This is a genomic window from Priestia sp. BR_2, assembly GCF_041954005.1.
GTDB classification, from domain to species: Bacteria; Bacillota; Bacilli; order Paenibacillales; family Paenibacillaceae; genus Paenibacillus_AQ; species Paenibacillus_AQ lautus_A.
Genome location: NZ_JAVFHM010000218.1, coordinates 57,672 through 288,357 on the forward strand (window position 1 = coordinate 57,672; position 230,686 = coordinate 288,357).

Genomic DNA, 230,686 nt, shown 5'->3' on the forward strand with positions numbered 1-230,686 from the left:
GAGCTGTACGAGTGGGACGATCAATCCACTTACATTCAGAACCCGCCGTTCTTCGAAAGCCTGGGCAACGGCCTGAACGACATCCAGGACATCAAGGAAGCGCGCGTGCTGGCTCTCTTGGGCGATTCCGTTACGACGGACCACATCTCTCCAGCGGGCAACATCGCAACGAACAGCCCTGCCGGCAAATATCTGAGCGATCGCAACGTGGAACGCAAAGACTTCAACTCCTACGGCTCCCGCCGCGGTAACCACGAAGTCATGATGCGCGGTACGTTCGCTAACATCCGGATCCGTAACCAGGTAGCTCCAGGTACGGAAGGCGGCGTTACGACTTACCTGCCAACGGAAGAAGTGATGTCCATCTATGATGCATCGATGAATTATCAAGCAGGCGGACAGAACCTGATCGTTATCGCAGGTAAAGAATACGGTACGGGAAGCTCCCGCGACTGGGCGGCAAAAGGTACGTATCTCCTCGGCGTCAAGGCTGTACTGGCTGAAAGCTTCGAGCGTATCCACCGCTCCAACCTGGTGGGCATGGGCGTTCTGCCGCTCCAGTTCCAGGAAGGTCACGGCTGGAAGAGCCTCGGTCTGAACGGCCGCGAGACATTCAATATTCTGGGCCTCAGCAACGACGTGAAGCCAGGCCAGGAATTGACGGTTGTCGCTACGCGCGAAGACGGAACCCAATTCGAGTTCCCAGCCATCGCCCGTCTCGACAGCATGGTGGACGTGGATTACTACCATAACGGAGGTATCCTCCAAACGGTACTGCGTCAAATGATCGCATCGAACCAATAAAGCATTCTTATAGGCGATTTGGCCTTAGTCAAAAATCCCCATCATCCGCGCATGGATGATGGGGATTTTGTTATTTCCCGGTACTTTTTTCCTGAATATTGGAAATTCCGTTTCGAATAAGGCCGCACAGGTTAATGGGTACGAAACATTGCGGAAACCCATATCCAGGAGGAAGGTACCGATGATCAAAATACATACGATGGCTTCGTTCCACTATCAATACCAGCGGCCGCACCCGGTGGCGGCGCCTAAGAAAGAGGAAGCGACGGACAAACCCCTGACCTTTCAAGAAATCCTTAATCAGAAAATGAAGGAAAAGAACGTGAAGCTGACCTAAGTTGCGCTTACGTGTTACATACTGAGCTGCAGCGTCAAAAGGACCGTCCCCGCGATCACCAAGATCATGGGGACGGTCCTTTTCCATCCTATAAGAAATAGCGTTGATGGGCGAGCCTTCTCCGAAGACGGCCAGCGCTTGGACGGTTTGTTATGCCGGGCGGCTGTATCACACGCAGCCTCCCGGTCATTGAATAACTTATAGTGATGCTGTCTCTGATCCGGCAATAGAATAAATTAAATCATCATTCCCATTTCCCTTGCCGCTTCCATCAGGATTGGCGCATGCTCGCGAAGCGTTTCGGCCGACAGGCGGGTTACAGGCCCGGACATCGACAATGCGGCGGCGACGCGGCCGCTGCGGTCGAAGATCGGCACCGATACGGCAGCCGCTCCAGGTTCGCGCTCTTCGATGCTGATCGCGTAGCCGTTCTCCAGTATTTCCGCCAGCTGCTGCCGGTACGCGTTCTTATCGACCGCCTCCGGCCAATCCGGCGCATTCAGCAGCTCCTCCTGGTCCTCCTCAGGCGCAAAGGCCACAAGAACCTTGCTGGACGCGCCCACCGAGAGCGGCAGCCGCACGCCGACCTGGGCGACCCGGCGGATCCCCTGGTTGCTCTGAACCGCTTGAATCCGAAGGCGATCCGAACCGTCCCTTAAATACAGACTTACCGTTTCCCCAAGCCGATCCCGCAAGGCCTCCATCGCCGGCTGAAGGCGAATGGCAGGGTCGTCGCTTTGGGACAGATGCATCGACAGCTCCCATATTTTCAAGCCGAGCCGGTATTTCTCCGTCTCTTTGTTCCGCACAACGAATCCTTTGTCTTCCAGCGTTGTTAGCAGCCGATGGACGGTGCTTTTATGTAATCCGATAAGGGAAGAAATCTCCGTGAGAGCAAGTTCGCCATCCTTCGTAAAACACATCAAGATATCAAGGGCCCGCTCTACGGCGCGTACCGTTAATTTGCGGTCTTCCATCCCGATCAGCTCCTCTCCTGTTTCATTGTATGAAACCTGGTTACAAGAATTATATGAGAATTCTTCTCAAAAGTAAACCATGGGGACAGGGACTTTACAGTTGTCTTACAATCTATGGTTTTGCATTGACTTTATAGGCATCCGGGCATACGATTATTATAATTTCAACTTTTTCATGTTCACGAAACGCACTCAGACTATATGGTAAGGAGGGGCCACTTATGAGCACTACGACTGGTAGTAATGCCCCACTCTCCCAATTGAATGACGCGCCGGCCGAGCTGTCCACGGGCTTGGTCCGTCTAAAGCATATTATATTAGCGCTGTTATTATCTGTCGTTTTTTTCCTCGTTTTCTGTTTTATTGCGCTTCATGCCTATATCGCTTGGGTTTTGTCGAATCCGACGGTGGCTCCGCTCTATTCCAATCCCAAGCTTGCGAAAGATATGAATTACGAGAACGTCACGTTCCACTCGATTGACGGGAAACGAAATATCAATGGATGGTATATCCCGGCCGAGAATTCCTCGAAAACCATCGTGCTCAGCCATGGTTACGGCGCCAACCGGGAGGAAACCTGGGTACCGATGTACGATATCGCCCACTACGCGCACAACATGAATTTCAATGTACTCATGTTTGATTACGGTTTTGCCTCCCAGACCAGCAAGGAAGTGGCGACCGGCGGCAAGGAGGAGAAACGCCAGCTTCTTGGAGCCATTGAGCATGTGAAGCAGCGCGGCGCGAAGCAAATTGTCGTCTGGGGGTTCTCCATGGGGGCCGGCACCGCGCTGCAGGCAGGGCTTGAGACCAAGGACGTGGATGCCATGATTCTGGACAGCGCCTTTTTATTGGAGCCGGACACGCTTTACCACAATATCCACAACCAGATTGATCTCCCCCGTCATCCTTCGCTGGAGATTCTGGAGCTGCTCTTCCCTGTGCTTAACGGCACAAGTCTGGACCAGATCCCGTACAATGAGGTGAAGAAGCACGATTACCCGTTCCCGACCTTGTTCATCCACGGAACGAAGGACGATAAGGCTCCTTACCCGATCGCCGAGAAAATCGCTTCCAACCAGACGCATGCGGATTCCGACTCCTGGATTGTAGAGGATGCCCATCATGAGCTTATCTTCCGCGAGCATCCTAGGGAATATCTGCGCAAAGTATCGACCTTCCTCGGCAAACTCGAAACGCCGGACGAATCCTGAGGTTTTCATCAGGTGTTTCTGTAGCGAAGAGACCGTGCCTTTCAGTATACGATTCTCCCCCCCCTGCTGCCTGATGCAGCGGGGGTTTTTATTTTTCCTTCATAATACAGGCCGCCAAATGAATATAGTGTGTTTAGTGAACCTGATACTGGAGGGAACGGACATGTTATTTCATTATGGAGCGAAGCTCCCGGTGCGATTACTGGAGGAAATTCGCTTTTGGAAGCATCAGGAAAGAAAACACCTCGCGCTGATCAAAGCCGTGGTACCCGATCTGGAGCCGGTCTACGTCAAGATGCTGGATCAATGGGCCGTCGTGTTCTCCGACACGGAGAAGGCGGCAGACGAACTTCTGCGCCATATTCTAAGTTATAATACTTCTCCCACGCCTCAAATGCTGGCCCAGGTCGAGCAGCTCTTGCGCGCTTCCTGCGAGCAGTCCAGGGAGTTCATTCGCCAGCTGCACAGCTTAAAAGAGAACAGTGAAGCCGTTCAGAAAGTGCCGCTTGCCGGTACGGTCCTGCACCATGTGATTCGGGAGTCCGAATATTTCCTGAATGCACTCGAAACACTGAACGCCGCCGGAGCGCTGGAGAGATTCATGGATGTGGATATGCCGCTGCAGTCGATGACGCTGCACGAGGCCACGTCTCCTCCGACGTCTACTCCCGAAGCCGAGCTGTCCATTCAAGGCATGGGAGACAGCGGCGGCAAGGCTGTGCCGATTGGCGGACACCGCCTCCCTCCACTGCCTTACGCTTATAATGCGCTCGAGCCTTATATCGACGAGAAAACCATGCGGATTCACCACGACATCCATCACCAAAGCTACGTCGACGGCCTGAACAAGGCGGAGAAGAAATTGGAGGAGGCCCGAAAAAGCGGCGATTTCGAGCTCGTGAAGCATTGGGAACGCGAGCTTGCGTTCCACGGTGCCGGCCACTATCTGCATACGATCTTCTGGAACATCATGAACCCGCGGGGCGGCGGCGAACCGGGCGGAGAGCTTGCACAGCAGATCAAGAAGGATTTCGGAAGCTTCGATCGATTCAAGAAGCATTTTACCGAAGCAGCAGACAAAGTGGAAGGCGGCGGCTGGGCTATCCTCGTCTGGAGTCCGCGCAGCCATCGGCTTGAAATTTTGCAGGCCGAGAAACATCAAAATCTCTCCCAGTGGGACGTCGTCCCTCTCCTCGCCCTGGATGTATGGGAGCATGCATATTACCTTAAACATCAAAATAAACGCAAGGATTACATCAACGATTGGTGGAACGTGGTCTACTGGCCGGAAGTTGCGGAGCGTTTCAAGCATGCCAGCAAGCTGAAATGGAAACCGTTTTAATTCTCAGCCGGCATTAGCTGCTTCGGATTGGTTAATATTGGGTATGAAGTCTATAGCCCTCCTTACTTCCTTTATGGAGTTTAGGGAGGGCTTCCCTGTTCAGAGGGGTACTTGGTCATAAGCCCGGATTTGAACAGGATTATTCAAGCTACGGAGTAACCCAACCTTATTGTTAGGTCTTTTTTACCACATATCTGGTTATTTATTCGGTTGATCGCTACCATATGCTGGATTATGATATGACAGTAAGCTTGGTACGCAGCCTCAGCATTGGTCTAAGGCAACAACCGAAAGATCCGGCGTGCCTATGGGAGCAGGACATCACGACTGAAGGGATGGGTCAGTGTGAACAGTAGGTTCAAATCGCGTATTTTCATTTTTGCTTTTGTATTCATTATTCTAATTGTTGGAGGATGCCAGCCCGTGAACCATAATCAAAACGAAGCCACTGCAAACGGCAGCTCGGACGAGGTTATAACAAAGGCGAAAACCACGGCCGTTGAGTATTTTAAGGAAAAATACAATTTGGATGTAGAGATTACCAAAGAAGAGATGATGCCATCGATCGTAGCGGACAAGGTTAACCTCGAAGGGTATGTCGTGGATCATCCTGAACAAACCTTTAAAATATCCGTAGATTTCAACACAGGCGAAACGTCCAATTTCGTGATGAACCCGGAGCTTAGAAAAGCTATTAAGGGCGAGTGACGGACCTATGTTTCTCTTTGCAGCAACCATAGGCTCTGAACCTGATAGATCACGTTAAGGAGGGAATATATTGAGTTCACCGCAAGTGGATGACGAGACATACCGACTCATGTCGGAAGCGGCTTACCTCGATCTGAAAAAAGAAGATACCGTTGAGGACCTGCCGGGATGGGAGGTTCTTGAGGACTATAAGAGCAACAGCATATCCGGTTTTGACGCGGTAACTTTCTACAACAAGGAAACGAACCAGGCCGTTATCGCATACCGCGGCACCGAAGCAGGCAGAGATTTATCCCATGCGCTCCCCGATTATCTGGCCGACGCGGATATTGGCATTGAAGAGATCAAAAGGAAAATTCCGGAGTTCCGGGCTCCTTGGGCCGACCATGTAGACAAAGTCAAAGAAGTGACGGGCATTAACGATGTCACGGATTGGTTCGGCGAACAATCGAGGAAAATCGATAAGAAAACGGATATCTTGGGCACCAATCAGATGTATCAAGCCGAGGATTACGCGCTGGAAATGAAGGAGAAGTACAAGGGTGTTGATTTTTCCCTTACCGGTCATTCGCTGGGCGGAGCCAACGCGCAATATGCTGCCGCTTATACCGGCATGTCGGCTGTCACCTTCAGCGCCCCGTCCGTCATCGGTAGCCTCTCCCCTGAAGCCAGAAGAAAAGCCGAGAATGGGGAATTCGACTCCCAGATCATTAATTTCGCCCATCCCGGCGACATTATTGCCAGCGGTGCGCTCGGAGGTTACGACGGTCACGTCGGCTCTACCTATTACATAGACTCCAGTTACAAGGATGCCAATGACGGGCTCAGCATCAAAGAAAAAATCGATAATACGCTGGGAGGCCCCAACTATCACCAGCTGGACCGCTATCAATTCGAGAATGGGTACATTTCGAACCGTCTGTATGACGGCGCTACCGGTAAGTCCGTGGATTCGCCCAGAATCCCTTCCCACAGCGATCTCTTGTTTGGTCTTGGCGGGCCGTTGAGCAACTTGGGCTTAGGTTTGGGCGGCTCGCTGGGAGCCATAGCCGGATCGGCAGGAGGCTCCTCCGGTACCATCCAGGTTACCCCTGCCGAGCTGCGAAGCGTAGCCGAGAAATGGCGAGCGCATGCCCATCAGAGCGATGCCGAAATGCAGGGAATCCGGCAGCGTCTCTCCAAATACATGTTCTCCAGCCACAGCCGGCGTCTGCAGCCGATCGTCCAGCAGCTGGATACATCCATCATGTCGATGAGTCAGTGGCATCTGCAGCATACCACCGACATCGTGCAGTACATTAAATTTAAGGCGGATCTGTTTGAACGTACAGATAACAGCGGGTAAACATCTATTAGCAACCACCGGGAGGAATGGGGATGAGTCGAGAGATTCTGCTGGAGCTTGATGATTTACTTCAAGCCGAACGCGAGCTGACGGGGCTGCTTGCAGCCCTTCGGTCCGACGAACAAGAGGCGCGGGTCATGTATGCCCGCCTTCAGGATTGGAAGGGACAATCGGCTAATGTGCTGAGGGATCAGATCGAAGTCTTTTTCATGGAGATGTCCCGTCGAATCCGGGAGATCGAGGAGCAAAAAAGCGCCCTCGTCCAGTATGTGCAATATATGAAACAAGTCGATGGCGCATCTTGATCTTTCCTTGCTTGTCCTGGATGATCAGATGGCTTCATATCGTCACAGGGATAACAAAAAAAGGCTTCGCCTCCGTGGGCGAAGCCTTTTTGATATCATGAAGATCCAGCTTAGTCTTTAATCAAGGACAGAAACTCCGAGCGCTGCGCGGAATCGCTCTGGAACGTACCGCGTACAGCCGACGTTACCGTCTTGCTGCCCGGCTTCTTCACGCCGCGCGCGCACATGCACAGATGCTCGCCTTCCACCACGACCATAACGCCGTTAGGCTGCAGCGCCTCCACCATGATATCGGCGATTTGCGAAGTGATGCGCTCCTGCACCTGAAGACGGCGCGTAACCGCCTCTACCAAGCGTGCCAGCTTGCTCAAGCCGGCGATTTTGCCGCTCGGGACATATCCGATATGGACTTTGCCGAAGAACGGCGCCATATGGTGCTCGCACTGGCTGTAGTATACGATATCCTTCACGATGACCAGTTCCTCGTGATTCTCGTCGAAGGTAACCCCGAGAACGTCCTTGGGATCGACTTCATACCCCGCAAAGATCTCTTCGTACATCCGCGTCACGCGGGCCGGTGTCTCAAGCAGACCCTCACGCTTGGGATCTTCACCGATCAGCTTCAATATTTGCTCTACATGGTACTCGATCTGCTCCCGGTTTTGGCCTACTTTATGGTTCACATAGTCCTTTACGCCCGCCACAGTACAATCCCCCTTTCCGTTCCAAAAAAAAGCAAACGGTTAACTTATAGCCGCTGTTAGCGGTCTTTTTAAATAGAAATGCCCCTCCGTCGTTCCATTTAGACGGGAGCGGGCTTTCTTGCATTATGATTTGCGTTTGCGGCCTTGCCCTTTGCCCGGCATAGGCTGATTTTTCATCATTTGCTGTGCACGCTGCATCTGCTTGCTGTTCATGTTATACCCCATTTGTTTTGCCATCTTCTGCAGCATTTGCGGATCGTTCTGCATCTTCTCCAATTGCTTGCGCAGATAAAATACGCCGATGAAGAATCCGCCGACCAGACCCACGATCAATGTAATAATCGGAATGACAATATCCATCACTTGACCACCTTCTACTAATATCTGCCATTTAATGGCGCATACACGAACCTATCATAGCATGTCCTTTTCGTCACAGCAAATGAAAATAACGGATGTTCGGCAGCAGGCAGTTCCGATGATTACGCCTTGGTCAACTACGACCCTTTACGGTCCGGCATGGCTCCTTCGATCGTCAACAAGGTGCGTTTGATTTCCGGGCCGCCGGCATAGCCGATCAACGCTCCGTCGGCCCCTACCACCCGATGGCACGGCACGATGATCGGAACGGGGTTCTTATTGTTCGCTCCGCCCACGGCTCGAACCGCTTTCGGACGCCCGATGGATTCGGCTACATCCTTATAGGAGCAAACCGTTCCATAGGGAATGGATTTCAGCGCTTCCCATACCTGCAGTTGGAATGAGGTTCCGCGCATGTCCAGCTGTACGTCGAAGGCCTTCAGTTCTCCGGCAAAGTACTGCTTCAACTGCGTGATCGCAGGGGCTAGTCTGGCCTCGTCCCGTTGGTAGCCGCCGTTGCCGGCCCAAGTCCGCGACCACTGCTGGATGACCGCTTCCTTCACATAGAAGCTGCCGAATTCAATGAGACAAAGGCCCTTCTCCGTGGCGCAGACCGTCAACGGTCCGATCGGAGATTGAACTTCATCATAATACAGCATTTCCGGTCCTCCTTCAGGGATGGCCATCGGCTCGACCCCCTGAATGACAGGACCCTCCTGCTCCGGATTGCCCCCATTAGAGGAACCCGAACCCCCGGCGGATGAAACTTCGGCCGCGGCTTGCGCTTCGGCAGGTGCTTCATGTCCAGCCGGTTCAGGCTTTAGCTTATTCAAGGCTTGCTGCAGCATATCTCGTACTCGGGAATCCCCTTCTGATTTCATGCTTTTCTCTAAGTTGTTCAACGCTTCTTCGCCTCCAATACGGCCCAGAGCCCATGCAGCGGTTCCCCGCAGCTCCGGGCGCGGGTCCTTCAGCAGTACTTCGCTCAGCTTCGGTACGGCTGAAATATCTTTAAAATTGCCGAGCGCGATGACGGCATTGCGCTGAATCGGCTTACGGCCGCGCCAAGCGGCGGACGTATCTCCGAAGGCCTCCTTGAATTCCCGGTTGCTCATATCCAGAATGGGCAGGAGCAGCGGCTTGGCTTTTTCAGGATCGGGCTTGAAGTCCTCTTGATGAGTCCAGCTCTTGCCCCGGTTCTTCGGACAAACAATTTGACAGGTATCGCATCCATACAGCCGGTTGCCGATCTTGCGCATGGCCTCTTCGTCCAGAAATCCTTTGGTCTGGGTCAGAAAAGAAACGCAGCGCTGGGCATTCAGCTGCCCGGGACCGACAAGGGCGCCGGTTGGGCATGCATCGATGCATTTGGTGCACTCCCCGCAATCCTCGGTTACCGGCGAATCCGGCGGAAACGGGATATTGGTTACCATTTCGCCAAGGAATATCCAGGAACCGAACTTCGGAGAGATGATGGAGCAGTTCTTGGCACTGAAACCGATGCCGGCCCGCTGCGAGACAGCCCGGTCGACAAGCGCGCCGGTATCCACCATGCTTTCAAGCTTTGCATCCGGCACGCGTTCCTTGATGTATGCCTCCAGGCGGCTCATCGCCTCACGGAGCACATGGTGATAATCCCTTCCCCAAGCGGATCGCGCCATGATGCCCCTGTACTTGCCAGGCTCCGATTTCGGCGGGTTCTCCATCTTGGAGTGGTACGTTATCGCGATGGCGATCAGGGACTTCGGCTCGGTGCCGGGGAGTGCGGGGGTCACCCGCTTATCCAGATCCGGCTCCTCGAACCCGGACTCATATCCCTTATCCCGATGGGATTGCAAAATCCCCTTCAGGGATTGGAACGGCTCCGCCGAGGCGAAGCCGATATCATCTATGCCGAGCTCGGGTGCAACGGCTTTTAGCTCCTGCTTGAGCTCCTCCCATACCGAAGGCGGAGGAGCGTACGAGCCGAGTGTGTAGGTCATTCTCCAGCGCCTCCTTTTCTGGGATGATGTTCTGTCTTAAGCTACAGCTTTTTGATCTCGGACAACGGCCAGAAAATAAATTCGGCCCTGCCCACGATGTCGCTTTCCTTCACGCTGCCGAACATGCGGCTGTCCTTGCTCTTTCCGAGGTGGCGGTTATCCCCCATAACAAAATACCTTCCCGCTTCCAGGGTAACGGGCTCGAAGCCAGGATCCTCGATCGGGACATCGGTATACCCTTCCTCTTGGGCCACGCCGTTCACGTACAGCTTCTGATCCTTTACCTCAATGGTATCGCCGGGTACGCCGACGACGCGCTTAACAAGAAACTCCTTCTTGTCCGGTCCGTCACTCGGATCCTTAAGCACAATGACGTCGCCGTGGCTCGGTTCCGAAAAGCGATAGACCACTTTATTAATAAAGAGCCGCTCCGATGCCACCAGCGTCGGCTGCATGGATTCGCCCTTAACCATAGACAGGTTAAACACAAACATATTTAGAAGCACCATAATAACAAATGCAATCGCAATCGTCTTTACCCAATCCCACAGCTCGGCGGCCCAGCCGTTCTTCTTGGCCGGTTGATTCTGAGGCCCGTTGTTCTCGCCATGCTCAGTTGAATCCGGAGGAATCACTTGTCCCATGCTACACCTACTTTACTTCGATTTCACCTTCGAGCATCGAGGGCGGCACCTTCAAAAACAGGTACATTAATAGAAAAGCATATCTCCCACCCATTTGCAACGGCTGAAAGATATGCTTCATATCGAAAAAATGTCGTTTCTTATCTCTGTCGAAGCTTAAGGCCGCCGTTTTGCGCTGCTCGTATGTACCGCTGTAGTCGCTGCAACTATTGACCAAGGATACTGAGCTTCTGGAACGACCGCAGGATTTGGCTGGCACCGTATCCCATGGCTTCATAAAATGGCATGGCTGCGGCGTTGTGCTCATCTCCGGCTACCATGATCCGACTGACTTTCCGTGATTGAAAACGCTGTTCCATCGCTGATATCAAGGCTTTGCCAATCCCTTTCCTGCGATAGTCGGGATGAATGGCGATGCGGTAATAACAACCATGATTGCGTTCGATCGTACCGATTAAGGCACCAACGATTTCACCGTTTTCTTCTGCCACCATAATCAGATCGGAGTCCCAAGCGAGCTGCCTGGAGAAAGGCTCCATCGTGTTTTCGTAGCATTCTTCCGACAAAGCAATCTGTAATAGCTCGGTTACGGGGTTACAGTCACTCAACTGAAAGGAACGAACATGCATTTCAAAATCTCCCTTTTCGTTAGCATGATGCGGTTTACCCGGTTTACAAAGATCTAGTATTCCGTTAACGCAAACCTGACATTTAAGTTTACTACAAAAAACCCGAAAATCCTGTTTCCTTGTCCATTAAACCACATCTTTCTCGTAAATTCACGAGTTTTCTTCTGAAAGCGCTTTATATGAAGCGTTTTCATTATTTTTGATGGATAAAATTCCATATTTTTGTTGAATAAACGATTCGTTTCCTGCCGTTAAACCATTAGCTCATGGTAAAAATCGCTCCATTAATTACCAATGAGTTTACATCATTGTCTCCATGTATTTTTGAAATCACCGGGCTACCTTTCCTGTGGCGATACATGCTGTAATGAAGGAACTTGATGAAAAAAAACAGCGCCCCCCGGCCATGTGCCTTTGGAGGAACGCTGCTTTCGTACATCCATGTTTACTGGAGAACGACGGTATCTCCCGCTTTCAGCCCTGACAAAACCTCGATTTTATCAAGCGTCTGCATCCCCGTCTCAATATCCTGCCGCTCGATCTGGCCGCCTCCCTTGTCCACCATGACATAAGAGCTATCTCCCTCCGTCATGACGGCCAACTTGGGAACCACCACCGCCTTGTTCTTCCGTTTGGTCACGATCTCTCCGTTCAGCGTCAATCCGCCGATCAAGCGATCATTCTTCGGCAGCGAGATGATGACCTTGAACTGCGGCGTCTGGGACGTCTGTTTCTCCTGAGCCGTCGCCTCGGCGAATTTGGCCACTTCCAGCACCTTGCCCTTTAGCTTCAAATCCTTGATGGACGGCAGCTTGACCTCTACCGCCATGTCCGGCTGAATGCTGAAGATGTCGTTTTCCCCGACGTATGCCACTAACCGCAGGGAATCCAGGTCGACGATTTTGCCGATATACTGGTTGGCCGTCACCGATTGCGGCCGCTGCTGGGTCGGGTCGAACAGGAACAGGCCTGCTGCCGGAGATACGTATGTCGATTGCCTCAGCCTGTCGTTCAAATCGGCAAGCGTCTGACGTTCGATATCGTTGTTCACCTCGTCCAGCTGACTGCTCAGCCGCGCATTTTCCTGGTCTGCCAGCATTTTCAGGCGCTCCGCCTCCGTTGCGCCTACAGGCGCGTTGTCGAGATCCTGATTCAGCGTAAACTCCTTCAGCTCCTGCTCCAGCTTCCGCTTCTGCAGCTCGGCCTCCTTCTGCTGGAGCTGCTGGCGAATCGCCTTTTGCTCCAATTTGAAAAGGGCGTCGCCTTTTTTGATCTGCTGGCCGTTCTCGACGTTCCAGGACTCCACCTTCGCTTCAAAAGGCGCGTATACGTTCGTTTCCTTTCCGTATTCGGACGTTCCCTTGACCTGCACGGTCGATAGGATCGTTTCCTCGGTTACGGGGAATGAGATGACCTGCGGCTCTTCCATCATGGGAATCTCAGGTTCCTTGGGTTTCACCTGCCCATATCCCCAATATCCCACCAGACCCAGCACAGCAGCGATAACCGTCCATTTTATGATTTTTTTTATCATTCCGATTTAGCTTCCTTTCCGAAACTCATGATCCTAATCCCGCTTGATGGCCAGCAGCGCATTCGTTCTTGCTGCGCTGATCGCCGGGTAAATCCCCGAGAAGATGCCCGTCATTACGGCGAAGGCAATGCCGATCGGCAGCGTCTCCGCCGTCACGGCGATTTGCAGTCCCGACATGCCTGCCGAAGCCATGATGAATGAATTCAGCCCTTTGATGATCAAATACGCGAATACGATGCCGAGCAAGCCGCCAAGCAAACCGAGCAGGCTGGCTTCCACGATGAACATGTTCCGGATTTGCGGCATATTCGCTCCCAGAACCTTCATGATGCCGATTTGCCGGCGGCGCTGATGCGTCGACATCGTCATGGCGACGATGATCGAAATCGAGGCCAGCAACAGGATAAATACGCCTACGCCGAGAGCGATCGCCTTGAAGGTGTCCAATTGGGAAGCAACCTGATCCCGCATGGCCAGATTGTCGCTCGCATTCAGCGCAAGCTTGGAGATCAGGTCCTCGAGCGGTTTAATATATTGCAGATCCTCCACTTTGACCGTTAGATTATCGTAAACCCGCTGTTTCGAAGCTGGCCCTTTTTGCAGATTCAAGCTATCCGTCAGCCAATCTGCCGTGTCAAAGGATATGTAGGCCTGACGGTCATAGAATGCAAACTGGGCATCCCGCCCCTTGGGCACATCCAGCACGCCCCCGACGTAGAGCTGCGGGCTGAGCAATTTCTTGTCGTTGTCCATCTGCTCCAGCTGAACGTTCTTTCCGATCATTTCCGAAACGGTGCTCTCATACTTCTGGAACTCTTCCCATAGCTGCGGATTGTTGGGATCGGAATTCATCATATTGTTCAATCTTTCGCTCGTCTCCGCGTCCTTCCATCCGGTTGTCGCTCCGTAATTCAGCACCACGGCACCGATCTGCTCCAGCGGGCCGCCTTCCTTGAACCGGTTTCCCTGCTCTTTAAGCTTGGACAAGTCCACGGCCACGACGTTGATGCCTTCATGGATCAGGTTGTCGGATGAAATGGTCCGGAAATAACCGAGCTGCTTGGTGGCTACAACGGATTTGACGTGATTGAAGCCCTGAATGACCTGAACCTTATCATCCGTAAGCAATCCCCGTTCTCCTCCCGCCGATTGGCCGCCGCCTTCCCCGGGCCCGCCCGTGCTCTGCGGAGTCACCGTAATTTCGTCAAGTTTCATGCCGCCTATGATTTCCGTCTCCAAATAACTCTGGGCGCCGTTTCCGATGCTGATCGCTACGATGATAGCCGCACATCCGATCGAAATGCCGGTCATGCACAGGGCCGTTACCACTTTACGGCGTTTGATCTGTCCCCATGCCAGCCGTATGCTGTCTAAAAATCTCAGCTGACCTCACCTGCCTCCTCCGAATGAACCGGGATCCCGGACAGGGGCGAAGGGGCGCTCGGCCCCCGCTGCCCTCCCGTGGAAGTCGCGTAGTTCTCCGGCTGAACCAAATAACCGTCGCGGAGCATAATCGTTTTTTTCATTTGGGCGGCGACTTCCATCTCATGGGTAACGATGACAAACGTCGTCTTCATGGACTCGTTCAGCGACATCATGATTCGGATAATTTCCTCTTCCGTTTTGGTGTCCAGGTTGCCCGTCGGCTCGTCTGCAAAAATGACGGAAGGCTCGGTAATCAATGAGCGGGCAATACTGACGCGCTGCTGCTGTCCGCCGGACAGCTGGGACGGGTACAGCGAAGCCTTATCGCCGATCCCCGTCATCTCCAGAAGCTCCATCGCTTTCTTGCGGCGCTTGGACGGAGAAACGGATTGAAAAACAAGCGGAAGCTCCACGTTCTCACGAACCGTGAGTGTCGGAATCAATTCGTAAGCCTGAAAAATAAATCCGATATGCTTGCGCCGAAAAACGGCAAGCTTGTTTTCCCCGTATTTGACGATATCCTGATCCGCAATATAAATATGGCCTTCGGTCGGTTTCATCAGCCCGGCCATCAAGTTGAGCAGCGTGGACTTGCCCGATCCGGAGCTGCCGAGCAGCGCAATCATCTCGCCCTTCTGGACTTCGAACTGGATGTTATGAAGCACCTTTAACACTTCGTTGCCGTTCTTAAAGCTGTGCGATACATTTTCCAAACGCAGCATGTTCGCTATTCCTTTCCGGTTCTTAGTCTATCTCTCCTCGTTCGGGTCCAGAAGGGGCTGGAACGTCAGGTTGTAGCTCTGGCTGCCCAGCGTGATCCGCTCGTTCTGGAATTCGTCCACAAGGGTCAAGTTAAACCAGCCGCCGCGGAGCTTTTTGTACTGCTCGTCCGTCAGCTCCATCGATATCGACCGGGTGCCCGGCACTTGGATATCGGTGCCTGGCGTAAGCGTCCGCTCCTGTGTTTGTCCGAGGCTGTCCTTGATGATGAGTATCAGCTTGCGGCCGGAATCCGCGGCCGCAATGCTCTCGCTCCGTTTCACATCCAACGTGGCATTGAGCGATATGGTGGAACTGCCCTCCTGTAAATGCCCAGCCGCTTTCGTGACCGAAACGCTGTAAGGATACCAATCGAGCTGCGTCAGGCCGGAGCTTGCCGCAGGTCTGGCCGGATTCAGCATCAATTTTTTCACGCCCAGCACACCCGTAGCGTCCTTGCCCGTTTCCGCAAGCTTGCCTCCGGACATCGCCGTGCCGAGGGCCAGGCCCAATTCGCTGGCAGCCCCTTTCGGCACTCGGGCCCAAAAGACGATCGACTGCCTGGATCCCGGCTGAAGGGCCGCTTCCGGCTGAAGGGTCTCCGCTTCATAAATCCTGCCGTCCGCGCTTTGGAAGTACCCCTTCAGCACTGCGGCTTGAACGCGGCGCTGTTCGTTGCTGGTCAGCACGAATTCCGAATAGACGATATCGGAATCTGCTCCTTCATAGATGACCGTCCGCCGTTCTTGTGCCTCCGCACGTTTACCCGCAGCCGTGACCGTATACGGCTTCCCTTTCTCCAGAACGCCGATCGACTGCATCATCCCGGACGTGGTCATGGTCAGGAACGACGTTTTTGCCGCCTCCTGCTGCGTAAACAGTTCGAAACGGAGCGAACGTATATCCTTCGTATACGGGATCCGCGCCATGACGTACACCTCGGTTGATGCCCCCGGCGCAATCAGGGAGCCCTGCTCCTCAGCGATGACCTCCGGGCCGGCCAAGCTTGTTTTTTCATCCGCCGTGACGTTAGCTTTAAGCTCTGGCAGCGGCAGCGATTTGGATTCCTGGGTATTCCGCAGCCGCAGCTTCGCCACGATCAGGTCCTGGTCCTGCCACGGCAGGCGCTGGATGGATTCCAGCGTGTACGCAAATCCTTTGGCCGACTGCGCGCCGTATTCCACGCCGATGGATGACTTGCGTTCCGTTTGGTACGGGATGGCAAAGTATGCAATCGGCAAGGTCAACGGCTCCTGGACCTCTGAGGTCGGCTCGCTGCCCGACTCACCCGGATTCGCGGGCGGTTTGGATGAGCCGGCCGTGCCTGATGCCCCGATCATTTGCAGCTTCAGCCGGTCCTGCTTGAGATCAAGCGGAAGCGCGATTTCCATCACCATCGTTTTCTCTTCCCCGGGGCGGAGCGTCAAGCCCGCTTTGGCGTCCGGCGTATAAGGATGGAAGGAGCCTTCGGACGCTTTAATCGCGAACTCGTAGGCCGGAACCTCCACCGATTTTTTACCCTTGTTCTTGAAGGCCATCTCGATGGTCCATATGCCCTGTCCCCCTGAGGCACGCAGCGAAGACTGGCGTATTCTGGTATCGACCGGAATCCCCCGGATGGTCAACTTCTTGGCTTCGCCCGCCTTGACGTCCCACTTCGGAGCTGTTGCCGCCGGCAGCTTGAATGAGGCGACAGGCAGGGACAGCTTCAGCGTGTCATCGTTTTCGGTCCATAAGAAACGCAGGCCGGCCGTCTTCAGGTAAGAGGGAACTTCCGTTATGTAGTAAACCAGTTTCTTTTCTTTGGGCTGGACAGGCACCCCCTCTGCCCCCGCCTCATGACGCAGAGGGAACGAATTGCCGCTTGCCGTTACCAAATGCGGCTCGAATCCCCGATCGTTCCATACCTTGCCGCCATGATTGGTCATATACATCCCGACTTTGGCGATGACTTTGCCGTCGTACTTGATGATCTCCAGCGATTCCGCCTGTACGGTAACCGGCGTTCCGCCCAGCTTCAGCTTGGTGCTTGAGCCCGTTGGGACGGCAGCGGAATAATTGGCGGGCATTCTGTACGTTCCGACGCGCTGCAGGTAGCCTTTGACCTGCGGATTCCATACGTCCATGACCAGCTTCATGCCGGCCAAAGAGCTGCTGTCGGTCTTCGCATAGTAGGTGACGCTCACGCTTTGCCCGGGCTCTACCTTCTTCTTGGCCAGGTCCTTGGAAATGGGATTGGCCGCGCTCACGGAACCGCCGGGAAGGACCACCTTGGGAAAATAAGATACCAGGCGCGCCGCGCTCTTGCCCCCATTTTTATAAGTCAGGGTAAATACCGCCGCATGCGATCCGTTTTGCTGCCATACGTCGGCATGGTCGAGCTTCGCCGTGACGTTGCTGCCCAGCTTCACGCTCCAGGCCAGATTTGCATTTTTCTGCGCGGCCGACTTCGCGATCTGCGATGTCTCCGTCTTAGATGCAGCAGCTTCGACTTGCGGTGCCGCAGCCAGAATCGCAGCCATCAAGATGGCCGTCACTCTGAACTTTGTACTATTCATGTTACGACTCCTTTCTACCTCGATCTATCCCTTTCATGCTCCATCTATAAGTACAGATTTCTTCAAGGCTATATATATAACGACAACTTTCTTAGGAAAGTTTTTCATCATTTTCCATTGCGGCGAAACAACATTCTTTAAGCGTTAAAACGGCTCTCGCGGACTTTTCAAACATAAAAGTTGATTTAATCACCCAAAACGGTTTAATATATGTAGTGTAGCCGGATTACATATTCCATTGCTCCGGGATGATAAAGACTTCCTGATGAAGGAAGGCCTTTCATCATAACCAAAAACTAAATTTACAGGAGGTTTTTACTATGGCATTTCAATTACCAGCACTTCCTTACGCAAACGACGCGCTCGAGCCCCACATCGACGCACAAACGATGGAGATCCACCATGATCGCCACCATAATACCTACGTAACCAACTTGAACGCTGCTCTTGAGAACGCTCCTGAGCTTCAAGGCAAATCCCTTGAGGATCTGATCGGCAACCTTGATGCTGTACCGGAAAGCATCCGCACAGCGGTTCGCAACAACGGCGGCGGCCATGCTAACCACTCCCTGTTCTGGGAAGTGATCGGACCAAACGGCGGCGGACAACCAACCGGCGCTTTGGCTGATGCCATCAACAGCGAGCTCGGCGGCTTCGATAAATTCAAGGAAGATTTCGCCAAAGCGGCTACAACTCGTTTCGGCAGCGGCTGGGCTTGGCTCGTTGTTAAAGACGGCAAACTGGCAGTAACCAGCACTCCTAACCAAGACAGCCCGATCATGGAAGGTCAAACTCCTCTCCTCGGCCTGGACGTTTGGGAGCATGCTTACTACCTGAAATATCAAAACAAACGCCCGGACTACATCTCCGCATTCTGGAATGTTGTAAACTGGGAAGAAGTCGGCAAACGTTACGACAACGCGAAGTAATATCGCCTGACTACAACCGATCTCATATCACAAAAAAGGCTGCTCTCCGCCGTAGACCCTGTCTACCGCGAAAGCAGCCTTTTCATTTTCATTGAATTCTCCTACGCATCGTTTGCCGCTGCCGCAGGGCCGGTCTCATAATAACGCGCTTTGGACGGCGAGTAGATGACCGCCAGCAGCATGGCCGAGGACAGAACCGCTGCGCCTGCACCGATCAGGCATACGGCCTGCAGCGACCAGGCATCGGCGGCAAAACCGAGCAGGAGCGTGAAGAGAATCTGCAGCATCCCTTCCAGCAGTCGGGTCACGCTCGTAAAGCGTCCCATGAGGTCGACGGGCACCTGGTTTTGAAAAAAGGTGGTATAGCCCGCGTTGGCATACGAAGAGAAGAAACCAAACACGATAAAACCGATTACGGCCGTCATGAGGCCCGATGCCGCATAGAAGATCATATAGCCGATGCTCGACAGGAGCATCCCTGCACCGATAAACATACGCAGCGACAGCCGTTTAACGGATAAAGACGCAGCCATCGAGCCTGCCAGATACCCTGCTCCCGCAACGCTGACAAGCAATCCGTAATCCTCGTCGCCGAGGAGCAGCACCTGCTTAATGAACGTGGCCTCCTGGGAATCAAGCGCAAAACCGAGCAGCGTGGCGGATTGAAACAGCACGTATACAAGCATAAAATACTTCGCGGCCTTTCCGAAATCGATCACCGCGGCCCAGTCCCGAAGCAGCATTCTCATCGTCATGGCCTCCCGCTTGCTGTCTGCCGCCTCCTCTTCATCCACATCGGGAAGGAAATAGATGACAAGCGCACAGATCAGGAAGGATACCGCATTGATGACGATGCTGACCCGAATATCCGTGTAGGCGATCAACAGGCCGGATAAGGCGGGTCCAAGCAATACCGCGCCGGAAGTCGTAAAGCTGGACCATGCGTTGAACCGCTTTCGTTCCTCTGCCGGAATCAGCTTCGTTACGTACGTCATGGACGTAGGCCCAAAGAAAGAGCCCGCCACGTTAATCAGAAACATGATGCCATAGATGCCCCACACCGAGGACATGAAGGGAATTAGGGCGATCAAGGCCCCCCGGATCACATCGGTGATCATCATGAGCCTGCGCTTGTTCGCCCTGTCGATGATGCTGCCCGCCCAGGAGTTGGTTAACAGGGTAGCGAGCGGCCGGATGATGAACAATCCGGCCACTGCCGCGGGAGACCCCGTCATGTGGAGCACGAGCAAATTGATGGCAACCAGATAGATCCAGTTCCCGAGATTGGAGATCCCGATGCCAAAAATGTACAACAACGCATTCTTCCAACTATGCAAAAGCTTCACGACTCCTTACAAACCTCTTCTGCATTACATCCTAGTGAAAAAGGAAAAAGCGGCTTCAAGATGAGAAATAGGCATTCAGAATCCGGATGAATACATTGGGAAATGCGTAACGCTCCATATCCTGAACGTGAATCCACCGGAAATTCTCTTCGCCCGTCTCATATGCAGCCGCGCTTTCCGCAGCCTGCAGAACTGCCGGCGGCACATCCTGCCACTTACAGCGGTATACGCCCATATTCCATTGAATATGGCTAAAGGTATGCTCCGCGTCCATCACATGGCCGATCGGCTGGACCGGGACCCCATCCTCCAGCAAGGCATCGCGCAAGCGGACCATCGCCGTCTCCTCGGGCATTGCAGCCGGTACGCTGCTCCCATCGGCCGATACGATCACATGCGGCAGCTCCCACATCCCGGCCAATAAACCGGCGGCTGGACGCTTGCGGATCAGGATCTTGCCTTCGTGCACGCCGGTACCCTCTACAATCGCGGTAAGACGGTATTCAGGACGCGGCGGCTTGGCCTTCGTTTTAATAGGAAGCGATTCCTCTTTGCCCTCCAGCCTGGCCGAACAATGCTCCATGACCGGACATACCAGGCATTTGGGCGACTTCGGCGTACAGATCAAGGCCCCCAGCTCCATCAGCGCCTGGGTGAAATCCGAGGCCCGTCCATCCGGAACCAGCGTCAGCACCAGATCCTCCATCTTGGTACGGGTTTTCACTTTCATGATATCTTCCTCGATCAAAAAATAACGGGAAAGCACGCGCATCACGTTGCCGTCCACGGCCGCGGCCGGAATGTTGAACGCGATGCTGCGAATGGCGCCCGAGGTATAGGGCCCTATCCCTTTCAGACCCGACACTTCGTCTTTGCCGCTGGGCATCACGCCATCGTACTGCTCCGTCACTTGTCTAGCGGCAGCCTGAAGGTTGCGTGCGCGGGAATAATAGCCCAGACCCTCCCAGCATTTCAATACATCGTCCTCCGGCGCGTCCGCAAGCGATTGGATCGTCGGAAACCGCTCGATAAACCGATGGAAATACGGGATCACCGTATCTACCCGGGTCTGCTGCAGCATAATTTCAGATACCCATATATAATAAGGATCGCGATGCCTGCGCCATGGCAGATCCCGTTTATTGATTTCATACCAATCCAGCAGCTCTTGGCTGAAGTATCGTTTGTGTTCCGTGTTATGCATCTATTCGTAATCTCCTTCGTCTTCCTTACTTGATCTTCTCCACCACGGCGAAGGCGGAAGCCAGCGTGGCCTGATGGGAAATCGTCAAATGAATCGCATAATGGGCGGGGCCCCCCAAGCCCAGGCGGTCCCAGGCTTCCTTGGACAGACTGGCTTCCGGCCTGCCGAGAGCACCCGGCATTACTTCCATGTCATGGAATCCGATCAGGCGGCCGATTCCGCAGCCAAATGCCTTGGATATCGCCTCCTTGGCAGCAAAACGCCCGGCAATAAACTCCGTCCGTCTTGCCCCCTTCTTAGCGGCAACGGCCTGCTCTTGCTGCGTAAGCACGCGCTGAATGAACTTCTCTCCATGCGGGCCTGTCATCAACGTCTCCATTCGCTTCATGTCCAGCACATCATGCCCGATTCCGTAGATCACAATCGTCTGCTCCCCTTCGTTGATCCAGTCTTCCTGTTCCAAAAAAATAAACACTCCTTCTTATTGTAGCAGTCGATGTCCACCAACGCGAGACTACGGTGTTACAACAGCATGAATTAAATACATTTGTTGTATTTCAAATTTTATCCATATAAACTGAACAAAACAGCATATAAAACAAAGGAGGAATCATGTTTTGGGTACATTAATTTATCACGTTGCCGTTTCGCTTGACTATTTTATCGCAGATCAGGCCATGATGGAGGGAAGAATCGATCAGACCCTTTTTTTATTCGATGGGGAACATGTTCCGGACTTTCTAGCGGAAATCCAGGACTATGAGGCGGTCCTCATGGGCGGAAAAACGTATGCGTTTGGTTTTAAGATGGGGGCTAAGCCGGGGGAGCCAGGTTACAAAGGTCTTAAGCATTATATATTCTCACGTTCGTTAGAATTCGAATCCAACGATGAGGTTGAATTGATCAAGGAGGACGCCATCCCCTTCATCCGTCATCTCAAAGAACAGGCAGACGGCAAGCTGTGGCTGTGCGGCGGCGGAGAATTGGCAGGAAGCCTGCTCCAGCATAAACTAATCGATCAGCTGGTTTTAAAAATTAATCCAGTGATGGTTGGTGACGGTGTTCCGTTATTCGGCAGTGTCAAACCCAGGTTGAAGTTCGATTTGATCGATATGAAGCAATATGCCAACGGCGTTCTCAAACCGACCTACAACATCATATATACCTAGTCTCTATAAAAAATATAAAGCCTTCCGGGGGATGGGATGATCCTCCGAAAGGCTTGTTGCGCTTGGGATATGGTTATGTTAGATGCCTGGAATCGTATTGCGCTTGTGCGCCGTTTTGACGTAATAGCTCTCAAGCTTCTGCTGAACCTCGGGATTGATCGTTTTGCCTTCCAGATAGTCGCTGTTATCATCATAGCTGATTCCGAGCTCTTTCTCGTCCGTCTGTCCTTCCCAAAGTCCGGCAGAAGGCGCTTTGTCCAGAATCGATTGCGGTACCCCCAAATAGGATGCAAGCATGCGAACCTGACGCTTGTTCAGGGAACTCAGCGGCGTAATGTCCACTGCGCCGTCCCCCCACTTGGTATAGAAGCCGGTAATCGCCTCGGATGCATGGTCCGTGCCGACAACGATCAAATTCTGCTCGAATGCCAGCGCATATTGTACCACCATACGCACTCTGGCCTTCACGTTGCCTTTGCCGGGGATACTCATATGTTGATGGACGCCGATATTCTTCAGGCCATGCTCCACTTCCAAAGCAACCTCGTTCACCGCCTCCTCGATATTGGTCTCGACGGTATATTTCAAATCGAAGGCCTTCGCCGTTGCGTAGCTGTCGGAAATATCGGCCTGTTCGCCGTATGGCTGGAACACCCCGAGCGTCTTGTATTCCTTGCCGTTCTCCTCCGTGAGCTCGTCTGTAGCCCGCTTGCACAGGCCGGCGGCCACGGCCGAATCGATCCCGCCGCTAATGGCGATCAGCAGTCCGGAAGTGCCGGAGTTCTTCACGTAGTTTTTCAGGAAATCCACGCGCTTGCGTACCTCTTCCTCCACGTTAATCGTAGGCTTGACACCCAGTTCAGCGATAATTTGTTCTTGCAGGCTCATGATAGATGACTCCTTTCAGTATGTTCTCTCTAACTTAAGTACTTCATTCATACAACAAAAGCCCCGCGGCTTCGGAATATGCCGAATGCTTCGGGGCCTATGTAACTGCCGAATTACTGGCAGTAGCGATTGAATGCGTCGGTCAAATCTGCGGCGATTTCCTCGGCGGAACGGTTCTCCACTTGATGACGCTCAATAAAGTGTACCAATTCCCCGTCCTTCAGCAGCGCAATCGATGGGGAGGACGGAGGATACGGAGCAAAATACTCACGGGCTTTCGCCGTTGCTTCCTTATCCTGTCCGGCGAACACGGTATACAAATGATCCGGCTTCACCTGGTTCTCAAGCGCAATGGCTACACCAGGACGTGCTTGCCCTGCTGCGCATCCGCATACGGAGTTTACAACGACCAGCGTTGTGCCTTTCGCCTCCGGAAGCACTTCTTCCACCTCTTCAGGTGTTGTGAGCTCCTTGATTCCCAAACTGGTCAGTTCATCCCGCATCGGTTGAACCATATCGCGCATATATCGGTCAAAAGACATACCCATAACTGCTTCACTCCTTATATAAACAAGATTGTTCGAATTATAACAGCTCATCGATATCTATATTATACAATCCTAAAGAGTGAAAGCAAGAAAATACAAAACGAGCAGCATCACAAAATGGGATACCGCCCGTCTTCTTGCTTCAATCATCATACTAGGTAGCAGGATAGTTTACCCCGTCCTTTTTCTTGTCAACGATGGGCTCGCCACGGCGATCTTTGTTTTCACGCTCCTGCTGCTCCTGTTGCTTGGAATCGTTCTTACTCATCCGAATCCCTCCTTTACCCTGAGCTCTGCCTTATGATGCGTAATTAACAGACCGTTTATTCGGAAGCGGCAGCGCTCTGGGATTCCGTCAGGCCGTGCGGGTACGAGCGGACAGGAAAAGAAATGATGAACACCGTGCCCTCACCTAGGTGCGATTTTACGTCTATCGTTCCATGATGACGCTGTACAATGCTCATGCACAGGGCGAGTCCAAGCCCCGTCCCCTTGCTCTTCGTGGTAAAGAAAGGTTCAAACAAGCGCTCCAGCTCATTCTCCGGTATGCCGATTCCGGTATCCGCCACATACAACTGGGCGAGGTCTCCTTCCAGCCGGGTTTCGATCGTCAACGTCCCCTTGTCATCCATGGCCTCCATCCCATTGCGGCACAAGTTCAGAATGAGCTGTTTCATCTCCTTGGCATTCAGATACAGTTCGGGAATGCCGGTTCCCAGTTTCAGCTCGATGTTCTGTCCGCGCAAATTGGCGTCCGCCCACAAGAGCGGGCTGAGCTCATGGATAATGTCATGAAGGTGGCACTCTTCTTTCTCGGCTGCCCGGTTCTGGGCCAGGGACAAAAAGTCGCTGATGATGCCATTGGCCCGATCGAGCTCTTCCATGACGATCCGGTAATAATGATCCAGCGTATCCGGACTCTTCTCTTTCATAAGCTGCAGAAATCCGCGCACGACAGCCATCGGGTTGCGAATCTCGTGGGTGATGCTTGCCGCCATTTGGCCGACTAAGCTTAACCGTTCTACATTAATAAATTCCGTGCGGAGCTTCTCAAGCTCCGTAATGTCTTCCATAATGCCTACCGCACCCATGATGTCGCCGTTCCCATTATGTATAAGCGGATAAATGCCGGTAGAATACACTCTAGTAGCGCTGCGCATAATTTCCCCGGTGCTTTCGACACCGTTTATGGCTCTCTGAAATCGGCTGCGCAAATGTTCCTTTTGAATCATGCCCTCCAACAAGTCGAACAACGGCCTGCCGATGACATCCTTGGTGGTCAGATTGGGAAACACGCTTCGAAAGCTGCGGATAAGCGGTTGATTAAAGGCGATGATATTGCCGCTGCGATCCACCGCAACCATCCCTAAAGGAATCATCTCCATCATTTTCGTTAATGAAGCAATCTCTCCGCCCTTCACGTCGTACTGGCCCGAAGCCAGACGCCCAGAGGTTAATTCGATCCAATACACGATCACGCCCGAATAAAAAATGCCGATCAGCATATACAGAATGGTCACCAGAATCGTGTCCGGATTCAGATCGTCATTCCTAGCCTTTCCTTCCATCGCGTGGCAGGCTACAATAATCAGCATAGCTGGAACGAGCGCGCTCCAGAGCCAATAAATCTTTTCGGTCATGGAGCCTTGCTTGAAATTGGAAGATACCCTAGGTAATAGCGAGTATCCCAAGACAAGCAAATTCAGAACGAGGCTGGTCGTTGACCAGCCGTTAATCAGCCCATGGCTTGTGGCATAAATTACTGCAAGACATAGCCCTGAACTCCTGCTTCCATATAATATGCCTAAAAATAACGGGATCACGCCAAGATGGATCGGAACGTAATAATCGCTCATTGCAGAAATCAAGACGCACAATACGGTGCTGATTCCGCTGGCAATGACAATATGCTTGCGAAATCGAAGCAGATCATCCGGGTTCTTCTTGTTCAGGCACTTTAGATGTCTGTCGAGGAGAAGCGGCAGATGAAAGATGAGTGTACCAGACAGCAAAACTTGCAGCAAAATATCTTTCCATAGGCTCAGCACAGTGATCCATCACCTCAATTGGACAACGCATCTAATATTTCTGATTAAAGCACAGGCGACATCATATTACAATATCTTGTAAATTCCTGCAGCGGCGACGGAGTCCCGCGTCTTATGTCCTATTCATGAGGTTTGGGATAATTCGTGAATATCCTATATAATAAGATCCATCTATTAATTGATATACCCCCAAAGGAGCTATGAGCAAACATGCTTGATTATGATATTATCGTCGTCGGAGGCGGACCTTCCGGATTGATGTCCTGCGTGGCTGCAGGGGAAAGAGGAGCTTCTGTCCTCTTGATCGACAAAGGGGACAAGCTAGGCCGTAAGCTTGGCATCTCGGGCGGCGGAAGATGCAATGTCACGAATGCCAAAGAACAGGATGAATTGATTGCCAACATTCCGGGGAACGGACGCTTTTTGTACAGCGCTTTTCAGCATTGGAACAACAGGGACATCATGACCTTCTTCGAGGGTCTTGGCATTCGGCTGAAGGAGGAAGACAACGGGCGCATGTTCCCTGTTACGGACAAAGCCTCCAGCGTGGTGAATGCCCTGATCGGCAAAGTGAAGGAGCTCGGTACCGATATCCGGACGAATAGCCCGGTGAACCGCGTTCTCTATGAGAACGGCCGGACGGCCGGGGTCGAGCTGAAATCCGGGGAAGTGATCCACTCTTCCTGCGTGATCATTGCCACCGGCGGGCAATCCGTGCCCCAGACCGGTTCGACGGGAGACGGTTATCCATGGGCTGAAGCCGCAGGCCATACGATAACGGAGCTGTATCCGACCGAGGTGCCTATCGTGTCTACCGAGCCTTTTATTGCCTCTAAAGAGCTGCAGGGCTTGTCACTGCGGGAGGTGGAGCTGTCCGTCTGGAATCCGAAAGGAAAAAAAGTGATTGCCCACCGGGGAGATATGCTGTTTACCCATTTCGGGGTGTCCGGACCGATCGCGCTTCGCTGCAGTCAGTTCATCCGCCAGGTGCAGCGGAAATTCGATGTCGTCAACGTGGACATGGCCATCGACATGTTCCCCGAGCGCTCTCAAACGGAGCTTGCGGCCGAGCTCAAAGGGCGATTGGAGGATGAGCCGCGAAAGAGCATCAAGAACGTGCTTAAGGGCATGCTGCCGGAGCGGATGATCCCGCTGCTGTTATCCAAATCGTCCATCGATAGCGACATGATCTGCAGCGGCATATCCAAAGCCGCGCAGGAAAACCTGGCCTCCGTTCTTAAAAAGTTTACGTTCCGCGCTTCAGGCACCCGTTCGCTGAAGGAGGCCTTCGTGACGGGCGGCGGCGTCAGCCTCAAGGAAATCCAGCCCAAAAGCATGGAATCGAAGCTGATGCCCGGCCTCTTCTTCTGCGGCGAGATTATGGATATACATGGATACACCGGCGGCTACAACATCACGGCCGCCTTTGCGACCGGATATACGGCAGGCAAGCATGCCGCCGAGTCCGTATCGCACATAGCCGATTAAAAAAGCGCGCCGGAATGCCCTGTAGACGGGAGCATTCCGGCGCGCTTTGATTATTCCTGAGGTTGGCGTTTCTCCTCCTTGTATACCGGCCAAGACATGAGCGATGGCGCGACCATGAGAGCAAGCACGGTCAATGCAAGCACGGCGAGCCATCCCATTACGCCCTGAAAAAGCGTTAACCCTGCCACGAGCGAATAAAGAAATGCGGGGACGGCGAGCAAAGCTCGTACCGCAACAATGCCGGCGGCTCGATGCTGCTGATTCGTAAACGGAAGCACATGCATGAATTCGGCTTTGGCAAACAACGCCCATCTTGTGTTCAGCCAATACGACATCATCAAGACAAGGGCGGCATAAACGATGATTTTGATGATCAGCGGCGGCAGCCAGACGGCCGGAATGCCGACCAGCGTAATCTGAACGTACAATAACAAGCTCTCAGGTTGGCGCAAAATCGCTTTAAGCCCCGCGTCGGCGAGCCTTTTCTCCGCCGTGCCTTTGAACAATCGGCCGGACTTCCGCATAAACCAGGTTTTGCTTCGTATGCTGGGCGGTTTCCCGACGGCTTGAACCAACAGCTTCTCCGTCAGCTGGACCCGAGTCTTTGCATCCTCGCGCGCATCGGCCAGGAAGGTCCCCTGCATGGCAAGACGCTTTCGGCTGAGAAAAAAAAGCAGCATGAGCAGAAGCAAGACGGCCGCCCATATCACAACATAGGACTGAAGCCAAAATGTAACAAGCAGCGTCAGCAGTCCGAATGATAGCCAGCGTACAACATACGTCATCAGATGCTTCCGCCAGCCTTTATAACAGGAACGAATCATGGCCGTCCATAGATTGGCGCACCATGCGCATACGGCTGTAACCGCCAGCAATGTGACCAGGGCAGTTCCGGTAATTTCATGTTCCCTGACGAGAATCGGCAGCGCCAGCACCGAAATGAACAAACCCTTGATCGTTGAAACCGCATGACTGTACGCCATGCCTCCGATCATTAATCCCTTCATCCATTCCCGCTGCTGGCGAAGAAACAACGTGTCGGCCTCTTCAAAGAATAACAGCACTCTGCCGGAAAACATGAAGAGCAGGATCGCTACCACCGCTTGCAGCGGCAGGAATTGTACCCATCCGGGAAGCGGGCTCGTCCATAACTCGCGGTATAACCCGCCTCCCAAGAGAAGGCCGGGGACAATAATGTAGAGCATCACGACCCAGTCGACCACGGTCGCCAGATTGTCGCGCTGATTCTTCCAATGAGCGGTCACCCTTCGCCATAAAAGGGAGCCCGGATGTCTGAAGTGATGTGATCGTTCCATATCCATCATCCCCCTCATGTCAGCGCATCGAAGCAGTCAAACAACGATGCGCCGGGAAGTTCAGCGGACTGCCGGATTTGGTCCAGCGTGCCCTCCGAGGCAATCCGCCCTCCGGATATGAGCACAAATCGATCGCAAATTCTCTCCGCGGTGTCCAGCACATGGGTAGACATCAATACACCGGCGCCGCGGCGCCTCTCCTCGAGCAGCAAATTCAGGAAATCGCGCGTTGCCCGGGGATCCAAACCGATAAACGGCTCGTCTACGATATAAACGTCGGGTTTGGAGAGAAAGCCGATCATCAGCATCATCTTCTGCTTCATTCCTTTGGAGAAGCCTCCCGGCAGTTCATGGCGTACCGACTCCATGCCGAACTGCCGAAGCAGCTGGGCGGCCTGCTCCTCGAAATGCTGATCGTCCATTCCAAAAGCAGCGGCTGCCAGATCCAAATGCTCCCACAGCGTCAAGTCCTCGTAAAACACGGGCTGCTCGGGAACGTAAGCATATCGCGGAGGACTGCCCGCAATATAGACGTCGGCCTTGCTATCTTTAAGAAGCCCCAGCACCGTCTTAATGGTCGTGCTTTTCCCCGCTCCGTTCGGTCCAATCAAACCCAGAAGCTCGCCGGGCACCACTTGAAACGATATATCCCGTATGCGCGGGCGGCTTGGTTCGTATCCTGCCTCCTGAATATCCACCTTCAGCACCGGTTCAGGCCCAAGTCCATTCTCTTGAATCTTATGCATCCTAACACCCCATCCGTTGTCTCTATTCCCAGTATTACGCATCAGGGCAAGGATTAGTTGCATTTAGCGAAACATTCTTGCATTATATCGTAGTCGTTTCAGGGACCATATGGACACCTTTCCCTGCTGCAGCGGCAACATCTTTCCTGTCGATTCTGCCTTTGCACAGCAGCAGCGGTTTGAGCCCCGCGGATTCTGCGGTTTGTGCTTGCTTCATGTCCCCCACCCTTTTCTTCCCATTTGAATTTCATTATAGGATCGGCGCACGGAGGGCGTATCGGGCTGGAGGCATCGTGGCTGCCGGAGCCGGAGGATGAAAAATGTTTCGTCCGCATTGTGACAAATCACATGTTGCATTTGTACATTTCAGCGTAATCTTAGATTTGAAGTAATTCAGGACATGAGTCCATACCAAAGGCGGGAGAATGTATGAAGGTGTCACATGAACGCGATACACAGCTTGCGATGCACCTGTATCGGGTGTTTGCCAAGTCATTCAAGAGCGTCAACGAACATGTCGTGAATGGCAGTAAAATCGAAGGCTTTAATCCAACCTCTTTTGCCGTAATGGAAGTACTGTTCTATAAAGGCCGCCAGCCCATCCAGCAGATCGGGGCACAGCTGCTCCTGCAGAGCGGAAACGTAACTTACGTGGTCGATAAGCTGGTTGAAAAAGGCTACGTGCGCCGCAGACCCTGCCCCGAGGACAGACGAGTGATCTATGCCGAGCTGACTCCATCCGGAGAGCAATTGATGCAGAAGCTGTACCCGCTGCATGAACAACACATCCAGCATGCCTTGGGAGGATTGGACGAGGAAGAGAAGCGCCAGCTGATCGGGCTGCTGGGCAAAATGGGAAAACATGCGGAACAGGTGCAGATCGTGCGCCAGCAGGGCTGAAAAAGCAAAGAGAAGAACCCTTCCTCCTTCTCGGAAACAGGGTTCTTCTTGCTCAATGTACCGGTTAGAAACGCTCAGTCTTTAAAGCCTTCCAAGGCAATGGTCGGCTTCCCGTCCGCCTGCCAGGCTCCCTTGTTGTATCCCGCATTGTATCCCGGCGTAGCTTCAGGCTCCCAGTAGAACACGCCCAGCCCGGTACCTCCCGCTAAGCCTCTCACCTTGGTCTTGATGCTCTGGATAAAGCTCTTGGCTGCCGCCGGCTGATTGTAATCCATGCCGATTTCGCTGATCATGATGCTTTTTCCATATCTGGCGGTCATGTCTTTGGCATTGGCTATCGTCTGATCGACCTTCGATGACCAATCGCCCGCTTCCGGGTACAGCGACATGCCGATAATATCGAAGTTCGCGCCGTTGCTGATCAAGCCGCCAATATTCCACTTGAACAATTCATTGTCGTAGCCATTCGATAAATGAACGATCGTCTTGGTCTGGCTGCTGACGGACTTCACCGCGTTATGCCCCGTATTGACGAGCCATGCGTAATTCTTCATGTTCGCTGAGGCCTTGCCGTCCTCCCACAGCATTCCGTTGTTGGTTTCGTTGCCGACCTGTACCCAATCCGGAGTCACGCCCTTGTTCTTCATGGTGTTCATCACATAGACGGTATGGGAATAGACCGCATCCATCAGCTGCTGAAAAGTAAAATTACGCCAAGCATAGGGCTTGTTCTGCTGTCCCGGATCCGCCCAGGAATCGCTGTAATGCAGCGTAAGCATAATGCTCATGCCTTTATTCTTGGCACGCTGGGCCAGCTCGGCGGCTTTTTCCGCATTCAGATAACCGTTCATGTAATCATTCATGTTGGGATTGACCCAGACACGGATCCTTGCCGAATTGATCTGGTAATCGTTTTTCAGAATGTCCAGAATATCGCGCTGAACCCCTGTCTTGTCCTTCCATTTATACCCTTGAGCTTCCATACCTGGAACCCAGCTGATGTCCGCACCTTTTGCAAAGGCAGGTGCCGCCTCGGCGGCGTCGTTACCCGAAAAGCCGAACGTTAATGCAAGCATTGACATGCAAAGAAACATTCTGAACCAAACTCCTTTCGCGACTCCAGTCATTACGATACCTCCTTGGTTTTTCGTTCACTGCGCAAGCGACACTCTAATTGTAAGCGTTTTCCATATGAAGCAACAGGGCATAATGCCAACATATCCGGTCCTTTTCCAAGCAAAATGAACCCGGCGCAAGGGGCCGAAATGTCAGATCCGGTGCGGAAAGGACGATCACATGGAATAGGCAAATGAGCGGCGCGGTGCATGATGAAGGGACAGGCATCGCACGAAGGCACCTGTCCCTGGAAGAGGCATGTTTTGAAACGAATCGGAACATTGGAAGGCTGAGCCGGCTTACGTACCCGCCCCTTTTTTCATCACCTTCACTCCGTAAGGCGCCAACTCTAGCTCTGCCCCTAGGGCTTCGCACGAGATAAAATCACGGTAATCGGCTCCGTCCAGCGTGACCCGCTTCGCTTCGCCAGAGAAGTTCATCACAAAAATGTAATCCGACTCTCCATCCGTACGAATGGATGAGCTTACGCCCGAAGGCAGCTCCACCGGCAGCGCCCGGCGGACGCCTGTCTGTTCAACGAGCTTCCTGTAAAAATCGGAATGAAAAGGCTCCTTGTTCCGGGAGGCGATATAATAGGCCCGGCCCTTCCCAAGCTGATTGACCGTCAATGCTGGCCGTCCCGCATAGAAATCGGACCGGTAAACGGCCAGCGCCTCCGCCGTCTCCAGATGAATGAGGTCGCACAGCTCAACGGCTTCATAGGCCTCGGCCAAGCCAAGCCCCCCTCCGTCATTCGTTACGATCCCATTGACATCGTGATCATGGAGAGCATCGATTTCCTCCGACCATATGCCGAGCGTCTTACGAAGGGGACCCGGAAATCCGCCAAGGAAGCAAAGGTCAAACTCGTCGACGATTCCCGACCAATACGTCGCAACAAATGTGCCGCCCGCTTCCACAAATTGTTGAATCCGTTCGCCCACGCCTGGGCGCACCATGTACAGCATGGGGGCGACCACCAGTTTATATCCGGAGAAATCCTGCTCCATATCGATGACATCCATCGGGACTCCCTGCTTCCATAAAGCCCGGTAATGCTCCTGCACGGTCTCCTCATACTTGACTCCCTTATTCCGCGGACCTTGCGCATCGTTGATGGCCCAGCGGTTCTCCCAGTCAAAAATGACCGCCGCTTCCGCCGGAATGCCCGTTCCTACAACGGCATCCATCTTGTTGAGATAGTCCCCGACCTCAGCCACGTCGCCGAACACCCGCGTGTGTTCATGACCGACATGATCGACGACGGCGCCGTGCAGCTTCTCGCTCGATCCCCTGCTCTTGCGCCATTGAAAATATTGCACCGTATCCGAACCATGGGCAACGGCTTGCATGGAAGACAGCAAATGCATACCCGGACGCTTCAGCTTGCTCACCGGCTGCCAGTTCGTCAAACTTGGGGTGCTCTCCATCAGCATCCACGGCTGCCCGCCTTTGATCGAGCGGACGATATCGTGCATCATGGCAACGCGGGCTGCCTGCGCGGCCTCATCCCCGCCCTGATCATGCCAGGTCGGATAGCTGTCCCAGGATACCACGTCCAGCAAATCGGCAAACTTCCAGTAATTCAGTCCTTCAAAATATTCCATCAGGTTGGTCGTCACCGGAAGGGATGGATTGACCCTGCGGAGGGGTTCCGTTTCGTGCCGGATGAAATCCGCCGTCTGATCGGTTACGAACCGTCTCCAATCCAGGTTCATTCCATGTACCTGCGTCTCCCCGTGCGGCGACGGAGATTCAACCTGGCTCCAATCCGTAATCGTATGGCTCCAGAATGCGGTCCACCAGGCATGGTTGAGGTCATCCAGCGTGGCGTACTTCGCCTGCAGCCAAGACCGGAATGCGTCCTGACAGTAGTCGCAGTGGCAATCGCCGCCAAACTCATTCGAGATATGCCAGCCGATCACGGCCGGATGGTTGCCGTACCGCTCCGCAAGCTTCCTGTTGATCGTATGGACCTTCTCCCGATAGACCGGCGAAGTATAACAGTGATTATGACGGAAGCCGTGCAGGTTACGAACGCGCCTCTCGCTTACGCGCAGCACCTCGGGATACTTCTCCGACATCCAGGCCGGTCTTGCGCCGCTTGGCGTTGCCAGAAAAGCATAAATTCCATTGGCGGCAAAGCGGTCCAATACGCCGTCAAGCCAATCAAACGTGAATACCCCTTCCTCGGGCTCCAATGAAACCCATGAAAATATGCCGACGGACATCACGTTGCAATTCGCCAGCTTCATCAGCCGGATATCCTCTTCGAGCACTTCGGGATAACGGAGCCATTGCTCCGGATTATAATCGGCGCCATGCAGCATGTGCGGAACGCTTGAGCTAATCGGATTAAACGTTCGTTTCATAGTAAGTTAAACCTCCTGTTTCCTGATAGGATCGCATCTCTTATTCTTTGACAGAACCCAGCGTCATCCCTTTAACGAAAAAACGCTGCAAAAAAGGATAAACCAGCAGGATGGGCGCCGCGCCGATAAAGATCTGTGCGGCATTCACCGTCGTCTGGGACAACAGCTCCATCTCCTTCGGGCTCATGCTCATCGAGCTCATGTCCCGCTGGATAATGACCGTCTGCAGGAAGGTCGCCAGCGGGAAATCCTTGGCATTGTTCAGATACAGCAGCCCGTCAAACCACGAGTTCCAGTGGAACACCATGCTGAACAGCGCAATCGTGGCAATCGAGGGCAGCGAGATCGGCAAATAAATCTTAAACAGCGTTTTGAAATGGCCGGCTCCATCGATGAAAGCCGCTTCCTCCAGTTCTTTCGGAATTCCCCTGAAGAAGTTCAGCATCAGGATCACCAAAAAGGTGTTCACGGTGCCGGGGATCACCAGCACCCAGAAGGAGTTGATCAGGCCCAGCTTCTGAATCACGATATAGAACGGCACCAGGCCTCCATTGAACACCATGCTGAACACAAACAGCCAGGAATAAACACTGCGGCTGCGGAAGACGCGGTTCTCTTTGGACAGCGGATATGCGGCCAGAAACGTCACGGCAAGCGTCAAAGCCGTTCCCAGTACCGTACGTGCAATCGAGATCCAGATCGAGTGTAGAAATGCCGGGTTATTGATCGTTTTCTTGTAAGCTTCCAGCGAAAAATCGACCGGCCATAATCCCACCAGACTGGCGTCGGCAGCGGCTTTGGAGCTGAACGAAATCGCCAGCACATGAAGCAGCGGAATGATGCAGAGAATGGCCAGCGCGACAAGCAAGCAGGTATTAAACACGTTAAATATGCGGTATTCCATCGTTTTATAGTACATGGCTCTCCCTCTTTCGCTCTGCTAGAATATACGGTAGCCCGCCCACTTGTAGGCCAGCCGATAGGATACGAGAATAAGGACCATGCTGATCACGGATTTGAACAAGCCGATAGCCGTTCCGAACCCCATCTCGCCATTCAGGATCGCTGTTCGGTATACAAAGGTATCGATGATATCGCCTTTCTCGTATACCAGCGGATTGTACAGGTTGAAGATTTGGTCAAACCCGGCATTCAGGATGTTGCCGAGCGCCAAGGTCCCGACAACGATCGTGATGGGAGTCATGGAAGGGACCGTGATATGAAGCGTTTGTTTCAGGCGTCCCGCTCCATCGATTTCCGCGGCTTCGTACAGGGTCGGGCTAACGCCGGCCAGCGCAGCCAGGAATACAATCGTATTGTAGCCAAACTCCTTCCAAACGTCGGATACGATCACCGTGAACCGGAACCAGTTATTGTCTCCGAGAAAAAAGATCGGATCGATGCCGACAGCGGCCAGAATTCGATTAACAAAGCCGTCGACGGCGAGCATTTCGATCAAAATTCCGCCCAGGATGACCCAGGACAAAAAGTGGGGCAAATACACCATCGTTTGGATGCTCCGCTGAAGCGCCGTTTTTCGGATTTCATTCAGCAGAATGGCAAACACGAACGGAATCAGCAGATTGAACACGATTTTCATCACCGCGATGACAAAGGTGTTCCATATGACCTGCATGCTGTCCTGCCTTTCAAACAAGTATCGGAAATTGTCCAAGCCCACCCATGCGGAGCCGCCAACGCCCTCCCACGGCTTATAGTCCTGAAAAGCCATAATGATGCCGCCCATCGGCAAATAACTGAACAAGAACAGACAGATAAGGGCCGGCAGCAGCATGACGTGGAAAGGCCACGTTTTTTTCATCCTCTTCATCCAAGATCCTCCCGTTAAATCAATCTACCTCTTGATTATAGGACCCGTCCCACGGGGCGCAGTAGCCCACAAAACCAATATTCATGGCACGATAGCAATCAATTTGCAGCGTCTCTCATGGAACAAAAAAGACGGCCTAGGCAGGCCGCCCTTCATTACTCGGTAACCACAACTACTTCACGCTTTGATACCATTCGTTAACCTCTTTGGTGATCTGTTCCCCGCCTCCGGCTTTCCACGTTTCCACAAACGTATCAAACGATTCAACGGGCTGTTTGCCGTAAATGATCTCGTTCAGGGTTTGGTTCTCGATCTTCAGGAGATAATCCCACTTCGATTTCATGGTGGCGGTTACCGGTCCCGTAAACATGTTCTTCTTGGAGATCTCCTCTTGGGAGAGCAGCACTTCCGCAGCGGCAGGGGTATCCTTGCCATAGTTGACCGCAACGTCCTTTTCGAGGCGGCTCTCCGGCTTCCCGCCTTTCGCCAGCTTCAGCAGCGCTTTCATCTGCTCGTCCGGAATGCGGGCACCGTCGCGGACCAGCAAGTAACGGACGACATTCACGTAACCGCCTTGGATCTGATCGTTGGGCACCATTTCGCCATTGGCATCGAGCTCGAAGTCGTAGCCCTCGAACAGCCCGTTGGCAAATTCGCCGCCTTCCTTGGATACGGCAAAGTTATCGAACAAGTAGTTTTGATACGTGAAGAAGGCCTCAGGATGCTCCATATCTTTATGGATCAGGGTAACGCCGTTCGTATACTGCGTTCCATGGCGCATCGCAGTGCCGTCAGGGCCAGCCGGAATCTGGACAGGCTTCCAGACGGCTTCCGGCGCATTCTTCACGGTATCGATCAGCGGCCAGCCGCTCATCCAGTAAGGCCCCGGAATGATGCCGGCCGTTCCGGCTACAGCCGGCTCCGCCGTTTTGTTCTCATCCCACAATGCGGCTTCCTTCGGAATGTATCCTTTATTCATCCACTCGTTCAGCTTCACCAAGCCTTGCTTCATGCCCGCATGGACCGAGCCGTATTCCAGGCTTCCGTCCTCAGCCACGTTCCACTGCTGCGGCAGCGTTCCGTAAGCGCCGAATATCCATGACGGATCGCCCATCCAGGTGCTCATGGACGTTTTGAAGCCGATGCTCAGCGGCGTGACTTTATCCGGAGCAAGACCGGACGGGTTCTGATTCTTGAAAGCATCCATCACCTGCTCAAGCTCATCCATCGTTTTCGGTGCGCTCATCCCCAGCTTGTCCAGCCAATCCTGCCGGATCCATAATACATAGTCGTGATTATAGGCAAAATCCAGAACCGGAAGCCCCATTCGCTTACCGTCCCGGCTGTACTGATTCCACACGTTGGGATCCAGATTCATCGCGTTCTTCCACGTTTCCGATGCATACTGGTCAAACAGCGTGCCGACCTCGGCAAACATGCCGGAATCGATCAAATCCTGGGCCAGCTGCTGATTTTCGGTGCCGAGCGTGACGATATCCGGCATTTCCTGTCCGGAGGACATGGCCAGCCGCAGCTTGGTTGCAAAAGCGCCGTTGGTATCCGTAATGGACCACAACGATTTGATGTTGATGCCAAACTTCTCCTTGGCCCACTTCGTAGCCACGTTGTTCTCGATCGTTTCCCCATTCTTGAATTGAAGCGTCGGATCGACGCCCCACACCGTCGTAATCGTAACTTCCGGATCGTATTTCTCTTTGTAGACGTTTTCAGTTTTGGATTCGGCCGGCTGCTGCGCCGCTTCCGGTTTCGGCTCGCCGCCGGAGCATCCGGCCAAGAATCCGGCCAGGAGCAAGGACGCGGCCAGGATCGGGAACCATTTCTTTCTTCTAGCGGTCATCGTTAAATCCCCCTTCTACCACCTTATGGATTACATGTTTAATTATAGAGGGGCCGGCAGCCGCATCCTATGTCACGAATCGAAGATTTCTGCACCTTTAGCAACATCCTTGGTCTCTGTATTCGTTCGGGGTCATTCCGTAGTGCTTCCGGAACATCTTGCTGAAATACTGCGGATTCTGGTATCCGAGCTCAGCGGTAATTTCATAAATCTTCTTGTTCGTATGCTTCAGCAGATATAACGCCCGCTCCATTCGCTTGCGGATGATATAATCGCCGAGTCCCTCTCCGGTTTCGCTCTTATAAATCTTGGATAAATATACCGGATGCAGAAATACCCGGTCCGCAATCGTCTTGACGGACAGGTCGTGACCCGAATCGGCAGTCACCATCTCCTGGACCTGCTTGATGATATGGCTCTTGCTCGTTGTCTCCTGTTCGGACGAGATATCATGAAGTTTATTCAGCATATCAATCGACCAGGAGCGCAGCTTGGCAGCCGACTGAACCACCTGCTGAATATATAAGGGGTCCCAGCCGGCCTGGTCCAGCTGATGAATGTAATGCCCCTGCTTGTGAGCAAGATACATGTAGGCATTCGCAACCGATAAAAATATTTCATACAACGCCGTCTGCCCGATGAATGCGGTTTCAACTTCTGCAAAAACTTGTTCTATTTTGTCCCGGGCGGCGTCCCACTGCCTTGTTTCCAGCAGATGCAGCAGGCTGGGCGGCTTTGCAAACGCCTGGGTAACGTCCCATACTGGCTCATGCAGCCGGTCATCATGGTCTTCCGCGAATCGGATAGCTTCATGATCTCCGTTTCCCCAGAGATAAAGCGAGCTTAGTCCCGACCGATAAACGGATCCCAGGTCCCCCGGAAAATCAAAGGAGTCTGACACGAAAACCGAAATGCTTCCCTTTAAATAGCTGCCCACATCCTGTTGAAACTGGGTTATATACCGTTTCAATTCGCGGGAATCCGCGAATGTTTCCATATCTCCAGCGTTCGGCACTCTCTTGGGCTGAGCCAATAGAATCAAACAATGATGCGGCGTTTTACAGGACCACACATGGAGCAGCTCGGCAAATACCTCCTCGGCAATGTTGCCGATGGCATATTCCATCAGTCCCACTGAATAGTCGTCCATTCCCGTAAACCTCTGCCCTAGCTGGATCAGCAGCATGATCGTCCGCTGGTCTGTTCGGAGCGGAATTTCATATTCATGAAGCTTGTGATCAAGCGAATGACGCGGCATCTCGCGTCCCAGCAAGAGATCATGCATGAGGCTGTTTCGCAGAATGCCGAGATCCGATTTGCGGCTGTACATCAGCTGATGGTAGTGCCCAAGCTCCTTTCGCTCCTCCTGGATCGACGCCAAGGCGGAGCTCACGCTCCGCATGAATTCACCATCGTCCACCGGCTTCAAAATGTAATCGGATGCCTGCAGCCGAATCGCCTGCTTGGCATATTCAAAATCCGAATAACCCGTAAGTAAAATGCAGCGGATATGCGTCCAACGCTCGGTTATGGTCTCCATCAGCTCCAGGCCGGTCATCACCGGCATCCGAACATCCGTAACCACCACATCGATGTCCTGCTCCTCCAGCAGGTCGATCGCCTCCAGGGCGGAAGAAGCCTGATACACTTCTTCAATATCCAGCTCACGCCATGGTATCGTCTGATATAAGCTTTCCGTAACATAACTCTCGTCATCAACCAATAAGATATTCATCGACTCTTTGCCCCCTGCCCTGACTTTGATTGATTCTTCCCAAGCGTTCCGGCAATGGCCAGTAGAGTACAGCCCGTACGCCGCCTTGCGGAGATGCCGCAAACCGCAAGCCGGCTTCTTCGCCATAACGCAGCCGCATGCGCTGGTGAACATTCCAGACGCCGCAGCCCATCTCCTGATCCATCGGCCTGTTCAGCCGGGCCTCCAGCTCGGCCAGCTTCTCCCCGTTCATGCCGATTCCGTTATCATCCACTTGAATGCAGGCCAGACCGTTCACAATCCGGAAGGTTACCCTGATTTCACCGTCGCCCGAGTGAGGCTCAATGCCATGCAGCACGGCATTCTCCACCAAGGGCTGAATGACCAGCGGCGGGATCTCCATGCCTTCAGCTTCCTCCGTCAAATCAAGATGATATTGGAGACGCCTCATCCGCATCTGCTGGATTTCCAGATAATGCGTAACGAACTCCACCTCGTCCGACAAGGGAACCAGCTCACGTTCCTGACGCGTGGTATATCGGAAATACCGGGACAAGCTGTGCGACATCGCCACGACGGCTTCGTATTTCCGAAGCTTCGCCATGCTGGTAATAAACGAGAAGCAATTGTAGAAGAAATGGGGATTGATCTGGGACTGCAGCTGCTTCAGCTTCGCTTCCCTGACATGGATCTTCTCCATGTATACATGCTCGAACAGCTCCTGAATCTGCTCCACCATCGAGTTGAATCTCGTGGCCAGAAAACTGAACTCGTTACGGCCCGCTACCTTCATCCTCACCCCGTAATCCCCGGCTTGGAGCCTTCGGAACACATAAACCAGCTGCTTGATCGGAACCTGAACCTGGGAGTACAGCAGATATGCGGCGAGGCAGCTCATCAGGAGCAATGCTGCGATCGAAATATAAAAGAGCCTGTTCGACGTATGGATCGGCTTCATAATGTCCGATAGCGGAATATAGTCTATCAAATACCATCCGGTCGTTTCCGATAACACGATGCTGACCGAATAGGTTTTGCCGCCCACTTCCTTCACGCGGTTTTCCACGTCTTCGAGCGGCTCCCGATCCAGCTCCGCCATCATATGGTTAATCAGTTCCTGGTCCGCGGTACGGTTGTAGATAACGCCCGAATCCGGTTTATAGTAGAACGGATCGCTCCTTCCGTCGCTCTTAAAGCGGTCCAGCATATCCTGGATGTTGGTGCTGTCGAATTCAACCTTGATCACGGTATTCGACTTGCCCGTATGATGCTGGGTGGAATACGGTGCCACCGAATACCAGACAAACAGGAAACGCCGGTCGCTCCCCTCGTAATAAGGAGTGACCTGCCACCCCGGCTTCACGTCCTCCGCGAGCTCCTCGGGCGAATAAAACCCGGCATCGCTTTCGGTGACCACCCGCCCGAGGGATGGGGAATAAATGGCCAGATGGCTCCGCCAGTTCGAAGAGCTCTCCTGTATGCTCAGCTTCGTCTGAATTTGCTTCACCAGATTAATCGCGTCCAGGTTCAGATACTTATCCTCCAAATATATATCCCGAAAGCTTGAGATGTCCGGGTCATGCAGGAGCAAATTCGGCCATGATGCCAAAATATCGATATTGGTATTCACCTGATTCTGAAAAAAAACAAGCTGGTTCGTATTCGATTGGCTGAGCTCCTTGCTGAGCACGTTCGTCGTGGTTTGGTTCGAATAGAAATAGAGGCCGACAATCGGAATCAACATCAGAAAAATGAACAGGACGATTTTTCGGAACAGATTAAATTTGGACATACATCGGCAGCCCCTTGGTTTATGTAGTGTGAGAAGTCATTTATAGCGAAATATGTTTATTATATCGGAGTTCGCCCTGTGCCGTGTAGGGCATAAAAGCAAGATTTCGGGCACTTTCGAAGGGATTGTTACGACATGGACGTTTGCGCAGTCACAAAGAGCGCATCCAACAAAAAAACAGGATCACGGCCTCAAAGAGACCGGGGTCCTGTTACATTTTTATTATGAAATATATGCCTTACATGCTTCCATCGATCAATGGCTTGACGGTTGTTCCTCTCCCGCCTCAGGTTCAGGGGGCGCATTGCGGAAGGCGGCCACGATCAACATACAGATCACCGCCATCACGGCCATCACCACGAACAGGGAATTAAGGCTTCCCTCCAGTATTCCGCTCAACAGGCTGCCTGACCCTTCCGGCAGTTCGGCCATTCCATGCGGGGAGAGCAATTTGTTAATGTCGTCGCTCGTAATGCCGGCCGCATCCGGCTCAGCGGCAAGCCTGCCCGCGATTCCCGCATTGACCCATAATCCGAACACCGCTACGCCCACGGTCTGACCGAACGTCCGGATGAAGGAGTTCAGCGCCGTGGAAGCTCCGCGAACCTCATAGCCGACCGAGGATTGCGCAATGATCTGAAACAAGGTGGAGATATAACCGAAGCCGACGCCATAAATGAACGTAAAGACCAGCAGCACGCCCAGCGCCGTATCCTTATGCATGAACGCCAATCCCACCGCTCCGATGATTAGAAGCACGACGCCGATCAGCGCCGTTTTCCGGGAACCGGATTTAACGATCAGGCGACCGCTGATGATCGAGCCGATCAGCCATCCGATCGACATCGGGGCCAGCGTCAGACCCGACAAGGTGGCGTTGCCGCCACGAACGCCTTGAATCCACAGCGGCAAATACGTGGTCAACCCGATGATAAGCGCACTTACCAGAATATTGGCTATCGTCGATACCGTAATATCCCGGATCTTGAACAGATGGAGCGGCAGCATCGGCTCCTTCACCCTGCTCTCCACCACCAGGAACGCAGCGAGCAGCACCACGGAACCGATCATCAGACCGAGCATGAACGGAGAATTCCAGGAATAGCTCTCCCCGCCGCCGACCGCGAGCGCAAACAGCAGCGCGGTCATTCCCACGGTAAACAGGGCCGCCCCCCCGTAATCGATCGATACTTCGCGGGCGTTGCGCTCCTCTTTGAAATAACGGAAAATCAGCCCTATCGATAACAGCCCGAACGGAACATTAAAAACAAAGATCCAGTGCCAGGACAAGTAATCCACGAAATACCCGCCAAGCAGCGGTCCGATCAGCGATGAAATTCCCCAAACGGAGCTGATCATCCCTTGAATCTTCCCTCGTTCCTCCAGATTGTAAATGTCTCCGACAATCGTGAAGGTCACCGGTATAACCGCACCGGCTCCGATCCCTTGGATTGCCCTGAAAATGATCAGCTGCGTCATGTTCTGCGACAGCCCGCACAGCAATGAGCCTGCGAGAAAGATCAGCGAGCCGTATAAAAATACGGGCTTGCGTCCATATAAATCGCTTATTTTACCGAAAATCGGCGTCGTAACGGCCATCGTCAGCAGATAGGCCGTAAAAATCCAGCTCATCAGGCTTACGCTGCCGAAGCTGCTGATAATGGCCGGACCCGCCGGACCGACAACCGTTCCTTCGATCGCAGCCATAAAGGTGGATAACAGAATACCGACCAGGATATAACTGCGTTTGTCTTGTCTTAATACACCCACGTTCCTTCGTCCCCTTTACTCTAGACGGCCCCGGCATGACTCCTGTCCCTGCCGATCCTATTAGGACAAAACCGGGGCCAACAGCATAAAAGCGCCTCCCGATACCAGGAGCGCTTTCACATCATGTAACATTTCTATTATAAAGGTTACCGCGAAGGTTGCACAGACATTTTCCCGTTCCGCAGATGAATAAAGGAAGTGGCGTGCCGCTTCATGAGCTCGGGATCGTGCGTGATCATCAGGACGGCCGAGCCTTCCCCGATGACATAACGGCAGAGCTCGGTTACTTTATCGATGGCGGCATAGTCCATTCCCGAGGTCGGCTCGTCCAGGATATACAGCGGTCTTTCCAGCATCAATTGGCTGATGATGCTTAAGAGACGCTTCTCGCCCTGACTAAGCAAATAAGGAGACATTTGAAGACGATCCGTAAGTCCCGCCATCTCTAACAGAAACCTCGCCCGCTGCTGCTGGCCGGCCGTCAGTTCCGGACGCTTCTTCACGGACATCCCGCCATGGAGGCTGTAGATCAGCTCCTCCCAAACATTCGGGGCCGTAAACATATATTCCGGCTGCTGGAACGCGTAGCCGATCGACTCGGCCCTGCGGTAGACGGCCATTCCCTTCGTATCTTCCCCTTGCCAGCGTATGCTGCCTGCCGGAGACGGCAGCAGGCCCATGATCAGGCGGCTGAGCGTCGTTTTGCCCGATCCGTTCTCCCCCGTCAGCAGCACCCAGTCGCCGGGTTCAATCTTCGCATTGATATCGCTCAGCGCCTCCCGGCCGCCGGGATACGCAAACGTCAGCGAATCGATCCGGAGCAGCGGGGAGACGGCAGGCAGCCTGGCGCCTTCTGCATGGGATTCCGCCGCAGGTACGGAACCTGCAGGAACTGGCTTGCCCGCATGGGATACCGCCGCACGCGCGGAACCTGCGGGGACCGGCAATTCCGCATGGCGCGCTGCCGGATGCGGGGGAGTTGTTGCCGGGACAGGCTTGTCCCCGGCGGCGGCACTCGCTGCCTCGCCTGCGGGCCGAGGCAGCAAGCCCAGCTGCACCAGCTGCTCCCCGCAGCGGTGCAGCAGCTCCTCCGGCGGCCCGTCCTGCACGACGGTGCCGCCGTCCAAGACGATGACGCGCCCCGCGGCGCGCGCGACATCGTCAAAGCGGCCGGACGCGGTGATCAGCGTCCGGCCCTCCGCCTGCAGCTTATGGCACAGCTGCAGGAAGTTCGCCTGCGCCGCGGCATCCAGGCTGGCGCAGGCGTCGTCGAAGACGAAGAGCCGCGGGCGCAGCGCCAGCACCGCGGCCAAGGCCGTGCGCTGCCGCTGTCCGCCGGACAGGCTGCGCACCGGATCGGTCCGCCGATGAAGCAGCCCGACCGCCGCAAGGGACTGCACCACCCGCTCCTCGATTTCCGCGGGCGGAACCCGCATATTTTCAGGGCCGAAGGCTGCTTCGTCCTCTACGATCCCCTGAACGAGCTGGGCATCCGGATCCTGAAACAGCACCCCGACCGCATCCGCTACGTCGGCTATCGGCGCCGCTGCAGGATCCATGCCGTCCAGCAGCACTTCCCCCGTTCTTGCGCCTCCGCCGCTCCGCGGAAGAAGGCCGCATAACAGCTGGCACAGCGTCGACTTCCCGCTGCCGCTGGCACCAAGAATCGCGACCCAATCGTTCTCCGCTATGTCCAGATTCATATCGTGGATAACCGGACGTTCCTCTCCGTCATAGAGGAATCCCAGTCCCCGGCATGACACCCTTGTTCCCGACATCGGGCTATCCCTTAACGGAGACGGCGAAACGGCGAAGCAGGCCCGTCTTCACTAACGCTTCGCCTAAAACCTTGGTTAACAGGCCGCAGAGGAGAACGCCGCTCAGAATACGCACCGCCAGCGCAATGCCAAGCACTTCGATCGGCCAGGACGTATACCCGAACATGTTGGCCGCGAACAGGAACCAGAGCGGTACCATCGCCCCGCCAACCAGCATGAGAGCGCCGGCGCTCCATTTTTTGTATCGGTAGATCGCGAAAATCGTCTCCGCCACGATCATGTAGCAGCCCGCGGCCACAAAACACGAAGCAATGCCGTATACCGTACCGGTCAGAGCCTGAATCGTGCCGCCGATCGCAAACGTGACAACCGCCGTTCCCGGTTTACGAATGATGTAGTAAGCCAAGAGTCCATAAACCATGTAGATTCCCGTCGTCGTTGAAGTGGCGATGGGTCCGCCCAGACTGTTCAACAGCTTGTTAACCGGCCCTATGTATACGGTGAGAACGGCATTAACGGCAGCAAGCATCGCCATCAGGATAATCTCCTGCGTCGTAAAAGCAAACCATTTTTTCTGTGATGATGAATTCAAAGGTAGTCCTCCTTCATACCAGCCGCCGTCGGCGGCTGTGCTAGCGTTCGTCAACGCTTCTTTTCATATTTTGCACACTTCCGCTCTTAACGTCAACCCATTTTTTGTTGATTCAGGTTAACAATTCAGGCAATCCACCAGACGAAAACCGTTGCCAGTACATACATAACTGCCGATGCGACCGCCCATGAAGGAATGTTAACCTCCGTGCGATAGGTTCGGTCCGGGTATGCGCCAAATCCTTTGGATTCCATTGCGCCCGCCGTTTGCTGAACACGACGCAGCGCATTAAGCAGGACAGCCGAAACAAACTTCAATCCGTAGCCGATGCGGCTTCCGAGTCCCTTGGGCGGTCGATGGCCCCTTACCTGCTGGGCAGCCAGAATATGGGCACCCTCCTCCTCCAACAGCGGAATGAAGGTCAGCGCAGCGGATACGCCAAACGCAAACCGGTAAGGGATTCGAAGACGTCTGGTCAGCTCGGCAACCAGTTCTCTTGGATCCGTCGTCAAGATATACGCCATCGAGGTCAGAAACAACGTAAACATCCGGAGCGACATGGCACCCGCGGCGTTCAGAGCCTCAACCGTCAGGGCGATGGGCCCCCACTGCAGCCATACGGTGTCCCCTTGGACCGTCAAGCTGGTCAGAATGAAGTAGGGTACCGCAACGATTGCAATGAGCCGGATCCCTCCCAGCAGACGCTTGAAAGACACCCGGCCGGCGAATCGGGCTTGGCCGATGCATAACAGGAGAAACAACGCCTGCTGCCAGGCTTGGTCGAGCAGCATGGCGATTACCGCTGTACAGAACAGGATCACCAGCTTGCTTAAAGGATCATATCGATGAAGAAGCGTGCCGCCCTTCTCATATTGAATCAGCATATTCCACCAACTGCCTCTCTTATAGCGTGTTCCAATCTTTTCTCAATCGCGAAAAAACGACGGCATCGACATAACCGCCGGACGTATGGCGATAATCGCGAAGCACTCCTTCGCGCATATAACCGTGCTTCGCGAACCATCGGCATGCACGCTCATTTCTTGAATCGACGAAAGCCTCGATTCGGTTTAGTCCCATGGACGCGTACCCGAAAGCCGCAACCAGCTCGGCCGCCTCGGTCATATAGCCCTTCCCCCAATAACGGCTTGCCAGCTCACACCCAAACTCGCCCTTGAACGCGCCCTCCAGCTGCCAAATATTAAATCCGCAGCTGCCGATCAATTGGCCTGTTTCGGTGATCTCGATGCCCCAGCGAATGGCTTCGTCCTGCTCGGCAAGCCGTTGCAGCCACTCAATCAGTGCCTTTGCGTCCTCGGCTGAATCCATGACGGGCATATCCAGAAAGGCGGCTACGGCGGGATCGGACCAACAGCCCAGCATCGCTTCCGCATCCTCCGTCTCCATCCTTCGCAGCCGGATCCGCCGCCCCTTCATTCCCGGAACGATTCCTTCGCATCTGTACATGGTATTCCACCCTCTCGCAAAAAAACTGACTTGCATCGGCTGTTTCCGGTGATACTATGTGCGTGTATAAAAGAGTATAGCGAAAATCAATCCGTATCCTGGTCCCCCATCAACATCTTAGAGCTGGATGTATATATATTGATGGATTCGGGAGGCTTCCGTCAATATGCTTGTCACGGCTCCCTTGTACAGTGCGGAAGAAGGAGGAAGTCATCTGAGTATGTATATCGCGATTGTCTTGCTGTTCACCGTCGTTGTCATTGCCGCTGCCATTACGCAAATCGGATATCTGCAGATTACGCGGATGCGCGTAAAGAATGACCTCAAGCTGTTCACGGTGCTGGAAAAAGCCGGACTGTACAGCAGAGAGAAATATGAATCGCTTCAAAAGAACGAAGTGGCGATCAAGAGCTTTGACGGGTTGAAGCTGTGCGGCGCAGCCATTCTAAACAATCCCGGCTCCAAGCACTGGATGCTTCTTGCCCACGGCTATACCGGTTCGCGAGCCGTATCCACCCAATTCATTGATTTGTTTACGGAAGAGGGGTACAACGTGCTCCTGATCGATCAGCGCCGGCATGGACGAAGCGAAGGACGCTATACCACCTACGGTTATTATGAGAAACACGACGTGCAGGCGTGGGTGCGCTGGATTACCCGCAAATACGGCGAGGATGTGGCGATCGGGCTTCATGGACAATCGCTGGGAGGCGGAACCGTGCTGGAGTATTTATCCATCGCTGATCCGCAGGTCAAGCTTGTCATCGCGGATTGCCCGTATTCCGATTTGACGGATTTAATGCGGCATCAGCTCACGCGCATCAACAAAATCCCTTCCGTGCCGTTCCTGTCCTGGGTGAACGCCAGAATTCGGCGTAAAGCCGGGTTCAGCCTCGATCAGGTCAGCCCGATCCGTGCTGTTCGGAACAGCACGCTTCCGGTTATGTTCATCCATGGCACCAAGGATAATTACGTGCCTACCCGAATGAGCATCGAGATGTACGAAGCCAAACCGGACCCGAAAAAACTTCTTCTTATCGAAGGCGCTATCCATGCGAACGCTTATCATGTGGATCCTGAGCAATATCGGGAAGGCGTGCACTCTTTCCTTCGTGAACATATAGATCAACCCGTCCAGGCACCGCTGCCGGAAGCTGCCCGTGCAGCGCAGCCGGAAGCAGCGCCAGCCCAAAGCACCTTCCAACTGGAGCTGGACGGATCCCTTGAGACAGTATAGGACGGCGGCTCAAAAAGCCCCCGCACTGCACGCTGGATCTGCGTGAGTCGGGGGCTTTTTTCAATTGTTATGCTGTTATCTGCCCTACGCCATGGAATCGGCCTTTTTCGGGTTCACCGGTTTAAGCACTTCATCGCAAAGCTCCTTAAGCCTGATCTGGATTTCCTTGAACTCCTCGATCCCGGCTCCCGTGAGGCTGTACCCCTCACCGTGCGCCGTTAGGAAGTTCTCCTCGGTCAAGCGTTCGAGTTCATGCTTAACCTCCCGGTCGCCGACCTTATATCCATGACGCTCCAGCTCGGGCTGCATCTCGCTGATCGTAAGGTCCCGCTCATGGGCGTGATAGAGCATATGAATACCGATAAACAAATTTTGAACGTCTGCGCGCATTCGATCTTCTCTCCCTCCACCTGATTGAATTGATACCTGGTCATGTCATACATTACCCCTGCGACATGGTCAGGAATCAGCCGGATTCGCCGGAGCCTTTCTTCCCATGGCTTGTCCCTTGACGAATATCATATACTTATACTAATGTGAATGAATCAACGCAAATGAAGGAAGGGCGGATATCCAATGTTTCAAAACACACCCTATGAAGGCACTAGGAGCGAGCAATACGCCCAGGTCCTGAATCAGTTGAAAGCACTTATCCACGACGAGCCGAATGCCATTGCCAACTTGTCCAATGCATCTGCGCTGCTCAATCAGTTTCTGTCCGATACGAATTGGGTCGGCTTCTATCTTTATGATGGCAAAGAGCTGGTGCTCGGGCCATTCCAAGGACTGCCCGCTTGCATCCGGATTCCGATGAATCGCGGAGTTTGCGGAACCGCTGCGGCTAAACAGCAGACACTGCTTGTAGCCGATGTACATGAGTTCCCGGGGCACATTGCCTGCGATGCGGCTTCGAACAGCGAGATTGTGGTGCCCATGATGGTGGATGGCGCATTATATGGCGTTCTGGATATCGACAGTCCGCTCAAGAACCGTTTCGATCAAGAGGATCAAGCCTTTTTGGAGGAATTCGTCCATATATTGGAAGGCCAACTCACATTATAATTCAGGATGATTTGACGTATTCTTCCGTACACTAACCAAGGATTGAAACCACAATTCTTAGGAGGAATACACAACCATGTATCCAATGAATAACAACAACTCGCAAATTTCGCAGCAAATTCGTCAGTGCGAGCAAATTCTTCAGCAGCTGACCCAGCAAACGCAGCAGGGCTCGGCTATGTACCAGCAGCTGATGCAGCAAGAGCAGCAAAATGCGGCCCGACTCGAGGAACTCGCTCAGCGTGAGCGTCAAGCGGCGCAGATGATCCAAACGGCCCTTCAAGGCCATCAACAGGCGATGCAGCAGTATCAGCAAATCTCCCAGATCGTTAAACAAGTGGAGTATTCTGTACAAGCCCACAACCAAACACAGCATATTCAGCCTTCATACGGCCAACAAGGTTTTCCTAACACACATCAGGGCCAAGGCTTCCAATAAGCATGCTAAAAGGGGTAACCCGCAGGTTCCTAGAATCTGCGGGTTACCCCCTCTATTGCTTTATTCCTTCTCTTCGTTTACGCTGAATTCGATCTCGGCTTGTATCTTATAGCGCTTTGGCTCTTCCCCGTTCGAACCGCTCTGACTCGCGCCCTGCGACATGGAATCAATCACGAAATCCGCGGATCCGTAGACGACGTAGCGCCCGCCCGGAAAACCATCCTTCAGCGAACGGATGAAATCTTTGAATGTCTTGTCGTCCCTGCTGTCGTATCCACCGCCGATTTTGTAATATTCGCGCAGCGGCTCGCCCTTTTTCAGCTTGGTTGTAATATAGGGCTCGTTCATGGCATAACTGATGTTGTAGTCTCTTGTGAGCTCTTTCATCGGGAAATAAAAAGCGGAGGCCGCATGGCCGATCGTAATCTCATCCTCTTCGCCGATATACTCCAGCTCCCCGTATACTTGAACTTGATCTCCCTGTTCATACTCTTCTTTCTCGCTAACGAGTCGATACACGAAGTCCCCGTCGGTAATTTCCGCCTGATTTCCCCTGGCAGCTTTATTCAATGAAGGTCCAGTCGGATCTGCCCCCTGCATCTCCTGCTTCGCGCAGCCCGTTAACATCAACATCAAGATAAATCCCATATAAAGGTATCTTCTCATCTTTTTTGTTCACCTCAACCTCCAGACGGATGGATTGGGAGCAATGTTGCATAGAAATGCAAAAAAGCCGCATCCAAAACTCCTCAGATTTGCGAAGTTTTGGATGCGGCTTTTGGTTTGCTATATCCCGCAGCCTATGGCCGCAGTCTCGGACTGCATCGAATGTTATGTCTCGTAAATGTTCTTTACCCGTCCCACTTGGCCGTCCTGAAGACGTACTTTAATGCCGTGCGGATGGTTGGGCGAATTGGTCAAAATATCTTTGACCACGCCGCGGGTTAATTTGCCCGTTCTCTGGTCCTGCTTCAGTACGATATCAACCTCAAGCCCCGGTTTGATATTGGAACGCTGCCCACCGTTCATCATCGTCCCTCCTGTTTCCTGTCTTCATGCTGTTGTCCCGTTCCTACTGTCCACCTTACTGAAATCGAAAGCGAAATGCAAATCGCATAACACAAAGGACTGCCCGTTTAAAGATCGTTCAGATCTCCCAACCGGACAGTCCTTCTGTTTTTATTCTAACCATGGATGAATCTTATCCATGGAACGATGTTTTATAGTACGCTTCCGCCGTGCATGAAGCGGTGTTTCCAAGAATCGCCGAAGTTACCTACGAGGACGCCGCCCGATTGTTTCGAGTACGTATGCAGCAGCTTGTTGTCTCCCAGATAGATCGCTACGTGCGTAATCCGCTGTTTGGACTTGTCCAATCCCGCATAAGCGGATGCCGATGAACCTCGGTAACTCATGAAGAATACCAGATCCCCGCGCTTTAATTGATTGACGTTGTATACAGCCGTTCCTTTATCTTTGACGTACTGCCCTTGCTTCCGGGAATCGCTTGGCAGCGTAATGTTAGCACCGTCCATGAATGCGCGGCGGACAAATGCCGAGCAGTCAAAGGTGCTCGTTGAATTGCGGTTAGAACCGAATTCGTACGGCGTGCCCAGATACTTCATGCCTGCACTGATTACTTTTTCAACGCTTGCGCTCGCAGAAGGCGCCGTGCTTCCCGAATTGCCGGAAGTGTTAGAAGATCCGCTGCTTTGGTTAATATATTTAGACGAAGCATATCCTTGCTTGCCGTCCGAAGTTTTGATCTTATACCAGCTTGAGCTCTTGCCCAGAATTTGAACGCGCTCACCCTTATGCACGCGGTCAACGACTTTACCCGAAGTCGAAGGCTTATTGCGCATGTACACATTCGAGCTTGCTACACCTTTGGTTACAGACTGCACGCTGGCAGCAGACACTTCATTCACAGACCCATATCCGTAAGAACCAAGAACCGCTGCTGATAACAGCGCTCCGGCCATCAATTGTTTAAATCTTTTTTTCGAGAAAATAACGATCTCCCCCATCTCGTTTGATTGTGGAATGACGAAAATGTCATTTTCGTGATCCCGCAATCATTATAGACAGGCTGTGTCTCGGGACGCATGCTACCATCCTCACAAAAACACATGCCAACTATTGGTAAAGAGGAGGACTTTAGTCTCTTATTATACTTGAATTTAGTATAAATAGATTATTATAGCAAAAAAACATGCCAAAATAACCCAACCGATCCGGCCTAAAGAAGTCCGGATTTCTTTGTTGGGTCTTTCTGCTTACCATATATATGTATTTTTCCTTGCAATTGCTGCATGAAAGATGACCTTTGGTTCCCTGCCACGCTTTTTAAAAAAAGCCTGTACAGACGGATACCCCATCTGACAGACTCTAGTTTATCGTACCTTCTAAATTTCATTCCACTACAATATTGTAAACTTTTGACCCTATGGCCGCTTGGAATAGAGCGGATATCCAGGGTTTTCCGGTACGTCAATCAGGATGACCCTGACATTCTCTTGCGCCTTAAGGCTTATCGTCTCACCGAGCACCGTATCGATTACCATAAAGTCCCGATGTTGAAACAGGAGGCTATCCTCTTCCGTGCTAAAGCTGCCGGCTCCCCTTACGGCAAGCGCAGCCGCACGCCTGCCGGTTTTCAGTTCATATCGTGCTTCGTGCCCGGCCAGAATTTGAATATCCAGCATCCTCACGTCCACGGACAGATCGGTTGGCGCGGAACCGCCGATCATCGTTTTGACCAATCCCCCCTGGATACGGGTTACCGGATAGGAGTCCGGACGATACTGACGACAGGCAGGGTTTTGCTTCAATGAATCGCGAAGATACGGCTCAAACCAAATTTGGAATCCTTCTGCATCCGGCCCGGTCAGAAGTTCCTCATGCGTAAGTCCGGAACCGGCCCTCATCAATTGCAGGCCTCCTGGCCCTATTATGCTGTGCGTACCATGCGAATCCTCATGGTCGCACTTTCCCTGAATCATATAAGTCACGATTTCAAAACCCTGATGGGGATGAGGCGCGATATAGCCTTCGACGGGCGAACGAAACCAGGACCAATAGAAAAGCGGCCCTACCCGGGTCACGGCTGACCCTTCCCCGGAGAAACCGATCGGCTTCAACTCCGTTATCCTTCCTCCATCGAGTGAGCCCTTGCCCTGATTCTCGGGTGGATATACATTTCCTATCATGTCCAGTCTCCTCCTCTCACCCATCCATGATGGATCTTGAACAGGTGCTGCATTGATTATCTTGGCTTTAAGATAGTATCAACGATAACCGAACAGATATCAACATCCTTAAATTCCCTGATTTGAGAATGCATATTTGCGAATCATTTTTCAGTTTATTTTCAGTTCGCGTTCAGATTTCATTCAGCTACGGCACGTATGATAAAGTTGAAGGAATGAAAGAAGAGGAGTTTTGTGTCATGGGATCCATGCATCGTATTCGCGTTTTGCTTGTGGATGACGAGCCGCACATCCTGCAATTTCTGGAGCTTGGTCTCCAAAATGAAGGGTTTGAGGTGCGCACGGCCTCCGATGGGGAATGTGCGTTAAGGGAAGCAGCCAGCTTCGAGCCGCATGTCATCGTTCTGGATGTGATGATGCCGGGAATGGACGGTCTTGCGGTGTGCAGACGCTTGAAGGAGGAAGGCAGGGATGTTGCGGTCATTATGCTTACCGCGAAGGATGAGATCGATGACCGTGTAACGGGCCTTATGACCGGAGCGGACGACTACATGGCCAAACCCTTCAGTTTCGAAGAGCTGCTGGCCCGCATCCAAGCTCGGCTCCGCAATCAGTTCCCGAGCCTGCTGGGCGAAATCCGGCTTGGGCCATTCACCATCGATGACCGCAAGAAAGAAATTTCATACCTGGGGGAAGCCTTGGAGCTTTCCCCTACGGAATATAAACTGCTCAAACTGCTTGTGACCAAACACGGCAGCGTTCTGAGCAAATCGAACATATTGAATATTGTGTGGGATTATGATTTTGGGGGAGAGGATAACATCGTGGAGGTCTATATCCGATCCCTGCGAGAGAAGCTCGGAGACAAGGAGCATCGGGTCATCCGCACGCTTCGCGGAGCCGGCTACCGGGTGGATTTGCCATGAGTTTCCGAAACCGCATACGCGCATCTCGGCCAACGTCTCTGCGCACGCAGCTCCTGTCGCGTTCCCTTCTCGTCTTGGCGCTTCTGCTCGTGCTGATCGGGGCGCTGCAATATGTACTGATGAAAAACGCCCTGTTCCGCAATCAAGCCGAGGCGCTTTCGCTTCAGGTCCGCTCTATCCCCGTGGAGATGTGGGAGCCTGATCGCGTGCAACATAACCGGCCTTCTGTTCCGAATAACGACGCCCATGCGGGCATGCCCCGCCAGGAGAATAGACCTTTGCTCTTTCTGCCGAATATGTCGCTTGCCAAGATCGCAGCGAACGGAAGCTACACCGACCTGGCCAGTGACAACGGTCTGTCTGCTCCGCAGCTGGCAGCAGAGGCTTATACCTCGATTCTGGAGCAATTCAAAGAGCGTATGCCCGTTCCGTACGAAGTGACTGACGATGCCCAAGGCACCGAGCAGATCGTTGTCTTTCGCCCTTACGGCAGCCCTAACAGCCCTTCCGGTATACTGCAGCTTGGAATGGATACGCAGCCGCTCCATGCCGTTCTGCTGCGGCAGCTGCTGATATTTGCCGTGCTGGCTTTGCTTGCCATGGCTGGCGGGATCGCATTGTACCTGCCATTGCTGCGCAGGACGCTTAACCCGCTAAGCCGAATGGTCGAAACAGTGGAACGAACGGATGCCGGAAACTTGGCGGAGCGATTTCCGGCCATGCAGGGTCAGCAGGAGATTGACCGTTTGGCCCAATCGTTTAACGGCATGCTGAAAAGGCTTGAGGGAGCGTTTGAAGCGGAACGCGAGGCGAAAGAGCAGATGCGGAGGTTTATTGCCGATGCTTCCCATGAGCTGCGCACGCCGCTTACTTCGATTCACGGCTTTCTGGAGGTGCTTGGCCGCGGCGCCGCCGACAACAAGGAGCAGCTCCATGCAGCACTGTCCAGCATGCACGGCGAATCGAAGCGCATGAAGAAATTGGTCGAGGATTTGCTTCTGTTGGCCAAACTTGACCGTAAGCCGGAGCTTCATCTGCAGGATACCCGGCTGGATCGGCTGCTGCTTGAGATGGAGCCTCATCTCAGGATGCTCGCTCAAGGCAGAAACGTAACGATTCAAGCGGCAGCCGTGCTGTGCCGGTGTGACTCCGACAAGATCAAGCAGGTCATCTACAACCTGTTTCATAATGCGGTACAGCATACCGATTCCGACACAGGGCGGATTACCGTTGCGGTGGATAAAACCAAGGACCATGCCGTACTGCTGGTCAGCGACAATGGAGCCGGGATTTCGAAGGAGCATCTGCCCCATCTGTTCGAGCGGTTCTACCGCATCGATGAATCCCGGACCCGGCAGCACGGCGGTGCAGGCCTTGGACTGTCCATCACCCAGTCCATCATGAACGCGCATGGCGGCCAAATGAGCGTGGACAGCACGGTTAACCAAGGAACGGTTTTTCGTGCGGAGTGGCCGGGCATCATGCCTTAGCCTGAAATACTCCTTCATGCACCAGTTCATTCAAGGATCGTCGGTCCGTAGGGACCTCCCGTTCCTGCAGCGTCTCCGGCAGCGCCGATTTATCCCCGTGGTATCCAAGCGTTATGACCGCATGCAGATCATATTCTTCCGGAATATGCAGGGCTTCGCGGGCAAGCTCATGGTCGAAGCCGCCAATCGCGCGGGTATTCAGCCCAAGCAAAGCAGCCTGCGAAGCGATTGTTCCCCAAGCGGCCCCCGCATCAAACGCGTGGCTGCCGCTCGGTTCCCCATTGGCATTCAGCGTGTAGGAAACGAGGAGGACAAGCGCCGGCGCGCGATCGCTCCACACGCGGTTTCCGGGACGGATAAAAGACCGGAATCGCTCCCGCTCCTCCTCTGTTCGGGCAACGATAAACCGCCACGGCTGCCCGTTGCCCGAGGAGGGTGCCCACCGGGCCGCCTCCAAGACGGTATACAGCACATCCGCTTCGACCGGACGGGAGTCAAAGGCCCTCGAAGACCATCGATTCACAAAGTGGGCATGCACCGGATATTCGGGACGGCGCGTTTGTTCCGCCATCGTCTTCTTCGACAGGGCTGATACGATTACGGTTGGATCAGGTCTGGTCATACGATCATCTCTCCTTACCCTTTGCGGGTTATTGTAATGCGGCTTGGTCTAAGGCTTGGTTTAAGGCTTGATCAGCCATTCGTCCAATGCAAAATCGGTTTCCGCCAGCTTCTCTTCGATCAGAAAGGCCTTCGTTCCTTCCAGCAGCTGCAGCCCTTGTTCGGTAAAAGGAACCTCTTTGATCAGCTCGATCGGGCTAACCTTCTTCACGTACTCCACCTTCGTGCTCTGCAATTCGGCCAGAAACGCATAGTACTCTTCCTCATGCTGCTTTAAATCCTCTAGCGCCTTGGAACGGGCGTCATTCCACGCCTTGGCGAAATCCGGATATTTCGCCAGATAATCCTCCGACACTACGGTTACGCTGGTCCCATACAGCTCGGGATGCTTGGTGGCATCGTCCAGCAGCGTATAGCCTTCATCGATTTGTTTGAGCGTATAGACGCCGGTATTGGTCATCGCGTCGATTTCCCCGCGGGCCAGGGCAGCCTCCGCATCCACGCGAAGCAGGTGAATGACCTTCACATCCTCAGCCAGCCCCTCTTTCTTCAAAAGACCGGCCAAGTATCGGTGGTGGAAGGAACCTTTTTGAGTGGCTACCGTTTTTCCCTTTAACTCTTCCAGGGAAGCCGGGCCACCCTTCTTCGCCACGAGGTACCCGATGCTGTCGGTCGAGCCTTGGGTAATCACCTTGGTCTTCGCTCCCGTTGAGCGTGACAGGATGGCCGGCGTATCGCCCAAACTGCCAAAGTCCAGGCGACCGCTGATCAGCGATTCGCTCAAATCCGGACCGTTCGGAAAGGCGGTCAGGTTTACCGTTTCAATCCCGTGCTTCTTGAGCTCTTCCTGAATAATGCCCTTATGGAACCCCCAGCCCTCGGCGCCTCCAGGCACATTCAGGGCATTGGTTCCTATATATCCGTAATTGAGCGTCTTCGGCACGCCGGAGCTTGATGCTTCCGTTATTTGATCTTTGGTCCCGCAGCCCTGTGAAAAAGCAAGCGCCGCCGCCACCAGCGTCAATAAAATCGCGTATCGCTTTCGCTTGTGTTTTTTAACGTTTCGATTCTCCATTCGATTTCTCTCCCCTCACAGATCCCATCTCGATATGACATTGCCTCGCTTTCGCTTCTTACGCCTCTTGCTTCTTACGGGGCTTCATGGAATCCCCGGCAAACCCTGGCATCAATGAGCCCGCAGATCGTGCTTCCCATGCAGACGGGAAGAGTGGAGCTGCCTGAAAAAGGGGGGAGACTGACGATCAAGGAACAGAACGCTTCGCGAGCTGAGCCAGAAACGCATGGCTGGATATGGACGTTCGGCCGGGTCCCCATCCCACCTTCTCGCGGTAGCCCCCCAACAGCTCGGCCTGCTCCAGCTCCGCCTCGCTTAGCCCGCTGAGCCGGTCCGGATGAGGCGCGACGTACATCGCGTCCGCCGGACAATAGAGCTCGCACATAAAACAGGTTTGGCAATCGTTCTGGCGCGCAATGACAGGCACATCGTTATCGACTTTATCAAATACGTTGGTCGGACATACGGAGACGCACAGATTGCACTGCACGCATCTGGCATCGCTGATCAGCTCAATCAAAGGGAAACCGCCTCCTCGCTCACGCGCTGCGCCCGGACGCTGATTTCATCCAACCCGGATGTAATCAGGCGGTAATGCTGCGTCTCGTCCAGCTCCGGATAATCAACCCGTTTATGCATTCCCCGCGTTTCCGTCCTGGCCTGCGCCGAGCGGTACATCCAGCGGGCCGTTGCAGCCATGGCCGCTGCCTCGCGTTTCTTCACCGCCTGATAATCAAGATGGATGGGTTCCTGCCGGATCGATTTCCATACGCCGTCGAGCCGTTGCAACGAATCCCGAAGTCCCTCATCCGTACGGAACAGGTTCCGGTCATAAGGCATGACCTCTTCCTGCACCGCCCGAATGTATTCCTCCGCGGCAATCGGCGGCTTTTCCTGCAGCGATCCGTAGGTACCGGATGACACGAGCGGAGCCGAAGACAATCCGTGCACCTCGCGTCTAGCGGCATGCCGTCCCAGCGATTTGGCATAGTCCGCCGCGCCTTCGCCCGCAAAGCTGCCGGAAGACATCGCCCAGGCGGCATTGTGGCTGCCGCCTCCGGTGAATCCGCCGCAGATCAGCTCCCGCGTTGCGGCGTCTCCGGCGGCATACAAGCCGGGGACCTTCGTGGCGCACGTTTCGTCCACGATATGAATGCCACCGGTCCCGCGCACCGTCCCTTCGAGCCGAAGCGTGACCGGGAACATATCCTTGAACGGGTCGATGCCCATGCGGTCAAACGGCAGGAAAAAATTCGTCTGCCCCACCCGGAGCAGCGGCTGCAAATCGGCGGGCGCCTGATCCAATCGGGCATATACCTGTCGGTTCTCCAGCAGTTTTTTGGCAATGACGGAACGTCCTTTGGTCGAGCCCGCTCCCTCTACCACCGTGCCGTCCTCGTAGTAAAAGCTTGCATAACGGTAATACGCCGTTTTGGTCACCGAGGAGAACGTTGGCGATATGGCGTAGGCGTTGGAGAACTCCATGCCCGACATTTCGGCCCCGGCCTCGGCCGCCATCAGATAGCCGTCACCGGTCAACACGTTGCATCCCAGCGCTTTGCTCAGGAAGGCGCAGCCGCCGGTTGCGATAACAACGGCACCCGCCGTGACTCTCCAGGGATCGCCGCCCTGCGTGCTTATGCCAGCGGCGCCCCCCACTCCGTGATCATCCGCCAGAAGTTCCAGCGCAGGGCTGTGGTCGAGTATTTTGACGCCGGCTCTTTTCACCAGCTTGCGCATGAGACGCATATACTCCGGTCCCTGCAAGCCGCGCCGGAATATGCCGCCATCCGGATCGACCGGGAACGAATACCCCCAGCCTTCAAGGCGGTTCATATTCTCGTAGGTTTGATCCAGGACCCGATCCATCCACTCATTCTCGGCTAAGCGTCCGCCCATAAAATACCGGCTCATCTTCGCTTCCTGGCGCTGCCGCCCTTCAGGCTCCACGTACCATACGCCCGTGCCCGACGGCGCCGTTGCCCCGCTTGATCCACAGAAGCCCTTATCCGCCAGCACGACATTGCTGCCTTTCGCCGCGGCCGTTAAAGCCGCCCAGGCTCCGGCCGGGCCACCGCCAATGACCAGCACATCCGTTTCCAACTGAAGCGTGCTGCCTTGAATACGTGAACTCATGCATGTTCCCCTCCTAATCATCATTGTCCCTCTGTTCTCTCATTCACGAAGCCGGATCATCCCTTGTAGCTATCCCGCCACTTCAACAAGCGGCGTTCCAGAGAACGGACGAACAGATCCACCATCATGCCGACGACGGCAAAAACCAATACACCCACAAAAATTTGCTCCGTTAACGAGGATTGCTTGGCAAGATTGATGAGAAACCCGACCCCCGACTGCGAACCGATCAGCTCCGCAACGACGAGCCCGAGCCAGGATACCGCCAGCGATAACCGGATTCCCATTAACAGGTTAGGCAGCGAAGACGGGATGATCAGCTTGATGATCTGCTGAACCCGGCTGTACTGCAGCACCCTCGATACCTCGAACAGCTTTTTGTCGACGCTCCGGATGCCGAGAAACGTATTGACGTACAGCGGAAAAAAAGCTCCCTTCGCAATGATCAGCACCTTCGACGTTTCTCCGAATCCGAACCACAAAATAATAAGCGGGGCGATCGCCAAATGCGGGATCATCCGCAGCATCTGCACCGTCGGATCCAGGAATATTTCCGACTTGCGCGAGAAGCCCGTCAGCAGGCCGAATATCAAGCCCAGGCTGCCTCCCAGGGCGAAGCCCGCAGCGGCGCGGCCGATGCTTATACCCAGATGGGTCGCCATCTTGCCCGAGGCGATCAGATTCCAGAGGGATTCGAAAATCGCCGCCGGCGTCGGCAGGAAGAACGCATCGATCCAGCCAAGATTGCCTGCCAGCTGCCATATGGCCAGCACCAGAACCGGAAGGGCCGATCCGAGCGCAATGGCCCGTAGTAAGGATGCACGCCGGCGATTGGAACGCGCGGCAGCAGGATCGGGCGGCTGCGATACAGCGGGTGGCTGCCCCGCCGCAGGCAGCGCAAGTTCGTTCGCGTTATTCATCGTGTCTCCTCCTCTCTCTTGGAATCAGAAGCCGTGCTTTAGCCCTCATAGCTGTCGTTCCATTTCAGCAGCCTGCGCTCCATCAGCCTAACCGCGGCGTCTGCTGCTTTGCCGATGACGGCAAACAGGACGATGCACACGAACACGGTTGCGGTTTTGCTGAACTGTCTGGCATCCGTCATCAAATAGCCGATGCCGGACGTGGAGCCCATGATCTCGGCAACGACCAGCCCGAGCCAGGCCAGCCCGAGGGACAGCCGGATCCCGAGGAAGATATGCGGCAGGGAGGACGGAATGACCAGCTTGAAGATTTGCTGGATACGCGTGAAACCCAGAACCCTTGTTACTTCGAACCATTTGTTATCCACGCCGCGGATGCCCAGATAGGTTTGGATATAGAGCGGAAAGAAAGCCCCTTTGGCGATCAGCAGTATTTTGGACGACTCCCCGATTCCGAACCAAAGCACGAACAGCGGCGCAACCGCTAAATGCGGAATCATGCGGACCATCTGAATGGATGGATCGAGCACCCGCTCGGATATGCGGAATACCCCGACCAGAATACCGAAGGCTAGGCCGAGAGCCCCTCCAAGGGCGAAACCCGCCGCGGCACGAACCAAACTGATCCGCACATGACCGCCAAGGTCACCCGAGCCCGCCAAGTGGACAAAAGCCTCCGCAATGCGAAGCGGCGTCGGGAAGAGCAGCTCCGAGATGTAACCAAGGTCGCCGAGCACCTGCCATAAAACCAGCAGCGACACGGGAAGAACCGCGCCCGCAGCAAAGGTGCCCAGCGACTTCCTCCATATCCCGGCACCTGCTTCGCCCGGGGAGAGCCTCTGCCGCTGCCCGGCGGCGGGCTCCGGTACCGGCGACTCGCTGCCGTGGACCGGAGCCGGAGGGTCGTGCCGGTACAATCGTGCATGGTCACTCATTGCGATCACGCTCCGGCTCGGGAAACGCAAATCTTTCATCATCTAACCTGAACATCAGCCAAACCCGTTTCATAAGCGCACCTCTCTCCTCGAATACAAAAGGAGACATTCTTCGAAATTCCGAAGGAATGTCTCCATTAGAATGGTTGACAGTATGAATGCTATTGGTATAGTTCCTGCTTTAACTTCGCCGGGGGAGAATCCGATCGATGAACGGGGTCTCGTCGATCTCGGCCAGCCGGGTCCGCCCGCGTCCCCAGCCGACCGTCTCCCTCCAGCTTCCGATGATCCCTACCGCGATCAGCTCTTCTTCCGTCACCTTCTGCTCCATATCCGCAAAGGGAGAAACATACAGAGCATCGGCAGGACAATAAGCCTCGCATATAAAGCAGGTCTGGCAATCCTCCTGACGGGCAATGACCGGAAGCCCCGTCTCCGTCCGGTCGAATACATTGGTCGGACAGACCTTGACGCACAGGCCGCACTCGATGCACCGCTGCTGACTGACAACCTCGATCATGAGCCTTCCACCTCCCCGGCCGCTGCCGCGATCCAGGCAGCAGCCCCCACGGCTTCAATGCCCATATTTCTTGAACCACCATAGTGTCGGCAAGCGTCCATGGTACCTCGACTTGCCTGCCGGGGCGGCCGCCCCTCAGGATACACCTGGATATGATCGATCCCCCTTACGGTCAGACGATGCTGCTGGTCCGGATTCGGATCCGGGTATTCCAGAAGGGTATGCATCCCTCTGGTTTCCCGCCGGGTCAGCGCAGCCGCATACATCCATCTTGCCGTTGCCGCCATGGCCGCCGCTTCCCTTGCCTTGATCCGCTCGCGCGAACCCCCGGTTACCTTAGCGTACACTTCCGGCCATAGCCCATTCAGCCGTTCGAGCGATTGCTCCAGGACCGGTTCGCTGCGAAAATAATTGATATCCAGCGGAAACACCTCCCGCTGTACCGATTGAATCAGGCCGGATGCATCCATTCCCTGCCCATGCGCTGCGGATGGATGGGACATTCCGGCCCGCCCCGCACCTTGCAGGCGACGGCCGTCCGCAGAAGAACGCGCACTCAGCGCATGCTTCGCCGCCGATTCGCCAGCCCACGTTCCCGAGCAAATCGCCCAAGAGGCATTAAAAGCCCCTCCGCCCGACTTGGCACCGGTCACCCGCTCCCGGGTTGCGGCATCGCCGGCGGCGTACAGACCCGGTACCGTCGTCGCGCAATCTTCGCCGGTGATCCGGATGCCTCCGGTTCCGCGGACCGTCCCTTCATAGCGGAGGGTCAAGGGAAAACGCTCCTTAAAGGGATCGATTCCCGCCCGATCATACGGAACAAAGAAGATGGCGTGCGATTGCCTTAAAATGCGCCGTTTCTCTTCCGTGTCGGCATGATTCAGCATGGCGTATACCGGTCCTTTGCGGAGCATCGTCGGCAGAAAATCATGCGGCCTGGGCCCTCCGGGGCTGTACAGCGTATTCCCGTCTTCGTCATAATACGTCGCCCAGTTGAGAAGCCGCCCCCGGGTCACCGTGCCAAACGCCGCGCTCGGCGCATATTGGCGGCTGAATTCCATACCGGATAGCTCGGCGCCAAGCTCCGCCGCCATGAGCAGTCCTTCGCCTGTGAGCACGTTGCAGCCAAGGCCCTTGCTCAGAAAGGCGCAGCCGCCGGTAGCTATGACAACCGACTGTGCCCGTACCTCCCAATTCTTGTTCTTCTGCCTGCATATGCCTCGTGCTCCTCCGACCCCATGCTCGTCGGCAAGCAGCTCGAGCGCCGGGGACTGATCCATGATCCGTACGCCCGCCCGGTTGACCGCGCTTCGCATCAGCTTCATATATTCCGGGCCCTGCAAATGGTCTCGCATGGGGACCCCGTTCTCATCGCGGCGAAACGGGTATCCCCATGCCTCCACGCGTTCCAGATTGATGTATACCTGATCCAGCACGCGATGGATCCAATCCGGTTCCGATAAATAACCGCCCTCCTTCATCCGCTGGGCTACGGCTTCATCGCGCAGCTTATGGTCAGGGGGCAAATATAGCAGATTGGTTCCTCCGGGTGCCGTTGCCCCGCTGGAGCCCAGAAACCCTTTATCGGCCAATATGACTTTGGCACCTTGGGACGCCGCGCTCCAGGCTGCCCAAGCCCCTGCGGGACCGCCGCCAATGACGAGGACATCCGCCGTCAGTTTCAATTCATCCTGTGCACGCAATCGTTGATCCCCCCGCTCCTTGGTTGATAGTAAATCGAGGTCCATACGACAAAAAGGAGATCATGAAGGATGCTCATGATCTCCAGCAGACTGGTCGATTCAAATTTATTTATCATAGTTATTCGATTGGAATTATCAAGTATATTATCAGCTGATGGCACAAGCGTCAAGATTATTTTTCGGAGGGATCGCTTAACAAAGCGAGACATTCGCTCCGAGCTTTCCTAAGCCCTGCTGTCTCCGCTCACGCAATTTTTCCTTATATCCTGACAATTTGGTACAATACAGACGGTACGAGAATGTCAAATGAAGGGACTATGATCGATATGTTCAAAATTTTCATTGTCGAAGACGATGCCGGGCTGGTCGGCCTGCTGAAAGAATATCTTCATAAATTCGGTTATGCGACGCAGTCCGTTCATGATTTCGAGACGGTGCGCGATCAATTTGAATCGTATGACCCTCATCTTGTGCTTCTGGATATCAATCTGCCTAAATTCGACGGCTATTATTGGTGCCGGCAGTTCCGCAGCCTCTCCACCTGCCCGATCATCTTCATCTCGGCCCGCGACGGGAAAATGGATCAGGTGATGGCGCTGGAGAACGGTGCCGATGATTATATAACCAAACCCTTTGACTACGAGATCGTCATGGCCAAAATCAAGAGCCAGCTCCGGCGGGCCTACGGGTCCTATGCTGCCGGTCAGAATGAGCGGGTCCTCAGCATCGCCGGACTCACGCTTGACGTTGAGCGTCTCTCCGTTTCGCTCGGACCGACCCAAGCGGAGCTCAGCCATACCGAAGCCAAAATATTGGACGAATTAATGAAAAAGCCCGAGCAGATCGTCAGCAGGGACCGGCTTCTGGAGAAAATATGGGATGATCAGGCCTTTGTGGACGATAATACGCTGAATGTGTACATCACCCGCGTCCGTAAGAAACTCGCCGCCCTCGGAATCGAGGATGGCCTTCAAACCGTGCGCGGGCGCGGCTACCGACTGGTACCGAGCTGGAGGGACGAAGCATGAGACTATTTTTGCAAGAACAGCGTCCCTTAATGATTGTCTACATCGCCCAGCTTCTTGTCGTTACCCTGATCTATAGGCTGGACGGTTATCGCAATTTGACGGTCAGCCTGTACGCGGGCATCATCAGCTTGCTGCTGCTCGTCGGCTATCTCGCCTTCCGTTTCATTGCCAACCGTTCCTTCTATAAACGGTTGGAGCAGCCGCTTCCGGGAGAATCCCTCACAGGCGAATCCTCGGCAGAATCCTCCCACACCCCGCTCGCCGAAGCGCTTCATCAGCTGTTGAAAACCCAGTTCCGGCATTACACCACGGATCTGCATAACTATAAGCATAAAATTGAAGGCCATCTGCAGTTCATCAACCAATGGGCCCACCAGATGAAAACGCCGATTTCGGTCATTCACCTGATTCTCCAGGATGATGACGACCCCCGTTTTGCCGCGATCGGCGACGAGCTGGACCGCCTCAAAAAAGGGCTCGATCTCGTGCTGTATACCGCCAGGCTCGATACGTTCGAGCGCGATTTCCATGTGGAAAACCTGCCGCTTCAGCGAATCGTCCGACATGTCACGTCCGAGCAAAAGCGGCTGTTTATCCGGCGGAGAATGTACCCGTCCATCCGGATCGATTCCGGATTAACGGTGGCCACGGACGAGAAATGGCTCTCTTTTGTGCTGACGCAGCTGCTGACCAACGCGGTTCGATATACGCTGAAGGAACAAGGCACCCTCTTTTTCAACGGCTACACCCGGGAGAATCAAGTCGTGCTTGAGATAAGGGACGAAGGCATCGGCATTCCCCAAAGCGATCTCCCGCGGGTGTTCGATCCTTATTTCACCGGAGAGAACGGGCGCCGATTCCAGGAATCGACAGGCATGGGCCTGTTTCTGGTCAAACAAATATGCGACAAGCTTGGACATGCCTTCGAAATCGAATCCAAGGTCGATGAAGGAACGACGGTCCGCATCATTTTTGCGGATGCTGCGGGCCATATCGCACAATGAATTCCACCGGCAGATGGCAGGGTTCGGCAGTACAAGCTATTTAAGTCCGCTGCGGCTTATTCCCGATCTGCTTACGCGGGCAAAAGAAACCTTACAAGGTTGTAAGGTAACTGTAAGTTACGAATATGGCATGGACGCAAACGAATCTTTTACAATGATAACATCGTTATAGAGGAGTGAAGATATGCCCATCCTGAGCGTGAAGCATCTATCCAAAATCTATGAGGGCAAAGTGGCGTTCCAAGCGCTGAACAATATTCACTTCAACGTCTCCAAAGGCGAATTCGTCGGTATTATGGGACCCTCCGGCAGCGGAAAAACGACGCTCCTCAATCTGATTGCGACCATTGATCAGCCCACGGCCGGGGAAGTGATCATAGGCGGACGCAATCCCCATCTGCTCGGCAGGAGCGATACGGCTCTGTTTCGGCGCAGGGAGCTGGGCTTCGTCTTCCAGCATTTCAATCTGCTGGATACGCTGACCGTTGAGGAAAACATCGTCCTGCCGCTGACGCTGGAGGGCATGCCGCTGGACGAAATGGGCATCCGGCTGAACCGGATCGCAGACCGGCTCGGGATCGGGTCCATTCTGCACAAGCACACCTATGAGATTTCCGGCGGGCAGATGCAGCGCACCGCCATCGCGAGGGCGCTCATTCAGGAGCCCTCCCTGATTTTGGCTGACGAGCCGACGGGGAACCTGGACTCCAGAGCCTCCAAAGAAGTGATGCAGACGCTTTCCGCTTCGAGCAAAGAAGCTTCCGCAACGATTCTCATGGTCACTCACGATCCGGTGGCAGCCAGCTACTGTGACCGCGTCTTGTTCATCAAGGACGGTCAACTATATAATGAAATGTATTGCGGTGACAACCGCCAAGCCTTTTTCCAGAAAATCATCGACATGCTGGCGCTGCTGGGAGGAGGAAGTCATGACCTTTCGACAATTCGCTTTTAGGAATGTCCTGAGGAACAAGCGGACCTACGCGGCCTATTTCTTAAGCAGCGCATTCTCCGTCATGATTTTCTTTGTGTGCGCGCTGTTCCTGTTTCACCCTTCCATCACGGACGAGATGTTCTATCCGGTTGTGATCCAGGCGATGGTTGGCGCAGAGCTGATTATGTACGTATTCTCGTTTTTCTTCGTGCTGTATTCCGTCGGGGCTTTCTTGAAGACCCGCAAGCGCGAGTTCGGCATTCTGTTCATGCACGGCATGACGGACCGCCAGTTTAACAAGATGGTGTTTCTTGAAAATATGATCATCGGCGTAAGCGCGATCGCCACGGGCATCCTGTTCGGCATCATTACAGGCAAGCTGTTCCTGATGGCAGGCTCGGCCTTTCTCGGAGTCCCGCCCCTGCCGTTTCGGCTGAGTCTGCGCGCGCTCGGGCTGACGATCGCGAGTTACGCGCTGCTATTTCTCATCATCTCGCTGTGCACGTCCTGGCTGCTGCGGCCCAAAGCGCTCATCGACTTGTTCCAGTCCGGACAGCGGCCGAAAACCGCGCCCAGAACATCGCCGTGGTTATCCATATTGGCGGCTGTCCTGCTGCTTGTCAGCTACGGCCTGGCAGCCACGACAAGCGCATCGACACTCGCGCTGCGCATGTTCCCGGTTACCTTGATGACGATGATCGGCACTTATCTGATTTATTCGCAGTTAGGGGTTGCTCTCGTCCGCAGGCTGAAAGAAAGCCGCCGTTTCACCTGGAGAAGAACCAAGCTGATCTCGCTATCAAGCCTGCAGTACCGGTTGAAGGATCATGCCCAGATGTTTTCGATGGTGACGATCGTGCTGGCCGTGTCTTTTTGCTCGGTAGGCGTATTCGCCTCCATTCCGGTGCTCACGAAGCAGTTCAACGAGGACTTCCCGGCCGCCATCGGTTATCTCGCCAAAACGGGAGATACCTCCGAAGAGCAGCATTTGAACGAAATCCGGCAGGAGCTGGAGTCGAGGAAAATACCGTTTGAAACGCTATCGTTTCGCGTTAAATATACGGATGCCGAACCGGCATCCGCACAGGCCGGTCCATCGGAGATTCCGTTGACGCTGATCGCGTTCTCCGACTATAAGGCGGCCGTCGTGATGGCGGGACTGCCGTTTGACGAACAGCCGCCGAGCGGAGAGGAGGCCCTTGTCCTCATTGCTTCGCAAAACGACAGAGCTTATACCCGCAACCGGGATTACGCTTCTTACCGGCTTCGGGATTCCGGCATCCGGCTGCGTGAAATCGGTTATTCCGATCATGTCGGCGTGCCGGAATACTTGCTGCCGGAGATGGATGACGATTCCCGTTTCGGCGGTCTTGTCGTCAGCGACGACATCTTTGCTGCCGTCACGGATCCGGTCCGTCAGGAACGGTACACCGGCTTCTACGTGGACGATTTTACGGAGACGGAGGGGATCGTTCCCCATTTGGCTCCGGGCGGTGCCGTGCGCTATGAGATGGACCGGACCTTTGCGCTGGCGGTCAGCGGTACGCTGTTCGCCCTTCGGGACAGCCTGTACAACATGCTGCTCTTCGCGGCATTGCTTGTGGGCACGGTGTTTTTTATCGCGGCTGGAAGTTTCCTGTACTTCCGCCTCTATGCCGATCTGGATTTTGACCGCAGGCATTATGCCACGATATCCCGGCTCGGCATGACGGACAGGGAGTTCAGGCGAATCGTTACCGGACAGCTCGCGCTGCTGTTTTTTGTACCGATCGGACTTGCGATCGTGCACAGCATCTTTGCCTTCATCGCGCTGCAAAGCTATTTCTATTTATCCATTGCGGCTGAAATGGGCATCGTGCTGATCAGCTTCCTGATGATGCAGGTCCTGTACTTTTTCTTCATCCGCAGCCAATATCTGCGCAAGCTGAAGCAGACCCTTATATAAAGGATGGCAAAGGCCTCCTTATCTTTTGAAAGAGGTGTAACTTTTGGAAAACTGGATTACGGACATTATGGAGAAGTTCGGCTATGTCGGCATCCTGCTGATGATTGCCCTGGAAAACGTGTTCCCGCCGATTCCCTCCGAGGTCATTCTGACCTTCGGCGGATTCATGACAACCTACACGAAACTGACGGTGCCCGGCGTCATTATCGCAGCTACCATCGGCTCCGTGGTCGGTGCCGTCATCCTGTACGGGATCGGACGCCTGCTCGATGTCGAACGGCTGGAGAAAATCGTGGACCGTTGGGGGCATATCCTCCGCGTCAAAAAAGAAGACATCCGCAAGGCGGATGCCTGGTTCGATAAATACGGATACTGGACCGTGCTGTTCTGCCGCATGATTCCGCTGATCCGGAGCCTGATCTCCATCCCGGCGGGGATGTCCACAATGAAGTTCGGCATGTTCCTGCTCTTTACGACCATCGGTACCTTGATCTGGAACGTCATTCTGGTATCCGTCGGAGCCGCCGTCGGCGATTCATGGGAAAATATCGTCGCCTTCATGGACGTCTATTCCAATATCGCTTATGCTGTAATAGCCGTGGCCGTGATCGCATTCCTGTTCTTCTTCTTCCGCAAGCGGAGAAAATCGGCTTAAGCTGGAACCACGCATTTCATGCCATGCATCATTCATATCATTACATTTTACATTTTTAAGTAAGGGAGAGACCGCAGGTCATGGATTTTTTAACCATCCTCAAAGCAATTATTCTGGGAATCGTCGAGGGACTGACCGAGTTCGCTCCTGTATCCTCTACCGGCCATATGATCATCGTGGATGACATGTGGCTGAAATCCGAGGAGTTTCTGACGAAATACGTAGCCAACACGTTCAAGGTCGTGATTCAGCTCGGCTCCATTCTCGCCGTCATCGTGGTGTTCAAGGACCGCTTCCTGGATCTCTTGGGACTCAAGCGCAAAAAGCCCGAAGCCGGCGTACCGGCCGGTACGGGCAGACTGAGACTCAGCCAGGTGATCGTCGGTTTGATTCCGGCCGGCGTTCTGGGCGTCTTGTTCGAGGACCTCATTGACGAGCATTTATTTTCCACCGAAACGGTGCTGATCGGTCTTGTGATCGGAGCCATCTTCATGATCGTTGCCGACAAGGTCAGCTCGAAAAAAGAGCCGAAAGTGGTGTCTGTCGATCAAATTACGTACAGGCAGGCATTCAGCGTCGGGCTGATTCAGTGTCTGTCGCTCTGGCCAGGCTTCTCCCGCTCCGGCTCCACCATCTCCGGAGGCGTTATGCTGGGCATGAGCCACCGCGCGGCGGCGGACTTTACGTTCATCATGGCCGTGCCGATCATGTTCGGGGCCAGCTTCCTGTCGCTGCTGAAGAACTGGGAATACTTCACGCTGGAGGCTCTTCCGTTCTTCATCGCCGGATTCGTGGCGGCTTTCGTCTTCGCTTTGATCTCCATCCGCTTCTTCCTGAAGCTGATCAACCGGATCAAGCTGGTGCCGTTTGCGATCTATCGGATCGTGCTCGCTGCCATTATTGCGTTGGTGCTTTATCTGTAATTAGTAGCTCAGCCTTACAGCACCATTAGAGTTTGGGAGATGCTCCGCTGCTTCGAGCTGAGCGTCACTTCATAATAGCAGCTGTGTTTGGGGTAAAAAAGGCAGGTCAAGATTTCATATCTTGACCTGCCTTTTGTTATCGCGTTGCCGCACGCTCGTTATTAGTCGTGACACCTGCTGTGGTTTCGACCCGGAGCCGATTGGTTTAGGTCTACGGCGACATGACCACACAGGCCGATTGGTTTTGCCACGGTGGCATAGCGGAACAGTCTGTTGACACGGATGCGGGTATCTCAACTGTTTTTGGCGGGGTTGGCGACGAAGGAGTGAAAACCGGATGGTGTCAGGCGAGCGGCTGGACGACAGACGTCCAAGCAGCATGCTCTGGGACCACGCACTGTGGGTCAGGGAGCAGTGCGCATGATGCGGCTGATCCGGACCAGAGATCCGCTATTTTCAATAATTCGCCTGAATTTCAATATAAGCGGACACCAGATCCGTTATGTTACGAATTCCGGTTCGATATCCGCCTGTTTTCAGAGAATAACGGATCTCATGTCCGAAACATTTACGAATCCCCTTATTTCTCATCAAATAAGGTCCGCTGTGTCCGCTAGCGATGCGCAATGTGAGATATTCGGCTATTTTGGTACGTTATGATCAAAGATACGGTTACTTTAAAGTACAAACCATCGATTATTTAGTTACTTTAAGGTTATACTCCATTTTATTTCCCTTATTGGTACCTGATGAGCTAAGATCCAGTTACTTCAATACTCCACGATAACAAATTCAGTTACTCTATATTCCAGATTATAAATTCAGTTACTCTGATACATAATGAGTCAATTCATCCGAATATTTGGTTAGTCCATGATTCATCGTACATTTCTTTCGTTAGGTAATTTCAACGACTCAGCTAATTAGATAGCCTATCAACTATTAGCTATTCTCCTGCAGAAGATCACGATCCTCGCACCGTGACCGAAGGCAGCACGCGCATCATATCGGCATGTATTGGCGCCTTAAACCGATCGATCGTAGCAACGATCTTCGAACTGACCGCGTAACCCGGAGGTTGAATCGCTTTTGCAGCTCCTATATGATAACCAGCCTAGTGCGCAATATCGGTTGCACTGCCTGCACGATTACAGGGTCGCTGCACCTAACCGCTCCTTTGAATAATACCGCACCTGTTTACCATGCCCATTGGCGTATTCGATCTCGGCCCGCGTGCTCTCGCCGATATACCCGTTCACATCGATCACAAAGATTTCGTCGGACATATCGATTTTGCGGAAGTGCAGCTCTTTGAGCCTGCGCTCCTGCTCCTCTGTGATCTCGATTCCGTCCCTCTGCTCAAAAAATCCAACGCTAAGGACGATATGTCCGCTAAGCGTAAGCGAAGCTTCGGCTTCTCGAAATTGCGCTTTAAACTTGGTGGAGCCGCATAGTGTAATCACCTGCATGGCACACCCTCCTTTTGGTAAATAGATGCTCGTACTCTTCAGAAATATCGTGGACAAGAATAGATGAGGATGATAAAAGTTTCTAATGCGCTAAATGCTCTCTATGATTGTCATAATGATAGGGATAATGGCTCAAGACCATCATAGGAGTAAATATGGTGCAACGCAACCACTCATCCAACAAGAAGAAGCCCTCCGGTATGGAGAGACTTCTGCCTAATGGTTGTATGGGGAATCCCCTATCCAGCGACGAGCCAAGATCAATCATTTCCGTAGACGGCGCATCCCCGCATGCTTCACTCTTCAAACGATAAATTGGCGGGCTCCTCAAGCAGCTCATAGTGAACGTCAAGGTTCGTCGTCGGTACGCTGAGATCTACCTCTTCAAAGCGGAAGCTGTCCACCCACACCTTGCCTGTCCCCATAAGCAGGACGCCGATCGAGATCGTGGCGCTATCTTCAGGCACGTCCAGCACGATGGCATAGTGATTCCAGTGCGTGCTGCCGACGATGCGCCGATTGTTCATATTATCGAACTGGAGCACGTCTTCGGCACGATTGTCGACGCGCATCCACAGTCCGCAATAGTCCTTCACGTTATCGGTTTTAACGAATCCGGAGAAGCGCATCCGCTTGCCCGCATACTTGCCGGCTTTGAACTGCTGCATCATGGTTGCAAAAGCTCCATCCTCCATCGGCGTGAGTGCTCTTAAGTAACCCGAAGTACTTCCCTGGTGGACGGTGGTCCGATCGACGCCGATCTCATAATCTTGAGGGTGGCTTCCGCTTAGGAACCAGCCTTTTAATGGGGATTGAGCTTGCTGCTGCATGTGATCCTCTCCTTTTGGATAATGTGAATGATGGGCATGAACCGCAAAGATTTTGCGGTAACGCCCCGGCGGCATGCCGTACAATTTTTTGAATGCTCTCGTAAACGACTCCTGGCTCTCGAAGTGACAGTGCAGGGAAATGTCGATAATCGCAGCCTCGGTGTGCAGCAGGAGCTGCGCCGCATAACAGAGCCTTCGTTTTCTAAGGTAATCCGCGATGTTCATGCCGACCTCCCTCCGAAACAATCGGTGGAAATGATACGGCGAAAAACCGGCATAGGATGCAATATCCGCGAGGGTCAGCCGCTCCTCCAGATGCTGCTCCATGTACGCGATGCTCTTTTGGATAATACGCTGGGTACTCAAGGTCAGGCCCTCCTTTGTTATTAAGGATACCAAAAGGGAGCAAAGCGTTTTTGATCTTTTTTGCCAATTTAAGAAAACCGTTGGTCCGCGCATATTCTCGGAGGTCTTGCCGGAAAATTGCGGAGATAGCGGAGACCCTCTGCTTGCGATTCAGGGACGCTCATCCTTTGAAGTCCCTTGAAGTCCCATTGTTCTCATATAAAAAAGCCCCCTCGATTTCGAAAATCGAAGGGGCTTAAATTGCAAGGTTCTCTGCCATCAATCCATCCTCTAGATGGAATGAATTCATATCCTAAAGGGGCCAGACTGCGCCTCTAACAAAGGCATAGCCCCGTACTTCACAGGCATCGGCGCTTCCGGCCGGAGGCAGAAGTGTCATCCTAAAGACGATTGCGCTGCTGCTTATTCTTCAAGGACGAATCCCTGCACGCTCACATTACATAACGGGAATTTCCCGCTCCCCGGCTTTATCGGCAAAACCGCACTATAACTGCGGCTTCAGCTGAACGGTGCGCTTGGTGCTTGCAGACTCGTACGCTGCAATGGCAACCCGGGCGGAGAGGTAGCCGTCTTCCCCGGTAATTTCGACCGGCTTGCCGTCGCGGATGCTTTCGACAAAGCTGTTGACGAGGCCTTCGTCCATATCATCGCCCCAGAAGCTCCACGACGCTTTACCGGTCACATCGCTGTATACATCGTTCTTCTGGGCAAAAGAATCAATGTTCAGCACGCCTTTGGTGCCGATGATCTCAAGCGTTACGTCCCCCCATGTCGGGAAGGTGCGGTTGCGGGACCAGCTTGGGTCCAGCACGGCCACGACGCCGTTCGCGAATTTGACGTGGACCATGCCGGCGTCGTCAATCTCGGTATCGTTGAACAGCGTTTCCGCATGGGCGTACACTTCCTCGGCCTTGCTGCCGGTAAACCAGTGCATCAGGTCCATCACATGGACCGTATGATCCAATACGGCGCCGCCGCCCGATTTCTCCCGTTCAATAAACCAGCCGCCCGGCATGGTTCCCCGGTTGGTTCCTTTCATAGCCAAAATGTCACCGATCTGCCCTGCGTCAATCGCTTCCTTCGCCTGACGTACGGACGAAATATATCGGCAAGGAAAAGCGGTCATGAGCTGAACGCCGTTATCCTTGCATGCCTGAATCATCTCCAGCATCTCGGCTTCCGATAGGCCCAGCGGCTTCTCGCACAGCACATGCTTGCCCGCCGCAGCGGCGCGTTTGGTAATTTCCGCATGACGCGCGTTCTCCGAACAGATGACTACGGCATCCAGTTCTTGTGCCAGCAATTCATTATAGTCGGCATAATACGGAATCCCCCGATCCACGGAGTAAGGGCGAACGCGCTCCGCGTCTTCGTCCGCGATTCCGATCACCTCGACGTCATCCCGCTTCAGCATGCCGAAGAGATAGCTTGCCGCATGCATATGGGCAAAGCTGATAAACCCTACTTTCACCTTTTTCATGAAACCGTCCCTCCGATCATCACGGGCTGTCCAGTTTGTGCCGATTGCTCCGCTGCCTGAGCGATTTCAACGGCGTAGCAAGCATCCTTGATGCTGACGAGCGGCTCGCTGCCGTTTCGGATGCACTCGATAAAATGCTGCACCTCGTTATAATAAGGGTCATGGAGGCTCGGACTGGAAGGAACCTGCACAGCAGCTCCCTCCCCGGCCTCGGCGCTAGCCAATTTCAAGTCCAGGGACTGTACCTGATTGCTGTCGAATCGTACGATGCCTTGGTCTCCCGAGATCTCGAACTGCGTCGTAAATGGACCGGGATACCCCCAATATCCGGTTAGACTCGCGATGGCGCTATTTTTAAAATGAAGCGTAAGCTGGGCGTACTCCATCTGCGGCTCGGTCCGCTTCACGGTCGAAGCATATACCGACTCCACTTCCCCGAACAGCCAGCAGGCAAAATCGATGTCATGAATCATCAGATCCATGATGACGCCGCCGCTCTTGCCAGGGTCGTTGTACCATCCATCCATTCCCTGCGGGTAGGAACCGTACCGCTTCAAGTGAGCCATCTTCGGCGTTCCGATATTCCCCGAGCGGGCCTGCCGATAGGCATCGTGATAGTTCGGGAAGAACCGGACGACATGTCCGATAAACAACCGGACTCCGTGATTCTCGCAGGCCGCCTTCATCTCCTGCGCATCCTCCAGCGTTAATGCTGCCGGCTTTTCGCAGATGACGTGCAGCCCTTTTTCGGCCAGTTTCAGTACAAACGGTTTGTGGAGATAGGTGGGCAGACACACCGCAACCGTTTCCAAATCTTTTTGTTCAAACAGCGACTCTACATCCGTGTATGCCTTCGCCCCGGTCAAAGCTGCAGCGCGCTCCGCTCGTTCGGCGTTTATATCGACCACGCCCGTCACCGTTACTCCCGGCATTTTCGCCAAATTGTGCGCATAGGCCGTCCCCATCGTGCCGCAGCCCAATATCGCTATGTTCATGCTTATCCCTCCAGTATGCCTATAATGACATGGATCATCAGGTGATGCCGTATCCGCCGTCCGCGATACCGCCCACCCTGTTACATTCTTCATGTAACATGACATTCCTGCCTGTATTCCTCAGGATTCGTGCTTTTTTGAACTTATGCCGCTAACTTGGTAAAGTGTATATATAGAGCAGAGAGAAAGGGTGTAGCGAGAACATGTCAGAACTTGTCGTACAAACGAAAGACGGGCGCATTCAAGGCCTTACGGAAAACGGAGTGCGCGTATGGAAGGGAATTCCCTATGCGAAGCCACCGGTTGGCCCGCTGCGGTTCCGTTCTCCTGTGCCCCCCGATTCATGGGACGGGATTAGAGAAACCACCGCTTTCAGTCCCATGTGCCTTCAGCCGCTTGAATCCACATCCAGCATGCTTGGCGGCGGCGTGACCAAGACGGTATCCGAGGATTGCCTATATCTCAATGTGTGGGCACCCCGGAACATGCCGGCGGAGCCGCTGCCCGTCATGGTATGGATTCACGGGGGCGCTTTTGTCACAGGCTCGGGCAGCTTGCCAAGCTATAACGGCGCGCCCTTCGTTCTCCGAGGAGACGTGATCGTGGTTACCCTCAATTACCGGCTGGGCCCCCTCGGCTTTCTCCATCTCTCTCCATACGGCGAAGCCTATTCCTCCAATACCGGTTTATTGGACCAGATCGCTGCCCTGGAATGGGTGCGGGACAATATCGCGGCCTTCGGCGGCGATCCGGAGCAGATTACGGTATTCGGGGAATCAGCGGGCAGCATGAGCATTGCGGCGTTACTGGCGATGCCTGCAGCCAAGGGACTGTTCCACCGGGCGATCATGGAGAGCGGCGCTGCCCAGGTCATGGTTCCGGAACAGGCACGGATGATAACGGCCGGCCTGCTTAAGGAGCTGGACATTACGCCTGACAACATCCATCAGCTGGATTCCCTGACAGGCGAGTCGATATTCGAAGCCGGGGAACGGCTGAAGAAGCAGATCGGACCCGGCGTCAACATGATCTTTCAGCCAGTTCTGGATCCGGGCACTTTGCCGCATGATCCGCTGCAGGCCATCCAATCGGGATGGGTCAAGGACGTGCCGATCCTGATCGGGACGAATCTCGATGAAGGGGCTTTGTTCTTCCGGCCGGACATGCCGCTTGTGAAGGAAGACGTTCTAGTCCGCACCGTGGAGATGATGACCGGCATTGAGAATGCCGCCCCCATCACCAAGGAATACCCGTACAGCATCGACGGACATGCCCAGATTATGACCGATCTGTACTTCTGGCGCTCGGCCCTGCAATTCGCTTCCGCACAGTGCAAACACGCGCCGGTGTGGATGTACCGGTTCGATTGGACCTTGCCGGACCATCCGGTGCTCGGCAAAGCGATGCATGCCCTGGAAATCCCGTTTGTATTCAACACGCTGGCGCTGTTTGAGAACATCGGCGTTCAAGTCGATGCGGCCACGCAAGCCCTGTCGGACCGGATCCAGGATGCCTGGATTGCATTTGCGCGGAACGGCTCGCCGGATACCGAGGCGCTGCCGTGGCCAGCTTATGATCCGGCTTTGCGTTCAACGATGATATTCAACAACGACAGCAGGATCATTGAGGACCCGGATGCGGAGAAGCGGAACATGCTGAAATTATAATAAGGACACGCCATAAACCAGGGGATCCTTCGCCGATTGGAACCCTGGCGGCAGCAAAAAAGCTGTATTCCAGGCATGACATCATGCCGGAATACAGCTTTTCGTTATGATGGGTCGCACAAGGACATGCTGCTGATTGCGGGCTCCGCAGCCCCCTGCTGCAGCGAAGGGCTGAGAGGACTAAGTGCTCCTAGGAAATGCGTAGCCGCCTTATTTTACAGCCCCCTGCGTAATGCCGTTGATGATCCACTTTTGCGCGAACAGATAGATGATGATCATCGGCAGCATCGCCATCAGGTAGGAGGCAAAGGCCAGATTGAAGTCCGTGTTGAACTGCCCTTGGAATATATACTGCACCAGCGGCAGCGTGTAGGAATTCGTATCGCTGATGATGATGAGCGGCAGCAGGAAGTCATTGTAGGTCGAGAGGCAGATCAGAATGCCTACCGTCGCATTGATCGGTGCCATAATCGGGAATATGATTCTCCAGAATGTTCCCCAAGTCGACGTGCCGTCCACTCGGGCCGCTTCCTCCAGCGCAACCGGGATGGATTTGATATAACCTACGTACACAAATACGTTAAACGCCAAGGCATAGACGGTATGCAGGATGGTGAGCCCGACCAGATTCGTCATATGGAACCCGGCCGTCAGCTTGACCAGCGGCAGCATAATGATCGGGAACGGAATAAACATCGCGCTGATGAAATAGAAGTACAAGCCTTTGAAGAACTTCCGGTTCATATTGCGGGCAATGGCATAAGCGACGAGCGAATTCGTCAACAGGGTCAGCACCACCGTTGCCGTCGTCACCATGGCGCTGTTGCCCAGCGCATGGAAGAAATTCGTCATTTTTATGGCGTTGGCGAAATTCTCGAAATGCAGGTCTTTCGGCAGGCCGAACACCGATGCCAGCATGTCCTCCGGCGTTTTGAGCGCAATCGTGATCGTCATATACAGCGGAAACAGGATCAATATCGTACCCAATGTGATGAGAATCATCACCGTCCAGTTGGTTTTCGTCCGCATTACATGTCCCCCTCTCTTCTCTGCAGGAACCGAATCTGCACAATCGATATCGTGGCAATCAGGATGAAGTAGATCACGGAGTTAGCCGATTGGTAAGCAAACTCGCCTCCCTCGAAGCCGCCGGTATAAATCAGGTGGGAGATGGACTGCGTTGCCCGCCCCGGGCCGCCGTTGGTGAGGGCTACGATCTGATCAAAGACCATCAGGGAATTCTTCATCGCCAGCACCATGTTGATCGTAAAGAACGGCGCGATCAGAGGAAACGTTATTTTCCAGAACTCCTGCCAGCGGTTCGCTCCATCGAGGTTGGAAGCCTCGTAAAGCGTACCGGGAATGGTCTGAAGTCCGGCAAGATACAGAATCGTGTTGTAGGCAATGCCCTGCCATACCGCGACCACCACGATGCCGATCCAAGCATGCTGTTCACTGCCCAGGATATTGGTCGACAGCCACCCGATCCCCAGGTTCTGTCCCCAAATGGTGAACACATTCGAGAACAGATAGTTGAATATGTAACCTACAATCAGCACGCTCAGAATATTCGGAAGAAAATAGATGCCCCGAAAGAAATTCCTCGCCTTGATTCTGGCGTTCAGTCCCATGGCAATCAGCAGACTGAAGATGTTGATGAGGATGGTGACCACGACCGCGAATTTGAATGTGAACCAGTACGCATTGCCCACGTTGCCATCCTTAAACAGATTGACGTAATTCTTGAAACCGATGAAGTCGAAGTTATCGCCGAATCCGTTCCAGTTCGTGAAGGAGTAATACACCCCCTGCAAAGCCGGCAACGTCAGAAATACGAAGAACAGCACGACCGCCGGCACGGTCATCAAGTAATAAGGCATAAGCCGCTTGTTCATGTTGGGTCCTCCTCAATGCTTCTTGGATATCGTGTGAAGAAAATACCGCCTTCCGCCCGTTAACGCCTGTCAGCTACCTTGTCCCATTCGGTGTCCAGCTTCTTCAGATACCCGTCGATATCCCGGTTCTGGAGGAAGGATTGGATCACCGAGTTCAGCTGCACCGCCGCGGGAATGTAGTGGTCGGCAAAATCGATGACCTGGCCCCGCTCCAGGTAAGGCAGCAGCTCTGCGACGGCGGGATCCTCCTGCTTCACGCCCTCCACGGTGGAGAACAGCGTTTGCTCCGTTATATATTGCTTGCTATTCTCAGGCTCCAGCAAAAATTGAATGAAACGCTGAGCCTCCTCTTTATGCTTCGAATCCTCGGAAATAGCCAGTAAGGTATCTACGCCCGAAATCAGTTTATTCTCCTCCGGACGATCGCCGGTCGGCAGCGGAAAGAAGCCGATCGGCGCATCCGGATTCGCCTTCCGGATTTCCGGTATGGCCCAGGTTCCTTGGATATACATGGCGGATTCTCCCCTCGCGAAATCCCGGTTCCCGTCCGCATAGTTTTTGCCGAAGTTGTCCCCATGGCCATAATCCATCAGCGCGAGCTGTTTCTCCGCAATCTCCCGGTATTTCTCGGCAAACGTTACGGTGCCTTCCCGCCGATCCATGTAAAATTCAATGCCTTCCAGGTTGGAAGCCAATGCGTTAAACGGCAGCACCGTCTGCCAATCGTCTTTATATGTGAAATAAAACGGGATTTTCCCCGCATCCTTGGCCTTCTGCGCCGTAGCCAGCAGCTCGTCCCAGGTCTTGGGAACGCTGAGCCCCAGCTCCTTGAAAATTTCCTTATTGTACATGACGCCGTTAGCGTTAGTGGAATAGGGAATGCCCGTAACCTCGTCCATGCCCGCTACGTCCTTCAGCATCTGGACATAAGTCTCATCCACCCGGCTCAGCAGCGGGTTATCCGTCAAATCCGTAAATATGCCGCTTTGGGCCAGCAATGAATACGTATCGGTTGCACCCATGCCGATAATGTCGGGAATGTCATTCTTGACGACTCTTGTCTTGAGCACCGTCTCCGCATCCGGCGGATTTACCTGAACCACCTTGATCTCGGACTGGGACTCGTTAAATTTCTCAATGAGTGCATCAAAGGAGCCTTTCGCTTCAGGCTTGTTCTGAAAAAACTCAATCTGCACGCGTCCTGACTCCTCTTGAGCGCCGCAAGCGGTCAGCATCCATACGGTCATCAAACACGCCGCGATCCATTTAGCTAGCTTCATGGTCTGCCCCCCGTTTCCTATCCTGATGTTATATGGTCGATGTCCATGTTAATTTACTACCCTATTTGCTTGGTTGGTAAACCTCCCGGACGCCGAGGCGACGCTCTCTTCACCTTATTGGACACAACAAAAAAGCCAGCAGATCAGGTTCTTAAACCTGATCTGCTGGCAGGGATTGGCTATCTGTTTATAGCCTGATCCAACCTACTCCAGCCATTTTTTATGAATGTCCGCAAACTTGCCTTGCAGCTTCATTTCGTCGATCCACATTTCCAGATAGCTTGCATATTCAAAGTCGCCGCGAGGGATCATGTAGCCTTTTTCGCTGTTCGTGAACGGCTTGTCCGTCAAAGCGGCATACAGTCTGGAATCCGCCTTCGCATAAGTAATCGCTTCGATTGTATCTGTGATCATCACGTCATACGTACCGTCTGCTACCAAATGCGGGATATCCAGGTTGTTCGGTACAACCGTCACATTCGCTTTGGTCAAGTGCTCGCGCACGAATACTTCGTTCGTTCCGCCCGGATTCACGCCGATGCGAACGGAAGGTTTATTGATATCTTCAACCGTCAGGTATTTGTCTTTGTCTTCTGCACGGATCAATGGAGCTTTGCCGAAGGAAATGTACCCTTGGGATACATAAGCCGTTTTTTGTCTAGCCGTGTTGCGGGTAACGCCGCCCACTGCGATGTCGAACTTATCAGCTTGCAAGTCCTTCATCATGTTGGACCAAGTCGTGTTGACGTAGCGTACTTCCACGCCAAGGTCTTTACCGAGCTCTTCCATGGCGTCAACGTCATAACCTTCATACTCTTTTGTAGCAGGATTCAAATATGTAAACGGTTTGTAATCCCCTGTCATACCAACCCGGATGTAGCCTCTTTCGATAATTTCGTCAAGCTGGGAAGCCGCTTGCTTCTTCAGTTGACCAGGTGCATTGGTCGAGGCGGATTTAGCCGATACCTCCGGTGATGTGAGGACCTCGTTTGCCGCAAAGCCCGTTGCTACCAATGATAAGCTGACTACCCCTGCCAGTAATACCTTTTTCCAATTTTTAGCCATGATTTCGTTTCCTCCAGTTTTCTTCTAGTTGTACTTCGTGATGCCCCTTAGTGGGCAGCGGCATCGATCTGCCTTGAAACGTCAAACCTCTTCTTGCCGGTACTTCCTCTGACTTACTGCCTTGCACGCTTGCGATTTGAGCCGTTTTCCTTCCAGGCATCCCCCCTCTCAAGTACCGTTACGCGCGGTCCGTAAGATCCAGGGAATGTTAGAGACTGAATTTGCCGAGCTCTTTGCTGAGCTCCTGGGCGACCGTCTCCAGTTGTTTTACGGAGTTTGAAATCTCCTTGATGGTTGCAATCTGATCTTCCATGGCAGCCGTCACGTTCTGTGCATCATTGGAAGTCAGATCCGCAATGGATTTCAGCTCTTCAACCGAAGCGCTGACCTGTTCCGATCCAGCGGACATTTCTTCGGATGCCGCCGATACTTCCAGAATGTGATCCGCCACGTTGCGGGTCGCATTCAGAATGTTATCGAATTTCTCGCGCACATCTTCAATCAACGCAATGCCGTCCTGTACATCCTTACGGCTGACGTCCATGACCTGTACGGCGTTGATTGTGTCCTCGCGAATTTCCGTAATCAGCTTCGCTATCTGATCGGTCGAAACCTCGGACTGTCCCGCCAGCTTCTTGACTTCTTCAGCCACGACCGCAAAGCCGCGTCCATGCTCGCCCGCTCTGGCAGCCTCGATGGAGGCGTTCAGGGACAGCAGTCGAATCCGGGAGGTGACTTCCGTGATAAAGCTCAAAATTTGCTCGATTTCCGAGGAACGCTCATTCAAACGCTCGATCGCCGTGCCGACTTTGGATGTACCCTCGCCGATGTTGCCGATCTGTTTCACGGCTTGCTCAACGACAACCGATCCGGTCTCCGCTTGGCTGGCAGCTTCCTGCGCGGCTTCGGACACCATAGAGGACGTCTCGGCGATTTTGACGATCCCGCTGGCCATGTCGCTCATGGACGTAGCGATTTCGTTGGAGCTTGAGGCGTGAGCTTGCGCTCCGCTGGCAATTTGGCGAATGGAGGATCCGATTCGGTCCACGCTGTCCATGGCCGTATCGACCCCGCTCGAGACGGTTTCCGTCACCGACATGACCTGGCGGGAGGAATCGTTCACGCCGAGGACCAGATGCTTCAGATGCGATACCGTCTGGTTGAAATCGCTGGAAAGAACGGCCACCTCATCCTTGCCGCTAACCTGAATGGTCTTGGTCAAATCGCCTGCTGCGACTTCCTTCACAGCCGTGTTGAGCCTGCGGATCGGCCGGACGATCTGGGCCGTGAACCAAATTGCTGCAGCGGCGGATACGACCAGGGCCGCAACCGAGATAATGACTAACGTAAACGACATCTCCTTGATTGGAGCATTCAGCTCATGGGTCGGTGCCGTCACGAAGACCCCCCAGTTCAAGTTGGACGGTGCATAAGCCGCCGAATACTCGGTACCTTCCAATACATAATCGAACTCGCCTGGTCTGCCCTGGCTGACCTCTTCGTAGGCCTTCGTCAATCCGGCGCTGTCAACGTCCTTCACGTTGGATTGAAGGACAAGTTCCTCTTGCGGATACCACATGAACGTCCCCGATTTGCTCAGAAGAAAGGCATATCCGGTGTCTCCGAACGTTTGGGACGATACTGTTTTCTGAACTTCGTTGATCGGAAGGGTGGAGCCCATGTAGCCGTACTGTTTTCCATCCTTCATCAGCGGAATGATCATCGTAACGATGTTATTGCCCGTCCGTTTGGAAAGCACCGGCTCCGACACGACCAGCTTGCCTTCGCCCTTCCCGGCTTCCTGATAATGGACGCGGTCGGACACGTCGGTCACCTCGCCCAGAAAGTTAATGACGTTCTTCCCCGTCAAATCGTACGAGAAGAAGAAGGTCTCAAATTCCTTGTTCACTTCCTGCGCAGCCTGAATCAACTGCAGATCCTGCTCTTTGTTGCCCGTAATGAATTTCCCGATGCTTTCCACCTTGGCAATCTCCACATCAAGAAATTGGTCGATCTGAAGCGCAAGCTTCTCCGCGCTAAGCTGAGCTTCCTTGTCCAAGCTCTCCTGCAGCAAGTCAGATGACCGACTGTAAGTTACGGCAAAAACGGATCCAAGACTGACTAGCAAGAGCAAACAAATCATTGTAATCATCTTTTGCTTAAGACTCTTTAGCATGCTGTAAATCCTCCCCCAATAAGTAGCGCTTTGGTCCTATCCGATCATTCGTCCAAAATTTTTGCAAGTGCTCTTTTTTCTGTAAGGACTTTCTCTCTACATACAAAACGAACAGGCAATGTCGAAAAATGTTGGTGTAAAATGGGGAGATAAGACTCCGCTTTATAAGTTATCGGTAGCATTTGTCCAATATTTGAGAGTTTGGCGAAACTTTTTACATAATTCGACTTTTAGGTCGTTTATGTAAAAATAGATGGGCGATAGTTCTAAATGCCTATTCAAATGAAATAAATTACATATATCTTTAGACCTTGTTGGCGATCGGCAGCGGCGGCACCCCCCTCAGTCTTTGGGGCGCTGGCCGTCTTCGTAAGGCCGGGCGGAATCAAAGCACAGCTGCAGAAAAGCCAAAAAGGCTGCCCCATTGAAGCAGAAGGATCTGCTTGAGGGACAGCCTTATTTCACTCGTCGACCTTTAACCTGCCTTAATGGACAAATAAGGATCTTTGTTCGTTGTAAGCATGGAGCAGCGTGTAGCGGCTGTATCGAACCTTGTAGGCCTCAGCCAGGCTCCGTTCCAGCAGCCCATCTCCGATCGGAAGCTCCGACACCCCGGCCGGTCCGCCTACCATGCGCATCAGATCGCCCAGCACTTCCGGCTCCGGGAGATGCGTAATATGCGACCGGATGTCGTTCCAGTGCAGCGCCATTCGCCGTTCTATATCTTCCGCACCCGGGGAGGAGCCTCCGTTCAGCTCGATCCCCTGCTCTCCGATACGATGATACAGCTTCGAGATTTCCACGCAAGCGGCTCCTACTTTGGCACCGTGCAGCAGCTGTTTCTTCCCCAGACGGATAAACTCCATCTCCCAATAATGGGACAGGTGATGCTCCGAACCCGAAGCCGGATGGGATTGACCGAACAGCAGCATCGCCAGTCCGGATTCGACGAGCGCCCCCATCAAGATGCGTACGCCCTCCTCGTTCCGCTTCGCAATCTGTTCCACCGCGTTCACGCACTGGCTGAGCGCGGATTTCGTCATATCCGCCGAAATTTGCAAATAGGGCTCGTCGGCCACCAAACTGCCAAACCTCCAGTCGAACAGCGATGTGTACTTGCCCAGCATATCCCCGAATCCGGCCGCGGTTAACTCGGAGGGAGCAGCCATGAGAATATCGACGTCCGCGAATATCGCGCTCGGTCCGATGGCCGGAATCGTTATCTTCTCGCCCCGTATAATGATCGGCGCTCCCTTGGAATTAAATCCATCCACCGATGCGGCCGTAGGTACGGAGATGAACGGAACGCCCGCGGTATAGGCGGCGTACCGGCTAATATCGTGAATCGTCCCTCCGCCTACCGCCAGCACCGCCTTCGCCCCGCTATGCTGGATATCCAATATGACCTGGACCAGGGATACTTCATCCGCGATGACATCTCCCTTCCGGTCCGGAAGCAGCCGGGTGACCTGGACCCCAATCGATGATTTAGCGAGGAGATTCGAAAGCCTCCGGCCCGCCTGGCCATAGGTATTATCGTCCACGACCATGACCACCGAGGTCCACCGTTTCGTCTCAAGGTAGCCCGCCACCTCGTCTAACGCTCCGTGCTGGATCTGAACCAGCTCTACTTCGTCCAGATTCGCAAGCTGATGGGCCGGTAAATCCGCCGCTAGACTCCGGACATTCGATAAAATGGAGGTCATATCCGCGTACCCTTCTTTCCGGTTACCGCCATCGCCGGCAGCGGGTCATTGCAGGTCATGCCGGTAACCCCGCACTCCAGCGAATACCGGACGCCCTGCTCATCGTCCGGGCAATAGCTCCAGACCAGCAGCCCCTGTGCCTGGAACCGGGCAACGAGTTCCGGCGTAAGCAGTGACATCTCCACGCCGATCCCCCACATTTTGGCGTAGGTGCCCTCCTCCCCGAAGTCAAAGCCGGACATTTTCTCGCCCGGAAACCCCTGAGTCTTCTGGCCATACGTTTCATGGATATAGGTCAGAACCTGAGCATCGAAGCAGGTGAATACGCAGCGCGGCAGGTACCCGTACCGGTTCAGCATGTCAATCGCCAGGTCGGCGGCCTCTTGGGCATCGGGACTGGGCTTAATCTCCACGTTGCACAGAACCTCGGGGTATTCCCGAAGCAGTTCGCAAAGCTCCGCAAGCGTCGGGATCTTCAAGCCTTCGAATTCCCGGGCAAACCAGCCGCCCGCATCCAAAGCCTTCAGCTCCGCAAGCGTGTAATCCCTTACCTCGCCGGCGCCATTGGTCGTACGCTGAACCGTTGCATCATGGATAACCACCACCTCCTTATCCTTCGTCAGCCGAAGATCAAACTCCAGCATGTCAACGCCTAACTCCAATGCCTTGCGAAAGGCCAGCAGCGTATTTTCCGGATAAGCCGATTTATACCCGCGATGTGCAGCCACCATCATAGAGGATGGCTCCCGTAGTCGTTCGATCATATGTCCTGCCACTCCTTTACCTGTTGTTATTGGGCCAAAATCCGTTCCGTCTCTTTCTTGAAGGTATCCAGCGTCGCCGGGATATCCTTGCTGTCATACATGATCGCTTCCATGGCCGAGAAGAACTCATGCATAATCTCAGGCCATGCCACATCCTTATTGGTATCCGTAGCGAATTCCAGCTGATCATAGGCGACTTTGCGGTTCGGTTCTTTGGCCCACAGTTCTTGGATCTTCTCCGACTCCACCATCTTCTTCGTGAAAGGCAGGTAACCGGATTGCAAAATAAATTCAAGAGCGCCTTCCTCTTCCATCTCCATCCACCGAATGAACTCCCATGCCGCTTCCTTGTTCTTGGAAGAAGACAGCATCGTGACGTTCGCGCCTCCGGTCGGATTCGCATATACTTCGTCCTTAGGCAGGAATGCCGTCACGTAATCGAAATCCACCGCGCTGGACAATCCGCCGATCGATCCCGTGGATTGGTACATCATCCCGACTTTGCCTTCCACAAACATGCTGTTTACGATGTTGCCGGAATCCTGAGCAGGCGGATAATACAAAGCGCCCGTGCTTTGCAGGTCTTTCAGGTAAGTGAACATTTTGGCTCCGGCACCGTTATCCGAAAAGCCGATCGACGTATTGTCGTCATTGAAGAACGTGCCGCCGGCTTGCGAAATCATGGCAATCGGATACCATGTGTCGTAGGGCATCGTGACGCCGTATCGCTTATACTCGCTGCCTTCCTTGACGACCAGCGCGTTCGCGACCTCCTTCATTTCCTCCCATGTCGTCGGGATTTGAAGCCCGAGCTCATCCAGCAAGGTCTTGTTCACGTGCAGGATCGGGGTGGAACGGTTCAGCGGCAGCGACACCAATTGATCATTGAAGGTGGAGTGTCCCATTAAACCGGCAGTGAAGTCGTCTGGGCTGATGCCGGAGCCTTCAAGAAAAGGCGTCAGATCCTCAAGGACCTCCGAATCGGCGAACATCTGGATGTAGGCTCGCTCGAGCATGCTGACATCCGGGCCGGTGCCGGATGCAATCGCCTGCTGCAGCTTGGTTACCGTTTCGTCGTAGCTGCCCTGGAAGGTGCCTACGACTTCGATATCCTCATGGGATGCATTAAAGCGCTGAATGAGCGCATCCATGTATTCCCCGTTCTTGCCTCCCAGCGAGTGCCAGAACTGCACCGTGGTTTTCCCCTTGTCTTCGGACGGGGCTTCGGTTCCCCCGCTTCCCGGTGCTTCGCCGGGCTCGGCCGAACCTCCTCCACCGCATGCGGCAAGCAAACTGAACAGCAGGATGACGGATAGGCGTGTATACCATTTGGATTTCATGTGATTCATTCCTCCATTAATTATTCGATTATGAATGGCTGAAACCTGTCATTTCCTGTAATTATTTAATGCCTGAATAAACAAAAGCCTTCACGATGTGCTTCGAACAGAACAAATATACGAGCAGGATGGGCACCACCAGAATCACGTTGCCGGCCATGATGATATGCCAGTTGCTGATGCCCTCGGTCTCCCGCAGCATGGCGATCCCCAAGGTCAGCGGCCGGACGGCTGCCGAATCGGTCATGACAAGCGGCCAGAAATAGTCGTTCCAATGACTGACGAAGCTGAACAGCGCAATGGTGGCGAGTGCCGGCTTCGACATGGGGATCATGATCTTCCGGATGATTTTGAACTCGCTGGCGTTATCCAGACGGGCCGCTTCGATGATTTCCTCCGGAATCTGCATGAAGTATTGCCGCAGCAGGAAGATGCCGAAGGCATTCGAAACGAACGGAATGATCTGCGGGAGCAGGGTTTTGACCAATCCCCAATCCGCCATCATCAGATAAACCGGAATGAACGTAACCTGTCCCGGGATCATGAAGGCCAGCAGGATCATGCCGAACAGCAGCGTTTTTCCCGGGAATTTATACTTGGCAAAAGCATACGCGGCCGGAATCATGATCAGGAACTGCAGTACGATGATGGAACCGGTGACGACAACCGAGTTCCTGAAATAGGTCAGGAAAGGCCCCGCATTCATCGCTTCCGCGAAATTCCCCCACTGCGGCGAAGCCGGAACCCACGTCGGCGGAAACGTCATCGTCTCCCGGAATGTCTGGAGCGATGTGGAGATCATCCACAGGAACGGAAAGATGAAAATCATGAGCACTGCAGCCTTCAGCAAATAGCCCAGCGCCGTCCATACGATTTTTAAGTCAAAGGTCTTCAAACCGTGCCTCCTTTCTTCGTGGCCAAAGCCTTATAGCCTTATTGATAGTGGACCTTCTTGGATAACAGCCGGAAATAGATGAACGTGAGCAATCCGATAATGGCCATGAGCACAACGCCTGTCGCCGCCGAATAACCGATATTGGTCGTTCGGAATCCGTATATGTAATACACAAGCGTCGTCGTTGCATTGTTTGGTCCTCCGCCTGTCATCACCTGAACGGTATCGAATACCTTGAAGGAGCCGATCGTCATGATGATGAGAATAAAAAACAGCTGCGGCGAGATCATCGGCAGTGTGATTTTGTAAAACACCTTGAACTTGCTCGCATTATCCAGCGCGGCCGCTTCATAAATGCTCGGCGATATGCTCTGCAAGGCTGCCACGATAATCAGGGTATAATAGCCGATGGCCTGCCAGACCGACACGATAATGACCGATATCAACGCGGTCTTGGAGCTTTGAAGCCATGCCGACGGCGGGAGTCCAACCAGCTTGAGCAGATAATTGAGCAGTCCTTGATTCGGCTCCATCAGCCACAGCCAGACCAGCGAGATCGATACGATGGATACGACGTGCGGCGTGAAAATCCCGGCCTGGACGATCGAATTGAAACGGCCTTTCTTGTTCAGCCATACGGCGATCAGCAGGGACAGCAGCATGGTCAAAATGACGACCCCGGCCGTATAGACGGAGGTGTTCCAGAGTGCTTTGTAGAAATCCCCGCGCCCCAGAATCTGCGTGAAATTGTCCAATCCGACAAATTTGCTCTTGTCTTTGTTCATCAGGTTGTATTTGAACAAGCTTAAGTAAATCAAATAACCTACCGGATACATCACGAACAGCAGGATACCCGCCATGGCTGGCGCGATCAGCACATAGGGCCTGATCCCTTCCCAGATCCTCCTCTTATCCATGGGCCAGCCCTCTCAGCCGCTCCATGAACTCCCTGTGGCGGTTGTCCTTCTCGTCCACCCGGTTCTCATCCGAACCGAAGAAAAACAATTGGTCGGCCGGCACGCCGAGACAGACCTGCTGATCGACATGGTATCTGTCATCCGGACATTTCACCATGAATGCATGACCATCGGTCGTCTTCACCTGATAAATCGTCTCGGAGCCCAGCATTTCTCGCGTGATGATCTCGCCCTTGGCCGTGTAGTGAAACGATTCCGGTTCCGTGCCGATCACAACGCTTTCCGGACGGAACCCGAACGTCGCGCGATCGTCCCCCAGCGGCGCAATGTTCATGGGAGGAACCCCGATGAACTGGGCCGCAAACAGATTGCTGGGCTTGCGGTACACCACTTCGGGCGGCGCCTCCTGCTGAATGACCCCTTTGTTCATCAGCACGATGGTATCCGCCATCGACATGGCCTCGATTTGGTCATGGGTCACGTAAACAAAGGTCGTCCCGAGCTTCTTGTGCAGCTCGATCAGCTCGATCCGCATCTGAACCCTCAGCTTGGCGTCCAGATTGGACAACGGTTCATCCATCAGGAAGACGGACGGATCCTTAACCATGGCCCGGGCTAAAGCCACCCGCTGCCGTTGTCCGCCGGACAAGGTGGAGGGCTTGCGGTCTAAATAATCGTTCAGTCCCACGGTTGCCCCTATGGTTTCCACCAGTCGCTTACGCTCGGCTTTGGGAACCTTATTGTTCACGAGGCCGAATTCGATATTCTCGCGGACCGACATCGTCGGGTAAATGGCGTAGTTCTGAAACACCATGGCCACGCCGCGCTTCCCCGGTGCAATGCGCGTGACATCCTTGCCGTCGATCAGAACGGAACCGGAGGTTTGAGGGTCTATGCCCGCAATCATCCTTAGGAGCGTTGTTTTCCCGCACCCTGAAGGGCCGACCAGCACGGTGAATTTTCCGTCCTCGATGGTAAGATCCAAGTCCTGTATGACGGTTTGACGATCAAACGACTTGCTCACTTTCACAAATTCAATGGATGCCAAGAGCGATCCCCCTCACCAATGTGTAATGATGCTGTCATGACAAGCGAAAAAATGAACGATTCCATAACATGAAATCCCTTACATGCACCTGATAATAAGTACGCATCAAATGCACATGTAATGATCACTTTTGTTCATTTTTATTTAATTCGATTGTAGATCTGCAATATTAGGAGAGTGTTAGGCCTTCGTACGGATTGTGTAAATTCGCTTCGCAGCAAGGGATTTAACATGGCATTAACATAACGGGAGTACACTAGATAGATATGGAGCCCATAAGCATAAAAAAGCAAAAGTGCGCATTGTATGTACAAACGCACTCTGCTGCTCATTGTCCAATTAGGAAGGGAGAAATTATCGATTGCTGGCACACGAACGAAAGAAAAGGATCATTGATTACGTAAGGCAATACCGTACGGCAACGGTTGCCGCCCTGGCATCCGAATTCGGCGTCCACACGGCCACCATTCGCCGCGATCTGGCGGAGATTGAGCAGGAAGGCGCTTTGAAGCGCACGCATGGCGGGGTCATCATGGAGCAATGGACGCATAACGAGCCATCCTTTAATGAACGGACGAACTTTCATCGGGACGAAAAAATACGCATCGGCCAGCTCGCGGCTTCACTCGTGGAAGACGGGGAAAATATCATCATCGATTCGGGGACAACCACCCTTCATATTGCTACGCATCTTGTGCACCGCTCGGACATTACCGTCATAACCAACGATATGAACGTTGCCGTCGAACTTCGCGATGCTCCGGGCATCAAAGTCATCCTGACCGGCGGGGAGCTGTACCCCTCGAGCTATATGCTAAACGGCATGTTTACCGACCATGTGCTGAAATCCCTGCATGTTGAGAAAGCGTTCATCGGCACCCCTGCCCTGCATCCCCAGCATGGCCTCATGCATCCGGAGGCGCTGCTCGTCCCTGCCAAGCAGAACATGATTCAGGCCGCCGGCGAAATTGTCGTAGTCACCGACCACAGCAAGATCGGCAAGCTGTCCCTGCATACGGTCGCTCCCAACAGCGCCATTCATACTCTCGTTACCGGCAGCGAGGCTTCCGACTCGGATGTCAAGCCTTTTCAGGAACGTGGCATCACCGTTTACAGGGTTTGAGGCTAGCAAACTTTGCATACCTTTGCGGACCGTGGCACCTTTGCGTACCTTGGCGGACCTTGGCGGACCTTGGCGGACCTTGGCATGCCTTTGCATACCTTCGTACCTTTGCGTACCTTGGCATGCCTTTGCATACTTTCGTACCTTTGCGCACCCTGGCATGCCTGAACATACTTCTTGCAGAATGCACAAAAGGCACCCCGAAGGGTGCCTTTTTCAAGCTGCTACTCGCAAGCGGCTTGCTCATTTATATTCCACTGCTATGTTTACCATCCATACTCGCTTTTTTCGCGATCCCTGCTTAGACCAAAAGAGCAATAAGCAGAAATTCACGGAATGTCCATAAATAAATCGCCATGTCATTCAATATGTCCAAAACTTAACGCTCGACAGCCAATCCAAGCATGCCCCGGACCACGCACCGTGCACACAGGGAGAACAGGGAGCACAGGGAGCAGTGCCGCACGATCTACTTGTTCTTTGGTATAAGGACTTCCTAACGGACTCAGAATACCTTATTTCATAGAAAACAACCCTTTTAGTAACTTTAGCGAACCCAGCGGACCTTATTTGCTGTTTTAATCGGTATTTTCTCCCGTATTTCTCATAATAGCGGATCTGGAGTCCGGTACATTGTGAAAAATCGGGTTATGATCTTGAATAACGGAACTAGGGTCCGTTTAAGTTGGCAAAAGCCATGAAATCATACAGAAGGAAGAACATCGACAGTCAGACCCACAATATTACTATAGGTAATTCCAAGCCATCAGGGTCAATGCGCAGCCGACGGAAGCTATCTCCTCTACGCTTATTAGAAGCTATCTCCTCTGTACTTGTTAGTGGAAGTAAAAAAAAGGAAATATACCACCGCCCACTCTCTCATTCCCTCCATCCGCATAGCGGGTGGTTCTTTGTTTCGCGCGGTTCACGCACGCAACTGGCTAAAGCCTAAGAAAAATCCGGCAGTCATTAGACGCCGGATCCGGTCAAACGATCGATTTAAGGGATAACCTTCCAAACTTCGGCAGATCCAGGTGTTTCGCCTTGAGTCCACCATTTTGCTTCATAGTTCACGCCATTGTGGCTGACTTTGCTGCCGCCTAAATAAACGGCTGTTGCGCTCCATGCCGGATAGGTCGTGGAGCTTCCGGATGTTGAAACCGTAAGCGGAGCCGATGCGGATGATTTACTGCCTGAGCTGCTGACGGCTACCACAGTGTACGTATAGGACGTTCCTGCGGTTAGCCCCGTGTTGGTATAAGAGGTTGAAGTCGATGTACCCACAAGGGATCCGTTACGGTAGATTTCATAACTGGAAGCCCCGGTGGAAGCTGTCCATGCCAAGGATACGCTGCTGCTTGTTTGGGATGGGGAAGTAAGTCCCGTCGGTGCAGGAACGCCTGGGTTCGGAGTTCCGCCACCGCCGAAGTCTACATCGATGACGTTATAGAAAGCGTTAGCCGTGTCAGCTACTTCCCATACCGCCAGAATGACATGGTAACCGGACTTGGCAGGAACGTTACATGTGGATGCATAGTTTGTCGGAGGTTTTACGCCGCCGTAGTTAATGGAGCAGAAAGGCGTCAGATCGAACGAAGCTCTGCTCAGCGGAGCATTTTGATCCCAGCCGTCTTTCGTAATGTAGTATTTCCAGCTTGCCGTCGCATGGTTGGCCGTCAAATGCCATTGGAACGTCGTGGTTCCCGGGGAAATGCTTACTTTGCTCCAGCGAGTTGCGGACTGCTCATCGAGTTTAGGGAACGCGCCGCCTGCACTCGCGATTTTGCCATCGGCGGGACCTGCGTTCGGCCAGCCTTTAGGAGCTTCCAAGCTTTGCGGCTCATACACGATGGCGCCGCAATCGGTGTTTTGCCCCTGCTTACACAGAATGGCGCGGCTTCCTGGAGAATCGACATATCCGTGGGCAGAAGCTTTATCCGCAAATAAAACCATGAACAAGGTCATCAACAACATCGTGGAACCAGCAATGATCAAATTCTTGAGCCAAGCTTTGTTCGGCAAACTTAAAGTCATACAATTAATCCTCCTTTAATATAAAAGATAATAAATAAAGCGTTTACACAACCTCCGGCTGCTCAGGCCACCTCCCCTTCTTTGATACAGTAGTTGCCCTCTTAACTTACAGATAACTTGACTGAACTTGGAAATCTTCCGCAATCATCGTCCAAGCTTTACCAGTACTATCATTATTTTAAAGCATCTGGAAGTCGTATCCCATAACACTAATCAACGATTTGTTACACATTTCAATGAAATTGGATAAATATGTAACCTGAAATGTTATGAAAACACACGGAACTTGCAGAAAAAAATCGCAAAAAAAAGCATGCCTCCCCTGGGGGAATCATGCTTTCATCCATGCTGTTCGATCCGTTCAGACCGCGCAGCAGCTCTATTCCACGCCGTCCCTAAAATGCTTCTGGTAATGTTTATCCCCTTTATGCTCCAAATCCTCGATCGTTAGCTCCAGGGTATGAATAATCTGTTCCTTGACCTGATTCAACGTGTCAAAATACACGTTCTCCTCCGCTCCAACGATGCGTGTGCCACTAAGTGCCTGAACGGCCTGGTAAACCCGGTGCTGTTCGGCCAAATCGTCGACGGCCTGCAGCGTATGTTTCATTTGAAGGAACAGATCCTTATGATGCTGGGTGGTCAAACGTTTTTCAAGCTCCTCGATTCTGGCATTCATGGCAGCTCTCTCCTTCGCAATAAGATGCTTTCGATTATACTTCCTTGGAATCCCCTTTTCCAATAAATTCTTCTTATATATATCACGGTTTCTTTACGGTGAAACAGGAAATTGACCACTGCTCAGCGAACTATGATAACGTTAACATTTTGCATAACTACATACACTGAGAATGACGAAATCGATCAAACATTTGGAGGTAACAATGGAAAACAACGGACTCGGAGGAAAGAGCATTATCCTCAGACTAGAAATGAATACTCAAGAGATCAAATTCGGTGAAGTTGCATCCGCCATATTTGAAGCCGGGGGAGACATGGTTGCCATCGACGTCATTCAAGCCAGCGGCCACATTACCGTACGCGATATTACCATTACGGTCACCGACAGCGTCGATATCGAAAAAATTACAAATACAGTAAAACATTTAAAAGGCGTTCGGCTCGTCAATGTTTCGGACCGCACCTTCCTGCTGCATCTCGGCGGCAAGATCGAAACCCAGCCCAAAATCCCCATCCAAAACCGCGATGACCTATCTCGCGTCTATACGCCTGATGTCGCCCGCGTATGCTCGGCCATTCAGGAGGATCCGAAAAAAGCCTACACGCTCACGATTAAAAGAAATACGGTGGCCGTTATTTCGGACGGAAGCGCCGTGCTCGGTTTGGGCAATATCGGCCCATATGCGGCCATGCCGGTCATGGAAGGGAAGTCGATGCTCTTCAAACAGCTGGCCGGCGTAGACTCCTTCCCGATTTGCCTTGACACCCAGGACACGGAAGAGATTATAGCCTGCATCAAAGCGATGGCGCCGGCATTTGGCGGCATTAACCTGGAGGACATTTCCTCTCCGCGCTGCTTCGAGATTGAACAGAGACTGCGCGACGAGCTGGACATCCCTGTATTCCACGATGATCAGCACGGTACGGCGGTCGTTCTGTACGCGGCGCTGATCAATGCCCTTAAAATCGTCGGAAAATCCATCGATAACGTTCGGGTCGTTGTGTGCGGAATCGGGGCTGCCGGGGTGGCATGCAGTAAAATCCTCCTGTCGGCCGGCGTTAAGGACATCATTGGCGTCGACCGCGAAGGTGCGCTGGTTGCTGGAAAAGAATACAGCAATAGTATGTGGCAATGGTACGCAGAGCATACGAACCCGAACAAAGTCGAAGGTTCCCTGCGCCAAGTGATCCAAGGTGCCGACGTGTTCATCGGTCTTTCCGCAGGCGGCCTGCTTCGCCGCGAAGACGTACAAGCCATGGCTGATCAACCGATCGTATTCGCAATGGCCAACCCTACGCCGGAGATCAGACCCGAAGAGGTCGAAGATATTGTAGGCGTTATTGCGACCGGACGTTCGGATTATCCGAACCAGATCAATAACGTCCTCTGCTTCCCGGGTATTTTCCGTGCAGCCCTGGACTGCAGAGCAACTACGATTAATGAGGAAATGAAGCTGGCCGCAGCCGAAGCCATTGCATCCGCCGTATCGGACGAGGAACGCAACCCGTCGTATATCATTCCGAGCGTGTTCAACCAGAACGTCGTAAAGGCCATTCGTGAGCTTGTCGTGAAAGCAGCGGTCAAGACAGGGGTTGCCCGGAGAATTCCGCGTGAATAAGAATTCCCTCATCCGAAAGTTCAATAAACAAGCTCCTATATATGAAAGGAACACCAGACAGCGCAGACTCGGAGAATGGAGACAGCGGCTGCTTCATGGAGTGGAGGGCAAAGTGCTCGAGGTAGCTGTCGGCGCCGGCGCCAACTTCCCCTTCTATCATCCTGATAAGGTGGACGTAACGGCAGTCGATTTCAGTCCCGAGATGTTAACCCGGGCGCGCCAAATGGCATCCGAGCTTGGCATTCGGGCCACTTTCCTGGAACGGGACATCGAGACCCTGGAGCTGCCGGAACGTTCCTACGACTGCGTGGTTTCCACCCTGTCGCTATGCGGCTATGAAGATCCGGTAAAGGCATTGAACAACATCAACCGCTGGGCCAAACCCGGCGGCCGCATTTATTTGCTGGAGCACGGCATGAGCACGAACCGGCTGCTCGGCGCCGTGCAGCATTTCGTCAACCCCGCGGCACGGCGGATATCCGGGTGTCATTATAACCGGGACATGATCGATATCGTGAATGCCTCGGATCTGAACATCGTCAAGACGGAACGCTATTGGAACGGCATCATCCATCTGATCTGGGCCCAAGCAACCTGACCGTTCATACATACATTCATTTGGACCTGGCGGCATAATTTTAATATGAGCTCTTAATCATGGATATGGAGGAACTTGTTATGAACACAAGGCCTAATGCTAACGAATATTTGCCCCTCGGCGAAAAATACGTATCGCTTGTCCCTGAAGGCCATATTGCCGAGATCTTGCAGCGGCAGCATGACGAGACGTTAAGATCGCTGAGCGATCTGACGGAAGAACAAGCTAATTTCCGCTATGCGGAAGGAAAATGGAGTCTCAAGCAGGTGATCGGCCACATCGCCGATGTAGAGCGTTTATGGAGCTATCGCATTCTCTACATTTCGCGCGGGGATGCCCGTGAATTTTCAGGGTACGACCGGGAGATTTTTGTCCAGAATTCTCCCTTCGGCCAGCTTCCTCTGCGGGAAGCCCTTAAAGATTACGCTGCCGTCAGGCAGTCCACCATTACGCTGGTTGGAAGCTTGACGGAGGAAGCGCTGCTGCGTCAGGGCACGTTCAACAACTACCCGCTCTCCGCCCGGGCGGCCGCCTATGTCATTGCAGGGCATGAACTTCATCATATGAATATTTTGCGGGATAAATATTTAACGTAATATAGATAAGCTGCTTAGCGGCATGGACAAGTATTACTTATTCTTAAACAAAAGGGGGACCCAAAAGATCTTAGATCTGACGGGAACCCCTTTTTCTGTTAGGAGAGGCTCCGTGTACGAATCGTTCCTCCCATCGCTGTTGCCCCCCAATTTCTCGGAATGGTTCAATGCATGAAGAAATCCGGGGACATATGCAAAGGTTGCCAGCGCAAGCTGGCTTAGCTCCAATTCCACACCTCGATGCGGCCCAAACGGAATCCCCAGAATTCCGACTCCTCCTTCAGCTTCTCCAGCTCCCGCACAGGTCCCGTGACGGTTGCCCCATAAACTTGAACTCCATTTTTCTTCAAGTAGGCCAGCCGTTGTTTGTCATCATCTACACCGTTGTATTTGATATTGTTGGTCATCCATTCAACGTCGACGATCAGCTGCTGCACATCGTCCGATATTCCTGCCTCCAATGAGAAAAAAGTATGCCATGCAGAAAGGAAATGGTTATCGTCAAACATAATTCTGGGCCTCAATGTAAGATGGGGGATCGTGTGACCAGCGCCGCTAGAGCTATAAGTACCCAGTTTGATTTCCCTCAGTTCACCAGCATAAACAGCCATATTGGTCGCTCTAACATCATAATCCGACAGGAGCTCCAAAACCTGCTCCGGTGACTTCAACGTTCGAAGCGAGAAGAATAATTCCGCTACGTTGCCGTCCTCCAGTTTCTCTAACTGGTTCATTGCACCATTCGGATGAGAGGAGTCTGTAATCTTCCCACCATCCAGAAGCGCAGAATGCAGAACATAAGGGTCCCTTTCTTCGCGGTTCAGGTAAGGCCCCTGTTTTTCAACGGAATAGGTCAGTTCTCCCCATAACCTCTTCTTCGCGTGAAGCTCTCCGACAATCAGCTGCCATTCCCCCACATCCTTATACACTTTCAGCGATTTCTTCTGTGTGAGGAAGGGCGTCACTTCTACCAGAGACAAGCCGCGTTTATCTACCATAAGTCCACTCTCATGCAATTCAACCGTCGTCATGACAGACCTTATAAATTTATCGTTCAGGTCATTTTTTTCATAATAAATTTGGACGGCTATATAATACATGACATAAGTAAGAAACACGGCCAACGCAGCTAATAAAGCATTGAAGAGCAGCCTTGCCCTTGTCCGCCAGGTCATCCGATTAACATGCAGCATTCGTATTTTCTCCCCCTTCTCACTTAGACAACGGTTTGATTCCGCAAAGGTTACGGTAAAATCAAAAATCGCTACAGCAGCTAGAACAACAGCTACCGTAGCGATTCCGTCCACGTTATTCGATTATGGCGCTTTTCGTGGTTGGGCTGTCATGTCCATCCCAGCACTCCACATCCTGAAGCCCCTTGATGCTGTCTTTAGTGAAGACCGGATCGAGGCCTGCCCGCTTCTGCTTCAAGTAGTCATTCAGTGCGGCAAAGGCCGTTCGGGATAGCAGCGCGATGGCAATGAGATTCACGATTACCATCAATCCCATGAAGAGGTCGGCCAAATCCCACACCAGCTTCACGCTGGTCACCGAGCCGAAGATGACCATGGCCAGCACGGAAACCCGATAGATCCATACCCAAACCCGATTCGACTTCAAAAATTCGATGTTGGTTTCCCCGTAGTAATAGTTACCGATCAAGGTACTGAACGCAAACAGGAAAATCATGACCGCCAGGAAGTCGGATGCCCACGCGCCCATCTCCATGGCCAGGGCAGCCTGCGTCAGGGCGATTCCATCAAGTCCGGTCTGCTGGTATGCGCCGGTAAACAGAATAATGAATGCCGTGCTTGTACATATGACCAGCGTATCGATCAGGACGCCCAGCGCCTGAACCAGTCCCTGCTTCGCCGGATGGCTTGTCGTTGCGGTCGCCGCTGCGTTCGGTGCGCTCCCCATGCCGGCTTCGTTGGAGAACAAGCCTCTTTTGATCCCGTTCATGAGCGCGGCACCGATCGATCCGCCGACCACCTGCTCATAACCGAACGCGCTTTTGACGATTAGCGCAAAAACCTCCGGCAGCTTGGTGATGTTCGCCAATACGATAAACAACGCGGCACCGACATACAGCACAGCCAGAATCACGACGATCAGCTCCGACATTTTGGCAATTCGCTTCACTCCGCCAAAGATGATGGCCGCAAAAACAACCGCCATGATGATTCCGAGGGTTAAACGATCCGTGCCGAAGGAATTCTGGAAAGCAATCGTAATCGTGTTGGATTGAACCGCGTTAAACACAAGACCGAAGGACAAGGTGATCAGGATCGCAAACAGCACGCCCATCCACCGCTTTTTTAAACCTTGCTGCATGTAATAGGCGGGACCTCCGCGGAATCCGCCCGCTCCATCCTTTACCTTATAAATCTGCGCCAATGTGCTCTCAATAAAGCTGGAGGCCGATCCGATGATCGCAATGATCCACATCCAAAATACGGCCCCCGGCCCCCCAAGCGAGATAGCCAGGGCAACGCCGGTAATGTTCCCGGTCCCGACGCGGGCCGCCATGCTGATGGCAAACGCCTGAAACGGGGAAATGCTGCCCTTCGTTTTGCTCTTGGGTTCGCGGATGACCCGGAACATCTCGCCGATCAGGCGAAACTGCAGGAACTTGGTGCCCACCGTAAAATACAGGCCAAACGCTATCAGCAATACGATAAGCAGTTTAGACCATAGAAAATCGTTAAAGATAGTAACTACCTGCTGTACAATTTGATCCATTCTCTACCCTCACTATATAAATGTCATCACCCATGGTGTAGGTTTGTGAAAAATAGCCCATGTTACATCTAACCATTACTCCCCACGTGGAGACAAGAGGTTAATTGTGGAAGGGGAGGCAGGGTGAACAGATCCAGCTCCTTCAATGGATCCCCTATAAAAAAAGACCCTCTCCTCGCGGGTGAGCGCAGGAAAGGGTCTTATCCGTAAGGCTGCTTGCCTCAGCTTGCTTACAATGATGCAGGATTCGTGCCCGTGTAAATCAGAATCGCATCGCGGAGGAACTTGGCGGTTCCAGGCTGCTTCTCGTCATAATGGGCGGTAAACCGCTCATCGTCAACATACATCTGGGCAAGGCCGGCATGGGCTTCTTTGCTGTAATCATTCCAATAATAGGTGAGCCAACGCTTGTGCAGATCGGCTGCCTTCTGGGCGAGCTCGCCGGCAGGATCGCCCTGCTTAAACGCTTCGGCCAGCGTTTCGTACAGCTCCTCCGCCAGACGCGTTACTTCATCATGCTGCGCTTGCGTCATATTTTTCAGCTTGGCATTGGATTGATTTACAGTTTCGTCGCCATACTTCTCGCGAATTTCCTTACCGTATTTCTTCTCATTATCATCAATCAGCTTCTGCTTGAATCCTTCGAATTTCTCTTGGTCACTCATCGTTTTTCTCCCTTCGGCGGAGGCTATCGTGTTCTCCACATTGGTAATCAGCAAATCCAGTTGCCTTCTCTTGTCTAGGAGCTGCGCATGGTGTTCCTGGAGCGCCTTGGTCCGATTGAAGGATGGTGAGGTCATAATCTCTTTGATACCGTCCAATTGCAGCCCAAGCTCCCGGTAAAACAAGATCTGCTGCAATTGGTCAACCTCCTCCTGCCCGTAAATCCGATACCCCGACGAGTTGATTCTGGCCGGCTTCAGAATCCCGATCTCATCGTAATAACGGAGGGTTCGCGTGCTTATTCCCGCCAACTTCCCAAGCTTCTGCACCGTGTATTCCATGGTTTCACCTCCTGACAAACTCAATGTACACCTTTACGTAACGTTAAGGTCAACACTTTGTGAGAAAAAAATGATGAATTTTTTATATATAAAAAAAGAAACTGAATGCATTCTTAATAGAATACCATCCAGTCTCTTCAGCAATCCAATCTCGATTCAATCGTTATTCCGTATCCTCATCCGTTTCTCCCGCAGCCGCAGTCGACTTATCAGCGTCCGTATGCTTCTCGTTCACCCATTGCTTCAAGGGCTCGGTCATTTGATCTTTCAGCTTCTGAATCAGTTGATCCTCCGTCACTCCCTTCGCCGCCGCGATCTCGGACAACGATTGTCCTTCTTCCATTCCGGCCTTCAGCTCGTCCTCCGACACTCCGAGCAATGCCGCGATTTCCTCCGGATTGCCGAATTTGCCGAACCCTCGTCCTCCTTTGCCATGACCTTTCCCCAAACCGGCGTCGCTGCTCTCTACGATTTGGGTAAGACGGTCGCTTAGACCCTCTTTCCACTCGGCTGCTTCGGTTTCCGTAATGCCGCCATCGCTCAGACGCTCATCGATCTTGGCGGTTTCCAGCTCGATCAGCTTCTGAACGAACGCGGATTGGGCCATTCCCTTGCCTTCGGCAATTTCGGCAAACGTGCTGCCCGCTTCAAGCGCCGTCCGGATATCGGCCTCCGTCAGCCCAAGGATTTCGGCCGTTTCCTTCACGATGCCGCCGCCCCGAGGTCCGCCCGCCTTATGACCCATCCACTTCCCTTCCCGGTTCTTCGCTGAATCCGAAGCCGTTGTGTCCGTTCCCGTCTGACCGTCCTGAGCTGCCGAGGCTGCCGTATCCGTGCTCGCCGCGGCAAAGGTTTTGTTCTGAAGATACCCGGCTCCCCCCAGCACGATCGCTGCCGCCATACTGCTTACTAATACTTTTTTGCTTATCGGATTCATCGTCATCTCTCCTTCTAGAATCATGGTTTGTCTTGCTATTTGAAGTATAGGGACGGAATCTGAAAGCAGTCTTAGGGGAAGGTTATGCCAGGCTTAGGCTAAGCTGAAGGTTTGCTGAATGTGGCGCTATGCCAATCGGCTTACGTACATCATGAAGCTGCGGGGTACATCCAGATGCTAGTCGGAAATGGGTGCGGGAGCTAACAAGCGAAAGAAGGCGGGACATGCCAAAAAAGCGCACATCTGGACGGCGAGCGCGGTGTCAGCAGGAACTAGCGAAAAGACAACGTACGGGCGGAGGCCAGCTTGCGTACCGTCAGCCACAAGGACAAGAGGAGCAGCAGCTCGAATACGTTTGTGGCAGCCGAGCTTTCGATCGGGATCGGTATGGCGCTCCCGGCAGCCATCAGCACCGTGCCGATGAACAGCAGCGGCGTCTTTTTTCTCCGCCATACGATAATGCCTGCCGTCAGCAGCGGGATCAAAATCAGGATCACCATGAGCGGCGGCCCCCCGGATTCGGACGAAACGTAACGCAGCGCTCCGTACTCCATGGATGGTTGGAGCTTGAGCGGCAAGGTCTCCGTCACCACCTCGAGCACGATCAGCGCTGCGGTGAAAAGCCAGGCCCCCCATGCGGCGGCCGGCCTGCTGGTCCAAGGGCTCCCGGCCTTGCGTATCAGGTCGAACGACACGAGCACAAGCAGCGGCGTGGCCAACGCATGCACCCAGAAACGCGCAACGTTAAGCCCCTCCAGCAGATCTCCTTCCCCCATGTATTTTCCGATGCCGATCACGCCGTTATCCCAGACCAATCCGGCCGTTACGATCAGCAGCAAGTACCGAAGCCCTGGTGACGCATCCCGCCTCATCAGCACGCACCCATACAGAAACAGCACGGCATATATAGCGGCCAAGCCCAAATACAGCACAGAATCCATGGTTACATACCTCCTGTCATCCTAATTCCTCATGAGCGGATTTCGATCGACTCGTATAGTACGTACTGATAGGTTTTATACCCGTTAGCCCGCCATCCTAACCTAAGTGTATGTATATGAAGCAGAGGCTGCAGAAGATGCCGCGATTATGTAATGGAGCCGCAATAAGGAATGTCCGGCGCGCGAAGCGCAAAAAACCGCCGGAGCCAGCTCTCCCGCGGTTTCTATCCTTATTTCCTGCTAAGTGGCCTATTCTCTCGTCCGATCAGATCAAGGCTCCTGATTTTCCTTCTCCTCCGCTTCCGAAAGGGCCCGTTTGGCCAAATTCGTCAGCACGACATCATCCATCGGCGGATTATGAAGACCTGCCCGGACATCCCGGTACATACGCTCCAACGGGAGCTTCCGGGAGAGACTCAATCCCCCAACGATCCGCATGGCCTGATCGACAATCCGGACCGCCGCATTGGTCACGACGTACTTGGCAAGCCCAAGCTCGGGTTTGAGCGCGGCGCGGTTCTCCGCTTCCTTGTCCCAGCGGTCGGCGGTTTGGTACAGGTAACTGCGGGCCGTCAGCAGGTCCACTTCGATTTGGGCGATCTGCCTTTGGACATTCGGCAATTCGGCAATGGGCACCGTCAAGGAGTTCGGTTGATGACGACGGGCAAAATCGATGGCAAAATTCCGCGCGGCATAAGCAATCCCCATATAACATGCCGGGATATGGAGCAGAATGCCTTCCGTAGGCACGGGAAACTCAGGCTTCTCATAATCGGGTCCCCGAATGACTTCCGTGTCCGGCACGAATACGTCCTCCAGAATCACGTCATGGCTTCCCGTTGCCCGCATGCCCATCGTATTCCAGGTCTCTTCAACCTTGACCCCGGGCCCGCTGCGAACGAGGAACGCGCCGACCTTCTCGCTATGCTCGATTCCGGCCGTAACCACGAATTGCTTCAAGATCGGGCTTAACGTGCTGAAGGTTTTGCGTCCGGCGATGCGCCAGCCGCCCGACACCCGCCGTGCCGTCGTCTCCGGCCTTCCGCCCCGGCTGGGGCTCCCCGTCGCAGGCTCGCTCGCCAGTTCATTAATGACCGTGCCTTCTGCTACAACGTCTCTGCACAATCTCTCAAATAACGGCTCCGGCCAAGCCCCGGAAAGGCGCAGCTGCAGTATCTGCCCGATATGCCAGCCTACGGCCAGCGCCGTAGACCCGTCTCCTCGGGCGAGCCGTTCCTGGGCAAGCACCATTTCGTATACGGAGGCTTCTTCTCCTCCAAAGGCTGCCGGAACGGTCAGCTTCAAATAACCGGACTCCTTCAAATCATCGAAATTCTCGAACGGAAACGATCCCTCCAGATCGTGCTGAGGTGCTCTTTCCGCGAATATCGCTCCCAGCTTGTCGGCCCGGGCCGCGATCACCGCTTCGCGTTCATTACGTATGAATGGATCTGTGGAACCGAATCGATTCAAGTTCGTCCCCTCCTTGATAACCCTTGTATTCCGATGGATATATGCCTAAAATTGTAGCAACCCTGTTTTGGGGTGTCAATGAAAGAGCTCAGATACCGCTAGATCGCGTGCTCCGACAGAAATGAAGCGATCGCCTCGTTCACCTCGTCGGGGTTATCCAAATTCGTTGCGTGATGAGCGTTTCGAATGATTTTCAACTGCGCGTTCGCGATTTGTTCCTGCATGTATGCCTGCTGCCTTCGGATCATCGTGTCGCTTTCGCCTTGAAGCAGCAATACCGGACACTGGATTTTGTGCAGATCATGCGTGCTGTCCATTCGGGTCACCGCATCCCATATCCGAATCCAATCGGAATGAGCAATGGAGCCAAAAGCTTGCTCAATATAGGCTTGATTGCTCTTGTTAAATTTGGATAACATCCTGCCTTGTATTTTTCCGGATAAGGACATCGGCATCAGATAACTTGTTAAGCGGTTTACCGGCACGAACATGCGCTCGAACCAATTAAACGCATTCGTGAACGGCGTGCCGATCAGTACCAGGGCCGCAACCTTCTCCGGATAGCGAACGGCAGTCTGCAGCGAAATATGACCGCCCAGGGACAGCCCGCAAAGCGTCGCTTGTTCAATGCCGAGTTCGCTTAGCAAATCCGCCAAATCCCTGCTGAAATCCTCCGAATCCACCTTGCCATTCGGCAAGGAAGAGAAGCCATGCCCCCGGATATCCCACACCACGGTTTGATACCGACGGGAGAAGGCATCGACTTGAGGCTGCCACTGTTTATGATTCCAGGAAGCTCCGTGCGTAAATACCAGCGGCTTCCCTTCTCCCTTCACTTCATAATACAATTCGACTTCCCTTCCTTTGTAAACCGGCATAGCCCTCCACCTCTCCATAATAAAATGGGCATTATTCCGTACCGCCTTGAACGAGCGAGGCGAATATGACCTGAAAGCACTCGTCAAACAGTTCGTCCAAGCTTCGGTCCGACTCTTTGACCCAGATCAGCATGGCGCCGCTGATCGCGGCTTGCAGCACCCGGCTGACCCGTGCCACGTCACATGGCACGATCTCTTTGTTCGTGATCGCCTGATCCAGCATCTTTCGGGTAAACTCATCGATCAGCTGCAGCCGGTACCGGGTCTTCTCCAGCAAATCCGGATCATTCGTCCCTTCCAGATAGAAGGAGGTATGGTTGGCCAATTCCACAGGATCCTTCATATGCGAGACGGCATCCCTGAACACCGTTTTAAGCGCCTCGATTCTGGATTGGCCGGACAAGTCCGCATCGTGGAAGGCTTGTTTGGTTAATTCAATGACATAATCGCTGTAGGCCAGGAGCAGATTCTTCTTCGACCCGAATCGCTTCATTAAGGCTGCCGGCGAGATGTTCATTTCATGCGTGATGTCGGTTAAGGCCAACTGGCCGTACCCTTTTTTGCATAGTGCCCGGTAGATGCCGTGGAAGATCACCTCGTCTTGAAATTCGCGAGGTCTTACCATGCGCGTTCCTCCCATCGTTAGTGAATGATCATTCACTAACCATTATTTCATAAACATTATTCCATGTAAATGTAATATTGGTCATGTTGATGGCGCTGGACATAAACAACGGCTTCCCTGGCAGCAAGATATGCAAATGACCATCTAAGTGATCGAAATATCGCTGTTTTGTTGATCGTTTGATAGAAATAGCGCAACTTCCTTATACTCTTGGGCGGAATTAACCTCTATACTGTCAGTAGAAGGAAGGAAACCATAATCTAGGAGGAGCTGAGCACATTGCGTACCAAATTCATTTACCAGGCACCTGCAAACGGTTATCCCGAATGGAATAATAATCCGAATATTTTTCAGTTGAACCGTCACAGAGCCCATGCTTACATGATGAATTTCCCGACGGAGTCCGAGGCGCTGAGCCTTGACCACGCCATGTCCCCCTGGTACCAGTCATTAAACGGGACCTGGAAATTCGCTTTCGCCAAAACGCCTGAAGAGCGCATTCAAAACTTCTACGAGGCCGATTACGATTCCGGGAGCTGGGCCGATCTTCCCGTCCCTTCCCATTGGCAGCTTCAAGGCTATGACTATCCTCAATATACGAATGTAAGATACCCCTGGGCCGAATCGGAGCCTGAATTGAAAGCCCCCTTCGCACCGACCCGATACAATCCCGTGGGCTCCTACATCCGTGAATTCACGGTACCTGAAGCATGGAAGGAACAGCCCGTTTATATTAGCTTCCAAGGTGTTGAATCCGCTTTCTATGTATGGGTGAACGGCGAGATGGTCGGGTATAGCGAGGATACGTTTACGCCGGCCGAGTTCGACCTTACCCCCTATCTGATTGAGGGCAAGAACAAATTAGCCGTTGAGGTATACCGATGGTGCGATGCGAGCTGGCTTGAGGATCAGGATTTTTGGAGGCTTAGCGGGATCTTCCGCGAGGTCTACCTCTATTCGGTCCCTGCCGTCCATATCTCCGATTTCTTCGTGCGCCCGGTTCTTGATGACGAGTACCGGCATGCCGAGCTGCAAATCGATGCAGCCGTCACGAATTATTATAACGAGACCATCGACAAGGACACGCTCCAGCTGGAGGCGCTTCTCTACGATCAGGACCGGCAGCTGGTCCAGAAACAAACGCTCACCATTGCGGATTACATCATTGACGAGGGCAGCTTTACCCTGAGCATGAACGTCCCCGAACCCGAGAAATGGAGCGCGGAATCGCCTTATTTGTACACCGTTGTCCTGGCATTGAAGAATACGGACGGAGCTTGCCGCGGAGCCGTAAGCTGCCGCACGGGATTCCGCCGCTTCGAGCTGAAGGACGGGCTCATGCGAATCAACGGTCAACGCATTCTGTTCAAAGGCGTGAACCGGCATGAATTCTCCCCGGATACCGGGCGGGCCCTCAGCCGTGAAGACATGATCACCGATATTGAGCTGATGAAGACACATAACATTAATGCGGTACGGACTTCCCATTACCCGAATCAATCCGTATGGTATGACCTCTGCGATGAATACGGGTTATACGTTATCGATGAAACGAATTTGGAGACGCACGGAACCTGGACGTATGGGCAGCAGGAGCTGGAAGAAACGGTGCCCGGCAGCAAGCTGGAGTGGCGCGACAACGTATTGGACCGCTGCAATTCGATGTTCCAACGCGACAAGAATCACCCCTCGGTCATCATCTGGTCGCTTGGCAACGAATCGTTCGGAGGCGACAACTTCATTGCGATGCACGATTTTCTGAAGGAAGCCGACCCGTCCCGGCTGGTTCATTACGAGGGAATCTTTCATTACAGGGCATCCGAAGCGGCCAGCGACATGGAATCCACCATGTATGCAAGGCCGCAGGATGTGGAGAAGTATGCCAACAGCAATCCGGACAAGCCTTATATCATTTGCGAGTACAGTCACGCGATGGGCAATTCCTGCGGCGGGCTTCACCTGTATTGGGAGTTGTTTGAGAAGTACGACATTTTGCAGGGGGCTTTTATATGGGATTGGATCGATCAAGCAATCCGCACCCAAACGGCGGACGGAATACCATATTTGGCGTACGGCGGGGACTTCAACGAAACGCCGCATGACGGCAACTTCAGCGGGAACGGCCTGATCTTCGCGGACCGAACCAAAACCCCTAAGCTGGACGAAGTGAAAAAATGCTACCAGAACGTCAAGTTCGAAAGCCTGGATCCTGCCGCAAGCCGGATTCGGGTCAGCAACCGCTTCTTGTTTACCAGCCTCGATTCGTATCTTGTACAATGGGACGTAACGCTAAACGGCAAAGTCAGCCAATCCGGCACGCTCGGGCTCTCGCTTCAGCCTGGTGAGCAAACGGAAATCCATGTTCCGTACTCCCCCGTGGAGGACGAAGGAAAAGAAGCGATTCTCACCGTCTCCCTCGTTCGGAAGGAGAGCACCAAGTGGGCGCCTGCGGGACATGAGGAGGCTTGGGAGCAGTTTGTGCTGACGCCGTATATTGCCGAGCAACCCGAAACGGACGCTCTTGCAAGCGTGCAGGCTCTGGAAGCTGCCGAGTCGGATGAAGAGCTTATCATCAGGGGTTCTGCCGTCTCGTTGCGTTTCCATCTTGGCACCGGCGATCTGACATCCTACGCACTGTCCGGCAGGGAATGCCTGCTGACGCCGGCAAGACCGAATTTCTGGCGGGCCGTCACCGACAACGATCTGGGCAACCGGCTCCCTGAACGCAGCGGCGTGTGGAGAACGGCCCATGATCGGCGAAAGCTGCTGTCTTTGCGCTGGCATGCGGAAGGCCCTGCCGTCGTGGTATCCAGCCACTATCGGATCGAGACCAATCCCGTATCCAGCCTGACGCTGGAATATCGAATCTATCCGGACGGCACTGTCCGCGTGCATGAAACCTTGATCCCTGGCGCCGGTCTGCCCGACATTCCGGAAGTCGGCATGCTGTTCTTGCTGGATGAAGGACTCGATACGCTCAGCTGGTATGGGCGGGGACCGCATGATAATTATTGGGACCGGAAGACAGGAGCCAAAATCGGCCGATACGAGGGCAAGGTCGCCGATCAGTTCGTCCCTTATCTAAGGCCTCAAGAGTGCGGGAATAAAACGGATGTGCGCTTCGCACTGCTAACCGGGGAGAATGGAGGGGACGGACTGGAATTCGAGAGTTCCTCCCTCATGGAGGTATGCGCACTGCCGTGGACGCCGGAGGAGCTGGAGGGCAGCGACCATGCGTACAAGCTCCCGCCAAGCGATAAAACCGTCCTGCGCATCAATTACAAGCAAATGGGCGTCGGCGGCGACGACAGCTGGGGAGCGCCGATCCATGAAGAATTCACGCTGCCTTCCAACCGCACGTACAGCTTCGGCTTTACGATGGGGGCAGCACGCTAGCACGCTGACCTACTCGATAGGACACATGCAAAAAGAGCAGCTTCGTGTAGAAGCTGCTCTTTTTATGTTTTCGGCAATTCCATGCCCTCTCACCACGGAGGAGTGGGCACAAGGACGTTTAGCCCTATTCCTGAATCGTGCCCGATGCTAGTTCGCCATCGCTTAGGCGTGCGCCCCCTGCAGCTCGCGGCGATCCGATTCGTCCCGAATGTCGCCCACGATCTCCTCCAGAATGTCCTCCATCGTCACCAGCCCGATCGCCGTGCCGGATTCGTCCGTCACGACGGCCATATGCACGCGGATTTGCTGCATCTTGATCAGGACGTCCTTGATCGAAGACGACTCCGGAAAACGCGGCATGTCGTGAATAAAGTCATTCACGCTGCAGTTTCTACCCGCCGCTATACCCGTCAGCATCTCCTTCGTATGGATAAACCCGATAAAATCCTCCGCGCGTCCCGATTCCGTCACCGGGTAACGGGTATAGTCGTACTCGCCCAGAACCTCCAGGATATTGGCAAGCGGCCACCCTCGTTCTACCGTAACAATCCGATCTCTCGGGACCATGATTTCGCGCAAGGTGCGCTCTTCAAAAGCAAATATATTGGTCAAATATCCCATCTCGGTCTGGTTTATTTCGCCGCTCTCGTAGCTCTGGTCCACGATCCACTTCAGTTCCTCCTCCGAATGGACCGTTTCATGCCCAGCCGGCTTTACGCCGAATACTCGAAGCAGGAGACGCGAAGCTCCATTCAATGCATAGATGAACGGATACATGATCTTCCCGAACCAATACAAGGGAGACGCCAGCAGCAGCGTCATTTTCTCGGCAAATTGGATCGCCAATGTTTTAGGCGCCAGTTCCCCGATGACGACATGCAGGAACGTGATGATCCCGAGGGCAATGGCATAAGAGAGTACCGTTGCCACCGCCGCCGGCACGTCGAATCGTTCAAACAGCGGATGCAGCATCCTTTCGACGGTCGGTTCGCCCAGCGCGCCCAGCACGAGAGCCGTAATAGTGATTCCAAGCTGGCAGGCTGACAAATAGTAATCCAGTTCATGGGCTACCTTCCTGGCCGTGACCGCCCGTTTATTCCCTTCGGCGATCAATTGATCGATCCGGGACAGCCGCACCTTCAAGATGGCGAATTCGGCTCCTACGAAAAATGCAGTCAGTCCGATGAACACGGCTACCAAAAATAAATTCAACGCGATTATTCCGTCCAATGATTTCCCTCTTGCGAGGGATTCACCTCCAAAAAAGTTATGGTCTGAATGTACACGGGATCATGCCATGCCCTAGATCATCCGTGTCTGAGAATGACGTGTTTGATCTGAAAATTATCGGTTTCCGCTACGGCCCATATATGCTCGCCATGCTGGATCTCATCGCCGTCTTGAGCCGTCGTGCCTTTCTGGTACTGTATCCAGCCGCCGATCGTATCCATCTCCTCGTTATCCTCGAATACCAAGCCGAAGCGCTTCTCAAGCTCCTCCAAGAGAACCCGTCCGCTTATCAGGTATTCGCGTTCCCCGATCTTCCGGATATCCGCTACTTCATCTTCATCGAATTCGTCTCGAATTTCCCCTACGATCTCTTCCAAAATATCCTCCAGGGTCAGGATCCCCGCCGTACCGCCGTATTCATCAATCACCAAAGCCATATGCATCTGCTCCTGCTGCATCTTTAGCATGGCATCCTGGATCGGCGTAATTTCAAGCACGACCGGGAGGTCCCGAACGAATTCTTCCAGCTTGCGGTCTCGTCCGGCCACGATGTGGGGCAGCATCTTCTTGACGTTGACGACGCCAACCACCCGATCCTTGCTGCCGTCCTCGATGACAGGGTACCGCGTATAGTTGTGCTCATCCAGGATACGGACGATGTCCGGGTATTCCATGCTTTTATCCAGGGTGATCAGATCCGTTCTCGGTACCATGATGTCTTTGGCCACGCGCTCATCAAACGAAAACACGTTTTCCATGTAAGCCAGCTTGGTCCCATTGATCTCGCCGCCCTGAAAGCTCTGCGCCATGACGATGCGCAGTTCCTCCTCCGTATAAGCCTGCTCATGCGGCGCAGGTTTTACGCCGAATGCACGAAGCAGCACGCGCGAGGCTCCATTCAACGCCCAAATGAACGGATACATCAGCTTGCCGAACCAATACAGCGGGGCTGCAAGGAGCAGCGTCGTCTTTTCCGAGAATTGAATAGCCAAGGTCTTGGGCGCCATCTCTCCTACCACGACATGCAAAAAGGTTACGAGAATGAACGCTATGGCGTAAGAGGCAATCGAGGCCGTCGAAGCCGATACGTCAAACCAATCGAATACCGGGTACATGAAACGCTCAACGGCCGGCTTGCCGATGGCCCCGAGCCCCAGCGCCGTCACCGTAATGCCGAGCTGGCAGGCCGAGAGATAGTAATCGAGATCGCCGGCTACCTTTTTGGCAACAACCGCCTTCTTGTTTCCTTCCGTTATCAATTGATCGATCCGCGACATGCGGATTTTAACGACGGCAAACTCGGACGCCACGAAAAAAGCGGTCAACGCAATCAGTATGGCAAGTATGATTAAATTAGTGATGGTAATAATGTCCAATGATTTCCCTCTTCAGAGGGATTCACCTCCAGATTGAATTAAAGGCCATGTGCTTTTGCATCTGAACAGGTCATTCTATATACGATATTTCCATGAAAAAGAGGTAGTTCGCAGAAGAGAATATTACAACCTAATTCCGCAATTTGATCCATTTGCAATAACGCCTTCCCAATGTACTACCTCCTCTCCTGGAATCTATTTTTCATATTTATGAAAAAATTATATCATGACTGTAATCAAACCATCCAGTTGCACGTTATGGTTTGCAGGCGAATTCCAGCACGAATTCACATAATTCTCACTTGTTTGATGAGGTATATTCCTTCTTAGTGCTAAATATGCCCTGTTATGTATTAAAGTGCCCACCCCATCCGGTGCTCATCCATTCATAACCAACACGGGATCCGTCTTGAAGGATATGCGCGCGGGTTCGGCTAACATAAAAAACCGCAGGATCGTGATGCTGGATCCTGCGGTTCTGCCACTGCTAATGAACGAATCTCGTTATCAATGGAGATCTACGGTTTTGTTTATTTCCGAGTCGCCCCTAGGCTCTTGGCCCACCATTTTCTTGAAGAAGGCTTTCACCGTTTTCGTTTTGTTTCCGGTTTCCCAATACTCCGCGGTGTCCGTGTCCACCTTGATCAGAATAATGTTGGGATCGTCGTAGGACGTCTGCAGAAATTTTTCGTACGCCGCATTCCAGAGCGACTTCTTCTTCTCCAGATCATCCACGACTTCGGCTTTGCCTCGGATCGATACGTAGGATTTGCCCACATAAGCGACATTCACGTTGGGATTCGCCAGGATTTCTTCGTATTTGCTGGTATCCCGCTTCGTTAAGAACCACAAGTCGCCGTCGAATTCGATATCCTGCGTCTGCATCGGTCTGGCATTGATCCCGCCCTCCGATATCGTGGAGAACATGGCCGTTTCGATATCCTTGATAATCTCCTTCACGGTTTCGACCGCTTCCTGGTTTACAACGGTTCCGTTTGCCATCTCAATCACCCCATCCTTGTATTTAGTCTCTAATTACACTTCCCATAAATAAGTTAAACGATGAATCATGTAACATTTCGTGTCCATTCGTACGATCTTCCTGTATGGATTCAGGCCGAAACGGAACCGTTCCCTGCGCAAAAAAAAGCCGGAACTGCAAGCGCAGTCCGACTTTTTCGCACGAAAACATTCATTTTAAAAGGACAGCTTCATATCATCACACCTGCACTCTGAATTCCAGCGCGTAAACGGATGTAGGCCGTAAGTTGTAGCCTTGGCTCCATGCCTCTGCCGGAACCCTGCTTTCCTTGCACATAATACGTTCCGGCTGGAAAACGGAGTTAATGTCATCGTAAGAATCGCCGGTGATTTCGTAAAGGGTCGTTTCCCCGGAAGCCTCGAAGGCCTTCAAATCCAGCACGGCCCTAACCGCCTCCAGGCTTCGATTTACGATCAACACGGTGACGATGCTGCCGTCGTCATTCGTCCCCGCCACGATGTCCAGGTCTGGAAGCGCGTCAAGTGCCATAGGCGTCTCCTTCCTCGAAGCCACGGAGAAGGTTCCGCATTCCGCTTGGACGGGAAGGACGCGCCGAACGTCCCGATTGGCGTAAAGCTTCAGCACTTCATAGGTTGGCGTCCCGTAGATCGTAAGGGGATGCCCGCTCCAGCCGGGCTGCTTGCCGCAGTATTGGTCCGCATAATAGTCCCCGACGCGTATGCAGCCGCCCAGCCAGCCATTCACCAGGTCAGAGAAGCTGCCGATGTGCACCATGTCGCTGCAGCGCATCATTTCATTCAGGTTGGCGGCATTGGCCACTGCGGCTCCCAGCGTGTGCTCGTTCGGCAGCCCTTTTCGCACCGTATTCGGATAATACATCGTGTTGTATTCGGTGATCGCCAGCTTGACATGGCTGTGCTCCGGGCGGGACCGGATCAGCTCCGTCGTCTGCCGGACATGGTGCCGGGTCCACTCGGGATAAGAGGCAATCGCCTTATAGCGTTCCTCCGCCGGCGTATCCCGGTTCATGCCGAAAGGGCCGTAGCCGTGATACAAATGCAGCGTCAAATAATCGATGCTCTCGCCGGCCAGGTCCAGCACGGCCTTATTCCAGTTCTGCTCGTAATGACCGCAGGCCAGCAGCACGATGGAGGGGTCCGCCTCCTTCATGGCCTTGGCAAACGATATCGTCCGCTCCGCAAACCGCTCTGCCGTGCAAGTTCCGACCTGCCATTGGCCCCACACTTCGTTGCCGATCTCCCAGTACTTGACGTTATACGGCTCAGGGAAGCCGTTCCGGGCACGTAAAGCCCCCATCGGCGTATCCGCGCTCCCGTTGCAGTATTCGATCCACTGCGCGGCTTCTTCAGGGGTGCCCGATCCGTCGTTCACGCAAATCAGGGGCTCCACCTCCAGCTCTCGGCAAAAGCGGATGAATTCGTCCGTTCCGAAATATTTGCTGGTCCACCCTCCCCAGGCCTCATTGTACATGACCGGCCTTTCCAGGACGGGACCGACGCCATGCTCCCAATGGTAAGCACTGATGTAATTGCCTGCGAGTCTCATCATGCCCGCATTCAAATCTTTAGTCATCTCGACCACTTCGCGTTTGACCAAGGCAATGCTGTCGACGGGCAGCAAGGAGACGTGATCGATCCAGAGCATGCCGGTGGACACGTGATCGACCCACCTTGGATGTTCTGCAGGAACATATACCCGGATCTCGGCATCAGTGCATTCGCGCGATATGGACAGCTGCTCTTCGTAGTGCTGCCAGTTATGGCTGCCAAGCTCCATGCGAAGCTGGCCAAGCGTCTCTTCCGTGCGCCGGTCGACAGCTTCCACCATCACGTATTGAAGCTCAATGGAGGCGCGGGCGACAAGCCGGACCGTATAGTTCATCGGCCCCTTTAATGCCGCCTTCTGCGTTATGCCGGCATAAGCTTCGTCATCGCTCAGGATGCGGATGCGCTGGGCTCTTCCCGAATGCCGGGGCGCCGGTGCTTCCATCGCGTACTGGGTGTTGCGTCCGTTCGTATACGCGCGCCAGCTTCCCGATACCGGCGTCATCGTTTCTGCCTCGCTCTCAAAATCCATGTCCTTCAGCGGAAACGCGAGCATCGCCTCCATATGGTCCCGGATATCCTCCACAAAATGACCGAACAGATACGGATTAATCTCATGCTCGCTCTTGCGGCTGCAATCAATGGTAATCGTTGCGTTCGTATTCAAGAATATAACCTCCAATGGAATTTTAGGGTGAGCCGTGCGATCATACCGGCGTTACCCCTTGATCGAGCCGATCATGACGCCTTTCACGAAATGCCGCTGCACCAAAGGATACATCAGCAGTACAGGCAAACTGGATACGATAATGACCGCGTATTTGATGCTTTCGGCCAGCAGGATGCTTTTTTCCAATCCCACGCTGCCATCCACGGCATCCGATTGGCTGATCAGCAAAATTTCGCGCAGCACCAGCTGAAGCGGGTGCAGATCTTCGTTTCGGATGTATATGAGTGCGTTAAAGAACGAATTCCAGTGGCCGACCGCATAAAACAACACCATGACCGCCAGGATCGGCTTCGATAAGGGCAGGATGATGCTAAACAGCAGCCTCCAATTGGAGCACCCGTCGATATGGGCCGCCTCCTGCAGCTCCCAGGGAATGCTCGATTGGAAATACGTCCTCATTACGATCAGATTGTACGTCGCGATTGCGCCGGGAATGATCAGCGCCCACATCGTGTCGACCATCCCCAGATCCTTGACCAACAGATACGTCGGAATCAGCCCGCCGTTGAAGAACATGGTCAGCGTGATCAGTACCATGATCCCGTTGCGTCCGGGAAGATCGGGTCTCGACAGCGGATATGCTGCCAAAATCGTCATGATGATATTGATCGCCGTGCCGACGGTCGTATAAAGGATGGTATTGCGATATCCCGTCCAAATCTTGTCGTTGTGCAAAATATTCTCATAGGCATCCAGCGTCACGCCCTTCGGCAGCAGCCAAACTTCGCCGTTCAATACCCGTGCCGGATCGCTGAACGAAGCGCTGACGATAAACAACAGCGGGTACAGCACGATGACGATAATGATAGCGGCGATCGCGTAGATCAGGATGTCGAATAGCCGTTCACTCGAGGCTTCCTTTACTGTCGATGGCTTGGACATGTCGATCCCCCCCTTTACCATAAGCTCGTCTCCGACGTCTTGCGCGCAATGCGGTTCACAAGCAGGAGCAGCACCAGATTGATGACGGAATTAAACAGCCCGATCGCGGCCGTATAACTGTATTCCCCTTTTAAAATGCCCGTCGTGTAGACAAACGTGGAGATGACGTCGCTTGATTCCAGATTCAAGTTGTTCTGCATCAATAATATTTTCTCGAAGCCCACGTTCATGAAATGGCCGATATCCAAAATAAGCAAAATAATGATGACTGGCGCGATGCCCGGCAAGGAAATATGCCAAATGCGCCGCAGCCTTGAAGCCCCGTCCATCTTCGCCGCCTCGTACAGCTGCGGGTTCACCCCGCTCAGCGCCGCAATGTAGATAATGGACTGCCACCCCATGCTCTGCCATATGTTAGAACCGATAAAGATGGTCTTGAACCAGCCCGCTTCCTCCAGAAAGCGGATCGGCGTGCCGCCGAGTGCCTCGATCAACAGATTGATGGGACCGCTGGTCGGCGACAGGAACACATTCAGGATGCCGACGATTACAACTACCGATATAAAATGCGGTATGTACGTAATGTTCTGCAGCCATTTGCTGAAGGTCTTGCTGCGTATTTCGCTGATGATTAAGGCCAGCAGGATCGGAATCGGAAAGGCAATCAAGAGCGAGAACAAATTGATGGACAGCGTATTCCACAGCAGCCGCCAGAAATAATACGAGTCGAAGAAGCGTTCGAAGTGTCCGAAGCCCTCCCAGCTGCTGCCGAGAATGCCTTTGGCCGGATTGAAATTTTTAAAGGCAATCTGCAGCCCGTACAACGGACCGTAGTGAAACACCAAATACCAGACGATGGGCAGTAGCAGCATGAGATACAGATCATACCGCTTGGCCATTTGCTTTAAGAGGCGGGGGCCCCGCCTCGAATCGCTTCGAGGCAGAACCATCGCTTTATCGGCGTTGGCGCTCTTCATGGGCATCCACTCCTTCACGATGATGTGGCAGCTTTATTTCTCCATCTTGTCATAAGCATCCTGATACAATTTCTCCAGTTCGCCGATCTTCATCTTTTGGAGCGTGGATTGGAATTCTCCCCACTTGTCGAAGCTAAGCGCGCCCGCAATGAATTTCGTGCTTTGCTCTTCGTAGTATTTGTCGATGTCGTTGCGCAGAATGTTGACCTGCTGCGCGGTTTGCTCGTCAAACATCGGGGCGGCGTAACGAACCTTCGGCATGAACGGATCCAGCTGCTGCTGCGCCTCCTGCACCTGCGGCGGGTTGATGAACGAAGCAACCTGTTCGCTGATGATGTGAGGGGCCCCTCCTCCCGCATAAGGCGTGATTTTGGCCTGATTGGTAATATCCTTCAGGAAATCCTCTGTATAGTACGGGATCCCATCCTTGAGTTCGTAATGCTCTCCTTCTCTGCCGAAGCGCAGAAGAGTAGATCCTTCATCGCTGTAAAAATAATCGATCCAGCGCATCGTGACTTCCGGGTACTTGTTGATGGACGTAATGGCAAAGGCTCCAAAGTCCCGCGCAATCGGCAAGGCCTGGCTTTGCATCCGGTCTCCGTTCGGGCCTGCCGGCGGCGCGATTCCGGTATACTGATCCTGGATCGACAAGAAGTTATTGTTGGTCTGGTCAAAGAAGAATCCCGTATTTCCCGACCCTTGCTTGGCCAAATACTGAGCTTCCGTGTGGGAGAATATCTCAGAGTCCAAAAGCTTTTCCTTGTATAGCTTGTTTAAATACATCAACATCTCTTTATTTTTGTCGCTGCCCATCCAGATGCTCACTTTGTCATTTTCGATATTGATGTTATACCCGAGCTGCGTATCCAGTCCGAATGATCCGCTCATCGCGGCCACGATCGACAATCCGACACGTGCCGTCATCGGAAGCTCATCCTGCTTCCCGTTGCCGTTCGGGTCTCCGTCGCGGAAGGCCAGCAGCACCTCATACAGTTCGTCCGTCGTCTCCGGCACCTTCAGATTCAGCTTCTCCAGCCACATCTGGTTGATCCATTTCTTATCCGTACGCGCCGCGCCCAGCGTCACAATGCCGGGAATCGCATAGATGTGCCCCTCCGGCGTCGTGATGCCCGAACGGATTTCGGGATATTCCTCCATCAATTTCTTCAGGTTCGGCGCGTATTCGTCGATAAGGCCTTCCAGCGGAATCAATTGGCCTGCCGATCCGTAGCGAACGGCTTCAAGCGGCGAGAGCCCGGAACGGAACAAGGCGTCAGGCAGCTCGTTGGAAGCGAACAGCAGGTTTTTCTTCTCCTGGAAGCCGTCCGTCGGCGCCTCGATGAATTCAACCTTCACATTGCTCAATTTCTCGTAATCCTGGAATACCGGCATCTCCTTGAACGGACCGTTCACGGGTGCAATCCGGGTGAACATTTTCAGTTCCACCGCTTGATCCACGATCGGAAACCCCGTGGTATGTACGACATTCTCCGCACCTTCGGGTGCGGCTTCCTTCTTCGATCCTCCATCGGAACTGCATCCGGCCAGCATCAAGCTGGAAACGATCATGGAGATGACCGCGTTTCTTCCCCAGCGTCTACGCATGTATCAGCTACCCCCATATTTTCTTATTCACCAACCTTATTTGTAAGCGTTTACCGTTGGTGTGTGTGATTATTATAATTCAGCCGCCTTGACGGTCCGTTACAAAAATTTGACCATTTACTCCACATATTTTACGGTTTAGAACAAGGCGGCTTTCGAGTTTGTTTCCCTGCCGATCCGAATACTTGGTTTTATCCTTATCCTCTACCCAGGCGGTTCAAATACTCCTGCGGGGTCAGGCCCGTCATTTCCTTGAATACTTTGAAAAAATAATTATGGGTCGTAAACCCCACTTGTCCGCTGATTTCCTTGATCGAGTATTTGCCGCTTTCCAGCAGCTTGCGCCCCGCATCGATCCGAACCCGATTCAGATACTCCGAGAACGTCCGCTGCGTCTCTTCCTTGAATATTCGGCTCAAATAGGAGGAATTCAGGCCGATGGCGCCCGCGGCAAGCTCCAGCGTCACGTAACCCGGGTACCGCTCCAGAATAAAGTGTATGGCCTGCGTGACATGCCGGGAATACGGCCCTCCCGCCCGGTGCTGCTTCAGCAGTCCGAGCAAGCCTGCATAGAAGGATTGCAGCCACTGCACCAGCTCCCCGACGCTGCCGATCCTTCCGAGCTCGCTTCGGGAAGGGAGCTTTTCCTTGGCGTCTTCCGTCCCTGGCAGCCAGGTTTTCAGTGCCTTGTCCCCGGTTTGCATGAGCTCGCTGACCATCATCTGGACCGTATGCGAATGGATCGGCAGGTGGTGGATGGAAGCAAAAACAGAGTCGATTAAACCGTGCACGCCTTCGATGTCCAGTCGTTCAATCGAAAGCAGCAGCTGTTTGTGTTCCTCGATCGTTAGAGACACGCGTTGGTGGTATTCATCGGCAAGCCCGCCGGCCCGGCCCGGCATCCTGGGGGCCGCGCTGCTGCCGGACGGCTCCGAGCGGGAAGCATCGAGTAACCGTTCGGCGGAGCCGTAGCTTGTTCCGAGTTGGGTCAGGCTGGTGCACACATGTCCGACGGCGCTTACGCATTTTAAATTGAGGAACAGCTCAAGCGCATGCTGAAGCTTCCTCATCTGTCCGTCGATTTCGCTCTTTATGGCATGCTCGCTCCGTTCCTTAAACGCAAACACGATCATGAACCGTCCATCCTCCACATAAGCTGCCGTCCGCTCCCGGATATCGCCGAGGCTCTGCTGCATCATATCGACCACCTGCTGAACCAGCCGATTCGTCTGCACGTCGCTGTATGACTCCGTCAGCAGCAGGAATGGAACAATCTGCAGGGCCGCGGCCGCATAGCTTGACGCACCGCTGTACAGGCTGTTTTCTCGCGAAAATGCCTCAACCTCCAGGGTTGCCTCCTTCCGTCCCCTGACCAGATGCGCGATGTAGTCGCGGATGTGCACGGGATTTATCCGCTCGGTCTTAACCTTGCGGGCCTCGCTCTCTTCCAGCAGCCGATCCGCCCGGCGCAATTCAAGGACCGCTTTGTTAAGCAAGGCAGCAAGCGTCGCACCGTCCAGCCGATGCTTCAATAAATAATCGATGGAGCCGTTCTTCAGGCACTCCCGCACGTAGTCATAATCATCAAAGCTGCTGAGCATGATCGTCTGAATGGACGGAAACCGCGCCTTAATCGCCCGATTGAGCTCCACTCCGTTCATTTCCGGCATATTCACGTCAATAATCGCGATATGCGGAGGAGACTGCTCGATCATCGCGAGCGCCATGATACCGTTATGGGCTTGGCCGCATAATTCGAATCCGTGCTCATTCCAGTCCAATAGCGTTCGCAGATCATGCCGCACCAGCGGTTCGTCGTCAACAAGCAGCACTTGAAACATGGCTTTATATCACCTCTTGTCGGGATTTATCCTTATTCTCCACTATGTTCGGAAGCCGGATCTCGGCCTTCGTGTATAAACCCGGCTCACTGTATAATTTGACGCCGTAGCCATCTCCGTACATGTGAACGATCCGCTCATGCACATTGCGTACCCCCATGCCGCTGAAACGGGATGTATTTCCGTTCTTGCCCGTCTCCCCCAGAAGCTGCGCTTGCTGCCCCGCCGTCATCCCCTTGCCATTGTCGATCACTTCAATCTTGAGGTCGCCTCCCTCTTCACATACGCGGATCAGCACGAGTCCCTCCTGCTCCAGCGGTCCGATGCCATGAATGATGGCATTTTCCACAAGGGGCTGCAGCATCAGCTTCAGGACCCGGCATTCCAGCAAAGTTTCGTCCTCCACCTGGGTGACCATCCGGATCGGCTCCATATACCTGTACTTCACGATGGAGATATAGCGTTCCACATAATCCAGTTCCTCCCGCACCGTCAAAAATTCGCTCGAATTGCCCAAAACGCCGCGCATGAGCTCGATCAACGATCCGGACACCTCTTCGATATTCGGCACGCCGTTCATCTTGGCCAAATACTTGATGGTATTCAGCGAATTGTATAAAAAATGAGGATGAATCTGCGCCTGAAGCGCCGTTAATTCGGCCTCCCGCTTCTCTTTCTCGCTGACCCGGATCCCTTCCAGCAGCCGCTTCAAATCCTCCACCATGCTGATGAAGACACGGTACAGCTGTCCGGTCTCGTCCTCGCTTTTGATTTCCTTTTTCGGGAACGTCAGATTCCCTTCCTTCACGAACATCATCAGGGATTTCAATCGCCGGATGTTGAGGGTGATTCGGGAAGATACCTGCAGCGAAGCGATCAGGACAACGATAAACACGATGATGGATACCTCCGCCAACAGTTTGCGGAGCCTTGCCGATTCGCTCAGCAGCGAGTCCATTGGTATCAGAGCCAGGGTGCTCCATCCCGTATACCCGGATTGACGGCTCACGACGATATAATCTCTGCCGTCTATGCTTTGCTTGATGGCATCCCCATTTCCTGCAAGGTCCTGATGGATGCGGAGAATCTTATCGAACGAAGGGGCAAAGGCCGGCGCCGATTCGGCTTCATAGACGAAACCGCCCTGCTTGTCCAGCACATAAATCATGCTGTCGGTGGTCGGCTTCACGCCGTATGTTTTTTGGATAAAATCATAATTCAAATCCACCATGACCACTCCGATCGTTTCGCGGTTATATCGAATCTCACGGCCGATCGTGATGGCATCCGATACGCCCGACTGCTTGAAATACGCATGGCGCGATCCGTTGTGGAGCATGTAATCCATCATGGGGCTGCCCAAGACCGTCTTGTCCAGCCACGGACCGCCCGAGAAATACACCTTCCCGTTCAAACCGACCACCGCAATCCGCGAAATATAGGGCTTGTAATCGATCAGGACGGAGAGAAACTCGTCGATCCGCTTCTGTTCCTGAAACCATTCATAACTAATCTCTTCATGGGGGCTCAGCAGCGTGTCGATCACCGTGTTTTTGTTGGTCACCACGACGGTGTTCAGCCGGTCGATTTCCTCCAGCATCATATTCAGCGATTCATCCGCCTGCCGGATGCTGTCCGAAACCGAGGTGACGGCATTTTGCATGATCGTCTCGCGCATGCTCATATACACGATGACCGTAATGGAGACGATGGACAGGAGCGTCACCGCACTGAACGCAATGAATATTTTCCCTTGAATGCTTCGTCTGGGCGATAGCCATCTTTGAATCGTAGAGAGCTTCATGGCGAGTGTCTCCTTTTTTCGGTTCCGTAGAACCGGGTCGGTAACCGTTTTCAAAAGTATATAACGCTTCCTGAAATCAGCATGGATTTTCACGCATCGTTATGGGAGGCACCTTGAAATAAATCTTGAACGCCCGGGTGAATGAATACAAATTGGGATAACCCAGGGACAGGGCAATCTCTGTAATCGTGGCGTCCGTTTCCGTTAGTAACCGTTTGGCCTTGTCCATTCGGATGCGCTGAAGGTATTTCAGCGGGGGCATTCCTACCTGGCTCGTGAACATATTGGAGAAGTACGAGCGGTGCACACCCGCGAATTCGGCAACCTGCTGCACGGATATCCCCTCGGTAGCATGCAATTCCATGTAATCCAAACACTCGTGAATCCATCCCGCAAGCTCCGTCGGCTCTGCCGAAGCCGTGTCGGGAACCATGCCGGCGAGCAGACCATAAACCAAACCGTGCAGCTCGAGCGATACCGACGGCTTCCAGCGCTCGACGCCGGCCAAGGCATCAATCACGCATTCGGCGGACTTTTCGACCCGGGAGGAGATCATTTGTCTGCCGAACGGGCTTTCCGGCACCAAGCCGGCCAGCTCGAGCAGCGGCCTTACCCTGTTTCCGTCCAATGCCAGCCAGCTCATCCGAAGCGGTGCATCCGAGGGAAGCAGGTGATAGTAATAAGTCCGGCCCGGAAACAGGCAGAACAGATCATTCTTCTGCAGATCCACTCGTTTGCCGTCGAACTCCAGCCGCACCGTTCCCTCATGCACGAAGTGCAGACTGTAACACTCGATCCGTTTCGGCCCGACCCTGTAATTGGGCTTGGCTAAACTTCGCCCAGCCCGGACGGGCCAAATCTGTGCCTCTTTATCCAAATATCCCGGCGTATAGTAGATAAACTCGGCATACTCGTATTCGTACTCCTGCAACTCGACTTCCCCTCTTCCCTTCATTTTTTCATCAAGAATAACAAAATGACAACAAAAATATAACATGGTGCTATTTTGATAACCTCTATTTTTCAATATCATCATACTAGGAGGGGATTACACTTGTCGAGAAGACCTAACATTTTGCTAATCACTAGCGATCAGCAGCATTGGAATACGATCGGCGCGTTTCAGCCTGAAATCTCTACGCCGAACCTGGACCGCCTCGCGCGCCAAGGGACGACGTTCGATCGGGCATACTGTCCCAATCCGACCTGCACGCCGAGCCGGGCTTCCATCATTACGGGGCAGTATCCGAGTCAGCACGGAGCCTGGACCTTGGGGACCAAGCTGCTGGAAGACCGCCATACCGTCGGCGAAAGCTTCCAAGAAGCCGGATACCGGACCGCGCTGGTGGGAAAGGCACATTTTCAGCCGTTAACATCCACGGAAGACTACCCGTCCGTCGAAGCTTACCCGATCCTTCAGGATTTGGCGTATTGGCGAAATTTTCACGGTCCTTTTTACGGCTTCGATCACGTCGAGCTGGCGCGCAACCATACGAACGAGGCCCATGTCGGACAACATTATGCCCTATGGCTGGAGGAGCAAGGATGCGCCAATTGGCGCGATTACTTCCTGCCGCCTACGGGAACCATGGACCCTACCCAAACGTACACATGGCCCATCCCGGAAAAATACCACTACAATACCTGGATCGCCGAGCGAACCCATTCGCTTTTGGACCAATACAAGAAGGCGGAAGAGCCATTCTTCTTGTGGGCAAGCTTCTTCGACCCGCACCCGGAATATTTGGTGCCCGAGCCTTGGGATTCGATGTATGATCCGGAGAAACTCACGATCCCGTCCCTGACGCCCGGAGAGCATGACCGCAATCCGCCGCATTTCGGATTGACGCAGGAAGAGGAGCCCGATTTTTCGCATCTCGCTGAGACCGGGTTCGGCATTCACGGTTACCGTTCCCATCACTATTACGAATACGGCTCGAAATCCAGGTTAACGGAATACGACAAGAAAAAGCTGGTCGCCGTGTATTACGGCATGATCAGCATGATGGATAAATATATCGGCAAAATACTCGATAGACTGGACGAACTGGGACTGTCGGAGGATACGATCGTTGTCTTCACCACCGATCACGGACATTTCTTCGGCCAGCACGGCCTTCAAGCCAAGGGCGGGTTCCATTACGAGGATTTGATCAAGCTTCCGTTCATTGTGCGTTATCCGGGACGGGTGCCCGCCGGGAAAAGGTCGAATGCGATACAGTCTCTGGTCGATCTGGCCCCGACCTTCCTATCCTTCTGCGGCATACCCGTCCCGCACGCGATGACGGGCATCGACCAAAAGGACGTGTGGCTCGGGGCTGTCGATACCGCAAGGCAGCACGCCCTCTGCGAATTTCGGCATGAGCCCTCAACGATTCATCAAAAAACGTACATCGAGCAGCGTTATAAAATCACCGTTTATTACAATCAAACCTACGGCGAATTGTTTGACCTTGAAGCAGATCCCGGAGAACTGCACAATTTGTGGGACGAACCGGGATATGAGCAGCTGAAGGCGGAGCTGCTGCTTAAATATATCTGGGCCGAGCTTGGCAAGGAGCCGATGCCGATGCCGAGAATCCATCACGCCTAATGGAAAAGCTGAACGCGTACTTGAGCCGGGCGAAGGAACGGTTCATGCTGCTTACCCGGCTATTCTGGACCTTCTTTCGCATCGGGCCTTCCACCTTCGGAGGCGGATACGCGATGCTGCCCATGATTGAGCGCGAAGTGGTGAGCAAGCAAAAATGGGTGAACGAGGAGGAAATCGGCGAGCTGATCTCGCTTGCCGGTTCCGCTCCCGGCGGCGTCGGCGTGAATGCCGCCGCCATGATCGGGCACCGCCAAGCCGGCATGGCCGGGGCTGTTTCGGCCGTGCTGGGCGTGACATGTCCCACATTTATCATCGTGCTCCTGATCAGCACGGCTGCGGTGTTTTTCCGGGATCAGCCCAAGGTTGAAGCGGCTTTAAAGGGGATGCACGGCGCCATCATCGCGCTGATCGCGGTGGCTGCTTACCGGATGGCCAAATATGCCGTCTTTGATGCCACCACAACGATCACCGCCCTTGCCACCGTATCCGTGATGCTGTTCACCGGCGTCCATCCCCTCTATCTGATTGCGCTTAGCCTGCTCGGCGGCATGGCCGTCATCCAGATCAAAATACGGCTGGGACTTCGAGCGGATACCGAGAAGAAGGCTGCGGCCGACAGCTGCCCGGAATTGGAATATTACATTTGAGCGAAACGAATCGGGGCGAAGGAAATGTATTGGGACTTGTTCATGATATTCATTGGTGTAGGCCTTGTGTCTTTTGGCGGCGGATATGCGGTGATCCCGGTCATTCAGAAGGAGATCACGGAAAAAGGGCTGCTGACCGCAGCGGAATTCCAGCAGACCGTGGCGCTGGCCGGCATGGCGCCCGGGTCGATCGCCACCAATGCCGCCACGCTGATCGGCTATCAGACCGCCGGCTATGCCGGGGCCGTCGTCTCGACCGTCGGCATCATCCTGCCGTCGCTGGTCGTCATCGTGATGCTCTCTGCCTTCTTCTACCGCATGCGGGGGAATCCATGGGTGAAATCTTCGTTATACGGCTTGCGTCCGGTTACGACCGGACTCATCGTCTATGCGGCCGTTCATTTTGGTTATCCCGATGAGGGCGACGGGGCTTTAAGAGGACTCATTCCCACGCTGCTGATTTGCGGGGCTTGTTTATTTCTCCTGCTCAAATACAAACTCCACCCGTTGCTGATTCTCCTTGTGGCCGGCGCTGCCGGCATCGTTTTATTCTAACGCTTGACGGTGAGGCGGGAAGCTTCAGATGGCTCCAACGGCATCCCAGTATGGTTCTCTTGTACATCGTGCGCACGGGTCCCTCCCTGCGGGCCTGGTGCGTGCTGGGGCATGCTTGGATGGCTGGCTGCGGGTGTATGAGTGATTCGACAGGGATGGCTTTCCCAAAGAAACGAATAACAAGCCGGAACCTTTATATGGTCCGGCTTGTTCTCGTTTCTTATTTATGGCGCCAACCGTTCCGAAATGCGTTTGGCCATCCACTCGTTTACGTCCCAGAGATCCGCGACGGGAGCACCTGTGAAAGGGAGGGTGTGCATGTACCCGGGCGGACCAAATTCAGGCGTTATGCTGGTGTGACTGAGCCCTTGCTCTCTTCGGTATTGGACAATGCGTGACCACCAGGCTTCAAAGACTGTCAGCTCCCGGCTGTATTCAGGCGCTCCGGGATGGGGAACCTGCGGGCCCTGAGCGTAGCCTACGCGCGCGTGAATATGGACGGTCCGCCGTATGGCGGCTTCCATGTCTTCCGCATAGTCCTCCAGCAAGGACTCGGTCACGCAGCACCAGTGGCTGAAATCGGCCGTAATGCTCAGCTCCGGGAACTCCTCCAGCAAGGTGCGCGTCGTCCACGGCGTGAACATCGCCCGCGACCGGTGGGTTTCGTGCCCGATGGTGATGCCGACCTCCTGCTCGATCATCAGCGCTGCCTCGAAAAAACGCAATTGCTCCTCGATCTTCATGCCATCCCGGGCGCTATGGGACACGATCAGCTTCGGACCGAAGGCTGCGGCCCGGCGCGCCTGCTCGGCAAAGGTTTCTTGATGGGGGACGGATGTAGTCACTTGGGCAATGTAATGGAGCTGAAATTCCTCCAGCAAATCCTTAAATTCGGCTTCCCGATTCGCTGCCGGCAGCGGAGCTTCAATCCCGGCGTAACCGGCTTGTGCAGCCCTCGTCAATTGGTCCCTGCAGCTTCCCTCCATGCCCCACAGAGCCTTATACAGCTGAATGTTCAATTCATGCACGCTCCTTTATCCCCTCCGGGTTATTCGTTGACGAATTTCGTTCCGGCGATGTTCTTTCCGCGGGCCAGCCACACCTTAAAACCGGGATTCTTATCCGGATAAACCAGCGCGTCCGTCGAGAAATACCGCATGGTGTACCCGCAGCGCCGGTACGGGCTTGTATTCGGCGCCGCGCCATGAATGATGCGCGAATCGTGAAGCGAGCATTCCCCTGGCTCTAGTTCGAAATAAACCGCCCGGGACTCATCAACCGAGCCGCTCTTGATTTGGGTGTCGAACAAATTCTTTGTCCCGTCCACCTCCTCATAGTCTGAGAACCCGCTATGATGCGTGCCCGGAATGACGCGCATGCATCCATTCTCCTTCCAGCTGCGGTCGATCGCCAGCCATACGGTGATAATCTTATCGAAGCTGCTTAATCTTCCGTTCCAGTACGCCGAATCCTCATGCCAAGGCGTAGCGCGTCCGACATGCGGATCTTTGCAGATAAAATGGCTCGACCACAGCCCGATATTCGGCCCGATGATCGGTTCGACCAGATCAAGCACCTCATCGGCCAATAGGAAATCCAGCAGCCTTTCGTCACGGAAATGCGGCGTATCCAGTTCGTCCGATAGCTTGCTGCCCTTCTCCTCCAGCTGTTCTTCAAAGATTGAGGTCAGTACCTGCATTTTTTCGGCGCTAAAGAGCGGTTTCCGGTATAGGTAATACCCGTTCTCCTTATAAAACTCAACTTCCTGCTTCGAAAGCGCTTGCGTTGTCATCATCATAACCTCCAGTCAAGTAAGGATTTCACGAACTGAGGCCATTATATCCCGGACGGTGACACCATACTGCGCATTCGTTAGGAAAAATACTGCATATCTTCGGCTATCCCTGCATGATGGCGGTACTGCCTGGGGGACATCCCTTTTCGCTGACGAAACACCCTCTCAAAATGCCCTAACGTATTGAAGCCGGAGGCGTAACAAATTTCGGTGACGGGCAGCGAGGAAGCCCGAAGCAGCGATTCGGCAAATTGCATTCTGACATTTTGCAGGTAACGCTGAAAGGACTGTCCCACGGACTTCGAGAAACACTCGCTGAAATACGTTGCCGAGTATTGGGCCTGTGCGGCGGCATCTTCCAATCTCAAATCTTCCCGGAAGTGGTGGTGAATGTAGATCAAGGCCCTTTGCAGGTTTACGTTGAGCTGCCGATTCCCGGGCCCGTTCGTGGGCAAAGCGCGGTTTGCGGTACTGCCCCGATGCAGATCCACCAACAGCCGCTGAAGCGTAGCCCGAATCGCGATCTCGCTGCCTTCGCGCCAAGCTCCGGTTTCTACCCTCATCCGTTCATAATCGGCGAATATCTGCCGGTGCTGCATCTCCTCGAGCTGTGCATGCAGCACCAGCTTGCCTCCGAACAACCAGTGATACAGGTTATCCTCCATCATGGCCTCGGTAAAAATGACATTGTATATTTCAAGAGGCTTGTCTTCCACGGACACCAGTTCATGGAAGTCGGCCGGCGTCAGCAGGAAGAGGGTTCCGGAAGACAGCGGATACGCGGAGCCGTTGAGCCTATGCTCCCCTTCTCCCCCAACTACATAACTCAGCTCGTAAAATTCATGCCAATGCAGCGGAATCGTCCCCGGATGAATGCCGTGAAATACTTGAACAGGCGCGCGAGGCTGCAATTGGTAATCCTCATTAGTTAGCCTGGGAGGCTGTTTGGTTTCCACTTGTGACGCTCCTTTTCGCTTTCGAATTCACTAAAATCTCACGCCGGAGGCGGTCAGGTCGGTACCGGCTAGAGCTCTCCCCGAGCCATGTTCTGCCGGTGCGATTCGGCCAGCCGAGCAAAGTACCGAATGGCGAAATCCCGGAACAGCACCGCCGTCTGCATAAGGTATCGGTCCTTGGGCCAAGACAAGGAAATCGAGCGCTTGCACCAGCTTTCTTCGAGCCTCAGCTGGACGACATCGGGCCCGGTTGATCCGCCCCATGTCACGACCGGCAGGAAGGCGACGCCCTGACCCGCTCGAATGAGACCGCGGACGGTGGCGGGGTCGTCGCTCTCGAATCGGATGCGGGGGGTAAAGCCGGCAAGACGGCAGAACGCATCGGTCGTTTCGCGCAGCGATTTGCCCGGAGGCAGCGTAATGAAGCTCTCTTCCTTAAGCTCCCGCAAGCTGACCCGATCTCGATCCGCAAGCGGATGGTCGGCGGGTACCGCAACCACGATCTCCTCTTCGAGCAAGCACACCGAGGTCGTTCCCTTCGGCGGCTCTGCGCCATCGGACAGGCATAAATCGAAGCTCGGCATCCCTACGGATGACAAAACGTGCTGCTGCAATTGGAACTCGGCATTCGGGCATTCTTTGCGAAAATCGGCCAATAGATCCGGCAGCAAATGCGAGGAGACTCGCACATCGAGCGTGATGGCGGCGGAGGTGCTGCCGCTGGCATCCTGCAGCTGCAGCCTTCCGTCCTCCAGCGCCTGCAGCGCAATATCCACTTGATGGAGAAACAGCTTGCCATGCTCGTTCAGACGTATGGATTTGCGTTCCCGCTCGAACAGCTTGGTTCCCAGCTCGGTTTCTAGCGATGCGATCATTTTGCTTAATGCCGGCTGCGATATATGAAGGCTATGGGCTGCTTTCGTCATGTGCTGCATTCGGGCAGCAGTCTGAAAATATTTTAATTGCAACAGTTCCATCTCATTCCAACTTTCTTTGATACATAACTCATCAGTTATCATTTATATAATCTAATATATATTAGGGCTCATCATAGAAACAAGATATAATAATCTCATCTTGTAAGGATAGGAGACGGTCAACTTGATCGTGCAAACATTATCAGGCACAGTGGAAGGCGCCGATTTAAACGGCGTGCATGTATTCCGGGGCATCCCCTATGCTGCCGCACCTGTAGGCAATCGCAGATTCAAGCCTCCGGCCCCTCCGCTCGCTTGGACGGGCGTAAGGCCGTGCAAGCAATTCGGGCCGATCGCCCCCCAGCAGCATCAGCCGAACCTGAACGTGCCCGGACTTGCACAGTCCGAGGATTGCCTAAACTTAAATGTGTGGACAACGGGCGTCAGTGAGAAATTAAAACCGGTCATGGTTTATATCCATGGCGGCGGGTTCGTGTCGGGGAACGGAGCGGAGTGCGATGGATCCCGTTACGCAGCAGAGGATGGGATCGTCTACGTATCGATCAATTATCGGCTGGGCGCGTTAGGTTTTTTGTATTTGGGAGACCTGCTCGGCAACGGGTATGAAACCTCCGGAAACCATGGCATGCTTGATATCGCGGCTGCCCTCCGGTGGGTTCGGTTGAATATTGCCGCTTTTGGCGGCGACCCGTCGCGGGTAACCGTCATCGGCAATTCTGCCGGGGCCAAATGTACCGCCACCCTTTACGTGATGGAAGCGGCACAGGGCTTATTTCACCGGGCCATTGCCCAAAGCGGCGCAACGCAGTCGATACGGGATTGCCAAACCGCCAATGTCACGACTCTTAGGCTGCTTGAAGAGCTGGGGTTACCGCAAGCACAGGCGCATCAGCTGCTTGAACTTCCTGCCGAGAGAATCATCGAAGCGCAGTCGGCGATCGGCTCCGACACCTCGCGCAGCCTGCATATGTTCGGCCCGGTTGCCGACGGCCATGTCATTCCGTTGGATCCACTGGCGAGTCTGGCCGGGAACGCCGGCCTCCCGCCGCTGCTGATCGGCACGAATGAGAATGAAGCGGCTATTTTTATCCATAACGATCCGGCGCTTCAGTGCCCGGCTTTCGAGACGCTCGAACGTTTCTTCGGAGAGAATGCCGCTGTGGCGTGGAATGCTTATGCTTGTTATGAGCAATCGATGGCTTCGGGTGAAGCGTGGAGCAAAGCATTGACCGAACATCTCTATACGATCGGAGCGATGCAGTTTGCAGAAGCCGTGGCATCGTCAGGAACTCCTGTATGGATGTATCGGCTCCAATGCGGCGGCTCGCTCGGCGCGATACACGGGTATGAAGGCAGTCTCATCGGCGCAGCATTCAACCGAAATGTGATGCCCGCTGAATGGCACTCCAATGAGGATCCCTATTCCGTAGCCGCCGAGAGCTATGCGCTGGCACGCGCCATGCGGGAAGCATGGGTCGCATTCGTACAAAGCGGAGAGCCGAATATTCGTGCGTTGCCGGCTTGGCCCGTCTATGGGAGCGGGCACCCTACCATGGTACTGGACCAAAACAGCTGCGTTCGAGAGGACCTGCCGGTTCCCGCCGGAATCGGCGTGCCCCATCAGGTTTGGAGGATGGCCTGATGTTGTTGATCCAGATCGCCCTCGTTATGGTGCTGCTCGGACTACTCCTCGGTTTCGTGGGCGCAGGCGGATCGGGTTTTATCATCTCCATCCTGACGGTTGTATTCGGTTATCCCATCCATACCGCGCTGGGTACCGCACTGGCGGCGATGTTCTTCTCGTCGCTTTCCGGTTCGGTCAGCCATTATCGGGAAGGGAATATGGTGCTGAGAACGGGTGCCGTCGTCGGCTTAGCCGGTGCGGCGGGGGCGTGGGTCAGCTCAGGCTGGTCCTCGCTGATTCCCGAGGATCAACTGGGCTTTATGACATCCGGGATGCTCTTCGCCTCCGGACTGGCCTTATGGTTCAGGATGATGTACGTCTCCCGGCGGTCCAAGGCTTCCGAGGTCTCGGCTCCACCGGTTGTCCAGGGTTTCCGATACTGGCTGCAGGCGCTGCTCATCGGACTGATCACCGGTGCCTTATCGGGTTTGTTCGGAATCGGCTCCACCCCGTTCATCCAGATCGGGCTCATGCTTGTCCTCGGCATGTCGATGCGCTTTGCCGCCGGCACGACCATGCTGGTCATCATGCCGATTGCGCTGGCCGGAGGCGCCGGATACTTCTCGATCGGATACCTGGATGTTCAACTGCTCGCCGCCGTTGTGGTCGGGACGATGTCCGGCTCGTACGTCGGAGCAAAATTTACGAAGCGCGTACCCGTTGTCTGGCTGAAAACCTGCATGGTCCTTACCCCAATGATCGGCGCTGCCATATTGCTGCTGTAAGGGCTGTTCGAACAGCTTCTAGTTATTTAATAATAAAATACGGAAACAACAAAAAACCTTCCAATGATCGTCATTCGATCATTGGAAGGTTTTCGCTTTTTGAATGTTAGAATCGAGTCATAATTCGCAAGCGATGGCTTTTATCTATTTACGAACGACGGTATAGCCTTTATCCTCAAGCAGCTTCACGATGCCATGCTCACCCAGATAGTGGGCTGCGCCAACCACGATGAAGTACTCTTCTTTTTTGCCGTTCTTCAGGTATCCGTCGATTTTCTCGGCCATGCCGATGTTTCGGTCAATCAGCATCGCTTTGTTGTATTCCTCATCAACGGCCATGCTGTTGGTGAACTCCAGCAGCGCCTCATCATTACCCGTCTTCCACATTTCAGCCAATTGCTCCACACCGTCATCCAGCACGTCGAAATTATCCAAGGCGATGTTGAGATTCTTTTCTTGCAGCTCTTTGGAGAAGCCATTAAACATGCCGAGCTGCAATTCATAGGATTCTAGCTCGATTACCGGAATTTTGCGCTCGATCGCTTTCTGGACGAAATACAGATCGATTCCAGCAGCGGCTTCGTAGCCAGCCTTCACCGCTTTCAAGCTGCTGATCGTGGTTTCCACTACCCATGGCTTGAATGCATCCAAGGCATTCGGCTTCATGCCGCTCTCCGTCAGGATTTTGCCTAGCTTGGCGTACGTCTCGCCGGACACATGATCCTTGAGCGCTGTTCCATCCTTATACATGCCCATATCCATGATCAGCTGCTGCTGCGCTTCGTCAGCGGCTTTGCTGACATCAACCTCGACGCCGAGATAATCTGCTTCGGCGAAGGCTTCCTCAAATTCCGGACGCAGCGGGTAGAAGCTGTCATCCGCGATATGCATGGAGCCCACCAGATACACAGTATTCCCATTGCTCTCTACTTCCCACATAAACCCGCGGCCGCCGGTCTGTGCGGTTTCCGTCGCCTTGGAAACCAGCAGAACGGTACGGGTTGCTGCATTCCATTTGACCTCATAGCCGGCTGCGTCCCCGACAACCCGAATGGGTGCATAGGTTACGCCATTGATTCGTTTCAGTTTGCCTTTCAGGGTAATGGTCTTACCGTCCACCACCGCAGTAATGGTGTCATCTGCAGCTCCCGTCAGCTTCACGTCCAAAGCCCGGAGCGTGCTTCTAAGCGGAACAAGCGTCGTGCCTTTTTCTATAACCGGTGTGCCAAGCGAATATTCGACAACTTGGTTATTCACTTTCACAGCCGGCTGCTGCGGCGCTGCCATGGCAGGCACTGACGTGGCGAGCAATCCCGCCGAAATCGTGAGAGACAAGAGCATGCGTTTCCAATTTTTCATGTATGTAAGCTCCTTTATGTTGGTGTGGTCTTATGCGGCAAAGAATAACCGTGCTGTACTCTACTTATTTTATGGGGTTATGTCCGCCATACCGATGTCGGTATGGCGCCCCCCTTTAACTCTACTTTTTGTTCCGGCAGCCCTAATACTACTTCCACTGCTTTACATCTTATAAGCCTTCATTGCTTTTCTGAGCTCTTTGAACGTAGGGCGTTTACCGTACATCAGGACACCGGTGCGATAGATTTTCGCAGCCAGCCAGCCGAAGACGAGAATGGCCGCGATCAGGATCGCCAGCGAGAGAAGAATCTCCCATACGGTAATGTCGCCTAGTCCGATCCGTACCAGAATCGTGGTCGGCGAGATGAACGGAATGTACGAGGACACCTTCATCAGCATCGAGTTTGGAGCGCTCAGGCTAAAAATCGCGATATAGAACGCCACCAGCGACAGCATCGTAATCGGCATGACCGCCTGCCCTAAATCCTCGGTACGGCTGACGATCGAACCAATGGCCGCATAAAGCATCGCATACAAGAAATAGCCAAGGATGTAGAAGATTAAACCGAACACCAGCAGCATCGGGTCAATCGCGCTCAGGTCGAGATTCATGTCCTTCAATGTATCCAGGTTGTGCGGAAGCATCAGGTTCACGGCGGCCACGATGCCGAATGCGGCGATCTGCGACAGACCCAACAGGAACATGCCGATGACCTTGCCAAACATTTGGCTCAGCGGAGATACGCTTGTAATCAAGATCTCCATAATACGGGAGCTCTTCTCTGTCGTCACTTCGGAGGCGATCATGTTCCCCGTACCCATCAAGGTGAAGAAGAACAGAATAATCAGAGCGTACACCACAATGTAGTTAATAACTTCGGAAGCCCCTTCCTTCTCATCCGAAGCCCCGTCTGCATTGCCAGACGGATTCGTGCTTATGCTGCGTGCGTCAATCTGAACCGGCATATTCAGTTCATTGATCTGGGCATCGGACAAATTGAGTCCTTCTACGATGCTGCGCGTCTTCGCCACCTGCAGCGCTGCTTGCAGATTGGATTGCAGTTCCGGGCTCATGGCCTCGTCTTCGGAGCTGTAGACCACGGTTGGGAACGTATTGCCATCTTGTGCTTCAAATTTCAAATAGCCTTCGATTACGCCGTCTTTAATGTCTTGATTCAGGGCAGCTTCATCTGCCGTTTCGTATTTGACGAATTCGTAGGAATTGGCGGGTAAGCTGCTCCAAGTGGTCTCCAATTGTTCGGCAAGCGTTTGTTCTTGTCCATATACCAGCCCGATGCGGGTGGTCTCGTCGGATCCAGCCTTATCCCCCGTAAACATTTGGATCAGAAAAGGAAGATTGATCCCGATCGTAATAATGAGTGCAAATATCAAGGTAGAAACGAGAAACGACTTCGTTCTTACTTTATTCATGAACGTAAATCGGATAACGGTCCACATATTATTCATTGGATTCACCTACCGCCTTTATGAAGATTTGATTGAGTGTCGGTTCCTTCACTTCAAACCGATGGATCGTGCTTTGCGACATGGCCGTATTCAAAATGTTCTGCGCTGCATCAACCTGACTGATTCGGATGGAGTAACCGTCCTCTGTCCGCTCCACCGCCGTTACGCCAGGCAGGGCTTCAAGACCCCGAACTTCACCGGACGTACCGAGCACCACCTCTTCACGAGGATACTTGGATTTGATATCCTTCAAATTCCCTTTTACCACCGTATTGGAGCGATGGAGAATCGTAATGTTTTTGCACAGTTCCTCAACGTGTTCCATCCGGTGAGTGGAGAACAGAATGCTCGTTCCTTTGTCTCGGAGTTCTTTTACCGTTGATTTCAGAAGTTCGACGTTAACCGGATCCAGTCCGCTGAAGGCTTCGTCGAGAATGAGAATCTGCGGGTCATGGACAACCGCTGCGATAAAGCCCATTTTTTGCTGATTACCCTTGGACAGCTCTTCGATCTTCTTGTCGTAATAGTCGGGAACTTCAAACCGTTCCAGCCAGTATTTCAAACTCTTATCCGCGTCTTTCGCGGACATGCCCCGCAGCTGAGCCAAGTAGGAAATTTGCTCGCTGACCTTCACTTTCGGGTATAACCCGCGCTCTTCCGGCAAGTAACCCATAATGTGACGCAGTTCCTTGTTGTACGGCTTTCCGTTGTACAGGATCGTTCCGTCATCCGGGTAGATCAGTCCAAGCACCATCCGCATGGTGGTTGTTTTGCCGGCGCCGTTCGCCCCGAGCAGCCCGTAGATTTCACCTTCCTCAACCTGAAGCGAAATCCGGTTTACTGCCGTTTTGTCTGCATAAATCTTAACTACATTGTCTAATTGCAATCGTTGCATCTCCTAAAAACCCCTCTCTATCCTAGTTCTGCACATTGGCAGGCATGTTTCCGTCAATCCATAATCGAAGCACTTCATCCAGCTCCAAGGAGCGGGTCTGAATAAACGGGATGCCTGCAGACTGCAGGATCTTCTCCACTTCCAAGCATTCCGTCGTTATAAAAGATATCGTGCTCGCTGTCTCTTGCTTGAAGCTCAGAATACCCGGCAGCTCCTTTACAATGGAGGCATCTCCCTGAATCCAGCATTCCCTCCAGTTGTCCAGCAGCGAATCCTTCTCCACCATGCCGAGCATCTTCCCGTGATGGATGAGAATGACATAGTCCGCCAGACGCCGGATTTCATCCACCACATGGGTGGAGAGCACGATGGTCGTATCCATGGACTTCATCACTTTGTGCAGCTGATCGATCATCAGCTTCCAAGCGAATGGATCCAGGCCCGAGGAAGGTTCATCCAGCAGCAGGAACTTGGGCCTTGGCGCCAGCGCAGCGGCGATCTCGAACTTGCGGCGTTCCCCCTTGGACATCTTGCGCAGTTTGACGCCCCGCGGGACATCGAACCGGGATAAAAGCTCATCGAAAAAATAACCGTCCCAATCGTCATACCAGGATGCGCGGAAGCTGGCCGCTTCATCCACCGTCATATGCTGTTCTTCTATGCTTAGCTGTTCAGGAACGAAGCCCATCTGTTTACGGATCGAGACCGGAAGCTCTCCCCGGTAAGACTCGCCGAACCAGGTGATTTCGCCTTCGTCCGGAAACACGGTCTGCATCATCATGTTCAGCAGCGTGCTTTTTCCCGAGCCGTTAGGTCCCACCAGGGCAACGATATATCCTTGGGGAATCGATAATTGGATCGGGCCGATGGTTTTCGTTCTTCGCCGTTTAATGACATTACGAAACTCAATAACATGCGGTTCCATGGAATGTTAGCGACCTCCTTTGGCGTCATATTTTTCCCGGACAACTTCCATGAACATCTCTTTCATCTCATCTTCATTGAATTGAACGGCAAGCCCTTTATCTACGGCATCCCTTAATGCCTCAATGACCGCATCGCGTTTATATTGTTCTCGGGCTTGGTCGCCGACGCCGGCAACAAAGGTTCCCGTGCCTTGCCTCGTTCGCAGCAATCCTTCATTCTCAAGATCCTGATACACCCTGCGCACCGTAATGACGCTACACTTCAGATCTCCGGCAAATTCCCTAATGGATGGCAATAACGTTCCCTCCTCGATTTGACCGCTAATAATGAGCGAGCGCAGCTGTGTTTCAATCTGGTGATATAAAGGCTCTGCGCTATTTTCATTGATCTGTATCAGAAGTCGCACCTTTTACCACCTCGCTTTTCTTTTGTGCATAAGCCCGTGCCATTGCATACCGTACGGATTCATCTTTAGGTCCTTCATGATAAATCCCTGGTCTGCTGCCGCGTGTAGGTTAACTTGCTCATAAGCAGCATGGACGCCAATCCCGCAATCAGCGAGCCCCACATCACCGGAGATAACAGGCTCCATTTCATGGCGGCGTTCGCTGCGAATTCGAATATGCTGTAACCCAGCAGGCTCAGTACAGCGATCAATCCCGAAAGGAGCAGACTCATAAGAACGGTATTCCTTAGATACACCTTGCCGCTGCACATATTTTCCCAGTAGATATAAGGTCCCGTTAATAAAAATCCAACCCCGACCCATGTCAGCATAAAGGCGATATAGCTTGGAATATCCATCACGCCTCTAAGGTGATTCCCGATAGCATAGATGATTCCGTAAAACACGATGCTGTTGATGGCAAAAGCGATCAGGGAATTAATGATCCGACTAACAAAAATTGCGGAAGCCGGCACCGGTATGCTCCGGTAGAAGTACAGCATTCGGGTGTATGAATCCTCGTTCAAATATTTGAAGGACTTCCGGTTAAATAAAAATCCTACAAAAGGAGCAAAAAGCACCATGATAAAATCGACAAACGGGTTATTGTATTCGTCTAGATGCTCGAACTGAACGTTTATGACGACGCTCGTGGCGAACCCCATGTACAGCATGAACAGTATGTTCCATATGATTTGGAGCTTATCGCTTGCGAAGTCTTTCTTTACGATCTTCATCGCATTATGGATAACCTGTTGCAATGCGTCTCACCCTTTCATTCCTTCATGTATTCATTTCGTTTTATTATCGCAGTCTGATCTCACTGTGCTTAGTGTGATTACTGTGCTCACTGTGTATATCTTTATACACAGTATATAGTGTGCATATAAACAGTGTCAATAGAATTTGTAAAATTTTATGATTATCCTGATTTCAACAGCGACCGGAATGGATACACTCCCCCTCCTCTGCCCACACAATACACACCGGCTGAGATAACCATCGGGTGTTCACTTCCCTGCTGCGGCTCAATCAACAGCTTCCCTGCTCAAGGGAGTGCAGCCGTGGAGGAGACCTGGCGTTCGCCTTTGAAACTGGGAAACTCCCCTTTCATCTCATCCTAGTTTCCTGGTATCAACAGCGACCGGAATGGATACACTCCCCTCCAATTCCCTCACAATACACCCGGCTGTGATAACCATCGGGTGTTCCCTTCCCTGCTGCGGCTCTCTCAAGGACATCCCTGCACCAGGGGAGTGTAGCCGTGGAGGAGACCTGGCGTTCGCCTTTGAAACCGGGAAACTCCCCTTTTCATCTCATCCTAAGTTTCCTGGTTTCAACAGCGACCGGAACGGATACACTCCCCCTCTTCTGCCCTCACACTCTCTAAACAGCTGTCAGAGGTTTTCTGTCGGGTGTCACCATCCCTGTGCCGGCGATTAATTCAAGGACTTCCCTGCACCAGGGGAGTGCAGCCGTGGAGGAGACCTGGCGTTCGCCTTTGAAACCGGGAAACTCCCCTTTTTATCTCATCCTAAGTTTCCTGGTTTCAACAGCGACCGGAACGGATACACTCCACCATCCCCGCCCTCACACTCTCTAAACAGCCGTCAGAGGTTTTCTGCCGGGTGTCACCATCCCTGTGCTGGCGGCTCACTCAACAGCATCCCTGCACCAGGGGAGTGCAGCCGTGGAGGAGACCTGGCGTTCGCCTTTGAAACCGGGAAACCACCTTTTCATCTCATCCTAAGTTTCCTGGTTTCAACAGCGACAGGAACGGATACACTCCCCTCCTCTGCCCACACAATACACACCGGCTGAGATAACCATCGGGTGTTCACTTCCCTGCTGCGGCTCAATCAACAGCTTCCCTGCTCAAGGGGAGTGCAGCCGTGGAGGAGACCTGGCGTTCGCCTTTGAAACCGGGAAACAACCACTTCATCTCATCCTACGTTTCCTGGTTTCAACAGCGACCGGAACGGATACACTCCCCCACCCCCCGCCTTCAAATTGCTCTTGAATAATGAACCGCCCTGCCCAAAACAAAAAACACCCGCCAGATTTCTCTGACGGGTGTTCTCCTCCAATTACATTCCAAATATGACTTTCCATACAGGCTGGGTATGCCCGCCCGGGTACAACAGGTACAACAAGGTATACACGGCAACGCCGGTGATGGCCGTAAAGAACCAGATGATCGACGTAACCTTGCCCCACTTGCGGTGTTTGGAGAACTTCTCCTTGAAGCCGAGGACCAGCGTCGTGATCCCGAACACAGCGGCTACGGTAGCCAGTACAATGTGGAAGATCAGGAATACCTGGTAATACGGCTTCAGGTCATCAGGTCCGCCCCATGACGTGTTGCCGATGAATACGGTCCGCGAGGAATAGATGATAAAGAAGATGACAGCTGCGATGGCCGCCCAGATCATCACTTTCTTGTGGGCCTCGCGTTTCCCTTTAATGATAAGTCCCCAGCCAATCGCCACCAGCACGGCGCTGATGACGATGAACGTTGTACTGACCGTGGGAAATATAAAAAACCAATCCATATGGATCCCCCTTCAATAATCCTGTTACGCCTGATTGAGTTTACCTGGAGGAATCTCGCCAGGCAAAGGATCGTCTTCCTGATTTTCTCGTTTGTACCAGTGAAAGAACACATAGGCCAGCATCGAGGCAAAAATGATTTCCTGGAAAAACTTCATGATGATCCCGCCCACTCGCTGGTCAATCGCGGGCTCCAGGTAGCCGAAGAACTCCGGCCCGCCGAACTGGCTGAGCAACGCGGAGGTATCGCCGGCAACGCAATAGCCCATCGCCTTCGCCCATACCACTGGATCGCTATAAGTTGCGTACATCGGTTCGCTTGAGAAAATAATGAGCCCGCATGCCGGTGTCAGCAAGACCATGTTCAGAAAGATGTACCCCATCTTCATAAGCCCTGACGACTTGTCCTTCTCCGGAATCGGTTTAATGATGGCCCACCACATCAGCAGCGAGGCGATAAACAGGATCAAGTAATACAGACGGTGCACCCAGAAGTTTAACATGACAAAGTCATGGATGACCGGGATGTGATAAAACGAAAACAAGCCGTTAAACAGAACCGCGGCAACAATCGGACGCGCAAGGAAACCGAGCTTCTTAAACGGATTGACCTTGTCGAAGGCGCGCCACATCCAAACAGGAATACCCAGAATCAAGAGCGGCACTGCCATTAGATAGGACATGGCCATACTGACCATATGAAACGAGAACATTGTATGCCCGAGCAGTTCAATAGGTCCACCTTGTGCGAGATAGAACGTTAGCATACCGCCTACAAACAGTGTTTTCCTTCCTGCGGAAACCGGAGCACTCCCTTCAAATCGACTGCTTAGCGGCCCGGTCAACAGGAAGTAGCCTGCCGTAACGAGCAGCATAAATGCCAGGAACAAGGGACTCCATTTATCTGCAAAACTAAAATATTCTAAGCCCAGCATGCAAAAACCTCCCCTAAACGGGTTAAATTCTGTCGAAATTGTGACACCTTCCTACGACTTAAAAAAAGAGGGGGCTGAAGTAGCCCACCTCTTTTTCATTTTACCACCAAACCCAGAACAGTGCCATGACAATACAGGTACTAGCTACGAAGAAGCCGCCAATCATGAACAGGATTGGCATCAGATGCCCTTTGTCCTTCAAGTGCATCCAGTAACCCATTTGCACGAACACCTGCAACACAGCCATAACCAGCAAAAGGATGATCGTAAATGCTGTGTTGATGCCTCCGGCTGCGACAGCCGCAAAAGCAATCGCAGTCAAGACGATGGAGAAAATAAAGACGACAATGTGTTTCTCAGGACCTTCCACACGATGGCGGTGTTTCACAGTAGGCCCCTCATTGGATTGTTGATTCGCAGTCATTCCTTAGCCCACCTTTCCAAGAAGGTATACGACCGAGAAGATGAACACCCATACAACGTCGATAAAGTGCCAGTACATAGCAGACACATAAACCTTAGGTGCTGTAACCACGGTTAACCCTTTTCTGTACAGCTGAGCAATCAACAGGCTGATCCACACGACCCCGAAAGCAACGTGGGCGCCGTGGAAGCCAACCAGCGTATAGAATGCAGACGAGAATGCACTCGTCTTCATGTTAAACGATTCATGCACAACATATTCATAGAATTCATAAATCTCAAGGCCAAGGAATCCAAGACCCAGGACAACGGTCACGATCAGCCACAGCTTCAGCTTCTCGATATTATGACGGTGCAGCGCCTGAATGGCGAACACGCTGGTCAAGGAACTGACAAGCAATATCAGCGTTGCTGCTGCCGTGATCGGCAGTGAGAACAGCTCAGCAGCAGTTGGACCTTCGTTGTTCTGGCCGCGAAGCGCCAGGAACGTTGCAAACAACGTACCGAAGAGCACGGCCTCTCCACCGAGGAAGAGCCAGAAACCAAGAACCTTATTACGGCCTTCGAGTGTTGCCTTCTCGGGCTCGTGAGGAAGTTCGCCGTTTACATGTTCAGCGTGACTCATGCTTTACCCTCCCCTTCCAGTTCTTCAACTTCGATGTGATATCCATGATCATCGTACAGGGAACGAGCGATCATTGCCGCGAACGTAATCAGAAGACCAACAATCAGAACGATATATTTATTGAAGATTAAGCTCATGAACGAATTCGAGAAGTCTTCCGTGCTAAACATGAAACCAAGACCCGCGATAAACAGACCCAGTGACATCACAAACGGAAGGATGCTTGGCGAAGGCATATGGATCGGACCAACCGGCTCGGATGGTGTCATCTCTTTATTGCCTGCCATCTTTTCTTTCCAGTAAGCGTCAATGCCGCGAACGAGCGGAATTTGCTTAAAGTTGTACTCTGGCGGTGGAGAAGGAATGCTCCACTCGAGCGTGCGACCATCTTCCCATGGATCCGCTGCTACGCCAACCGGTTTTCTTGTAGTGACGGCAATGTTAGCCAAGAAGAGCAATACGCCGATCCCCATCAAGATTGCACCGATGGTACTGATGAAGTTAAGTTCGTCGAAATTCTGGTTCGGCAAGTACGAGACAATCCGCCGCTGCATACCTAGCAATCCAAGGAAATGCTGTACGAAGAATGTCATGTGGAAGCCGATGGCAAACAACCAGAACGTCCATTTGCCCAACGTTTCGTTCAGCATACGGCCGAACATTTTTGGCCACCAGTAGTGAAGGCCGGCAAACAGACCGAATACCAGACCACCAACGATAACGTAGTGGAAGTGAGCTACAACGAAGTACGTGTCATGGAACTGGAAGTCTGCAGGAGCAGAAGCCAGCATGACGCCGGTAACCCCACCCATTACGAAGGTCGGTACGAAACCGATCGCAAACAGGTTTGCGCTGGTGAAGCGGATTTGGCCGCCCCACATCGTGAAGAGCCAGTTAAAGATTTTGATACCGGTAGGAACGGCGATCAGCATCGTTGCGATGGAGAAGAGCGCATTCGCTACAGGTCCAAGACCTGTCGTAAACATATGGTGAGCCCAAACCATGAAGCCCAAGAAGGCGATCAGGATGGTTGCAAATACCATGGAGCTGTATCCGAACAAACGTTTACGGGAGAATGTAGGGATAACTTCTGAGATAATACCGAACGCCGGCAAAATCAGAATGTAAACTTCAGGGTGACCGAAAATCCAGAAAATATGCTGCCACAATACAGGGCTTCCGCCTGCCGCAACATCAAAGAAATTGGCACCGAGCAAACGGTCAAAGCTGAGCAATACGAGACCTACCGTAATGGCAGGGAATGCGAACAGAATCATGGCCGAAGTGATGAACGCCGTCCATGTAAACATCGGCATTCTCATGAAGGACATGCCAGGCGCACGCATCGTAATGATGGTAGCCAGGAAGTTGATACCACCGATCAACGTACCGAGACCTGCAATCTGAAGTCCTATCGTGTAAAAGTCTACGCCGTGCGTGGACGAATAGTCGTTGGTGGAGAGCGGCGTATAGGACGTCCAGCCCGCATCAGGCGCGCCGCCCATAATCCAGCTCAGGTTAAGCAAAAGTCCACCGAACAAGAACGTCCAAAATCCGAGCGAGTTCAGAAACGGAAACGCGACGTCGCGCGCGCCGATCTGAAGCGGGATGACCGCGTTCATCAAGGCGAAGATAACTGGCATTACGCCAAGGAAGATCATCGTCGTTCCGTGCATTGTAATCAATTCGTTAAATACTTGAGCCGATACCAGATCGTTCATCGGCTTGATCAGCTGCAAGCGAATCAGAATCGCTTCGATACCGCCTATCCCGAAGAAGAAACCACCCGCGATCAGGTATAATATACCGATTTTCTTGTGGTCGACGGTTGTCAGCCAATCCATGATCCCCGTGTAGCGTTTGACGCTATGGCTAGAAGCATGAGCGTGAGCCAAGGTTTGTACCCCCTTTTAAAGTTCTTGCTGTATTAATAATCCAACTTATAATTGGCCAAGTAATCGGCAATCTGCTCGATTTCTTCGTCACTGAAGCCGAGATCCTTCGGATTAGGCATCGTGTTGCCAGGTTTTACAGCCTGAGGCTCCATCAGCCATTCCACCAGGTTGTCTTTCGTCGGCTTAGTGCCTGGTTTGCCGCTTATGTCGTTCAGCAAGATACTCGCAATCGTCTCACGGGATCCAATGCCGGTCAGGTTAGGACCCATCGCTCCGCCTTGGTCGCCCACAGCGTGGCAGGAAAGACAGTTGGTCTTGAATTTCTCGGCGAGTGCCGCATCCGCAGGAAGCACGGCTGGCTCTTTGAATGCCGCCACCCATTTGTCAAATGCCGCATCGTCAACCGCTTTCACCCGGAATTCCATGAAACCGTGGGAAGGACCGCACAACTCCGCGCATTTACCAATGTATGTATCCGCTTTGTCAGCAACCAGAGTCATGTAGTTAACGCTGCCTTCCGTGTTTGTATCCATCTTGCCGCCGAGCGATGGTACCCAGAAGGAGTGAAGCACATCATTCGTTTTTAATTGGAATGCAATTTTCTTGCCTACGGGAACAACCAGCTCTTGAGCCGTTCTTACGCCGTAGTCTGGATAATTGAACTCCCACCAGAACTGGTGAGAAGTAACTTCCACCTTAACTGCATCTGGATTGTTCCAGTCGTTCTCTCCGTAAGCAAATACCTTTTGAATAGTAGGAACTGCAAGCACGAGCACCAAGAGCAGCGGAATCGCCGTCCAAATGATCTCAAGCTTATGGTTACCTTCCACTTGCTCAGGAATTTCATCTTGTCCCTTTTTTCTACGGAATTTAACAAGCACGTATGCGGCAATTCCAAATACCACAACCATTACGACGATCATAATCGAAATGGAGAGCTTAATTAAATCCAGTTGACCTTGTGCTACCGGACCTTGTGGTCTTAAGACCGACAAATCCTCTCGGCCGCAGCCGGATAACACCAAAGCAAACATGGCCATCAAAGGAAGAAGACGCTTTACAGCCTGCCACCGTTTCATCATTGATCTACCCCACTTTTCCGATTTTCGTAGACTACCATCCGGCGCAAACAGCGGTAATCTACCTGCACAATCACGGATGAAGTAATCCTGTCAATTAAAGCAATCACTTATTAAATATAAGTTCATGGGTTGCTTTTGTCAATCATTCACAGGGAGTTCACAAATTGTTCGAAAAGTCGTCAAAGTCGCGCCGTTACTGATTTTGCAATCGCTTTCAAAGCGCACCTTCCACCCCGCGACCCCTCATTCGACATTCTTCACATCCCGTCAACGACAGCCTTCATAGCTATATATACAGTCATTTCCGCCTTTTTGAATCTGTATGCAGCCCTCCCCCCTTTCGACCCTAACAAACATGATGAAGGGGGTGTTCCTCGAAAGCCGCAACCGGCCCTGCAAAGAACGCCTCCTATTATTATGGTATATTTTCGGCATCTTAATCCGTCAGAATAACAGCATCTCCACGCGTAATGGCAATCGTATGCTCATACTGGACGCCCACCGATCCATCCGCGCTGGAGATGGTCCAGCCGTCATCCCCCCAGAACACCGCCCCTGAACGGCCCAGGGTAAATACCGGTTCGATGGTAATGACCATGCCTGCTTTGAGTTTGAGGCCCCTTCCGGGATTTCCATAGTTCGGCACATCGGGCGGCTCGTGGATGGCGCGGCCGATGCCATGACCGACAAGCGGTTTGACGATCCCGTAGCCTTCCCTCTCGGCAACCCTTTCGATCGCATGGCCGACGTCACCCAAGGTTGCGCCGTGCCGCGCGGCCTCGATCCCTTTAAACAGAGCTTCGTGCGTATGCTTCATCAGCTGCCTTACTTCCGGGGAAACCTGATCCACCGCATAAGTCCAGCCCGAGTCGGCCAGCCAGCCGTTCTTGTTGACTACCATATCAATGGTGACGACATCCCCGGATTGCAGCGGCCGCTGGTCCGGAAATCCATGGCACACCACCTCGTTGACCGATGCGCAAGTCGCGTAAGGAAAACCTTTGTATCCTTTTTGCTCGGGGAAGGCCCCGTTCTTCTCCAGAAACTTCTCGACCCTGGCATCGATCTCGCCGGTCGTGATCCCCGGTTTGATGACTTTCGCTATTTCACGGTGACAGGCGGCCAATATGCGCCCGGCCTCGCGGATATGTCCGATCTCTTCCTTCCGTCTAAGCTGTATCCTCACATCTGCCCACTCCCTTATATCCTTATCGGATCGATTGCTAACAATATATGTAGGGACCGATGCAAAATGCCCCGAGAAGCAGACTTTCCGCGTAACACGAAGACACCATGATTGAAAAATGGCTAAACGCAAAAAAACCGCTTTCGGGACATTTGTCCCAAAAACGGTTTAACCATAGGCTCTAAAATGGTTCATGTCATTAGTCGTTAACAAGGTGAAGATGCGATGCGTGTCTGTGATATTTCTATAGACCAAGTGCTGTTACAGGTTACGAAACGGAGGAATTCAGCTTGCCAAGTTCATGCTCAACAACAAGAGTAAGCTCTTCTTCGTAGCCCCCCATAATATGGTACTTCCGGACATACTCCTTTACAAATTTTTTCGGATCTTTAGGCCGGAAAATTCGTGTCATTTCCCGCAGACTTTCCTTAACCTCATTGTGACCTTTCGTTGCCATGATGGATCCCTCCCAAAACGTGTGGAATAAATTACTCCGTTTAAAGAGAATGCCGAAAAGATCTACCTCATTAAGTTGAAGCCATATTGCAGTTCTTACGGTGACCATTAGGTTGATATTCAGCAACTTACCAATGCACCTGACACTATACATACCCTAACAGCATGCAACTGAATCATTAATATATTATATCATATTCCTCTGTTTGTTTCATCTTTCCCAAAAATTGTTTTTCTGTACTATGTTTTCTCGCCGCGTCATCGGTTGCGCACAGAATTGGTTAAGATACTTTTAAGCGATCCTGCCGGCTGCAAGCGGCGAATGCCGTCACCGGAATCAAAGATTTGAGAAGATGAGATACAAGGAGGCCGTTATATCATTGTGAAGTCACAGACTATCCTGCATTCCCCCGTTGCCTCAAGCCCGCCTATTCCCGTTGCGGAGCCTGAAGACGCAGGCCTTCGGCGCGACGCGCTCGATCGGGTAGACCTGATCATACAGAAGCAATATCCGAAAATGCGGAGCTTTCTCCTCCTTCATGCCGGCAAACTTATCTACGAACGCTACTACGGCGGCCACGGCATATCCTCGCTGAATGATTTAAGGTCGGCCACCAAGAGCTTTACGTCTGCGCTTTGCGGCATCGCCCTCTCACGCGGCGAGCTGCCTGAACTGAAAGCCTCCGTGACCGATATCTTTCAGCGATACGTTCCCCAGCGGGCTCATCCGTTATTGCGCAACGTGTCCCTTCATCATCTGCTGACGATGACCTCGGGCTTTGCGTGGCAAACCGGTAAAAAGCTCGGGGAACCGCTCATCCACCGTTTCCACCGCAACCGGAAATGGACGAGCTTCGCCCTATCCCTCCCTGTCGTCGAACAGGAAATGGGCCGATTCCAATACCGGAGCACCGATTCCCACCTGCTCTCCGTTGCGATTAGCGAGGCCACGGGAATGGACGCCTACACCTATGCCCGGAAATATCTATTCGAGCCGCTCGGCATTCGCCATGCCGCCTGGTCCCCGAGCCCCGAGGGACACAGCATGGGTCATATCGGCCTGTATCTTACCTCCCGCGACATGGCCAAATTCGGTCAATGCTGCCTGGACGGGGGACAGTGGCAAGGCAAGCCCGTCATTCCTGAAACCTGGCTTAAGCAGGCGCTCACTCCGAAGGTGAAAGGCTATCCGGCTTTCGGCGATTACGGGTTCCAATGGTGGACCGGCATTCAGAACGGATCGGTTTATGCGCTCGCCCACGGCCATGGAGGACAGCAAATCTACCTTTTTCCCCAGTTGGATGCAGTCGTCGTATTTACGGCAGACAGTAAGGTCAGCCGCTGGAAGAACCCGCGGGTACTGCTGGAACGCCATATCCTCGAGGCCCTGAAATCCGCAGCGGCTTCCGCCGAATAGCTGGCAAATCGCAAACCTCGTTCTTTCTTCGCAAGAAGCGTTTGTGCCTTTTCCAAGCCCATTCACTGGCTAACATGCAAATTTCGGCGGATAGTCCCCCCTCTTTCTGGTTACTTTATGCCATATGAATCATTTCTTAAAATCAAGCTGAGAGGAGCATGCGACATGTCCGGTAAAGACAAGAATCTTCACCCGATTTCGAGAGAAGGGGTTGACGTGGACGGAACGTACACGAATGAATGGGGACGGGAGGAATACCTGAAGCGAGGAGAGGAATTCCCGTTCGATCCGCAGATGGGCTCCACGGAGTGGCGGCTGGCGGAGTATGACTTCGACAACCACCATCAAGGCAGAACAGACGAGCGTCTGGTTCCGAAAGAAAAAGGTCCGGATAAACAGGTGAATGCCGAATCTCCGCTCCGCCATGACGTGGAAGTAGATTAAAGCCCTTGCATACGGCAGCGAAGAGATGATTCATCAGACCTGCTAATAAAAGGGTGATTTGATATGCGAAAATCGAAGCGGCTTCTGCTGTGGCTGATCCCGATCGCCATCGCGGCAGCCTTATGGCTCATAGCTAATGTCGTGGAACCGGAGTATGCCTATGTACCGCCTGCGCATAAATTGGAAAATTCCAATTCCACGCAAATCCAAGTCCGGCAAACCGATGTCATTCGCCAGTATGACCTGTGGGGCAAGACGCTTACGGTCCCGGGAACCGCTTTGCAGGATCAGCACCCCCGTTTGACAGCGGCCAATGGCGCAGTTGAGGTAAACAAAGAGCTGCTTGCCCTGGGGCGCCGCACGATGTATGAGGAATCCTTTGGCAATGAGGTGTTCTTGACCGATATTTTGGGAATCGTCGACGGTCCGATGAAGCTCAAAAACGTTGCTAAAGCCCTTGCCGAGCTGAAAGGACGGGGAACCACCAATTTGCGCGTCGAGCTTGATCAGGATGTGACCATCGGCGGCAAAACCTTCCGCAAGGGGGATAAAATCGATACCGGCTTTGACGTAGCCAAAGGAGCTTATTCCCCCATTGGCGTAACGTTCAAATATGCCGAAGGCAAAACCCGAATCGGCGTTAGCTGCATGGCCTGCCATGCCACCGTGAACCGTGATACGGGAAGGGTCGTGGAGGGCGCGCCCAATTCCGATCTGAACCTCGGTTTAATGCTGGCGTTGGCCCCGAATAGCGCAGCGTATTTCACCCACACGGACGTTGCGAACCTCGTGGATTATGTCAAGAACGGGCAACGTACCGTGATAAATTCCAAAGGGCAAGCCGAAGCCCTCCCGGATCCCGCCCTGCTGGAAAAAGCCGTTGACGACAATCTGATCAAATGGGCGCCCGGCAATTTCGATACCACCGTCGATAAGGTCAGCGACGTGACCCAAATTCCCGATATGTTTACAAAGGGCGACCATCCGTACAGCTGGAGCGGCTTCGCCATCGCGGGTCCCTTCAAAGGACTCAGCACCTTCAGCAACAATGTTCACGCCCAAAATACGGATACCTTGAGCCAAACCGAGGTCAGCGAGCCGCTAATGGGGATCGACAAAGAGATTTATGTGGGCACCATCCTGCAAAATGCGGCCCATCGCAAGTTTCGCTATGATCCAAGCAGCGGGCTGAAGCCGACCGAATTCTTCGACCGCCTGGACCCGAATCCCGGAACCCCCGGCGTTAATGAGGTCATCAAGATTCCGAACTTCCCCAAGGTTTCGGCCATAGCGCCGAACGGGCTGTATATCAGCTCGCCGGGTTTTAAGGCCGGGGAGCAGGTTAATGCCATGTCCGCTTATCAGAATACCGTCCGTCCGCCTGAAACCGATAAGGCTGAAACCTCCGATGCCAAGACCCTCAGCCTCGGGGCGGAAGTTTTCAAAAAAGCGCAGTGCATCACTTGCCACGCAGGCGACTATTTTACCAACAACCGCATTCTGCGTGCGGCAGAAATCGGCACCGAGCCTGCAAGGGCGAAGGCCTTCCATTTTACGCAGAACGCTTTTGGCGAGGCGGAGTTCTACCCGCCCGACACGCCTGTCCCGATTCCTCCGGACGCCAAGGCGACTAAAGTCCCGCTAGATGGAATAGATCCGGAGCAGATTCAGCTGGGCTTCGGCCATAAATCGGGCGGTGGTTATAAGGTCAAAGGATTGATCGGCCTCCGCTGGTCGGCACCGTATTTGCACGACGGGGGCGTCGCGGTCGGGCCGGAGCTGTCGCAAGCCGGAGTGCCGGCAACGCTTATGAAGGGCATTCACCCGGATCCCTACAACAGCCTGAAAGCCCTGATCGACCGCAAGCTGAGACTGCGGGTCGTTGAGGCGAACCGCAAGGATTCGAGACTCAGGGACACCCACGTCACCGGTCAGGGACATGAGTATTGGGTCGACGAAAGCAGCGGGTTCACGCAGGAGCAGCAGGATGCGCTCGTGAAATACCTGCTCCAATTGAAAATGAAATAAGTCCGGGATATATCCATCATACTTTGTCCCATCGGCTCATAAGGTAAGGTATATAGCTTGCCCTACCCCAGAACCGGTCTAAGACAAGGAGTTGATGAGATGTCCCCTTTCAAATCGTCCACAGGACTTCCCGAGAATCTGGCCGCGACGCTGTGCTATCTTCTTCCGATGGTCGGAGGAATTCTGTTTCTTTCATTAGAAAAGAGAAGCCGATATGTCATATTCCATGCGCTGCAGTCCTTGCTGGCCTTCGGCCTTCTGGCCGTCGCCCACCTGCTGTCGAGCGCGGTGCCCATCATCGGCCTTCTGGCCTCCGCCCTCCTGGCGCTGGTCGGCGTGCTGATGTGGCTGGTGCTTATGTTTAACGCCATTCAAGGAAAATGGTTCAAGCTGCCATGGATCGGCAATTTCGCGGAGAAACAAATGCAGCGCATCTAAGCTAGGTCATGCAAAAACGGCTTCCTCCCATGATTGGGAGGAAGCCGTTTTTTTGGGCTTTAGCCCTAGACCGATCAGGATCAAAAAAGCAGCCGGAACGGATCCGGCTGCTTTCGAAGATCATCTTAAGCTGCGTGCCCTTCTGTCGTCTCGCCTCGCTCAGTGCGGGTCGGCTTCGTATATTTCAAGCCGTTAAAGATCAGATTCAGCACAATCGCGGTCAAGCTGCCGGCCACGATGCCGTTATCGGCAAGAATGCGCAGGTTGTCGGGCAGGCTGGCGAACAGGCCCGGCACGGTTGTGACGCCAAGACCCATGCCGACGGAACACGCGATAATGAACAGATTCTCATGACGGTTAAGGTCTACTTGATCCCCTAACATCCGAATGCCGGAAGACACCACCATGCCGAACAGGGCAACCATCGCCCCGCCCAGAACCGACGTCGGCACAAGCTGCGTCATGGCGGCAATCTTCGGCACGAATCCGATCAATACAAGCAAACCGCCTGCCACTACGATGACGTCGCGCGTCTTCACGCGGCTCATCTGAATCAAGCCAACGTTTTGGGAGTACGTGGTATACGGGAACGAGTTGAAAATACCGCCTACCACAATCGCAAGACCCTCCGCACGGTAACCTCGGGACAAGTCCTTGGAGGTGATATCGCGATCCACGATTTTGCCAAGGGCCATAAATACGCCCGTCGATTCGGCAACGCTGACGATCGCTACCAGAATCATCGTCATGATCGGAACGATTTTAAACTCCGGCGTGCCAAAAAAGAAAGGCTGCGGCGCGCGGAACCAGCCAGCTTCGCGCAATGGGGTGAGATCGACCCCGCCGTATAACGCGGCAACCAGGGTGCCAAGAATGAGACCCAAAAGAACGGAGATCGAACGCAAGAAGCCTTTGGCAAAACGGTTCATGATAATAATGAAGGCAAGAACGCCGAAGCCAAGGGAAATGTTCAGTGCGCTGCCAAAATCCTCGCTGCCTTGGCCGCCCCCAAGGTCGTTCAAGGCTACGGGGATCAGCGTCAGACCGATAATCGTAACAACAGAGCCTGTAACGACAGGCGGGAATACCTTAATCAGCTTACCGAATAAACCTGAGAACAGAATGACAAATAAACCGGAAGCGATAATCGCTCCATAAATAGCCGACATGCCATGCTGCTGTCCGATAATGATCATCGGACCTACGGCCTGGAACGCGCAGCCGAGCATGACCGGAAGGCCGATACCGAAGTACTTGTTCCCGAATACCTGCAGCAAAGTAGCGACCCCGCATGCCAGCAGGTCGATGGCGATGAGATACGTCAGCTGCTCCGTCGTTAAACCGAGCTGCCCGCCAACGATAAGCGGTACGATGATTGCCCCTGCGTACATTGCCAATACATGCTGCAAACCCAGCGAAAAGGTTTTGCCCGGACTCCGATTTTTATCGAAAATCGGTTCTTGCACCGCTTGTTTCTGTTGTTCCATGGCTTTTTGATTCCCCCCGTTAATTTGTTAGCTTTCGTTCTATGCGAATGTCACAACGCCGTCGTCAAGTGATGCAATCCGTACGAGCGATTCTACCCGGTAGCCCGCTTCGGCCAGCAGGCGTCCTCCCGGTTGAAACGCCTTTTCAATGACGATCCCGATGCCCACCACTTCGGCACCCGCCTGCTCGACGATTCGGGCAAGCCCGAATGCCGCCTCGCCGTTGGCAAGGAAGTCATCCACGATCAGTACTTTATCGCCCGGCTTGATGAATTTCTTAGCGACCGTAATTTCGTTGGTCTCCTGCTTCGTGAAGGAGTACACCTTCTCCACGAATATATCCTCACGGAGCGTCAGCGATTTCTGCTTCCGTGCAAAGATGAGAGGCACTTCCATCTCAAGCGCGGTCATGATGCCCGGTGCGATGCCGGAGGATTCGATGGTCAATATGCGAGTCACGTTCGCTTCCTTGAACAATCGCGTAAATTCCTTTCCCACCTCTTTCATCAATACCGGATCCATCTGGTGATTCAGGAACGAATCCACCTTCAGTACCTGTCCGCTTAATACAATGCCTTCCTCTTTCACTTTGTTCTGCAGTAATTGCATGATGCTCCCCCTTAAATTTGTTGTCCGCATTCCAAGCAAAAAAGCCCACTTCCTCCCTTCACCGAATCGCCGGGAAAGAAACAAGTGGGCATAAGCAGCAAAAACGCACCGTTAGCCGTCCGATCAAACGGAATTGACCTGGCTTGTCCGCTGCTGCTATAACCCGTAGTCCAATCATTTCCGGTGATCGGGTAGAGACATGCAGGCCGATTCCTGCACCTATACGAGAAAATGTATGATATCCGAATTCCTTAGAATGCTTACGTATAAATGTTATATTTCCGAATGAATGAAGTATAACGCATTCCCTATGAAAAAATAAAGTGAAAATTTACGGAAATAATAAACTACTGGTCAATTAAAGAAAAAAAAGGCTGCCCCATACGATTAATGGGACAGCCTTCCCTTGCATCAACTTGTAGGTATCACTTCGATTATCCATTCCAGGGGCTCACCGATGGGCACCGACATATCGCTGTTTATATCAACCAGCTGGATACGGAGCGTATAAGTCCCGACATGAGCTTGCTGCCAGCGGAACAGGATATCGCTCCCATTCCCTCCCAGATCCATATCCCCAGCCGTTAAACCTGCATTCACTCGGTATACCCCTTCACGATCCGGAGTTGCGATCTCATACCCCTCCGTCGGAACCGTTCCCGGCTCATGCGGCTTCATCCGGAATCCGAGTACGCCCAGACTTACCGGCTGACCATGGTCATCGAGAATCGTCAATTCGTAGCCAACCCGGGTATCCTCGCTCAGTCCGTACGCTTTGGAAGAAAACCCCCAATACATATCAAGGGCTGCCCGAAACGGCCCTTCGCCAATGAATTCGAACTGCGAGAAGGGACTGACCTGGATGGAACGGACGCCTTCTCCAAGCACAGTCAATTGTCCTTCCTTGATCTCAAGCAGCTCAATCTTCTCCATATAGCTGCCCGGCTCCAGCAGATCGGCGTAGAACTCCAGCGGAATATCCGGCGAAGCGACCTCGCTTAACTTAAAGCCGATACCATCAACAGGCTGCAGCGTAAAGCTTCCCTCTGCGTTGGATTCCACCGTCTGCTCGCCATGACGGACAGGCAGACCCACGACCGGACTTCCATCCCTTGTCAGCGTCACCCTGACTTGAACTTCCATGTCATCGGCATAGCCTTTCGTCTCGAAATGAATGGATCCAAAATAATTGTCTGGGCGGGCCGACAGTTCACTGCTCATATCATCGCTATATATAACCTTCACGAAAGGGTCGGTCACAGGCGGCTCCGTCGTGGGAGGTTCCGTTACCGGAGGCTCAGTCACTGGGGGCTCGGTCACAGGCGGACCGGTTACAGGCGGCGATACGCTGCCTCCTGATCCCGAGCCGCCGCCAGGACTAACCGGCGTCGGCAGCCGAGCGCCTTTCTCCTGCTCCGCCTCTTTCTTGCCCTGGAGAAAGCGTGCCTTCTCCTCTGCGCTTAAGGATTGAAGAAGCTGCTCTTCGGCCTTCTTTTTCATTTCCTCCTGTGCTTTCCTGTTCGCTTCCTCCTGCTGCTTCTTCTGCTGCTCGATCTTTGCCAGCATATCGCCGAGTTTCTCCTGCAGCTGATCCAACTGATTCTGCTGCTGATCTTGCTTCTTCTGTACCTCTTCCTGCTTGCGCTTCAGCGCTTCCAAGCGCGCCTGTTCCAGAGCAGGGTCGAGGCCGGCTTGTTTATCCAAATCTTTCACTTGGCCAAGATCAAATATCTTCCCCGAATCCGGGTTTGCTTCTTTAATCAGTTTATCTAATTCTTCCTGGCTGGCTTTTTTCTTATCAAGCGCCTCTTTCGCGATATTTCCGATGAGGTTATTCAAATTATTCGCGACTTTTGCCAAATCGTCCGGCGATTTCATAATCAAGTCCTGAGTGCCGGTTCCGCTTTGTCCGGACTGTAGTTCTTGCCGCGTCTTCTCGAGAAATTCCTCGTTCTCCCGGTCGATGTCGTTCTTATTCTTAATTATCTGAGCAATGATTCCCGGCGAAGCGTTCCCAATCAAATCCTCAATATCGATGAATTGTACAGGGGGGCGTTCCTCCTGTGAACCGCCCAGCGATATTTGTTGCGCGGGACTAATCATGACCGGGCCGGATGGCAGCAAGGAACCTTCTGTGCCTGCCGGCACCAGCGAAGAGCTGACTTTCCCGCTAGCCGTCACTACGTTTGTCATTCCTGTTAAGGGGTTGACGGTGATTATAAAATGCGTGCCTTGTACGCTATTGTCCGCATAACCGGTCCGCACGTCGAATCGATCCGTCGACCGGGCCAGGTCGGTAACATCATAATAAGCCTGCCCAGCCTCCAGATTCAGCCGAGTTACGTTGGAGATGCCAATCTTGCGAAGCTGCTCGGCCACCAACGTCGTGTCGTTGCCTAACGTGATGACATCTTCCGTATCCAGGATCCGAAGCTTGGCGCCTCCCGTGCCGGAGCCGGTAACAATTTCATCGTCTTCGCCCAGCATCATCCCCTTGTAGGCATCCACCTGCGCATACCCGCCGTAACGGATCTTGGCCGAACCGGTGATTTCCACGATCTGCATGCGTCGCGGCGTAAATTTCGAAGTGCTGAAGCTAACATTCCCCGGCTTCGTTTCCCGTTCAGCCAAATCCAGGATGATAACCAGCTTGCCGCTTTCGTTCCATTGGACATCCTTGCCCATCAGTTCGGCCACCGCTCGCAGCGGAGCCATCATCTGGCCGTTGGCGATATACGGCTCAACTTCCGTCGCCGCTCGGGAAACTTCTTTGCCCGCCTGATCCCGGGTCATATAGGGATCTCCGGCTTGCAGCGTGATGACATCCTCGCCAAGGGTTAATGTCATTTCCTTATTCTTGGCATCGTAACTCATACGGGTTCCGAGCAGCGTGCCTAACGTTCTGACAGGCACCACGATCTGGCCCTCTTTCATAACGGCCAAGTCGCCCAGTTGGGCCGCCTGATCTCCGTAAGCTGCGGCGATCCCTTGGCCTGGTTGCCAGGCATCCGGCGTCTTATAGCCGGACCATGCCCGGACGGCCCCATTGCGTTGGTCCGCGATGAACAGTTCCCCACTATCCGAAGCGACTGCAATATCCGCCGGCGCGTTGAATCGGACCTCGCTTTCAATTCCATCCGCGTAACCCCTGGTTCCGCCGGCCATGGTGGATACGCGTTCGTCTTTCAGTTGACGCACGGCATGATTATGGGAATCTGCAATGAGAAGTCCATCCTCCGCGCTCCATGCCAATCCCCGAGGCGAGTTGAAGCGGGCTGCATCCGCAGCTCCGTCCAGATAGCCAGGATCTGCGTATAACGCGTCCTTGGCGTAGCCATCGGATGACGGACCGCTGCCGGCGGCCGTCGAAACGGTCCCTTTCCCGAAATCGATATAGCGGATCGCGTGGTTGCCCGAATCGCTGACATACAAATTGCCTTTACCGTCAAGCGCAAGACCTGCCGGCTCGTTAAATTGCGCTTCAGCAAGCGATCCGTTCTTGTAGTCCCCTGCCAAAGCGATGACTCCGGCGCGAACCTGGACAGCACGCGTCGACGGGCTGCCAATCGTCGTTACTTCCCCATCCGGAGAGATCCGCCTAATGACGTGGTTTAGGGTATCCGCCACAAACAGAATGCCGTCCTCGGTAACCGCAACGTCCTGCGGCTCGTGTAACAAGGCATCTTGAGCCTTCCCGTCCTTCAGCCCCATCCGTCCGTTGCCCGCTATGGTGGTTACCCTGCCCGCTTGATCGATTTTACGAATCGCATGGTTGCCTGAATCGGCTATGTACACTTGACCTTTTCCGTCAACGGCAATCCCGGACGGCCGGTTAAAAAACGCAAGCTCGCCCTGGCCATCCAGGAGCCCGCCGATCGGAAGTCCCCCGCCGTCCCGCTTGTAGGACAAGGAGGCACCTGCGAGAATGCTGCTCTTCCCGTCCTTTATTTTGCGAATCACATGGTTCTCCGTATCGGATACGATAACGGAGCCGTCAGGCAGCCAAGCCACACTGCCCGGTTGTCGCAATCCTTCCGAAGCCAGTGACGAGGATAGCCCGGCTGCATGCCCCGGCCCCCCTGCAATCGTAGTCGATTGACCTAAAGGTAATCCGTTGCCGGCGACGAGCCTCTCTTTGCTCGGAAGAGGTGCAATTGATGCTGCCATGGCGTCGCTTGCTCCCCCAAATACACTCCCCGCAAGTACAGCGGCTAATGCGATCATGCCCATCTTTCTAAACCTAATCGAAACCAAACCCTTCCCCCCTATTCCTAAGTGATATTTCTAGCAAAAATCATACAATAATCCGGTCCTATCTGGATACATAATTTTCCCAATATATCTGACATCAAAAAAAGCCACCTCAACGGTAGCTTTCTCCGACAATTTCATCTATTGAAACGTAACATGGATCTGCACGATCTCGGAACGGGAGCCCAGCCGAATCGGCGGTCCCCAGAAGCCGTAGCCCGAGGACACGATGGAGTGCATCCGGCCTTTTTGCAGATATCCCCAATCGTTCTCGAATATGGCCCTCGTAATCAAATGCGCCGGGAATACCTGGCCGCGGTGCGTATGCCCCGACACGATCAGATCAACGCCCTGCTGCTGTGCTTCGTCCAGCGCATTCGGCTGATGATCGAGCAGAAAGACCGGCTTGGATAAATCGGCCCCCTCCATGATCGCGGACAAATCGGCGCGGTCCTGATCCTGCTTATCCCGCCTGCCTACCAGCGTCAAGCTCTCCACCGTCAGTTTCTCGTCATACAGCACGGTCATGCCGCTGTCCTCGAGAGCCGATATCAGCTCCGTAATCTCCCCTTCGAATCGGTCATGATTGCCAAGCGAAGCATATACGCCATAGGTCGCCTGGATATCTGTCAAAATCCGATCTATCCCCTGGCTTAAATAAGCATCCAGATCGTCATCAATAATATCGCCTGGAAACAGCACCAGATCCGGCTTCAAGCCGTTGATCTCCTTCACCATGCGCTCAGCGTGCGCCTTGCCAGACAGGACGCCGAAATGCATATCGGACGCCATGACGATATTCAGCTTCTCCATGGTACCCGCATCCTTGTCCACCTGAATATCGTAAGCACGTACGGTTGGACTATAAGCGTTAAAGGAGCCGAAACCGATCGCGATCACCATCAGCACCAGCAGGACGGATACCGCCGCCTTCTCCAGCCCATCTCTTCGCAATGCCGTCATCCTCAGCAGCCATAACACGATGTGCATCAACGGGAGAAGGATAATCAGCACATAAAAAATAGCCATCCAATACGATCCTATAATATTCAGCACGGTTGGATTACCGAAAAACCGTCCTGATATAAACGATGTCGATACCACGGTCAGCACGACTATGTATACCCATTTGAGCGCCATGGACGGCCCCGGCCTCAACCAGCTCCATACGCTTCGGCCAATATAATAAACCAGCAAGCCGTATATCAAAAGCGCCACGATTCCTGCAATAATAAACATCGCCATCCCCTTCCGTACATCCATTATAGCAAGCGGATTTTACAAATCCCAGCGGACGTTGGCGGAAGGCGGAGGGCTTATGATCTTCGCATGGTTCTAAATAGCATCAAGAAGCCGTTACAAACCCGTGCGTTGTTTCGGCAGCAGCTCGTTCAGCAGCGCCTTCAAATTACGGTCTTCCGTATATCGCTCCTGCCCCATATCCAATTCATTCACGCGTATATACGTATAACTTTCCGTGCCGTTCTCCGGTTTAAAGAGAAGTTCATCATGCGGGTCAGGCACCACCCGGTACTCCATTTCATGAAACATATCGAGCAGCTGCTCACCTGTAGGAGTTTCTCCCTTATCAACAAAAATCAATCCCCGCAGCTTCTTGGGGCCTTCTTTATGTCCGACTGTAAAATGAACGATGCATTCCATGCTCATCCATCTCCCTTCTTGGTTGTTATGTTATCGGTTCACACCCGTCTCATTCATGTTCTCCTGCCATCTCGGCCTTCATTCAAGCCGGTTGCCGGTCTTAAGCAAATAAACGCCAAGATGAATCCCGGCGTTCCTAATCATTATGTCTATTCCATTCTACGATGAAACATGATGCTTAACTGTGACAAAAGTCACTTCCAGAAAGGTATTGATCTACAACGTGCCCCTAGGCCGTATTGCGATTGGAGTCCCCGTTCACTTCTTCTTCGGGATCGCCTTCACGCCCCGCCAGCGGGCGGGTTATCGATGACGCAGCCAGGTCTTCCTGGTCTTCCTGGTCTTCAGCCTCCGGCTCCGCATTAATATACTCGCTTTGAATCAGGCCAAAGTGTTCTCCGTAACGCGCTTCCAGCTGCTCGCCCATATCCTGTTCCAACTGAAACAATACCATCTCCTGGGTAAAATGATGCAAGAGCAGCTCTGCCATGACCGGATGCTCCGTGATGACCGCTCCCGTATCATAGTCCCCGCCGCGCATCCCTAAGATGCACCATTGCCGATCGACGACAAACGAGAACTTCCGGCCGCCGGCCCTGCGATTCGCAAGGTCGCTCCACCCGGGCCACGCCAAAGTTCTTGAGAGTCCCTGATCCGGACCGTCGCAAGCCCACAGCACCTTTACCCCTCTGGCCTCCGCTTCCGCCAGCGGCTCACGGAGCAGCGACGCCTCCTCGCGCCAGACGTCAACGACGATCTCCCGTTTCGCCCGCTTCAGTTCCCGTACAAGCACATCAAGCACCGCCTGATCCCCCTCCATGCTAAGGAAGGGAGCGGCCGTGCCGCTGCTCCGCGGCAGGCTCTTCTCCACAAAAGCGAGGGATGCCTCCACGCGCCCGGATATCATCCGCGTCAATTCCTCCGGCTTCAGCGAGCGGTAACGGACAGGTTCCCCGTCCATTCGCTCAAGCGCTCCCTGCCGCTCCAGACGCTGCATGGCCGCATAGACGTTGGAACGCGAAGCGCCCAAACGTTTAGCTACCTCATACCCGCCTGCAGGCCCATGCTCGGCAAGGTCCACCATAATCTTCGACTCAATTTCCGTAAATCCCAAATTGCGCAAATGATGCAGCAATTGTTCCATAATATTAGTCCTCCCATAGATGCTCGAACGCTTGCTCTATCATTCACACTGTCCTTTATTCATCGCGCAAGGGCATGATCGTCCGAATCCCTATCTCTTAAATCTGTTCAGCTCCGCAGCGCGGACACCATTTCGAGCCTTTCGGCAGGTCGACGCTGCAAATTTGGCACTTCACCATGTCGCGGGTCGCTTCATCGTCTCCGACGTAGTCTTGACTTTGATTATTTTCCTGCCAGAAACGAATGCGGCGGTCCAGCTCCAGCTGTCTCTCCCGCTCGCGCTCAAGCTCTTCCCAATGGCGGCGTTCCCTCTCCTGCTCCTCCTGCTCGAGGCGCAGCCGTTCAGGATCAACCTCCGGTTCAGACGATCGCTCGATGATCTCCTCGCGCTGGCGTTCCGGCTCAGGATCGTAGAGATCGGGCTCGTACGGATCCGGATTCGGACGATAATCATAGGTCTGGACATCGTCCTGTTCCTCCTGGATTTCTTCAGCCGCCGCATATTCGCGTTTATCGAACATGCTCTTGCGCTCGGGCTCCCGCGGCTCTTCCGGCGCTGACTCCTCAGGGTCAATCAAATTGGCAAGCTTGTTTCCGCAATACGGGCAGAAATTCGCGTCCAGCGCGACCACGCGTCCGCATTCGCAGACCCGTTCATTCTTGAGCACCGCGATGCGGTTCCGTATCGCTTCGATTTGCTCCTGCAATCCATCGCAGGTTTGCGCGAGCTCGACCATCTCCTTTTCCGCAATCGTCATATCCTGCTGACGGTAGCCCTCATAGAATACTTTACCCATCTGCAAGTAATACGAGTTCTTCTGCTGTTCGATTTCGGAAATTTGGCTGTTGAGCTTATTCACTTCGACCACGTGCTGCGCCTTTTCCGTTGCGCGGTTAGCTCCATCCTTGAGTTTCTGTAAAATCTTCATTTATGAATCCTCCTCTTTCTCATATCCCGATTCACCGGCGGTACGCCGGCACATTGTCATATCTCTTCATCAAGGTTATAAACGATTTATAGCCAGCCATAAACCGGCTGCCCCATGTTTCTTTGCAGTTCGCAGATTTGCACATGTGTCATGATATGATCCTCATCGTCCAGTATACTGCCGTCATGGTGATTCTATCATACCAAATTCCTTGCCCCATGTGAAAAAGGAAGCCCCTTCCAACTTCGCTTCTGATTCATCCGGCCCCCGAACGTGTATATGATTAGAAAAATGCACAGTAAGGGGCGGCGGCCGGCTTAACCCCCGTGTCCTATTCCGAGCAGCCTTGAGCTGCCGAAGTCTGGAGGGATTTATCATGACAAACGATAAAAAGACGTATTATGTTTCAGTCAATCACAACCTGATCCAGGATGTACCGAACGATACGAACGAATATGTCGTATATATGGATGATGAAGAGGTCTCGAAGCTGAGGGGGCTGCTCCATGAGGTCAGCAGCAGCGACCGGTATGCATTTAAACGGACGTTCGTCCCATATAAATCGGCAGATCATGACGATGCCGCCGAGGAATACGATGAACGGACGATTAATCTTTACACCTTTCTCCACGAACATGGGGATGAACGCACCCGCAAAACCATCGAGGATATGAACATCATCGGCAAGCTGAACGATACCGGCTACCATGATCCCGGTTATGAAGACTCGCCACTGAATAAGTAATCCGAATGCTTCAGTCCAAAAACAAAGGAATCCCGGAGCGAGCCGCTCCGGGATTCCTTTGTATAACTAGAACATCGCCCGGTCTTGCGCAGGTCCTGTTCTACTTTATAGATTCGCAAGCCGCGGTACAAGGATAAAAAGTCCCGTTTATCCTACGACTATTAGCACAGCTTACAGTTTAATGTTCGCTTCGTCGAAATACTCCTCCAGCGTCAGGCCGCTGTCGGCGATGTCCGGTGCCAAATCCTTTCCTACGTAACGGATATGCCAAGGCTCGTATACATAGCCGGTAATATCCTCGGCCCCTTCCGGATAACGAATGATAAAGCCGAATTCCGGCGCGCGGCTCGCCAGCCACTGCCCTTCCTCCGTATGACCGAACGTTTCCTCCAGCGCATTGCCCGCGCTAGGGCTGGATACGTCGATGGTCAGGCCGGTTTGATGCTCGCTCGTACCCGGCACAGCGCTTACGCGGTTAGCCTCGGCTTCCCCCTTGGTACGAACATTGTTCTCATATATGGTTTTTTGACGGGCATAAGAACGGTATCCCGATACGGCCCGAAGCTCGATGCCGTCCGCTTTGGCCGCATCGAACAATTCCTCGAGCGCATCCGCCGCTTCTTGTCTCAGGTGCCGTTTCTCGTGCGGCTCGTCAAAAGAAAACGGAACGGCCGGCTCCACAAGATCACTCGGTTCATAGCCGTCCGGCAAACTCCGCTGCTTGTTCACGACTACCGTCACGGCCTCCGCATTGGTCACGACCTGCTTGCCGCCGCTCTCCTGGATGGTGGCCTGGAGTGCATTCTCGCTGCGCTTTGCCATGACCGGATCCGCCGGCTGATTCTCAGCCCCCGTTTCCCCATTCTCCGATCCGCCTTCAGGAAGCGTGCTGCCTTCCTGGCCCTCGGCCGGCGACTGCAATTCCTGCCCCTGTTCCTTGCCGGAGCCGGCATCGTCGGATTGGCATCCCGCCAGAATGGCCCCTGCTAACAGCAGGGATGACAGCATTACGCTTGTAAACCGGATTCCTCTTCCCGAAAATGCATTCATCTCTGCTACTTCCTTTCCCACAGTTTGTCCTGCCCCCATTGTACCTTATTCGGAATAAACAGGACAAACGAGCCGCTGACGAATCATGACGGATTTACACCGTTTACGTCAGGTATTCGGCAGCTTGCCTCGATTTACGGCGCCGCTCTTATCGAATTCCATACCATTCTGCAATGGATGTCCAAGCTATGGCGAAGGCGGCTCCAAGCTGCGGCGCTTCTGGTCCGCTTGCTTGGCCGCCCCGCGAGCGATCAGGGCAAGCGCTTTGGACGCGCCGCGAACGCCCGGCAGCAAGCCTGTCCAGTCGCCCGCCGGGCCGAGCTGATCCGCCGGAGGCGGCGGCGACAGCTGTACCGCCAGCTCGCTAAGCTGCGGGCCGGGCCGGTGCAAGCGGCCCTCGGCCGCCGCTTCGGCCACCCATTCGCCCGGAGAAGGACCGGACGGTCCCTTCTCCTTCGCGCGGGCGGCCGACTCCGCGGCAGAGCCGCCTGCCGGCAGCGGGGCTGCTTTGGCCCAGGCGTCGAAGACGCCGGCCAGCAGCGATTCCCGCGGCAGCCCTAGCAGCGTCAGCTGCTGGAGCGGCTCTGCCGCTAGGCGCCGGGCTGCGGCAGCCAGCAAGGCTGTGGCATGCCCGCAAGCCGCTCGGCCGCATGTGCAGCGCGCTTCGGCGGCAAACTCTCCGCCCCGCAGGGGGGATGGCGCCAGTTCATCCAGCCAAGGGGCGTCCTGACCTGCAAGCAGGCGGTACAGCGCCTGCGGGTCTTCCTCCAGATAAGCCAGAACCGCCTCGCGGGCGGCAGGATCCAGTTTCTCCACCTGAACGCTGACCTCATAAGTCTCCGAAGATTCGATGTCTCCATCCGCTTTTCCCTTCAACCATCCCGGTTCGATCTCGAGTCTGAGCCCTTCGGCTAATCCCGCAGTTTCCATAGCCTGCACCTCCTTACATTCCATTCGCTTACCGGTCCGCCTGGTAGGCATGATGCCATCCGCGGACCGGCATTTTCGGTTACATCCAATCCTGCTCCTGAAGCTCGATCAGCTGGCGGAGCTCGCCGTCCGACATCTCCGTCAGCCAGGTTTCGCCCGACCCGACCACCTGCTCGGACAACGCCTTCTTCTGTTCGATCAGCTCGTCGATCCTCTCCTCCAGCGTTCCCTGGGAAATCAGCTTGTGCACCTGAACGTTGCGGTTCTGCCCGATCCGGAATACGCGGTCCGTCGCCTGATTCTCGACCGCCGGGTTCCACCATCGGTCATAGTGGAGCACATGGTTCGCACGGGTCAAATTCAGGCCTACGCCACCGGCTTTCAACGACAGGACAAAGAACTCCGTCCCCTCGCCTGCCTGGAACGCCCGTACCATCTCATCCCGTTCGCGTTTTTGCACCCCTCCATGAAGGAAATACGGCTGTTTTCCGTATTTACGTCCAAGCATGCTCACCAACAGCTCGCCCATGCCCACATACTGGGTAAAGATCAGCGCCGATTCTCCCACATCCGCGATGCTGTCCAGAATTTCGAGCATGCGCTCCATCTTGCCGGAGGACTCGGGACGTACAGCGCGTCCATCGTCGCGTCGAAGCAGCTGCGGATGATCGCATATCTGCTTCAGCTTGGTGAGGGATGAAAGCACAAGCCCCTTGCGCGCCATGCCCGTCCGGCTCTCGATCTGTCCCATCATCTCGTCGACGACGGCTTGATACATCGCCCCTTGAACCTCGGTCAGCGGACAATACGATTTCAGTTCCAGCTTCTCCGGCAGATCCTTGCGGATGTCCGGATCGCTCTTGAGTCTGCGCAGCATGAATGGAGAAACCAGCTTGTGAAGCTCCCGGAATCTCTCCTGCTGCCCTTCGCCCGGCGCATAGCGCTGACGGAAGCTGTTAAACGATCCGAGATATCCCGGATTGAGAAAATGGAAGATCGACCACAGCTCCGCCAGACGGTTCTCCACCGGCGTCCCCGTCATCGCAATGCGGTGCGGCGCGGATAATTTCATGACGCTCTGCGCCTGCTTCGTACGATAATTTTTAATATACTGGGCTTCATCGAGCACCACGCTCGACCACTGGATCGCGGATAAGTCCCCGCCGTCTCTTCCGGCCAAGTGATACGTCGTCAGCACGATATCATGATCGGCCGCCTCCTGCAGGAAATCGTCTCCGCGCAGACGGCGGACGCCGTGGTGCACATGCAAGGTCAGATCCGGCGCAAATCGCTGAATCTCCCGCTGCCAGTTACCCAGAAGCGAGGTCGGGCAAATGATTAGCACCGGGTCTCCCGCGGCTTCGGTATTGAGGCGCTCCAGCAGGCAAGTGATGACCTGCACCGTTTTTCCAAGCCCCATATCGTCGGCAAGGCAAACGCCAAAACCCAAATCGCGCATCACGCTTAGCCACTGATATCCCCGCTCCTGATACGGCCTTAACTCTCCGTGAAGCGAGGAAGGGATCGGGCGGGACGGCAGCTTGCGCACCGTTTCCCCATCCAGCAGGGAGGACAGCAGGCCCGTTGTCTCCACTTCTTCGATGAAGAGCCCCTTCCACAAGCGTTCTCCATCCATTTCGGCGCTCAGGTGCATCCATTCGGCAAGCTCCATCTCGCCCTTCTCATGGCGTTTCATGAAGCGCAGCACCTGATTGATCTCCTTCAAATCCACCTCAACCCATTCCCCGCGGAACTGGACGTAAGGCAGATTCTGTTCAGCCAAAAATTTCAATTCCTCTCGCGTCAGGGTATGGCCGCCCATCGCGGCGGATATTTGAAAGCTGACCAGATGCTCCATTCCGAGCACCGGCGTCGACTGTGCTTCGCCTGACGATCTTGCATCCGGCATCATTTTGAGGGATAAGCCGACGCGGCGGCGTCCTTCCCTGCTCCAGCGGGACGGCATTTGAACCGTAACGCCGCTCGCCGTTAATCTCGGAACCGATTCCTTCATGAACGTCGACAACCGCTCCAGCGGCAGGGTGACGCTCTCCGGAGCGCGCCCGTACAAGCCTTCCGCCAGCTCGGGAGCCAGCGCCGCGGCTTCTCCCAGCCTCATGAGCAGCTGCAGCTGGGCCCCAGCATACATCCTTCCGCGCAGCAGCTGATCGGATTCCGGACTTCCCCATACGCTCCGGACCGGCATCAATAAGCCTTCATCCTCCTGGCTTCGTGCCCAGAAGGTTACCTTCCAGTCCTTCCGGCTCTCTTCCAGCGGCGGTTCGAGCCGCAGCCCAAGGGCAAGGGTTCCGTTCTCAGGAGGCTGATCCTCCCCGCCGGCGTAAGGGAACACGGTCCCCCCGACCCGTTCTACGGCTTCCTCCAGCTCGCCCACTTCCTCCGCCGTTCCTTGAATGGGAATATCCCGACTGACCGTCAACAGACTGTTCCACCACAGCTCGGTAAGCGGGGATTGTCCCCTCCGGTAGTTCGCCAGATAGGCCCTCAGCTTGTCCTCCGATTCGCGAACGGCAGCCCTGGCTTGACTGTCGATCACGCCGCACAGGAAAGAATACAGCACGATCGCCCCCGCTTCCTCCCGCGTGGAAGGTTCGGTTCCGGCAAGCGCTGCAGGCGTCCCGATGGCAATTGGAGGAATATTCGCCGCCAGCTGCAGAAAACGGGCCGTATCCTCGGTATTCAGCTGCGGTTTCCATACCGCTTTTATCGTGTGCATCGACGTTTTGCGCCTTCCGGCGGAAGGCACCTCCGCCGTCCCTGGTGCAAACCTCCCCTGCAATAACAGCTCCAATGCGAATCTGCTCGCTTGCACCCAATATTCCATTTCTTCGCCGACGGCCAAACCCTGAGCTTGGGTATGCTCGGGATCCAGCGAAACCAGCATGGAGAATGCGTCTCCCGGTGTCAGCGCAAGTCCTTCCATCGTCCGTCCGCCAAGCGTCTTCCGTTCCGGACGCCGCGCGCTTTTCGATCCGAGGACTTTGGCCGGATATCTGAGCTCGGCAAGCCGGAGGGAAGCGTTAGCGAAGGGACGGGTTCCATCCGGTTTGCGAAAGGTTCGGACCACTCTGCTCCATGCATCCACTCGGGGCTCCGAAACCTCACCGGAAAAACAAAAGAATACGTCACCTAACCATACGCCATAGAGCGGTTGATTCATCGTTGTCTCCCGTCTTTTCCTGCTTTATAGATATTATTACTATCTTATACGATAGCAACCTAATTTCAAAACGATACGGATTATGGCCATCGCCAAAATAACGTCAACCTTTATCATACCATGTATTTACTATTTCGTTATGATCTATGTATTGCATAGCGAATTCTTCTATTATATAGAGTAATGAAAAATCCTTGTTCTTATGCAGTCTCCCGTTGATTCTTGCCGCCCAAATTTTCGAAGCGTGCATTTTTTATGCGACCCTTCCGCTGATCCGGCGTATGTAGATCATACATTAAGAGTTCGGGAGGTTGCATTTATGAGTTTTATAGGCTTTGGTATTTTCGGGATTGCGGCTTTATTGCTGGGATTGTTCTTCTTTCTTCTTCACATTGCCGTCTGCGTATGGGGTTATAACGATGCCCGGCGGAAAGGGCGCAGTCCCGAGTTCGCGATTCTTGTTGTGCTGGGTTTATTGTTCTTCCCTGTGGTAGGTCTTATTATTTACCTGCTGATTCGCAATAATTATTAGCCTCCACAACAAAAAGACGGTGCAGGTTCGTCCTGCACCGTCTTTTTTGACGTCCATAATCATTCGGATGGCACTCGTGCCGACCTCGCGATTACTTCGCCTTTAAGCTGTCCCATGATTTCTGAATGCCTTCGAACAATTGGGTTTTGTCCACGTTGCCAGCCACATAACCCTGCATCTGGCTGCCGAATTCATTCATGCCGCCGTCCGGGAATTTGTTGAATTCCCAGCTGAGCGCTTTGTTCTCTTGGCTGTACTTCATGACATCGTTCCCCAGATCGCCAAGCGTCTCGCTGTTCGCCTCGATGCTGGTCAGTGCCGGGATGAATTTGAACTCTTCCGTAATGTAGCGTTTACCGGTCTCGGAAGTGACGAGCCAGTTCAGGAATTCCTTGGCTTCGTCCTTCACCTTCGATTTGTTGTTCACGACCCAGTTGTTCGGCACGCCGACCGGAAGCTTGTCGTTCTCTTCGGCGTTGTCATTGATCGGCATCGGCAGAAGGCCGATGTTCAGGTCCGGGTTGATCCCGTCGATCTGCACCTGCGTCCAATTCCCGTTCTGGGTCATGGCCGCTTCACCGCTGGCAAAGGTCGTGATTTCCGTGTTGTAATCCGTCGTCAGCGGGTTCTTCTGGCCGTATTGGACGGTGAGGTCGAACAGTCTCATCCATTCATCGAACTTCGCGTTGCCAACCAGCTTCTCCGTGCCTTCATTCATTCCTTTGACGAATGCATCGGGATCTTCCTGATGGGCGAACGGAATGTTCAGCAAGTGGTTGGCCAAAATCCAGGTTTCCTGGTATCCGTTCACGAATGGCGTAATCCCAGCCGCTTGCAGCTTTTTGGCAGCTTCCTCAAGCTCCGTGAGCGTCTTAGGGAGTTCGGTGATTCCCGCTTGCTCAAACAAGTCTTTGTTATAAATGAATCCGTAACCTTCGATGGTCATCGGTTGTCCGTAAAGTTTACCGTCTTTTGTCATCGGTACTTTGGCAACGTCAACAACGTCCTTCACCCATGGCTGGTCCGAGAGATCTTCGACATTCTCAAACCATGTCTCCAGATCGCGGTATCCGCCGACGTTGAAAATGTCGGGCTCATCGCCGGAAGCGAATTTCGCCTTCAGCGCCGCACCGTAATCGGAGCCGCCGCCAACCGTTTGAATATCCAGCTTGATGCCGGGATGCTCTTTTTCGTACTCGGCCTTCAGTTTGTTCAAAGCCTCGGCGATTTCGACTTTAAATTGAAAAATCTTAATCGTTTTCGTTCCGCCCTCGGCACCGCCTTCAGCGCCTTGGCTGCCGTCCTCATTGTTGCCGCAGGCTGCAAGCAGCGTGGAGAAAGCCAAAATCATGACCAGGAGCAGCTTACCGTATTTCTTCATTGTAAAACCTCCCTTTTTTTTCTATAACATCATGTCCAACATTCGTTGATAGCGTTTACTTTTTCAGTATAATCAACCTATTTTCGTTAAATCAGGTATTATATTGATCTTTGAGGGGGAAGGAATTGACCTTTTGGCGGTTATCCTTTCACCGCTCCTTGCGTAATTCCCTCAATGATGTACTTCTGCATGGCCAGAAAGAACAGAATGACCGGCATGATCCCCAGCACCAGCGCCGGGAGGGCCAAATCCCACTGCTTGGTATACTGCCCAAAAAAGGCAAAAGTAGCAATTGGAATCGTCCGAAGCTCGGCAGACTGCAGAATCAGGGATGGCAGCAGGTAGTCATTCCATATCCACAAGGTGTTCAGGATGATCACCGTCACGAACATCGGCTTCATCAGCGGGAAAACCACCCGGAAGAATACGCCGTACCCGCTGGAGCCATCCACGGTCGCGGCTTCCTCGATCTCCATCGGGATCGATTTCACGAAGCCATGGAACAGGAATACGCTCAGCGGAACCCCGAAGCCCAGGTAACAGATAATCAGCCCGTACAAGCTGTTGTTAATGCCGAGCGTTGCCGTCACTTTCACGAGCGGAATCATGATCGATTGGAACGGAATGACCATCGCCGCCACAAACAGCGCAAACATGATCTGGTTAAAACGCGTGTTGCGGCGAACCATCTGGTAAGCTGTCATGGCGCTTAACATCGCCAGCAGCAGGTTGCTCGCCACCGTAACGACCAGCGAATTCCAGAACGCCTGCGGGAAGTTCGTGATGTCCCACGCCCGCGAATAGTTGCTCCATTCGAACGTGGTCGGAAGCCCCGCCGAATCGGTTAACAGCTCGCCGAAGGTTTTGACGGAGTTCACGAACAGGAAGTAGAACGGGACTAGGAAGAGCAATGCCACGATGACCATGATGATCTCGGTGGCCATGGTGTTCAGCCGGTATTTTCTTGTGGTCTCCATTAGGCTTCAACCTCCTTGCTCTTCGTGAATCGGACTTGCAGGCTTGTTATGATGGCAACCACGATGAAGAATATGACAGCCTTCGCCGTTCCGAGTCCGAGACGGTTATTCGTATAGGCCTCGTTGTAAATATTCATGGCCACCGACTCGGTCGAGCCGAACGGGCCGCCTTTGGTCAGGGATAGGTTCAGGTCGAACATTTTGAATGACCAGGAGATCGCCAGGAACAAACATACCGTAACCGCCGGCATCACAAGCGGGATGATAATGGACCGCAGTACCTGCCCCCTGCTCGCCCCGTCGATTTCGGCAGCCTCCAGAATATCCTTTGGCACATTGTTAAGCGAGGAGATATAGATGACCATCAGGTACCCCGCCGTCTGCCATACGAAAACGATTACAATTGCCCAAAAGGCAGTTCCCTTTGTGCCGAGCCAAGGCAGGTTAAAGAATCCGAGGTTCGTGGCATTGCCGATCGCCGCAAACCCTTTGACAAAGATAAACTGCCAGATGAAACCGAGCAGCAGGCCGCCGATGACGTTTGGCATGAAGAAGATCGTCCGCAGCACGTTTCGTGTCTTCAAAGGCTTTGTCAAAAAGTACGCCAGAATAAATCCTAGAAGATTCGTAAGGATGACGCCAAGCACCGTAAACCGGGTCGTAAACCAGAAAGCATCTCGGAATTTATCATCGTTGGTAAAGATGGTAACAAAATTATCAAAGCCGACAAAATCGATTTTGCTTGACACGCCATTCCAGTTCGTGAAGGAATAATAAAGACCCAGGAGGAACGGAATGATCATGATGAGGATGAAAAATATGGTGGAAGGCCCTACGAAAAGAAACTGCTGCAGCAGCGCCGAAGATTTTTTTCGATTCATCCCTTGATCTCCCCTTTTCGTTAAGTTGTTGTATGATGTACAGCTATTATGCGGTAACCTGTAAACAATAAACACGGAGAATCATGAACCGTTAGGTGTAAAATATTGACCATACGCGCTTATGCCCATTCGATAATTCCGAGGTGATCCTTCATGAAATATCGCAGCATCCAGACCCGGCTGATCACGTTCATGCTCGCCGTCACGACCATTCCGCTCCTGCTCTCGTTAATGATCACGTTTACGCATACGCGCGAGTCCGTGAAGGAGCAGACGGTGAACGAAAATGTGCGGCTGATCTATCAAGGAGCGACCAATCTGATGAACTATCTGCGCGGCATCGACCGCGCGTCGCTGTCCGTTTATTCGGATCCCCATTTTTTGCGCAACCTTGCCCTGGATCCCGATAACCACCGGGTCGTAGCCGAGCTGTATGCAACCTTGCAGGCCATCCAAACGGGCACGCAGGACGTTCACCAGATTTATCTGCACAATCAATTGACGGGACAATCCACCCAGATATCCAGCAATCTGCCAAGAAGGGAATTCCGGCAGGCTCCGTACCGCAAAATAGAAGAGTTCGGCGAAGGCAATACAGCCATCGAGCCCGTCCATCAGGTGCATAGTTACGGGTTCCCTCCGCGGCCCGCGGACATCCTGGATTTTGAGGTGATCACCTTCTACCGATCCATCACCAACGTGCCTGCGCCGGACCAATATGCCCTCATGGCCATTGACGTGAAACTCGACAGTATCTTGGCCATATGCGATCAGCTGTATGCTAAAGGGGAAGAGGCGCTATACTTGATTGATAGCAGCGGCAGCATCATATACGGTCCGGATCCGCAGCAGAGAGGTCAAGCACTGGACGATCCTGAGCTTATGGACGTCATCGCTCAAGCGGAAAGAGGATATTATGACGGCGAGGATGCGATGATTGTCTATGAGAAGCTCGATTTGCCTTACGCACCCTGGACGCTCGTCAAGCAAATTCCGCACCAAACGCTGTACAAACATTCGACGGAATTAACGAGCATTAACGCGATTATTGCGATATTAGCGCTATTCATTGTCATATTCGGCACATTATGGATATCGATTCGAATCACAAAACCCATTAAACAGCTCACAACCTATATGAATCAGGTGAAAACCGGGCGGCTCGACGTGAATATTGACGTGACAAGCCCGGATGAGATCGGAATTCTGTCCCGACGCTTCCGAACGATGATGGATACCATCAACAACCTGATCCTGCGCGAGTACCGGCTGGAAATCGCCAATAAAACCAACCAGCTGAAGGCGCTTCAGGCCCAGATCGATCCGCATTTTCTATACAATACGCTCCAGTCCATCGGCACCTTGGCCCTGCAGCACAACGTGCCGAGGATCTATTCCCTGCTCTCTTCGCTGGCGAATATGATGCGCTACAATATGCGCAACAGCGAGGGCAAAGTGACGCTTCAGGATGAGATCAACCATGTGCGGCTGTACCTTGAGCTGCAGAAACAGCGGTTCCGCGATCAGCTGGAAATCATCTGGGATGTGGATCCGGAAAGCCTCACGACCCCGGTTCCGAAGATGATCCTGCAGCCGATCGTTGAGAATTATTTCAAGCATGGCATGAACACGCACGCCGGCGTCGGCCGCATCTCCATCTCCACCCGCATCGCGGAGGATGGCCGCTTGATCGTTGTCATTGAGAATAACGGGGCTTCCATCGAGGAGGCGGAGCTCGCCTCGATCCGCGGCAAACTTGAGACGGCCTTTCATCACCCTGACCGAAACGATGCCGGCAAAGATTCTATCGGGCTGTTGAACGTATACATGCGGTTGAACCTGTACTCCAACAATCATGCTGAATTAACCATAGAGAATGCAGAGCCCCACGGCGTCAAGGTAACGCTCGATATCAAACCACGGGAGAGTGAACACTAGAATGAGAGTATTGATCGTAGATGACGAACAGCACGTTCGGGAAGCTATAGGGCTTCTGGCAGACTGGGAACGGCATGGCATAACGGAGATCGACCAGGCCGCCGACGGCGAGGAAGCGGTAAGGCTAATCGAGGAGAAGAAACCGCAGATTGTCCTGACCGACATGCGGATGCCCCGCAAAAACGGACTTGAGCTGCTGACCTGGCTGCATGCCACGAAACCGGATATTAAAGTGCTTGTCATCAGCGGATACGATGATTTTGAATATGTGCGCCATACCATCCGTTCGGGAGGCATCGATTATATTCTCAAGCCCGTGGATCCGGACAGCTTGAACGAGGCGCTGGCCAAAGCGGTTGAAACCTGGCGGCTTGAGGAAGAGAAACGGCTGCATATGACCAATCAGACTATTGAAATGAATCAGATGACCCCATTCTATATGGACCGCCTGCTCTCGGATCTTGTGAACGGTTACGGCAGCCGGGAAAGCGTCGTCTCTCAATTGCGGAACCGGATGACGCTGCCCGAAACCGGCATGGCTTGCAACGTTGCCGTGCTCCGCGACGATCAATTTGACGAAGCTTTGCTGTCCAAATTCCGCAATAGGCGGCATCTGCTGTCCTTCACCCTCATCAACATTTGCAATGAGCTGTTGAAGGATCGCGGAGTAGCCTTCCGGCATATCGACAAGCCCGGAGAAATCATCCTGCTCGGTTGGAATCCACGTCTTCCCTTTAACGACCTGCTGGATCGAATCAATGACGGGTTCTTCTCCACCCTTCGCAGGCGGAGCCATTTCGGCGCCGCCGAAGCAGGCGCTTTTCCCCAAGATCTGCCCAAGGCTTATTCGACTGCAGTCCAAGCCCTGTGCAGCCGTAATTTACTGACTGGCAAGTCCCACATCCATCGTGAGCGCGCCGTCGAAAGCGAGGGCTCCCGTACCTTGCGGCTCTCCTCCTACGAGGAGGAATTCAAGCTGGCCGCGCTCAGCGGGAGCAAGGGGCGCATCGAGGCGGCCACGGCAGAGTGGCTGCAAGAGGTTCGCGAGAGGGATCTTGTTTCTCCCGAGCATCTGATGAGGTGGAATTCGGAATGGGACTGGATCCAGTATCACTGGACGGAAAATGAAGTGAAAAGCACGCAGGAGCCCGTCGAGGACGCTGAAATTTCGCAGGACCTTCCCTCCGCGCTCCCTTACAGCGAGGATGGCATGATTTGCTGGGACCGCTGGCGCGAACAGATCAGCGGAAGGCTTTACGCGGCATCCCGGGTCCTCACCCAGATCCATTCGAAGGACAGTCACATCATTCATGACATAGCCCAATATTTGGAGCAGCACTATCATGATGAGATTTCGCTGCAGCAGATCGCAGGCAAGTTTTTTCTTAGCAGGGAGTACATCTCCCGTAAATTCAAGCAGGAATTCGGCGTGACGTTATCGGATTTCCTCGGTCGGATTCGAATCGAGAAAGCCAAAACGCTGCTGCTCAATCCCCAAATTCGGATTGCCCAGATCGCGGAGATGGTCGGTTACCAGGACGAGAAATATTTTAGCAAAGTGTTCAAGAAGATGGAGGGTTTCACGCCGAACGAATATCGCAAGAAGCATATGAATTAAGGAAACGATAACCCCCTTTCTTTTGGCTGCTGGCTCGTTATCCATTCTTTTGGGTATATTCTATATAGTCAGTCCAGACTGATATCAGGAGGAGATTGTATGTACCGCACGAACCCGTACCGCTGGTGGAATCTGCTGTTTTTCCTCGGGGTTATCACCGTGAACGTGTTATCGGGCATGCTGCCGCTGGGCGGCAGAACGACCGGGGAGATATCGGATATGTATTATACGGCGATCACTCCCGCAGGGTATGCCTTTTCCATATGGTCCGTCATCTATGTGCTGCTGCTCTTTTTTGTCATCTACCAGCTGCGCCGCGACTCCGGAAACCGGGATTCCGTCAAATCCATCGGTCCATGGTTTATTCTCAGCTGCGTATTCAATATGTCCTGGCTTGTACTATGGCACTATTTGTATATTGAATGGTCTGTCGTTGTGATGTTATTGCTGCTGCTGACCCTATGGGTTCTATATGTGCGCACGCATGCGATAGACTATCCGACGCCCGGCGAGAGATTCTGCCTGAAGCTGCCGTTCAGCCTATATATCGGCTGGGTGTGCCCTGCCTTTATCGTCAATGTCGGGATCGTGTTCCAAAAGAATGGCTGGAGCCTCTTCGGGCTGCGCGAATCCGCTTTGGGTATCGCCCTGCTCTGCGTAGGCGCTTTACTCGCCATCCTGATCGGACTGCGATACCGGGACGGCATCGTACCGCTGGTCTTCACCTGGGCTTACATCGCCATCGCCGCCGAGCATCGGGAGACCGACAGTATTTTAATGACCGCCTTCGTGCTCTCGATTATCTTGTTTGTATTTGCCATATGGCTCTTCTTCACGCGCAATCGAAGACGATCCCGGTATTAAAGCCCGGATTCATCGGCTCGTTCTTCAGAATTTTCATCGAAAGGATTTGGAACAAGCAAAAGGAGCTTTGCCGACGCAGGCAAAGCTCCTTGTACGTTCATATCGTTTAATTCTTAACGGCTATAACCTCGATCTCTACCAATCCGTCCTTCGGCAGACGAGCAACCTCCACGGCACTGCGCGCAGGATACGGCTCGGAGAAGAAACTGCCGTACACTTCGTTCACCGCCGCGAAATCGTTCATATCCTTCAGGAATACCGTGGTTTTAACCACTTGATCCAGGCTTGTCCCGGCAGCTTCAAGGATTGCCTTGACATTGCTAAGCGAAAGCTTCGCTTGTTCCTGGACCCCTTCACCGAATTCTCCTGTTTCAGGATTCAATCCCAGCTGGCCTGAAGTATATACGAATCCGTTGATTTCTACAGCTTGGCTGTATGGTCCGATGGCTCCCGGGGCTTTGTCGGTCGATATGATATGTTTACTCATGATATATCACCCTTTCTATGTATTCCTATATGTGTACATTGTAATCCGCCGCGGGTTCTCTGGCAAATTTAATCAGCGGTCTCGCCTAGAACATGCATCACTTCATTGGTGTATACATGATGGCCTTTCATATCCGTTAGACCGATGTTCACCATGGACCTGGCGACCTTCTGCGCCGGAATGGCCCGGTATGGGGCAAGCTTCGGACCCCTGAATGCAAAGTCGAGGGAAGTCATTAGAAGCGAAGCCGCCCGCTCCCCAAACCGCCGTTCGGGCCTCTCCCCCAGCAATAACGACGGTCTGAACAGATGCAGCCCCCGGAAACCGATTCCGGCCAACCGTTCTTCAACCTCTCCCTTTGTGCGAAGATAGAAATTACGAACCTTCGGATTGGCGCCTACGGAGCTGACCGCCATAAATTGCCTCACTCCGTTCTGCTTGGCCAGCTCTGCCGTCTTGATGACATAGTCCACATCCACTTTACGGAACTGCTGCTGGGACCCCGCTTTCCTGATTGTGGTCCCCAGACAGCAATACACACTATGGACGCCGGAAAAAGCGTCGCCGTATCTTTCCAGCTGGTCCCACTCCACCAGGATGGGCAGCAGCTTGGGATGCGTGACCTCCGTGAGTCTTCGCACCAGCACGCGCACCTCATCAAGCTCCCCGCGGCCCAGCAGCTCGTCGGTTACCGAACGCCCCACAAGCCCCGTGGCCCCGACTACGAGTGCAACCTTTCCCAACGAAACCCCTCCTTTTCGTTCATCATATGAAATATCCATGACATGAAAGACATCGGCTGCCTGCCGTTCTTCTAAGCGGAACGAAGCACTCTCCGCCCCACCGTCAAAGCAATCAGTACCATCAACACGCCCACCGCGGTTTGAAAACCATATCGGGATACCCAGTCGGGCGCATGTGCAATCCCTTTGAAAATGAGACCGCCCAGCATGGGACCGAGAAAAGAGGCAAACCCCGTGATGGAGGAGTATACGGCAATGAACATCGGCCGTTCGCTTTTCGGCGTATCTCCGATCATGAAGTTAAAGGCAAGCTGGTTAAAGCCGCCTACGCCGGCACCAAGCAGCATATGCGATAACAGCAGCACCGGAATTACGGGCAGGACGGACAGCAAGCCCCATGTCAAGCACGACCCCGCAATCAGCGGCAATGTCCAATAGAGCAAGGTTCTGTTGCTGAAACGCGCATTCAAATTTCCCCATACATAGAAACCGATCATCATGATCACGGTCTGCGCAACGGTCATGATGGATACGATCGAATACGAAATATGCAGAACGTCCAGCATGGCGTACGAGTAGAGCGGAACAATCAACGTCTGCAGAAAGAGCCAACCAGCCAGAAACAGCGTAGATTTGATAAACGTGGTATCCGACAGCGGCTTGCGGATCATCGCCCTGAACTGACGCTCGCTCGAATGCTCGAAGGGAGGATCAGGATACAAGAAGAACATGGATAAGTTCGCAGCGATGGCAATCCAAGAAATCATAAACAGAATCAGGAAGCCCCCGCCGCCGGGATAACGGTCCAGGATGATCCCGCCAACAAACAGGGTCAGGGCTCCGAGCGCATTCAGGATGGTATTGCGTATGCCGAAATAACGTCCCCGCACTTTGGCCGGCACCATGTCGCTAATCAGCGAGGTCCACAGCATGCCGGATACGGTATTGGCAATAAAGGCGCCCATATAAAGGATCATAAACACCGGAACCCACCATCGTTCCGGAAAAATAAACGGGATCAGGCCCGTAGCCCCCCACAACATGCGGTGCATAAAGGTAAACACAATCATTGCTTTCTTTCGGTACTGCAAGCGCTGGATCAGGTACGCAACCAGAATCTGAAGCACGTTGAACAGCGTGGTGACGGCCAGAACAAAACCAACCTCACTGGATTCCGCGCCTAAGTACAATAAGTACCCTGTCAAAAAGGGGCCGCCCAGCAGCGTCTGCAAAATGATCGCCGGAACCCCTTCCCATGTGGCCGTCATCAAATGTTTGCGTTGATGCGAAACCTGTTTGCGCGGCTTGTGAATAACCTGGACAGCCTTGATGTTGATACACTCCTTCGATGTCTTCAAATGGGCTGATCAAACTTCCTTTTGACCTCATTCTACACCGCATCGGACCCAAGTCAATATGACTTTTGAAATATAAAACTCACATGAATTTCTCATTGCATATTACCTGGACAGACAGGCTTAAAAAGTCAAAAAAAAGAGCGCAAATCAGGCTCGATTTGCACTCTTTCTCCATGCGGTTATGAAACTGGCCAGCGGTTTCCATTCCCTGCCGAGCCAGCCGGAGGACTCGGAAGATTCTTCCGCCATGAAGCCCGCGGCGGGCGCTGCCGCCTGCTGACTGTCCGTGACAGGGAGAATCTCCTCGTTCGTCATCTCATAGTATCCCAAATGATAGGTGCTGACCATGTCTCCGTGTAAGGTAAACACCTTGCCGTCACGAATATCGATCACCTTGCCGGTCACAACACGGGATCCCAACATGATTCGTACTGCCTCCCTTATCGTCTTGTGGACTAGTCGCGGTATCTTGCACTCCAATCCGTATATTCGCGCTCCGCCGCGTCCTTCGTATGCCCGTAGCGTTCCTGCAGCTTGCCAACCAATTTATCTTTCTCGCCGTCGATCACATCAAGATCGTCATCCGTCAATTTGCCCCATTGCTTCTTCGCTTCACCCTTCATCTGCTTCCATTTCCCCTTAAATACGTTGCTATCCATAAATATCAGCTCCTCTTAGCGTAATGGATGATGAATTGTATCATTGCCTGTACTTGTGTATACCCGTCAGGAGTTTCTCTGAATCCTGGCAAACGATGACAACGGGGAGTTTCCGCTCTCGAACCATACCTCAAAGTGACGCATGCAAAAAGCTGCCGCCGTGGACTTCAACCATCCGCGGCAGCAGCTTGGATTGTACAGAGATATCCATTTTCATAGCATAAGGCAGAAATTAAACTTCCCTATCAGCCTTTCAGTTTGATGACGGCTCCCTCCCTTTCCCTCTCCTTATCCTTCTCCTCCTCTTTATCCTCGCCAACCAGCTCTCTGGCGGAGGCTTTGAATTCGGACAATGTGCGGCCCACCGCCCGGCCGAGCTCGGGCAGCTTGGAAGGGCCGAACAGAATGAGCACGACTATCAAGATCATCATCAATCCGACGAAACCGACATTTTGGAACATAGAACCCAACTCCTTTAATATGTGATGGTAACGGTTCATGTTGAAAGCCAGCGGCTATTCGATCCGCCGCTTCGCGAAACGAGGACAACTTACTTTTTCTTATCCTTATTCGGGTATACGGCTACGGCCTCAATCTCAATCAACCAATCGGCATTCACAAGACCGGCTACCCCCACGGTGGAACGCGCAGGCTTAACCGGATTCTCCTTCGTATTAAAGAATTGGGCGTATGCGTCAAACCAGCCGGTATAATCAAAGGTCCCGTTCTTCGCTGCATCCGGGGTCAAGTACACTCTCAAATAGACGACATCCTTCATCGTCAATCCCTGCTCCTTCAGCTGCTTCTCGATTTCCTTCAGGATGCCGATCCCCTGGTTTTTCGTATCGCCATAGCGTTCATAAACCGTTTTGCCGTCTTTGTTCAACAATGGCGGAACCGTCCCGCTCGTATAGAGATAAGAGGAACCCTCCGGCACGACTACCCCGCTGGAGATCGAGGATGTAGGACTGCCGTAAAATTGGGGGGCCGGCAAAGCTTTGGCCGGCTTCTTATGGGCAGAAGCACCGTCGGCATATGCGGTTACGCTTACGGCACTGAACAGCATGGCGAGTGCCAGGAACGTCTTCAGTTTATTTTTCATGGGTTATGGACTCCCTTCTCCATTATGATTTCATGACGCGTTGATGGATATCGGTTACGACCTCGCGGGCGGACTCGATGGCGCCTGCCTGCCAGGCCGTAATGTAGCTTATATGCTCCCCTGCCAGGTAAATGCGGTTATCCGGCTTGCAGAGGGTCGGGTAGTAGGTTTTCCTATCATTGGCGGAATAGGATACCCAGCCACCCTCCTGGTATTGGGTCTTCTTCCAGTCGATCGAGAAGGAGGCCTCGAACTCCTTCGGATACTGCGGATGGATCTTGGCCCCCTGCGTCAATGCCAGTTTCTCGCGCTCGGCATACGACATGCTGCCGAGTTTATCGGCGATGCCCCCGTACGCATAATAGCCGAGCAGGATCCCCTTCTTCCCGAAATAGTCTGTCGGCGGATAGTAGATTTGCGTAATGTCCATATTCGTCAAGCTGCTGCCGCCGTACAGATACTCGTCTTCTTCCCAGAAACGGCGCTTGAACTGCAAACCGATTTTACCTGCGGAGGCGTAGCCCACGCTGCCGATGGCTTTGGACATCTCCGGCGAGAAGTCGGCCGGGATCTTCTTCAATACCGTCAGCGGTATGGTGCAGATGCAGTAATCCCCGCGAACTTCCTGGTCTCTGCCGGAATGGCCGTCCGCATACACAATCCGCACGCCGGAGGAGGACTGGCGAATTTCTTTTACCTCGGCCCGGTACTTGATCCGGCTGCCTACCCGTTTCTCGAATGCCTTGACGATGGCGTCCATGCCGCCTATGGGGTGAAACATCATCATCTGCTGGTCGTAACCGTATTCGTTGCTGAAATATTTGCCGAAGCCGGAATTGATGATGGCCTTCAAATCGAACGGATCGCGGAGAACGCCGGCATCCAGTCGGCTTCCCGGTTCATCCTTATACCCGCCGCGCTCCGATCCCTTGTAGAACAGGTCCGGATTCAGATCGCCTTCGGCCTTCAGATAATCCACCAGCTTCAGCTTCTCTTCCGCCGTCAGCGGCAGATCCAGCGCATTTTGATTCACGGCTTTGGCCAGCATCTCGGCCACGTAACCGCGTACGTCGGCTTTGGCTGCACGCTTGGGGACGCGCTGTCCGGACAAAGCCCCCACGTTCTCGTTATAGTAATAGCCGCTCTCGTTCACGTTGTTGAAGGGCTCGATGGCTACGCCAAACTTCTTGCAATAATCCAGCGTAACGTGAAACTGCGGAATCCGCATCGGGCCTGCATTAAAATACAGTCCGTTATCAAAACGGGAAGTCTGACGGCCGGATCCGATCTCCGACACGGAGGTTCCTTTGCGGATCGTCCAGTTACGCCCGCCGGCAAAGCTCTTTGCCTCCAATATCGTGCAGTCGTAACCTGCCAGACCAAGCTCATACGCTGCCGTCAGGCCCGCGATCCCTGCGCCGAGAATAACGATCTTCTTGCCGCCCCGGCCGCTGAGATGCAGGTCATACTTTCCGGGTGGGGTATATTCCGCGGCTTTCAACGTTTCCGGCGTAAGGAGCCCCATCGTACCCATCAAGCTGAAGACGGCGACAGATCCGCCCACCTTGCCAACGGTCGTCAGAAATTGTCTCCGGGTCATCTCTTTTGGTTGTTCTTTTGTAGCCACCCTCGTTCACTCCTTCGCTAGTTTGGGATTGGATTGGATTCATGAGCCGATCTTAGCAGAGAAAACAAAGTTTGACTTAAATCTTGTTAGAATTCCTCACACAGTTTTTTTATTTTTTGAAAAATGATTGCTTTTTCACTTTCTTTTTCATAAAATCATGTCATAAATCCTTCCAAAAAGGAATGGATTCACCCAAATTATTACCGTTTTATCTTCTTTGGTTTTAATCCCAAGCCATTAACAAAGCTCAGGGTTAACAATACTTACATAGGAGGTAAAGAGCATGGAGAGTAAGGTGATGAGTATTGGGGTTGTTTGCGAACTGACCGGATTGACCGAAAGGCAAATCCGGTATTACGAGGAACGCAAGCTCATATTTCCGGAGCGTACGAAGGGAGGAAACCGCAGATATTCTTTTGAGGATGTGAAGAGCATTCAGGAAATCCATCAAAAAATGCAGGAGGGATTTAATACGTTTGAACTGAAGGAATTGAATAAATCGAAAAAACAGCGCTGCACGCCGATCTTCCGATGATGACCAAAGGAGTGACGAAGTCTATGGAGTTCAAGAATACCATGACGCTGCTCGAGCACATCGCCGAACTTAGAAAGCGAATCCTTCTGGTAGCCGCCGTCTTTCTCCTAAGCATGGCGGCAGGCCTGTTCGCCGCACCCCATGTGTTATCCATGTTAAAGCACCATTCACCCGCCTTTCAGGTAACCTGGAACGTATTCTCGCCCTGGGACGGTCTCCGCATCTATATGAGCATCAGCATCGTATTGTCTCTGCTTCCTACCTTGCCGTTCGCCCTGCATCAAATCTGGCTGTTTGTCAATCAGGGACTGAACGGCCGCGAGCAGAAAGCGGCCCTTCGGTTTATCCCCTTCTCTGCGTTATGTTTTCTCATAGGGGTCGCGTTTGCGTACTTTGTCGTTTTTCCGATGAGCCTCGCTTTTACGACGGGAATCAACAGTCAGATGGACCTCGTCGAGACGTACGGCGTCGCCCAGTACTTCGGTTTCATGTTCAATATCATCATCCCGCTGTCTCTTGCCTTCGAGCTGCCTGTCATCGTCCTGTTTCTGACGCGAATAGGGATATTAAGCCCGGCTATCCTGCATACCATGAGGCGCTACGCCTACGTCGTTTTGGTTATCGTTGCGGCGCTGATCTCGCCGCCTGACCTCGTATCGCACCTAATGGTTGCCGTCCCGCTCATCGGTCTATATGAAATCAGCACATGGCTGGCAGGCTGGATGCATCGCAAGGGAAGCATGCAGAGCATGAAGAAGGTACGGAAATCGATACGGCTCACCAGATGATCTGATATCCTTGTTTTTTTCTGTCGGCTCCTGTAAGGAATCAGCATGATAAACGTGCTGGACTGCAGCATTTGGCAGCATGTAGACGACATACCCGCAAGTAAGAGGCCGTATACCTGCACAGGTACGGCCTCTTACTTGCTCATCAAAGAATCCGTGCAGCTGCGTTCCTTGGCCGGTCCCCCGCTAACGGATCGTAATGACCTTCTTCTCCGCTTTCATATATTTCACGAACATGCCCGCATAATCGGGATCCCACTGGGTTCCCCTACCAGCTTCCAATATGCTCAACGCATCCGCGGATTTCATGCCGCTGCGGTACGGCCGATCCGACGTCATGGCATCATAGGCATCGGCCACCGCAATAATCCTGCCGAACAGCGGAATTTCCTTTCCCTTCAGCCCGTCAGGGTACCCGCCTCCGTCATAGCGCTCATGGTGGGAGCGCACCCCCTCCAGGTAAGGAGCCATCGCATCGGCAGGCTCGATTTGCAGCAGAATGTTCTCCCCTTGCGCCGGATGGGCCTTTACCTGATCGAACTCCTCTGCCGTCAGTTTCCCTTCCTTCAGCAAAATGTTGTCCCTGACCCCGATCTTGCCGATATCATGCAGCAATGCCGTCTTATGCAAAAGATCAACCTGCTCTTCGCTTAGTCCGGCCAGACGGCCGATCAACACCGAATATTCCGCTACCCGAAGCGAATGGCCGGCCGTGTAAGGATCTCTGGCATCCAGCGCCGCTGCCAAAGCGGCAAAATAACTGTCCAGCAGCTTGCGGTTCCGTTCCTCGCGCACCTGCAGCCCGCGGACCATCATATTAAAACCCGCGATCAAATTGGAAAATTCATCGGAGTAGAGATTGGAGGTCTGAATCAGACGGCCCTCCTTGATCTCATTCATCGCCCGGTACAGCTGACGGATGGGACGCTGCAAATCCTGGGTCAAGAGCCAGGCGCCGATATAAGCAAATCCGACCCCAAGCAGCAATATAAATCCGGCCCAGCCCCAATACTGCTGGGCTACAATCTGACTAAGCCCCTCCAACCGGATCTGCACGGCCAAACTGAACAGAAATAGCGGAAAGGTGCCGATCAGCATCGTACTCAACAGAAATTTCGTCCGAATCGCCATGAACACATGGCCTTCAAGAGAGAAATCCACGCCATAACGCGACAGCGCCTGCCGCCGAACTTCCTTGATCAAAGGGCGAATGGCGGCTATGGTGAGGAAAAATTCGATCATGGCATGACAGCTGGCCAGCAGGACCGCCCCCAGGCAAGCCAGCCATATGTAGAACGGCGGGAAATTCAGCTTCCCCTGCTCCATCATCCAAACGGTAAGCAGAATGGCCGGAAGCGATAAACCGAGCAGATGCGGTCCGAATATGCGATATACCGCCAAACGCGGCATACGGTGAATGCTCAAATACGCTTTTTCCAACGTTTCCAAATCCGTATGGCCTTCATCAAATCCCGCGTGAATCGGCCGTAAATGGCGAAGAAAGACCGTCAGCTCCGATGCGACCATTACCATGAACGAAATGGCCAATATGAGCATTAGACGCACGCCTTCCCGGGCGGGAATCTCGAGGGTCGTTACCATTAATACGCCACCCACAACAAGCACAGCTGCAATGGACCCGATCATATAGTTCCGGATTAGCTGTTTAAGAAAAGACTTATACAGTTGCATGGAACGCCTACTTTCATTAAACGGATAATAAACATCGGCAAGGCATATGCGATCCGAACGTATTCGACATGATGCTACAAGTTTAAGAGCTCGGCAGCAGAATTTGCAAGAAAAAACTGTTAATATGAATATCGTAGGATTTCAGGAAAAAATCAAGCGTTTTTGCATATCATTCTAATATTCGTTTGAATATCTTTGCTTATTACATGCAGTTGTGCTATAATAATTAATTGTTACACGAAGTTTAACCCCGTAAGTTCCTCGAAACATGGTTATTTACATCTCTGTTGAAGTGCAAATTCCTATTTTATGACCCTAAAAGTATGAGTTTTATGGAACGGTTTTCTGATTCACACTGGAGCGGTCATCGGAGCCGCAAGGACGAAAGAGAGGCAGGGCTTTTGTCGTTTTAGAAGCAAAGATTCTTGAAGAAACTTCAAATACGGAACCGACTGTGCAGCCGTAATGGCGTCAGGGGTTAAATTTTATAAGCGCTCTTAAGCGCATAATGAAGGACTCGGCCTTTGCCGGGTCCTTTTTCCATGGATACGTCGCCATTTCGATTCTTCGAATCCCAAAAGACCAGTGACAGCCGCCTAAACGGCTGCATATGATACCGGAGACGATCAGTATTCGGAAGGAGCGTGCAGTTTTGAAGAAAAAGAAAAAAAACTCGTCAACATCTTCTAACCAACCCTTCAGAGTTGACCCTAGTACCAGGGAACTCGACCTGTTGGGGCGGGGTAATGGACGCAGTCCTGAGAAAGAAAAAGAAAAAGAAACAGAACAAGATAAAGAAGCCCGCATTCTTTCAACATTACCCCTCGCGGATCCCGAAGAGGATCTCATCGGCATTTTCGAATTAAGGCAGCAAGAAAGAGAAGAAGTCATCAAACCCGTAATATCAGACGAAGCTATTTCTGTATCAACAGAGGTTACTGCATTTTCTGATGCCGTGACGGTAAATTCCGACTCCGCCGCGGCAGCAACTGACTCCACAGCATTATCTTCTACGGATTCCGTGACACTGTCTTCTACGGATTCCGTGACACTGTCTTCTGCAGATTCTTCCATGACACTGTCTTCTGACCATTTGACGCTATCTTCCGATCCTCTGCCTAACACGGAAATCGAGCCGGAGCAGTTGATTCTTGAAAAGGAAATGCCAGAAATTAAGGGAGCATTTATATTTACAGAGGACATAGGTGAATATGCCATAACCGAGAACCGGATCGCCTCCAAGTCGGTTACGGCTTCCAAGCTTGCTCGTGGAGCGGTCGGTCCCGAAGCACTGCAAGACTATAGCGTTTCCAGCCTTCATCTTGCAGACGAAGCCGTGACCTCAAGCAAAATTGCTCCATTGTCGGTCACGGGCGAGCATCTCATGGATGGAATCTTATCGACGCGCAAATTCAGGGACGGCTCGGTCAACGCAAGCAAAATCAAGGATGGCAGCATAACCACCCAAAAGCTGGCGGACCATGCCGTTGAAGGGAAGAAAATAGCCGACGGAGCTATTACAGCAAGGCACCTTGAGCAGCTGCTCGTATCGACGGAGCTGCTGGACGACCAATCTGTCATTGGGGAAAAAATCGCATCAAGCGCCGTAGAAACCCGGCATATATCCAATGAGGCGATTCACACTTCCAAGCTTGCCGACAATGCCGTCACGTCATCCAAAATCCGCGATGGCGCCATCACCGGAAACAAAATAGCGGATAGCGCCGTAGACGGCTCCCATATACAGCAGAAATCCATTAACAGCGACCATATCGTCAGCAGGGCCGTGACATCGGAGCATATTGCCAAGGGAAGCATCGGCCCCGACCAAATTGCTATTAGAGGCATTGGCGCCGACCATATTCAGAATGGAACGCTTGGCGCCCGCCATCTGGAAGACGGTGCAATAGGGCCTGATCAGATTCAGCCTGGTTCCATCGGTCCCGAGCAGATCGACATCAGCGCCGTGTCCACCCGTCACTTGAGCGATTCCAGTATAACGAGCTCCAAACTTGCCGATCAGTCAGTCCATACAGCCAAACTGGTCGAGCAGGCTGTTACGGCCTCAAAAATTGCCGATCAGAGTGTTCTCCCGAGTAAGATTGCCAATGAAGCTGTACAAACCCGTCATTTGGCTAAAGGAGCGGTAGAATCATCCCAAATCGCTTCGGAGGCTGTTCAAGCCCGGCATCTCTCTCAAGATGCAGTGAAAGCAAAACATATCGCAATCGGCAGCATCTTGCCACAGCACTTTGCTCCTGAAAGCGTGCTTGGTGCGGCAATCCATTCCAGAACGATTGGAGAGCAGCACATGGCGGACCGTTCCATCGCAAGACAGCATCTTCAGCGAGAATCGGTTGGGGAAGAACAGCTCGCACCCGAAAGTGTAACGGGCAGCAAGCTGGCGTTGGGCTCGGTTGGCGGCAGCATCATTAGGCAGAGTGGCGTGACTTCCAGCAATATCGCAAGCCAATCCATTCTGCAGCAGCATCTGGCTGCGGACAGCGTCGGAGCACATGCCATACAAGACGGGGCGATCCAATCATCGCATTTGACCAACGGCTCGGTTGCCAGCTGCCATTTACAGACCGAGAGCGTAGGAACAGAAGCGCTTGGACGCGGAGCGGTAACGAGCGACAAAATTGCCGAAGGCAGCGTAATCGAATCCTCTATCGGCGAAGGGGTTATTGCACCTCGGCATCTGGCAGACCATGCTGTAACGTCCCTGAAACTGTCGCCGGAAAGCGTGTCGACCGACAAGCTGGTGGATCTTTCCGTTACGTCGTCCAAACTTGCCGAAGGCAGCATCACTGGTGACAAAATAGCATCCCAAGCCATCCGTTCCACCCACCTGTCAACCCATTCCGTCGCCAAGGAAGCCATTCAGAATGGAGCCGTTACCTCAGACAAAATTGCCCAGCAGGCGGTTGAGGGAGTGCATCTTGGACTGGAATCCATTTTGGGCAAACATATCACCCAGGAAGCCATCCACGGCTACCACTTGAAAAAGAAGTCCATTACGTTAAACCATTTGGCTGACGAGAGCCGATCGCCCGATATGCTGTTTGCCGACGGAAGCATTCCAGGAGCGAAGCTTGAATCGCAATCGATTACGGAAGACCACCTCACCCCTTCATCTGTATCGGGGACCGCATTGAAAACAAACGCCGTTAGCGGAGAAAAAATCAAACCGCTCTCCATCTCGGCAGTTCATCTGCAAGAAGCGAGCGTCCTTTCGGACCATCTTGGTTTGGAAGTGGTCAAATCACAGCATATTGAGGATATCGCTGTAACCGATCGGCATATTGCGTCAGGCTCGATCAGCGCAAAGCATATCCAGAACGAAAGCATTGAATCGTCGCACATCGAGAACGGTGCCGTTCTTTCCGAGCATATTGCCGGAGAATCGATCCATGGAAACCATCTCAGTGAAGGGGCTGTGGCATCCAAGCATATAGAATTATTCTCTATTCAAAGTCACCATCTCGCCCCTTACTCCGTCAACATGGCCCATCTGGCGGATCAGTCTGTCGGCCATGTCCACTTGCAACCGGATAGTGTGGGAGTCGATCAGTTGCAGCCAGGGTCCGTCAAATCAAGACAATTGGCAGAAGGTGCCGTGCTTCCCCATCATTTGCAGACGCACAGCATCAACGCGAAGCATATTGAAGCCGGTGCGATTACAACGGAGCTTATTCAGGATCACGGGGTTACGGGAGCAAAAATTGCTCATGGAACGATCACCGGCTCAAACATTGCGGCAGGTTCTCTGAACGGCTCGAAAATAGCGGAGGGCTCTATTGAAAGCCGGCATCTCGGTCCGGACGCCTTTGATAACTTCAACCTGGCTAACGGCTCCGTTACGGGGAGCCAAATCGCCAAGGAAACCATCACGGGTGCGAACATTGCGGCTGGTGCTTTGAACGGGTCCCAGATTGCCAAGGGCTCTATCGAAAGCAAGCACCTCGCTCCGGACGCTTTTGATAACTTCACTTTAGCCGAAAACTCTGTAACAGGAAGTCAAATTGCTGGGGGAACCATCACCGGCGCGAACATCGCCGACGGCTCCTTAGACGGATCGCAGATTGCCGAAGGCTCCATCGAGAGCAAGCACCTCGCACCGGATGCTTTCGACAACTTCACCTTAGGAAAGGGTTCTGTTACGGGAAGTCAAATTGCTGAAGGTACCATCACGGGCGCGAACGTCGCCGATGGGTCCCTGAAAGGTTCGAAGATCGCCGAAGGCTCCATTGAAAGCCGCCACCTCGGTCCGGACGCTTTTGATAACTTCACCCTGGCCGGCGGATCTGTATCCGGAAGGCAAATCGCTAAGGGGACCATCACGGGCGCGAACGTAGCCGACGGTTCCTTGAACGGGGCGCAGATTGCCGAGGGATCCATCGAAAGCAAGCACCTTGCACCGAATGCTTTTGACAACTTCACCTTAGACGAGGGCTCTGTTACGGGAAATCAAATCGCTGAGGGAACCATCACCGGCGCGAACGTAGCCGACGGCTCCTTGAACGGGGCGCAGATTGCCGAGGGCTCTATCGAAAGCAAGCACCTTGGACCCGACGCTTTTGCTAACTTCACCCTGGCCGGCGGATCTGTATCCGGAAGACAAATCGCTAAGGGAACCATCACGGGCGCGAACGTAGCCGACGGCTCACTGAACGGGGAGCAGATTGCCGAGGGATCCATTGAGAGCAAGCACCTCGCACCGGATGCCTTTGACAACTTCACCCTGGCCGATGGTTCAGTAACAGGAAGCCAGATCGCTGAAGGGACTATCACTGGCGCGAACGTGGCCGAGGGGTCCTTGAATGGTTCCCTGATCGCCGAGGGATCCATCGAGAGTAAACACCTTGGACCGGATGCTTTTGATAACTTCACCTTAGCTGACGGCTCTGTTACAGGAAGCCAAATCGCTGAAGGCACTATCACTGGCGCGAATGTGGCCGACGGGTCCTTGTACGGTTCCCAGATTGCAGATGGATCCATCGAGAGTAAACACCTTGGACCGGATGCTTTTGACAACTTCACCCTGGCCGATGGTTCAGTAACAGGAAGCCAAATTGCTGAAGGGACTATCACCGGCGCGAACGTGGCCGAGGGATCCTTGAACGGCTCCCAGATTGCAGAGGGCTCCATCGAGAGCCGGCACCTTGGACCGGATGCTTTTGACAACTTCACCCTGGCCGAGGGGTCCATTGAGAGCAAACACCTCGCACCCGATGCCTTTGACAACTTCACCCTGGCTGACGGCTCTGTTATAGGAAGCCAGATCGCTGAAGGTACTATCACTGGCGCGAATGTGGCCGACGGGTCCTTGAACGGCTCACAAATCGCCGAGGGATCCATCGAGAGCCGACACCTTGGACCGGATGCCTTTGATAACTTTACCCTGGCTGACGGTTCTGTTACAGGAAGCCAAATCGCTGCAGGGACTATCACCGGCGCGAACGTCGCTGAGGGTTCCTTGAACGGCTCCCTGATCGCCGAGGGATCCATCGAGAGCCGGCACCTTGGTCCGAATGCCTTTGATAACTTCACCTTGGCCGAGGGATCTGTTACCGGAAACCAAATCGCTGACGGGACCATCGAGAGAAGACATCTTAGACCGGACGCTTTTGATACCTTTACACTCGCTGACGGCAGCATTGACGGCGACAAATTAGGCAAGTCGGCTGTCGCTAGCGTTCATATTTCCGACGGGGCTGTAACCGGCCAGCAATTGGCTGAATCAGCAGTCACTGCACAGCATCTGGCCTTCACGCCGGTGCGCAGCTCAAGCGGGAAGCCGAAACTTCAGCAATTTGGAATGACCCCCTTTGTATTGACAGGGGCCGGCACTCAGACCGAGGTGACCGTCCTATTCGATGAACCTTATGCCGGCATTAACTATGTTATCGTGGGGATGAGCAACAATCCTGGCTTCCAGATCTCACTGAAATCCCAGCGCGAGGATGCAGCAGTTCTGGAAGTGATCCGCCAGCCGAATTGCAGCCTTTCCTACGGCTTCGTGTCCTGGATTGCCCTTGGCCCTTCACTGTAACCAGAATATCAAGCCCAAAAACGGCTCTCCTATAGCGATAGGAGAGCCGTTTACACGTTATTCATGCCATCGTCATTCTAATGAATCGCATACTCTACCAGCCTATGTTTCCGAAGGAAAAGGGCGTGGATTGTTTCAAATACGGCTTACGAAATTAAAGCCTTGCATAAGGATATGGATGAAACGCCTGTTCATAACGCGAGTCCCCGTAGTATTCAAAATAAAAAAGACGAGCTTAACGCTCGCCTTTTTTATTTTCGAAATTGTCTGCATGTATGAAACTTGCAGTCATCAAGTCCGGCGGGAGGATGAACCTATATGCCAATTATACCGCGCGTCCTCCTCCTTGTGCTGCGCTTTCCCCTGCCCCCGGCCACCTCGTTCGTATGATTGCAGCGTAACAGCCCGAGATGAACAACACCGCAGCTGCAATGATATACGTAGTCCGGACGCCGTATTCGTCGGTGATGAACCCGAACAGCAGCGTGGATAGGCCAAATACCAGCGAAACCATCGCGCTTTGAGCCGCGTACACCTTCGGCAACAGATGAACGGATACGTCTCGCTGCAGAGTGGTCTGCAGCGAGACGGATTTCAGCTGTTCAAAAACGCCGAAGCCTGCCGAGAACATAAGGGCCAGCCAAGGCACCGAGGTCAATCCAAAACCGAGCGTCATCAGACTGATGCCGAAGGAAGAGCAGATGACGAACTTGCGAATATTGCGGTCGATCAGCTCCGCGCCTCTCATTCCGAACAGTCCGCCCAGCATGAGTCCCAGGAAAAAGCTTGCGTTGATATATCCCCACCACGCCTCCTCCCTGTGGAGCACATCAGCCACGTACACGTAGATGATCGCTGCGATCCAGATCACGCCTGCCATCGTCTCCAATACATAAATCACATGAATCGCCCGAAGGGAAGGCTGCTTCCAAATGAGTGCCCAGCCTTCTTGAATGGAGCGCCCTTTCGAAACGCGCGTCTTCTCTTTCGGTTCCGGGGCGGCTTCATGCCGATCCTCTATAAGTTTCATGAAGACTGCCGCTGCCAGGGACAGCGCAAAGGTCAGTCCTATCACGCTGCTTCCGCCCATGACTGCGACCAGCAATCCCCCAACGGCCCAGCCTCCCAGTTGGATCATCTGATCCACGATGGCAACAAAGCTGTTCGCTTTCGTTAACTCGGCGGCATCCACCAGACGCGGCAGCATGGCATGGCTGGCAGGTGCAGCCCAGCCATCGAGCAAGGAGATGAGAAATACGAATCCGAGAATCGCATAAACCGTCGCCTCCTGCTCTCCCAGTGCATAGCAGGTTACCATCAACAGGAACAGCACGACCGTTTTTCCGATCTGAGACGAAACAAGCAGCGACTTGAGGCTGTATTTGTCCATTAAAACGGGCGCAAAGCTCCCGCTTATAAACCGTGCCGTCGTCGTAATGAAAGGGATCATGGCCATCAACATGGCGGATCCCGTAATCCCATGGATCATAGCCATCAGGCCGACAATGTAAAATAAATCGCCGCTATTGGCGAGCGCCTGGCCTATCCAGAGATATCGAAAGGATTTCCGTTTCATCTTTCTACCCCAATTCTGTATTTAGTTGTGCGGGTTGGGTAGAAAAACCTACATGTTCTGGCCTCCGTTCATTTCATATGACTCATATAGTAACATGCTTCATGTCTTCTGTTAAGCTGCTCGGTATTTTTCAATCCCTCCTCATTTCAGCCTTGGATTCGCACATACGGCGTAATCGGCCTGGTATATCCCTCCATTCGTCTATTTTTTATCCCGGGCTAAAACTATTTGGCCCTCTCCACGGTCTAATGATCAGTCAAGCGCACTCAAGTACTTGAGTTGATCCCATCAATCCGGCCAATAAATGAACAGATCAACGAATTCGTGCCATGACATGTATACTAGTGCTAGTAGTTAGGAGTGAGTGAACTGAGAGCGAAAGAATCGAAGCAACAACAGTTCAGCGAACATATCGAGAAATGCAAGAACAAGTTATACCGGGTGGCCTATTGCTATGTCAAAAACGAGCAGGAAGCACTGGACATCGTCTCGGAAGCGACCTATAAGGGATACCTCGCTTATGAGCGGATGAACGCGCCGCAGTATTTTGATTCTTGGATGACCCGGATCGTCATTAACGCTGCCATCGACCATCTCGGTCGCAAGAAGCGGTTTACCTATATGGAAGACCAGGCCCAGGACTACGCGGCTGCAGAGCATGGGGTCCCGCTGGAGGAGAAAATGGATCTGTACGATGCGCTGGACAAACTGCCGCCGGAGGAGAAAACCTACATGATTTTGAAGTTTTTTGAGGACCTGCGCTTTAGGGAAATGGCGGATGTGCTGTCATTGCCCGAGAACACCGTCAAAACCAGGTTTTATCGCATTATCGGAAAATTGAAATCTTATTTAATCGAGGGAGAGGTCGATAGCCTATGACAGGAAAAGAACGCTACGAACACATTGAAATTCCCGCTCAGTTAACAGGCGTTATAGATGCTGCGCAGAAAAAGGCGGCCACCCGTAAACGATCCAGACGCATGATGAGGTATTCTTCCGTTGTTGCAGCGGCCGCTGCCCTGCTCTTCGTGGTCAATATCCCAACGGTAGCCAATGCCTTATCCAAAGTACCCGTGGTGGGCAGCATCGTTCAGGTGCTGCAATTCGGGGGCGGCGGTGAGCGGACCGACGGCGTTACCGTAGGAACGGAAGCTTCCGAGGATGTATTCAAGATTCATTTTGATCAGGAAGGCGAGTCCGTTTCCAGCGTGCCTGCCTATACCGTCGACCATAGAGATGCCCCGAACCGCCTTATTTTCACGTTTAACGGGGTTCGAAATTTTGACTATGATACCATCAAGAAAGACATGCTGGCGCTTCCGCTGGTGAAGGATGTTTATGAAAATGTGATTCTGGACGATTCGGCCATGCGTTTTGTCGTTGAGCTGAAGGACGGCGTGAAGCATTCCATATCGGAATATAAAGATCCCGGCTATTTGGAGCTGAAGCTTACTTCGACCGGCGAGCCGGTAACTCCGCGCGAAGTCTTCTATATCCGCAGTGAGACGATGCCGCAAGGGGAATCCCTTGCCATTCTTGAAGAGATTTACTTGGAAGACGACGTGACCTTCATTAAGGCGGCCGGAGGGGACTTCATCGCGGTCATCGGCGGATTCGATACCCGCGAGGCTGCCGAGCTGAAGCTCGGCGAAATTTCGTCGCGCGAGACCTACGGCGATGATCTTCGCATCGACAGCTGGATGAGCAATGAGCGCCCGGACTAACCGGTAACACATGAAAAAAGCACCGCTCCGACAAGTGTTGGAGCGGTGCTTTTTGATGATCACATTATCAGGTTCGGTTGTACCTCCAGCTCCGGAATCAGCTCTTCCCGCCGCAAAGAAACGTTATGCGTTTTGATGAGGATAGATCATGACTTTGACGCTGGTGTCCTTTTGCGTGCGGGCAAGCTCCACGGCTTCCTCGATCTGATCCAAAGAAAACTGGTGGGTGATGATGTCCCGTATGCGGCTGCCCTTGTTCTGCAGCATCTGAATAGCGGCCGGATACGTATTCGCATAGCGGAACACACCGTATACATCCAGCTCGGCGTCAACCAAAGCGCCGATATCCACCGGAATGGCATCCTTTGCAGGCAAGCCTACAAACACGATGCGGCCCCCGCGGTTCACATAACCGATGGAATCCGCGATGGCCCCGGCATTGCCCGATGTTTCGATGATGAGATCGATTCCCTTGCCGCCCGTAAGTTCGACCAATCGCTGGGGCACGGATTCGTCCATGGGATTAATCACGCCGGAGGCCCCCATCTGAAGGGCCAGATGGCGCCGGTAATCCACGACGTCGCTGCCGAATACCTGTGAGGCTCCGAACATTTTGGCTGCCTCCATGGCAAGCAGGCCGATCGGGCCCAAACCGAGCACCAGCACCCGGTCCTCCGGCCGGATACGCCCGCGGCGTACGGCATGAAGGCCAACGGACAGCGGCTCAAGCAATGCGCCCTCCTCGAAGGACATTTCATCCGGCAGCCGGAACAGGAAGTCGCTGCGAACCGCAACGTATTCGGCCCAGGCACCGTCAACCGGAGGAGTCGCCATGAACACCACGTCCGGGCACAGGTTGTAGCGTCCGCTTTTGCAATAGGCGCATCGCCCGCACGTAACGCCCGGCTCCACGGCCACGCGGTCACCGACGGAGACATTTGTCACCTTCTCCCCCGTTTTCACAACGACTCCAGCCAGCTCATGTCCCAGAATCAACGGCTCCTTCACCTCATACCTTCCGATCCGTCCATGCTCATAATAATGCACGTCCGAACCGCAGATGCCGATGCAATACACCTGAATCAAGGCTTCATCCGGCTTCGGCTCCGGAATGGGCACCTGCTTCACCCCAATGGATAAAGGACGATCAAGAACGGCGGCAGACATCAAATTAGGCTGCGACAAGCTGCATTCACCTCTCATTTTAAGAAATCGCTTACCCACTTAGTTTACACGATAAACTATCGCTTCATAAGGGTTTAAGGTGAATTGGCCGAAACTCCGGTCCGACCGCTCGTAATTGGTGAGCACCACTTCCGGATGACGGCCGCTCCATTCCGCTGGAAACTGAAACTTCGGCGTCCTGCCGTAAAAGTTCAATACGATCAGATATACCTCGTTCCCTAATGATCTGGAATAAGCGAAGATCTCCGGATGCTCCTCCAGCACGGCTTCGTATTTTCCGTAGATCAGCACCTCGGTGGACTTGCGCAGACGGATCAAGGCCTTATAGTAATTCAGAATGGAATCGGGATCGGCCAGCTGATGCTCCACGCTGATCTCATGATAATTCGGATTGGACCGAATCCACGGCACGACGGATGAGAAACCGCCATAAAGCGTGTCATCCCACTGCATCGGCGTTCTTGCATTGTCCCGGGCCCGGTACGCGATTCTGCGCATCGTCTCGGACACGTCTTTTCCGTCCAACAGCCGCTCGCGGTAATAATTGTAGATCTCCACGTCCCGATAATCGCTCAGCTCCGGAAACTCGACATTCGTCATCCCGATTTCCTGCCCCTGGTAAATGAACGGCGTCCCTTGCATCAGCATAAAAAAAGTAGCCAGCATCTTGGCCGATTCCTTATGATAGTGGACCGGATCGCCAAAACGGGATACGGAGCGCGGCTGATCATGGTTCTCCATATAGAGAGCGTTCCAGCCTGTCCCTTCCAGGCCCGTCTGCCATTTATGCATGATCTGCTTCAATTCGGCCAAGTCCCAGACGGCGTAATCCCAGCGCCCTTCAAGTCCGAAATCGAGATTGACGTGCTCAAATTGAAAAATCATGTTCAGCGCCCCGTTCTCCTCCCCGATCCAGCGGTCTGCTTCGGCGATCGGAATGCCGCTGGCTTCGCCCACCGTCATAATGTCATAATCGGCGAACGCTTCGCGTTTGAATTGCTGAAGAAATTCATGGATTCCCGCGATATTCCGGTGACCGGGATTTGAATCGACATATCGAAGGTTGTTTGGATTCGGCATGTCGGGCAAACCCGGCAGCTTCTTAATATGGGTGATCGCGTCCACGCGAAAGCCGTCGATCCCTTTATCCAGCCACCAGCGGATCATCCGCACCAGCTCTTCCCGGACCGCCGGATTCTCCATATTTAGATCAGGCTGCTTTTTCGAATAGAGATGGAGATAATATTGACCCGTTAATTCGTCGTACTCCCAAGCGGAACCGGTGAACACCGATTCCCAATTGTTCGGCTCGGCCCCGTCCCTCGGGTCCCGCCAGATGTAATAATCCCGCTTCGGATTCGTTCGGGAGGAGCGGGCTTCCATAAACCACGGATGTTCATCCGAGGTATGATTAAGCACCAGATCCATGATAAGGCGCATGCCGCGCTTATGGATTTCGGCCAGCAGCCGGTCGAAGTCGGCCATCGAGCCGAATTCCGTCATAATATCCTGATAATCGCTGATATCATAGCCGTTGTCGTTATTGGAGGATCGATAGATAGGGCATACCCATATGACGTCAATCCCGAGATCCTTCAAATAATCCAGACGGGATATCACCCCTTGCAGATCCCCGATGCCGTCTTCATTCGAATCCATGAAACTGCGCGGATAGATCTCATACGCAACGGCTTCTTTCCACCATGCTTTCCGCATTGCCTGATCCCCCGTTTACAATCAAAATGCTGCCCATCGCGGTATACGGACATTAGTCGTTTATACATTCTTATGAACCGACTCCTGCCTAAGCCGCAGTCTGTGGCAGCATACAGTATTGCCGTTTAAACGATCATATAAGCCTGATAACCATAGAATGGCCATGCCGCGGGGATATGCGGCACAGCCATTCTAAGTCTATCCTCTCACGTATTTACCGGTCAGGGAGTGTTCAGCCGCGATCAGTTCGGCGGGCGTTCCTTCGAATATGACCCTCCCTCCCCTGCTGCCGCCTTCGGGCCCGAGATCGATGATCCAGTCCGCCTGACGGATTACGTCCAGATTGTGCTCGATCACGATCACCGAGCTACCGTTATCGACGAGCCGATTCATCATGTCCAGCAGATGCCCGACATCCGACATATGCAGCCCCGTCGTCGGCTCGTCCATGACGTAAATCTGCCCCTGCTTGTGCAGCTCGCTGGCCAGCTTGATGCGCTGGCTTTCGCCCCCGGACAGGGTGCTCAGCGGCTGTCCGAGGGTCAGATAGTGCAGGCCCACGTCATGCAATGCTTCCAGCCGCCGCTTGATTTCTTTTTTCTCGAAAAAATGCAGCGCCTGCAGCACCGTCATGTCCAGCACCTCGGTGATCATTTTTCCATGGAGCTTGTACTGGAGCACATCATCCTTAAAACGTCTGCCGTCACAGGTATCGCACGGCGACTTGATGCCTTCCATGAAAGCCAGGTCCGTATAGATGAAACCGAGCCCGTGGCAGTCGGGGCAGGCCCCTTTGGAATTGAAGCTGAACAGGGACGGACTCTGGCCGTTCGCCTTGGCGAACATGCTCCGGATGTCATCCATGATCCCCGTGTAGGTGGCAGGGTTGGAACGGATCGAGGCGCTGACGGCAGACTGGTCGATGACAACAGCCTCGGGATGCTGGGACAGGAAGGCATGGTGAATGAGCGAGCTCTTTCCTGATCCCGCTACGCCCGTGACCACGGTCAATACGCCTACCGGGATATCCACCGTCACATTGTTCAGGTTATGATGATTCGCATTGGCAATGCGCATATGCCCTGTAGGTACGCGAAACTGTTCCTTCATCGGCATCCACCGCTTCATATACCGCCCGGTTAAGGTGGAAGCTTGGTCGCACAGCTGCTCGACCGTCCCTTCGAAGACGATTTCCCCTCCCCGGGTACCGGCATTCGGCCCCACATCCACCACATGATCGGCAATTTCAATCACGTCACGGTCATGCTCCACGACCAGCACGGTGTTACCCTTGTCGCGAAGCTTCCTCAGCATGCCGTTCAGACGGTGAACATCCCGCGGATGCAAGCCCACGCTCGGCTCATCAAAAACATACATCATGTCCGTCAGGCTGCTGCCCAGATGCCGGACCATCTTGACCCGCTGCGACTCGCCTCCGGAGAGCGTGGTCGTCTCCCGGTTCAGCGTCAGGTAATCCAGTCCCATATCCATCAAATGCTGCAGCCGCTCCGCTAAGCTGGCTACCATGCCGGCAGCGATCGGCTCCTTGATATCCAGGATGAACGCTCTTAGGTCCCCGATCTCCATGGCCGCACACTCGGCGATGTTGAATCCGTTGATCCTGCAGCTTAACGCAGCTTGGCTGAGCCGTGTCCCCTCGCATAACGGGCATGTGCCGTGCGTAATGAAATTTTTCACGTGATTGAAGGTTCGTTCGGACAATTCGCTGCTGTCTCGCTGAATATACAGCCGGTTAAATTTCAGCACGAGGCCTTCGAAGTCGGACTGCACCGGACCGCCTTTGGACGGGAAGGTCACTTTTCCCTCCTTGCCGTACAGGAAGAGATCCCATTCCGCTTCGGAATAATCGGCCAACTTCTTGTCGTTATCAAAGAAACCGGACATGGTGTAGTTCTTCATATACCAGCTGTCCACCGAGAAAATCGGAAACCGGACCGCTCCCTCATTCAAGGATTTGGTCGTATCCAGCAGCTTCGTCAGATCCAGCTCCACCTTCTTCCCGATTCCCTGGCATTCCGGACACATGCCCTGCGGATCGTTAAAAGAAAACGCATTGGAGTAACCCACGAATGGCTGCCCCACCCTCGAAAACAGCAGTCGAAGAACGGCGTACAGATCGGTGATCGTGCCGAGCGTGGAACGCGAGTTCCCTCCCAGCCGCTTCTGGTCGATGACGATGGCGGTCGACAAATTCTCGAGCGAGTCCACGTCCGGGCGGCTATGCCGGGGAAGCCGGTTCCGGACAAAAGCGGTGAACGTCTCGTTCAGCAATCGCTGGGCCTCGGAACTGATGGTATCAAACACGATGGACGATTTGCCCGAGCCGGATACGCCGGTAAAGACGGTGATTTTTCGTTTTGGAATTTGGAGCGAAACATTCTTTAGATTATTCTCCCTGGCACCGCGAATGCGGATATATTCTTGCGGCATGGCCGTTCCTCCTTTGTGCCCTGTAGTGCTCCTATTATAAAAGGGCATTCATGACATGTACTGTCATAATGAAGGAAAGCTGCTATGATTCCGGTCGAACCCGCGCCGGGAAAATATCAGAAGGGTTGCCGGCCTATTAATGTTATACTTAGTTTATAATGAGTCAGGGGAAAGAAATGCAACATCCTTCCATTTTTGATTTTGGTTTGCCAATATGCATCCTGTCCATTACAATTTACGGAACATCATCTTTCGAAGATTTCATGATTACAGGAGAGTAATGACGATATGAGCAAAAAAATAGTCGCCATCGATATGGATGATACGATCTGCCATCTGATTCCCAAAGCCATCCATTATCACAATTTGCAGTACAAGGATCCCCAGCTTACGCTCGATCAGATTACCGATTACAACCTGCACCAAATCTGGCATCCTGAATGCTCGGAAGAATTTTTCTTCGGAAAGCCCGGTTTGTATGAAGAGCTCGAACTATTTGACGAATATACGGTTGACGAGGTTCACAGAATGACACATGATTATGATGTCATTGTCGTTACCGCAGCCCGCCCATCCTCGGTGCCCGAGAAATGGAGATGGCTGCAGAGGCATATGCCTTTTATTCCGTTCGAGAATTTTTTCGTGGCCAAGCGCAAGGATTTAGTAGAGTTTGACCTTCTGATTGACGATGGTCCCCATAATGCGATTGCTGCGAGAAAAGCCGGAAAACAGACCATCCTGATTCCGCGCCCATGGAATGCGCATATTCAGCATGAATTTATTCTGAAGGATTCCTGGAAGGGAATGAACGAGTTAGTAGACCGCATGTTATCCGATTCTAATCATCAAGGGGAAATGAAATGAATATAGACCGCAATAGCCGGTACCTGTCGCAAGACATCCATTTTTTCGCTGCCGCGCTTTCGGAAACGCTGGTTTCCGTGTGGGAGGAAGACCCCGCAAGCGTATACGTGGAGATCGAGCGAGGTTACATTGAATGCTACACGCCGGATGTCGTCCGCATCCGCAACGAAGAAACAGGTTATTTGACGCACTACAGCCGTGATACCGCGATGTTTCAGCGGATGTAAAATACGATAAGAGCCGCTTCCCTTGCCGGGAGGCGGCTCTTTTTATTGCCCGATTTACCTTTTTTGCCAAGTTCACCTTTTAGCTGACAAGACAAGAAACAGGGTTGCGAGCGGGCCTAACAACAGTGACAGCAGAAACCAGTTTAATCCCGTTCTGTTCTTTCCTTGGGCCAGCCCGGCATTGATCAGCGCCAGCGTTCCCCATCCCACATAAAATTCGTTATTCATCGTATCCCCTCCGAACCGCATTCTATCTGGCTTAATACGTATGGCGGAATGAATCGTTGCAGGATATGCGCAAAAAGAGCAAGGAATGCTCCCTGCCCTGCGTGGTTATAAAAATCATGGCCCATTCGCTTAAAATGCCGCGATGCGCGGCTCCGGGAAGAAGCCGAAGCTTCCCAGCGTCGGGAAGATGCTCACACTTGCTCCAATTCCCTTAACAGCTGAAATATCTGTCCCCTGTGATGGGACTCATGCTCAATCAGATGATAGATGACCCATTCGGGCGTCACATCGTACGCCTCCAGTCGTCTGGGTCTTCTCCAGTCCGAAAGGTCCATGCCTCGGAAATGGGCAACCAGTTCCTGACGAACCTTGTGCATACGGTGGAGATGCTCAGCGAGCGGCTGATCCGGCACTTCGGAAAGACGGTTATCCTCCGTACGGTGATCCCAGGGGAAACATGCCTTTATTTTCGGGTCCCAATCGGATTCAAGCACCTCGACGTACAGCCAGTCCGCTTCGATTAAGGCAATATGGTATAGCAGTGAACCGATGGATTGCCGGCCGGCCGCCTTATGATTCAGATGCTCATATGGGATCCCAGCCAGCCGTTTCAATATCGTCCGCCGCACGTCCTCAAGTCCCCATATCCAGCGGCCGATCTCCGGCTCAAACCCAGGCAGCGCCTCAACGGTCAACGTTTTCCTTTGCAAGTCTTTCACGCTCCCTCTCATGATCTCATGCACTTTAGGATAACAGGCGGGAGACGCAGGCTACAAGGTAACGTTCGGTTTAGACCAAAATGATCCTGGGGCCCATTGCAGCCGTTCTTACTTCTTTCTGGTCGCAATCGCCTCTGCCGTTTGTTTAACGGCCTGATGCCCGAATACGGCGAACGCTCCCGCAAGGATGCCTTGGATGATATTCTCCACGCTCCAGCCGATCAAGCCGGTTGTCAACAGGATGGATACGACCATAACCACATATACGATGCTCCAATTCGGAACCTTAGGCGTTTGCTTCAGCACGTATCCGATCACCCAACAAGCGGCAACGACCATGAACAGCCGCGGATCGATCAGTTGAAAAATGACGCTCCATTCCATGACAAACCCACCCTTTCCATTCATTTTCTACATCCTATTCCTAGAGCCTATCGATCGGCTTGTACTTATATCCTTATTCCCGCAGGCAAAATAATAGAATCTGCCGATGGAATTCATGATAGGTTCATGGATGGGCAGACGAAACGCCAATCGCCTATTTCCGGGTGGAGGGAATACAAGAAGGTATTCTTTGAAGTGGCGTTGAAACTAAAAGTCATTGCCTGCCGCTTCAATGATCCCGCAGATCCAATCGGTCAACCGCCGATCCTTCTCTTCCTGACTGCAGTCCGTTGGCAAGGCAAGGTAGTGCTGATGCTCGGGAATCCGGGGTATCCCCTTCTTCATGACGGCATCCGCCCTGGTATCATTTTGGTATTCTATAAAACGAAGATCCCTTCCGTCCAATGTCTGATAGGCATAACAGCTGTACTCGATTTCGTCGATGACGGTCCAGTGATGTCCCTGCCTCCTGGGATTGCACAACACATGCGTACCCTTTAGCTTGTTCAATGAGTACAGAAAGCCTTGCAGCTGGGCTTCCGTTATGTGGTAGTCATCCAAGTAATACCGCTGCGAGACTCTGTCCGCATTCGTGTCGATGATCTGATAGTTTAGAATAAACGCAGCCCCTTTGCGCAGCACCGGATCGAAGTAATCCTTCTGTATCCGCCCCTTATGACGGGAAAGGCGATCTGACACCAGATCATCCATGTTGCTATGGTCCAGGTTATGACCGAAAGTGATCAAGAACTTGCGATTCTTCATGCAGAACTCTCCCTTATATGACCGATATAATTCCAGTATATTCCACCCATTATTATACAAAACAAGGCAGCCTCCTCACCAACGGAAGCTGCCTTGCTCATAAACCTGTTCAAACATCCCCAATTCCAAACCACATTGAATGTTATACCTTGCTAACCTCGGCTTCATCCGCTACCGCGGCCTCGGTCTCGGTCGTGGACTGACCCTGCCATAACAGCTGCATCTCTTCGCTCGTGGCGAGCAGCTCCGCCAAGCTTCCCTCCGCTTCGATCCGTCCATCCTTCATGACGATGATATGATCGGCCTTGGACAGAGCCGCCCTGCGGTGCGATACTGCAATGCAGGTGACGTCACGCTCCTTGAACATTCCCTCCCATACCAGCTGCTCCGTCTCCACGTCCAGCGCGCTGGACAGATCGTCAAAGATGTACAGATCAGCGCCGGTCATCAGCATGCGCGCCGTGGCCGCGCGCTGGATCTGTCCCCCCGACAGCATGACGCCTCTCGGGCCGACAAACGTCTCCAGCCCTTGATCCAGATTCTCGATGTCCTTCTCCATGACGGCCAGCCGGACGGCCCGTTCCAGCGCTTCCTCGGCCCGCTCTTTCTTCCCTTGCACGATGTTCTCTCTCAAAGGATCGCTGAACAGCCTTGGAACCTGCGGGGTATAAGCCGCCCGAGGGGGCATCAGGAAGGTAGCCGGATCGACTTCTTCCCCGTTCCAGCGAATCGTGCCCCCCTGCTTGGGCAGCAGCCCCAGCAGGGTCCGGACAAGCGTCGATTTCCCGGCCCCGATTCGGCCGGTCACCACCAGAAACTTGCCGCGCTCCAGGCGGAAGTTGATATTCGATATCCCATTCTCCGAATTCGGATAATGATAGGATAAATTCTTTACCTCCAGCTCCTTGAGCTTCTCCCCCGGCTCCCTGCGAATGAGAGGCAGTTCCGGAGGATCTTCGTTCAGATACGTTTCCCTCGCCTCAATAATCCGGTCCTCCTCGCCGGGGCGGAACAGCGAGCGCATACGGTCAAAGGAAACCTTCAGCCGTTTGTGCTGGAACACCATATATCCGAACAAGGAAATGCTGAACCCGATATTGGCCAGGTACGTCGTAAACAACGCAAAATCACCGACGGTGAAATGTCCGGCCTGCATCTCGGTTGCGCACATCAACAGGATCAGTCCCGTACAAATGCTCAGCACATGCTGGTTCAGGGACCGCATCCATTGTTTGAACAGATTATCCTTCAGCGCTGCCTGCCGGCGGTCCTCATTCAGCTTCGTGAAGCGTTCATGGACATGATCCTCGGCCTGCCCGAGCTTCAAGGCTTGAACCGCGCCGAAGGTTTCGGCAATGAAGCTGGTGATGCGCCCCGTAGCTTCCCGGTTCTTCAGGCCGTAACGCCGTGCGCGGTTGCCGGATAAATTGTTCAGGAGCGTGACCACCACGAGCGGCAGCACGGCCACCAGCATGATTTTCCAGTTAATGCTTGCCATGATGACAACAGATACGAGCGCAAAAACAAGGCGTCCCCAAAAATCCACCCAGGACTCCACGTATTCCACCACTTCATCCACGTCATCGCGGAAGCGACTCATCGCCTCCCCTGGAGAAGCCGGCAAATTCCGTCCCGGCCAGCGCATGATCCCCGCCAGCATGTTGGTGCGCAAGATAGCCTGGATATGATAAATATACGTTACCCATTGATAGAAGGCTGCAAAGAACGTCCCCACCCGCGCGACCCTTACAACGGCAATAAAAATCAAAGGAACGGCCAGCCATACATAATCCGTGGAATTCGATGTGGCCCGGTCGAAAAACCACTGCATTCCGAGCCCGATCAATAACGGCAGCGAATGAAAGATGCACCACAATAAACCGTTGATTAAAAATAATGAGGGCCTAAATCGAAACAGCCGCCCTATAAAACCCGTGATGGTCACGCCAGCTCCTCCTCTCTGCCTGTGCTCAGCAGTCTCGCATAATGCGATGCCGGATCTAACGCAAGTGCTTCCCGTGCGCCGAATTCCAGAATTCGTCCGTCACCCAGCACCATGATTTTATCCACCTGCTCCAGGGTAGCCAGCCGATGCGCGATGATGATGCCCGTACAACTGCTCATCAGCTGATCGACGGCTGCCTGCAGCATGGTCTCCGTTGCGGCGTCCAAGCGGGAAGAGGGTTCATCCAGAATCACCAGGCTCGGCTGCGTCAAAAATACCCGGGTTAACGCAAACAGCTGCGCTTCCCCGGCGGACAACGAGGCCCCGCCTGTGGTCAGATGCGTATCCAGACCTTCCGGCTGCGCATCGATCCACTGCCGAAGCCCGAGACGCTCCGTCGTTTCCAGGATGAATTCGTCCGACACGCCGTGATCGAACAGCGTCAGGTTGTCGCGCAGCGAGCCGTCGAACAGCTGCACATCCTGCGTAACCATCCCCACCCGGCGGTAAAGCGCCGGCAGCTTCAGCTTCGTGATATCCGTGCCTCCGACGCGGATGACCCCGCTGTCGATGTTATACAGCCGAAGCAGAATGCGGCTGAGACTCGACTTCCCGCTGCCGGTACGTCCGATGATCCCCAGGCGTTCACCCGGCTTCACTTCGAAGTTAATGTCCTTTAATACCGGTTTATCCGCGTTGTAACTGAAGTTGACGCCCTCAAACTCCAAACCGAGCGCGCCTTCGGGCAGCTCTTCCTGCTCCCCGTCCACGATCTCGCTCTTGTTGGACAGCAGCTCTCTGGAGCGCAGCATGCCGGATTTCGCTTTCTGGAACTCCTGCACTTGGTCGCCCAGCATCTCGATCGGATCGTTTAACATCTGCGTATATTGATAGATCAGGAACAGGGTTCCCAGCGTAATTTCATCGATCAAATAATAGCGTACCCCCAGTAACAGGACTGCGGTAACCGCTAGGGCAAACAGGATCACCGTGGTGTTCCAGGGTACGACGCGGAGCATCCAGGCTTTTCTCCCCTTCAGGAACACGCTGCGCATCAAGCGGTGAAACCGGTTCATGACGTACGGCACGTTGCCGTTCGCCTGAACATCCTCGATGCCGGCGATGCGTTCCTCAATCAATCCGAACAGCGAAGCGCTGGCTTCCCGTTCGTTCTTGGAGGAATTGACGCCCATATTCCGGATGAACACCATGAACAGAATGGACAGCAGCGTGAACACCGTCATCACGATCGCGATGGGCAAATTGACCGTAAACATGAATCCCAATATGCCGGCAAGCAGCACGAAGCTGCCGATCACCTGCACGATGAACATCGCAAAGAAATTCGAGATATTCGTCACGTCTCCGTCAATCCGCTCAATCATCTCGCCGGGCGTTTTCACATTATGAAACCGCATATCCAGCCGTAAGCAATGCTTCAAAAGATCGCCGCGGAGCCGGTTCGTCGCGCGCCATGAAATATCATTCCCCAGATAACTGACAGCTACGGTAATCAGCTGGTTCAACACAGCCACGACCAGGAATAATCCCGCAAGCTGGATCAGCGTGGCTATCACGCCTCCGCCGGCTGCCGTGTCGATAAAGCGCTTGACAATCTGCGGATTCAGCAGCTGCAAGCCGGTCGACGTCAGCAGCATGGCCAGCAGCAGGATCAGCCGTCCTTTTACCGGCTTCAAATACCGCAGCAGCCATGACATGGATACCTTTTCTTTTTTGGGCACAGTGCCCACCCCCATATGCAAGCAAGTATGTACGGACCGTCATCCCCCAAACACAGGCATGCCCGGCAGTAAATCATTACCAGTCTACATGAAAACCCCGATCATTCCTAGGTAAAGAATAATTATAATGTGATGATCGTTTATTCTTAAGTGCATAAAGAATAAACCGCACAACTGCACGGCCTCTCTGCGATTATATACAATTGAAGGAGCCTCTTCCGTCTTTTCTTCCTATATAAATCTAGCGAGTCAATACCCGCTTCAAAAAAAAGCGAATCCGATAATTCAGCATACTCGTATATGTATAATAGAGTGACGTGCAACTTTTTGGAGGTGGGCATAATGAATACTGGGATCAGTGGATTAGACGGACTGGATGAAGAGAAGCTATCAGAAATTCGCGAAAATGCCGCAAGGCTCTCGGACATGAAACAAGAGGTGCCCGTGGAAGAACTGTTCTCGGAATCATTTATTCAAAGACATACGAAGTTTTCTTCCATCGATCACTTGCTGAAGGCCGCTGGATACGAGGGAAGCACCGATGAAGATTTTGACGAATTCATACAAGGTCGCACGATTAACCCGTTTATCGTTGAGCATACCCCATTTCGCAGCTGGCAGGATTTTCAGGAATTAGCCGTATCCGCTTATATTACGAAATGGCTGGGATTGTAAATATTCCATCAGTACCGTACCCCGGGTCTTTCCTCTAATAAGGGAAGACAACCAAAGAAGCCCCTCTAACCGATGTTAGAGGGGCTTCTGATATATTTTTTTAAAAGGGGTGCTTTTATCTTATGCCCCAAATATTAAGGGAAGCTTAAATTACGATTAAAGAGACATAAATTGTTCAACATGAACGCGTCCTTGTGCATCTGCATCAAGATACGGCGAGGAAGGCACTTCATCTAAAAGCCACCGGACTCGAGTCTATTCGGTCGTCACCGTAGCCGTCTTGGTCTTGTTATCCCATCCCACCTTGGCGCCTAATGCCTCACCGATGGCCCGGAGCGGTACATAGGTCACGCCATTCTCCAGCTTGCCATCTTCGATCTGCTTACCGTTTACAATGACATTGACCTTATCGCTCACCGCAGCAGCCCCCTCTTTCTTCTGAAGTCCCAGGTATTTGGCAATGCCGTTGACATGGCCTCTCGCCAGAGCGTCCAGCACGTCCGGCCGTTTCAGCTTGGCTGCATCCGCTGCCACATCGATAAACAGATTCTCGGTCAACACCGCAGGCATTTTAGATTCACGGACCATATGCAGGTTAGCCGCCTTCTGTCCTCGATCACTTGCCCCGTAGGATGTAATCGCGCTCATGACCTCCGAATGAATAACATTCTGGAGTTTTACCGAACCAGGGCTTGCGGAGGTATATCGATATGACTCGAAGCCCCCTGCACCGCCGCCTGCGTTACAGTGGATGCTTACCAGGACATCGGCACCGGCGGCGTTTGCCTTATCGGTCCGTTCCGCCAATTCCAGAAACACGTCGGAAGATCGGGAGAGGAATACCTGAACGCCGTCGTATTCGGCCTCCAATCGTTTTTTCACGGCCAGGGACAACGCTAATACGATATCCTTTTCCTGCAGCCCGTTTCCGGTGGCTCCGGCATCCTTTCCGCCATGTCCTGCGTCAATCCAAACCTTTTTCACGATCGTTCACCGCCTTTGTAGGTTGTTGAACAGCCTGGTGGCTAAATACAGCGAAGTGGGCCGCGTCCCTTCCTTCCGCTCATGCTTCCACGTTTACTAGGCAAGGCAACTATAGATCCTACTGCAAGGACGAGTATAATATATAAGATACTCCAATGGGGTACGGTCGGTGTTTGCTGGAGCCTATATCGAATGGCCCGGTTACGGTTTTGAGCTGACCTCTTGTGCCCCAGGCCCAAGCTTCATTTCATCCGGAATCCCTGATATTATGCATACAATGGAACTTTCCCGGAGATTGCCTTCATGTTTGGCTAGGCGGTGATTTCTTCCGTGTTACTTCTATTCTAACCGATCGGAGACGGGTTATATGTCTGGATTTGTACTTATCGTGTTCGCTACAGCTCTTATCATTCGTGGTGTCATGAGGATGCGCAAACCCACATGGGGGTCCTTATATAAAATGTGGAGCATAAAGTATGGGTCGGAGCCTGATTCCGACTACATTCGCTATATAAAATCCAGCGGGATTCTTCTGGTGGTTCTGGGATCAATCGTACTCGTATTCGGTATCCTGATGGTTATATTTTGAGCCCCATTACTGATCATCCCTTTAGAATTTAAAAAGCCCTGCCGACATGAGTCGGCAGGGCTTTTTGTTGCGAAGAGAAACGAAATTATACCCAGAAAGAAGCAGTAATGATAACCAACAAGATGAAGAGAACAAGAATCGCTCCGACAGAGTTATACCCACCGTATCCAACTTCGCCCATGAGATTCCCTCCTTTGCTTACGATACGATATAACGTATTCAAAATTTCATGAAGTGTCAGGGCGCATGTACTGCTCATAGACAAAAAATACCCCCGTCAGCCTCTGCCAGCGATCCAAATGTCACTCGGCGACGATATTTCCTGTCCAGTCAGGCGGTAACAACTTATTTTCAATCCAGGTAAATCAAATTTGGCACGATACGTATATAAACAAGCTCGGCAATTAGCTCTATCACGGTTTGAGTGACGATTACCGCTGCTGCAATCGTAGCCATTTCCTCAGGCAGGGTAAGTGCTAAAGGAAGAACGACTAATGAATTCCGTGTCCCTGCACTAAATATAAGCGCTCTCCCATCCTCGGGTCCGATTCGAAAAAACGCCGAAGTCGCCCGTGAAATAAACGGCGTCATGATATGGAATAGAACATAAATGGGAATAACCGCTATGATAACGCTAAGATCTTCATACACCCTCCCGATTTGTGAAGCAATGACTACAAAAAGAACGATTGCCATAAAGGGTACTGGGAGCCATGCGGTTAATTGCAACGATTTTGAACCCTTGGCACTTTTCTTGGCCCAGAACTGTGCAGCCAAAGCAAGAAGCAACGGGACGATAATCAAGAAGATAAATGCCTCGACAAATGGGCCCACCCTGACCATTTCTGCTGCTACCGAGCCAAGGGAAAGCCACAAGTAAAACGGAAGCATAATCATTTGTACTACAAAAAGGATCGGTGTGGACGCAAGAATCAATCGCTCATTCCCTTTCCCTAACTGTGTAAAAACAATAACATAATCAATGCATGGCGTCAGAAGCACAAGGCAAACACCAAGTAAAACGGGAGCCGGTTGAGGAAATACCAAGGTTAGAATAAAGACGAGAACCGGTGTCAGAACAAAATTCACAAGCAATAAAGCTCCTATAAAACGCCCGTTGGATAAAGCCTCCCTCAGCTTAAGGAATGGAATTTGACAAAACATGCTGAAAAGAAGAATGGCAATCATGAATGATATGGCAGGCTCAACAAACATGCCTATGGCGGGACTTAATAAGCCCATTACTGCACCTAATATCAAGGCTGCTGCATAAACGCCTATTTGATTCTTCTCTACACTCTCCAGTCTAAGCATCTGTCCACGCTCCACTTTTTTATCCGAATTATATCACGGGACCAGCACGGCACTGCCAAATACCGCTTTTGGGGGGCCGCGCTGCTATCAGCCATATGGAGAATATGCACACCCATCTCTGAAAGGGTTCCTAACGTTGATTGTTCTCTTTGCGTTCAATTTCGTACCAAACTTTTTATTTATATCATATTAGGTCTAATACTATCACCTATGATTGATAGCGCCATTATAAGAGGTTTAATCTGAAAGGGGCAGTCCAAGACGATATCCATGTCTTAGCTTACCGCTTGTCTTAAGTTATAGGCCCTAGCCCATTTTCGAATCGTTTAATTAGGCAGCAGCATAGGATAATCGGAAAATGATGAAACGATAAAAGGAGAATGAACATGTACCGCGATCCATGTTACCCTTATCAAGTGTTTGATCCGAGATATCAATACTGGAACGATTACAACCGGCTTCATAACTTGAATCCTCATTATTTCAGTTGGTATGATGCCCGTTGGAATCGTGATGATGAAGATATTCAAATAACGGATTATGGGCGAGGACCACTTGTACTGAATATTGATCAAGCTGCGAAACAGAACAATACGTACCGAACCGCTTTATGGACAGGGGAGCACTTACAAGTGACCCTAATGAGCATTCCTGTTGGAGATGACATTGGATTAGAGGTCCACCCCACAACCGACCAATTCATACGCATTGAACAAGGTCAAGGACTTGTTCAAATGGGCGATAGCAAACATAATTTAGATTTTCAACAAATGGCCTATGATGGCTATGCCATCATGATACCTGCTGGAAAATGGCACAATGTAACCAATATGGGCAGCGTACCGCTAAAAGTATATGTGATATATGCCCCTCCAGAGCATCCATTTGGCACGGTCCACGAAACAAAAGCAGAGGCCATGTCTGCTGATTAGAATTTGTTATTCTTAGGATTTTGCTAATTTATATGCCGTTAGAAAACTGAAGCCCGTCAGCTTAATGCTGGCGGGCTAAAGTGTTATACTAAAAATATATAACGAGACTAAAAAACATAAACAACACGAAATGATGGATAAGAACAGTTTGCTATCTTCACTTTCCCCTCTTTTCACTCCTACAATGTGCATTAGGTATCCGGCACTTACAGACAGCGTTACAAACCCTAAATATAACGTTTTGTGAGAACTGAACCAAACGCATATAACAAAAATAAAGGCTATCCACGTGAATATATATCTCAAAGCTTTAAATGGTCTATCGCCCAAAATATCACCTCAAGAAAAAGTTGCATTCACCTTCTGTACCAACCATTCCATCAATTTATTTCATATCATATCACGCTCCTTCGAAGAAATAAAAAAAACCGCTCCAGGAGGGAACGACTTCCGTTTACATAAAATCATTTTAACGAGGTTAGCGTTTTATGACATAAGGTGACGTATTTGAGGTCTATACTGGATGGTAGATTAACGTAACGAAAGGAGCAATAAATCATGGCACGAAGAATAATTTTAGATTTAGCGGTTACTTTGGATGGTTTTATTGAAGGAAAACATGGTGAAGTTGATTGGTGCATTATGGACTCTGAAATGGGGTTTAATCATTTTTTAAATCAAATCGATACCATTTTGTATGGAAGAAAAAGCTATGATTTATGGGGACAATTCACTCCGGAAATTGGACATGCGGATTCTGAAAAAGAGTTTTGGGAATTGGTTCATAGTAAAGAAAAGTATGTGTTTTCCAGGACGCAAAAGGGGAGTGATCATAAAGCAATATTCATAAATGATCGCATTCTTGAAGAAGTAAATAAATTAAAGAATAAGCCTGGTAAAGACATCTGGCTGTACGGAGGGGCAAGTCTTATTACGACTTTTATCAATTTGGGACTTGTTGATGAATATCGATTATCCGTTCACCCTGTCGTTTTGGGAGAAGGAAAACCGCTGTTTGTGGATATAAAACAGAGGTTGAATTTAAAAATGGTGAATACAAGAACGTTCTCCTCAGGCGTTGTGCAACTAATTTATCATTTTGATGGGAACGAATAATATTGCGCATTCGCCAACACGTACAAATAACGGCCCGGTTCCCGAATGACGGAAAACCGCGCCGTTATTGACTTTATGAAGATGCTGGTGAAGGGAATTGAACCCCCGACCTACGCATTACGAGTGCGTTGCTCTACCCCTGAGCTACACCAGCACATGTGGTTCGATGACATTCCTCACGAAACAACAAAAATTATTATAATACTTCGGCAGCAAAATGCAAGCCCTATTCTAACGGGAATATCCACCGAATTTGGCGGCATTACCCGCCTAATTTCTCCTGCACGGATTGAATCTTCTGTTTGCTCGAGGAGACCTGGTCCCTGCGGTCGTCAATTTTAACGGAAGTCGATACGCGCTTTGCCCCGGACAGAAAAGGCGCTTCATGCAAAGCCTCAATCGCCCGCCAGATCATGTTAAGCTCTCCCTCGATGATCGTGCTCATCGATGTCAGCTCATAGGAAATCCCTTCCTGCTGTTTCAATATTCGCTGCATCTCGGCGACATAAGCGCTTAAACTCGTGGTTGCGGTTCCGATCAGAATCACCGTTACCTCTGCTATTGCCATCTGAACAACCTCCCTCGTCATATCTCAATCATGCGATGCTCTTCCATTTTCCAATTCCGGATACGGATATCATACCAATTTCGGTCCGCCATATCAAAGCCCTTCAGTTTTAGCTTCACACAAGATATAGTGTATCCTTCCCGCCTCATCCATACGGTAATATCCTATTTTGTCAAAACGAGAATATACGCGGTATCTGCGCAGAAAAGGTCGCATTTGGTCACAATCCAGGAAATCTTATCGCCTTTTGACAGTTTCTTAACTGGCACAATGACCGCTCGTTTGCTATAATTCTTTTTGCGTTCAATTTTAAGAATATGGTTTACAAACACAATATATTGGGTTAAATTAGATTAACAACAACCAAATATAGTGTATATAGGTGCCGGATCAACCCATAAGGCAGTCCGGCTTAATAGGGAAGCATGGTGTAAATCCATCACGGTCCCGCCACTGTAAGGGCTCTTAGGCTGTTCATCATTATTTTTCAGCCATCCTCATACGGCATAGCCGCCGAAGAATCGGATCAAGGTTTTCGGGAGGCACCGTCGTGAGGCAGAAGCCCGAGTCAGAGACCTGCCTATATGCAGCAGACACCAACCTACGGGGCTTTAGGTAAGTGTTCGTTAAACTTGCGTCTGTACATAACATCATGCCCGTTCAAGGGCTTATGTCAAACGTCATTTCCGAATCACAGCGCACGGACATTTTCAAGCCTGCCCGCGGGTTTTAGAAAATGTTTTTTTGATGTCCTTTTTCATATTTCCCCCGAAGAAAGCGAGGAATTTATTCATGCCCCAGCTCGTAGTTAAACCGAACAACCGTCAGCTCGCCTTTGATGAAATTCGCCTCTCCGTCTATGCCGACCGGACTCTGAAAGGATTGGACATGCTCGATAAGGAGCGTCTGCTTCGCGGCGTCAATGCCAAATTGCGCGGTGAGCAGGTTACCGGCGAAGAAATCAGCAGCGCCTTCACGATGTCCGCCCTTGAGCTTGTAACCAAAGAGGAGCCGAATTGGAAGTTTGCAGCTGCGCGTTCGTTTCTGACCTCTTTATATAAAAAAGCGGCTACCAACCGCCGATACAAAGCATACCCGGAAGAACCATACGGTGCCTTCTACCCGCTCATTACGGAGCTTGTGCAAAAAGGCATCTATCGCGAGGACCTTCTGACCAGCTACACCAAAGAACAAATCGAAGAACTCGGCGAATGCATCGATCCAAGCCGCGATCTGCTGTTTGACTACATCGGTCTGTTGACGCTGGCTGAGCGTTACCTGGCAAACGACTTTGACGGTCGCGTCATGGAACTTCCGCAAGAACGCTACATGGTCATCGCGATGTTCCTCATGCATAACGAGCCTGCCGACAAGCGTCTTGACCTTGTCAAGGAAGCCTACTGGGCCATGAGTAACCTGTACATGACGGCGGCTACGCCGACCATGTCCAATGCAGGTAAAAAAGTAGCCGGCCAGCTGTCCAGCTGCTTCATCGATACCGTGGACGACTCCCTGGAAGGAATCTTCGATTCCAATACGGACATCGCCCGTCTCAGCAAAATGGGCGGCGGCATCGGGGTGTACCTCGGCAAAGTCCGCGCACGCGGCTCCGATATCCGCGGACACAAGAACACCAGCTCCGGCGTTATCCCTTGGATTCGCCAGCTGAACAACACCGCTGTTAGCGTGGACCAATTGGGAACCCGTAAAGGCGCCATCGCGGTGTACTTGGACGTGTTCCACAAAGACATCCTGTCCTTCCTGGATCTGAAGCTGAACAACGGCGACGAGCGCATGAGAGCGCATGACGTGTTCCATGGCGTATGCCTGCCCGACCTGTTCATGGAGGCTGTCGAAGCTCGTGAAGAGTGGAGCCTGTTCTGTCCGCATGAAGTGAAGAAAATCATGGGCTGGAAAGACGAGAACGGCCGTCCGCTAGGTCTGGAGGACTTCTATGACCATACTCAAGGCGAAGGCGAATTCCGCCAAAAATACGCGGAAGCCGTAGCGAACCCGCTGCTGCCGCGCATTACCGTACAAGCCATCGACATTATGAAGCGCATCATGAAATCCCAGCTTGAAACGGGTACGCCGTACATGTTCTACCGCGACACGGTCAACCGTGCAAACCCGAACTCGGCTCATGGCATGATCTACTCTTCCAACCTGTGCACGGAGATCATGCAGAACCAATCTCCGACGGTCGTTGAGCAAGAGGAGCTGGTTACGAAAGACGGCCAAACCCGGATCGTAATTTCCAAAATCCCTGGCGATTTCGTTGTCTGCAACCTGAACTCCATCCACTTGGCCCGTGCCGTACCTGCCGGTGTGCTGGAGCGTCTCGTTCCGATCCAGGTTCGCATGCTGGATAACGTCATCGACATTAACAATATTGAAGTTCTGCAAGCTCAATACACCAACAGCCAATATCGCGCGGTCGGTCTCGGCACCTTCGGTCTGCACCACTTGCTGGCGCTGGAAGGCATCCGCTGGGAATCCGACGAAGCCGTTGCCTATAATGACAATCTGTACGAACACATCAACTACCTGCTCGTCAAATCCAGCATGGAGTTGGCCAAGGAAAAAGGCCACTACCCGAAATTCAAAGGCTCCGACTGGGAGAGCGGCGAGTACTTCACGTTCCGCGGTTATACCGACGGCGAGCATGAAGGCAAGTTCGTGACCACCGAACAGTGGCGTGAATTGCAGCAGGAAGTGCAAGCGAACGGCGTTCGTAACGCATGGCTGTTTGCCATCGCGCCGAACGGCTCCACCTCGATCATCGCGGGCTCCACGGCGAGCATCGATCCATTGTACGAACTTCTGTCTTATGAAGAAAAAACCACTTATAAAGTGGCGAACCCTGCTCCGGATCTGTCCGAGAAAACGATCTGGTACTATAAAACGGCTTTCTTGATCGACCAGCATTGGTCCATCAAAATGGCTGCCGCCCGTCAGCGTCACGTTGACCAAGCGCAAAGCTTTAACCTGTACGTCCGCCCTGATATCCGGGCTTCGGAATTCCTGGAGCTGCATCTGCATGCCTGGAAAGCCGGCATCAAATCCACGTACTATGTACGCAGCCGCGCGCTGACGATTGAAGAGTGTGAGTCGTGCGCAAGCTAAGAGTTTAGATTTTCGAACCCACCCAACCCCTCCCTTCCAAGGGAGGGCCCCAAGGGCTCTGCCCTCTGGACACCCGCAAGGTGGGTTGGATGTGAATGAGGCGCTTCTTAAATTGCTTTAGTGGCTAGGAGCGCTTTCTCCCTGCGGGAACGCTGGAATACGGCGCGGAGACGAATGAGCTGCTTCGTGCGATTTGTTGAGTTACTATCTGCGTGGACCGCTATCCCTTTGGGAATCGCTTCTCATGCGGTGCGGGGACCTTTGAGTTACTTCGCGCGATTTATTGAGTTACTGCCTGCGTGGATCGCTCTCCCTTTGGGAATCGCTTCTCATGCGGTGCGGGACTTCTGAGTTACTTCATGCGATTTGTTGAGTTACTATCTGCCAGGAGCGCTTTCCCTTCGGGAATCGCTGGAAGCTTGGTTCAATACAAACATCGAGCGGCTGCATGCGGGGGGTCTCTCATAGCAGGCGGGAATAGCTTTCTAAATAAAAGACTACAAGGGTAAGGGTATCCAATCGGAAGAGTTTACGTCCGCCTTTGGGAGCCCTTTGCAACCTTTAAAATACATTCAGGCAAAGGGCGGACAACAGCGGCTGGAGATGGATACCCGTCCCATGAATATGCTGGGAGGTTTCCCTCAGGCTTCGCCTATGCGCCGCCCTATTATGAAATACAAGGAGAGAAAATCGGCATGCAAATGCAAAAGATATTTAACACCGAAGCACCCAACCGCTCCACTCGCGTCATTGAAGGTGAATGCTCCGGTATCCTGAACTGGAACGACATTCGGATGCCTCATATGTATAAATTGTATAAGGTTCTGCTGCTGAACCACTGGATCGCGGATGAAATCCCGATGTCCAAGGATGCGCAGCAGTTCCCGCGCCTGGACCCTGAAGAGCAGCGCACCTTCAAAATCAACATCTCCCTGCTGGCTGTGCTCGATTCCATGCAGACGATGTTTGTCGGCGACGTGAAGCGTTACTTCACCGACTCGTCGCTCGAAGCCATCTCGGCCATCATCGGTCAGCAAGAGGTGGTTCACAACCAATCCTATTCCTACGTGCTTTCCTCCATCGTATCGGAGCAGGAGCAGAAGGAAATCTTCGAATACTGGAAGCATGATCCGGTTCTTCTGGAGCGCAACCAGTTCATCTCGAACATTTACCAGAATTTCCGCGACAATCCGTCGCCGCAATCCTTCTTCGAAGCCATGGTCGCCGACCTGATCCTGGAAGGGATTTTCTTCTACAGCACGTTTGCCTTCTTCTACAACCTGGCCCGTGACCAGAAGATGATGGCAACCAGCCAGATGATCTCCTATATTCAGCGTGACGAGAACCAGCACTGCTACTTCTTCGCCGAAGTGTTCAAGCAGCTGCTCAAGGATTTCCCTGAGCTGAACACCAAAGAGAACATCGACTACCTCTACCGCACCATTGACCGTGCCGTCGAGCTCGAAACCAACTGGGCCCACTACACGCTCAGCAATGTGCGCGGCATCGATCTGAACGAGTTGAGCGATTACATCAAGTACATCGCGAACCGTCGCATCACCATGATGGGTCTGGAAAAAGCTTACGAAGGCGTGGACGTCAACTGCATGCCATGGATCAAGCCTTTCTCCGACGAAGCCCTCAACGCAACGAAAACCGACTTCTTCGAAGCCAAATCCCGTAACTACGGCAAAGTGGGCGACGACAACGGCTTTGACGATCTATAAGTTTACGATCTATAAGTTTCCTTCCATATACACAAAACCTCCGAGGTCCCCTAAACAGGGATCCCGGAGGTTTTTTTATGCCTTATATAAGACGGCTGCAATCCGCTCCTCTACATTAAGCGTTACCCCTTCGCTGCCCATACCTCGATCTCCACCTGAAGGGACGGCATCGCCAGCGCCGGCACGTAGGCCATCGTCATGGACGGCGCCATTCCCCCGTGGAATTTCTCCCATACCCGTTGGAAATGATCCCAGTCGATCTCCTGAACCGCCCAAATGTTGATTTTGACGATATGATCCGCCGACATGGCTTCCGAGGCCAATACCCGCTGAATATTCGCCAAGGTGTTCTCTACTTGCTCCTTCCTATCGTCCGGCAGGTTCCCCTCCCTGTCGGTCCCCACCTGGCCGGAGAATACCAACAGCTCAGCCCCTCTCGCAACCTTGGTTACATGGGTATACGGGCCGATCGGCGGGGCGATGACGGACGGATTGTACCGGTGAATCGGGGACGATGCCTCCTCATCGGCTTCATTCAACATAGCCAGTGTCTGATGGTCCTCCCACTTCCCGTTAATCTTCACGTTTTTCCTGGCGATGCCTTCTTTATGGAAGCCGGCCTTCAGGAGCACTCGGATCGAGCCTAGGTTGTGCGGCATCACGCCCGCTTCAATCCGGTGAAACTTCAATTCCTGAAAGGCAAACCTCACCACCATTTGAACGGCCTCGGTCATGTACCCCTTACCGTTATGGTCCCGGTCCAGAAAATAACCGATCCAGCAGCTCTGCAAATTCCCCCGTACCACTTCCGTCAGCATGATCTCCCCGATGATCGTTTCGGTATCCCGCAGTCCAATCATATAGAGATACGCCTGATCCGCCTTGCTGGATTCCCGGGCCTTGCGAATCCGTTCGAGTTGTCCCTCAAGGGTATAGAATTCGTCGTCCCTTAAGCCCGTGAACCGTTGAAAAAAATCCCGGTTATCCACCTCGAGCTTCCATAGCGCTTCCGCATCCGATTCCTCTACCGACTTGACATAGATTTGTTTACCTTGCATGAACATGGTCTACCTCTCCTTTGCTCGTATCATTAGAAACGCCAAAAACACCACAGCGCACCTGTGGTGTACATGCCGATCTATGCAACCACAAGCCAGCGACCTGTGGTGTTTTTAATTCCACTGCTCCCTCATTTTAGTGAATAGCATGAAGGATCCTTGATCGCCGAATATCCGATTTTGGACAGACTTCTCCCGTCATCGGACCGATCAAAGAAAACAGCGGTGGAGTATCCCATGCCTTTGGACAACGACGCCAATGATCTTTTTTTCATGTGAATACTCCTCCCTGCCAAGATTTCAACCATCTATGTTCATAACAAGTAGCTTGCCTTATGGCTCGCTAATTCCATCGTCTCGATTACCCATAGGATACATGATTCTGCATGAAGGATCAAATCCGCTGAGCTACATTCACATGACCGTTCCCTTCGGATTGCCTTTGGACGGGCCTCTCCCCTGCTTGATATGCTTCAGCTGGGCCACAATGATGACGCTGATGACCACCAGCAGGAACCACGAGCTGATTTTTCCGATATGCACCAGACTCCATGTCCGTTCCTGTCCCGGATAGGTCCAGGCCCCGAGAAACGTGGAGATATTCTCAGCGATCCAGATAAAAAAACCAATCAGCAGGAACGACAGCACCAACGGCATGCGCAAGGTTTTTCCGTCAACGTCGAAATACACCATGGTTCTGCCGAACACCACGAACAATAATGCGGTCAGGAGCCAGCGCGCATCCCACACGTAGTGATGGGTAAAGAAATTGGCGTAGATCGCCGCGCTGATCAGCACGGTCAGGACAGGCAGCGGCCAGCCCGTGATCCGCAAATTCATTCGCCGCCAAGCCTGGCAGATATAACTGGCTACGCTGGCATACATAAAGCCGCTGTACAGCGGAACGCCGCCGATTTTGCTCCAGCCCTCGTCCGGGTAAGACCATGAGCCCATATGCACTTTATACAGCTCCAGCATCAATCCGATGACGTGAAAGACGCAGATGACCTTCAGTTCATCCCATGTCTCCAGCTTGCTGACCAGCATCCCGATTTGCGCCAAGACGCAGATGAGAAGAATGAGATCATACCGCGGCAAACCCGGAATCTCGACCACCTTGGTCAGTCCCAGCGCGCCGAAGATAATCACCGGAAATAGGCAGGACAAAGCCTGCTGATAACCGAAAACCCACAGCTTCCGTATAAATTCCATAAGCTCCTCCTAGCGCCTGCATTCGTATACTTCACCCTACCACAGACCGCGAATTGAATAAAAGAACAGCTTTGTCATATTTCATCCAGGCTATTAAGCGCAAAAACAAAATAAGAGAGCAGCTCCTGCAGCTGCTCTCTCATCGGTTAACGGGCTATCCGACGATCCTTAAGGTTATACCTGCGGCATGCAAGCTCTTAGGTTCAACCTTGTTCAATCGCTAGATTATATTCGGGTTCCCGGCATCTTGGGCCGCTCTCAACAGCCTGAAGGCTCCTCCTCTTCATACAGCCGGGGCATGCCCGGTCAGAGCGCGATATGGCGAGCCGATTTTTTCTTTTTGACCCGTAACAAAAATGTAAGAGGTACGGCTACCACCGCCACCATCGTGCCGATCATGAACACGTCATCAATGCCCATGGTCGTTGCCGCACGCGGAGTCACAGTTCCGGCGCCCATGTAATAGGATGTTCTGGTTACCACCAGCGCGCTGAAAATGCCGATGGATAACGAAGCCAGCCCCTGGCGCGCCCAGTTCGTAATGGACGATGCATGGCCTGAGTACTCGCTGGACACCGCGCTCATCGCGGCGTTCGTTAACGGCATGTTGCACAGCGCTATGCCGAGGCAGCGAACCAGCTGCAGCATGGAAATGTACAGAACCGACGTATTCGTGCCGATCCCGCTGAAAGCCAGCGTGGCGGCCACTATGATGAGGACGCCCGTGATGACCAGCCGGAACGGACCGATCCGGTCATAAAATTTGCCGATAATCGGCGATGCCGCCGCCATGACGATTGCGCCCGGCAGCATGATCAATCCGGTATCCATCGGGGACAGCTTCAGCACGGTCTGCAAATAGAGCGGCACCAGCAAGGTTCCCGTATAGAGGGAGATCGTCACAATACAGTTCAAGATCAAGCTGTACCGGAATCGGGGGAATCTGAATACCTTCAGCTGCAATAGCGGGAACGGGATGCGAAGCTCCCACTTAATAAAGAACAGCAGCAGCAAAATGCCGGCGACGAGCAAGGAGATCGTCTTCCAGGACCCCCAGCCCCAATCGTTTCCATGGCTGAAGGAGAGCAGCAAACAGGAGCTGCCCGCCACCACCGTCAAGAAGCCGAGGAGATCGAAGCTCTTCTTCCCGGTCAGTCGATAAAATGGAATGAATTTGCTTACGATGACGATCGATATCAGGCCGATGGGGACATTCAGAATGAATATGGATTTCCAGCCAAAGTATTGCACCAGCCATCCGCCCAGGGTCGGCCCTATCACCGGTGCCAGCATGGAAGCCAGGCTCCACAAGCCCATGGCGTAGGCCTGCCGCTCGCGCGGGAATACCTGGTAAATGATTGTCATCGTAATCGGAATGATCATCCCGCCGAAGACGCCTTGCGTGATCCGGAACGCGATTAATGTTTCGATGTTCCAGGCGACAACGCATAGCAGCGACGAAAGGGTAAAACCCGTCAATGCCAGTACGAACAGCCTCTTATAGCTTAGCTGATCCCCCATGTAGCCTACGATGGGGGCCACGATCCCCGTTGCCAGCAAATACCCGGCCATCAGCCATTGGGTTGTGCTTAGCGTGGTATGAAACTGCTCCATCACCACCGGAAAGGCGACGTTGATGGTGGTAATGCTCAGCACCGCGAGAAAATTGCCGAAAAACACGGCGCTCATAATTAGCCAGAATGAAGATTTTTCGTCTGTATTCACAAGAAGCCTCCTAAACAAAGTAACCCCGCCCGGATCTGATAACAGAACTGGAGGCAGGATTACTTCAGTTTCATATCGTTTACTCTGTTGGAAATAGCTTTCGGCCAAGCAATCGCAGCAAAATATACAGGTTATCCGCCTCGTCCTCATCCAGCTGCTTGAAGGATTCCATGACGGCATAATCTCCCTCGCTGCGCGCGTCGAGCACCAGCTGCCGGCCTTCTGCCGTAAAATTGACATAGTGGCTGCGTCCGTCACTCGGATTCGGCGTACGAATCACCAAGCCCCGTTGTTCCAACGCATCCACCAAATAAGTAATCGTTGCAGCTTTAAGCTCCATGTGCTCAGCCAACCGGTTGGGAAGCCACGGTCCCTGCTGCTCGATCAAACTTAGGATTTTATACTGATTCATCGTCAAATCGTTCTTTCTTAAATGACTCAAGAAAGACACGACCCGATGCCTCGTCATTTTATCCGATAACTCACGATACATGTCCATGAGTCTCTCCACGCTTGCTTCTCTTCCGTTCTCCAGAGCATTTCACCTCGTTCTTATTTTAGTTCAATTATTCTAACTTGTAAACACCATTTTCATGATTTTCATTCTAATTCATCCCAATTATTGAGGTATAATGGACTAATTACTTAAATTATTCAAAGTTTATTTCGAGACATTGAACCATTCTAATTCTTAAAATCAGAAGCATCTACGGAGAGAAATCTCTTATTCATGCCTTGGCAGGAAACGGTCAGTACAATAACAGGCCCCCATGCAAAAAGGACTCGCAAGATCTAGCGATCCGCGAGCCCTTATCTTTCCCGTTTATTCCTCATCATCCGCAAACAATTCATGAAGCATGGCTTCCCGGCGATTCACGAATTCCTTCGTGATCATGTAATGATCCGTTTCCTCCAGGGTCGTCTCTTCCACGCCTTCGGATGTCAGCTTGTAGATGATCGAATCCGGATAAGCCATGACAATCGGCGAATGCGTGGAAATAATAAACTGCGAGTCTTCATGAACCAGGTCATGGATGCGCCTCAGCAGCGCCATTTGGCGAAACGGCGACAAGGCCGCTTCCGGCTCGTCCATGATGTACAGCCCGTTCCCCCAGAACCGATGCAAAAAGGTGGCAAAAAAGGATTCTCCGTGCGACTGCTGGTGAAGCGATTTGCCGCCATAGGAATCATAAAGTCCAGGACGCTCCCGCTCCAGTGCATCCACTTCGCTGGCGACGTTATAATAGCTCTCCGCCCGGAAGAAAAACCCGTCCCGCGGTTTGCGTGCGCCCCGGACGGTTCGAATATATTCATACAGCCTGGAATGGGTCTCCTCCGTCGAGAAGGAGAAATTGAGCGTCCCTCCTTCCGGATTGAACCCGAGGGCGGCGGCAATCGCCTCCAGCAGCGTGGATTTGCCCATTCCGTTCTCGCCCACGATATAAGTGACCTTCGGATGAAAGCGAAGTCCGTCCATAGCCGCTACGGCCGGCAAATTAAAGGGGTATTCGTTAAATGACGGGATGCGATCCCTCATTAACACAACGCTTCGAAGATAGGCAAGCATAGCCGAGTTATCCAACCGCTTTCCCTCCTTGAAATCTACGTTAACCGATCATGACAAGTCTACTATATAACATTCCGGCTTCGGTTCCAATTCAGATCATCGCCCGATGCAGGCTGCACACTCTCATAGAACGCATTCCTGGACATACAGCGAATCCGAGCAGCCCGCTGTTTGCTGCGATAGCAGGCAAACCGCTTCCTTGAAGCAATCGAAGATGCCCCGATATTCAAAAAAATGCGCCATCACAGGGCTTGCCGGCACCTGGAATGACGCACTTTTTCATCCGATATTGAATCTGTTGTTACGATATACTTACTATTCGCTTACGATAAATTGATAGAGCTCCTCGACCTTCTCTTCCGTCAGATCGCCGCTGTTATCAAACACCTTGATGGACGTTTGCGGAATATCCCAGTTCACTTCCGGAACGAAATCGACGCGCTTCTTGAAGTCGTCCCAATGATCCAGCTTCCACTGATCCCGCTCGGTCTGTCTGTCAATGATCCGCTCCTTCTGCAAATCCATGTCCTTGAGCGCAACCACGATGACCTTCACGTCAACGTCGTTCTTCGTTAATCCCGCGGATGCGATGACCTCTTCAATCCATTCGCGGTTCTTGAGCTCCGCCGTGAACGGCGAGATCATAAAGACATTTTGCCCGGCACCCAGGTTCTCGATGCAAATATCCTTGGTCGTATCATATTCCAGATCGCGCAGATTCTCTTTATAGAAGGAAGAATCGCGGTCGTTCGGATCCAGTCCGTTGCTCTCCAGGAACTTCTCGACAAACCGTCCCCCCACCGTATCACGGTCGAGGAATGCAGCCGGTATGCGGACTGCAAGCTTCTTCGCTACGGTTGTCTTGCCTGTGCCGGCCACGCCGACAAAAAACACTAGCTTTTGCAAATGGTATCCCTCCATATGATCTATATCGCTAGAACACCCCTGCCGTCACTCACGCTATCCCTATGCGCGTTCTGTCCGGTAACGGGTTTCTTCAATCAATTCCTCCATCGCGGAGGCCAAACGCTCCTGAAGCACTTCCGCTACGTCAAACCCGCCATCCTCGGTACGCGCCACCTGGGCATCCACGGCGTACACGCCGCCCAGAATATGCCGGGCCCCGATCGAGGAAAGCACGGGCTTGAGCGAATAATCAATCGCCAGCAAATGCGCGAGACTGCCGCCAATGAACATCGGAAGCACGATTTTGCCAGCCAAGCCTTTTTGCGGAATCAGGTCCAAAAATGTCTTAAGCACGCCGGTAAACGAAGCTTTATAAACCGGACTTGCCACAATCACGGCATCGGCCTCGGCCACAAGCCCGTTGGCTTTGACGATATGCTCGCTCTCAAACTTCGTATGAATCAAATCCTCGGGCGGCAGCCCGGCCACGTCGATCCGGCTCACCTCGAAATTGGCCGCAGCCAGTGCCTGCTCCGCAAAATCCATAACCGCATTCAATCGGGATCCGGCTGTAGGGCTCCCGTTAATAATAACAGCTTTCGCCATAATCATTGTTCACCTCAGCTTATCTTATAATGTCACCATTCCATGCATGCATCAGATCGCTATGTAGGGTCCTCTCGATATAGAGTCAGACCGCCATAGCCTGTATCTCAGAAAAAAAAGACTTTACAGGATACGGCAAAGTCTTCCGGTCAGCAGTCGCTCTTGCATCCGACATCAACCTGCATAAATCAGAGCAAACTTGTCAGAATTAGTATCATCGTATCAATGTGTCCGCGCTTTTGTCAATCCGGCAGACGCGTCAAACCGATGTTCTCCATTGATCGCTTCATATAATCGATCACGAATAGGGCTTCCTTTGCGAATAAGGTTTAAGATCGGCACCTGGCCCCTCCCTTGATCAGGACGTCCCGCTTCCTTGTTCGGCAAGCAGCGGCGAGTACATCATGAGCGCATGGTTCTCGGTAATCCACTCATCCCGAATCCGTTCGCCTTCCCTGTTGAACACTTTGCGGGCAATGACGTTATGCCTCGCATATCCTCCCCAAACTTCCTGGGTAATGCGATGGTCCCGCTCATATACTTCATAGCGATGCAGCGGAGCGGCGCTGGATCGCCATTCCCCGATCAAATCCTCCTCTGATACATATACCGACAGCTGGTATGTATCGTTCGTCGGATTATAAATCTGAAGGTCCAAATAATTATAGGCGCACGTAGCGCCGCTCCCGAACGGCTGGGTCCGGTTCGCATCCGGAAATACGTCATAGCTGTGCCGATGCCGTTCTTTCACTTCCAGAGGGGTGTGCAGCGTCATCCAGTATATGAGGTTGGACAGTTGGCACAGCCCTCCGCCCACGCCGGCCTTAAAGCCTCCATAGAACAGGACCATGCCGTCGACATACCCTTTCCTGCGGGTCGGGCGTCCAATGCTCCTCCAATAGGACAGCGTCTCTCCCGGACGAACCAGCAGTCCATCCAGATGGCGCACGGCCAGACGCAGGTTGATCACCTTATGATGCTGATACCACATATCAACGTCCTTGAGCTGGCGTTTCAGCGGGGTTCGGTGTGTGAACACCGAATATCGCAGTAGCTCAGGACTTTGCGTGCGGGCGATGCCGCCCCTCTTCCTCATCCATGCCCAATAACGCCGGTACGTAAAATACTGCTTGCCTGCCCACAGGCGGAATTTTGAACGCTTGACGGGTTTCATCCGTGACCGTTCCCCCTTGGCCGTATTGATGTAATTGGAAATATTTTACCACAATAGCCCAAAGGACATCGTTAAAAATCCGTAACCCGCGCGTTTGCGCACGACCTTTCACCTATTCTGTTCACAACCGGCACCCTGGACTGGGCGAATGCATAGAGATAAAGCATCGACGTTCCATGAATAACATCCCGTATACCAAAGGAGGAATGAAATGAATCCCCAACAGCCCATTCCATACGTAGGCTCCAAAACCGAATGCAAAGAGCAGCCCATCGCTTTCCCTCCCCAGCATCAAAACTGCCAGCCGGGCCTTGAAAGCCTAATGTCGCCGCGTCCGATCAGCGAAGATCCCGCCTACCGGGGCAGCGGTAAACTGGATGGCAAAATCGCCATTGTGACCGGGGGGGACAGCGGTATCGGCAAAGCGACCGCCATTGCCTTCGCCAAGGAAGGTGCCGATCTGGTCATCCCATACTTATATGAGACTTCGGATGCGGAAGTGACGAAGCAGCGGATTGAATCGCTCGGCAGACGATGCCTCTTAATGAAGATCGATCTGCGCTACAAAAAAAACTGCGAAGCCGTGGTTAACGAGACGATCGCCTGCTTCGGCAGAGTGGATGTTCTCGTGAACAACCATGCCGTCCAGTATGTGCAGCGTAGCATTCTGGACATTACGGAAGAACAGCTGCATCACACCTATCAGACGAATATCTTTCCGTTCTTCTTCATGATCCAGGCTGCGCTGCCCCATATGAAAGCAGGGGCATCGATCATCAACACGGCCTCCATTACGGCCTATGACGGTTTAAAGGAGCTCATCGACTATTCCTCAACTAAAGGCGCCATCGTTTCCCTTACCCGATCCCTGGCCCTTTCGCTGGTCGATCAGGGCATCCGCGTCAACTCCGTCGCGCCAGGCTCGGTCTGGACGCCGCTCATCCCTTCCAGCTTCTCCGCCGATGAGGTTGCCGTATTCGGAACGAATTCGCCGATGAAGCGAGCCGCACAGCCTTATGAGCTGGCACCCGCTTATGTTTACCTGGCATCGTCCATCACTTCTTCTTTTGTCACGGGTCAGGCTATTCACGTCAACGGAGGGCAGATGGTAACCAGCTAGCATGGATGCCGCAGGCATCCGAGGATTCTACGAATAACGTGCAGAGGATGTGTACAATGAACACCGGAATTCCCAAACGGTCCGCCCGGATGGACATGGGGTTTTATGCATTAAACAAGCTGGCCAGCGCCGGTATCGTCGTGCTGCTGCTGAGTCTGCTGGATTGGGCGTGGCCGTCCGGCGCGGATCAGGCCTCGGAGTGGTTAGGCCTTTACATGCCGCAAGAACACTGGGTGTACGGTTACGCGCTGACGGCCTCTCTCGCGGCCGATGCCATACTCGCGTTCCTGCCTTCGCTGCATAAGGGGAAACAGGCTGCCGTGTATGGAGCGGTCGGTTTTCTGTTCTTCGCCTTGTTCACGGGCGGTCATCCGGAGCAGCTCTGGCTCCGTGCCGCTGCCGGAACCCTGACGCTGCTTCTGTTCTTGTGGGGAAAGCATGCATTCTCCAGCAATTCGCTGGCCACCCCGTTCTTTGCCCTGGCCGTTCCCCTGCTGTGCTGGGTGATATGATTCAAGAGCTATAGCCTCTTCCCATGGAAAAAGGGCCCTCTGATGAGGGCCCTTGCTCTTTGCTTCAAAGCGCTTCGATGACATCCCCGGCGATGACCGAGGCGGGATGCCCCCGATGCCGCGCGGCCCGCTCGCCGGCACGGCCGTGCAGCCACACGCCAAGCGCGGCTGCAGACGGACCGGCATGCCCTTGCGCCAGCAGGCCGGCAATGATGCCGGTCAGCACGTCTCCGGTGCCTCCGGTCGCCATGCCGGAGGTGCCGGTTGTATTGATGTAGGTTTGTCCGTCCGGCGAAGCCACGACGGTATGCGCCCCCTTGAGCACGAGGGTAACCCCGTGCCCGGTGGCGAACCCTGCGGCGGCACCGATCCGGTCCCGCTGCAGCTCGGCAGTAGGAATGCCCAGCAGCCGGGACATCTCCCCGGGATGCGGGGTCAGCACCGTGGCCGCGGCACGCGGCTTCCAGGCGCTGAAATCGCCAGCCGCAGACAGCATATTCAGCGCGTCGGCATCCACCACCAGCGGCCCTTCCCATTCTTCCCACAGTCGGCGGAGCCACCTGTCGTCTCCTTCGAAGCGGCCAAGCCCCGGACCTACGGCCAGCACATCGCGGGACTTGGCGAGGGACAGGACCTGCTCCGCGGAGGCCTCATTCCAGTAGCCGCCGCTCTCCTCTGTCGCAGGGGCGAGCATCACCTCGGGCGCGGCTCCGCTCAGCGGCAGCACCAGGCTGGCAGGGAGCGCCCAGGTCACCAGGCCGCAGCCCGCGCGGAGCGCCGCCCGGGAAGCGAGCAGGCCTGCGCCGCTCATCGTGCGGCTGCCCCCCACGGTCAGGACGTGGCCGTAGGTGCCCTTATGCCCGTCCGGCGCGCGGCGGCGCGACACATCGGCGCCCAGCTCCGTCCGAAGGACATGCGGGGTAAGCAGATGCGTGCCGACGCCCTGCTCCCGGCACAGCGATGCCGGAATGCCGATGGAGCGGACCACCACCCGGCCCGCGGCCCCGGCGCCGGGGTACTGCACCAAGCCTCGCTTCAGGAAGGCGAGGCATACCGTCACCGCGGCCGAAATGCACGGCTCGTGCCGCGCGCCGGTATCGGCGTCCAGTCCGCTCGGAATATCGGCGGACACAATCGGCAGGCCGCTGTCGTTCGCGGCCTGGATCAGCGCGGCGTAAGCGCCGCGGGGCGCGCCCGTCGCGCCCGTCCCGAGCAGCGCGTCCACGATGCCGGTGTACGCGCCGTAGTCCACGGCGGCACGGCCGTGGACCAGAGCCGGGATGCCGAGCGCTGCCGCGGCATCCCGCTGCACTGCCGCCTCGTCGGCCAGCGCGGACGGCTCGGCGGCGTAGAGCAGCGTGACGCTTATGCCGGCGTCACGCAAATGCCGTGCGGCGACCACGCCGTCGCCGCCGTTATTGCCTTTGCCCACCAGAATGAGCCAGTGCTCCTGCGCCGCCAGCGCGGTGGGCAATCGCGCGTCTCCGTCGATGACAGGCGACGGGCGGCTCATCTCGATAACCCGCTCATTTCCGGTGAAAGGGCCCTCTGACGCTGCCGAATAATCCAATAAGGAAGTCGGCCGGTCGCACCTCTCATCCTCCGGCAAGTAGGCTTGATCGCTTCCGCATGTCCGAGCGGCCACCGTGGACGGTAACTGGCTCGCGCCATGACGCTCCAGGCATAATTTCAGGACTTCCTCGGCAATCGCTTTACCCGCATTTTCCATAAGCGCGATGGCCGGAATGCCGATGCGGCGAATCGCGTAGTTATCGAGTGCCCTCATCTGTTCGGACGTCACAACATACATCCAAGCTCTCCCCTTTGCTTCGATATATCCTACCCAAACGCTCTGACGACTTCGCTTGATGCCTTTCGATTAATAAGCAACGGTAAAACGGGACTGAATGAACTGCGGATCGTCCAGCTCATCAATCACGGCTACCGCAAAATCTTCAACCGAGATCCGGCTGCTTCCGCTCTCATCCGTCACCAGGCGGTCCATGCCGATCCGGAATTGTCCGGTACGTTTCCCCGGCTCGATGATGGCCGCCGGACTGATATACGTCCATTCCAGATCGCTTTCCTTATAAAGATCGTAAGCATCCGCATGCGCACGGGCAAGCGGTCTGATCTCTTCCGGAAATTCCGGGGTTTCCATAAGCGGTACCCCGCTGTCGGCGATCAGGCTGCCTGCGCCGCCAACGATCAACAGGCGGGCTACGCCGCCGCGTCTCGTTCCCTCCACAATGGTCCGCGCGGCTGCTACAAGCTCCTCTTCTTGGCCGAACTTCGGACCGAAAGCGCTGATCACGGCATCGTGTCCCTGAACAGCCTCTTCCAATGACGAAGGATCCATCACATCCGCTTTGACTTTCTGTAATCGCTCATGCTCCGCTTCAAGGCGATCCGGATTACGCAGCACCGCCGTTACCTCGTGTCCCCGGCGCAGCGCTTCTTCCGTAATGCGTTTCCCGATCGTCCCGCTTGCTCCAATCAATGCTACCTTCATGTTCATCGCTCCTTCGTTTAAAAATTATACTACATCACCCAGGATGGGGAATGGTTCTCTTATATCTTAAGTAGTAGTATGAACACCCGGTGCCGCGTATAGCCGTACTTGGTCGATCGCACCTCCTATTTACTTATCCCCTTGCAGACCTCTTCAAACTCCACTTATTCATTTTTCCTCAAAACATTAGATCTTTAGACCTATGAATTGCGATATTGTTTTCACCGATAGAATACATAAGTGCACATTTATGAAAATATATATTTGGCGTAATGACTTCTAACGCAATACTAATGGTATACGCTTGTCGAAGATTGTCCTAATGCTTATGTTTAAATCGTAATGAAAAGGAGAACATCCATCCTATGAAAAAACAATACGTCCGCTTGCTGGCTCTCTGTCTCGCCGGCGGCCTGCTGCTGCTAAGCAGTCTGTCCCTTCATCCTGATGCCGCGGAAGCGAAACCCAGCCAGAAGGCAACCTGGTTCTGGGATACCCCGCAAATCAAAGACTCCGCCGATGACATTCTGAGCTTTGCCGGCAGCCAGGGAGTGAACGTGCTCTACCTGCAGATGAATCGCGATGTCCGTCCCGAGTATTACCGCAGCTTTATCCGCCAAGCAGGAGTGCAAGGGATCGAGGTCCACGTCCTCGGCGGGGCGCCGAACTGGGCGCTGGAATCGGAACGTCACCGGCTGGAGACGTTTATTCAATGGACCGCCGAATATCAAGCGTCCGCTGCCCCGAATGAGCGCTTCACCGGCATCCATGTCGATATCGAGCCGCATGTGCTGGCCGAATGGAAAACGAACCAGTCCTCGGTGGTTAAGCAGTGGCAAGCGAGCGTCCGTTATCTGGTCGATGAAGCGCACAAGCTGAATCTGCCGATCGGCTCCGACATGACCTTCTGGCTGCATACCTACCGGCTGCCGGATCAGTCGATGTCGATCAGCCGCTGGATGATCAAGCAGTTCGACCAGATCGTCATTATGGCCTATCGCGATCAAGCGGATAACATATACAACCTCGCCGCGACCGAGCTAAAGGAAGCCGACGAACTCGGCAAGGAGGCCCTGATTGCCGTGGAGACCAAGTCCAGCAATGAGGGAGCTTACATTACCTTTTTCGAGGAAGGCACGGCCTATATGGAGGAACAGCTGAGCAAGGTATGCACCAAGGCGGAAAAGCACCCTTCCTTCTCCGGGTTCGCCATTCACGACTACAGGTACTGGAAGGAACTTCATGACTCCGATCGATAACGTTGCGATCCTTACATTCTGGCATTAAAAAAAGATGGCGTTTCAAGAGGGTGAGTCCTCTGGCGCCATCTTTTATGTTTAGATGAAGGAACTTATCCTCTCCTTCGGGTAAAAGGCCTGATCGCCTTCAAACCGTCAACATGAGAAGCAGTACATAACCGACCGTCATTTTCGCGCGTTGAAGCGGCGCTTTTTTTACCTGCACTTCCATCACCCCGGCCCCTCCCTCTCTTCGATGTCTTATTCATATACTATATGCGGCTCGGCCCCTTTTGTTACCTTGAGGAAACATTGTTTACCAAGAGAAAAACCGATCCGTCATGAATAGTAGCATACGATCAAGCTTCCTGCACTGGAAGCGAACCCGGGCAGCATGCGGCTCATTTACGATCAGCATAGCGCTCTATGACGTCCTGCAAATATTGTTCTGCTTCCATTACAAGCTGACGCTCTCCAGCGTTCCATTGATCCCGATTGTTATCGACCTCTAAAAAGGCAGCATGAATCCGTTCGTCGCCATGGGTCACACGTTGAACCATCTGTTGCCATTCTTGGGCTAAGGCCCTGGCTAAACGGGACTCGATGGGGACGTTTGAGGCCTTATAAGCTGCAGCTTGCAGCGATATTTTTCTGAACGTATTGTAAAAATCCAATACCGCCTGCTCAGAGTCAAATACTTTTTGAAACAGCCGCGCGTCTTCCTCCGAAAATTCGTATTCTTTCCAAGCCGACATATCGACCTCATTCAACGAACGCATAAGATGGGCTAACAGCTCCCAGGGTACGTTGTACCCTTCTTTCATCATTTCCTTTGCCACATGCAATCCGTCAAGCTTGGCTTGGATGCTCTCTTTCTGTGAATAAAGGACCGATGCCTGGTAATCTAGAATGTTCTCGATATCCTGCTCCTCGGTGCCCACAATCAATTGTTCTTTGATCTTTTTTAAAGAGAAACCGATGGCTCTATAGAACATAATCTGCTCAAGTACATACAGCTGTTTATCATAATATACTCTATGCCCCAGCTCATCTCGCTCCGCTTTAAGAATCCCTTCATTATCGTAGTACTGAATGGTTCGCGGTGTTATTCCCGACAATCGGCTGATTTCTTTTACGGAATATTTTTTCCCCATGAACCCATCCCTTCCTGTCCCTTACTCGATTTTCGCTAAAAAGGCTTCTATCGTTTCCAGTAACTCTTCAGGGTATTCCCCGTTAATCGCATGCGAGGCCTCTTCAAATAAAACCATCTCGCTATTAGGGTCTTTCAAGGCATCCATCCCCGTTTGATACGACTTTTCAGCATGGTGCATCGTCGATTGTCCAGCCAAAATACCGAGCACCGGTATCGTCAGCTCAGCTAATTGTTCCGGCTGGATGGCTTCCGGCATGGGCAGCTTGCTCTTGAATGTCCGCATACCGGTTTCGATTAGTTTGGCGGTCGGATCGCTGTCATCGACTTCAGCCCCGCCGGATATATAGCTGAGCATTTTCTCCCGGATCGGCTTGGGCACCATGGGCACCGTCGCCGGAATGGAGGCCAGTATCATTTTCAATGGAATGGGGCCGAACACATAGACGGGGTCCAGCAATATGAGCGAGTGAATCTTCTCCGGATGCTTGAGCGCCAGATTCGCCGCACTCCACCCGCCGAACGACAGCCCTAATAGGTGGATCTCTGATTCCGGCAGCTGATCCAATACTTGCCCTAACCATGCTGCTTGGTCCGCAGCGGTTTCAATCCGTCTGGTTTCTGTGCTTAAACCCGGTTCTCCTATCAAATCAACGGTGTATACAGGCCGGTGTTCTAAAAAGCCGCTAAGATTGTCCTCCCACATAGGGGTAGCAGATCCCTTTCCCGGAAGCAGCAACAAAGGCGTTTTGTGCGGCGTATCGCTCCCCTGGAACTTGTAGAGCTGCACCACGCCAAAATCAGTATGAACCTTGATCGACGCAACCGGTTCTGGCAAGTGAC

The 230,686-nt window shown here is 53.1% G+C and carries 204 protein-coding genes, 1 tRNA gene and 2 riboswitches (2 of these 207 only partly in view); of the genes, 57 read left to right on the forward strand and 148 right to left on the reverse strand.

Going from position 1 to position 230,686, the window contains the following annotated elements; all coding sequences use genetic code 11:
- On the forward strand, window positions 1-804 hold the end of the coding sequence (gene acnA / locus RB298_RS15870; protein ID WP_192569732.1) for an aconitate hydratase AcnA. The gene continues 1,914 nt to the left of window position 1, outside the view; 804 of the gene's 2,718 nt are visible here — the last part of the coding sequence; the start codon falls outside the window, past its left edge; it ends in the stop codon at window positions 802-804.
- 181 nt (window positions 805-985) lie between these two features.
- The gene (locus RB298_RS15875; protein ID WP_176502551.1) at window positions 986-1,141 is read left to right on the forward strand and encodes a hypothetical protein; all 156 of its coding nucleotides are present in this window, start codon (window positions 986-988) and stop codon (window positions 1,139-1,141) included.
- 236 nt (window positions 1,142-1,377) lie between these two features.
- On the opposite strand, the gene RB298_RS15880 is transcribed toward RB298_RS15875, so the two are convergent.
- On the reverse strand, window positions 1,378-2,118 hold the full coding sequence (locus tag RB298_RS15880; RefSeq protein WP_486047561.1) for an IclR family transcriptional regulator: 741 nt from the start codon (window positions 2,116-2,118) through the stop codon (window positions 1,378-1,380).
- A gap of 221 nt (window positions 2,119-2,339) precedes the next feature.
- On the opposite strand from RB298_RS15880, the gene RB298_RS15885 reads away from it, so the two are divergent.
- The 5 genes from RB298_RS15885 (at window position 2,340) to RB298_RS15905 (ending at window position 7,032) form a co-directional block, all read left to right on the forward strand.
- Window positions 2,340-3,332 carry an alpha/beta fold hydrolase gene (locus RB298_RS15885; protein ID WP_096777006.1) on the forward strand — a complete coding sequence of 331 codons (993 nt, stop codon included), beginning with the start codon at window positions 2,340-2,342 and terminating at the stop codon, window positions 3,330-3,332.
- Between the two features lie 163 nt (window positions 3,333-3,495).
- Window positions 3,496-4,674: a Fe-Mn family superoxide dismutase gene (locus RB298_RS15890; RefSeq protein WP_486047562.1), complete on the forward strand. Its 1,179-nt coding sequence runs from the start codon at window positions 3,496-3,498 to the stop codon at window positions 4,672-4,674.
- Window positions 4,675-5,097: 423 nt separating this feature from the next.
- A complete protein-coding gene (locus RB298_RS15895; RefSeq protein ID WP_090912753.1) occupies window positions 5,098-5,382 on the forward strand; it encodes a hypothetical protein in 285 nt (94 codons plus the stop codon).
- 70 nt (window positions 5,383-5,452) lie between these two features.
- Entirely contained in the window at window positions 5,453-6,727 is a 1,275-nt protein-coding gene (locus RB298_RS15900; RefSeq protein ID WP_486047563.1) for a Tle-like phospholipase domain-containing protein, read from the forward strand.
- Between the two features lie 32 nt (window positions 6,728-6,759).
- Complete coding sequence (locus tag RB298_RS15905; RefSeq protein WP_096777009.1) at window positions 6,760-7,032, forward strand: hypothetical protein; 273 nt, start codon at window positions 6,760-6,762, stop codon at window positions 7,030-7,032.
- Between the two features lie 110 nt (window positions 7,033-7,142).
- Here the strand turns inward: RB298_RS15905 and folE are convergent, their stop codons facing one another.
- From folE to RB298_RS15950, 9 genes are all read right to left on the reverse strand, one after another.
- Window positions 7,143-7,736, reverse strand: coding sequence for a GTP cyclohydrolase I FolE (folE, locus tag RB298_RS15910; protein WP_012819021.1), 594 nt, complete (start codon window positions 7,734-7,736; stop codon window positions 7,143-7,145).
- Between the two features lie 123 nt (window positions 7,737-7,859).
- On the reverse strand, window positions 7,860-8,096 hold the full coding sequence (locus tag RB298_RS15915) for a YneF family protein (protein ID WP_009594912.1): 237 nt from the start codon (window positions 8,094-8,096) through the stop codon (window positions 7,860-7,862).
- Between the two features lie 137 nt (window positions 8,097-8,233).
- Window positions 8,234-10,078 (reverse strand): tRNA epoxyqueuosine(34) reductase QueG, encoded by a 1,845-nt coding sequence (gene queG / locus RB298_RS15920; RefSeq protein ID WP_486047564.1) that lies wholly within the window; start codon window positions 10,076-10,078, stop codon window positions 8,234-8,236.
- 41 nt (window positions 10,079-10,119) lie between these two features.
- Window positions 10,120-10,722 carry a signal peptidase I gene (gene lepB, locus RB298_RS15925; protein WP_009594926.1) on the reverse strand — a complete coding sequence of 201 codons (603 nt, stop codon included), beginning with the start codon at window positions 10,720-10,722 and terminating at the stop codon, window positions 10,120-10,122.
- Window positions 10,723-10,928: 206 nt separating this feature from the next.
- Entirely contained in the window at window positions 10,929-11,351 is a 423-nt protein-coding gene (locus RB298_RS15930; protein ID WP_012819018.1) for a GNAT family N-acetyltransferase, read from the reverse strand.
- A 445-nt stretch (window positions 11,352-11,796) separates the two neighbouring features.
- A complete protein-coding gene (locus tag RB298_RS15935; protein WP_009594868.1) occupies window positions 11,797-12,885 on the reverse strand; it encodes an efflux RND transporter periplasmic adaptor subunit in 1,089 nt (362 codons plus the stop codon).
- 33 nt (window positions 12,886-12,918) lie between these two features.
- Complete coding sequence (locus tag RB298_RS15940) at window positions 12,919-14,214, reverse strand: ABC transporter permease (RefSeq protein WP_213580209.1); 1,296 nt, start codon at window positions 14,212-14,214, stop codon at window positions 12,919-12,921.
- A 50-nt stretch (window positions 14,215-14,264) separates the two neighbouring features.
- Window positions 14,265-15,032, reverse strand: coding sequence for an ABC transporter ATP-binding protein (locus RB298_RS15945; protein ID WP_486047565.1), 768 nt, complete (start codon window positions 15,030-15,032; stop codon window positions 14,265-14,267).
- Window positions 15,033-15,059: 27 nt separating this feature from the next.
- Window positions 15,060-17,627, reverse strand: coding sequence for a hypothetical protein (locus RB298_RS15950; RefSeq protein WP_486047566.1), 2,568 nt, complete (start codon window positions 17,625-17,627; stop codon window positions 15,060-15,062).
- A 320-nt stretch (window positions 17,628-17,947) separates the two neighbouring features.
- On the opposite strand from RB298_RS15950, the gene RB298_RS15955 reads away from it, so the two are divergent.
- The gene (locus tag RB298_RS15955) at window positions 17,948-18,556 is read left to right on the forward strand and encodes a superoxide dismutase (RefSeq protein ID WP_009594941.1); all 609 of its coding nucleotides are present in this window, start codon (window positions 17,948-17,950) and stop codon (window positions 18,554-18,556) included.
- A 101-nt stretch (window positions 18,557-18,657) separates the two neighbouring features.
- On the opposite strand, the gene RB298_RS15960 is transcribed toward RB298_RS15955, so the two are convergent.
- From RB298_RS15960 to acpS, 3 genes are all read right to left on the reverse strand, one after another.
- On the reverse strand, window positions 18,658-19,893 hold the full coding sequence (locus tag RB298_RS15960) for an MFS transporter (protein ID WP_096777014.1): 1,236 nt from the start codon (window positions 19,891-19,893) through the stop codon (window positions 18,658-18,660).
- A 64-nt stretch (window positions 19,894-19,957) separates the two neighbouring features.
- Complete coding sequence (mutY, locus tag RB298_RS15965) at window positions 19,958-21,106, reverse strand: A/G-specific adenine glycosylase (RefSeq protein ID WP_096777015.1); 1,149 nt, start codon at window positions 21,104-21,106, stop codon at window positions 19,958-19,960.
- Window positions 21,107-21,131: 25 nt separating this feature from the next.
- On the reverse strand, window positions 21,132-21,527 hold the full coding sequence (gene acpS / locus RB298_RS15970) for a holo-ACP synthase (RefSeq protein WP_096777114.1): 396 nt from the start codon (window positions 21,525-21,527) through the stop codon (window positions 21,132-21,134).
- 196 nt (window positions 21,528-21,723) lie between these two features.
- On the opposite strand from acpS, the gene RB298_RS15975 reads away from it, so the two are divergent.
- Complete coding sequence (locus RB298_RS15975) at window positions 21,724-22,275, forward strand: dihydrofolate reductase family protein (RefSeq protein ID WP_096777016.1); 552 nt, start codon at window positions 21,724-21,726, stop codon at window positions 22,273-22,275.
- Window positions 22,276-22,353: 78 nt separating this feature from the next.
- Here RB298_RS15975 and nadE read toward each other — a convergent pair whose 3' ends face one another.
- From nadE to RB298_RS15990, 3 genes are all read right to left on the reverse strand, one after another.
- A complete protein-coding gene (gene nadE / locus RB298_RS15980) occupies window positions 22,354-23,163 on the reverse strand; it encodes an ammonia-dependent NAD(+) synthetase (RefSeq protein ID WP_009594931.1) in 810 nt (269 codons plus the stop codon).
- A 113-nt stretch (window positions 23,164-23,276) separates the two neighbouring features.
- A complete protein-coding gene (locus RB298_RS15985) occupies window positions 23,277-23,711 on the reverse strand; it encodes a BrxA/BrxB family bacilliredoxin (RefSeq protein ID WP_009594942.1) in 435 nt (144 codons plus the stop codon).
- 323 nt (window positions 23,712-24,034) lie between these two features.
- Entirely contained in the window at window positions 24,035-25,759 is a 1,725-nt protein-coding gene (locus tag RB298_RS15990; protein WP_486047567.1) for an ATP-binding protein, read from the reverse strand.
- Window positions 25,760-25,969: 210 nt separating this feature from the next.
- Here RB298_RS15990 and RB298_RS15995 point away from each other — a divergent pair, with 210 nt between their 5' ends.
- The gene (locus RB298_RS15995) at window positions 25,970-27,247 is read left to right on the forward strand and encodes a BaiN/RdsA family NAD(P)/FAD-dependent oxidoreductase (RefSeq protein ID WP_192569742.1); all 1,278 of its coding nucleotides are present in this window, start codon (window positions 25,970-25,972) and stop codon (window positions 27,245-27,247) included.
- Between the two features lie 50 nt (window positions 27,248-27,297).
- On the opposite strand, the gene RB298_RS16000 is transcribed toward RB298_RS15995, so the two are convergent.
- The 3 genes from RB298_RS16000 to RB298_RS16010 form a co-directional block, all read right to left on the reverse strand.
- Window positions 27,298-28,563: an ABC transporter permease gene (locus RB298_RS16000; RefSeq protein WP_486047568.1), complete on the reverse strand. Its 1,266-nt coding sequence runs from the start codon at window positions 28,561-28,563 to the stop codon at window positions 27,298-27,300.
- 14 nt (window positions 28,564-28,577) lie between these two features.
- On the reverse strand, window positions 28,578-29,309 hold the full coding sequence (locus RB298_RS16005; protein ID WP_452516925.1) for an ABC transporter ATP-binding protein: 732 nt from the start codon (window positions 29,307-29,309) through the stop codon (window positions 28,578-28,580).
- Window positions 29,310-29,391: 82 nt separating this feature from the next.
- The gene (locus RB298_RS16010) at window positions 29,392-29,526 is read right to left on the reverse strand and encodes a hypothetical protein (protein ID WP_267132883.1); all 135 of its coding nucleotides are present in this window, start codon (window positions 29,524-29,526) and stop codon (window positions 29,392-29,394) included.
- Window positions 29,527-29,738: 212 nt separating this feature from the next.
- Here RB298_RS16010 and RB298_RS16015 point away from each other — a divergent pair, with 212 nt between their 5' ends.
- Window positions 29,739-30,209, forward strand: a complete 471-nt coding sequence (locus tag RB298_RS16015) for a MarR family winged helix-turn-helix transcriptional regulator (RefSeq protein ID WP_012819005.1) — start codon at window positions 29,739-29,741, stop codon at window positions 30,207-30,209.
- 74 nt (window positions 30,210-30,283) lie between these two features.
- Here RB298_RS16015 and RB298_RS16020 read toward each other — a convergent pair whose 3' ends face one another.
- From RB298_RS16020 to RB298_RS16075, 12 genes are all read right to left on the reverse strand, one after another.
- Complete coding sequence (locus tag RB298_RS16020; protein WP_486047569.1) at window positions 30,284-31,291, reverse strand: glycoside hydrolase family 53 protein; 1,008 nt, start codon at window positions 31,289-31,291, stop codon at window positions 30,284-30,286.
- Between the two features lie 333 nt (window positions 31,292-31,624).
- Window positions 31,625-33,697, reverse strand: coding sequence for a beta-galactosidase (locus RB298_RS16025; protein ID WP_486047570.1), 2,073 nt, complete (start codon window positions 33,695-33,697; stop codon window positions 31,625-31,627).
- Window positions 33,698-33,737: 40 nt separating this feature from the next.
- Window positions 33,738-34,616, reverse strand: coding sequence for a carbohydrate ABC transporter permease (locus RB298_RS16030; protein WP_486047571.1), 879 nt, complete (start codon window positions 34,614-34,616; stop codon window positions 33,738-33,740).
- A gap of 21 nt (window positions 34,617-34,637) precedes the next feature.
- Window positions 34,638-35,528: an ABC transporter permease gene (locus RB298_RS16035; protein ID WP_486047572.1), complete on the reverse strand. Its 891-nt coding sequence runs from the start codon at window positions 35,526-35,528 to the stop codon at window positions 34,638-34,640.
- A 172-nt stretch (window positions 35,529-35,700) separates the two neighbouring features.
- Complete coding sequence (locus RB298_RS16040) at window positions 35,701-37,386, reverse strand: type 2 periplasmic-binding domain-containing protein (RefSeq protein WP_486047573.1); 1,686 nt, start codon at window positions 37,384-37,386, stop codon at window positions 35,701-35,703.
- A gap of 97 nt (window positions 37,387-37,483) precedes the next feature.
- Window positions 37,484-39,121, reverse strand: a complete 1,638-nt coding sequence (locus tag RB298_RS16045; protein ID WP_486047574.1) for a response regulator — start codon at window positions 39,119-39,121, stop codon at window positions 37,484-37,486.
- Window positions 39,102-40,892 (reverse strand): sensor histidine kinase, encoded by a 1,791-nt coding sequence (locus tag RB298_RS16050; RefSeq protein ID WP_277747828.1) that lies wholly within the window; start codon window positions 40,890-40,892, stop codon window positions 39,102-39,104. The genes RB298_RS16045 and RB298_RS16050 overlap by 20 nt, the downstream gene beginning before the upstream one ends.
- Before the next feature lie 255 nt (window positions 40,893-41,147).
- Complete coding sequence (locus RB298_RS16055) at window positions 41,148-42,662, reverse strand: MDR family MFS transporter (protein ID WP_486047575.1); 1,515 nt, start codon at window positions 42,660-42,662, stop codon at window positions 41,148-41,150.
- Window positions 42,663-42,808: 146 nt separating this feature from the next.
- On the reverse strand, window positions 42,809-44,440 hold the full coding sequence (locus tag RB298_RS16060) for an ABC transporter ATP-binding protein (protein ID WP_486047576.1): 1,632 nt from the start codon (window positions 44,438-44,440) through the stop codon (window positions 42,809-42,811).
- 4 nt (window positions 44,441-44,444) lie between these two features.
- On the reverse strand, window positions 44,445-45,032 hold the full coding sequence (locus RB298_RS16065; protein ID WP_096777028.1) for an ECF transporter S component: 588 nt from the start codon (window positions 45,030-45,032) through the stop codon (window positions 44,445-44,447).
- Between the two features lie 125 nt (window positions 45,033-45,157).
- The gene (locus RB298_RS16070) at window positions 45,158-45,916 is read right to left on the reverse strand and encodes an energy-coupling factor transporter transmembrane component T family protein (RefSeq protein WP_277747825.1); all 759 of its coding nucleotides are present in this window, start codon (window positions 45,914-45,916) and stop codon (window positions 45,158-45,160) included.
- A gap of 19 nt (window positions 45,917-45,935) precedes the next feature.
- Window positions 45,936-46,499, reverse strand: a complete 564-nt coding sequence (locus RB298_RS16075; protein ID WP_277747824.1) for a GNAT family N-acetyltransferase — start codon at window positions 46,497-46,499, stop codon at window positions 45,936-45,938.
- Between the two features lie 166 nt (window positions 46,500-46,665).
- On the opposite strand from RB298_RS16075, the gene RB298_RS16080 reads away from it, so the two are divergent.
- Window positions 46,666-47,736, forward strand: coding sequence for an alpha/beta hydrolase (locus RB298_RS16080; RefSeq protein ID WP_096777031.1), 1,071 nt, complete (start codon window positions 46,666-46,668; stop codon window positions 47,734-47,736).
- Window positions 47,737-47,820: 84 nt separating this feature from the next.
- Here the strand turns inward: RB298_RS16080 and RB298_RS16085 are convergent, their stop codons facing one another.
- Window positions 47,821-48,126, reverse strand: coding sequence for a hypothetical protein (locus tag RB298_RS16085; RefSeq protein ID WP_009594879.1), 306 nt, complete (start codon window positions 48,124-48,126; stop codon window positions 47,821-47,823).
- A gap of 186 nt (window positions 48,127-48,312) precedes the next feature.
- Between RB298_RS16085 and RB298_RS16090 the strand changes: the two genes are divergently transcribed.
- Window positions 48,313-48,798: a GAF domain-containing protein gene (locus RB298_RS16090; RefSeq protein WP_192569754.1), complete on the forward strand. Its 486-nt coding sequence runs from the start codon at window positions 48,313-48,315 to the stop codon at window positions 48,796-48,798.
- Window positions 48,799-48,874: 76 nt separating this feature from the next.
- Complete coding sequence (locus tag RB298_RS16095; RefSeq protein ID WP_012818992.1) at window positions 48,875-49,237, forward strand: hypothetical protein; 363 nt, start codon at window positions 48,875-48,877, stop codon at window positions 49,235-49,237.
- A 60-nt stretch (window positions 49,238-49,297) separates the two neighbouring features.
- Here RB298_RS16095 and RB298_RS16100 read toward each other — a convergent pair whose 3' ends face one another.
- From RB298_RS16100 to RB298_RS16115, 4 genes are all read right to left on the reverse strand, one after another.
- The gene (locus tag RB298_RS16100; protein WP_228468797.1) at window positions 49,298-49,903 is read right to left on the reverse strand and encodes a hypothetical protein; all 606 of its coding nucleotides are present in this window, start codon (window positions 49,901-49,903) and stop codon (window positions 49,298-49,300) included.
- 165 nt (window positions 49,904-50,068) lie between these two features.
- The gene (locus RB298_RS16105) at window positions 50,069-50,266 is read right to left on the reverse strand and encodes a YwbE family protein (protein ID WP_036673676.1); all 198 of its coding nucleotides are present in this window, start codon (window positions 50,264-50,266) and stop codon (window positions 50,069-50,071) included.
- Between the two features lie 191 nt (window positions 50,267-50,457).
- Window positions 50,458-51,264 carry a C40 family peptidase gene (locus RB298_RS16110; RefSeq protein ID WP_012818990.1) on the reverse strand — a complete coding sequence of 269 codons (807 nt, stop codon included), beginning with the start codon at window positions 51,262-51,264 and terminating at the stop codon, window positions 50,458-50,460.
- A gap of 417 nt (window positions 51,265-51,681) precedes the next feature.
- A complete protein-coding gene (locus tag RB298_RS16115) occupies window positions 51,682-52,446 on the reverse strand; it encodes a pirin family protein (protein ID WP_096777035.1) in 765 nt (254 codons plus the stop codon).
- 239 nt (window positions 52,447-52,685) lie between these two features.
- Here RB298_RS16115 and RB298_RS16120 point away from each other — a divergent pair, with 239 nt between their 5' ends.
- On the forward strand, window positions 52,686-53,372 hold the full coding sequence (locus tag RB298_RS16120) for a response regulator transcription factor (protein ID WP_036664469.1): 687 nt from the start codon (window positions 52,686-52,688) through the stop codon (window positions 53,370-53,372).
- Window positions 53,369-54,862 (forward strand): sensor histidine kinase, encoded by a 1,494-nt coding sequence (locus RB298_RS16125; RefSeq protein ID WP_486047577.1) that lies wholly within the window; start codon window positions 53,369-53,371, stop codon window positions 54,860-54,862. Before RB298_RS16120 ends, RB298_RS16125 begins: the two co-directional genes overlap by 4 nt.
- Here the strand turns inward: RB298_RS16125 and RB298_RS16130 are convergent.
- The 8 genes from RB298_RS16130 to RB298_RS16165 form a co-directional block, all read right to left on the reverse strand.
- Entirely contained in the window at window positions 54,852-55,484 is a 633-nt protein-coding gene (locus RB298_RS16130) for a nitroreductase family protein (protein WP_486047578.1), read from the reverse strand. The genes RB298_RS16125 and RB298_RS16130 overlap by 11 nt on opposite strands.
- 60 nt (window positions 55,485-55,544) lie before the next feature.
- Entirely contained in the window at window positions 55,545-56,558 is a 1,014-nt protein-coding gene (locus tag RB298_RS16135; protein ID WP_486047579.1) for an ABC transporter substrate-binding protein, read from the reverse strand.
- A 187-nt stretch (window positions 56,559-56,745) separates the two neighbouring features.
- Window positions 56,746-57,078, reverse strand: a complete 333-nt coding sequence (locus tag RB298_RS16140) for a 4Fe-4S binding protein (protein WP_009594932.1) — start codon at window positions 57,076-57,078, stop codon at window positions 56,746-56,748.
- The gene (locus RB298_RS16145) at window positions 57,075-58,694 is read right to left on the reverse strand and encodes an FAD-dependent oxidoreductase (RefSeq protein ID WP_486047580.1); all 1,620 of its coding nucleotides are present in this window, start codon (window positions 58,692-58,694) and stop codon (window positions 57,075-57,077) included. The genes RB298_RS16140 and RB298_RS16145 overlap by 4 nt, the downstream gene beginning before the upstream one ends.
- Before the next feature lie 56 nt (window positions 58,695-58,750).
- Window positions 58,751-59,614, reverse strand: coding sequence for an ABC transporter permease (locus tag RB298_RS16150; RefSeq protein ID WP_486047581.1), 864 nt, complete (start codon window positions 59,612-59,614; stop codon window positions 58,751-58,753).
- Between the two features lie 38 nt (window positions 59,615-59,652).
- The gene (locus RB298_RS16155; protein ID WP_486047582.1) at window positions 59,653-60,549 is read right to left on the reverse strand and encodes an ABC transporter permease; all 897 of its coding nucleotides are present in this window, start codon (window positions 60,547-60,549) and stop codon (window positions 59,653-59,655) included.
- A gap of 181 nt (window positions 60,550-60,730) precedes the next feature.
- Complete coding sequence (locus tag RB298_RS16160; RefSeq protein WP_012818980.1) at window positions 60,731-61,069, reverse strand: 4Fe-4S dicluster domain-containing protein; 339 nt, start codon at window positions 61,067-61,069, stop codon at window positions 60,731-60,733.
- A complete protein-coding gene (locus RB298_RS16165; protein ID WP_486047583.1) occupies window positions 61,066-62,772 on the reverse strand; it encodes an FAD-dependent oxidoreductase in 1,707 nt (568 codons plus the stop codon). Before RB298_RS16165 ends, RB298_RS16160 begins: the two co-directional genes overlap by 4 nt.
- A 326-nt stretch (window positions 62,773-63,098) precedes the next feature.
- Here RB298_RS16165 and RB298_RS16170 point away from each other — a divergent pair, with 326 nt between their 5' ends.
- The 6 genes from RB298_RS16170 to RB298_RS16195 all read left to right on the forward strand — a co-directional run bounded on the left by RB298_RS16170 (window position 63,099) and on the right by RB298_RS16195 (window position 69,261).
- On the forward strand, window positions 63,099-63,800 hold the full coding sequence (locus RB298_RS16170) for a response regulator transcription factor (protein ID WP_036664555.1): 702 nt from the start codon (window positions 63,099-63,101) through the stop codon (window positions 63,798-63,800).
- Complete coding sequence (locus RB298_RS16175; protein ID WP_486047584.1) at window positions 63,797-64,804, forward strand: HAMP domain-containing histidine kinase; 1,008 nt, start codon at window positions 63,797-63,799, stop codon at window positions 64,802-64,804. The genes RB298_RS16170 and RB298_RS16175 overlap by 4 nt, the downstream gene beginning before the upstream one ends.
- 184 nt (window positions 64,805-64,988) lie before the next feature.
- Window positions 64,989-65,759 (forward strand): ABC transporter ATP-binding protein, encoded by a 771-nt coding sequence (locus tag RB298_RS16180; RefSeq protein WP_192569763.1) that lies wholly within the window; start codon window positions 64,989-64,991, stop codon window positions 65,757-65,759.
- Complete coding sequence (locus RB298_RS16185; RefSeq protein ID WP_375121860.1) at window positions 65,734-67,683, forward strand: ABC transporter permease; 1,950 nt, start codon at window positions 65,734-65,736, stop codon at window positions 67,681-67,683. Before RB298_RS16180 ends, RB298_RS16185 begins: the two co-directional genes overlap by 26 nt.
- 43 nt (window positions 67,684-67,726) lie before the next feature.
- On the forward strand, window positions 67,727-68,338 hold the full coding sequence (locus tag RB298_RS16190) for a DedA family protein (RefSeq protein WP_486047585.1): 612 nt from the start codon (window positions 67,727-67,729) through the stop codon (window positions 68,336-68,338).
- An 80-nt stretch (window positions 68,339-68,418) separates the two neighbouring features.
- Entirely contained in the window at window positions 68,419-69,261 is an 843-nt protein-coding gene (locus RB298_RS16195; protein WP_036664481.1) for an undecaprenyl-diphosphate phosphatase, read from the forward strand.
- A 1,148-nt stretch (window positions 69,262-70,409) separates the two neighbouring features.
- On the opposite strand, the gene RB298_RS16200 is transcribed toward RB298_RS16195, so the two are convergent.
- The 4 genes from RB298_RS16200 to RB298_RS16215 form a co-directional block, all read right to left on the reverse strand.
- Entirely contained in the window at window positions 70,410-70,730 is a 321-nt protein-coding gene (locus RB298_RS16200; RefSeq protein WP_486047586.1) for a hypothetical protein, read from the reverse strand.
- Between the two features lie 296 nt (window positions 70,731-71,026).
- Window positions 71,027-71,926 (reverse strand): helix-turn-helix domain-containing protein, encoded by a 900-nt coding sequence (locus RB298_RS16205; RefSeq protein WP_096777045.1) that lies wholly within the window; start codon window positions 71,924-71,926, stop codon window positions 71,027-71,029.
- Between the two features lie 484 nt (window positions 71,927-72,410).
- Window positions 72,411-73,406 carry a Gfo/Idh/MocA family protein gene (locus RB298_RS16210; protein ID WP_096777046.1) on the reverse strand — a complete coding sequence of 332 codons (996 nt, stop codon included), beginning with the start codon at window positions 73,404-73,406 and terminating at the stop codon, window positions 72,411-72,413.
- The gene (locus RB298_RS16215) at window positions 73,403-74,401 is read right to left on the reverse strand and encodes a Gfo/Idh/MocA family protein (protein ID WP_486047587.1); all 999 of its coding nucleotides are present in this window, start codon (window positions 74,399-74,401) and stop codon (window positions 73,403-73,405) included. The genes RB298_RS16210 and RB298_RS16215 overlap by 4 nt, the downstream gene beginning before the upstream one ends.
- Window positions 74,402-74,604: 203 nt before the next feature.
- Here RB298_RS16215 and RB298_RS16220 point away from each other — a divergent pair, with 203 nt between their 5' ends.
- Window positions 74,605-76,068, forward strand: coding sequence for a carboxylesterase/lipase family protein (locus tag RB298_RS16220; protein ID WP_486047588.1), 1,464 nt, complete (start codon window positions 74,605-74,607; stop codon window positions 76,066-76,068).
- 210 nt (window positions 76,069-76,278) lie between these two features.
- Here RB298_RS16220 and RB298_RS16225 read toward each other — a convergent pair whose 3' ends face one another.
- From RB298_RS16225 to RB298_RS16275, 11 genes are all read right to left on the reverse strand, one after another.
- Window positions 76,279-77,097, reverse strand: a complete 819-nt coding sequence (locus RB298_RS16225) for a carbohydrate ABC transporter permease (protein ID WP_012818967.1) — start codon at window positions 77,095-77,097, stop codon at window positions 76,279-76,281.
- Window positions 77,097-77,963: a carbohydrate ABC transporter permease gene (locus tag RB298_RS16230; protein WP_009590746.1), complete on the reverse strand. Its 867-nt coding sequence runs from the start codon at window positions 77,961-77,963 to the stop codon at window positions 77,097-77,099. The genes RB298_RS16225 and RB298_RS16230 overlap by 1 nt, the downstream gene beginning before the upstream one ends.
- Window positions 77,964-78,022: 59 nt before the next feature.
- Window positions 78,023-79,243, reverse strand: coding sequence for an ABC transporter substrate-binding protein (locus tag RB298_RS16235; RefSeq protein WP_486047589.1), 1,221 nt, complete (start codon window positions 79,241-79,243; stop codon window positions 78,023-78,025).
- Window positions 79,244-79,447: 204 nt separating this feature from the next.
- The gene (locus RB298_RS16240) at window positions 79,448-80,308 is read right to left on the reverse strand and encodes a transporter substrate-binding domain-containing protein (protein ID WP_090912662.1); all 861 of its coding nucleotides are present in this window, start codon (window positions 80,306-80,308) and stop codon (window positions 79,448-79,450) included.
- Window positions 80,309-80,516: 208 nt separating this feature from the next.
- Entirely contained in the window at window positions 80,517-82,484 is a 1,968-nt protein-coding gene (locus RB298_RS16245) for a methyl-accepting chemotaxis protein (protein WP_096777050.1), read from the reverse strand.
- Window positions 82,485-82,969: 485 nt separating this feature from the next.
- The gene (locus tag RB298_RS16250) at window positions 82,970-84,190 is read right to left on the reverse strand and encodes a sn-glycerol-1-phosphate dehydrogenase (RefSeq protein ID WP_486047590.1); all 1,221 of its coding nucleotides are present in this window, start codon (window positions 84,188-84,190) and stop codon (window positions 82,970-82,972) included.
- Window positions 84,187-84,954 carry a glycerophosphodiester phosphodiesterase family protein gene (locus RB298_RS16255; protein WP_486047591.1) on the reverse strand — a complete coding sequence of 256 codons (768 nt, stop codon included), beginning with the start codon at window positions 84,952-84,954 and terminating at the stop codon, window positions 84,187-84,189. Before RB298_RS16255 ends, RB298_RS16250 begins: the two co-directional genes overlap by 4 nt.
- A 26-nt stretch (window positions 84,955-84,980) precedes the next feature.
- Complete coding sequence (locus RB298_RS16260) at window positions 84,981-86,294, reverse strand: ABC transporter substrate-binding protein (RefSeq protein WP_486047592.1); 1,314 nt, start codon at window positions 86,292-86,294, stop codon at window positions 84,981-84,983.
- 61 nt (window positions 86,295-86,355) lie between these two features.
- Window positions 86,356-87,189 (reverse strand): carbohydrate ABC transporter permease, encoded by an 834-nt coding sequence (locus tag RB298_RS16265; RefSeq protein ID WP_096777054.1) that lies wholly within the window; start codon window positions 87,187-87,189, stop codon window positions 86,356-86,358.
- 38 nt (window positions 87,190-87,227) lie between these two features.
- On the reverse strand, window positions 87,228-88,106 hold the full coding sequence (locus RB298_RS16270; protein ID WP_096777055.1) for a carbohydrate ABC transporter permease: 879 nt from the start codon (window positions 88,104-88,106) through the stop codon (window positions 87,228-87,230).
- Window positions 88,099-89,154: an ABC transporter ATP-binding protein gene (locus RB298_RS16275; protein ID WP_096777056.1), complete on the reverse strand. Its 1,056-nt coding sequence runs from the start codon at window positions 89,152-89,154 to the stop codon at window positions 88,099-88,101. Before RB298_RS16275 ends, RB298_RS16270 begins: the two co-directional genes overlap by 8 nt.
- 361 nt (window positions 89,155-89,515) lie before the next feature.
- Here RB298_RS16275 and RB298_RS16280 point away from each other — a divergent pair, with 361 nt between their 5' ends.
- On the forward strand, window positions 89,516-90,277 hold the full coding sequence (locus RB298_RS16280) for a DeoR/GlpR family DNA-binding transcription regulator (RefSeq protein ID WP_090912648.1): 762 nt from the start codon (window positions 89,516-89,518) through the stop codon (window positions 90,275-90,277).
- Window positions 90,278-91,276: 999 nt separating this feature from the next.
- Here RB298_RS16280 and RB298_RS16285 read toward each other — a convergent pair.
- Entirely contained in the window at window positions 91,277-92,311 is a 1,035-nt protein-coding gene (locus RB298_RS16285) for a lytic polysaccharide monooxygenase (RefSeq protein WP_096777058.1), read from the reverse strand.
- Between the two features lie 379 nt (window positions 92,312-92,690).
- Complete coding sequence (locus tag RB298_RS16290; protein ID WP_096777059.1) at window positions 92,691-92,990, reverse strand: hypothetical protein; 300 nt, start codon at window positions 92,988-92,990, stop codon at window positions 92,691-92,693.
- A gap of 205 nt (window positions 92,991-93,195) precedes the next feature.
- Between RB298_RS16290 and RB298_RS16295 the strand changes: the two genes are divergently transcribed.
- The 3 genes from RB298_RS16295 to RB298_RS16305 all read left to right on the forward strand — a co-directional run bounded on the left by RB298_RS16295 (window position 93,196) and on the right by RB298_RS16305 (window position 95,805).
- Entirely contained in the window at window positions 93,196-94,611 is a 1,416-nt protein-coding gene (locus RB298_RS16295; RefSeq protein ID WP_090912644.1) for an NAD-dependent malic enzyme, read from the forward strand.
- Window positions 94,604-95,209, forward strand: coding sequence for a class I SAM-dependent methyltransferase (locus RB298_RS16300; RefSeq protein ID WP_096777060.1), 606 nt, complete (start codon window positions 94,604-94,606; stop codon window positions 95,207-95,209). The genes RB298_RS16295 and RB298_RS16300 overlap by 8 nt, the downstream gene beginning before the upstream one ends.
- An 80-nt stretch (window positions 95,210-95,289) precedes the next feature.
- The gene (locus RB298_RS16305) at window positions 95,290-95,805 is read left to right on the forward strand and encodes a DinB family protein (RefSeq protein ID WP_096777061.1); all 516 of its coding nucleotides are present in this window, start codon (window positions 95,290-95,292) and stop codon (window positions 95,803-95,805) included.
- A 218-nt stretch (window positions 95,806-96,023) separates the two neighbouring features.
- Here RB298_RS16305 and RB298_RS16310 read toward each other — a convergent pair whose 3' ends face one another.
- The 8 genes from RB298_RS16310 to RB298_RS16345 all read right to left on the reverse strand — a co-directional run bounded on the left by RB298_RS16310 (window position 96,024) and on the right by RB298_RS16345 (window position 104,405).
- Entirely contained in the window at window positions 96,024-96,998 is a 975-nt protein-coding gene (locus RB298_RS16310) for an anti sigma factor C-terminal domain-containing protein (protein ID WP_486047593.1), read from the reverse strand.
- A gap of 115 nt (window positions 96,999-97,113) precedes the next feature.
- Window positions 97,114-98,547: an alanine/glycine:cation symporter family protein gene (locus RB298_RS16315; protein WP_096777062.1), complete on the reverse strand. Its 1,434-nt coding sequence runs from the start codon at window positions 98,545-98,547 to the stop codon at window positions 97,114-97,116.
- Between the two features lie 230 nt (window positions 98,548-98,777).
- A complete protein-coding gene (locus RB298_RS16320; RefSeq protein ID WP_486047594.1) occupies window positions 98,778-99,551 on the reverse strand; it encodes a MerR family transcriptional regulator in 774 nt (257 codons plus the stop codon).
- A gap of 163 nt (window positions 99,552-99,714) precedes the next feature.
- Window positions 99,715-100,488: a hypothetical protein gene (locus RB298_RS16325; protein WP_486047595.1), complete on the reverse strand. Its 774-nt coding sequence runs from the start codon at window positions 100,486-100,488 to the stop codon at window positions 99,715-99,717.
- A 272-nt stretch (window positions 100,489-100,760) separates the two neighbouring features.
- Window positions 100,761-101,429 (reverse strand): hypothetical protein, encoded by a 669-nt coding sequence (locus tag RB298_RS16330; RefSeq protein ID WP_486047596.1) that lies wholly within the window; start codon window positions 101,427-101,429, stop codon window positions 100,761-100,763.
- 270 nt (window positions 101,430-101,699) lie between these two features.
- On the reverse strand, window positions 101,700-102,902 hold the full coding sequence (locus RB298_RS16335; protein WP_375121846.1) for an acyl-CoA dehydrogenase family protein: 1,203 nt from the start codon (window positions 102,900-102,902) through the stop codon (window positions 101,700-101,702).
- Window positions 102,903-103,000: 98 nt separating this feature from the next.
- Window positions 103,001-103,780: an alpha/beta fold hydrolase gene (locus RB298_RS16340; protein WP_375121845.1), complete on the reverse strand. Its 780-nt coding sequence runs from the start codon at window positions 103,778-103,780 to the stop codon at window positions 103,001-103,003.
- 31 nt (window positions 103,781-103,811) lie between these two features.
- Window positions 103,812-104,405, reverse strand: a complete 594-nt coding sequence (locus RB298_RS16345; protein ID WP_375121844.1) for a TetR/AcrR family transcriptional regulator — start codon at window positions 104,403-104,405, stop codon at window positions 103,812-103,814.
- Window positions 104,406-104,684: 279 nt separating this feature from the next.
- Between RB298_RS16345 and lacZ the strand changes: the two genes are divergently transcribed.
- Window positions 104,685-107,801 (forward strand): beta-galactosidase, LacZ type, encoded by a 3,117-nt coding sequence (gene lacZ, locus RB298_RS16350; RefSeq protein ID WP_486047597.1) that lies wholly within the window; start codon window positions 104,685-104,687, stop codon window positions 107,799-107,801.
- A gap of 162 nt (window positions 107,802-107,963) precedes the next feature.
- Here lacZ and RB298_RS16355 read toward each other — a convergent pair whose 3' ends face one another.
- The 10 genes from RB298_RS16355 to RB298_RS16400 all read right to left on the reverse strand — a co-directional run bounded on the left by RB298_RS16355 (window position 107,964) and on the right by RB298_RS16400 (window position 121,745).
- Complete coding sequence (locus tag RB298_RS16355; RefSeq protein ID WP_009590516.1) at window positions 107,964-109,031, reverse strand: hemolysin family protein; 1,068 nt, start codon at window positions 109,029-109,031, stop codon at window positions 107,964-107,966.
- A gap of 77 nt (window positions 109,032-109,108) precedes the next feature.
- Complete coding sequence (locus tag RB298_RS16360) at window positions 109,109-110,407, reverse strand: hemolysin family protein (protein WP_096777070.1); 1,299 nt, start codon at window positions 110,405-110,407, stop codon at window positions 109,109-109,111.
- A 507-nt stretch (window positions 110,408-110,914) separates the two neighbouring features.
- Window positions 110,915-111,409 (reverse strand): pyridoxamine 5'-phosphate oxidase family protein, encoded by a 495-nt coding sequence (locus RB298_RS16365; RefSeq protein ID WP_213580173.1) that lies wholly within the window; start codon window positions 111,407-111,409, stop codon window positions 110,915-110,917.
- Between the two features lie 217 nt (window positions 111,410-111,626).
- The gene (locus RB298_RS16370; RefSeq protein WP_486047598.1) at window positions 111,627-113,642 is read right to left on the reverse strand and encodes an alpha-L-arabinofuranosidase C-terminal domain-containing protein; all 2,016 of its coding nucleotides are present in this window, start codon (window positions 113,640-113,642) and stop codon (window positions 111,627-111,629) included.
- Between the two features lie 51 nt (window positions 113,643-113,693).
- On the reverse strand, window positions 113,694-114,587 hold the full coding sequence (locus RB298_RS16375) for a carbohydrate ABC transporter permease (RefSeq protein ID WP_096777073.1): 894 nt from the start codon (window positions 114,585-114,587) through the stop codon (window positions 113,694-113,696).
- Between the two features lie 14 nt (window positions 114,588-114,601).
- Window positions 114,602-115,564: an ABC transporter permease gene (locus RB298_RS16380; protein WP_192569786.1), complete on the reverse strand. Its 963-nt coding sequence runs from the start codon at window positions 115,562-115,564 to the stop codon at window positions 114,602-114,604.
- Between the two features lie 33 nt (window positions 115,565-115,597).
- On the reverse strand, window positions 115,598-117,169 hold the full coding sequence (locus tag RB298_RS16385; RefSeq protein WP_486047599.1) for an extracellular solute-binding protein: 1,572 nt from the start codon (window positions 117,167-117,169) through the stop codon (window positions 115,598-115,600).
- A gap of 197 nt (window positions 117,170-117,366) precedes the next feature.
- Complete coding sequence (locus RB298_RS16390) at window positions 117,367-119,010, reverse strand: response regulator (protein ID WP_213580170.1); 1,644 nt, start codon at window positions 119,008-119,010, stop codon at window positions 117,367-117,369.
- Window positions 119,011-119,014: 4 nt separating this feature from the next.
- Window positions 119,015-120,814 (reverse strand): sensor histidine kinase, encoded by a 1,800-nt coding sequence (locus tag RB298_RS16395; protein ID WP_213580169.1) that lies wholly within the window; start codon window positions 120,812-120,814, stop codon window positions 119,015-119,017.
- Between the two features lie 76 nt (window positions 120,815-120,890).
- Window positions 120,891-121,745 carry an AraC family transcriptional regulator gene (locus RB298_RS16400; protein ID WP_486047600.1) on the reverse strand — a complete coding sequence of 285 codons (855 nt, stop codon included), beginning with the start codon at window positions 121,743-121,745 and terminating at the stop codon, window positions 120,891-120,893.
- A gap of 123 nt (window positions 121,746-121,868) precedes the next feature.
- Between RB298_RS16400 and RB298_RS16405 the strand changes: the two genes are divergently transcribed.
- The 3 genes from RB298_RS16405 to RB298_RS16415 are packed head-to-tail and all read left to right on the forward strand — an operon-like array spanning window position 121,869 to window position 124,609.
- Entirely contained in the window at window positions 121,869-123,407 is a 1,539-nt protein-coding gene (locus RB298_RS16405) for a sulfatase family protein (RefSeq protein ID WP_213580167.1), read from the forward strand.
- Window positions 123,407-124,054 carry a chromate transporter gene (locus tag RB298_RS16410; protein ID WP_096777080.1) on the forward strand — a complete coding sequence of 216 codons (648 nt, stop codon included), beginning with the start codon at window positions 123,407-123,409 and terminating at the stop codon, window positions 124,052-124,054. The genes RB298_RS16405 and RB298_RS16410 overlap by 1 nt, the downstream gene beginning before the upstream one ends.
- A 24-nt stretch (window positions 124,055-124,078) precedes the next feature.
- Complete coding sequence (locus tag RB298_RS16415) at window positions 124,079-124,609, forward strand: chromate transporter (protein WP_486047601.1); 531 nt, start codon at window positions 124,079-124,081, stop codon at window positions 124,607-124,609.
- A 224-nt stretch (window positions 124,610-124,833) separates the two neighbouring features.
- On the opposite strand, the gene RB298_RS16420 is transcribed toward RB298_RS16415, so the two are convergent.
- The 4 genes from RB298_RS16420 to RB298_RS16435 all read right to left on the reverse strand — a co-directional run bounded on the left by RB298_RS16420 (window position 124,834) and on the right by RB298_RS16435 (window position 128,337).
- Entirely contained in the window at window positions 124,834-125,637 is an 804-nt protein-coding gene (locus tag RB298_RS16420; protein ID WP_255250686.1) for a sugar phosphate isomerase/epimerase family protein, read from the reverse strand.
- Window positions 125,638-125,657: 20 nt separating this feature from the next.
- Window positions 125,658-126,404, reverse strand: a complete 747-nt coding sequence (locus tag RB298_RS16425; protein ID WP_012818926.1) for a phytanoyl-CoA dioxygenase family protein — start codon at window positions 126,402-126,404, stop codon at window positions 125,658-125,660.
- 77 nt (window positions 126,405-126,481) lie between these two features.
- Window positions 126,482-127,360: an AraC family transcriptional regulator gene (locus RB298_RS16430; RefSeq protein ID WP_486047602.1), complete on the reverse strand. Its 879-nt coding sequence runs from the start codon at window positions 127,358-127,360 to the stop codon at window positions 126,482-126,484.
- 68 nt (window positions 127,361-127,428) lie between these two features.
- The gene (locus tag RB298_RS16435) at window positions 127,429-128,337 is read right to left on the reverse strand and encodes a LysR family transcriptional regulator (RefSeq protein WP_486047603.1); all 909 of its coding nucleotides are present in this window, start codon (window positions 128,335-128,337) and stop codon (window positions 127,429-127,431) included.
- Window positions 128,338-128,467: 130 nt separating this feature from the next.
- Here RB298_RS16435 and RB298_RS16440 point away from each other — a divergent pair, with 130 nt between their 5' ends.
- Together RB298_RS16440 and RB298_RS16445 are read left to right on the forward strand one after the other, a co-directional pair.
- Window positions 128,468-129,940, forward strand: a complete 1,473-nt coding sequence (locus RB298_RS16440; RefSeq protein WP_486047656.1) for a carboxylesterase/lipase family protein — start codon at window positions 128,468-128,470, stop codon at window positions 129,938-129,940.
- Window positions 129,940-130,707: a sulfite exporter TauE/SafE family protein gene (locus RB298_RS16445; protein ID WP_012818922.1), complete on the forward strand. Its 768-nt coding sequence runs from the start codon at window positions 129,940-129,942 to the stop codon at window positions 130,705-130,707. Before RB298_RS16440 ends, RB298_RS16445 begins: the two co-directional genes overlap by 1 nt.
- Before the next feature lie 144 nt (window positions 130,708-130,851).
- On the opposite strand, the gene RB298_RS16450 is transcribed toward RB298_RS16445, so the two are convergent.
- The 14 genes from RB298_RS16450 to RB298_RS16515 all read right to left on the reverse strand — a co-directional run bounded on the left by RB298_RS16450 (window position 130,852) and on the right by RB298_RS16515 (window position 144,953).
- Window positions 130,852-132,066, reverse strand: coding sequence for a TraB/GumN family protein (locus RB298_RS16450; protein WP_486047604.1), 1,215 nt, complete (start codon window positions 132,064-132,066; stop codon window positions 130,852-130,854).
- Window positions 132,067-132,228: 162 nt separating this feature from the next.
- Window positions 132,229-133,533: an ABC transporter permease gene (locus tag RB298_RS16455; protein ID WP_096777086.1), complete on the reverse strand. Its 1,305-nt coding sequence runs from the start codon at window positions 133,531-133,533 to the stop codon at window positions 132,229-132,231.
- Window positions 133,526-134,428 carry an ABC transporter ATP-binding protein gene (locus RB298_RS16460; protein WP_041621923.1) on the reverse strand — a complete coding sequence of 301 codons (903 nt, stop codon included), beginning with the start codon at window positions 134,426-134,428 and terminating at the stop codon, window positions 133,526-133,528. Before RB298_RS16460 ends, RB298_RS16455 begins: the two co-directional genes overlap by 8 nt.
- Before the next feature lie 22 nt (window positions 134,429-134,450).
- On the reverse strand, window positions 134,451-135,353 hold the full coding sequence (locus RB298_RS16465; RefSeq protein WP_012818918.1) for an ABC transporter ATP-binding protein: 903 nt from the start codon (window positions 135,351-135,353) through the stop codon (window positions 134,451-134,453).
- A gap of 6 nt (window positions 135,354-135,359) precedes the next feature.
- Complete coding sequence (locus RB298_RS16470) at window positions 135,360-135,761, reverse strand: GntR family transcriptional regulator (RefSeq protein WP_036664513.1); 402 nt, start codon at window positions 135,759-135,761, stop codon at window positions 135,360-135,362.
- Window positions 135,762-135,835: 74 nt separating this feature from the next.
- Window positions 135,836-136,561: a hypothetical protein gene (locus RB298_RS16475; RefSeq protein ID WP_096777087.1), complete on the reverse strand. Its 726-nt coding sequence runs from the start codon at window positions 136,559-136,561 to the stop codon at window positions 135,836-135,838.
- Between the two features lie 1,326 nt (window positions 136,562-137,887).
- The gene (locus RB298_RS16480; protein ID WP_096777089.1) at window positions 137,888-138,352 is read right to left on the reverse strand and encodes a DUF420 domain-containing protein; all 465 of its coding nucleotides are present in this window, start codon (window positions 138,350-138,352) and stop codon (window positions 137,888-137,890) included.
- A 24-nt stretch (window positions 138,353-138,376) separates the two neighbouring features.
- Complete coding sequence (gene ctaG, locus RB298_RS16485) at window positions 138,377-139,285, reverse strand: cytochrome c oxidase assembly factor CtaG (protein WP_012818914.1); 909 nt, start codon at window positions 139,283-139,285, stop codon at window positions 138,377-138,379.
- 100 nt (window positions 139,286-139,385) lie between these two features.
- Entirely contained in the window at window positions 139,386-139,709 is a 324-nt protein-coding gene (locus RB298_RS16490) for a cytochrome C oxidase subunit IV family protein (RefSeq protein WP_012818913.1), read from the reverse strand.
- Between the two features lie 3 nt (window positions 139,710-139,712).
- On the reverse strand, window positions 139,713-140,333 hold the full coding sequence (locus RB298_RS16495; protein WP_009590523.1) for a cytochrome (ubi)quinol oxidase subunit III: 621 nt from the start codon (window positions 140,331-140,333) through the stop codon (window positions 139,713-139,715).
- On the reverse strand, window positions 140,330-142,177 hold the full coding sequence (gene ctaD, locus RB298_RS16500; protein ID WP_374705894.1) for a cytochrome c oxidase subunit I: 1,848 nt from the start codon (window positions 142,175-142,177) through the stop codon (window positions 140,330-140,332). The genes RB298_RS16495 and ctaD overlap by 4 nt, the downstream gene beginning before the upstream one ends.
- Before the next feature lie 83 nt (window positions 142,178-142,260).
- Window positions 142,261-143,310, reverse strand: coding sequence for a cytochrome c oxidase subunit II (coxB, locus tag RB298_RS16505; RefSeq protein ID WP_009590534.1), 1,050 nt, complete (start codon window positions 143,308-143,310; stop codon window positions 142,261-142,263).
- A gap of 436 nt (window positions 143,311-143,746) precedes the next feature.
- Window positions 143,747-144,496: a type I methionyl aminopeptidase gene (map, locus tag RB298_RS16510; RefSeq protein ID WP_192569797.1), complete on the reverse strand. Its 750-nt coding sequence runs from the start codon at window positions 144,494-144,496 to the stop codon at window positions 143,747-143,749.
- Between the two features lie 268 nt (window positions 144,497-144,764).
- Entirely contained in the window at window positions 144,765-144,953 is a 189-nt protein-coding gene (locus RB298_RS16515; RefSeq protein ID WP_006208082.1) for a hypothetical protein, read from the reverse strand.
- A gap of 378 nt (window positions 144,954-145,331) precedes the next feature.
- On the opposite strand from RB298_RS16515, the gene RB298_RS16520 reads away from it, so the two are divergent.
- The 4 genes from RB298_RS16520 to RB298_RS16535 all read left to right on the forward strand — a co-directional run bounded on the left by RB298_RS16520 (window position 145,332) and on the right by RB298_RS16535 (window position 149,279).
- Window positions 145,332-146,369, forward strand: a complete 1,038-nt coding sequence (locus tag RB298_RS16520; RefSeq protein WP_486047658.1) for a serine hydrolase domain-containing protein — start codon at window positions 145,332-145,334, stop codon at window positions 146,367-146,369.
- 165 nt (window positions 146,370-146,534) lie between these two features.
- Entirely contained in the window at window positions 146,535-146,813 is a 279-nt protein-coding gene (locus RB298_RS16525) for a hypothetical protein (protein WP_009590511.1), read from the forward strand.
- 63 nt (window positions 146,814-146,876) lie between these two features.
- Window positions 146,877-148,841: an electron transport protein gene (locus tag RB298_RS16530; RefSeq protein ID WP_096777093.1), complete on the forward strand. Its 1,965-nt coding sequence runs from the start codon at window positions 146,877-146,879 to the stop codon at window positions 148,839-148,841.
- 99 nt (window positions 148,842-148,940) lie between these two features.
- The gene (locus RB298_RS16535) at window positions 148,941-149,279 is read left to right on the forward strand and encodes a DUF4870 domain-containing protein (protein ID WP_009593435.1); all 339 of its coding nucleotides are present in this window, start codon (window positions 148,941-148,943) and stop codon (window positions 149,277-149,279) included.
- Window positions 149,280-149,404: 125 nt separating this feature from the next.
- On the opposite strand, the gene RB298_RS16540 is transcribed toward RB298_RS16535, so the two are convergent.
- The 7 genes from RB298_RS16540 to RB298_RS16570 all read right to left on the reverse strand — a co-directional run bounded on the left by RB298_RS16540 (window position 149,405) and on the right by RB298_RS16570 (window position 159,360).
- Complete coding sequence (locus RB298_RS16540; RefSeq protein ID WP_009593442.1) at window positions 149,405-150,766, reverse strand: nucleobase:cation symporter-2 family protein; 1,362 nt, start codon at window positions 150,764-150,766, stop codon at window positions 149,405-149,407.
- A 39-nt stretch (window positions 150,767-150,805) separates the two neighbouring features.
- Window positions 150,806-151,375 carry a xanthine phosphoribosyltransferase gene (locus RB298_RS16545; RefSeq protein WP_486047605.1) on the reverse strand — a complete coding sequence of 190 codons (570 nt, stop codon included), beginning with the start codon at window positions 151,373-151,375 and terminating at the stop codon, window positions 150,806-150,808.
- Window positions 151,376-151,521: 146 nt separating this feature from the next.
- Window positions 151,522-151,622: riboswitch (purine riboswitch) on the reverse strand.
- A 164-nt stretch (window positions 151,623-151,786) separates the two neighbouring features.
- Complete coding sequence (locus RB298_RS16550; protein ID WP_486047606.1) at window positions 151,787-155,542, reverse strand: stalk domain-containing protein; 3,756 nt, start codon at window positions 155,540-155,542, stop codon at window positions 151,787-151,789.
- A gap of 225 nt (window positions 155,543-155,767) precedes the next feature.
- Window positions 155,768-156,865, reverse strand: a complete 1,098-nt coding sequence (locus RB298_RS16555) for a metallophosphoesterase (RefSeq protein ID WP_486047607.1) — start codon at window positions 156,863-156,865, stop codon at window positions 155,768-155,770.
- 117 nt (window positions 156,866-156,982) lie between these two features.
- On the reverse strand, window positions 156,983-157,288 hold the full coding sequence (locus RB298_RS16560) for a hypothetical protein (RefSeq protein ID WP_486047608.1): 306 nt from the start codon (window positions 157,286-157,288) through the stop codon (window positions 156,983-156,985).
- 229 nt (window positions 157,289-157,517) lie between these two features.
- Complete coding sequence (locus RB298_RS16565) at window positions 157,518-158,432, reverse strand: TrmB family transcriptional regulator (RefSeq protein WP_486047609.1); 915 nt, start codon at window positions 158,430-158,432, stop codon at window positions 157,518-157,520.
- A gap of 97 nt (window positions 158,433-158,529) precedes the next feature.
- Window positions 158,530-159,360 (reverse strand): zinc ribbon domain-containing protein, encoded by an 831-nt coding sequence (locus RB298_RS16570; RefSeq protein ID WP_096777099.1) that lies wholly within the window; start codon window positions 159,358-159,360, stop codon window positions 158,530-158,532.
- Between the two features lie 376 nt (window positions 159,361-159,736).
- Between RB298_RS16570 and RB298_RS16575 the strand changes: the two genes are divergently transcribed.
- Window positions 159,737-160,105: a hypothetical protein gene (locus RB298_RS16575; protein WP_486047610.1), complete on the forward strand. Its 369-nt coding sequence runs from the start codon at window positions 159,737-159,739 to the stop codon at window positions 160,103-160,105.
- Between the two features lie 171 nt (window positions 160,106-160,276).
- On the opposite strand, the gene RB298_RS16580 is transcribed toward RB298_RS16575, so the two are convergent.
- The 3 genes from RB298_RS16580 to RB298_RS16590 form a co-directional block, all read right to left on the reverse strand.
- Window positions 160,277-161,155, reverse strand: coding sequence for a M15 family metallopeptidase (locus RB298_RS16580; protein ID WP_096777100.1), 879 nt, complete (start codon window positions 161,153-161,155; stop codon window positions 160,277-160,279).
- A gap of 186 nt (window positions 161,156-161,341) precedes the next feature.
- On the reverse strand, window positions 161,342-162,085 hold the full coding sequence (locus tag RB298_RS16585) for a hypothetical protein (protein WP_486047611.1): 744 nt from the start codon (window positions 162,083-162,085) through the stop codon (window positions 161,342-161,344).
- Between the two features lie 79 nt (window positions 162,086-162,164).
- Window positions 162,165-165,266 carry a DEAD/DEAH box helicase gene (locus RB298_RS16590; RefSeq protein WP_096777102.1) on the reverse strand — a complete coding sequence of 1,034 codons (3,102 nt, stop codon included), beginning with the start codon at window positions 165,264-165,266 and terminating at the stop codon, window positions 162,165-162,167.
- 319 nt (window positions 165,267-165,585) lie between these two features.
- On the opposite strand from RB298_RS16590, the gene RB298_RS16595 reads away from it, so the two are divergent.
- The gene (locus tag RB298_RS16595) at window positions 165,586-165,798 is read left to right on the forward strand and encodes a PLDc N-terminal domain-containing protein (protein WP_096777103.1); all 213 of its coding nucleotides are present in this window, start codon (window positions 165,586-165,588) and stop codon (window positions 165,796-165,798) included.
- 91 nt (window positions 165,799-165,889) lie between these two features.
- On the opposite strand, the gene RB298_RS16600 is transcribed toward RB298_RS16595, so the two are convergent.
- The 3 genes from RB298_RS16600 to RB298_RS16610 form a co-directional block, all read right to left on the reverse strand.
- Window positions 165,890-167,179 (reverse strand): ABC transporter substrate-binding protein, encoded by a 1,290-nt coding sequence (locus RB298_RS16600; RefSeq protein WP_375121128.1) that lies wholly within the window; start codon window positions 167,177-167,179, stop codon window positions 165,890-165,892.
- 140 nt (window positions 167,180-167,319) lie between these two features.
- Window positions 167,320-168,156, reverse strand: a complete 837-nt coding sequence (locus RB298_RS16605) for a carbohydrate ABC transporter permease (RefSeq protein WP_012818896.1) — start codon at window positions 168,154-168,156, stop codon at window positions 167,320-167,322.
- Window positions 168,156-169,037 (reverse strand): carbohydrate ABC transporter permease, encoded by an 882-nt coding sequence (locus RB298_RS16610; protein WP_009593034.1) that lies wholly within the window; start codon window positions 169,035-169,037, stop codon window positions 168,156-168,158. Before RB298_RS16610 ends, RB298_RS16605 begins: the two co-directional genes overlap by 1 nt.
- Window positions 169,038-169,190: 153 nt before the next feature.
- Here RB298_RS16610 and RB298_RS16615 point away from each other — a divergent pair, with 153 nt between their 5' ends.
- The 3 genes from RB298_RS16615 (at window position 169,191) to RB298_RS16625 (ending at window position 173,457) form a co-directional block, all read left to right on the forward strand.
- Entirely contained in the window at window positions 169,191-170,975 is a 1,785-nt protein-coding gene (locus RB298_RS16615; protein WP_486047612.1) for a sensor histidine kinase, read from the forward strand.
- Window position 170,976: 1 nt separating this feature from the next.
- Window positions 170,977-172,593, forward strand: coding sequence for a response regulator (locus tag RB298_RS16620; protein WP_486047613.1), 1,617 nt, complete (start codon window positions 170,977-170,979; stop codon window positions 172,591-172,593).
- A gap of 99 nt (window positions 172,594-172,692) precedes the next feature.
- Window positions 172,693-173,457 carry a tryptophan-rich sensory protein gene (locus tag RB298_RS16625; RefSeq protein WP_375121131.1) on the forward strand — a complete coding sequence of 255 codons (765 nt, stop codon included), beginning with the start codon at window positions 172,693-172,695 and terminating at the stop codon, window positions 173,455-173,457.
- A gap of 106 nt (window positions 173,458-173,563) precedes the next feature.
- Here the strand turns inward: RB298_RS16625 and RB298_RS16630 are convergent, their stop codons facing one another.
- From RB298_RS16630 to RB298_RS16665, 8 genes are all read right to left on the reverse strand, one after another.
- Window positions 173,564-173,944: a RidA family protein gene (locus tag RB298_RS16630; protein WP_009593048.1), complete on the reverse strand. Its 381-nt coding sequence runs from the start codon at window positions 173,942-173,944 to the stop codon at window positions 173,564-173,566.
- Between the two features lie 68 nt (window positions 173,945-174,012).
- Window positions 174,013-174,687, reverse strand: coding sequence for an NAD(P)H-binding protein (locus tag RB298_RS16635; RefSeq protein WP_486047614.1), 675 nt, complete (start codon window positions 174,685-174,687; stop codon window positions 174,013-174,015).
- Between the two features lie 71 nt (window positions 174,688-174,758).
- The gene (locus RB298_RS16640) at window positions 174,759-176,045 is read right to left on the reverse strand and encodes an MFS transporter (protein ID WP_096777109.1); all 1,287 of its coding nucleotides are present in this window, start codon (window positions 176,043-176,045) and stop codon (window positions 174,759-174,761) included.
- Between the two features lie 147 nt (window positions 176,046-176,192).
- Window positions 176,193-176,468, reverse strand: a complete 276-nt coding sequence (locus RB298_RS16645; RefSeq protein ID WP_486047615.1) for a hypothetical protein — start codon at window positions 176,466-176,468, stop codon at window positions 176,193-176,195.
- A 32-nt stretch (window positions 176,469-176,500) separates the two neighbouring features.
- Window positions 176,501-176,704, reverse strand: a complete 204-nt coding sequence (locus RB298_RS16650) for a CsbD family protein (protein WP_009593042.1) — start codon at window positions 176,702-176,704, stop codon at window positions 176,501-176,503.
- Window positions 176,705-176,949: 245 nt separating this feature from the next.
- Window positions 176,950-177,165 (reverse strand): twin-arginine translocase TatA/TatE family subunit, encoded by a 216-nt coding sequence (locus RB298_RS16655; RefSeq protein WP_012818889.1) that lies wholly within the window; start codon window positions 177,163-177,165, stop codon window positions 176,950-176,952.
- 89 nt (window positions 177,166-177,254) lie between these two features.
- Window positions 177,255-177,806, reverse strand: coding sequence for a RidA family protein (locus tag RB298_RS16660; RefSeq protein ID WP_486047616.1), 552 nt, complete (start codon window positions 177,804-177,806; stop codon window positions 177,255-177,257).
- A 22-nt stretch (window positions 177,807-177,828) separates the two neighbouring features.
- Window positions 177,829-179,433 (reverse strand): flavin monoamine oxidase family protein, encoded by a 1,605-nt coding sequence (locus RB298_RS16665; RefSeq protein ID WP_486047617.1) that lies wholly within the window; start codon window positions 179,431-179,433, stop codon window positions 177,829-177,831.
- A gap of 283 nt (window positions 179,434-179,716) precedes the next feature.
- On the opposite strand from RB298_RS16665, the gene RB298_RS16670 reads away from it, so the two are divergent.
- Both RB298_RS16670 and tatC read left to right on the forward strand, forming a co-directional pair.
- Entirely contained in the window at window positions 179,717-179,968 is a 252-nt protein-coding gene (locus tag RB298_RS16670; RefSeq protein ID WP_012818886.1) for a MerR family transcriptional regulator, read from the forward strand.
- Between the two features lie 23 nt (window positions 179,969-179,991).
- Window positions 179,992-180,756, forward strand: coding sequence for a twin-arginine translocase subunit TatC (tatC, locus tag RB298_RS16675; RefSeq protein ID WP_486047618.1), 765 nt, complete (start codon window positions 179,992-179,994; stop codon window positions 180,754-180,756).
- A gap of 186 nt (window positions 180,757-180,942) precedes the next feature.
- On the opposite strand, the gene RB298_RS16680 is transcribed toward tatC, so the two are convergent.
- Both RB298_RS16680 and RB298_RS16685 read right to left on the reverse strand, forming a co-directional pair.
- Entirely contained in the window at window positions 180,943-182,448 is a 1,506-nt protein-coding gene (locus RB298_RS16680; RefSeq protein ID WP_096777112.1) for an HD-GYP domain-containing protein, read from the reverse strand.
- Window positions 182,449-182,919: 471 nt separating this feature from the next.
- Entirely contained in the window at window positions 182,920-183,522 is a 603-nt protein-coding gene (locus tag RB298_RS16685) for a hypothetical protein (RefSeq protein WP_486047619.1), read from the reverse strand.
- Here RB298_RS16685 and RB298_RS16690 point away from each other — a divergent pair.
- A complete protein-coding gene (locus RB298_RS16690) occupies window positions 183,521-188,503 on the forward strand; it encodes a WIAG-tail domain (protein WP_486047620.1) in 4,983 nt (1,660 codons plus the stop codon). The two genes, RB298_RS16685 and RB298_RS16690, sit on opposite strands and share 2 nt — an antisense overlap.
- A gap of 325 nt (window positions 188,504-188,828) precedes the next feature.
- Here the strand turns inward: RB298_RS16690 and RB298_RS16695 are convergent, their stop codons facing one another.
- On the reverse strand, window positions 188,829-190,079 hold the full coding sequence (locus RB298_RS16695) for an MFS transporter (RefSeq protein WP_486047621.1): 1,251 nt from the start codon (window positions 190,077-190,079) through the stop codon (window positions 188,829-188,831).
- 360 nt (window positions 190,080-190,439) lie between these two features.
- On the opposite strand from RB298_RS16695, the gene RB298_RS16700 reads away from it, so the two are divergent.
- Both RB298_RS16700 and RB298_RS16705 read left to right on the forward strand, forming a co-directional pair.
- Window positions 190,440-190,958, forward strand: a complete 519-nt coding sequence (locus tag RB298_RS16700) for a sigma-70 family RNA polymerase sigma factor (RefSeq protein WP_096774613.1) — start codon at window positions 190,440-190,442, stop codon at window positions 190,956-190,958.
- Window positions 190,955-191,803 (forward strand): DUF4179 domain-containing protein, encoded by an 849-nt coding sequence (locus RB298_RS16705; protein ID WP_096774614.1) that lies wholly within the window; start codon window positions 190,955-190,957, stop codon window positions 191,801-191,803. Before RB298_RS16700 ends, RB298_RS16705 begins: the two co-directional genes overlap by 4 nt.
- Window positions 191,804-191,926: 123 nt before the next feature.
- On the opposite strand, the gene RB298_RS16710 is transcribed toward RB298_RS16705, so the two are convergent.
- The 3 genes from RB298_RS16710 to RB298_RS16720 all read right to left on the reverse strand — a co-directional run bounded on the left by RB298_RS16710 (window position 191,927) and on the right by RB298_RS16720 (window position 197,155).
- A complete protein-coding gene (locus RB298_RS16710; protein WP_486047622.1) occupies window positions 191,927-192,988 on the reverse strand; it encodes an NAD(P)-dependent alcohol dehydrogenase in 1,062 nt (353 codons plus the stop codon).
- Window positions 192,989-193,027: 39 nt separating this feature from the next.
- Window positions 193,028-194,704 (reverse strand): glycoside hydrolase family 13 protein, encoded by a 1,677-nt coding sequence (locus tag RB298_RS16715; protein WP_486047623.1) that lies wholly within the window; start codon window positions 194,702-194,704, stop codon window positions 193,028-193,030.
- Window positions 194,705-194,902: 198 nt separating this feature from the next.
- Window positions 194,903-197,155 (reverse strand): ATP-binding cassette domain-containing protein, encoded by a 2,253-nt coding sequence (locus RB298_RS16720; protein WP_096774617.1) that lies wholly within the window; start codon window positions 197,153-197,155, stop codon window positions 194,903-194,905.
- A 288-nt stretch (window positions 197,156-197,443) separates the two neighbouring features.
- Here RB298_RS16720 and RB298_RS16725 point away from each other — a divergent pair, with 288 nt between their 5' ends.
- Together RB298_RS16725 and RB298_RS16730 are read left to right on the forward strand one after the other, a co-directional pair.
- The gene (locus tag RB298_RS16725; protein ID WP_486047624.1) at window positions 197,444-198,019 is read left to right on the forward strand and encodes a 5' nucleotidase, NT5C type; all 576 of its coding nucleotides are present in this window, start codon (window positions 197,444-197,446) and stop codon (window positions 198,017-198,019) included.
- A complete protein-coding gene (locus RB298_RS16730; RefSeq protein ID WP_009591802.1) occupies window positions 198,016-198,246 on the forward strand; it encodes a hypothetical protein in 231 nt (76 codons plus the stop codon). Before RB298_RS16725 ends, RB298_RS16730 begins: the two co-directional genes overlap by 4 nt.
- A 72-nt stretch (window positions 198,247-198,318) precedes the next feature.
- On the opposite strand, the gene RB298_RS16735 is transcribed toward RB298_RS16730, so the two are convergent.
- The 6 genes from RB298_RS16735 to RB298_RS16760 form a co-directional block, all read right to left on the reverse strand.
- Window positions 198,319-198,474: a hypothetical protein gene (locus RB298_RS16735; RefSeq protein ID WP_006208027.1), complete on the reverse strand. Its 156-nt coding sequence runs from the start codon at window positions 198,472-198,474 to the stop codon at window positions 198,319-198,321.
- A 191-nt stretch (window positions 198,475-198,665) separates the two neighbouring features.
- Window positions 198,666-199,184, reverse strand: coding sequence for a DinB family protein (locus RB298_RS16740; protein WP_486047625.1), 519 nt, complete (start codon window positions 199,182-199,184; stop codon window positions 198,666-198,668).
- A 117-nt stretch (window positions 199,185-199,301) separates the two neighbouring features.
- Complete coding sequence (locus RB298_RS16745; protein WP_009591821.1) at window positions 199,302-199,601, reverse strand: phage holin family protein; 300 nt, start codon at window positions 199,599-199,601, stop codon at window positions 199,302-199,304.
- Window positions 199,602-199,784: 183 nt separating this feature from the next.
- Entirely contained in the window at window positions 199,785-200,342 is a 558-nt protein-coding gene (locus RB298_RS16750; protein WP_486047626.1) for a hypothetical protein, read from the reverse strand.
- A 142-nt stretch (window positions 200,343-200,484) separates the two neighbouring features.
- Complete coding sequence (locus RB298_RS16755) at window positions 200,485-202,287, reverse strand: ABC transporter ATP-binding protein (RefSeq protein ID WP_486047627.1); 1,803 nt, start codon at window positions 202,285-202,287, stop codon at window positions 200,485-200,487.
- Complete coding sequence (locus tag RB298_RS16760; RefSeq protein WP_036664595.1) at window positions 202,284-204,029, reverse strand: ABC transporter ATP-binding protein; 1,746 nt, start codon at window positions 204,027-204,029, stop codon at window positions 202,284-202,286. The genes RB298_RS16755 and RB298_RS16760 overlap by 4 nt, the downstream gene beginning before the upstream one ends.
- Before the next feature lie 342 nt (window positions 204,030-204,371).
- On the opposite strand from RB298_RS16760, the gene RB298_RS16765 reads away from it, so the two are divergent.
- Window positions 204,372-204,704 (forward strand): hypothetical protein, encoded by a 333-nt coding sequence (locus RB298_RS16765; protein WP_009591801.1) that lies wholly within the window; start codon window positions 204,372-204,374, stop codon window positions 204,702-204,704.
- A gap of 255 nt (window positions 204,705-204,959) precedes the next feature.
- Here the strand turns inward: RB298_RS16765 and RB298_RS16770 are convergent, their stop codons facing one another.
- From RB298_RS16770 to RB298_RS16780, 3 genes are all read right to left on the reverse strand, one after another.
- On the reverse strand, window positions 204,960-205,688 hold the full coding sequence (locus tag RB298_RS16770; protein WP_096774621.1) for an N-acetylmuramoyl-L-alanine amidase: 729 nt from the start codon (window positions 205,686-205,688) through the stop codon (window positions 204,960-204,962).
- A gap of 674 nt (window positions 205,689-206,362) precedes the next feature.
- On the reverse strand, window positions 206,363-206,458 hold the full coding sequence (locus RB298_RS16775) for a hypothetical protein (RefSeq protein WP_012818867.1): 96 nt from the start codon (window positions 206,456-206,458) through the stop codon (window positions 206,363-206,365).
- A 170-nt stretch (window positions 206,459-206,628) separates the two neighbouring features.
- A complete protein-coding gene (locus RB298_RS16780; RefSeq protein WP_486047628.1) occupies window positions 206,629-207,591 on the reverse strand; it encodes an arsenic resistance protein in 963 nt (320 codons plus the stop codon).
- Between the two features lie 386 nt (window positions 207,592-207,977).
- On the opposite strand from RB298_RS16780, the gene RB298_RS16785 reads away from it, so the two are divergent.
- Both RB298_RS16785 and RB298_RS16790 read left to right on the forward strand, forming a co-directional pair.
- Window positions 207,978-208,523, forward strand: coding sequence for a cupin domain-containing protein (locus RB298_RS16785; RefSeq protein ID WP_277747769.1), 546 nt, complete (start codon window positions 207,978-207,980; stop codon window positions 208,521-208,523).
- Between the two features lie 558 nt (window positions 208,524-209,081).
- The gene (locus RB298_RS16790; RefSeq protein WP_486047629.1) at window positions 209,082-209,639 is read left to right on the forward strand and encodes a dihydrofolate reductase family protein; all 558 of its coding nucleotides are present in this window, start codon (window positions 209,082-209,084) and stop codon (window positions 209,637-209,639) included.
- Window positions 209,640-209,721: 82 nt separating this feature from the next.
- Here RB298_RS16790 and RB298_RS16795 read toward each other — a convergent pair.
- Both RB298_RS16795 and RB298_RS16800 read right to left on the reverse strand, forming a co-directional pair.
- Window positions 209,722-209,793 (reverse strand) — tRNA-Thr (locus tag RB298_RS16795).
- Window positions 209,794-209,901: 108 nt separating this feature from the next.
- A complete protein-coding gene (locus tag RB298_RS16800; RefSeq protein WP_486047630.1) occupies window positions 209,902-210,207 on the reverse strand; it encodes an MTH1187 family thiamine-binding protein in 306 nt (101 codons plus the stop codon).
- A 363-nt stretch (window positions 210,208-210,570) separates the two neighbouring features.
- Window positions 210,571-210,805, forward strand: a riboswitch (cobalamin riboswitch).
- Between the two features lie 194 nt (window positions 210,806-210,999).
- Here RB298_RS16800 and RB298_RS16805 point away from each other — a divergent pair.
- A complete protein-coding gene (locus RB298_RS16805; protein ID WP_012818853.1) occupies window positions 211,000-213,333 on the forward strand; it encodes a ribonucleoside-diphosphate reductase subunit alpha in 2,334 nt (777 codons plus the stop codon).
- A 695-nt stretch (window positions 213,334-214,028) separates the two neighbouring features.
- Window positions 214,029-215,060: a ribonucleotide-diphosphate reductase subunit beta gene (locus RB298_RS16810; RefSeq protein ID WP_036670897.1), complete on the forward strand. Its 1,032-nt coding sequence runs from the start codon at window positions 214,029-214,031 to the stop codon at window positions 215,058-215,060.
- Window positions 215,061-215,182: 122 nt separating this feature from the next.
- Here the strand turns inward: RB298_RS16810 and RB298_RS16815 are convergent, their stop codons facing one another.
- The 9 genes from RB298_RS16815 to RB298_RS16855 all read right to left on the reverse strand — a co-directional run bounded on the left by RB298_RS16815 (window position 215,183) and on the right by RB298_RS16855 (window position 223,308).
- The gene (locus RB298_RS16815; RefSeq protein ID WP_486047631.1) at window positions 215,183-216,124 is read right to left on the reverse strand and encodes a GNAT family N-acetyltransferase; all 942 of its coding nucleotides are present in this window, start codon (window positions 216,122-216,124) and stop codon (window positions 215,183-215,185) included.
- A 125-nt stretch (window positions 216,125-216,249) separates the two neighbouring features.
- The gene (locus RB298_RS16820) at window positions 216,250-216,393 is read right to left on the reverse strand and encodes a hypothetical protein (RefSeq protein ID WP_176502450.1); all 144 of its coding nucleotides are present in this window, start codon (window positions 216,391-216,393) and stop codon (window positions 216,250-216,252) included.
- Window positions 216,394-216,532: 139 nt separating this feature from the next.
- On the reverse strand, window positions 216,533-217,330 hold the full coding sequence (locus RB298_RS16825; protein WP_192569826.1) for a DUF817 domain-containing protein: 798 nt from the start codon (window positions 217,328-217,330) through the stop codon (window positions 216,533-216,535).
- Between the two features lie 306 nt (window positions 217,331-217,636).
- Window positions 217,637-219,055, reverse strand: coding sequence for an MDR family MFS transporter (locus RB298_RS16830; RefSeq protein WP_486047632.1), 1,419 nt, complete (start codon window positions 219,053-219,055; stop codon window positions 217,637-217,639).
- A 79-nt stretch (window positions 219,056-219,134) separates the two neighbouring features.
- The gene (locus RB298_RS16835) at window positions 219,135-219,554 is read right to left on the reverse strand and encodes a MarR family winged helix-turn-helix transcriptional regulator (RefSeq protein WP_009589289.1); all 420 of its coding nucleotides are present in this window, start codon (window positions 219,552-219,554) and stop codon (window positions 219,135-219,137) included.
- A gap of 324 nt (window positions 219,555-219,878) precedes the next feature.
- Window positions 219,879-220,637: an AAA family ATPase gene (locus RB298_RS16840; RefSeq protein ID WP_255250542.1), complete on the reverse strand. Its 759-nt coding sequence runs from the start codon at window positions 220,635-220,637 to the stop codon at window positions 219,879-219,881.
- A gap of 300 nt (window positions 220,638-220,937) precedes the next feature.
- Window positions 220,938-221,528 carry a P-loop nucleotide/nucleoside kinase family protein gene (locus tag RB298_RS16845; protein WP_127595553.1) on the reverse strand — a complete coding sequence of 197 codons (591 nt, stop codon included), beginning with the start codon at window positions 221,526-221,528 and terminating at the stop codon, window positions 220,938-220,940.
- 60 nt (window positions 221,529-221,588) lie between these two features.
- A complete protein-coding gene (ssuE, locus tag RB298_RS16850; RefSeq protein ID WP_012818844.1) occupies window positions 221,589-222,134 on the reverse strand; it encodes an NADPH-dependent FMN reductase in 546 nt (181 codons plus the stop codon).
- A gap of 358 nt (window positions 222,135-222,492) precedes the next feature.
- Window positions 222,493-223,308, reverse strand: a complete 816-nt coding sequence (locus RB298_RS16855; RefSeq protein ID WP_486047633.1) for a VanW family protein — start codon at window positions 223,306-223,308, stop codon at window positions 222,493-222,495.
- 211 nt (window positions 223,309-223,519) lie between these two features.
- On the opposite strand from RB298_RS16855, the gene RB298_RS16860 reads away from it, so the two are divergent.
- Window positions 223,520-224,428, forward strand: coding sequence for an SDR family oxidoreductase (locus RB298_RS16860; RefSeq protein ID WP_213580133.1), 909 nt, complete (start codon window positions 223,520-223,522; stop codon window positions 224,426-224,428).
- Window positions 224,429-224,484: 56 nt separating this feature from the next.
- Window positions 224,485-224,940, forward strand: a complete 456-nt coding sequence (locus RB298_RS16865) for a hypothetical protein (protein WP_192569831.1) — start codon at window positions 224,485-224,487, stop codon at window positions 224,938-224,940.
- Window positions 224,941-225,004: 64 nt separating this feature from the next.
- Here the strand turns inward: RB298_RS16865 and RB298_RS16870 are convergent, their stop codons facing one another.
- Entirely contained in the window at window positions 225,005-226,750 is a 1,746-nt protein-coding gene (locus RB298_RS16870) for an NAD(P)H-hydrate dehydratase (RefSeq protein WP_486047634.1), read from the reverse strand.
- Between the two features lie 69 nt (window positions 226,751-226,819).
- Window positions 226,820-227,452: an NAD(P)-dependent oxidoreductase gene (locus tag RB298_RS16875; RefSeq protein ID WP_096774634.1), complete on the reverse strand. Its 633-nt coding sequence runs from the start codon at window positions 227,450-227,452 to the stop codon at window positions 226,820-226,822.
- 365 nt (window positions 227,453-227,817) lie between these two features.
- Here RB298_RS16875 and RB298_RS16880 point away from each other — a divergent pair, with 365 nt between their 5' ends.
- Window positions 227,818-228,711: a hypothetical protein gene (locus tag RB298_RS16880; protein ID WP_192569833.1), complete on the forward strand. Its 894-nt coding sequence runs from the start codon at window positions 227,818-227,820 to the stop codon at window positions 228,709-228,711.
- A 380-nt stretch (window positions 228,712-229,091) separates the two neighbouring features.
- On the opposite strand, the gene RB298_RS16885 is transcribed toward RB298_RS16880, so the two are convergent.
- Complete coding sequence (locus tag RB298_RS16885; protein ID WP_096774636.1) at window positions 229,092-229,844, reverse strand: MerR family transcriptional regulator; 753 nt, start codon at window positions 229,842-229,844, stop codon at window positions 229,092-229,094.
- Between the two features lie 21 nt (window positions 229,845-229,865).
- On the reverse strand, window positions 229,866-230,686 hold the 3' portion of the coding sequence (locus RB298_RS16890; RefSeq protein WP_486047635.1) for an alpha/beta fold hydrolase. It continues 163 nt past the right edge of the window; 821 of the gene's 984 nt are visible here — the last part of the coding sequence; its start codon lies beyond the right edge, outside the window; it ends in the stop codon at window positions 229,866-229,868.

Coding starts and splice junctions, on each gene's coding strand:
- RB298_RS16805 (WP_012818853.1), top strand. CDS start 211,000: ATGCCCCAGCTCGTAGTTAAACCGAACAACCGTCAGCTCGCCTTTGAT.
- RB298_RS16030 (WP_486047571.1), bottom strand. CDS start 34,616: ATGTACTATAAAACGATGGAATACCGCATATTTAACGTGTTTAATACC.
- RB298_RS16045 (WP_486047574.1), bottom strand. CDS start 39,121: ATGAATATCTTATTGGTTGATGACGAGAGTTATGTTACGGAAAGCTTA.
- RB298_RS16660 (WP_486047616.1), bottom strand. CDS start 177,806: ATGAAAAATAAACTGAAGACGTTCCTGGCACTCGCCATGCTGTTCAGT.
- RB298_RS16160 (WP_012818980.1), bottom strand. CDS start 61,069: ATGATCGAGGTTGTCAGTCAGCAGCGGTGCATCGAGTGCGGCCTGTGC.
- RB298_RS16175 (WP_486047584.1), top strand. CDS start 63,797: ATGAGACTATTTTTGCAAGAACAGCGTCCCTTAATGATTGTCTACATC.
- RB298_RS16610 (WP_009593034.1), bottom strand. CDS start 169,037: ATGAATCGAAAAAAATCTTCGGCGCTGCTGCAGCAGTTTCTTTTCGTA.
- RB298_RS16730 (WP_009591802.1), top strand. CDS start 198,016: ATGAATATAGACCGCAATAGCCGGTACCTGTCGCAAGACATCCATTTT.
- RB298_RS16085 (WP_009594879.1), bottom strand. CDS start 48,126: ATGCGCGCAGACGTTCAAAATTTGTTTATCGGTATTCATATGCTCTAT.
- tatC (WP_486047618.1), top strand. CDS start 179,992: ATGGAGTTCAAGAATACCATGACGCTGCTCGAGCACATCGCCGAACTT.
- RB298_RS16555 (WP_486047607.1), bottom strand. CDS start 156,865: ATGTTTATTATTGCAGGAATCGTGGCGCTTTTGATATACGGCTTGCTG.
- RB298_RS16180 (WP_192569763.1), top strand. CDS start 64,989: ATGCCCATCCTGAGCGTGAAGCATCTATCCAAAATCTATGAGGGCAAA.
- RB298_RS16385 (WP_486047599.1), bottom strand. CDS start 117,169: ATGCGTAGACGCTGGGGAAGAAACGCGGTCATCTCCATGATCGTTTCC.
- RB298_RS15945 (WP_486047565.1), bottom strand. CDS start 15,032: ATGCTGCGTTTGGAAAATGTATCGCACAGCTTTAAGAACGGCAACGAA.
- RB298_RS16235 (WP_486047589.1), bottom strand. CDS start 79,243: ATGAAGCTAGCTAAATGGATCGCGGCGTGTTTGATGACCGTATGGATG.
- RB298_RS16480 (WP_096777089.1), bottom strand. CDS start 138,352: ATGGATTGGTTTTTTATATTTCCCACGGTCAGTACAACGTTCATCGTC.
- RB298_RS16745 (WP_009591821.1), bottom strand. CDS start 199,601: ATGAATGGAAAGGGTGGGTTTGTCATGGAATGGAGCGTCATTTTTCAA.
- RB298_RS16735 (WP_006208027.1), bottom strand. CDS start 198,474: ATGAATAACGAATTTTATGTGGGATGGGGAACGCTGGCGCTGATCAAT.
- RB298_RS16615 (WP_486047612.1), top strand. CDS start 169,191: ATGAAATATCGCAGCATCCAGACCCGGCTGATCACGTTCATGCTCGCC.
- RB298_RS16145 (WP_486047580.1), bottom strand. CDS start 58,694: ATGAGTTCACGTATTCAAGGCAGCACGCTTCAGTTGGAAACGGATGTG.
- RB298_RS16260 (WP_486047592.1), bottom strand. CDS start 86,294: ATGAAATCCAAATGGTATACACGCCTATCCGTCATCCTGCTGTTCAGT.
- RB298_RS16110 (WP_012818990.1), bottom strand. CDS start 51,264: ATGGGGGAGATCGTTATTTTCTCGAAAAAAAGATTTAAACAATTGATG.
- RB298_RS16080 (WP_096777031.1), top strand. CDS start 46,666: ATGCTTGTCACGGCTCCCTTGTACAGTGCGGAAGAAGGAGGAAGTCAT.
- RB298_RS16395 (WP_213580169.1), bottom strand. CDS start 120,814: ATGAAGCTCTCTACGATTCAAAGATGGCTATCGCCCAGACGAAGCATT.
- RB298_RS15955 (WP_009594941.1), top strand. CDS start 17,948: ATGGCATTTCAATTACCAGCACTTCCTTACGCAAACGACGCGCTCGAG.
- RB298_RS15935 (WP_009594868.1), bottom strand. CDS start 12,885: ATGATAAAAAAAATCATAAAATGGACGGTTATCGCTGCTGTGCTGGGT.
- RB298_RS16200 (WP_486047586.1), bottom strand. CDS start 70,730: ATGCAGGTGATTACACTATGCGGCTCCACCAAGTTTAAAGCGCAATTT.
- RB298_RS16570 (WP_096777099.1), bottom strand. CDS start 159,360: ATGAAGATTTTACAGAAACTCAAGGATGGAGCTAACCGCGCAACGGAA.
- RB298_RS16720 (WP_096774617.1), bottom strand. CDS start 197,155: ATGCCGCAAGAATATATCCGCATTCGCGGTGCCAGGGAGAATAATCTA.
- RB298_RS16025 (WP_486047570.1), bottom strand. CDS start 33,697: ATGAAACGAACGTTTAATCCGATTAGCTCAAGCGTTCCGCACATGCTG.
- RB298_RS16125 (WP_486047577.1), top strand. CDS start 53,369: ATGAGTTTCCGAAACCGCATACGCGCATCTCGGCCAACGTCTCTGCGC.
- RB298_RS16680 (WP_096777112.1), bottom strand. CDS start 182,448: ATGCAACTGTATAAGTCTTTTCTTAAACAGCTAATCCGGAACTATATG.
- RB298_RS15930 (WP_012819018.1), bottom strand. CDS start 11,351: ATGCATGTTCGTTCCTTTCAGTTGAGTGACTGTAACCCCGTAACCGAG.
- RB298_RS15950 (WP_486047566.1), bottom strand. CDS start 17,627: ATGAATAGTACAAAGTTCAGAGTGACGGCCATCTTGATGGCTGCGATT.
- RB298_RS16495 (WP_009590523.1), bottom strand. CDS start 140,333: ATGAGTCACGCTGAACATGTAAACGGCGAACTTCCTCACGAGCCCGAG.
- RB298_RS16725 (WP_486047624.1), top strand. CDS start 197,444: ATGAGCAAAAAAATAGTCGCCATCGATATGGATGATACGATCTGCCAT.
- RB298_RS16130 (WP_486047578.1), bottom strand. CDS start 55,484: ATGACCAGACCTGATCCAACCGTAATCGTATCAGCCCTGTCGAAGAAG.
- RB298_RS16210 (WP_096777046.1), bottom strand. CDS start 73,406: ATGAAAAAGGTGAAAGTAGGGTTTATCAGCTTTGCCCATATGCATGCG.
- RB298_RS16690 (WP_486047620.1), top strand. CDS start 183,521: ATGACACTGTCTTCTGACCATTTGACGCTATCTTCCGATCCTCTGCCT.
- RB298_RS16285 (WP_096777058.1), bottom strand. CDS start 92,311: ATGACTTTAAGTTTGCCGAACAAAGCTTGGCTCAAGAATTTGATCATT.
- nadE (WP_009594931.1), bottom strand. CDS start 23,163: ATGAGCCTGCAAGAACAAATTATCGCTGAACTGGGTGTCAAGCCTACG.
- RB298_RS16215 (WP_486047587.1), bottom strand. CDS start 74,401: ATGAACATAGCGATATTGGGCTGCGGCACGATGGGGACGGCCTATGCG.
- RB298_RS16810 (WP_036670897.1), top strand. CDS start 214,029: ATGCAAATGCAAAAGATATTTAACACCGAAGCACCCAACCGCTCCACT.
- RB298_RS16595 (WP_096777103.1), top strand. CDS start 165,586: ATGAGTTTTATAGGCTTTGGTATTTTCGGGATTGCGGCTTTATTGCTG.
- RB298_RS16670 (WP_012818886.1), top strand. CDS start 179,717: ATGGAGAGTAAGGTGATGAGTATTGGGGTTGTTTGCGAACTGACCGGA.
- ctaD (WP_374705894.1), bottom strand. CDS start 142,177: ATGGATTGGCTGACAACCGTCGACCACAAGAAAATCGGTATATTATAC.
- RB298_RS16535 (WP_009593435.1), top strand. CDS start 148,941: ATGTCCCCTTTCAAATCGTCCACAGGACTTCCCGAGAATCTGGCCGCG.
- RB298_RS16585 (WP_486047611.1), bottom strand. CDS start 162,085: ATGGAAACTGCGGGATTAGCCGAAGGGCTCAGACTCGAGATCGAACCG.
- RB298_RS15985 (WP_009594942.1), bottom strand. CDS start 23,711: ATGGGTATGTCTTTTGACCGATATATGCGCGATATGGTTCAACCGATG.
- RB298_RS16530 (WP_096777093.1), top strand. CDS start 146,877: ATGCGAAAATCGAAGCGGCTTCTGCTGTGGCTGATCCCGATCGCCATC.
- RB298_RS16315 (WP_096777062.1), bottom strand. CDS start 98,547: ATGGATCAAATTGTACAGCAGGTAGTTACTATCTTTAACGATTTTCTA.
- RB298_RS16015 (WP_012819005.1), top strand. CDS start 29,739: ATGAAGGTGTCACATGAACGCGATACACAGCTTGCGATGCACCTGTAT.
- RB298_RS16330 (WP_486047596.1), bottom strand. CDS start 101,429: ATGGATTCTGTGCTGTATTTGGGCTTGGCCGCTATATATGCCGTGCTG.
- RB298_RS15915 (WP_009594912.1), bottom strand. CDS start 8,096: ATGGATATTGTCATTCCGATTATTACATTGATCGTGGGTCTGGTCGGC.
- RB298_RS16415 (WP_486047601.1), top strand. CDS start 124,079: ATGTATTGGGACTTGTTCATGATATTCATTGGTGTAGGCCTTGTGTCT.
- RB298_RS16150 (WP_486047581.1), bottom strand. CDS start 59,614: ATGAATAACGCGAACGAACTTGCGCTGCCTGCGGCGGGGCAGCCACCC.
- RB298_RS16590 (WP_096777102.1), bottom strand. CDS start 165,266: ATGAATCAACCGCTCTATGGCGTATGGTTAGGTGACGTATTCTTTTGT.
- RB298_RS16880 (WP_192569833.1), top strand. CDS start 227,818: ATGAAAAAACAATACGTCCGCTTGCTGGCTCTCTGTCTCGCCGGCGGC.
- RB298_RS16100 (WP_228468797.1), bottom strand. CDS start 49,903: ATGAGAAGATACCTTTATATGGGATTTATCTTGATGTTGATGTTAACG.
- RB298_RS16860 (WP_213580133.1), top strand. CDS start 223,520: ATGAATCCCCAACAGCCCATTCCATACGTAGGCTCCAAAACCGAATGC.
- RB298_RS15890 (WP_486047562.1), top strand. CDS start 3,496: ATGTTATTTCATTATGGAGCGAAGCTCCCGGTGCGATTACTGGAGGAA.
- RB298_RS16310 (WP_486047593.1), bottom strand. CDS start 96,998: ATGCTGCATGTTAATCGGATGACCTGGCGGACAAGGGCAAGGCTGCTC.
- RB298_RS16305 (WP_096777061.1), top strand. CDS start 95,290: ATGAACACAAGGCCTAATGCTAACGAATATTTGCCCCTCGGCGAAAAA.
- RB298_RS16155 (WP_486047582.1), bottom strand. CDS start 60,549: ATGAGTGACCATGCACGATTGTACCGGCACGACCCTCCGGCTCCGGTC.
- RB298_RS16090 (WP_192569754.1), top strand. CDS start 48,313: ATGTTTCAAAACACACCCTATGAAGGCACTAGGAGCGAGCAATACGCC.
- RB298_RS16070 (WP_277747825.1), bottom strand. CDS start 45,916: ATGCTGATTCAATATGAGAAGGGCGGCACGCTTCTTCATCGATATGAT.
- RB298_RS16460 (WP_041621923.1), bottom strand. CDS start 134,428: ATGCAACGATTGCAATTAGACAATGTAGTTAAGATTTATGCAGACAAA.
- RB298_RS16820 (WP_176502450.1), bottom strand. CDS start 216,393: ATGAAAAAAAGATCATTGGCGTCGTTGTCCAAAGGCATGGGATACTCC.
- RB298_RS16050 (WP_277747828.1), bottom strand. CDS start 40,892: ATGTCCAAATTTAATCTGTTCCGAAAAATCGTCCTGTTCATTTTTCTG.
- RB298_RS16515 (WP_006208082.1), bottom strand. CDS start 144,953: ATGGCAACGAAAGGTCACAATGAGGTTAAGGAAAGTCTGCGGGAAATG.
- RB298_RS16240 (WP_090912662.1), bottom strand. CDS start 80,308: ATGGCTAAAAATTGGAAAAAGGTATTACTGGCAGGGGTAGTCAGCTTA.
- RB298_RS15905 (WP_096777009.1), top strand. CDS start 6,760: ATGAGTCGAGAGATTCTGCTGGAGCTTGATGATTTACTTCAAGCCGAA.
- RB298_RS16455 (WP_096777086.1), bottom strand. CDS start 133,533: ATGAATAATATGTGGACCGTTATCCGATTTACGTTCATGAATAAAGTA.
- RB298_RS16835 (WP_009589289.1), bottom strand. CDS start 219,554: ATGGACATGTATCGTGAGTTATCGGATAAAATGACGAGGCATCGGGTC.
- RB298_RS16620 (WP_486047613.1), top strand. CDS start 170,977: ATGAGAGTATTGATCGTAGATGACGAACAGCACGTTCGGGAAGCTATA.
- RB298_RS16290 (WP_096777059.1), bottom strand. CDS start 92,990: ATGAATGCCAGAATCGAGGAGCTTGAAAAACGTTTGACCACCCAGCAT.
- RB298_RS16390 (WP_213580170.1), bottom strand. CDS start 119,010: ATGTTTCAAGTGCTGCTTGTTGACGACGAACCGCTGGTGCGGCATGAT.
- RB298_RS16575 (WP_486047610.1), top strand. CDS start 159,737: ATGACAAACGATAAAAAGACGTATTATGTTTCAGTCAATCACAACCTG.
- RB298_RS16365 (WP_213580173.1), bottom strand. CDS start 111,409: ATGGCAAACGGAACCGTTGTAAACCAGGAAGCGGTCGAAACCGTGAAG.
- RB298_RS16655 (WP_012818889.1), bottom strand. CDS start 177,165: ATGTTCCAAAATGTCGGTTTCGTCGGATTGATGATGATCTTGATAGTC.
- RB298_RS16605 (WP_012818896.1), bottom strand. CDS start 168,156: ATGGAGACCACAAGAAAATACCGGCTGAACACCATGGCCACCGAGATC.
- RB298_RS16250 (WP_486047590.1), bottom strand. CDS start 84,190: ATGACCTCCATTTTATCGAATGTCCGGAGTCTAGCGGCGGATTTACCG.
- RB298_RS16445 (WP_012818922.1), top strand. CDS start 129,940: ATGTTGTTGATCCAGATCGCCCTCGTTATGGTGCTGCTCGGACTACTC.
- RB298_RS16005 (WP_452516925.1), bottom strand. CDS start 29,309: ATGCATAAGATTCAAGAGAATGGACTTGGGCCTGAACCGGTGCTGAAG.
- RB298_RS16105 (WP_036673676.1), bottom strand. CDS start 50,266: ATGAACGGTGGGCAGCGTTCCAATATCAAACCGGGGCTTGAGGTTGAT.
- RB298_RS16580 (WP_096777100.1), bottom strand. CDS start 161,155: ATGAATGCATTTTCGGGAAGAGGAATCCGGTTTACAAGCGTAATGCTG.
- RB298_RS16630 (WP_009593048.1), bottom strand. CDS start 173,944: ATGAGTAAACATATCATATCGACCGACAAAGCCCCGGGAGCCATCGGA.
- RB298_RS16435 (WP_486047603.1), bottom strand. CDS start 128,337: ATGGAACTGTTGCAATTAAAATATTTTCAGACTGCTGCCCGAATGCAG.
- RB298_RS16075 (WP_277747824.1), bottom strand. CDS start 46,499: ATGTACAGATGCGAAGGAATCGTTCCGGGAATGAAGGGGCGGCGGATC.
- RB298_RS16255 (WP_486047591.1), bottom strand. CDS start 84,954: ATGATCGAACGACTACGGGAGCCATCCTCTATGATGGTGGCTGCACAT.
- RB298_RS16695 (WP_486047621.1), bottom strand. CDS start 190,079: ATGAAACGGAAATCCTTTCGATATCTCTGGATAGGCCAGGCGCTCGCC.
- RB298_RS16645 (WP_486047615.1), bottom strand. CDS start 176,468: ATGTTGGGATCCCGTGTTGTGACCGGCAAGGTGATCGATATTCGTGAC.
- RB298_RS16325 (WP_486047595.1), bottom strand. CDS start 100,488: ATGAATCCGATAAGCAAAAAAGTATTAGTAAGCAGTATGGCGGCAGCG.
- RB298_RS16685 (WP_486047619.1), bottom strand. CDS start 183,522: ATGGAAGAATCTGCAGAAGACAGTGTCACGGAATCCGTAGAAGACAGT.
- RB298_RS16060 (WP_486047576.1), bottom strand. CDS start 44,440: ATGTCGGGAACAAGGGTGTCATGCCGGGGACTGGGATTCCTCTATGAC.
- RB298_RS16650 (WP_009593042.1), bottom strand. CDS start 176,704: ATGGATAGCAACGTATTTAAGGGGAAATGGAAGCAGATGAAGGGTGAA.
- RB298_RS16345 (WP_375121844.1), bottom strand. CDS start 104,405: ATGGTAAGACCTCGCGAATTTCAAGACGAGGTGATCTTCCACGGCATC.
- RB298_RS16225 (WP_012818967.1), bottom strand. CDS start 77,097: ATGCGGACGAAAACCAACTGGACGGTGATGATTCTCATCACATTGGGT.
- RB298_RS15875 (WP_176502551.1), top strand. CDS start 986: ATGATCAAAATACATACGATGGCTTCGTTCCACTATCAATACCAGCGG.
- RB298_RS15880 (WP_486047561.1), bottom strand. CDS start 2,118: ATGGAAGACCGCAAATTAACGGTACGCGCCGTAGAGCGGGCCCTTGAT.
- RB298_RS16425 (WP_012818926.1), bottom strand. CDS start 126,404: ATGATGACAACGCAAGCGCTTTCGAAGCAGGAAGTTGAGTTTTATAAG.
- RB298_RS16095 (WP_012818992.1), top strand. CDS start 48,875: ATGTATCCAATGAATAACAACAACTCGCAAATTTCGCAGCAAATTCGT.
- RB298_RS16870 (WP_486047634.1), bottom strand. CDS start 226,750: ATGTATGTTGTGACGTCCGAACAGATGAGGGCACTCGATAACTACGCG.
- RB298_RS16825 (WP_192569826.1), bottom strand. CDS start 217,330: ATGGAATTTATACGGAAGCTGTGGGTTTTCGGTTATCAGCAGGCTTTG.
- RB298_RS15995 (WP_192569742.1), top strand. CDS start 25,970: ATGCTTGATTATGATATTATCGTCGTCGGAGGCGGACCTTCCGGATTG.
- RB298_RS16875 (WP_096774634.1), bottom strand. CDS start 227,452: ATGAAGGTAGCATTGATTGGAGCAAGCGGGACGATCGGGAAACGCATT.
- RB298_RS16340 (WP_375121845.1), bottom strand. CDS start 103,780: ATGCCGGTTTACAAAGGAAGGGAAGTCGAATTGTATTATGAAGTGAAG.
- RB298_RS16115 (WP_096777035.1), bottom strand. CDS start 52,446: ATGATAGGAAATGTATATCCACCCGAGAATCAGGGCAAGGGCTCACTC.
- lepB (WP_009594926.1), bottom strand. CDS start 10,722: ATGGGACAAGTGATTCCTCCGGATTCAACTGAGCATGGCGAGAACAAC.
- RB298_RS16410 (WP_096777080.1), top strand. CDS start 123,407: ATGGAAAAGCTGAACGCGTACTTGAGCCGGGCGAAGGAACGGTTCATG.
- RB298_RS16785 (WP_277747769.1), top strand. CDS start 207,978: ATGTACCGCGATCCATGTTACCCTTATCAAGTGTTTGATCCGAGATAT.
- RB298_RS16320 (WP_486047594.1), bottom strand. CDS start 99,551: ATGGAATACACGGTGCAGAAGCTTGGGAAGTTGGCGGGAATAAGCACG.
- RB298_RS16185 (WP_375121860.1), top strand. CDS start 65,734: ATGACCTTTCGACAATTCGCTTTTAGGAATGTCCTGAGGAACAAGCGG.
- mutY (WP_096777015.1), bottom strand. CDS start 21,106: ATGCATAACACGGAACACAAACGATACTTCAGCCAAGAGCTGCTGGAT.
- queG (WP_486047564.1), bottom strand. CDS start 10,078: ATGACCTACACACTCGGCTCGTACGCTCCTCCGCCTTCGGTATGGGAG.
- RB298_RS16775 (WP_012818867.1), bottom strand. CDS start 206,458: ATGGGCGAAGTTGGATACGGTGGGTATAACTCTGTCGGAGCGATTCTT.
- RB298_RS16000 (WP_486047568.1), bottom strand. CDS start 28,563: ATGGAACGATCACATCACTTCAGACATCCGGGCTCCCTTTTATGGCGA.
- RB298_RS16885 (WP_096774636.1), bottom strand. CDS start 229,844: ATGGGGAAAAAATATTCCGTAAAAGAAATCAGCCGATTGTCGGGAATA.
- RB298_RS16765 (WP_009591801.1), top strand. CDS start 204,372: ATGAATACTGGGATCAGTGGATTAGACGGACTGGATGAAGAGAAGCTA.
- RB298_RS16170 (WP_036664555.1), top strand. CDS start 63,099: ATGTTCAAAATTTTCATTGTCGAAGACGATGCCGGGCTGGTCGGCCTG.
- RB298_RS16550 (WP_486047606.1), bottom strand. CDS start 155,542: ATGGCAGCATCAATTGCACCTCTTCCGAGCAAAGAGAGGCTCGTCGCC.
- RB298_RS16560 (WP_486047608.1), bottom strand. CDS start 157,288: ATGGAATGCATCGTTCATTTTACAGTCGGACATAAAGAAGGCCCCAAG.
- ctaG (WP_012818914.1), bottom strand. CDS start 139,285: ATGCTGGGCTTAGAATATTTTAGTTTTGCAGATAAATGGAGTCCCTTG.
- RB298_RS16750 (WP_486047626.1), bottom strand. CDS start 200,342: ATGAAGAATCGCAAGTTCTTGATCACTTTCGGTCATAACCTGGACCAT.
- RB298_RS16600 (WP_375121128.1), bottom strand. CDS start 167,179: ATGAAGAAATACGGTAAGCTGCTCCTGGTCATGATTTTGGCTTTCTCC.
- RB298_RS16040 (WP_486047573.1), bottom strand. CDS start 37,386: ATGACCGCTAGAAGAAAGAAATGGTTCCCGATCCTGGCCGCGTCCTTG.
- RB298_RS16380 (WP_192569786.1), bottom strand. CDS start 115,564: ATGAAGAGCGCCAACGCCGATAAAGCGATGGTTCTGCCTCGAAGCGAT.
- RB298_RS16705 (WP_096774614.1), top strand. CDS start 190,955: ATGACAGGAAAAGAACGCTACGAACACATTGAAATTCCCGCTCAGTTA.
- RB298_RS16035 (WP_486047572.1), bottom strand. CDS start 35,528: ATGAAGAGGATGAAAAAAACGTGGCCTTTCCACGTCATGCTGCTGCCG.
- RB298_RS16490 (WP_012818913.1), bottom strand. CDS start 139,709: ATGACTGCGAATCAACAATCCAATGAGGGGCCTACTGTGAAACACCGC.
- RB298_RS16780 (WP_486047628.1), bottom strand. CDS start 207,591: ATGCTTAGACTGGAGAGTGTAGAGAAGAATCAAATAGGCGTTTATGCA.
- RB298_RS16010 (WP_267132883.1), bottom strand. CDS start 29,526: ATGAAGCAAGCACAAACCGCAGAATCCGCGGGGCTCAAACCGCTGCTG.
- RB298_RS16270 (WP_096777055.1), bottom strand. CDS start 88,106: ATGGATAAGAGGAGGATCTGGGAAGGGATCAGGCCCTATGTGCTGATC.
- RB298_RS16855 (WP_486047633.1), bottom strand. CDS start 223,308: ATGAAACCCGTCAAGCGTTCAAAATTCCGCCTGTGGGCAGGCAAGCAG.
- RB298_RS16020 (WP_486047569.1), bottom strand. CDS start 31,291: ATGTCAATGCTTGCATTAACGTTCGGCTTTTCGGGTAACGACGCCGCC.
- RB298_RS16220 (WP_486047588.1), top strand. CDS start 74,605: ATGTCAGAACTTGTCGTACAAACGAAAGACGGGCGCATTCAAGGCCTT.
- RB298_RS16245 (WP_096777050.1), bottom strand. CDS start 82,484: ATGCTAAAGAGTCTTAAGCAAAAGATGATTACAATGATTTGTTTGCTC.
- RB298_RS15885 (WP_096777006.1), top strand. CDS start 2,340: ATGAGCACTACGACTGGTAGTAATGCCCCACTCTCCCAATTGAATGAC.
- RB298_RS16120 (WP_036664469.1), top strand. CDS start 52,686: ATGGGATCCATGCATCGTATTCGCGTTTTGCTTGTGGATGACGAGCCG.
- RB298_RS16865 (WP_192569831.1), top strand. CDS start 224,485: ATGAACACCGGAATTCCCAAACGGTCCGCCCGGATGGACATGGGGTTT.
- RB298_RS16135 (WP_486047579.1), bottom strand. CDS start 56,558: ATGGAGAATCGAAACGTTAAAAAACACAAGCGAAAGCGATACGCGATT.
- RB298_RS16375 (WP_096777073.1), bottom strand. CDS start 114,587: ATGTCCAAGCCATCGACAGTAAAGGAAGCCTCGAGTGAACGGCTATTC.
- RB298_RS16230 (WP_009590746.1), bottom strand. CDS start 77,963: ATGAACAAGCGGCTTATGCCTTATTACTTGATGACCGTGCCGGCGGTC.
- RB298_RS16815 (WP_486047631.1), bottom strand. CDS start 216,124: ATGTTCATGCAAGGTAAACAAATCTATGTCAAGTCGGTAGAGGAATCG.
- RB298_RS16790 (WP_486047629.1), top strand. CDS start 209,082: ATGGCACGAAGAATAATTTTAGATTTAGCGGTTACTTTGGATGGTTTT.
- RB298_RS16545 (WP_486047605.1), bottom strand. CDS start 151,375: ATGCAATTACTGCAGAACAAAGTGAAAGAGGAAGGCATTGTATTAAGC.
- RB298_RS16625 (WP_375121131.1), top strand. CDS start 172,693: ATGTACCGCACGAACCCGTACCGCTGGTGGAATCTGCTGTTTTTCCTC.
- RB298_RS16800 (WP_486047630.1), bottom strand. CDS start 210,207: ATGGCAATAGCAGAGGTAACGGTGATTCTGATCGGAACCGCAACCACG.
- RB298_RS16195 (WP_036664481.1), top strand. CDS start 68,419: ATGGATTTTTTAACCATCCTCAAAGCAATTATTCTGGGAATCGTCGAG.
- RB298_RS16540 (WP_009593442.1), bottom strand. CDS start 150,766: ATGGAACAACAGAAACAAGCGGTGCAAGAACCGATTTTCGATAAAAAT.
- RB298_RS16465 (WP_012818918.1), bottom strand. CDS start 135,353: ATGGAACCGCATGTTATTGAGTTTCGTAATGTCATTAAACGGCGAAGA.
- coxB (WP_009590534.1), bottom strand. CDS start 143,310: ATGATGAAACGGTGGCAGGCTGTAAAGCGTCTTCTTCCTTTGATGGCC.
- RB298_RS16450 (WP_486047604.1), bottom strand. CDS start 132,066: ATGAAAAATTGGAAACGCATGCTCTTGTCTCTCACGATTTCGGCGGGA.
- RB298_RS16525 (WP_009590511.1), top strand. CDS start 146,535: ATGTCCGGTAAAGACAAGAATCTTCACCCGATTTCGAGAGAAGGGGTT.
- RB298_RS16295 (WP_090912644.1), top strand. CDS start 93,196: ATGGAAAACAACGGACTCGGAGGAAAGAGCATTATCCTCAGACTAGAA.
- RB298_RS16565 (WP_486047609.1), bottom strand. CDS start 158,432: ATGGAACAATTGCTGCATCATTTGCGCAATTTGGGATTTACGGAAATT.
- RB298_RS16715 (WP_486047623.1), bottom strand. CDS start 194,704: ATGCGGAAAGCATGGTGGAAAGAAGCCGTTGCGTATGAGATCTATCCG.
- ssuE (WP_012818844.1), bottom strand. CDS start 222,134: ATGGCGAAAGCTGTTATTATTAACGGGAGCCCTACAGCCGGATCCCGA.